The sequence below is a fragment of the Pseudomonas sp. TZ252 genome (genome assembly GCF_056110345.1).
Window position 1 is genome coordinate 1,014,192 of the sequence record NZ_CM148566.1, and the last position, 224,210, is coordinate 1,238,401.

Here is a 224,210-nt window from a genome sequence, read left to right on the forward strand (position 1 = left end):
TGAAGTTCGACGGTGCCGGCTACGCCTTCCTGGTCAGCGACGCCGGCAAGATCCTCCTCCACCCCGACTCCGGGCTGGTCCTGAAGACCCTCGCCGAAGCCTATCCCAAAGGCGCACCGAACATCGTCCCCGGGGTCCACGAGGTGGAACTCGACGGTCGCAGCCAGTTCGTTTCCTTCACCCCGGTGAAGGGACTGCCCGGCGTGACCTGGTACGTCGCCCTGGTCCTCGACCGCGACACCGCCTATTCGATGCTCAGCGAATTCCGCACTTCGGCGATCGTCGCCACGCTAATCGCGGTGGTCGGCATCATGCTTCTCCTCGGCATGCTGATCCGCGTACTGATGCAACCGCTCACCGACATGGGCCGCGCCATGCAGGACATCGCCCAGGGCGAAGGCGACCTGACCAAGCGCCTGAAGGTCACCAGCAACGATGAATTCGGTACGTTGGCCAATGCCTTCAACCGCTTCGTCGAGCGTATCCACGAATCGATCCGCGAGGTCGCCGGCACCGCTCGCCAACTGCACGATGTGGCGCAACTGGTGGTGAACGCCTCGAACTCCTCGATGGCCAACTCCGACGAGCAGTCCAACCGCACCAACAGCGTCGCAGCAGCGATCAACGAACTCGGCGCCGCCGCCCAGGAAATCGCCCGCAACGCCGCCGATGCCTCGCACCACGCCTCCGACGCCAACCACCAGGCCGAGGACGGCAAGCAGGTGGTCGAGCAGACCATCCGCGCGATGAACGAGCTTTCCGAGAAGATCAGCGCCTCCTGTGCCAACATCGAGGCCCTCAACAGCCGCACGGTGAACATCGGCCAGATCCTCGAAGTGATCAAGGGCATCTCCGAGCAGACCAACCTGCTCGCCCTCAACGCCGCCATCGAAGCCGCGCGCGCCGGCGAGGCCGGACGCGGCTTCGCGGTGGTCGCCGACGAGGTGCGCAACCTGGCCCACCGTGCCCAGGAGTCGGCCCAGCAGATCCAGAAGATGATCGAAGAGCTGCAAGTCGGCGCCCGCGAGGCGGTGGCCACCATGACCGAAAGCCAGCGTTACAGCCTGGAGAGCGTGGAGATCGCCAACCGTGCCGGCGAACGCCTGGGTAGCGTGACCAGCCGGATCGGCGAGATCGACAGCATGAACCAGTCGGTGGCCACTGCCACCGAGGAACAGACCGCGGTGGTCGACTCGCTGAACATGGACATCACCGAGATCAACACCCTCAACCAGGAAGGCGTGGAGAACCTCCAGGCCACCCTGCGCGCCTGCGGCGAGCTGGAAACCCAGGCCGGGCGCCTGCGGCACCTGGTGGACAGCTTCAAGATCTGAGCCCGTCCGTCCCACAGGCCGGCTAACCGCGAAGCGGTTAGCCGGCGATCATCCAGCCCCCATGAAAAAGGCGCCCGCGGGCGCCTTTTTCATGGCCTGGCGCTCAGCGCCGCTTCTTCCCGCCCATCAACGAGCCGAGCAGGCCACGCACCAGCTCCCGGCTCAACTGGTTGGCCGCCTGGCGCATGGCGCTCTTCACCGTCGAATTGGACAGCAGGCTGCCGAGAATCTGCCCGGCCATGCCGCCGACGCCGGACGAGCTTTCCTGCTGAGCAGTCGCCTGGCCCTGGACCTCGGGCTTGGCGCCCGCCTTGTTCGCCAGCACCTCGTAGGCCGACTCGCGATCGATCGGCTGGTCGTAGCGACCCTTCAACGGCGACCGCTGGACCAGTTCAGCGCGCTCGCTGTCGCTCAGCGGGCCGATCCGCGAATAGGGCGGCGCCACCGCGACGCGCTGGACCATGGCCGGCGTGCCCTTTTCCTCCAGGGTGCCGACCAACGCCTCGCCGATACCCAGTTCGGTCAGCACCCCCAGGGTGTCGAACGCCGGGTTCGGGCGGAAACCGTCGGCCACCGCGCGCAGCGATTTCTGCTCCTTGGCGGTGAAGGCGCGCAGGCCATGCTGGATACGCAGGCCGAGCTGGGCCAGGACATCGTCCGGCAGGTCGCCCGGCGACTGGGTGACGAAGTACACCCCGACGCCTTTCGAGCGGATCAGCCGGACCACCTGTTCCAGGCGGTCGCGCAAGGCTTTCGGCGTGCCGTTGAACAGCAGGTGGGCCTCGTCGAAGAACAGTGCCAGCACCGGCTTGTCGGCATCGCCGCGCTCCGGCAGTTGCTCGAACAGCTCGGCCAACAGCCAGAGCAGGAAAGTCGCGTAGACCTTCGGCGCCTCGTGCACCAGGCGGCTGGCGTCGAGCAGGTGGATGCGCCCGCGCCCGTCCGGCTCGGGGCGGAGGATGTCTTCCAGTTGCAGGGCAGGCTCGCCGAAGAAGGCCTCGGCGCCCTGCTGCTCCAGAGTGGCCAGGCGGCGCAGCAGCGCCTGCCCGGAAGCGCCAGTGAACAGCGCCCGGTCCTCGCCAAGGATTTCCGGATTGTCCTTCAGATGGTTGAGCAGCGCCTTCAGGTCCTTCAGGTCGAGCAGCAGCAGGCCTTCCCGGTCGGCCACCTGGAAGGCGGCGAACAGCGCGGCCTGCTGGCTATCGGTCAACTCCAGGAGGTTGGCCAGCAGCAGCGGGCCCATCTCGCTGATGGTGGTGCGCAACGGGTGGCCGGTCTTCCCGGCGATGTCCCAGAGCGTGGTCGGGTAGGCCTTCGGCTGGTAGTTCAGCCACGGCATGCTGGCGATACGTTCGGCGACCTTGCCCTGCGGGTTGCCCGGCGCGGCGATGCCGCACAGGTCGCCCTTGATGTCGGCGGCGAACACCGCGACACCGGCATCGCTGAAGGATTCGGCGAGGTGCTGCAAGGTCACCGTCTTGCCGGTACCGGTGGCGCCGGCGATCAATCCATGACGGTTGGCCAGGCGCCAGGCCTGTCCTACCGGCTGGCCATCGGGGCCAGCGCCGATCAACAACTCATTCGCTTGCGACATCCATTCATCCTCGGGACTAAAGCTCCGGCACGCTGTGCCGACAGTAAGGGAAAGCCCTTGTGCAACGGGGCTTCCAGCGGAACCCGCGTACCAATATGCGCGGGTTCCCGCGAAGGGCGTCGGGCCAGCGCATCGACCCGATCTGGCCGTCCAGCTTCAGCGAAGACCTTCGGGCCTTGCTGAGACAGGAAAAATCGCCATCGTATCCGTATCACGCATTCTTCGGAGCCACCCAGGGAACCGTGGCTTCGTGGCACAAGGCCGTGCCTGGGTCGACGGACTACCCACCCGCGCGACCCGCCCGACGCTGCAAGGCGTACGGAAAGCCCCTGCGCCCGCGGAACGGTCGCAGGGGTCTGGTCAAAGACTGGCGCTACATACTCCTGGACGCAATACAACATGATCAAAAGTCTGAAGTTCAGCCACAAGATCCTCCTCGCGGCCTCCCTCGTGGTGTTCGCCGCTTTCGCACTGTTCACCCTCTACAACGATTACCTGCAGCGCAACGCGATCCGCGAGGACCTCGAAAGCTACCTGCGGGAAATGGGTGACGTGACTTCCAGCAACATTCAGAACTGGCTCGGCGGCCGTCTGCTGCTGGTCGAGCAGACCGCCCAGACCCTGGCCCGCGACCACAGCCCGGAAACCGTCAGCGCCCTGCTCGAACAGCCGGCCCTGACCTCGACCTTCAGCTTCACCTACCTCGGCCAGCAGGACGGCGTCTTCACCATGCGTCCGGACAGCCCGATGCCGGCCGGCTACGATCCGCGCAGCCGGCCCTGGTACAAGGACGCCGTGGCGGCCGGCGGCCTGACCCTGACCGAACCCTACGTCGACGCCGCCACCCAGGAATTGATCATCACCGCGGCGACACCGGTGAAGGCCGCTGGCAACACCCTCGGCGTGGTAGGCGGCGACCTCAGCCTGAAGACCCTGGTGCAGATCATCAATTCGCTGGACTTCAGCGGCATGGGCTACGCCTTCCTGGTCAGCGGCGACGGCAAGATCCTGGTACACCCGGACAAAGAGCAGGTGATGAAGACCCTGAGCGAGGTCTACCCGCAGAACACGCCGAAGATCGCCACCGGTTTCAGCGAGGCCGAATTGCACGGGCATACCCGCATCCTCGCCTTTACCCCTATCAAGGGCCTGCCTTCGGTGACCTGGTACCTGGCGCTGTCCATCGACAAGGACAAGGCCTACGCCATGCTCAGCAAGTTCCGCGTCTCGGCCATCGCCGCCGCGCTGATCTCCATCGTCGCCATCCTGGTCCTGCTCGGCCTGCTGATCCGCCTGCTGATGCAGCCGCTGCACCTGATGGGCCGTGCCATGCAGGACATCGCCCAGGGCGAGGGCGACCTGACCAAGCGCCTCGCCGTGACCAGCCGCGATGAATTCGGCGTACTCGGCGATGCCTTCAACCAGTTCGTCGAGCGTATCCATCGCTCGATCCGGGAAGTCGCCGGGACCGCGCACAAACTGCACGACGTCTCGCAACTGGTGGTGAACGCCTCGAACTCTTCGATGGCCAACTCCGACGAGCAGTCCAACCGCACCAACAGCGTCGCCGCGGCGATCAACGAACTCGGCGCCGCCGCCCAGGAAATCGCCCGCAACGCCGCCGATGCCTCGCACCACGCCTCCGACGCCAACCACCAGGCCGAAGACGGCAAGCAGGTGGTCGAGCAGACCATCCGCGCGATGAACGAGCTTTCCGAGAAGATCAGCACCTCCTGCGCCAACATCGAGGCCCTCAACAGCCGTACGGTGAACATCGGCCAGATCCTCGAAGTGATCAAGGGCATCTCCGAGCAGACCAACCTGCTCGCCCTCAACGCCGCCATCGAAGCCGCGCGCGCCGGCGAGGCCGGACGCGGCTTCGCAGTGGTCGCCGACGAGGTGCGCAACCTGGCCCATCGCGCCCAGGAGTCGGCCCAGCAGATCCAGAAGATGATCGAAGAGCTGCAAGTCGGCGCCCGCGAGGCGGTGGCCACCATGACCGAGAGCCAGCGCTACAGCCTGGAGAGCGTGGAGATCGCCAACCGTGCCGGCGAAAGCCTGAGCAGCGTGACCCGGCGGATCGGCGAGATCGACGGGATGAACCAGTCGGTGGCCACCGCCACCGAGGAGCAGACCGCGGTGGTCGACTCGCTGAACATGGACATCACCGAGATCAACACCCTCAACCAGGAAGGCGTGGAGAACCTCCAGGCCACCCTGCGCGCCTGTGGCGAGCTGGAAACCCAGGCCGGGCGCCTGCGCCAACTGGTGGACAGCTTCAAGATCTGAGACCGGCCGGTCTCGTCGCCGAACCGGCGGACAACCGCGATGCGGTTATCCGCCCTGCCGACGAAAAGCGCCCACGGGCGCTTTTTTTCGTTCTCCAGGTCGCATTCGGTGAAACCATTCATCCGTTGCGCTAAAGCTTCCGGACTTGCCGCCGACAGACACGGCAAGCCTTGCAGTTGCGATCCAACTGGGGCTGTTCACGACAGCGCGCCCGCGCCTCCCGGATGCAAGAAACCATGATCAAAAGTCTCAAGTTCAGCCACAAGATCCTGCTCGCCGCCGCGCTGGTGGTGATCGCGACCTTCTCCCTGTTCACCCTCTACAACGACTCCCTGCAGCGTGCCTCGATCCGCGAGGACCTGGAGGACTACCTGCACGAAATGGGCGAGATCACCGCCAGCAACGTGCAGAACTGGCTGAGCGGGCGCATCCTGCTGATCGAGAACCTGGCCCAGACCCTGGCCCGCGACCACAGCCCGGAGACCACCCAGGCCCTGCTGGAACAGCCGCTGCTGGGCTCGACCTTCCTCTTCACCTACCTGGGGCAGACCGACGGCACCTACACCGCGCGCCCCACCAGCGACCTGCCGGCCGACTACGACCCGCGCCGCCGCCCCTGGTACAACGCCGCCACCAGCGCCGGCCAGACCACCCTCACCGAACCCTACATGGAGCCGGCCATCCACGAGCTGGTACTGACCATCGCCAGCCCGGCGCGCCAGGGCGGCCAGCCATTCGGCGTGGTCGGCGGCGACCTCAGCCTGCAGACGGTGGTGAAGATCATCAACTCGCTGGACTTCGGCGGCATGGGCTACGCCTTCCTGGTCAGCGGCGACGGCAAGATCCTCGTCCATCCGGACAAGGACCAGGTCATGAAGAGCCTCAGCGACGTCTACCCACGCAACACGCCGAAGATCGGCAGCGGCTTCAGCGAGGCCGAGCTGCACGGCAACACCCGGATCCTCAGTTTCTCTCCGGTCAAGGGCCTGTCCGGCCTGGACTGGTACATCGGCATCTCGGTGGACAAGGACAAGGCCTATGCCATGCTCACCAAGCTGCGTACCTCGGCGATCGTCGCCGCGCTGATCGCGGTGGTCGCCATCGTCCTCCTCCTCGGCATGCTGATCCGCGTACTGATGCAGCCGCTCACCGACATGGGCCGCGCCATGCAGGACATCGCCCAGGGCGAAGGCGACCTGACCAAGCGCCTGAAGGTCACCAGCAACGATGAGTTCGGGGCCCTGGCCATTTCCTTCAACCGCTTCGTCGAGCGTATCCACGAATCGATCCGCGAGGTCGCCGGCACCGCTCGCCAACTGCACGATGTGGCGCAACTGGTGGTGAACGCCTCGAACTCCTCGATGGCCAACTCCGACGAGCAGTCCAACCGCACCAACAGCGTCGCAGCAGCGATCAACGAACTCGGCGCCGCCGCCCAGGAAATCGCCCGCAACGCCGCCGATGCCTCGCACCATGCGTCCGACGCCAACCACCAGGCCGAAGACGGCAAGCAGGTGGTCGAGCAGACCATCCGCGCGATGAACGAGCTTTCCGAGAAGATCAGCGCCTCCTGCGCCAACATCGAGGCCCTCAACAGCCGCACGGTGAACATCGGCCAGATCCTCGAAGTGATCAAGGGCATCTCCGAGCAGACCAACCTGCTCGCCCTCAACGCCGCCATCGAAGCCGCCCGCGCCGGCGAGGCCGGACGCGGCTTCGCGGTGGTCGCCGACGAGGTGCGCAACCTGGCCCACCGCGCCCAGGAGTCGGCCCAGCAGATCCAGAAGATGATCGAGGAACTGCAGATCGGCGCCCAGGAAGCGGTCAGCACCATGACCGAGAGTCAGCGCTACAGCCTGGAGAGCGTGGAGATCGCCAACCGTGCCGGCGAACGCCTGAGCAGTGTCACCGGACGGATCGCCGAGATCGACGGGATGAACCAGTCGGTGGCCACCGCCACCGAGGAGCAGACCGCGGTGGTCGATTCGCTGAACATGGACATCACCGAGATCAACACCCTCAACCAGGAAGGCGTGGAGAACCTCCAGGCCACCCTGCGCGCCTGCGGCGAGCTGGAAACCCAGGCCGGGCGCCTGCGCCAGCTGGTGGACAGCTTCAAGATCTGAGCACTGCCCGAGCCGTAGCCGAACCGGCGGATAATCGCGCCGCGGCTATCCGCCCTACCCCCGGCCATTCGTAGGGTGAACAACGCCAACGGCGTTGTTCACCCTTATCCTGCCAGGATGCCTCCCGAGGCATGCCTTGCTCTCCGCCCGCTCCCTCTGCGACCTATTCCCGCGCTGGCTGCCCCGAACGCGCCGGCTCGCGCTTTCTTTCCTAGACTTGAAGCTACCCATGGCTCCCGCACACCGTTCGAACGACTGCCGGCGCCGGTGGTCCACTGAGTGGCAGAAGGAACAAGCTCAACGGAGGAAGGCCCATCGTGCACATCGCCGATATGACCATGTTCTACGCGCCTGCCAGCGGGGGGGTACGCACCTATCTCGAAGCCAAGCATCGCCATCTCTGGCACTATCCCGGCATTCGCCACAGCGTGCTGGTTCCTGGCGCCGGCTATCGCCAGGCGAACGGCATCCACGAGGTGCCGGCGCCGCCGCTGCCATTCGGCAATGGCTACCGCTTCCCTCTCCGTCGCGGCCCCTGGCGCAAGGTGCTGCGCAATCTGCAACCGGACCTGATCGAGGTCGGCGACCCCTACCTCACCGCCTGGGCGGCGCTCGACGCACGGCGTCGGCTGGACGTGCCGGTGATCGGTTTCTACCACTCCGACCTGCCGCTGCTGGTGAGCAATCGCATGGGCGCCTGGCTCGGCACCAACGCGGACAACTACGTCAGCAAGCTGTACGGCCACTTCGACCGGGTCCTGGCCCCCAGCCGGGTGATGGCGGAAAAGCTGATGCGCCTGGGCGTCGCCGACGTGCATGTACAACCGCTGGGCGTCGACCTCGTCACCTTCCATCCGAGCAACCGAGATCCGGGGCTGCGCCAGGAACTCGGCCTGGACGAGGAAACCCGCCTGCTGGTGTTCGCCGGGCGCGGTTCGCGGGAAAAGAACCTGCCGGTACTGCTCGACGCCATCCAGCGCCTCGGCGACGGCTATCACCTGTTGCTGGTGGGTTCCAACATGCCGACCCGGGTACCGCGCAACACCAGCGTGGTCGACCATTTCTGCGACAGCCGCGAAGTCGCCCGCCTGCTGGCGAGCAGCGACGCGCTGCTGCACGCCGGCGACCAGGAGACCTTCGGCCTGGTCGCACTCGAAGCGATGGCCAGCGGCATTCCGGTGGTGGCGGTGCGCGCCGGGGCACTGGCGGAAATAGTCCCGGAGCGTTGCGGCGTGCTCTGCGCGCCGAACAACGGCGACGCCATGGCCTGCGCGGTGCGCGAACTGTTCAGCCACGACGTCGAGCTGCGCGGCCAGCGCGCCCGCCGTCACGTCGAGCGCCAGCATGCCTGGGACGCGGTGGTCGCCGGCCTGCTCCTGCACTACCACGCGGTACTCGGCGACAGCGAGGCGAGGTTCCCGCGCTATGGCTGAACGCAGCCTGCTGCTGGTGTTGCACGACGTGGCCCCGGAAACCTGGCCGGACTACCGGCCCTTCGTCGAGGCCGTGGACGCGCTCGGCCAGGTCCCCATGACCTGGCTGGTAGTGCCCGATTTCCACCATCGCAACCCGTTGGAAGCCGACGAAAAGTTCTGCGAACTGCTCTCGCGGCGGGTGGCCCGGGGTGACGAACTGGCTCTCCACGGCTTCTATCACTACGATGACGCCCCACCACCGCGTACTCCAGGGCAATACTTCATGCGTCGCATCTACACCTGGGAGGGAGAGTTCTATGCCCTCGACCACGCCGAGGCCAAGGCCCGCCTGGCCGCCGGCATCGAACTGTTCCGCCGCCGCGGATGGCCGCTGCACGGTTTCGTCGCGCCGGCCTGGCTGATGAGCGCCGGCACCCGCCAGGCGCTCGGCGAGAGCGGACTGCGCTACACCAGCGACCCGTCCAACCTGTATCGGCTTCCCCACCTGCAACCGATCGAGGCCCCCGGTCTGGTCTGGAGCGCGCGCAGTGCCTGGCGTCGCGGCCTCTCCTGGGCGCTCAGCGAGCAGCGCCGGCGGGCCTGGCGCGCAGCGCCGGTGATCCGCCTCGGACTCCATCCGGTCGACATGCGCCATCGCTTTTCCCGCGAATACTGGCTGCGTACCCTGCGCACCCTGCTGTCCGAGGGGCGCCAGCCGCTGACCAAGATCGACTGGCTGGAGCGCCGCCTCGCCCTGGACCACGCGGCATGAGTCGAGGCTGGTTACTGCTGTTCGGTTTGATCGGTGCCTCGCTGATTCCGCTGGTGCTCGGCGGCAGCGACATGTTCTCGCGCTTGCGCGCCTTCCCGCTGGACAGCCTGCTGCTGATGTTCGGCATGATCGTGGTCTGCTGGTTCATCAACGGCCTGCGCCTGCGGCTGCTGCTCGCCGGGCGCGCCGGCAAGCTCGGGCAGTTGCAGAGCGTCGGCATCATCATGGCCAGCGAATTCGCTTTCTGCGCCACTCCGGGCGGCAGCGGCGGGCCGTTGACCCTGATGGCGCTGCTGGCCCGGCGCGGCCTGCGCCCGGCACAGACCAGCGCGGTGTTCGCGGTCGACCAGTTGGCCGACCTGACGTTCTTCCTCTGCGCCCTCGGCGCGATCCTGATCTATGCCCTCAGCCATTCGCTGAGCCCGAACATGGAATCGAGCCTGATCTTCAGCGCGGTATTCCTGGTCGGCCTGTTCGTCGGCGCGGTAATGCTGATCCGCTACCTGCACCAGGTGATCCGCTTCAACGGGCGGGTTCTGGCGCGGCTCGGCGTGTCATCGCGCAAGCGCCTGCACTGGGGCCGCAAGATCCTGCATTTCCGCATTGCCCTGCACGACAGCCTGCGCCTGCCGAAACGACGCCTGCTGGCGGTCTTCCTTCTCAGCAGTACGCACTGGCTACTGCGCTTCAGCGTGCTCGATCTGACCCTGCGCGGCCTGGGAGTGGATATCCAGTGGGCCTGGACCTTCCTGATCCAGATGGTCTCGCTCAGCGCCGGACAGCTCTCGCTGATCCCCGGCGGCGCCGGCGGCACCGAGCTGACCTCGGCGGCCCTGCTGGCCCCCATGATCGGCAAGTCGACGGCGGCGGCGGCCATCGTCATCTGGCGAGCGGTGACCTTCTATTTCTACCTCGTCGCCGGCGGCCCGGTGTTCGCAGTGCTCGCCGGACGCCCGCTGCTGAAGAAGCTGATCAGCAGTCGCGAGGCTTCTTCCTGAGCGCATCCTCGGCGTCAGCCTCGCCCGTCTCGCTGGCGCTCTCCTGGATACGCCGCCAGAGTTCGGCCGCGCCGGGAAACTCGGTTCCGTCCTCGTCGCCGAGGGCGTCGATGTCGTAACGGCTGGTGCAACCCTCGCCGAGGGTCGGTGGCGGGCTGGCGGTGCCCGCCGACCTGGGATCGCTCATGTTCGTTCCTCCGGGTGCCGGCCCCGGCCGGCATTCCAGGGGAGCCGGCTCAGTCGAACACCACCGTCTTGTTGCCGTGTACCAGTACGCGGTCTTCCAGGTGATAGCGCAGTCCGCGCGCGAGCACCAGTTTTTCCACATCCTTGCCCAGCCGCACCATGTCTTCGACGTTGTCGCGGTGAGTGACCCGCACCACATCCTGCTCGATGATCGGACCGGCATCCAGTTCCTCGGTCACGTAATGGCTGGTCGCGCCGATCAGCTTGACCCCGCGCTTCGACGCCTGGTGATACGGCTTGGCGCCGATGAAGGACGGCAGGAAGCTGTGGTGGATGTTGATCACCTGGTGGGCGTACTTGCGGCACAGGTCCGGCGGCAGGATCTGCATGTAGCGAGCCAGGACGATGCAGTCGGCGCCATGTTCGTCGATCAGCCGGGAAACTTCATCGAAAGCCGGCTGCTTGTCCTGCGGATCGACGGGAACGTGGAAATACGGGATACCGTGCCACTCGACCATGCTGCGCAGGTCGTCGTGGTTGGCGATCACGCAGGGAATCTCGCAGTCCAGTTCGCCGCTGTGCCAGCGGTGCAGCAGATCGGCCAGGCAATGGGACTCCTTGCTGGCCATCAGCACCACGCGCTTCTTCACCTCGGAATCGGTGATCCGCCATTCCATGGAGAATTCGCGGGCGATCGGGGCGAAAGCCTGGCGGAAGCCATCCAGGTCGAACGGCAGAGAGTCGGCACGGATCTCGTGGCGCATGAAGAACCAGCCGTTATCGTTGTCGGAATGATGGCTGGCTTCGGTGATCCAGCCATTGTAGGTGGCCAGGAAGTTACTCACCTTGGCAACGATCCCGACCCCGTCGGGACAGGCGATCACCAGCCGAAAAGTGCGCATGGGTATACTCCAGAAACATCGCGAAAGGCCGCCATTCTAGCGGCATGGCGGGAAAAGTTCAGCCTCGGCGAAGGCCTTTCGACAGGCTGTTGCGCGAGAGAATAAACCCGCACAACAGGGCAATCCCGATGCGGAATTAATTACTTTGAATTTCATCGAGAAAAGTTTTCATCCCGGTTTACTTACAGTTTCGCCCTGACTATTATTGAATCTACTTACATGCCCGCCACCGCCACTCAGCACAGACAAGGTACCTGACATGTCCCTGATCAACGAATATCGCGCCACGGAAGAAGCCATCAAGGAACTTCAGGAGCGCCTGAAGTCCCTGGAACAAGACGACAAACTGAAAAAAGAACTGGAATTCGAAGAGAAGCTGCGCACGCTGATGGGCACTTACCAGAAGTCCCTGCGTGACGTGATTTCCCTGCTCGATCCGGACGCCAAGATCGGCAAGAGCACCCGCACCGCCAAGGCGCCTGCCGGCAAGCGCGCGCGCAAGGTCAAGCAGTACAAGAACCCGCACACCGGCGAAGTCATCGAGACCAAGGGCGGCAACCACAAGACTTTGAAAGAGTGGAAAGCCAAGTGGGGCCCCGAGGCCGTCGAGAGCTGGGCCACCCTGCTCGGCTAAACCAGTCAGTTCCACGAAGAACGCCAGCCCAGTGCTGGCGTTTTTCATTTCCGCCGGATCGTACCGACTCCTCTGCCTGCGTCCTCAAGTCTCCAGCGAATAGCGTTGACGCAGTTCCGCGGCGTAATCGCGCCAGGCCGCAAGTACCGCCGGCAATGTGCCGCCCTGCTCTTGCCGACAAGCCTCCAGCGCCGCCTCGAAGGCCGGCAAAGTATTCGGTGCGCCGTATTCTTCATGGGACAAACGATTGCGGCAGAAGCTTTCCCATTGTTGGCGCTCGGCCACATTTAAAGTTTCCGGGAAATTTCGCGCACGATAGCGAAAGAACAACTCCTGCAAACGGGCATCGTCGAAGGGCCATTGTTCTTTGGCCAATTGCTCCGGTTCGGCAAGGCGCAGCTGTTCACAAAGGCGTCGATCCCGATCGCCAATAAATCCGTCATACAACTGTTGCTCGGGGTCGTCGCTGGCGGAGAAACTTTCTTCGCCATATAGCGCTGTCAGTTTGTCCGCCCAGACGGTTTGATGCTGGCGCAACAGCTCGGCTTTTCGCTGGCACTCCTCGAGTTCGATGCCGGTTCGCTGGCGATCCTCGGCGCGCAATACCGACAGCGGCGCCACCACCGGGCAACGGTTGACCTGGATCTGCTTCAACGGCACCGGCAACTCGCCCTCGGCCAGTTCGTCGCGACGGGTATACAGGCGCCTGCGCAAGTCTTCGGCCGACAACTCCAGCAGCGGCGCGGGATCGGCGCAGAGGTCGCAGACGATCAGAGCATTGCGGTTGCGCGGGTGCCAGGCCAGCGGCAGGACCACCGAGAGGAAATGGCGCTCCGCGGAAAAGCGTCCGGAGACATGCACCAGCGGCTGCAGCAGGCGCACCTGGTCGAGCACCTTGTGCTTGCTGCGCAACTGGTAGAGGTAATCGTACAGGCGCGGCTGGCGCTGACGGATCAGGCGGGCCAGGGCAATGGTGGCGCGGACATCGGAAAGCGCGTCGTGGGCCTGCCCATGCTCCAGGCCGTTCGCCGCGGTGAGCATTTCCAGCTTCAGCGACAGCCGGCCGTCCAGCTGCGGCCACTGGATGCCCTCCGGGCGCAGGGCATAGGCGGTACGGACCATGTCGATCAGGTCCCAGCGGCTATTGCCGCCTTGCCACTCGCGGGCGTAGGGATCGAAGAAGTTGCGGTACAGGCTGTAGCGCGTCACTTCGTCGTCGAAGCGCAGGGAGTTGTAGCCAGCCACGCAGGTCGCCGGCTGCGCCAGTTGGGCGTGTACCCGGGTCATGAAGTCGGCCTCGGACAGCCCCCGCTCGGCCAGCCGCTGGGGAGTGATGCCGGTGATCAGGCAAGCCATAGGGTGGGGCAGGATATCGTCGCTGGGACGGCAATACAGGTTCATCGGCTCGCCGATCTCGTTCAGCGCCTCGTCCGTGCGGATCCCGGCGATCTGCAACGGCCGGTCGCGGCGAGGGTCGATGCCGGTGGTTTCGTAGTCGTACCAAAAAATACTCGCGTTCACGGTCATTCCCTTTCTGGCGGCACCGGGCAGTCTACCAGTGACTGCCGCGAAGCTCGCGACCCACTTCGGGGATTTCCAGGTTTTCCAACGAACTCACGGAAAGCGCCGTAGGCACGGCCCGCCAGGGCGCGTCAGTGCGCATATCTGCCATCCGAACCTTGCGTTGTCCCCTCCGCCCTCGCTAGCATTCCGCTCGCACGGATGCCCGTTTCACTGACAAGGACAGCACCATGAACGACACCAGCAATCCCTACGCCACCCCCGCCAGCGCCCTGCAACCGACCCAGGCGGTGCCGCCGGTCATCGGCGACTACGACTTCCGCATCGGCGACGTGATCAGCGAAGCCTGGGCCAAGATCAAGGGCGTCAAAGGCATCCTGATCGGCGCCTTCGTGGTCTACAGCGTGGTGATCCAGACCATCACCTTCATCCTCACCCTGCTCTTCGGCGGTATCGGCCTGATGAGCGAGGCCGATCCCATCGCCTTCGCGGTCGGCCAGATGATCGCCAGCCTGGTCGCCACGGCGGTGGGCTACCCGTTCTTCACCGGCCTGACCATGATCGGCATCCGCCGCGCCGCCGACCAGCCGGCGACCTTCAACGAAATGTTCAACTACTTCGGCATGCTGGTGCCGCTGCTGCTCACCGGCCTGCTGATGATGCTGATGGTCTACGTCGGCTTCTTCCTGCTGATCATCCCCGGTCTCTACCTGAGCGTCGCCTACATGCTCGCCCTGCCGCTGGTGGCCGAGCGCGGCCTGACGCCCTGGCAGGCCCTGGAAACCTCGCGCAAGGCCATCAGCCGCCACTGGTTCAAGGTGTTCGGCCTGCTGCTGGTGCTGAGCCTGCTGATGCTGGTGAGCATGATCCCGCTGTTCATCGGCCTGATCTGGACCGGCCCGCTGTTCGTCGTCTCCATGGGTATTCTCTACCGCACCATCTTCGGCGTTCGCCCGCTGGGCAACTGAGGTGCAGACCGGGCCGTCGCGGCGGCCCGGTTGCCTGATGACGCCACGCTGGCTAGCATCTGACTTTCCCCGACACGGCCCCCCGATGCCACCGAACGCAGCCGCTCGCCTCGTCGCGCCCGCCTCCCGGCCAGGCGCCGAGGTCCTCGACACCCACTACCACGTGGAAACGCCGGAAGGCATCGACCTGCTCCTGCGTCCCGCCGGCGTCGTCCCCCGGGCCCTGGCCTATACCATCGACCTCTGCATCCGCGGCCTGATCATGCTGGTGCTGATGCTCGGCCTGGCGTTCCTCGGCAAGCTCGGCGCCGGCCTCGGCCTGCTGCTGACCTTCATCATGACCTGGTGGTACATGGTCCTCTTCGAGGTGCTCAACCAGGGCCGCTCGCCCGGCAAGCAGATGATGGGACTGCGCGTCGTCCACGACGACGGCACTCCGGTGGGCTGGGCCGCGTCGCTGCTGCGCAACCTGCTGCGCTTCGCCGACATCCTGCCCTTCGGCTACGCCCTCGGTCTGCTCTGTTGCCTGAACCATCCGGCCTTCAAGCGCCTGGGCGACATCGCCGCCGGCACCCTGGTGGTCTACCGCGAACCCGAACTGAGCCGGCCCAGCCTGCCTGACGTCGAGCCGCAACTGCCGCCCTTCCCCATGAGCCTGGAAGAACAGCGCGCCTTCCTCGGTTTCGCCGAACGCGGCGCGGCGCTTTCCTCGGCACGCCGCGAGGAACTGGCGGGCATTCTCGCCGAACCGCTGGGCGTCGAGCCGGTACGCGCCCAGGCCGAGATCAACGGCATCGCCCGCGGCTTTCTCGGCCTGCGTCAGGAGAGCGCATGAAACAGAGCCTCTTCGAACAGCGCCACCAGGCCGCCTGGCTACGCTTCGACAAACGCCTCGCCTTCCTCGAGAAAGGCAAGAAGCTGGAAGGCTCCAGCGACGACTTCGCCGCCGATTACCGGCGCCTCTGCCAGCAACTGGCGCTGGCCCAGGAGCGCGGCTACAGCAGTCACCTGATCGACCAGTTGCAGCAACTGGCGATGCGCGGCCACCAGCAGTTCTACCGGCATCGCAGCCACCTCGGCAGCCGCATCCTCGGCTTCCTGCTCGCCGGCCTGCCGCGCCTGGTCCGCGAGGAGTGGCGCAGCATCGCCGTGGCCAGCCTGCTGTTCTACGGCAGCGCCCTGCTCATGGGGCTGCTGGTCTATCACTTTCCCGACCTGATCTACAGCGTGGTCAGCCCGGACAAGGTCAGCGAGATGGAGTCTATGTACGCCCCGGAAACCACCCGCCTGGGTCCGTTGGGGGCACGCGACACCAGCGACGACTGGGAAATGTTCGGCTTCTACATCATGAACAACATCGGCATCGCCTTTCAGACCTTCGCCAGCGGCGTGCTGCTGGGACTCGGCAGCCTGTTCTTCCTGCTGTTCAATGGCCTGATGATCGGTTCGGTGGCCGGCCACCTGACGCAGATCGGCTACGTGCAGACCTTCTGGCCGTTCGTCATCGGCCACGGCGCGTTCGAACTGACCGCCATCACCTTCGCCGGCGCCGCCGGCCTCAAGCTCGGCTGGGCGCTGCTCGCGCCAGGTCGCCTGACCCGCGGCGAAGCCCTGCGGCTGGCCGCCCGGCGCAGCGTGCAACTGATCGCCGGGGTGATCGTGCTGTTGCTGCTGGCGGCCTTCACCGAGGCCTATTGGTCTTCCATCAGTCATTTCGAGCCGCGGGTGAAGTACGCGGTCGGCGCGGTCCTCTGGCTGCTGGTCGGCAGCTACTTCCTGTTCGCCGGACGGAGCCGCCATGCGCCTGACTGACGCCAGCGTGGCGATCCGCCCGCGCAGCGCCTGGGAAGCGCTCGACCTCGGCATCCTCCTGGCGCATCGCCATGCGCGCCTGCTGATGGGCAGCTGGGCGTTGCTGACCCTGCCGCTGTTCGCCGTGCTCAGCCTCCTGCTGTGGCAGCATCCGACCCTGGCGATCCTGATCTTCTGGTGGCTCAAGCCGGCCTTCGAACGGCTGCCGCTGTACATTCTCTCGCACGCCCTGTTCGGCGATACGCCAACCCTGAGGCAGGCCCTGCGCGCCTATCCCGCCCTGCTGAGGAAGCAGTTGCCGGCCAGCCTGCTGTGGCGCCGCTTCAGTCCGACGCGCAGCTTCGACCTGCCGGTCCTGCAACTGGAAGGACTCGCCGGGGAGCCCCGCAGCCAGCGCCTGATCGTATTGTCCCAGCGCAACGCCGGCGGCGCGACCTGGCTGACCGTGGTCGGCGTGCACCTGGAAATGGCGCTCTGGGCCGGCTTCGCCATGCTTCTCTACCTGCTGATCCCGGCGCAGAACGAGATCGACTGGAACTGGCAGAGCCTGCTCGACCCGGAAGCCGGCGAGTGGCTCTGGCTGGAGCACCTGTCGAACCTGCTCTACGTCCTGGTGCTGGTAGTCTGGGAGCCGATCTACGTGGCCTGCGGCTTCACCCTCTACCTGAACCGGCGCACCGAACTGGAGGCCTGGGACATCGAGCTGGTGTTCCGCCGCCTGCGCCAGCGTCTGGTCGGCAGCGCCTATGTCCTGCTGCTCGGCCTGACCGCTTCGCTGGCCTGGCTGCCCGCCCCTTCCGCCTACGCCGAGCCGGCGGCCGCCACCAGCGCCGGCGAAGCCGAGCTGCCGCCCGAGCAGGCCCGCCTGCTGCGGCAGAAACTCAACAGCGAACAGGCCGGCAAGCAGATCCGGGCGATCGTCGACGGCGCGCCGTTCAAGAACAGCGAGACCGTTACGGGCTGGCGCTTCGGCGACAAGACCGAGAAAAAGAACAGCCGCAAGGAGGACGAAGAGCGGCTCAAGGCATTCTTCGAGGCCCTGGCCAACTGGGTGCCGTTCCGTCACGCGGCGCAGGTCATCGAAGTGCTGCTCTGGGCGCTGCTGTTCAGCGCGGTGTTCCTGCTGGTCTGGCGCTACCGTGAATGGCTGCGCCTGTTCGTCGGCAACCTGGGCTTGCCGCAACGGGCCCGCCGCGAAGCGCCGACGGTGATGTTCGGCCTCGATCTCAGTCCGGAAAGCCTGCCCGACGACATCGCCGGCAACGCCGAACGGCTCTGGAACGAGAAACCACGGGAAGCCCTCGGCCTGCTCTACCGCGGGCTGCTCAGCCGACTGCTGCATGACTACCGCCTGCCGTTGAAGGGCTCCCATACCGAGGGCGAGGTCCTGCGCCTGGTCGAAGGACTGGAGCAACAACGGCCGCTGCTGCACTACAGCCAACTGCTGACCGCCCAATGGCAGGCGCTCGCCTACGGCCACCGGCTGCCGGCCGACGACGCTCGCCAGCGCCTCTGCGACGGCTGGCGCAGCCTTTTCACCGCGGGAGCCAAGCCATGATGAGCCGGCGCGCGCGCTTCCTGTTGCTTGCCGTGCTCCTGCTGCTGGCCGGGCTGCTGGCGATCTTCCTGGCCAGCCGCCTGCAACCCTATACGGAGACGATCGACCTCGGCCCATCGCCGGAGGCCCGGCGCAATCCCTACCTGGCCGCCGAACTGTTCCTGCGCAAGCAGGGGGTCACGGTGAGCCGCGCCGACGGCCTTGAGGTCCTCAAGGAACTGCCGCCCTCCGGGCATACCCTGCTCCTGCTCGGCAGCCGCTCCGGCATGACTCCCGGCCAGGCTCGCCGCCTGCTGCAATGGAGCGAGCAGGGCGGGCATCTGGTGCTGATCGCCGAACGCCTGTGGGACGAGGACGAGAAGAAGAGCGGCGACCTGCTGCTCGACAGCCTGGATATCCGCCAGTACCTGACCGAGGATTTCGACGACAGCCAGGACCGGGCCAGCGAGGAAACCGCCGACGCCGACGCCGACGCCGACGCCGACGAAGGTAGCGTCGACGACCATGCGACCGAAGCGCCGCCGGAGGAAGCCGCCGGCGAGGAAGAAGAGCCCGCCGACAGCGTGCCGGACTATTCCGCACTGACCCGCCTGTACCTGGAAAACGAGCGCTCGCCGGCCTACATCGGCTTCGATCCCGACTACCACCTCTACGATCCGCAGAACCACGCCTACGCCTGGGCCAACAGCGGCGACGCCACCCACCTGTTGCAGATGCAGCACGGCAAGGGCCTGGTCACGGTGCTCACCGACGCCTGGATCTGGCAGAACCGCAACATCGAGCAGTACGACAACGCCTGGCTGCTCTGGTACCTGACCCAGGACAACCAGGTGACCCTGCTCTACCGCGCCGAACGCGACAGCCTCGCCACCCTGCTCGCCCGCCACTTCCCCGAGGCCCTGGCGGCAGCGCTGCTGTTGTTGCTCGCCGGCCTGTGGCGCGCAGGGCTGCGCCAGGGTCCCTTGCAGCCGGTGGCCAGCCGTTCGCGCCGGCAACTGGAGGAACACCTGCGCGCCGGCGCCGACTTCCTCCTCCGCCAGCGCGGCCACGTCGCCTTGCTGCACGGTCTGCAACGCGACATCCTGCGCAGGGCGCGGCGTCGCCACCCCGGTTTCGAACAGCTCGGCGTCGCCGAGCAATGGCAGATCCTCGGGCGCATGACCCGCCTGCCACCCAGCGCCATCAGCCAGGCCATGCGCCCATATCCGGCGCAGCGCCTTTCCGCTGCCGACTTCACCCGCCAGGTCGCCCACCTGCAAAGCCTCAGGAATGCCCTATGAGCGAACAGACGCCCGAACAACCGAGCACCGCGCCCAACCCGGCGCTCCAGCGCCAGCGCGCCAGCCAGCTGGCCCAGGCCCTGCGCAGCGAACTGCAGAAAGCCCTGATCGGCCAGGGCGCGGTGATCGACGACGTGCTCACCGCGTTGCTCGCCGGCGGCCACGTGTTGGTGGAAGGCGTGCCGGGGCTCGGCAAGACCCTGCTGGTACGCGCCCTGGCGCGCTGCTTCGACGGCGGCTTCGCGCGCATCCAGTTCACCCCCGACCTGATGCCCAGCGACGTCACCGGCCACGCCGTATACGACCTCGCCAGCGAGCAGTTCAAGCTGCGCAAGGGGCCGGTGTTCACCCACCTGCTGCTGGCGGACGAGATCAACCGCGCGCCGGCCAAGACCCAGGCCGCCCTGCTGGAAGTGATGCAGGAGCGCCAGGTCACCCTGGAAGGACGCGCCCTGCCGGTGCCGCAGCCGTTCATGGTGCTGGCGACGCAGAACCCGATCGAGCAGGAAGGCACCTATCCGCTGCCGGAAGCCGAACTCGACCGCTTCATGCTCAAGCTGCGCATCGATTACCCGGCCGAAGCCGAGGAACAGACCCTGGTGCGCCAGGTGACCCGCTCCGCGCGCAGCGACATGCTCGACGTGGCCAACCTGCGGCCGCTGCTGAAGGACAAGGACGTTCTCGCCCTGCAGCGGATCGCCAGCGACCTGCCGATCGACGACCAGGTCCTCGACTATGCCGTGCGCCTGGCCCGCACCACCCGCAACTGGCCGGGCCTGGCCCTCGGCGCCGGACCTCGCGCGTCGATCGCCCTGGTCCGTTGCGGCCGGGCGCGGGCGCTGCTGCGCGGCGGCGAGTTCGTGGTGCCGGACGACATCAAGGGCTGTGCCCTGGCGGTCCTGCGCCATCGGGTCCGGCTGTCTCCGGAGCTGGACATCGAGGGGCTGTCGGTGGACCAGGTCCTGCAACAGTTGCTCGACCAGGTACCGGCCCCCCGCGTATGAAGCCATCGCGCGCCCTGCTGGCGCTGTTCGCCGCGCTCCTGCTGCTGGCCATCGGCCTGGGCAGCCTGTCGGCGCTCGGCCAGCGGTTGCCTGCGCAACTGCATACATTCTGGTGGGCGGCGCTCGCCGCGCTGCTCCTGCTCGGCCTGCTGGACGCCCTGTGGGCGCGCCGCCAGGCGGTGCCGAAGCTGAGCCGCCAGCTCAGCGGCAACCTGCCGCTGGGGCGCTGGAGCGAAGTGCGCCTGCATCTGCAGCACACCTATCGGCGTCCGGTTCGCCTGACCCTGTTCGATCACCTGCCGGCCGGCATGGATTTCGAGTACCTGCCGCAGGAGGTCGAACTGCGCCCGGGCGAAAGCACCGAGGTCGGCTACCGGGTGCGGCCGCTCAACCGCGGTCACTTCGTGTTTCCCCGCTGCGAGCTGGAACTGCCCAGCCCGCTGCGCCTGTGGCGGCAGCGCCGCTACCTGGAAGCACGCGGCGAGACCCGCGTCTACCCGGACTTCGCCCGCCTCTACGGCGCCGAACTGATGGCGGTCGACCACTGGCTCAACCAGATCGGCGTACGCGGCGGCCAGCGCCGCGGCCTCGGCCTGGAGTTCCACCAGTTGCGCGAATTCCGCGACGGCGACACCCTGCGCCAGATCGACTGGAAGGCCACCGCTCGCAAACGCACGCCGATCGCCCGCGAATACCAGGACGAACGCGACCAGCAGATCCTCTTCCTGCTCGACTGCGGCCGCCGCATGCGCAGCCAGGACGGCGACCTGTCGCACTTCGACCATGCCCTCAACGCCAGCCTGCTGCTGGCCTACGTGGCCCTGCGCCAGGGCGACGCGGTGGGCGCCATGACCTTCGCCGGCGACGACCGCCGGCATCTCCCGCCGGGCAAGGGCAGCGCCCAGCTCGGCGCGCTGCTCAACACCGTCTACGACCTGCAGACCAGCCAGCGTCCCGCCGATTTCCCGGAAGCCGTGCAGGCGGTGCTGTCCCGCCAGCGGCGGCGGGCCCTGGTGATCCTGGTAACCAACCTGCGCGACGAGGACGACGAAGAACTGCTCGGCGCGGTGAAACGCCTGGGCCGCCAGCACCGGGTGCTGGTCGCCAGCCTGCGCGAGGAAGTGCTCGACACCCTGCGCCAGGAGCCGGTCGCCCGCTATGAGCAGGCGCTCGCCTACACCGGCACCATCGACTACCTGAATGCGCGCAACGGCCTCCACGAGAAGCTCGCGGCCCACGGCGTGCCAGTGCTCGATGCGCGTCCCAGCGAACTCGGGCCGGAGCTGATCAGCCGCTACCTGGGCTGGAAGCGCGCCGGCGTGCTTTGACGGATCAGACCGACTGCGGCTGGCGGGGGAAGCTGAAGTAGCGGCGCAGCGCCTCCACCAGTTCGAGGAATTCGGCGGGCGGCGCCAGCAGGTGGAAGCCGGAATCGAAATGACCGGGCGTGACGTCCTCGCAGGTCCACCGGCAGTCGGCGGAAAAATCGATGCATTGCGGGCGACCGCCCAGTCCCGGAACCTTCAGGCGCAGTTCGAAACGCGCGCCGACCAGCATCGGCAGTTGGCTGATCAGCAGCAGGCCGTCCTCGGAGACGTTGCCGATGTAGCCCATCGGCTTATCGGTGATGCGATTGAACACCTTCAGGTAGCTGGGCAACTGATGGCGCTGGATATGTCGTTGAAGACCCATAATGGCATTTCGCTATGATTTGCAGTCCAGTATGACGATGCCGGCGCTCGGGGAACAAGCTCAGCGGCAGCGTTCGGACTCCCGCGAGGCCAGTTCGCGACGAATGGCGTCCAGCTCGGCATCGCTCAGGTAAACCGGCCCGCCGCCGGCGTCCTGCCGATAGAAGCGGCCGCCGCGTTCGAGCTGGGACAACTGTTGCCGCAAGCGCCCGCATTCCTCGGCCAGCGCAGCCTGGCGCTGGCCGGCACGTTCGGCGGCGGCGGTGCGTTCCTCGCGACGAGCATCGAAATACTCCTGGGTGCGCTGCTCGCGCTGGCGGGTCGCGGCGTCACGTTCCACCACCTGCGGCCTGACTTCGACGCGTTGCGCGCCGGCCGGTGGCGTGGCGGAGAAGTGTACCTTGCCCTGGGCATCGGTCCAGCGATAGATGTCCGCCTGCGCCAGCACGGGCATCAGGGCGACACAGAACCACAGGGCACGCATGCGAACCTCCTCCGTGAAATCCAGGGCGAAGCTTACCGGATAGACCGGTGTCCCATGCGACCGACGGTCAGCCTGAACGCCCGTCCAATCCCTCCCGGCCGCCTACAGGCGGGTCGGCACGGCGCTGGCCGAGGCCGGCGTCTCGCTCAGCCGGCCCAGCTGGCGCAACGTCTCCAGCCGCGCCTTGGCACGGTAGGCATATTCGCTGGTGGGGTAACGGGCGATGATGAAGTGGTAGGTCTGCGCCGCGTCGACGAACAGGCTCTGGCGTTCCAGGCACTGGCCGCGCAGCAGCGAGATTTCCGGCTGCAGGTAGGGCCGCGCGCGAATCCGCCGTTCGGCCCGCGACAGGTCGAGCATCACCTGTGCGCAATCGCCTTTGTCGTAGGCGCGGTAGGCCCCGTTCAGGTCGCTGTTCAGCGACCAGCTGTTACAACCGGTGGCACTCAGCGCCAGGCAGGCAACGATCAAGCTTCGCATAGGCATATCCTCCGTTGGGAACTGTATCGGCGCGTATTGGCGTGACTGAAGGGCCTGACTAGACTGGGGTGGCTCTCGCCCTGGCGCCAAGGAGATGCCATGCGCTTCGCCCGCCGTCTCGTCCTGCTCCCATTGTTGTCGCTGCTGGCCGCCTGTTCGCCGACCACGCCGCTGTTCGTCGCCCAGGTGACCACTGGCGAAGTCGCCGAATACAAGCAGATGAAGAGCAACCGCATGACCGCCGCCATCGAGGAGGAAGGCGACCTGCTGACCTACAGCGCCATGGCGATCCGCGACAACAGGAGCGCCGAGGCGGAGAAGCTCTACCTCACCGGCTACGACAATAGCCGCTACAGCGCCGAGGTGCGCGGTATCTCGCTGTACCAGATCGGCCTGATCTACATGAGCCGCTACAACGACCAGCGCGACGACGCCAAGGCCACCGACTACTTCCAGCGCGTGGTCCGCGAGTTCCCCGGCACCCACGCCGCCGAGCATGCCCAGGCGCGCCTGCTGGCGATGCGGCAGCGAGCCAGGGAGCCGGTGCAGAAGAGCGCCCGCGAATTGCTCGCCACCTGGAAGCCGCAGCAGAACCTCGACCTCTACAAGACCAGCCTCGACCCGGACATGACCCTGCTGTCGCGCCGCGCGGTGCTCAAGGATCGCGTCGACGAGGCCGCCGAGCTCTACCTGCTGGCGGTCAACGATCCGGCGATTCCTGCCGGTATAAAGGAAAAGGCCCTCTACCAGCTCGGCCTGATGTACCTGGCGCCGGACAACCCGCACCCGAACCGCGACAAGGCCATCGAATACCTGCGCCGCCAGTTGCTCGACTATCCTGAAGGCGAATTGTCGAACAAGGCCGGCCGGCACCTCGACCAGGCGCTCAACGTGCAACCGCGCTGATCCCCGCCGGACTGACCCAGATCAAGCGCCCGTCGCGGCGCCTGGTCTGCAATGGCATTCCCGCCCAGTGCCAGGAGCGTTGCCATGAACCTGCATAACCTGCTGGTGGTCGTCGACCCGAGCAGCGACGAACAGCCGGCCCTTACCCGTGCCCAGTGGATCGCCGAACGCAGCGGCGCCAGCGTCGAGTTGCTGCTGTGCGACTTCAACCCGGCGCTGGACGGCGGGCTGTTCTTCGACAGTCACTCGCTGCAGCGTGCCCGCGACCTTTACCTGGACGAACGGGTCACCTGGCTGGAGCAGCTTTCCATGCCGCTGCAGCAGGCCGGCATCCGCACTCAGGTCGAGGCCCAGTGGGGCAAGCCGCTGGACCGGATGGTCCTGCAACGGGTCGGCGAAACCCGGCCCGACCTGGTCCTCAAGAGCACCCGCAAGCACAACCTGCTGCGCCGCCTGCTACTGGGCAACAGCGACTGGCAATTGATCCGCCACTGCCCGCAGCCGCTCTGGCTGGTCCATCACGACGCCTGGCGCGGCCAGCGCCTGTGCGCGGCGCTCGACCCGCTGCATGCCAGCGACAAGCCGGCCGCCCTCGATCACCGGCTGATCGCCGCCGCCCGCCAGCTCGAAGCCAGCCTGGGGCTGCGCGCCGACTACCTGCATACCCACGCGGCGATGCCGCGCAGCCTGCTGTTCGACGCGGAAATGCTCGCCGGCTACGAGCGTTTCGTGCTGCAACATGAGGAACGTCACCGCCAGGCCTTCGACGACCTGCTGGCAGCCTACCCGGAGATCGCCGCGGAGCGCCGCCACCTGCTGGCCGGCTATGCCGAGCAGGCGATCCCCGACTTCGTCCGGGCCAACGACATCGACCTGCTGCTGATGGGCGCGGTCGCCCGGGGGCATCTGGACAACGCGCTGATCGGGCAGACCGCCGAACGCGTCCTGGAGGAGGTGGAATGCGACCTGCTGGTGCTCAAACCGACAAATGACATCTGATGCAGATAGTATGACTCCGCAGTCGCCGCCGAGCCTCGCCGGTGGTAGCCTGCACGCCAGCGTTATCCAAGGAGTCCTTTGCATGTCCGTTCGCCGCACCAAAATCGTCGCCACCCTCGGCCCAGCCAGCAATTCCCCGGAAGTGCTGGAGCAACTGATCCTGGCCGGGATCGACGTCGCCCGCCTCAACTTCTCCCACGGCACCCCCGATGAACACCGCGCCCGCGCCAGGCTGGTGCGCGAACTGGCGGCCAAGCACGGCCGCTTCGTCGCCCTGCTCGGCGACCTGCAAGGACCGAAGATCCGCATCGCCAAGTTCGCCAACAAGCGCATCGAATTGCAGGTCGGCGACAAGTTCCGCTTCTCCACCAGCCACGCCCGCGACGCCGGTACCCAGGAAGTGGTCGGCATCGACTACCCGGACCTGGTGAAGGACTGCGGGGTCGGCGATGAACTGCTGCTGGACGACGGCCGGGTGGTGATGGTGGTCGAGGAAGTCGCCGCCGACGAACTGCGCTGCCGGGTGCTGATCGGCGGCCCGCTGTCCGACCACAAGGGCATCAACCGCCGCGGCGGCGGTCTCACCGCGCCGGCGCTGACCGACAAGGACAAGGCCGACATCAAGCTGGCCGCGGACATGGACCTGGACTACGTGGCCGTTTCCTTCCCGCGCGACGCCAAGGACATGGAATACGCCCGCCGCCTGCTCACCGAGGCCGGAGGCAAGGCCTGGCTGGTAGCCAAGATCGAGCGCGCCGAGGCGGTCGCCGACGACGACGCACTCGACGGCCTGATTCGTGCCAGCGACGCGGTAATGGTGGCCCGTGGCGACCTCGGCGTGGAAATCGGCGATGCCGAGCTGGTCGGCATCCAGAAGAAGATCATCCTGCACGCCCGCCGCAACAATAAAGTGGTGATCACCGCGACCCAGATGATGGAGTCGATGATCCACAGCCCGATGCCGACCCGCGCGGAAGTCTCCGACGTGGCCAACGCCGTGCTCGACTACACCGACGCGGTGATGCTCTCGGCGGAAAGCGCCGCCGGCGAGTACCCGGTGGAAGCGGTGAAAGCCATGGCCCGCGTCTGCCAGGGCGCCGAGAAGCACCCGACCAGCCAGAAATCCAGCCACCGCCTCGGCCAGACCTTCGACCGCTGCGACGAGAGCATCGCCCTGGCGTCGATGTACACGGCCAACCACTTCCCGGGGATCAAGGCGATCATCTGCCTGACCGAAAGCGGCTTCACCCCGCTGATCATGTCGCGCATCCGCTCGTCGGTACCGATCTACGCCTACTCCCCGCACCGCGAGACCCAGGCTCGCGTGGCGATGTTCCGCGGCGTGGAAACCATCCCCTTCGACCCGGCGGCGCTGCCGGCGGAGAAGGTCAGCCAGGCCGCGGTCGACGAGTTGCTCAAGCGCGGCGTGGTGACCAAGGGCGACTGGGTGATCCTGACCAAGGGCGACAGCTACACCGCCCAGGGCGGCACCAACACCATGAAGGTGCTGCACGTCGGCGACCTGCTGGTATAAGCGCACGTCGCGGCGGATAACGCCTGGGGCGTTATCCGCCCTACGGACCGGCGCTCCGCTAGCCCAACGTGGTGTAGGGCGAATAACCGCTACGCGGTTATCCGCCATTTCAGACGCCTCACGGCGAATAACGCCTATGGCGTTATCCGCCCTACGGACCGGCGCCCCGCTGGCCCAACGTGGTGTAGGGCGAATAACCGCTACGCGGTTATCCGCCGTTTCAGCCGCATCGCGGCGAATAACGCCTAGGGCGTTATCCGCCCTACGGACCGGCGCTCCGCTGGCCCAACCTGGTGTAGGGCAATGAAATGGACTCCTCCCTCCTACGGCGTCAAGCGCCAGACTAATGGTGCAGCCACAAGTCCCGGAGGGGGAGTCAGCATGAACCTTAGTCGCATTGGTCTGGATCTGGCAAAACAAGTATTCCAGGTGCACGGCGTTGATCGTCACGAGCATGTGGTATGTCGTCGCCAACTCAAGCGGGCACAGGTGCGGGATTTCTTTCGCCAACTGCCGCCGTGCCTGGTGGCGATGGAGGCCTGCGGCAGTGCGCACTACTGGGCGCGCGAGTTGCGGGAGCTGGGCCACACGGTACGCCTGATCGCACCGCAGTTCGTCAAACCCTACGTCAAGGGTGACAAGCACGATGCACACGACGCCGAGGCGATCTGCGAAGCCGCCAGTCGTCCGAGCATGCGCTATGTCCCGGTGAAGAGCGCAGAGCAGCAGGCCGTGCAGTCGGTGCATCGGGTGCGCAGTCGTCTAGTGCGGGCCCGCACGGCGTTGTGCAATGAGGTGCGTGGCTTGCTGGGTGAGTTCGGGCTGATCGCGACGCGACGTGGGCGAGCGGCGACGATGGCCTTGCTCGAAACGGTCACGGCTACCGAACCGGCGCCCTTGCCGGCCCCGATGGGCGAGCTGTTGCGTGAATTGAAAGATGAATTGCAGACGCTGGAGGCGCGCATCGCTCGACTGGAGCGACAGATTCAGGCTCACGTACGTGGCGATGCCCGCATCCAGCGCCTGCTGGCGGTGGATGGCATCGGCCCGATCAGCGCCAGCGCCGTGGCGGCATCCGCCGGTGATGCACGGCAATTCCGCACGGGCCGCCAGTTTGCGGCCTGGCTGGGCCTGGTGCCACGGCAGCACTCCACGGGCGGGCAGCAGCGCTTGGGCAACATCAGCAAGCGCGGCGATACCTACTTGCGGACCTTGCTCATCCATGGCGCCCGTGCAGTCGTGCGCTGTTGCGCCAACAAGACCGATGCCCGCAGCCGCTGGCTGCAAGGTCTGCTGCAACGGCGTCCTGCCAATGTCGTCGCCGTTGCCCTGGCCAACAAGAATGCCCGGATCCTTTGGGCCTTACTCAGCCGGGAGACATGCTACCGGCCCGGTTGAGCGTTCCTGCCACACCGTAGTTGAAACATCCACCACGATTGCTCAGTGAATGACAATGATGACGAACCGGTCGAACCGGCCTGCATGAAACCTGGTTTATACGTGGGCTCCCTGCTGCAGTGAAGCAAAGCCGTTAGGGCGATCAGGTATGTAGGCGCGCATTTCATCAGGGCTCGGGAGTTGCAACACCACTCCATGAAGCCGGATATACGGATGCAGTCGTACACAGGTTTGAAATCAAGACAAACACTGGCAAACCGGGAGGAGTCCATATACGAATAACCGCTACGCGGTTATCCGCCGTTTCAGCCGCATCGCGGCGAATAACGCCTGGGGCGTTATCCGCCCTACGGACCGGCGCTCCGCTAACTCAACGTGGTGTAGGGCGAATAACCGCTACGCGGTTATCCGCCATTTCAGACGCCTCACGGCGAATAACGCCTGGGGCGTTATCCGCCCTACAGACCGGCGCTCCGCTGGCCCAACCTGGTGTAGGGCGAATAACCGCTACGCGGTTATCCGCCGTTTCAGCCGCATCGCGGCGAATAACGCCTGGGGCGTTATTCGCCCTACGGATCGTCGCTCCGCTGGCCCAACAGCGGTGTGCTCAGGCGAACCTGGAGAAATCCGGCTGGCGCCGGTGCATGAAGGCGCTGAGCGCCTCGATCGCCTCGGGCGAGCGCAGTCGGGTACTGAAGATATCGCCTTCCTCGGCGATCACCCGGCGAAGCTCCTCGATAAACGGCGCTTTCATCAGGCGCTTGCTCTCCACTACCGCCGAGGGCGCCAGGTGCAGGAAGCGCCGGGCCGCATCGCGGGCGTGCTCCAGCACCGTGGCGCCATCCTCCAGCGCCGCATTGGCCAGGCCCCAGGCCGCCGCCTGCTCGCCGCTGAAGTCCTGGCCGAGCATCAGCAATTCCGCAGCCCTGGCATGACCGAGCATGCGCGGCAGGATCAGGCTCGAGCCGAACTCCGGTGTCAGGCCGAGGTTGACGAACGGCATCTTCAATCGCGCGTTGCGACCGACGAAGACCAGGTCGCAATGCAGCAGCAGGGTGGTGCCGATACCCACCGCCGGTCCGTTCACCGCGGCGATCACCGGCTTGGGGAATTCCAGCAGGGCGCTCATGAAGCGGCCGACCGGGCTGTCGCGCAGGGATGGCGGTTGCTCGAGGAAGTCGAGGATGTCGTTGCCGCTGGTGAAGCAGGCATCGCCGCCAGTGATCAGCACTACCCGCACAGCCGTATCGGCCTGCGCCTCCAGCAGCGCCTCGGCCATCCGACTGTACATCGCGCGGGTCAGCGCGTTCTTCTTGTCCTGGCGGTCCAGGCGCAGGGTCAGCAGCCCCGCTTCGCGTTCGACCCGAATCAGCTCGCTCATCGTCACTCCAGGGATGCGGCGCAGGGCCGCGGCAATGGCTGCAAGGCACCGCCACCGCGCCGCGTCAGGCGTGGGGCAGGAACAGGTCCGCCAGGGTCTGGCTACGCGGTACGCCGGCCAGGTAGAGATGCCGGGCGAAGCGTTCGACACTGGCGGGTTGGCCGCAGAGTAAGGCCATGCTGCGCCGCGGAACAAGGCGGAGATCGGCCAAGGCAGAGGGCAACTGCGCCGCCGACACCAGGTTGACGCGCACTTGCGGATGACGCCCGGCCAACTCCGCCAACTCGCTCGCCAGGTAGTGGTCGCGCGCCAGGTGCAGCAACTGGATCGGCGCCTGGTGTTCCGCGCGCAAGGCCTCGCGAAGTATCCCCCAGAGCGGCGCCAGCCCGGTGCCGGCGGCCATCAGCAACAGCGGTCGCTCCTGCCAGTCCGGCTCGTAGCGCAACGCCCCGCCGCGCAACTCGCCCAGACGCAGGAGCGCGCCAGGCGCCAGGCGCCGGGCGCGGTCGCAGAACGCGCCGGGAGCGCTACAGTCGATGTGGAACTCCAGCCATGGGTCCTCGTGAGGCAGGCTGGCCAGCGAATAGGGACGCGCCACGCCATCGTCGCTCCACAGCAGCAGGTGCTGCCCGGCGCGATAGCGCAAGGGCCGCTCCGGCTCCAGGCGCAGGCGCAGCACATCGCCCAGCCAGTGGCAGGCGACGACCCTGGCCGGCAGCCCGTCGCGCTCAGGATCGAAAGGCTGCAACACGAGGTCGCCGAGCACCCGGCACTGACAGGCCAGCCGCCAGCCCGCTTCGCGCCGTGCCGGATCGAGCGCCTCCGGGAGGGTGTCGTCCACCTCGCCCTGCAGGCAATGCACCAGGCAGGCGTGGCAACTGCCGGCGCGGCAGCTATGGGGCACGGCGATGCCGCCGGCGAGCAGCGCATCCAGCAGGTTGCTGCCGGCGGCGACGGCAAGGCGTCGCTCGCCGACCCGTATGTCAGGCACTGGTGACCTCCCAGGTGGCGTCGCAGCGGTTTCGTCCGCCGCGCTTGGCACGGTAGAGCGCCTGGTCGGCCCGCTGCAAGGCCTCGTCGAGATCGTCGTCGGCATACAGCAGGGTCATGCCCACCGAAAGGCTCAGGGTATCCACCGTGACCCCGACCGGTTCCGCCTGTTGGAACGCCAGGCGCAGGCGCTCGCAACAGCTTTCCAGCTGTTCCGCGTCGGCGTGGGGCAGCAGCAGGACGAACTCCTCGCCGCCGTAACGGGCCAGGACGTCGCCATCGCGCAGACAGGAACGCGCCACCGCGGCGAAGGTCTGCAGGACCCGATCGCCGGCGGCGTGGCCGTGGCGGTCGTTGATCCGCTTGAAGTGATCGAGGTCGATCAGCGCCAGGCCGTGCTGCCGGTTCGGCAGCAGGTCTTCCAGCGCCCGGCTGGCCATGCGCATGAAATGCCGGCGGTTGAACAGACCGGTGAGTTCGTCGGTGGCCACCAGGTCTTCCAGTTGGCGCATCATGCCGCGCAGCGTGTCCTGGTGCGCCTGCAAGGCATAGCGGCGCTGGCGCATGCGTTGCCGCATCGCCTGTATGTAGCTGGCGAACAGGCTCAGCCAGACCATTACGATGAACATCACGAGCACCTGCAATGCAGCCCGGCCCGGTAGCTCGAGACGCTGCTGCAAGGCCTCTACCAGGTAGATGCCGGAAAAAGCGATGAACGCCAGCGCCGCACAGCGGGCGAAGACCCGCGGCGGCAGTTGGAACACGCCGAACAGCAGGGCCAGCACGTAGAACACCATGAAGGTGCCGCGCAGGCTGTCGACGTGGTAGAGGAAATAGGTCAGCCAGGCGATCGCCACCAGCACCTGCGGCTCGGTCAGGCTGGGATCGGCGTAACGCAGGTTGCGACCGCTGGCGAACAGCCAGAGGAAGGCCAGTTGGCAAGCCACCACCAGGGTGGTGCTGGCCGCCGCGGTGGTCGGCGCTGCGCGGTAGAAGCCGCTGAGTAGCGCCAGCCAGAGCAGGACCAGACCGAGCAGGTAGGTGCCTGCGGCCATGCCGAACCGGCGGAGCAAGAGCTTTTGCAGCGCACGCTGTTTCAGAGGAGGCTTGTCTGTGCGCATGGGCTCCGTCCCGTAATGGCACCTGGCCGCAATGTACCCTGCCCCCTGCGGGTTGCCTAGTCGAACGAACTGCCAGCTAGCGGACCGCGGATTTATCGGCCGACCAGCCGGCTGGCCGACCAAGGTCTGATCGTCGGCGCGTGCGCCCGTCTCGCCGGAACGGCTATACTGTCGCGCCTTTTTTGCGCCGGTGCCTGACCGGCGCGCTCCTCGGCTGCGGCCGGCTCCGTGACCCTGCCCCGCATCCGAATTACCCGCCTGAAGAGGACCGTGCTCCATGGCCGTGATCAAGCAAGACGACCTGATCCAGAGCGTCGCCGATGCCCTGCAGTTCATCTCCTACTACCACCCGGTCGATTTCATCCAGGCCATGCATGAGGCCTACCTGCGCGAAGAATCGCCGGCTGCCCGCGACTCCATGGCGCAGATCCTGATCAACTCGCGCATGTGCGCCACCGGCCACCGCCCGATCTGCCAGGACACCGGGATCGTCACCGTGTTCGTCCGGGTCGGCATGGACGTGCGCTGGGACGGCGCTACCATGAGCGTCGACGATATGATCAACGAAGGCGTGCGTCGCGCCTACAACCTGCCGGAGAACGTCCTGCGCGCCTCGATCCTGGCCGACCCGGCCGGCGCGCGGAAGAACACCAAGGACAACACGCCGGCGGTGATCCACTACTCCATCGTTCCCGGCGACAAGGTCGAGGTCGATGTCGCGGCCAAGGGCGGCGGCTCGGAGAACAAGTCGAAGATGGCCATGCTCAACCCGTCCGACTCGATCGTCGACTGGGTGCTGAAGACCGTACCGACCATGGGCGCCGGCTGGTGCCCGCCGGGCATGCTCGGCATCGGCATCGGCGGTACCGCGGAGAAAGCAGCGGTGATGGCGAAGGAGGTCCTCATGGACCCGATCGACATCCACGAACTGAAGGCCCGCGGCCCGCAGAACCGCATCGAGGAACTGCGCCTGGAGCTGTTCGAGAAGGTCAACCAGCTGGGCATCGGTGCCCAGGGCCTGGGCGGCCTGACCACCGTGCTCGACGTCAAGATCATGGACTACCCGACCCACGCCGCCTCGCTGCCGGTGTGCATGATCCCCAACTGCGCCGCGACCCGCCACGCCCACTTCGTGCTCGACGGCTCCGGCCCCGCCGAACTGGAAGCGCCGTCGCTCGACGCCTACCCGGAGATCGTCTGGGAAGCCGGCCCGTCCGCGCGCCGCGTCGACCTGGACAAGATCACCCCGGAAGAGGTGCAAAGCTGGAAACCGGGCGAGACCCTGCTGCTCAACGGCAAGATGCTCACCGGCCGCGACGCCGCGCACAAGCGCATGGTCGACATGCTGAACAAGGGCGAAACGCTGCCGGTGGACCTGAAAGGCCGCTTCATCTATTACGTCGGCCCGGTCGATCCGGTCGGCGACGAGGTGGTCGGCCCGGCCGGTCCCACCACCGCCACCCGGATGGACAAGTTCACCCGCCAGATCCTCGAACAGACCGGCCTGCTGGGCATGATCGGCAAGTCCGAGCGCGGTCCCATCGCCATCGAGGCGATCAAGGACAACAAGGCGGTATACCTGATGGCCGTCGGCGGCGCCGCCTATCTGGTCGCCCAGGCGATCAAGAAGTCCAAGGTGCTGGCCTTCGCCGAACTGGGCATGGAAGCGATCTACGAGTTCGAGGTAAAGGACATGCCGGTCACCGTCGCGGTTGACACCAACGGCGAGTCGGTGCACATCACCGGCCCAGCGGTCTGGCAGAAGAAGATCGCCGAAAGCCTGGCGGTCGAGGTCAAGTAAGCCTGCTCCGTCCCTGAAAAAGCCCGGCCCCGCGCCGGGCTTTTTCGTACGGCCACTGGCCGGAGCCTGGGCTGGCAGCGCCGCAGGCGCCTTGGTTCAGCCGAACCAGAAATACAGCAAGGTCAGGTTCGCCGCCGAGATCAGGCCGAACAACGACCAGGCCAGCGCGCTGACCCAGCGCGGGTTGACGAACTCCCCCATGAGGCCCCGGTCGCTGCTGAAGCGAATCAGCGGCCACAGGGCGAACGGCAATTGCAGGCTGAGCACCACCTGGCTGAGCACCAGCAGCTTGCCTACCGCGGCTTCGCCCAGCCAGAGCACGCCGATCAAGGCCGGCACCAGGGCCAGGCCGCGGGTGATCAGGCGCCGCTGCCAGCAGGGAATCTTCGCCCGGAGGAAACCCTCCATCACCACCTGCCCGGCAATGGTGCCGGTGAAGGTCGAGCTTTGCCCCGCCGCCAGCAGGGCGAAGCCGAACAGGAAGCTGGCCAGGGCGCCGCCCACCAGCGGGTCGAGCAGGTGGTAGGCGTCCTGGATCTCCACCACCTCGGTGTGGCCGCTGCCGTGGAAAGCCGCGGCGGCGAGGATCAGGATCGCCGCATTGACCAGCAGCGCCAGGGACAGCGAGCCGATGGTGTCGAGCCGGGAAAAGCGGATCGCCGAGCGTTTGCTCGCCGCGTCGTCGCCGCTGACCCGGGTCTGCACCACGGACGAATGCAGGTAGAGGTTGTGCGGCATCACCGTCGCGCCGAGGATGCCGATCGCCAGGTACAGCGGCTCCTGGCTGCTCAGGGTGTCCCAGGATGGCCGCAGGCCGGCGGCGACATCCGGCCAGTAGGGGCCAATCAGCACCAGTTCGACGAAGAAACACGCGCCGATGGTCGCGATCAGCCCCAGCACTATGGCCTCCAGGCGGCGGAAGTTGGCGCCCTGCAGGGCCAGCACGATCAGGGTATCGAAGGCGGTGAGGACCACCCCGGTGGTAATCGAGACTCCCAGCAGCAGGTGGAAGGCCAGCGCCGCGCCGAGCACCTCGGCAAGGTCGGTGGCGACGATCGACAGCTCCGCCAGCAGCCATTGGCCACGCGCTACGCCAGGGCGGTAGCGCTCCCGGGAGAGCTGCGCGAGGTCGCGGCCGGTGGCGATCCCCAGGCGCGAACAGAGGCTTTGCAGGAGCATCCCGGAAAAGCTCGCCAGCACCACCACGAACAGCAGCGCGTAGCCGAAGCGCGAGCCCGCCTCGATGGCGGTGGCCCAGTTGCCGGGGTCCATGTAGCCGACCGAGACCAGCAGGCCGGGGCCGACGAACAGCGCCAGCTTGCGCAGCGGCGAGGCGTCGGCCGGCACCGCCACGCTGTGGCTGACCGCCGAGGGACAGAACGGCGCGGTGGCCGTGGTGGGCAGGGAGTATTTCACGAGGCGACGCCGGATCGGGGAGGAAGTGCGACCAGCCTAAACGTTTCACCCCGGTCGCGTCTTCCCTCCCCTCAGGCCTGGGCGCGCTGGCCGACCAGGCTCAGCTCGGCGACCTTCTCGCGCCGCTGCGCCAGGTAGCGGGTGCAACTGACACGCAGGAAGGAGGCGAAGTTGAGCACCTCGCCGCGATAGTCCATCACTTCCTCGTAGAGCTTGGTGATCAACTGGTTGGTGCTCAGGCCCTCGCCTTCGGCGATTTCCCGGAGGATGTCCCAGAACTGGTTCTCCAGGCGCAGGGTGGTCACCACCCCGCGGATGCGCAAGGAACGCGAGCGCGATTCATAGAGGATCGGGTCGGCTTTCACATAGAGTTCGCACATGCGCGGGGGTCTCCTGGGCCTCAGTGGCTGATACGGGTGCCGAGCACCTCAAGGAAGCGCGCCAGCCACGCCGGATGCGCCGGCCAGGCCGGCGCAGTGACCAGGTGGCCGTCGACGTGGGCCTGGTCCGACGGAATGTCGACGTACTCGCCGCCGGCCAGCCGCACCTCCGGGGCGCAGGCCGGATAGGCGCTGCACGCCCGCCCTTGCAGGACGCCGGCGGCGGCCAGCAGCTGGGCGCCATGGCAGACCGCGGCGATCGGCTTGCGCGCGGCGTCGAAGGCACGCACCAGAGCCAGCACCTGCTCGTTCAGGCGCAGGTATTCGGGCGCGCGGCCGCCGGGGATCAGCAGGGCATCGTAATCCTCGGCGCGGGCCTGGGCAAAGTCGGCATTGAGGGTGAAGTTGTGGCCCGGCTTCTCACTGTAGGTCTGGTCGCCTTCGAAATCGTGGATGGCGGTGCGCACGCTTTGCCCGGCCCGCTTGTCCGGACACACCGCATGCACCTGGTGGCCCACCATCTGCAGGGCCTGGAACGGGACCATGGTTTCGTAGTCTTCGGCATAGTCGCCGACCAGCATCAGGATCTTCTTCGCAGCCATCACGCGCACTCCTTCGGGCAGGGCCCGGTCATACCGGGGATGCACCTAAGGTAGCCAATCCGCAGGGGGACGCGGGTAATAGACGGTTACTACACGCGTGCCGGGTTCAGATGCCGATCTTGTCCAGGGCCCGCCCGACGCCTTCCCAGAACGAGCGCTGCACGCGTTTCCGGTAGCCGCTGGCGGCGAACTGCATGGGTTCCTGGACCTGGTGGGTAGCGCCGATTTCCGCAGCGCCGAGATCGGCCGCCACCAATTGCAGCGGGCCATCGCCCTCACCCGCCGGGTGCTCGCTCTTCGGTGGCGGGTTGAGTTCGTCGTAGCGCAGGTAGTAGACCGAGCCGGCCCTGGCCTCGAGCATGAAGCTGGCGATGCGGGTGAAATCCATCGGACCGTCGGCGAACAGGGTCCAGAAGCTGCCCGCCAGCGGCCGGCGCATTTCCAGCTTGTAGCTGCCGGTCTCGAACTCGAACGCCAGGTAGCCGTTGCTCGGCAGGCTGCCGATCAGTTCGTTGTTGAGGAAGATCCCCGGCGCCTCGAGTTCCTCGTCCGCCCACTGGCTCCGCGGACGGTAGAGGTAGACGGTGGCGTGGCTGGCATCGGCGCTCGGATGGGCGACGAAGGCCGGTCCGTCCACCGCACCGAAGAACGCGCCGGGCGTGCTGCAGCCGACCAGGCTCGCGACGATCGACAGGGCCAGCGACAGGCTGCGCAGCATGCTCCATCCCTCTTCTTATGGTTATCCGCGCAGCATAACCAGCCGGGCCGGGCCTGCCACCCGTCGAAAGTCCGGTTCTCCGGGAGAACGGCCTCAGGCCGGGCGCGGCACCTTGGCCAGCGCCGGCGCCGGCATCAGCCGGCGCACCAGCCACTTGCGCACCGGCACCACGCCGCGCTCCTGGAACAGCACGCAGAACGCCACCAGCAGGACCAGGAACAGCGGGTAGTAGAGCAGCGACGATGGCAGCGCGGCCGCCGCCTCGGTGCAGGCGCGCCAGTCGTCGAGACAACGCCCCGGCACGGCGATAAGGCGCTCGCTACGGGAGAACAGGGTGAACATCGGCACATGCAGGGCGAACAGCGACAGCGAGGCGGCCCCCAGGCGCGGCGACCAGTGGCGGACGAAAGCGCTCTTCGGGTCGGCGGGCAGCGCGCAAAGGCACACCAGCAGCAACTGGGCCGGCAGCAGCAGGCCGTTGTGCAGCAGGAAGTACCAATGTTTGGCGCCCTGGGTGAACAGGTAGTCGGCCACCAGGAAGGCCGCCACCACCAGCGCGGCCAGCAGGCCGCGTCCCGGCACCATGCCACGGTCGCGGTAGCCGCGGAACAACCCGTAGGCCAGGATGCCGCCAAGGAATTCCGGCAGGCGCAGCAACGGATTGCGGTGCAGCAGGCCGGTCCAGGGGATCCCGTAGCTCTCGCTGGCCACTACCAGCGCCGGCGGGATCAGGTAGACCAGCCAGACCAGCGCCAGCACCTTCCACTTGTGCCGGCTGCGCATCAGCCGCGGGGCGACGAAGGGAAACGCCAGGTAGAAGAACATCAGCGTCGACAGCGACCACAACGGCGCGTTGAAGGTCAGGTAATAGGGATTCCAGGCCTGCAGCAGGAGGATCTGCAGGATGCTGTTGACGAACAGTTCGGTGTTGCTCATCCAGTGCAGGAAGAGTTCCGGGTGGGTGCGGCCGAGCACTTCGTTGGTGTCGTAGATGACGAAGCGCGGGGTGGCCTTGTCCAGCTCGGGACCGATTCCCAGGTGGCTGAGGGCCAGCAACACCAGGATCGACAGCAGCAGGGAGAACAGGTGCAGCGGATAGAGATTGGACAGTCGCTTGGTCCAGAAGCTGCGGGCGCTTTCGCGCAACCGGCCGCTGCGTGCGTAGACATGGGCCAGGAGGAAGCCGGAAAGCACGAAGAAGGTACTGGTGGCGAAGAACCCCAGGCTGGTCAGTTCGTCGAGACCAGGAAACTTCTGCTCTTTCGGATAGGTATGCAGGGTGTGGTACACCACCACGTACAGGCCGAGCAGGAAGCGCAACCATTCCAGTCCGATGAAACGTTCCTTGGAGTCGGGCGTTGCCACGCATCTCTCCTTTGTCATTGTAATGGGCGGTCCGGGGTAGACCCGCAAGCTCCCCGGCAAGTTTCACCGGGCCGGCCAGCGGCTACGAACGGCCGCTCCCTAGCGCCGGCGGTCGAGGAAATTCACCACTACCCGGTCCAGCCAACCCCACAGGCGCTGGTGCAGGCGCATCCACAGGGGACGCGCGCGCCACATCGCCAGGGTCACCTCGCGGCTGTCGGCGAAGTCCGCCAGCAGGCTCGCCGCCGCCTCATTGGTGAAGTCCGGGTCGAGGGCCTCGAGATTGGCGTCGAGGTTGAAGCGTAGATTCCAATGATCGAAGTTGCAGGAGCCGACGCTCACCCAATCGTCGACCATGACCATCTTCAGGTGCAGGAAGCGCGGCTGGTATTCGTGGATGCGCACGCCGGCGCGCAGCAGGCGCGGGTAGTAGCGCTGCCCGGCATAGCGCACCGGGGCGTGGTCGGTGAGCCGCCCGGCCAGCAGCAGGCGCACCTCCACGCCGCGCTGGGCGGCCTTGCGCAGGGCCCGGCGAACCTTCCAGGTCGGCAGGAAGTACGGCGTCGCCAGCCAGATCCGTCGGCGCGAGCCGTTCAGCGCGCGGACCAGCGATTGCAGGATGTCGCGGTGCTGGCGGGCGTCGGCGTAGGCCACCCGGCCCAACCCACGGGCCGCCCCCGGCTGCGGCGGAAGGCGGGTAAGGGTCATGCCCTCGCGGGGCTTCCAGGCTTTCTCTTCGAGACAGGCCAGCCATTGCCGCTCGAACAGCGCCGCCCAGTCCGCCACCACCGGGCCGTCCATCTCGACCATCACCTCGCGCCAGGCGCTGACGTCGCTGACCGGTTCCCAGAATTCGTCGGTGATCCCGGCGCCGCCGACATAACCGAGGCGCCCGTCCACCAGCAGCAGCTTGCGATGGTCGCGGTAGAGATTGCCGCCAGTCAGCTTCCAGCGCAGCGGGTTGTACAGCCGCAGTTCGCCGCCGGCCTCGCGCAGGCGCTGGATCCAGGCGCTGCCCAGGCCGAGGCAGCCGAAGCCGTCGAACAGGCAGCGCACGGCGACGCCCCGGCGGCGGGCATCCAGCAGGGCGACGAGAAACAGTTCGGCGCAATGCCCGTCTTCCACCAGGTACAGCTCCAGCTCGATGCTCCGCTGCGCCGCCTCGATGGCCAGCAGCATGCGCGGGAAGAACCGCACGCCGTCATTGAGCAGGGCGAAGCGGTTGTCGCTGCGCCAGGGAAAGACCGGGCCGCTCACCGCGAAGTGAAGATCAGCACGGCGCCGACCGGCACCGAGAGCCCGATGCTGCCGGCGCCGGCCAGCTTGCGCAGGGTTTCGATGCCGGGGGCGAGGTCGAAGTCGGCGGCGTCCAGCACCAGCGGCGACAGGGTCACCACCTGGAAGCGATGCTCGTCCAGGCGGGTCACCAACAGGTCGCTGGCGTAGCTCTTGCGCTTGCCGTGCAGGCTGACGGTCACCGGCTGGCGCATTTCCAGTTGCACGCCGTCGGCCAGCTCGACGATCGGCGCCAGGTCGAGCTGGGCGGTGATCTCCGCCTCGGCGAAGCGCTTGGTCTCGAACAGATGCTCGCGGATGCGTTCGTCGCGCAGCGGGATGTCGGTGCTCACCGAGTCCAGCTCGACGCGCAGGCGCGCCTGCCCCTTGTCGTCGACCTTGCCGTGCATGACCAGGAAGCGGCCGACTTCCGAAAGGGTAGCGTTCTTGGTGGAGATGAAACTGAGTCGCGACGACTCGTAGTCCAGGTACCAGGCGGCCTGGACCGGCAAGGCCAGGAGGGCCAGGCCGAGGCAGATCAACTTGTGCATGCGGGCTCCCTTTGCGTCCGGCGCCACCTTAAACCGGCCGCCTGGGAGCAGGCAAACTCCCGCGTCAGTCGAGCGCGTGCTGCAACTGACTGACGGTATCGGCCAGGGTTCCCAGGTGCCGGCGGCGCACCCGTTCGACGCAATCCTGGTCGCGCGGCCAGTGCAGCGCCACGCTGCCGAGCAGGCGACCCTGGGCGCGTACCGGCAAGGCCACCGCGCGGATCAGGAACGGCAGGCGCACCGGATACTCCCAGTGTCCCTCGGTACGCTCGCCGTAGCCCTGGCCGTGGGCCTGCTCGCGGGTGCGCAACCAGAGGTCCTCGTCTACCTGGTGCTGGCGCGCCAGGCGGCGCACCTCGCTGTCTGCCAGTTCGCCCAGGCAGGCCTTGCCCATGGCCGAATGGAACAGGCTGGCGTGCTGGCCGACCACCAGCCGGTTGGCCGGGTAGCGCTTGCGCAGGACGCCGGGCACCGAGCTTTCCGCCACCAGCAGGCGGTCGCCGTCGAGAATCGACAAATCGGCGACCAGCCCGGTTCGCTCGCTCAACTCCACCAGCAGCGGCGCGGAACGCTCCACCACCTGGCAACGGAAGCGCTCGGCGGCGTCACCGTAGAGGCGGGTGGAACGCAGCCGGTAGCGCCGGTCGGTCAAGCCGCGGTACAGCCAGCCCTGCTCCAGCAGGGTATGCAGCAGCCGCGACACCGTGGCCTTGGGCAGTTCGGTCAGGTAATGCAGTTCCTCGAGCCCCAGCGCCTGGTGCTGGCCCAGCAGATCGAGGATCGCCAGCGCCCGCTCCACCGAACGCACGGTTCCCGCCTCTTCTCTTTCCGGCATGACGACACCTCCACCGTCGACAGACCGTTATGGCAAAGCAAGATGCAGGCCCAGGTCATGTAGGAAGAATCTGCGAATACGCCAGCATTGCTCCGCGGCCTAGTCGATTCCCCCTGGAGCCTCGAGCATCGCCGGCGGACGGCGGCTGACCCAACGGGTCAGGCCCTCGTGGGCATGGGCCAGTTGCAGCACCGCCAGGTCGGCCTGCGCCGGGCCGATGATCTGCAATCCCATCGGCAGGCCCGCCGCGCCGAAGCCGATCGGTACGCTGATCGCCGGCAAACCGGCCAGGGTCGGGCCGATCACCACCTCCATCCAGCGGTGATAGGTGTCCATCGGCCGCCCGGCGACCTGCCGCGGCCACGCCGTTTCTGCATCGAAAGGAAACACCTGGGCGCTGGGCAGCAAGAGGAAATCGTAACGTTCGAACAGACGCGCCAGCGCCCGATACCAGTCGCTGCGATCCAGCGAGGCGCGATAGACCTCGGCGGCGCCGAGGCCGAGCCCGGACTCCACTTCCCACTGCGCCTCCGGCTTGAGCCGGAGGCGCCGTGCGGGATCGGCGTAAAGCTCGCCAAGCGAGCCCTGCACCAGCCACTGGCGATGGACCAGCCAGGTGCGCCACAGGCGCTCCAGGGGATAGTCCGGCAGGCACGCCTCGACGTCGCAGCCCAGCTCGGCGAAATCGCCCAGCGCGGCTTCGCAAAGCTCCAGCACGCCCTCCTCCATCGGCAGGTAGCCGGCGTAGTCGCCGAGCCAGCCGAGCCGGGCTCTGCGGAAATCGCGCCCGAGGTCGTCGGCGAACCTGCGCGGATCGTCGCGCAACGACAGCGGACAGCGCGGATCGTAGCCGGCCTGGGTGGCCAGCAGCCGGGCCAGGTCCGCCACGCTGCGCCCCATCGGGCCTTCGGTGGCCAGTTGCTGGACGAACAGTTCCGCTTGCGGGCCGTGCGGCACCCGTCCCTGGGACGGGCGGAAGCCGTAGACGTTGTTGTAGGCGGCGGGGTTGCGCAGCGAACCCATCATGTCGCTGCCGTCGGCCACCGGCAGCATGCGCAGCGCCAGCGCCACCGCCGCCCCACCGCTGCTGCCGCCGGCGATCCGCGCCGGATCGTAGGCATTGCGGGTGGTGCCGAACAGCGGGTTGTAGGTCTGCGAGCCGAGCCCGAACTCCGGTACGTTGGTCTTGCCGATGACGATCGCACCGCTGCTCTTCACCCGCTCGACGACGATGGCGTCGTGCTCCGGCACCTGCCCGGCGAACAGCGGCGAACCCAGGGTGGTAGGAATGCCGGAGGTGGCGGCGAGGTCCTTGATCGCCTGCGGCATGCCGTGCATCCAGCCCAGCCATTCGCCGCGCGCCAGTTGCCGGTCGCGCTCGTCGGCCTGGGCGAGCAGGCGGCTTTCCGCCTGCAGCGAGACGATGGCGTTGACCCGCGGGTTGAACCGTTCGATCTGCGCCAGGTAGGCCTGCATGACCTCGCGGCAGGACAGTTCGCGTCGGCGGATCGCCGCGGACAGCGGCAGCGCGTCAAGCGCGACGATTTCCTCGTGGCCGTCGCTTCGATGGCGGGTGGCGCTCATTCACAGACTCCTTGCCGGCTTGCCCAGGGCCGGTTCACGGGGGCGCGGGGCGGGCGTCGCGCCCTCCCGCAGATAGAGGGTGGCGAGCAGCCCGAGGAAGGCCGCGCCGAGCACGTAGAACGCCGGCGCCACTGGCGAGCCGCCGACCTCGGTGAGCCAGGTGACGATGAACGGAGCGAAACCGCCGAACAGCATCACCGCCAGGTTATACGCCACCGCCAGGCCGGTGGAACGCACCCGCACCGGAAACTGCTCGGCCACCGCGGTCGGCGCCGGGCCGAAGAAGCCGCCGATCGCCGTGCACAGCAACAGTTGCATCAGCAGCAGGCGCCCCAGGCTCGGCGCCGCGGCGACCCAGGCGAACAGCGGATAGACCATGAGCATGAAGGCCAGGGTCGCGACCAGCAGCACCGGGCGCCGCCCGACCCGGTCGGAGAGTCCCCCAGCCAACGGGATCACCAGGGTCATCAGCGCCACCGCAGCCATCTGCACCATGAACACCTCGTCCAGCGGCAGGCCCAACTGCTTGTGGGCGAAGGTCGGCATATTCACCAGCACCACGTAGAAGGACACCGTGCCGATCACCGTCAGGCCCATGCTCACCAGCACGCTGCGCCGGTATTCGCGCAGCACGCCGAGCAGCCCCTGGCGCTCGCCGGGCTCCCGGATGGCTTCGAGGAAGGCCTCGGTCTCGCCCATGTAGCGGCGGATCCACAATCCCACCGGACCGATCAGCAGACCGAACAGGAACGGCACCCGCCAGCCCCAGCTCTCCAGGGCCTCGGCGTCCAGGCAATGGGTGACCAGCGCGCCCATCCCCGCACCGGCGAACACCGCCAGGCACTGGCCGAACAATTGCCAGGAACCGTAGAGACCGCGCCGGTGCGGCGGCGCGCTTTCCACCAGGAAAGCCGTGGCGCTGGCGTACTCGCCGCCGGTGGCGAAACCCTGCAGCATTCGCGCGATCACGATCAGCAACGGTGCGCCGACGCCGATCGCCGCGTAGGTCGGGGCGAAGGCGATCATCGCGATGGACAGCGTCATCAGCAGGATGATCAGTTGCATCGCCGCCTTGCGTCCCCTGCGGTCGGCATACAGGCCGAGCAGGACCCCACCGACCGGACGCATGAAGAAACCGACACCGAAGGTGGCCAGGGCCATCAACAGCGAGGTGTACTCGTCGCCGGAAGGGAAGAACAGCCTGGCGATCAGGCTGGAAAGGAAGCCGTAGACGATGAAGTCGTACCACTCCAGGGCGTTGCCGATCACGGCAGCCGCCACCTGGCGGGTACGCGAGGTACCGCTCGGGCAAGCGTGCATGGGAATCTCCTGGTAACCGGGGGAATGCCGGCGCGGCTCAGGCCGCGCCGTTATTGGCGGCAGTCAGTCGAAGGCCGGACGCCGCGGGGGCGGCCAGCCAGGTCTCGGCGAGCGCGCCCCAATAGGCCGCGCCCCGGACCAGGATGTCGTCGTTGAAGTCATAGGCCGGGTTGTGCACCATCGGCCGTCCTCTGCCGTTGCCGATGAACAGGTAGCTGCCGGGGCAGCGCTGTAGCATCCAGGCGAAGTCCTCGCTGCCCATCAGCTTCGGCGTGTCGCCGTCGACCTGCTCCGCGCCGGCCAGCTCGACCCCGACCTGGCGGGCGAACTCGGTTTCCTCGACGCTGTTGACCAGCACTGGATAGGCCGGGTAGTGCTCGATGCTGGCCTGGCACCCATAGCTGGCGGCCTGCAACTCGATGATCTGGCGAACCCGCTGCAGCACCTGCTCGCGCACCTGGCCGTCGAGCGCCCGCAGGCTCAGGCGCAGCACGGCGCGCTGGGGTATGACGTTGGCCGCCTCGCCGGCCTGCAATGCGCCGACCGTGACCACCGCGGCCCTCTGCGGATCGACGTTGCGCGCCACCACGCTCTGCAGGGCCATCACCGCGCTCGACGCGGCGAGCAACGGATCGACGCTCAGGTGCGGCATCGAACCGTGTCCACCGACGCCCTCCAGGGTGACGCTCAGCAGGTCCTGGGAAGCCATCATCGGTCCCGCGCGGAAGCCCAGGTGCCCGGCCTCCAGTCCCGGCATGTTGTGCATGCCGAACAGCGCATCGCAGGGAAAGCGCTCCAGCAGCCCGTCGGCGAGCATCGCCTCGGCGCCGCCCTGGCCTTCCTCGGCGGGCTGGAAGATCAGTACCAGGGTGCCGTCGAAACGCCGCGTCGCCGCCAGGTAGCGTGCCGCGCCGAGCAGCATCGCGGTGTGTCCGTCGTGGCCGCAGGCGTGCATGCGCCCGCCGTGGCAGCTGCTGTAGCCGAGCCCCGTGGCCTCGACGATCGGCAGCGCATCCATGTCCGCCCGCAGGCCGAGCCGCCGCGTACCGTCGCCCTGGCGGAGGACGCCGACCACGCCGGTGCGGCCGATCCCTTCGTGCACTTCGTAGCCCCAGCCGCGCAGGCATTCGGCGACCAGCGCGGCGGTGCGTCGCTCCTCGAAGCCCAGTTCGGGATGGGCGTGGATGTCCTGGCGCAGGCTACGCAGGTCGTCGGCGACCTCCTCGAGCCAGGCCACGATGTGTCGATGTCGAGCCATGCCGTCTCTCCTCTGGCCGGATTGCGCTCCGGTCTTGTTGGCGGGAGGCCCGGACGCAAGGCCGGCCGGGCGTGGTCACAGCTAAGCGCGGCACGCGGCGAAGGACAACGGAAGGCGGTTCCACTGGGTGGAACCCAAGGCCCGCGCCGCCCTCCGCCGGTACGTCAGAACTGTTCCGGCGGCACTTCGCGGAAGTTCAGCACGGCGAACACCGGTACCTCGGGAGTGATCGAGGGAATATTGGCCATCTCCTTCAAGGGCTTGAGCTTCTCTTCCAGGTCGAAGTCGAGCAGCTTCAGCAGCACCGGCTCCAGGGTCGCCACCTGGACCAGCCCTTCGCCCTGGCGGGTGACCAGCACGTCGGCCTTCAGGCGGCGCTGCTGGCCGTGCAGGTCGAGGGTGAAGTCGAGCTTCTCGACCCGCGACTGGCCGACCCGCAGGTCGTCGAAGCCGGCCATGTCCAGGCGGCTCTCCACGGTGGCCTCGGGGAAGCGCGAGGTTTCGAAGAAGTTGTCCTTCATTCGCTCGTCGCGCAGGGCCAGGCCGCTGTCCAGGGTGCCCAGCGGCACCACGATGCGCGCGACGCCCTGCTTGTCGATCTGGCCGCTGAGACGGTCGAAGCGCTGCACCTCGGCCATCTTCGCGCGTTTCACGGAAACGAAGCTGATCCGCGAGTAATCCGGCTCCAGTTGCCATTCCGCCGCCGACAGCAGCGGGCTGAGGAGCAACAACAGGACACACAATACAACAGGCATTCCACCTCCGGCTTCGGGCCGGCGCCGTCCCTCGCCCCGCGCCCCGACATGCGCCACCGGTCAGTCCGGCAGCCTGTCCGCCTCGGGCATGAGCCGGCATCCCTCGCGCGGGCCCAGCCAGGCGGCCGTCTGCGTACTGCCGAGGCCGCGGGCGGTCACCCGGCGGCGGGCTTCGTCGTCGAAGAAGCCGCTGATCGGCACGTACTGTTGGGTATAGGCCCGGCAATAGTCCGCGGAGTTCCCCATCACGTAGCGGCAGGAGCAGTACTCCTTGGCCGTGTAGGCGCCGATGATGGCGGGAAAGGCCGCCAGGTGGATGCGGTTCTGCCAGGCCCACGCGAGGGCGGCGAGCAGCCCCAGGACGAACAGGAAGAGCAAGGGATGACGACGGATCATGGCCGCGCCTCCCCGGCGAACGCCGCCTGTGCCAGGCGCAGGAATTCGTTGTGGCGGAAACGCCCGTCGCGGTCGTCGGCGTAGCGCACGATCACCAGCTTCTCCTCGGGCAGCACGTAGAGCGCCTGGCCCCAGTGGCCGAGCGCGGCGAAGGCGGTCTCGGCGACGTCCGGCCAGGGCGCCGGCGCGCCTTTCACCGCACGGTTCAACCACCACTGGCCGCCCGGCACCGCCTCGCCCTCCTCTTCCGCGCTCGGCCGGTAGCGGGCGAAGGGTGTCAGGTTGAACTCGACCCATGCCAGCGGCAGCAGTTGCCGCTCGCGCCAGCGCCCGTGGCGCTGCATCAGCAGGCCGACGCGCGCCAGGTCGCGGGCGCTCATGTAGACGTACGACGAGCCGACGAACGTGCCGGCGGCGTCTCGCTCCCATACCGCCGAACGGATGCCCAGCGGCTCGAACAGCGCGCGCCAGGGGTACTCGGCATAGTCCGCGCCGAGCATGCCGTGGAGGGCCGCCGCCAGCACGTTGCTGTCGCCGCTGGAGTAGCGGAAACGCCGGCCCGGCGGCCGGGCCTGCGGGGTTTCGGCGACGAAGCCGGCCATGTCGTCACGCCCACGGGTGTAGAGCATCGCCACCACGGAGGACTTCAACGGCGCGAACTCGTAGTCCTCCTGCCAGTCCAGTCCGGAAGACCAGTTCAGCAGGTGGCGCAACGTCACCTCGGGATGACGGGCGAACGGCGGGTAGTAGCGCGCCACCGGGTCGTCGAGCTGGAAGCGCCCTTCGCCCTCGGCGACGCCAAGCAGCGTGGCGAGCAGGCTCTTGCTCACCGACCAGGTAAGGTGCGGGGTCTCTGCACGGCTCGGGCCGGCGTAGCGCTCATAGACCAGACGACCGTCGCGGATCACCACTACCGCGTCGGTGCGGATGCCTTTACGACGAACATCGTCGCGACGACCGAAGGCATAGCGCTCGAATGCCTCCAGCGCCGGCCCCGCGGGCTGTTGGGCACGGGGCCAGTCGGTGTCGGGCCAGTCTTCGGCCAGGGCAGGGAGGGCGAATACCAGGGCCAGCGCGGCGAGGGCGCGGCGGGACAACGGCAAAGCGGGCATCGGCGGGCCCTCTCGACGGTCGAGGGGCAACCCTAGCATGGCCTCGATGACGCCAGGAAGCGCGGACTCAGCCTGGCATGCGGTAGTCGTCCGGGCCGAGCAGGTCGATGCCGCACTCGAGGTTCTCGATCCAGTAGAGGAAGGCGCTGATCATTTCCTTGCCGACGAAGGGCCGCCCGTGTTGCGGCACGATCATCTCCACATCCATGTCCCGGACCATCCGCGCCCACAGGCGGCAGATCTTGTTCGCCGCCATGTAGCGGCGATGGAATCCGTCCATGTACTGGATATGCGCGGCGAAATCGCTGACCGGCGCCGCGTCGTCCACCAGCGAGGCGCCCATATCGCCCGAGAAAAGGATCTTGCTCACCGGGTCGTAGAGCTGGAAGTTGCCCACCGAATGCAGGAAATGCGCGGGGATCGCCTTCAACGAGCAGTCGCCGAGAGCGATCGCCTGGCCGCGGTCGGGCAACGGCATGACCCGGTCGTAGGTGTTGATGCCATGGCTGACCGCCAGGTAGTTGGCCGTCAGGTGCGGCAGGAAGCGCGCCCACAGCTTGGAGCAGATCACCCGGGCGCGGGTGTGCAGCAGCCACTTGTCGAGGGCGGCGATGATGTCCGGGTCCTGGTGCGAAGCGAAGATGTAGTCCAGCTCCTGCAGCGGAAAGCGTTTCGACAATTCCAGCGAGAGCGGCGTGTAGGTCAGGTCGCCGCCGGGATCGAGCAGCAGGTACTGGCCGTTGTCGACGATCAGGAACTGGTTGGACTGGACCCCTTCGCCGCTGACGAGGTCATCGAAACACAGGCACTGGTGGCTGCCGTTGTCGAACAGCACGATCGGTTCGCGTCGCATGGTCGGTGAAATCTACTCTGTGCAGGCGCCGAGGAGCATTCCTCGCCGGATGCTGCGCAGGGTAAGCGCCTGCGGCGCGGCGCCTCACTGACCTGGGTCAAGCCCGAGGCGGGTCAAGGCCTTCTCCAGGCGAACTTTGCGGGCCCCGTTGGCAATCGCCAGCAAGCCGCGATCGCGTTGCCACAATGCCTCCCAGGTCGAGGCGTTGGCGGCGAAGGCGGCATCCAGTTGCCCCTCCAGCGCCGAGAACTGTTCGAACAGCCCAGCCAGTACCGCCTGGGTGCCGACGCAGGCGACCGGATGCCGCGCGACCTCGGCGCAGCCGCCGAGGATGCCGGCCAGGCGCAGCAGCAGCGGCGAGGGCCAGCCGCATTCATGGCCGACCCCATAGAGCCAGCCGACCAGCGCCGCCAGCACATGGACATCCTCCAGCAGGCGGAACGGCCTGACGTAGTCGTCCCAACCATCGCCGGGCAGGCGCTCGCAATGGGCACCGTCGAGCAACAGGCGGGAATGCGGCACATCCGGCATCAGCGGCAGCGCCGGCAACGCCTCCAGGCGCGCCCCCGGGGCGCCGGCCAGGACCACCGTCATCGACAGTCGCGGCGGCTGCCCCGGCGCCTCGTCGCGGGCGGCCACCAGCCACCAGGAGGCGCTGTCGCCAGCGGTGACGAAATCCTTTTGTCCATGCAGGACCAGCCCCTCCAGGCGGGTCTGCAGGTCCGCCGGGCGCACGCTGCGCTTCTCGGTCACGCACAGCGCGCCGAGACCTTCCGGCGCCGCCGGCCAGAGCGCGCGCAGGGCCGCCTGGTAGCCGGCGAGGAAGGCCAGGCCCGGACTCGCGGCCAATCGTCCGCCGAGCACCGCCCGCTCCAGGGTGCCAAGACCGTCGGCGCGCGCCAGGGCGGCGGCGTGCCAGTCTTCCAGGGAGCCTTCGGTGGGCAGGCGGTCGAGCGGGCCGAGCAAGCGTTGCCAGGACATGGCGGACTCCAGTGTGGAATGTGTCGGAACCGGCATCCTGCCGAGGGTGCCAGCGTTGAACAACGGCGCGTTACATCCGGCGACAATGTCATACAAGCATCACGCCCCTGTCACAGGGGTGACACCGCGCCTTCCTAGCCTGAGCTTGCACAACAAAGCCGAGCGGCCGCAACCCGCGGCACCGGCCCAAGGAGGCCCAGGCATGACCCAGACCGCCATTACCCGCGAACCCGTCGCCGGACGCCGCCTGAAGGCCGAGCGCCTGAACGGCGCCCGCGCCCTGCGCGAGGCCCAGGCCCTGCGCTACCGCGTATTCAGCGCCGAGTTCGACGCCAAGCTCGAAGGCGCCGAAGACGGCCTCGACCGCGACGACTACGACCGTCACTGCGCGCACATCGGCGTCCGCGACCTCGACAGCGGCGCCCTGGTGGCCACCACCCGGCTGCTCGACCATCGCGCCGCCGAACGCCTCGGGCGCTTCTACAGCGAAGAGGAGTTCCACCTCTCCGGCCTCGACGCCCTGCACGGCCCGGTCCTGGAGATCGGCCGCACCTGCGTCGCTCCCGAATACCGCAACGGCGCCACCATCGCGGTACTCTGGGGCGAACTCGCCGAGGTCCTCAACGAGGGCGGCTACCGCTACCTGATGGGCTGCGCCAGCATTCCCATGCGCGACGGCGGTATGCAGGCCAAGGCGGTGATGCAGCGGCTGCGCGAACGCTACCTGTGCACCGACTACCTGCAGGCCGAGCCGAAGAACCCGCTGCCGCCGCTGGACGTCCCGGAAAACCTCACCGCCGAGCTGCCGCCGCTGCTCAAGGCCTACATGCGCCTGGGCGCCAAGATCTGCGGCGAGCCTTGCTGGGACCCGGATTTCCAGGTCGCCGACGTGTTCATCCTGCTCAAGCGCGACGAACTCTGCCCGCGCTACGCCCGCCACTTCAAGGCAGCGGTCTGATGGCGCGGCTGCGCCTGCTGCTGCGCAGCGCACGCCTGCTCGGGCTGGTCGCGCTCGGACTGGGCCTGGCCGCTTGGGTCAGCCTGCGCGAGCGGCTGCCCGGCGCCGACGTCACGCCGCTGCGCCAGCGCCTGACCCGCTGGTGGCTGGCGCGCCTCTGCGCGGCCCTGCCCTTCGAGGTCAGGGTCAGCGGCGAAGCGCCCCGGCAACCCATGCTGTGGGTAGCCAACCATGTGTCCTGGACCGATATCCCGCTGCTCGGCGCCCTGGCGCCGCTGACCTTCCTGTCCAAGGCCGAGGTGCGTGCCTGGCCGCTGGCCGGCTGGCTGGCGGAAAAGGCCGGCACCCTGTTCATCCGCCGCGGCTCGGGCGACAGCCGGCTGATCAACCAGCGCTTGGCCGAACAACTGCACCGTGGGCGCAACCTGCTGATCTTCCCGGAAGGCACCACCACCAACGGCGAAAGCCTGCGCACCTTCCACGGTCGCCTGATGGCCAGCGCCCTGGAAGCCGGCGTGGCGGTGCAGCCGGTGGCGATCAGCTACCGCCGCGACGGCGTGCCCGATGCGCAGGCGCCGTTCATCGGCGACGACGACTTGCTCAGCCACCTCGGCCGCCTGCTGCGCGGCGAGCGCGGCAGCGTGCATATCCAGCTGCTGGAACCGATCCCCAGCCAGGGCCTGGACCGCGCCGAACTGGCCCGCCAGGCCCAGCAGGCGGTGCGCCTGGCGCTGTTCGGCACTGCCGCCACTACGCAAACCCGGCGCGCCGCCTAGTCGCGCTTGGGCGGCACCGCCAGCACGTCGCACGGCAGGTCGCCGAGGGCCGCCTCGGCCACGCTGCCGATCAGCGCGCGGCGGAAGCCGGTCAGGCCCTGGGTGCCGAGCACCGTCAACTGCGGCGCCTGGCGGCGTACCTCGGTCATGATCACGTTGATCGGCAAGCCTTCGCCGACGCGCAACTGGATGTCCTCGCGGCCCAGCCCCAGGCCGGCGACGTAGTCGCGCAGCTCGACGTTGGCCTTGAGTTCCTCCTGGTCGACGTAATGCTCGACGCGGTCTTCCTTGATCCCCGAATAACGCATCATGCCTTTGGCGAACGGCTCGAAGGCATGCAGCGCGGTGAGGCTGGCGGCGTCGAGGAAGCCGAGCTGGCCGGCCATCTGCACCGCGCGCGTCGAGGTCGGCGAGAAGTCCAGCGCCAGCAGCACCCGGCGGTACTCCTCTTCCGGCGCACCGGCCGCGCGCAGCACCGGGATCTTCGCATTGCGTACCACCCGCTCCAGGGTGGTGCCGATGAACAGGTCGCGCAGCGGCGTGTGCCGGTGCGCGCCCATCACCAGCAGGTCGGCGCCGATCTCCTCGGCCACCGCGTTGATCACCACCACCGGATCGCCGACCCGCACGATCGCCTTGGACTCGACGCCGAGGCGCTCCTTCAGGGCCTGTCCGTTCACTTCCAGCAGGTTGGCGATGGCCAGCCGTTGCGGCGCGATCAGCACCGGCGGCTGGTCGTCGTCGAGCACGTTCAGCACGGTCAGTTCGGCATTCCTCGCCTTGGCCAGCGCCGCGGCGCGCATGACCGCCAGCTCAGAACGCGAGGACAGGTCGGTCGCCACCAGGATTCGTTTCATCTTCCACCTCCATTGGCAGAGCGTTGAACGTCGGCCCCATTGAACGATCGACGCGACCGCTGCCGGTTGATGTGCATCAAGCGGATGCTTCGGACTGAAACAATTGATAGGTGATTCCGCCGGCCGGGCCAATGGCCGCTGCGCCAGGCTCAGCGCTGGCTCAGGGCGAAAGCCTGGAGTTGCGGGTAGAAGGCGCGGAAATCCGCGCTCAGGTCATCGTAGCGCTGGGCCAGTTCTTCCCAGGAGCCGTCCAGCAGGTGCGGTCGCGACAGCCTCCGCGACATACCGCCCAGCACTTCGCGCAAGACCGCGAACTCGCGGTAGCTGCCCAACCAGTCCTGGGCCGCCATCCGCGGCGCGATGCGCGCCAGGCGCTCCGGCAGCGGCGAGGCGGTGCGCAGGGTGCCGTAGACCCGCTCGACGAACTGCGGCAGCGGTTCGTCGGCGTAGTCGTTCCAGTCGCGCGCCAGGCAGTGGTCGAAGAACACGTCCAGCAGGACGCCGGCGAAACGCCGGCGCTCCAGCGGGAAGCGCCGCTTGGCCGCATGCACCAGTGGGTGGCTGTCGGTGAAGGCGTCGATGCGCCGGTGCAACTGGATGGCCCGCTCGATCTCGTCCGGCCATTGTCCCTGCAGGCGGCCCTTGACGAAGTCGCCGTACAGGCTGCCGAGCAGTTGGGCCGGTTGCGGGCCGCCGAGGTGGAGATGCGCGAGGTAGTTCATGCGGGCTAGCTTACCCCAGGGACGGAACGGTCGTTTCGATCATCGTCATCAGCCCTGTCGATAGCGACTATCGTCGCAATCGATCCCCATATCGTCCCACACCGATATATAGTTCGTCCCAACCCGATATGGACGGCCAACGGACCACCGCCATGCCACTGGACATCGACGAAATCATCAAGGCTCTCTCCCACCCGGTGCGACGCGACATGCTGCGCTGGCTGAAGGAACCGGAGAAGTACTTCGTCGAGCAGGACCACCCGTTCGAGATCGGCGTCTGCGCCGGCAAGTTCGACCAGCGTACCGGTCTCTCCCAGTCCACCGTGTCGGTACACCTCGCCACCCTGCAACGCGCCGGTCTGGTGACCAGCCGCCGGGTCGGCCAGTGGAATTTCTTCAAGCGCAACGAGGAGACCATCCAGGCCTTCCTCGACCAACTCGGCGACGAGCTGTAAGCAGCACTCGCTTCCACCCCACCACCTCGCAGTCCAGGAGCTCGACCGATGCCGGCGTCTCTTCTCGTCCTCGCTTTATCCGCCTTTGCCATCGGTACCACCGAATTCGTCATCATGGGCCTGCTGCCGCAGGTCGCCGGCGACCTGCGGGTATCCATTCCCAGCGCCGGCTGGCTGATCAGCGGCTACGCCTTCGCCGTGGCCTTCGGCGCCCCGCTGATGGCCATGGCCACCGCCCGCCTGGAGCGCAAGAAAGCCCTGCTCGCGCTGATGGGCATCTTCATCGTCGGCAACCTGCTCTGCGCGGTGGCCGCCAACTACGGCCTGCTGATGCTGGCGCGGATCGTCACCGCGCTCTGCCATGGCGCCTTCTTCGGCATCGGCTCGGTGGTCGCCGCCAGCCTGGTGGCGCCGAACCGCCGCGCTTCCGCCGTGGCCCTGATGTTCACCGGCCTGACCCTGGCCAACGTGCTCGGCGTGCCGCTGGGTACCGCGCTCGGCCAGGAAGCCGGCTGGCGCGCGACCTTCTGGGTGGTGACCCTGATCGGCGTGGTCGCCTTCGTCGGCCTGGCCAGGGTGCTGCCAAACGACCGCGAGGAAGAGAAGGTCGACCTGCGCCAGGAAATGTCCGCGCTGAAGAACTCGTCGCTGTGGCTGGCCCTGGGCACCACCGTGCTGTTCGCCGCCTCGATGTTCGCCCTGTTCACCTACGTCGCGCCGCTGCTCGGCGAAGTCACCGGGGTCAGCCCGCGCGGCGTGACCTGGACCCTGCTGCTGATCGGCGTCGGCCTGACCGTCGGCAACGTGATCGGCGGCCGCCTCGCCGACTGGCGCCTGGGCACCACCATGGCCGCGGTGTTCGCCGCCATGGCGCTGGTCTCGGCGCTGTTCAGCTGGACCAGCCAGGCCCTGCTGCCGGCGGAGATCACCCTGTTCTTCTGGGCCGCCGCCGCCTTCGCCGCGGTGCCCGCGCTGCAGGTCAACGTGGTCCGCGTCGGGCATGCCGCGCCGAACCTGGTGGCGACCCTGAACATCGGCGCCTTCAACGTCGGCAACGCGCTCGGCGCCTGGGTCGGCGGCAGCGTCATCGACCACGGCCTGGGCCTGACCCGCGTGCCGCTGGCCGCCGCCGCGCTGGCCGCGCTGGCGCTGCTGGCCACCCTGATCGCCTTTTCCGGAAACGGCCGCGCCCAGGCGCAGCCGGTCCTCGATTGATCCCCTGTCCGTCTATTCCCTAGTGGAGGATGTTCCATGGCTACTCTGTTCGATCCCATCGTGCTCGGCGACCTCGAGCTGCCCAACCGTATCGTCATGGCGCCGCTGACCCGCTGCCGCGCCGATGAAGGCCGCGTGCCCAACGCCCTGATGGCCGAGTACTACGCCCAGCGCGCCGATGCCGGCCTGATCCTCAGCGAGGCCACCGCGGTCACGCCGATGGGCGTGGGCTACCCCGACACCCCCGGCATCTGGTCCGATGACCAGGTCCGTGGCTGGAGCAACGTGACCAAGGCGGTGCACGCCGCCGGCGGGCGCATCTTCCTGCAACTCTGGCACGTCGGGCGGATTTCCGATCCGCTCTACCTGAATGGCGAGCTGCCGGTGGCGCCGAGCGCCATCGCCGCCGAGGGGCACGTCAGCCTGGTGCGCCCGAAGCGTCCCTACGTCACCCCGCGCGCGCTGGACACCGAGGAGATCGCCGACATCGTCGAGGCCTACCGCCAGGGCGCCGAGCGGGCCAAGGCCGCCGGCTTCGACGGCGTGGAGATCCACGGCGCCAACGGCTACCTGCTCGACCAGTTCCTCCAGGACAGCACCAACAAGCGCACCGACCGCTACGGCGGCTCCATCGAGAACCGCGCGCGCCTGCTGCTGGAGGTCACCGACGCGGCGATCTCCGTATGGGGCGCCCAGCGCGTCGGCGTACACCTGGCGCCGCGTGCCGACTCCCACGACATGGGCGATTCCAACCGCCTGGAAACCTTCAGCCATGTCGCCCGTGAGCTGGGCAAGCGCGGCATCGCCTTCATCTGCGCCCGCGAAGCGCAGGCCGACGACAGCATCGGCGTAGCCCTGAAGAAAGCCTTCGGCGGACCCTACATCGCCAACGAGCAGTTCACCCTCGACAGCGCCAACGCCATCCTGGCCAAGGGCGACGCCGATGCGGTGGCCTTCGGCGTCCCCTTCATCGCCAACCCGGACCTGGTCGAACGCCTGCGCCAGGGCGCCGAACTGAACCCGCCGCGCCCGGAAACCTTCTATACCGGCGGTACCGAAGGCTACCTGGACTATCCGACCCTGGCCTGATCGCGCCAGCCAGGAAGAGCCCGCCACGCTTGTCGTGGCGGGCTCTGTGCTTTGCCCGTCTAGCGCAGGCGGAAATACGGCTCCGGCTCCGCGCACGGATCGCGCTGGGCGCAGCCCTTGCAACCGCCGCCGCAACCGCCCGAGCTTTGCGCAGCCACCCGCTCGACCTTGCCGAGCGCGATCAGCCGCTCCAGGATCGCCTCCACCAGCGCCGGCGGCGCGTCCACCTGGCGGCTGAGCTGTTTCAGCCCACGCGCCTGGCCGTCTTCCAGGGCGGCGCGGAGCTGCATGAGTGTCGCCATCAGTGACATCCTCCCTGCCCGCTCGGGGCATCGGCCATTCGGCCTGGCAGTTGCAGTACCTGCTCACGGCCGAACAGACGCAGGCAGGTCATCAGGATCAGGTTGAAGAGCAGCACCACGGCGATGGTCAGGACGCTACGCTCGGGGTGCGCGGCGAAGGTGGCGACCTGGTAGCAGAGGGTCGCCAGCGAGTAGGCGACGTTCAGCCCCCAGAGCACCGAGAAAGCCATCCAGCCCTTGCTGCTTTCCCGGGCGATCGCGCCCATGGCGGTCACGCAGGGCACGTAGAGCAGGACGAAGACCAGATAGCTGTAGGCCGCGATGGGGCTGCCGAACTTGCTCGCCATGGTGCCCATCGAGCCGGTCTCCATGTCGCCGTCGGCCATGCTCGCCTCCACCGGGTTGGCCAGCACGCTGAGGCTGAAGGTATCGACCAGGCCGTCCCAGGTCTCGACCAGGGCCTCGCGCAGTTGCCCGGGCAGGTCGTAGCCTTCGTAGTCGAAGGCCTCGCCCTGGATCTGCTCGGCGGTGTAGAGGGTGTTCAGGGTGCCGACCACCACTTCCTTGGCCATCGCCCCGGTGACCAGGCCGACGGTGGCCTGCCAGTTGTCCGGCTGCACCCCGAGCGGCGCCAGCAGCGGAGTGAGACGCTGGCTGACGCTGGCCAGCGCGGAATGGCCGATGTCGCCCTGCACCGGCTTGCCGTCGAGGGTGATGCTGTTCAGGCCGCCGATCACCAGGCTGACCAGGATGATCACCTTGCCGGCCCGCACCACGAAGCCGCGCAGGCGCGACCAGGTCTGCAGCAGCAGGCTCTTAAGGTGTGGCACATGGTACAGCGGCAGTTCCATGACGAACGGCGAGGCCTCGCCGCGCATCAAGGTGTGCTTGAGCAACAGCCCGGTGAGGATCGCCACGACGATGCCGAGCAGGTACAGGGAGAAGATCACCAGCGCGCCGCCCTGGCCGAAGAAGGCCCCGGCGAATACGGCGAAGATCGCCAGGCGCGCGCCGCAGGACATGAACGGCGCCATCATGATGGTAATCAGCCGCTCGCGCTGCGCGTCCAGGGTCCGCGCGCCCATGATCGACGGTACGTTGCAGCCGAAACCGACGATCAGCGGCACGAACGACTTGCCCGGCAGGCCCAGCGCCTGCATCAGGCGGTCCATGACGAAGGCCGCGCGTGCCATGTAGCCGGAATCCTCGAGCAGCGAGAGGAACAGGTACATCAAGCCGATCTGCGGCACCAGCGGCAACACCGTGTTGACCCCGCCACCGATGCCCTGGGCGAGGAACACCGTGAGCCAATCGGGCAGGCCGAAGCGGATACCCAGCCACTGGATGCCGTCGATGAAGATCGCCGACGAGCCCTTGTCGAAGATCGGCTGTAGCGCCCCGCCGATGTTGATGGCGAAGAAGAACATCAGGTACATCACCAGCAGGAAGATCGGCAGACCCAGCCAGCGATTCAGGACGACCCGGTCGAGCCATTGGGTCAGCCGGTGCGGCTGAGCCTGCTGGTGGTCGCAGACCGCCGCACAGATCTCGCCGATCAGTCGGTAGCGCGCATCGACGATCGCCAGCTCGGGCTCCTCGCCGCAGCCCTGGCGCGCCTGTTCCAGGGTGGCGGGCGGCAAGCCCAGCGCCGGGCCGTTGAAGATGTCGCCTTCCAGCGCCTGTAACGCCAGCCAGCGCGGCTCGATGGCCGAGGCCGCCGGAGCGCGCGTTTCCAGAAGGTAGCCGACCTGCGCCTGGATGGCCGGTGGGTAATCCACCGCCAGCGCCGCCTGCGGGAGCTGTAGGGAGTCGATGGCCGCCTTCAGTTCGTCGATGCCATCGGCGCGGGTGGATACCAGCGGCACCACCGGGCAGCCGAGACGCCGCGCCAGACCGTCGATATCGATGCGGATGCGCTGGCTACGGGCGATGTCGAGCATGTTCAGCGCGACGATGCAGGGGATGCCCATCTCCCGCAGTTGCACCGTGAGGTACAGGTTGCGCTCCAGGTTCGCCGCATCCACCACGTTGACCAGCACGTCCACTTCGCCGCTGGCGATGTAGCGGCAGGCGATCTGCTCGTCCAGCGAGGCCTGGGCGGAAACGCTGGTCAACGAATAGGTGCCGGGCAGGTCGACCAGGCGTACCGCGTGACGGACGGTATGGAACGCACCCTCCTTGCGCTCCACGGTGACGCCGGCCCAGTTGCCGACCCGCTGGCGCGAGCCGGTGAGCTGGTTGAACAGGGTGGTCTTGCCGGAGTTGGGATTGCCGATCAGGCCGAGGGTCAATGCGGTCATGGGGATTCCGGGCGGGGTCAGTCGAGCGGGACGAGGGTCAGCAGGGCGAGGTCCTTGCGCCGCAGCGCCAGGCTGGTCTGGCGGGTCTCGACCTGGATCGGGTCGCCCAGCGGGGCGATGCGCACCACGCGCAGCGCCGCGCCGGGCAGAAGCCCCATGGAGAACAGGCGTTGGCGATAGCCGTTGCTGATGGCGGGGGAATAACCGGTGATGCGGTAGGAACGGGACGGTTGCAGTGCGCTCATGGCGGATTCCAGGCAGAGGAAGGGACCAATGGCCTCCCTGGCCGGTGACCGAGAATCTAAACGACTCTCACTTAAGGCTCGCTTAAGGACGCAGTATCGGAGTGGAGGAGCAGCGGATTCGCTGATCCAGAGCAATGGAAGCGGGGATTTTCGCCGGGCGCGGCGAACTGTCGCCGCCAGCGCCCGGTGCGACGGGCGGCTGGCGGCGCAAGGGGTCAGCGGGTATTGAGCTGCTGCTGCAGGTTCTGCACCTGGGCCTGGAGGGTGTTGATGTTGCGCATCACCTGGGTGCGGAAGGCGTCGAACTCGGCGGTATTGCCGCCCTGGGCCGGGCGGTTGTCGAGCTGGCTGCGCAATACCAGCAGGTCATCCTGGATACCCTTGATCGTCTGGCTCGGGTTGCCCTGCTTCTTCAGCGCCGCGACATCGCCGCCGAGGACCTTGAGTTGCTCGTTGGTCTTGCCCAGTTCGACCTGCAGGGCTTTCAGCTTCTCCTGTTCGGCGGCCAGTGTCTGCAGCTTGCCGTCCAGTTGCGCGACCAGTTGCGCCGCGCTTTCCTGCTGGGCCTTGAGATCGCTGGCCAGTTGGTCGAGGCGTTTGCCCTGGCCGCCGAACTGGTTGCTCACATCGGCCTGCTGGCGTTCCTGGCTGCCGAGTTTCTCCTGCAGTTGCTTGACCTGCAGGCGCAGCGCCTCGCGTTCGCTGGTGACGCTGGACTCGCTGGCGACCACCTTGCCGCGAATGTCGTCGAGGCGCCCGGCGGCTTCCTCGCTGATCCTTACGAAGCTTTCCTGGGTCGCCACCAACTGCTGTTCCATCAGGCTGATTTGCTGGTGGCTCCACCAACCCACCCCGGCGAGGGCGATCAGCATCGCCCCGAGCAGGGCCCAGAGCGGGCCGGTAGAGGCCGGACGGCGCTCCTTGGTGTCGACGACCCGGCGCTGCTCCGGTTCGTAGACGTGCCGCGGGTGGTGGCCGAATTCATCACGGTCGGCAGCATCGGTGGTCAGGCTGGGCACATCGTCGAGTTCGTCGAAAGCATCGTTACGCATGGTGAAAACCTGTGAAGGGGAACGGCATCCTGCCGGAGGCCTGGAGAAAGGGCCGAATGGCGCATTATATCGGTTCGGCCCCGCCCCTTCAGCGTCTGCTCGAAGCAAATTGCCGGACCGGGGCGCTCCACCGCGAAGCCGTGCGCCCCAAGACGGAGCGAACGTTGTCCGGCACAGACCGCCGCAGGCCGCCAGCGGTTCCCCGCCCCGCACGCCGGCGCTGGTCCGCGGCCCGCATGGCACGTCGCTTGCCTGGGCATTGCCGGGCAGATTCGAGAGCCGGAGGATGCATGGAGTTGAACAAATCCTTGCTGGATTGCATGCGCGCCGTGCGCCGACGCCTACGCGAGGAACAGGCGCTGGATATCCACTTCCAGCAACGCGATGCGATCGCCGCGATGCAGGCGGCCTGCGCCCGCTCCGGCGATGCGACGACGCGGGAGCTGGGACAGCGCCTCGGCAGGCTCAGCGGGGTCGCGCTGCCGCCGGCGGAACCTTCCCTGTTGCCCGCGCAGGCGCCGAGCCGACAATACGCCGGCCCGTTGCGCGGCTAATCAGAGTCCCTGGGCGCGCCACCAGGCGCAGAACTCGTCAAGCGCGGTCCACAGGCTGACCCGCGGGTCGTAGTCGAGGTATTCGCGGGCGCGGTTGATGTCCAGGGTGAAGTTCTTCGCCATCACCGCCATGCCCAGGCGGAACAGCACCGGCTCCGGGCGCCCCGGCAGGATCCGGCAGACGCCTTCGTTGAGCGCCGCCAGGCCATAGCCGACGGCATACGGCAGGTGACCGCCGACCGGCGGCAGGTCGAGCTGGCGCATCACGTAGTTGACCGCATCCCAGAACGGTACCGGCTGCCCGTTGCTGATGTTGTAGACCTTGCCCAGCGCCGGCTCGCCGGCCAGCAGGCAACTGAACAGCGCGTCGTTGAGATTGTGCACGCTGGTGAAGTCGACCCGGTTCAGGCCGTTGCCGAGGATCCGCAGGCGTCCCTTGCGGTGGGCCTGGATCATTCGCGGGAAGATGCTGGTGTCGCCGGCGCCGACCACGAAGCGCGGACGCAGCGCCAACACTTCCAGGCCCAGGTCGCGAGCGCTGAGCACCAGTTGCTCGGCCTGGTACTTGGTCGCCCCGTAATGGTCGGAAAAACGCCGGGGTACGTACTCTTCGTTCAGGTCCAGGTGGTCGCGCCCGTCGAAATAGATCGACGGCGACGACAGATGCACCAGGCGCCGCACCTTTTGCCGCATGCAGGCCTCGACGACGCTCTCGGCAAGCCCGACGTTGGCCGCCAGGAAGCGTTCGCGCGGCCCCCAGACTCCGACCGCGCCGGCACAATGCACCACCGCCTCGACATCCTCGCAGAGGCGCAGGACCAGCGCCGGGTCGGCGAGGTCGCCGGGAACGAACTCGGCGCCCCGCGCCACCAGATGTTCCACCGCGTCCGCACGACGACCGCTGACCCGTACCGACAGGCCCTGCTCCAGGGCGAAGCGAGCGAAACGCCCGCCGATGAAGCCCGTCGCCCCCGTTACCAGAATCCGCATTGCGTTTCTCCCGTTGTTCTTCTTGTGCCGCGACTCTAGCAACCCGGAGCCGCGCCACCACTGGCACAGCATGCCAGAACAACGACCTTGCGGGCCGCCGGCACGACTTGCGTTGGGCGACAGAAGCGGCGCTGCGCGCTACAAGGTCTAACCTGAAAGCCACCTGCACGCTGGGAGACGCACCATGGCCAGTCACTGGATGATCTACGGCGCCAACGGCTACACCGGCCGGCTGGTCGCTGAACAGGCGCAGCGCGAGGGCCTGACGCCGCTCCTCGGCGGACGCAACCCGGCCGCCCTGCACGCGCTCGGCAGCCAGCTCGGGCTGGAGTGCCGGGTCTTCGACCTGGGGGATCCGCAGGCCTGCCGCGAAGCCCTGGACCAGGTGAAGGTGGTGGCCCATTGCGCCGGTCCGTTCTCTGCCACCAGCACGCCGATGATCGCCGCCTGCCGCGCCGCCGGCACCCACTACGTGGATATCACTGGAGAGATCGCGGTGTTCGAGCAGGCCCACGCCGGCGACGCCGAGGCCCGCGAGGCCGGCATCGTGGTCTGCCCGGGCGTCGGCTTCGATGTGATCCCCACCGATTGCCTGGCCGCCTGCCTGAAGGAGGCGCTGCCGGACGCGCAACGGCTGGCGCTGGGCTTCGACACCGGCAGCGGGCTTTCGACGGGAACCGCGAAGACCAGCGTCGAAGGCCTCAAGTTCGGCGGCAAGATCCGCGAGAATGGCCGCCTGCGCGACGTGCCGCTGGGCTACAAGCGCCGCGACATCGATTTCGGCCGCGGCCTGCGGCACGCCGTGACGATTCCCTGGGGCGACGTGGCCACCGCCTACTACAGCACCGGCATCCCGGACATCGAGGTCTACCTGCCGGCGCCGCCGCTGCTGGCCCTGGGCATGCGCCTGATCGACCCGCTGCGTCCGCTGCTCGGTCGGCAACGGGTCCAGGACTGGCTCAAGGGGCAGGTCGACAAACGCATCGCCGGCCCCGACCAGGCGGCCCGCGAGCGCCTGCGCACCTGGGTCTGGGGCGAGGCGCGCAACGCCCGCGGCGAACGCCGCACGGCGCGCCTGGAGACGGCCAACGTGTACGACCTGACCCTGCACGGCGTGCTCCTGGCAGTGCGCCACCTGCTGGACTACCAGGGTCCCGGCGGCTACTTCACGCCATCGCGGTTGCTCGGCGCGCGCTGCGTCGAATCGTTGCCCGGCTCCGGACGAATCACCGTCATCGGCTGATCAGCCTGACACCCGCACCAAGCCGTCGCCGGCGCGGGCGAGCAGGTGCTCGGTGAGCGACGCGAGCAGTTCGCCGCCGTTGCGCCAGTAGTGCCAGTACAACGGTACGTCGATGACCTGGCCGGGCAGCAGCTCGACCAGTTCGCCGCGCGCCAGCTCGCCTTGCACCTGGCGCTCCGGCACCAGGCCCCAGCCGAGACCGCCGGCGGTGAGGCGGACGAAACCTTCCGAGGACGGGCAGAGGTGGTGGATGAAACCGCCCTCGACGCCGAGGTCCTTGAGAAAGCGGTGTTGCAGCAGGTCGTCCGGGCCGAACACGATCGCCGGCACGCCGGCCAGGGCGGCCGCCTCGACCCCGCGGGGAAAGTGCCGGGCAATGAAATCCGGGCTGGCCAGGCCGCGATAACGCATGGCTCCGAGCAGCAGCGAACGCGCGCCGGCCACCGGCCGCGCGCTACCGCAGACGCAGCCCGCCACTTCGCCCGCGCGCATGCGCTTGAGCCCGACCTCCTGGTCCTCCACCACAAGGTCCAGCAGCACCCGCCGCTCGGCGCAGAAATCGCCCACCGCGGCGGCCCACCAGGTCGCCAGGCTATCGGCGTTGAGAGCGATGCGCAGGCGTTCCGGGGCACCGCCTTCATCCAGGTTCGGCACCCAGCGCTGCAGGTCGCCCTCCAGCAGCCGCACCTGCTGCACATGGTTGAGCAGGCGGCGCCCGAGATCGGTGGGATGCGGCGGCGTCTCGCGCACCAGGACCGGCTGGCCGACCCGCGCCTCGAGCAGCTTGATCCGCTGCGATACCGCCGACTGCGACAGCCCCAGCGCCTGTGCGGCGCGCTCGAAACCGCCCTGCTCCACCACTGCGGCCAGCGCGGCGAGCAACTTGTAGTCGAACAAAATCAGTTTTCCTAATGAGAGATCAGCAGGATTCGTTTTCCTTATAAACCGCCCGCGGCCACACTCGCCAGCACTTTTCCGATCCACCCGACGCGGACCGACCATGGCTGGCGAAACCTCGCTGCGCCCCCTGCTGCGCACGCTCACTCCCGAACTCAATCCCGGCGACTATGTGTTCTGTACCTGCGCCGCTGGCGCGCTGCCGAACGGCGCCGAGCCGCTCGCCAGCTTCCGCGAGCGCGAGGGCCTGACCCTGGTGCTCGAACGCCGGCAGGCCGAACGCCTGGGCCTGCCCTACGAATACGTGGCGGCCTGGATCACCCTGACGGTGCACTCCTCGTTGGCGGCGGTGGGCCTGACCGCCGCCTTCGCCACGGCGCTGGCCGAAGCCGGGATCAGTTGCAACGTGATGGCCGGCTATTTCCACGACCACCTGTTCGTCGCCCGCGACGAGGGCCGGCGCGCCCTCGCCGTGCTCCAGCGGCTGGCGGCGGAGGCACACTGACATGTGGCAGAGCTATCTCAACGGCATCCTGGTGGCTGCCGGCCTGATCATCGCCATCGGCGCGCAGAATGCCTTCGTCCTCGCGCAGAGCCTGCGCCGCGAGCATCACCTCTCGGTAGCCGCGCTCTGCGTGTTCTGCGACGCGGTGCTGGTCAGCCTCGGCGTGTTCGGCCTGGCCAAGCTGCTGCTGGAAAACCCGACGCTGCTGGCCATCACCCGCTGGGGCGGGATCGCCTTCCTGACCTGGTACGGGCTCAAGGCGCTGCTTCGCGCGTTGCGCCCGGACGCCCTCGGCAACGCCGCGGAAACCGGGCCACGCTCGCGCAAGGCGGTGCTTCTGGCGGCACTGGCGGTCACCCTGCTCAACCCCCACGTCTATCTCGATACCGTACTTCTTATCGGTTCGCTCGGCGCCCAGCAGGCCGCGCCGGGCGCCTATGCCCTCGGCGCGGCCAGCGCCTCGCTGATGTGGTTCTTCGCCCTCGCCCTCGGCGCGGCATGGCTGGCCCCCTGGCTGGCGCGCCCGGCCACCTGGCGCCTGCTCGACCTGATGGTGGCGGCCATGATGCTGGGCATGGCCGCGCAACTGCTGTTCCGGGGATAACGCGGTTTCTGTCTTCCCGAGCGAACCCTCGCGCCGCCAGGCAGTCCAGAGAGAATGTGGCGGTGTTCGCCGGCGAGCTTGCAGAAGCCCGTCGCAGCGCGCCGCCGCCGGCCTTTGCCCCTACAGTTGCTGCGTGGATATGCCCCGACACGGGTGCTATGATCCGGAGTTCGCGGCACTGGGAGCCTAGGCTCCGAGTCGCACCCGGCGCCCTTTCCGGAGCGCTCCGCCGAACGTCCCCCCGGGGATCCAGGACGGGCTCCCGGACAGGCATCGGACCGGCCCCGTGAACCGGTCGCGCGCTAGCCGCGCCAGTCCTGACCTGAGGAAGAATAGGAGAGACACCATGGCTTTCGAATTGCCGCCGCTGCCTTACGAAAAGAACGCCCTTGAGCCGCACATTTCCGCAGAAACCCTGGAATACCACCACGACAAGCACCACAACACCTACGTGGTGAACCTGAACAACCTGATCCCGGGTACCGAGTTCGAAGGCAAGAGCCTCGAAGAGATCGTCAAGAGCTCCTCCGGCGGCATCTTCAACAACGCCGCCCAGGTGTGGAACCACACCTTCTACTGGAACTGCCTGAGCCCGAACGGCGGTGGCCAGCCCACCGGCGCCCTGGCCGACGCCATCAACGCCGCCTTCGGCTCCTTCGACAAGTTCAAGGAAGAGTTCACCAAGACTTCCGTCGGCACCTTCGGTTCCGGCTGGGGCTGGCTGGTGAAGAAGGCCGACGGCTCCCTGGCCCTGGCCAGCACCATCGGTGCCGGCAACCCGCTGACCAGCGGCGACACCCCGCTGCTGACCTGCGACGTCTGGGAACACGCCTACTACATCGACTACCGCAACCTGCGTCCGAAGTACGTCGAGGCGTTCTGGAACCTGGTCAACTGGGACTTCGTAGCGAAGAATTTCGCTGCCTGAGTCTGATCAGAACCACGAAAAAGCCCGGCATTCGCCGGGCTTTTTCGTTTTAATCTGCGGTCCAGGAGCCATCGTCTACCCTCAGGAACTGGTAGACCTTCGCTCGTGATAGCCTCTTGAGGTAAACAAGCTCTTCCTACCGGCTTGTCTTTCGCCCTGGCGACGAACAAGGAAGGCCCCTTGAAACTGGACTCCCGACACAGCCTCTCGCTCAAGCTGCTGCGTGTCGTGCTACTGGCGGCGCTGGCCGTTGGCGTAGTGCTCAGTTGCGCGCAGATCGTCTTCGACGCCTACAAGGCCAAGCAGGCGGTGAGCAGCGACGCCCAACGCATCCTCGCGATGGTCCGCGACCCTTCCACCCAGGCGGTCTACAGCCTCGACCGGGAAATGGCGATGCAGGTCCTCGAAGGCCTGTTCCAGCACGAGGCGGTGCGCCAGGCGAGCATCGGCCATCCCGGCGAGCCGATGCTGGCGGAGAAATCCAGGCCGCTGCTGGACCTGCCGACGCGCTGGCTGACCGACCCGATCCTCGGCCAGGAACGCACCTTCAGCATTCGACTGATCGGCCGCCCGCCCTATAGCGAATACTACGGCGACCTGAAGATCACCCTGGACACCGCGCCCTACGGCGAGAACTTCGTCACCACTTCGGAAATCATCTTCATCTCCGGCATTCTCCGCGCCCTGGCCATGGGCCTGGTGCTGTTCCTGGTCTACCACTGGATGCTGACCAAGCCGCTGTCGAAGATCATCGAGCACCTGGTCAGCATCAATCCCGACCGCCCCAGCCAGCACCAGTTGCCGCTGCTCAAGGGGCACGAACGCAACGAGCTGGGGCTCTGGGTGACCACCGCCAACCAGTTGCTCGCCTCGATCGAAAGCAACAGCCACCTGCGCCGCGAGGCCGAAGACAACCTGCTGCGCATTTCCCAGTACGACTTCCTCACCGGCCTGCCGAACCGCCAGTTGCTGCAACAGCAACTCGACCAGATCCTCGACGGCGCCGGCCGCCAGCAGCGCCGGGTAGCAGTGCTGTGCCTGGGCCTCGACGATTTCAAGGGGATCAACGAGCAGTACACCTACCAGCTCGGCGACCAGTTGCTGATCGCCCTCGCCGACCGCCTGCGCGGGCACAGCGCGCGGCTCGGTTCGCTGGCGCGCCTGGGCGGCGACCAGTTCGCCCTGGTCCAGGCCGACATCGAGCAACCCTACGAGGCGGCCGAACTGGCGCAGAGCATCCTCGACGGCCTGGAAGCGCCGTTCGAGATCGACCAGCACGAGGTGCGCCTGCGCGCCACCATCGGTATCACCCTGTTCCCCGAGGACGGCGAGACCACGGAGAAACTGCTGCAGAAGGCCGAGCAGACCATGACCCTGGCCAAGACCCGCTCGCGCAACCGCTACCAGTTCTACATCGCCAGCGTGGACAGCGAGATGCGTCGCCGCCGGGAACTGGAAAAGGACCTGCGCGACGCCCTGCAGCGCCACGAGCTGCACCTCGTCTACCAGCCGCAGGTGGACTACCGCGACCACCGCGTGGTCGGCGTCGAGGCGCTGCTGCGCTGGCAACATCCGTTGCACGGCTTCGTCCCGCCGGACCTGTTCATCCCGCTGGCGGAACAGAACGGCAGCATCTTCAGCATCGGCGAGTGGGTGCTCGACCAGGCCTGCCGGCAGTTGCGCGAATGGCACGACCAGGGCTTCGACGACCTGCGCATGGCGGTCAATCTTTCCACCGTGCAGCTCCACCACAACGCCCTGCCACGGGTGGTCAGCAACCTGCTGCAGGTCTACCGCCTGCCGGCGCGCAGCCTGGAGCTGGAAGTCACCGAGACCGGCCTGATGGAGGACATCTCCACTGCCGCCCAGCACCTCCTCAGCCTGCGCCGCGCCGGCGCGCTGATCGCCATCGACGATTTCGGCACCGGCTATTCCTCGCTGAGCTACCTGAAGAGCCTGCCGCTGGACAAGATCAAGATCGACAAGAGTTTCGTCCAGGACCTGCTGCAGGACGAGGACGACGCGACCATCGTTCGCGCCATCATCCAGCTCGGCAAGAGCCTGGGCATGCAGGTGATCGCCGAGGGCGTGGAAACCGCCGAGCAGGAGGCGTACATCATCGCCGAAGGTTGCAACGAAGGTCAGGGCTACCTGTACAGCAAGCCGCTGCCGGCCAGGGAACTGACCCAGTACCTCAAGCAGGCGCGACGCCTGAGCCAGGCCACCAGCAGCGAACGGCCCTGATCAGAACAGGCGGCTGAACAGCCAGCCCGCCAATAGCGCGCTGCCCAGGCAGAGCAACGCGGCCCCCGCCGCCTGGCGGCGCAGTTGCACGGCGAGATCGTCCTCGCCCTGGCTGGAGAGAATGAAGGGATGCGCCTCCCCCGGCTTGCCGAGCCGGTGGCGGGTCGGCGCGGCGCTGCTTGCCCGATGCCGATCCTCGGCCTCCAGCCGTGCCGCCAGGCGCACCCGGTTCCATTCGCGCTCGTCCAGCTCGCCGTTGCCGTCGCTGTCGAAGCGCGCCAGCAGCCCGTGGAAATCGCCCTTCCATTCACGGATCACCGCACCCTGCGCCCGTTCGGCATCGAGTCCCTGGCGACCGCCACCGCTGCTGCGGAATTCGCCCAGCGCATAGAGCGGCTCGCCGGCATGCAGGCGCTCCTCGGTGTAGCGGTAGAGCCGCTCTCCGCCGACCAGGGTGCCGAAGCTCTCCAGCAGTCGCAGGGTATCGATCGGTGCTTCGCGAAAAGCCTCCCAGCGCTGCAGGGTCAAGGGTCGCACCTCGGCGCCGCGTGGGTCGACCAGGCAGGCATCGGTGGCATCGCGCAAGCCGAATGGCGACTCGCTGGCACCTTTGTCGACGGTGCGCCAGGCCTTCTCGCGGCCACTGCGCTTTTCCTCGACTTCGATGCGGTAGCGCCACCACAGGCACGGCTTGCCGGTCAAGGGAGCCTGCAGCGGGCCTTCCGGGCCCTCCTCGAGCACCCCGTAGAGTTCGACGAAACCCTGCGCCGCCGAACGGATCCGCGAGGTCGGTACGTCGCCGAGCAGGCGCGCCCGGGCAAGGCGGTGCACGAACTGCCAGCCGGCCCAGGCGCAGAGCCCCAGGCTGGCGGCGATGAACAGCCAGCGCAGGTCGAAGTCCATCTCAGCCGAACAGGGCCTTGAGATCGACGTCGGCCTTCTCCGCCTCGCTGAACTGCAACAGCTCGGCGGCCTTGAAGCCAGCGACACGAGCGATCAGCAGGTCGGGAAATTGCTCGATGCGCACGTTGTTCAGGTTCACCGCCTCGTTGTACAGCTCGCGGCGATCGGCGATCCCGTTCTCCAGGCCGCTGATGCGCTGGGAAAGGAACTGGAAACTTTCGTTGGCCTTGAGCTGCGGGTAGTTCTCGGCCAGCGCGAAGAGCTGCCCCAGGCCGGCGCGCAGGCCGCTCTCGGCCTTGCCCAGGGCATTCACGTCGGCGCGCTCGCGGGCGCTGGCGACGGCGTTGCGGGCGGCGATGACCCGCTCCAGGGTGGCGCGCTCGTGCTGCATGTATTGCTTGCAGGCCTCGACCAGCTTCGGCAACTCGTCATGGCGCTGCTTGAGGAGCACGTCGATGTTGGCCCAGGCCTTGCCCACGGCGTGCTTCAGCCGTACCAGGCCGTTGTAGAGCACCACCGCGTAGCCGGCGAGCAGCAGCAGGACAACCCAGAAAGCGATAGCGGTCAGACTCATGGACGGAGCTCCGGACGAAGATACTGGCATTCTAGCTGCGCCCGACATGTCCAGGCACGACGGCGATCACGCTGCGCCCTTTTCAAAAATGCAAATCTTTCGCATTATGTGGCGGTTTTTTAACGCCCTCGCGGGTGTTTCCGACAAGCGCACGCCGCTTCGGCACGCCACCAATAAAGCAAAGGAATCCGCCATGACTCGTATGCCCCTGGCCACCGCCAGTCTGCTGGCCCTCGCCATCTCCCTCGCCGGCTGCGGCGACGACAAGAAAGCCGAAGCGCCCGCAACACCGGCGGCCAGCACGCAGCCCGCCGCGCCCGCCGCCGCCCCGGCCGCCAAGGTCGACGAGGCCGCCGCCAAGGCGGTGATCAAGAACTACGCGGACCTCGCCGAAGCCACCTTCGCCGATGCCCTGAGCACCGCCAAGGACCTGCAGAAAGCCATCGACGCGTTCCTCGCCAAGCCTGACGCGGAGACCCTGAAAGCCGCCAAGGAAGCCTGGTTCGCCGCTCGTACCCCCTACTCCCAGAGCGAAGCCTTCCGCTTCGGCAACGCGATCATCGACGACTGGGAAGGACAGGTTAACGCCTGGCCGCTGGACGAAGGCCTGATCGACTATGTCGCCAAGGACTACCAGCACGCCCTGGGCAACCCTGGCGCCACCGCCAACATCGTCGCCAACACCGAGATCCAGGTCGGCGAAGACAAGATCGACGTCAAGGAAATCACCGGCGAGAAACTGGCCAGCCTGAACGAGCTGGGCGGTTCCGAAGCCAACGTCGCCACCGGCTACCACGCCATCGAGTTCCTCCTCTGGGGCCAGGACCTGAACGGCACCGGTCCGGGCGCCGGCAACCGTCCCGCCACCGACTATGCCCAGGGCAAGGACTGCACCGGCGGCCATTGCGACCGTCGCGCCGCCTACCTGAAGGCCGTCACCGACCTGCTGGTCAGCGACCTCGAATACATGGCCGGACAGTGGAAAGCCGGCGTCGCCGACAACTACCGCGCCAAGCTGGAAGCCGAACCGGTGGATACCGGCCTGCGCAAGATGTTCTTCGGCATGGGCAGCCTGTCCCTCGGCGAACTGGCCGGCGAGCGCATGAAGGTCGCGCTGGAGGCCAACTCCACCGAAGACGAGCACGACTGCTTCAGCGACGACACCCACCACACCCTGTTCTTCAACGGCAAGAGCATCCGCAACATCTACCTCGGCGAGTACAAGCGCATCGACGGCAGCGTGGTCAAGGGCCCGAGCCTGGCCGACCTGGTCGCCAAGGCCGACGCCGCCGCCAACGACACCCTGAAGGCCGACCTGGCCGACACCGAGGCCAAGCTGCAGGCCATCGTCGACAGCGCCGAGAAGGATGGCGTGCACTTCGACCAGATGATCGCTCCGGACAACAAGGACGGCCAGCAGAAGATCCGCGACGCCATCGCCGCCCTGGTCAAGCAGACCGGCGCCATCGAGCAGGCCGCTGGCAAGCTGGGTATCCAGGACCTGAAGCCGGACAACGCCGACCACGAGTTCTGATTCCTTCCTGCGCCAACAGCGTGCGGCCCATGGCCGCACGCTGCGTTTCAGGGCCTCGAAAGCGGACTTCGCGGGCCTTTACAAACGCAAATCCCTCTTATTTTGATTAGCCCCAACTGGTAAGCTTGCGGGCTGTTTCCACGCAGTCCCGGGATGTTCGCCGATGTCGTTGCCGTCACCTTCCATGCCGCTTGCCTGTCTCCTGACGGCGCTCCTTCTGGGCGGATGCGGCGCCGACGACGAACCGCTGCGCGCCGAGCCCGGCGAACACCTGTCCGGGGGCGCGACCACGGTGCTGCAAAGCGACCGCAACGCCTTCTCCCTGCCCTCCGCCAACCTCGCCCCGAGCCGGCGCCTGGACTTCAGCGTGGGCAACAGTTTCTTCCGCAACCCCTGGGTGATCGCCCCTTCCTCCACCACCGCGCGCGACGGTCTGGGACCGCTGTTCAATACCAACGCCTGCCAGAACTGCCATGTGAAGGACGGCCGCGGCCACCCGCCGGGAGCGGACGCGGTCAGCGCGGTGTCGATGCTGGTACGCCTGTCGATCCCGGCCGGCCCTGCGGACGGCAAGACCCTGTTGCACCAGGGGGTGATTCCCGAGCCGACCTACGGCGGCCAGTTGCAGGACGTCGGCATTCCCGGCGTCGCCCCGGAAGGCAAGGTGCGGGTGGACTACGAGCCGCTGAAGGTGAGGTTCGAGGACGGCACCGAGGTCGAACTGCGCAAGCCGATCCTGCGTATCAGCCAGCTCGGCTATGGGCCGATGCATCCGCAGACGATGTTTTCCGCCCGCGTCGCCCCGCCGATGATCGGGCTCGGCCTGCTCGAGGCGATTCCCGAAGAGGCGATCCTGGCCAATGCCGATCCGGACGACCGCAACGGCGACGGTATCCGCGGGCGCGCCAACCAGGTCTGGGATGCCGCGCGGCAGCGCACCGCGCTCGGCCGCTTCGGCTGGAAGGCCGGCCAGCCGGATATCCCGCAGCAGAACGCGCACGCCTTCGCCAACGACATGGGCCTGACCAGCAGCCTGCTGCCCCACGACGACTGCAGCGCCGCCCAGGTCGAGTGCCGCCGGGCGCCCGACGGCGGCGAGCCGGAAGTCAGCGACAACATCTTCGCCCAGGTGCTGTTCTACAGCCGCAACCTGGCGGTCCCGGCGCGGCGCAAGGTGGACGACCCGCAGGTGCTGGCCGGCAAGCGCCTGTTCGCCCAGGCCAACTGCGTGGCCTGCCACGTTCCCGCCTTCACTACCGGTTCCGACGCCAGCGAGCCGGAGCTGGCCAACCAGCGGATTCGTCCCTATTCCGACCTGTTGCTGCATGACATGGGCGACGGCTTGGCGGACAATCGCCCGGAATTTCTCGCCAGCGGGCGGGACTGGCGAACCCCGCCGCTATGGGGCATCGGCCTGACCGAAACGGTCAACGGCCACACCCAGTTCCTCCACGACGGGCGCGCCCGCAATCTGCTGGAGGCGATCCTCTGGCACGGCGGCGAAGCCGAAGCGGCCAAGCGGCACGTGCTCGGCTTCGACGCCGACCAGCGCAGCGCCCTGCTGGCCTTCCTGAATTCACTCTGAGGAGCCCACATGTTCCGCCCACGACTGCTCTTGACCAGCCTCGCCATCGCCCTCGGCGCCTGCTCGCCGCAAGACCCGCAGGCCGTCACCAGTGCCGCCCTGGCGCAACAGGTGATCCTGCCGACCTACAGCCGCTGGGTGGAGGCCGACCAGGCCCTGGCCAGCAGCGCCCTGGCCTACTGCCAGGGCAAGGAAGACCTGGCCAAGGCCCGCGACGCGTTCCACGCCGCGCAGAAGGCCTGGGCCGAGCTGCAACCGCTGCTGATCGGCCCGCTGGCCGAGGGCAACCGCGCCTGGCAGGTGCAGTTCTGGCCGGACAAGAAGGACCTGGTCGGGCGCCAGGTCGAACAGTTGCTGAAGAACAACCCGCAGGTCGACGCCGCGGCCCTGGCCAAGGCCAGCGTGGTGGTGCAGGGGCTCTCCGCCTACGAATACATCCTCTTCGACAGCAAGATCGACCTCGCCGACGCCGCCACCAAGGCCCGCTATTGCCCGTTGCTGGAAGCCATCGGCACCCACCAGCAGCAACTGGCCCAGGACATCCTGGCGCGCTGGAAGAACGACGGCGGCATGCTCACCCAGATGAGCAAGTTCCCCAACGACCGCTACGCCGACGCCCACGAGGCGATCGCCGAGCTGCTGCGGGTCCAGGTCACCGCCCTGGACATGCTGAAGAAGAAACTCGGTACTCCGCTGGGCCGGCAGAGCAAGGGCATTCCCCAGCCCTACCAGGCCGAGGCCTGGCGCAGCAACGCCTCGCTGGCCAGCCTGGACGCCAGCCTGAGCGGCGCCCAGGCGCTCTGGGAAGGTATCGATGGCAAGGGCCTGAAGACCCTGCTGCCGGCCGAACAGAAGGCCCTGGCCGACAAGATCGACGCCGCCTACGCCGAAAGCCACGCGAAGCTGGCGGCGCTGGAACAGAAACCGCTCTCCGAACTGCTCGCCAGCGAAGACGGGCGCAACCAGCTCAACGCCCTCTATGACAGCCTGAACGTGGTCCACCGCCTGCACGAAGGCGACCTGGCCCGCGCCCTCGGCGTGCAACTGGGCTTCAACGCCAACGATGGCGACTGAGGTCGGCACCATGCTGCGACGTCATGTGATCGGCCTGGGCAGCCTGCTGCTCGGCGCCTTGTCCTTCGGCGGCTGGAGCTTCAGCCGCCTGGGTAGCCAACCGCTGGTGCTATCGGCGCGCGACGACGCCGATGGCCAGCATTACGCGGTGGGCTACCGCCTGGACGGCAAGTGCCAGTTCGCCACCCGCGTGGCCCAGCGCTGCCACGACATCGTCCAGCACCCGAGCCTGCCGCTGGCGCTGTTCGTCGCCCGCCGGCCAGGCACCGAAAGCTACCTGATCGACCTGAACGACGGTTGCCTGCTGCAGACCCTGGTCTCGCAGAAAGACCGCCACTTCTACGGCCACGGCGTGTTCCACCAGAGCGGCGAGTGGCTCTACGCCACCGAGAACGACACTACCGATCCCGGTCGCGGCGTGCTCGGCGTCTACCGTTTCGACGGCGAGCGACTGCAGCACAGCGGCGAGATCTCCACCCACGGCCTCGGGCCGCACCAGGTTTCCTGGATGCCCGACGGCGAGACCCTGGTAGTGGCCAATGGCGGCATTCGCACCGAGGCGGAAAGCCGGGTCGAGATGAACCTCGACGCCATGGAGCCCAGCCTGGTGCTGATGCGCCGCGACGGCAACCTGCTGTCCAAGGAAACCCTGGCGCAGCAGATGAACAGCGTCCGCCACCTGGCGATCGGTCGCGACGGCACCATCGTCGCCGGCCAGCAGTTCATGGGCGATGCCCACGAACATGCCGACCTGCTGGCGATCAAGCGCCCCGGCCGTCCCTTCGAAGCCTTCCCGGTGGCCGAGGAGCAGCGCCTGGCGATGGCCCAGTACACCGCCAGCGTGGCGATCCACGACGACCTGCGCCTGGTGGCCCTGACCGCCCCGCGCGGCAACCGTTTCTTCATCTGGGACCTGGACAGCGGTGCCGTACGCCTCGACGCGCCGTTGCCGGACTGCGCCGGCGTGGGCGCGGTGAAGAACGGCTTCGTCGTCACGTCCGGACAGGGCCGTTGCCGCTTCTACGACTGCCAGGGCGAGCGCATCGCCGCGCAACCGCTGGAGCTGCCTTCCGGCCTCTGGGACAACCACCTGCACCTGGCCTGAGAGCGCGGCGTCAACCTCTCGCCATACCGGTCCGCGAAAGTCGGAAGCGACCTGCAACACGCTTGAAATCTTTCGCCAATCCTGTGCTTTGACAAGCCTTGAAAGCTGCACGTAATGTGTCGGATTCGCCCCGAAACGGGGCGCTCTCGGCATACCAGGGACCAGGATTATGTTGCTCCGCCGCATGTTGATCATGCTCGCCGCGGTGATCGCCGTGGTGGCGATTCTCGCCGGCTACAAGGTCTACTCCATCCGTCAGCAGATCGCCCTTTTCAGCGCACCGAAACCGCCGATCAGCGTGACCGCCAGCCTGGCCGAAAAGCGTCCCTGGCAGAGCCGCCTGCCAGCCATCGGCAGCCTCAAGGCATTCCAGGGCGTGACCCTCACCGCCGAAGTCTCCGGCACGGTACGCGACGTACTGTTCCTTTCCGGCGACCAGGTGAAGCTGGACCAACCGCTGATCCAGTTGGAAAGCGACGTCGAGGAAGCCACCCTGCGCACTGCCGAGGCCGATCTCGGCCTGGCCAGGGCCGAGTACCAGCGCGGCCGCGAACTGATCGGCAGCAAGGCCATCTCGAAAAGCGAATTCGATCGTCTCGCCGCGCAGTGGGCCAAGACCAGCGCCACCGTCGCCGAGCTGAAGGCGGCGCTGGCGAAGAAGCGCGTGCTCGCGCCCTTCGCCGGGACCATCGGCATCCGCCAGGTGGACGTCGGCGACTACGTCTCGCCCGGGACGCCGATCGCCACCTTGCAGGACCTTTCCACCCTGCTCCTGGATTTCCACCTGCCCGAGCAGGACTTCCCCCTGCTCAGCCGCGGCCAACTGGTGAAGGTCCGGGTCGCCGCCTACCCCGCCCAGGTGTTCGACGCCGAGATCGCCGCCATCAACCCCAAGGTCGACAACGAGACCCGCAACCTGCAGGTCCGCGCTGCCCTGGAGAACCCGGACGGCAAGCTGCTGCCGGGCATGTTCGCCAACCTCGAGGTGATGTTGCCTGGCGAGGAACAACGCGTCGTGGTCCCGGAGACGGCGATCACCTTCACCCTCTACGGCGACTCGATCTACGTCGTCGGGCAGAAGAAGGACGAGCAGGGCCAGGTGTCGAAGGATGACAAGGGCCAGCCGCAACGGGTCGTCGAGCGCCGCTTCGTCAGGATCGGCGAACGCCGCGAAGGCCTGGCGGTGGTGCTCGAAGGCCTGGAGGGCGGCGAGCAGGTAGTGACTTCCGGGCAACTGAAGCTCGACAACGGCGCCGCGGTGGCCATCGTCGCCGAGCGGGACCTCCAGCAAGAGCACTGAGTCGCGCGCCTTCCCACTCCGTGGCGGAAGGCTTGCCAAGGGACTGAAACATGGCTTTTACCGATCCGTTCATCCGTCGTCCGGTCCTGGCGAGCGTGGTCAGCCTGCTGATCGTCCTGCTCGGCATGCAGGCCTTCAGCAAGCTGGTGATCCGCGAGTATCCGCAAATGGAGAACGCGCTGATCACGGTGACCACGCTCTACGCCGGCGCCAACGCGGAAACCATCCAGGGCTACATCACCCAGCCGCTGCAGCAGAGCCTGGCCAGCGCCGAAGGCATCGACTACATGACCTCGGTGAGCCGGCAGAACTATTCGACCATCTCCATCTACGCGCGGATCGGCGCCAATACCGATCGCCTGGTCACCGAGCTGCTGGCCAAGTCCAACGAAGTGAAGAGCCAGCTGCCGCCGGACGCCGAGGACCCGGTGCTGCAGAAGGAGGCCGCGGACGCCTCGGCGCTGATGTACATCAGCTTCTACAGCGAGCAGATGAACAACCCGCAGATCACCGACTACCTGTCGCGGGTGATCCAGCCCAAGCTGGCGACCCTGCCCGGTATCGCCGAGGCGGAGATCCTCGGCAACCAGGTGTTCGCCATGCGCCTGTGGCTGGACCCGGTGAAGATGGCCGCGTTCGGCGTCACCGCCGGCGAGATCAACCAGGCGGTGCAGCAGTACAACTTCCTCGCCGCCGCCGGCGAGGTGAAGGGCCAGTTGGTGGTCACCAGCGTCAATGCTTCCACCGACCTCAAGTCGCCCCAGGCCTTCGCCGCCATCCCGGTGAAGACCGACGGCGACCGCCGGGTGCTGATGGGTGATGTCGCACGGGTCGAACTGGGCGCCGCCAGCTACGACGCGATCAGTTCGTTCAATGGGATTCCCTCGGTCTACATCGGCATCAAGGGCACGCCCAGCGCCAACCCGCTGGACGTGATCAAGGAAGTGCGGGCGAAGATGCCCGAACTGGAAGAGCAATTGCCGCCCAACCTCAAGGTGTCCATCGCCTACGACGCCACGCGCTTCATTCAGGCCTCCATCGATGAAGTGGTGAAGACCCTCGGCGAGGCGGTGCTGATCGTCATCGTGGTGGTGTTCCTGTTCCTCGGCGCGTTCCGTTCGGTACTGATCCCGGTGGTGACCATTCCGCTGTCGATGATCGGCGTATTGTTCTTCATGCAGGCCATGGGCTACTCGATCAACCTGCTGACCCTGCTGGCGATGGTCCTGGCCATCGGCCTGGTGGTGGACGACGCGATCGTGGTGGTGGAAAACATCCACCGCCACATCGAGGAGGGCAAGCCGCCCTTCGAGGCTGCCCTGGAGGGCGCGCGGGAGATCGCTGTACCGGTGGTCAGCATGACCATCACCCTCGCCGCGGTCTACGCGCCGATCGGCTTCCTCACCGGCCTCACCGGCGCCCTGTTCAAGGAGTTCGCCTTCACCCTGGCCGGCGCGGTGATCATTTCCGGGATCGTCGCCCTGACCCTGTCGCCGATGATGTGCTCGCGCCTGTTGCGCCACGAGGAGAATCCCTCGGGCCTGGCGCATCGCCTCGACCTGATCTTCGAGGGCCTGAAGCGACGCTACCAGCGCGCCCTCCACGGCACCCTGGACACCCGTCCGGTGGTCCTGGTGTTCGCCGTGCTGGTACTGGCGCTGATCCCGGTACTGCTGATGTTCACCAAGAAGGAGCTGGCGCCGGAAGAGGACCAGGGCATCGTGTTCCTCATGACCAACTCGCCGCAAACCGCCAACCTCGACTACCTGAATCGCTACACCGCCGAGTTCGAAGGCATCTTCCGCAGCTTCCCGGAGTATTACTCGGCGTTCCAGATCAACGGCTACAACGGCGTCCAGGCCGGCATCGGCGGCATGCTGCTCAAGCCCTGGGACGAACGCGAAAAGAGCCAGATGGAATTGCTCCATGCGGTGCAGGCGAAGCTCAACGAGATTCCCGGCGTGCAAATCTTCGCCTTCAACCTGCCGTCGCTACCGGGCACCGGCGAGGGCCTGCCATTCCAGTTCGTGCTCAACACCGCCAACGACTACGAGTCGCTGCTGCAAGTGGCGCAACGGGTGAAGCAGCGCGCCAGCGAGTCCGGCAAGTTCGCCTTCCTCGATCTCGACCTGGCGTTCGACAAACCCGAGCTGGTGGTCGACATCGACCGCGAGAAGGCCGCGCAGATGGGCGTCTCCATGCAGGACCTGGGGGTGGCGCTGGCCAGCCTGCTCGGCGAGGGCGAGATCAACCGCTTCACCATCGACGGGCGCAGCTACAAGGTCATCGCCCAGGTCGAACGCCCCTATCGCGACAATCCCGGCTGGCTCGGCAGCTACTACGTGAAGAGCCACAACGGCCAACTGGTCGCCCTCTCGACCCTGATCGAGACCCACGAACGGGCACGGCCACGGCAACTGAACCAGTTCCAGCAGCTCAACTCGGCGATCATCTCCGGCTTCCCCATCGTCAGCATGGGCGAGGCCATCGAGACGGTTCAGCAGATCGCCCGCGAGGAAGCCCCGCGTGGCTTCGCCGTCGACTACGCCGGCGCTTCCCGGCAATACGTGCAGGAAGGCAGCGCATTGCTGGTCACCTTCGGACTGGCCCTGGCGATCATCTTCCTGGTCCTCGCCGCACAGTTCGAAAGCTTCCGCGATCCGCTGGTGATCATGGTCACCGTGCCGCTGTCGATCTGCGGTGCGCTGATACCGCTGTTCCTCGGCGTGTCGAGCCTGAACATCTATACCCAGGTCGGCCTGGTGACACTGATCGGCCTGATCAGCAAACACGGCATCCTGATCGTCGAGTTCGCCAACCAGTTGCGCCACGAACAGGGGCTGGGGCGTCGCGAGGCCATCGAGCAGGCCGCCGCGATCCGCCTGCGGCCAGTACTGATGACCACCGCGGCTATGGTGCTCGGGGTGATCCCGCTGATCCTCGCCACCGGCGCCGGGGCGGTCAGTCGCTTCGACATCGGCATCGTGATCGCGACCGGCATGTCGGTGGGCACCCTCTTCACCCTGTTCGTCCTGCCGTGCATCTACACCCTGGTGGCCAGGCCGGATGCCCCGCCAGGCGTGACGCAAGCGGCAAACGCACACTGATCGGAAACGGCGGACAGCGACAACAGCGCTGTCCGCCGGCGCTGTCGCCCCATCCCACAGCCCTCCGGGCGCGATCCTATGTCCGCCGGCAGCCGCCTCCAGTAGACTGCCCGCTGAAACGCAGTGGTGAGACGAGCATGGCCGAGAGCGCTTTTTCCGAACGTATCGTGCAGAACCTGCTGGATACCGACTTCTACAAGCTGACCATGATGCAGGCGGTGCTGCACAACTATCCCAACGCCGAGGTGGAGTGGGAGTTCCGCTGCCGCAACCAGGAAGACCTGCGCCTGTACCTGCCGGCCATCCGCGAACAACTGGAATACCTGGCGGGCCTGGCGATCAGCGACGAGCAACTGGCCTTCCTCGAACGGATTCCCTTCCTCGCGCCGGACTTCATCCGCTTCCTCGGGTTGTTCCGCTTCAACCCGCGCTACGTGCAGACCGGCATCGAGAACGACGAATTCTTCCTGCGCCTGAAAGGTCCCTGGCTGCACGTGATCCTCTTCGAAGTGCCGCTGCTGGCGATGATCAGCGAGGTGCGCAACCGCGCCCGCTACCCGGCCGCCACCGTCGAGCAGGCGCGCGAACGCCTGCAGGAAAAGTTCGATTGGCTGCGCCGGGAGGCCAGCGCCGAGGAACTGGCCGGCTTCAAGATGGCCGACTTCGGTACCCGCCGCCGCTTCTCCTATCGGGTCCACGAGGCGGTGGTGAGCGGTCTGAAGGAGGACTTTCCGGGCTGCTTCGTCGGCACCAGCAACGTCCACCTGGCACGCAAGCTCGACCTCAAGCCCCTCGGCACCATGGCCCACGAATGGCTGATGGCCCACCAGCAGCTCGGTCCGCGCCTGATCGACAGCCAGAGTGCCGCGTTGGACTGCTGGGTCCGCGAATACCGTGGGCTGCTCGGCATCGCGCTGACCGACTGCATCACCACCGATGCCTTCCTGCGCGACTTCGACCTCTATTTCGCCAAGCTCTTCGACGGCCTCCGCCACGACTCGGGCGACCCATTGCTGTGGGCGGAAAAGACCATCGCCCACTACCTCAAGCTGGGCATCGACCCGCTGACCAAGACCCTGGTGTTCTCCGACGGCCTCGACCTGCCACGGGCCCTGAAGATCTATCGCGCGCTGCAGGGCCGGATCAACGTCAGCTTCGGCATAGGCACGCATTTCACCTGCGACCTGCCGGGCGTCGAGCCGATGAACATCGTGGTGAAGATGAGCGCCTGCAACGGCCATCCGGTGGCGAAGATCTCCGATACGCCCGGCAAGGCGCAATGCCGGGACCCTGACTTCATCCACTACCTCAAGCACGTGTTCCAGGTCGCCTAGGGCAAGCCTGGCGCGCCGCGGCAAGGTGGCGCATGAGGCCTGGTCCTTATTCGGCCCATGCCTCCGACGATCTCATCGCCCATGAAAAAGCCCCGCCAAGGCGGGGCTTTTTCGACAAGGAGACTCAGCGCGACAGGCTGGCTCCCCCCTGGGAAAGACCGAACATCAGCAGCAGGATGTCCTTGTTCGGCTGGACCTCCTGGCGCGTCGGCCGCTCGGCCTTGAGCGCCGAAGGCGTCGGGCAGTACTCATGACCGCCGCTCATCTGCACCACGTTCGGCGCGGGTTCGTGCCAGGCGGCAGCCGCGGCTGTAGCCACGGCGAGAGCGCCGACCAGCAACAAACCTCGAGTGATTTCTAATTTCATGTCTGCAACCCTTTGATGGCGCTGCCAAACGCCGTCTGGTAACCATAGATGAAGGCTTGCCACTGCGCGCCAGTCCACGACGAACGGCGCTTCAACTGCTTCAGGTCGTGCTGGGACGCCTTGTTCACCGTAAGGCGGCGGCGGCTCTTCTCCAGGTCGATCAGCGCTACTTCGATGGCCTCACCCTCGACGCGGACGAAGATGTGCTTCGGATAGAGACAACCGTGCTGCCAGTGGGCGAGATTCATCCGGGCAATGGTAGCGCCGATTTGTTGCAGAATTCTTTGGTGCTTCGCTTCGCCCCAGCGGTCCTGGTCACCGCGCGTATAGCACTCGTCGAGGCTGGAGAAACCCTCCAGGGCTTCGGTCACCAGCAGCGCCTGCCATTGCCCGTCGACCTTGCGGCAGCCGGAATAGATCAGGCGCGGCACGCGTATACCGAGCGACTCGAAGGCCCGTAGCGCATCGCGCTCGCGCATGGCGGTGGGATAGCCGAAAGGGCGCTGCCAGTCGCGGTAGACGTGGCCGGTCTGCTGCTTGCGATAGAGCAGCCGTCCATCGCCGGTGTACACCCGCTGCACGCCGCTCGCCCCGCCGCGGCGCTCGTTGGGCTCCTCGACCCAGCTGCCGGGTACCTGCAACCACTGGTCGATGGCGGAGTCGCCGGAGATACGTTGCAGGGATGCCAGATCGGGAGCCATCGTTATTCCTTTCGCAAGATATAGACCCGCCACATGTGATACAGCGGGATGAAGTCGAGATGCTTCTGGACGACGAAGCCGGCGTCGCGGAACTCGCGCTCGACCGTTTCGGCTGGTAACACGAAGCGGTTCTGGTAGCCGGTCTGTTCCCCGTTCGCTACCCGCCGTGCCTCCATGCGCCTACGCTTCCAGGCCTTGAAATTGCCATCGACCCAGAGGGAAAGAATCACGCTGTCCCGCGTGACCCGGTGAAACTCGCGGAGCAGGACGCGTCGATCATCCGCCTCGCCGATGTGGTGGAGCAGCCGCATGCAGAAGATATTGTCCACCGAGCTGTCCGGCAGGTCGATGGCGAAAGCGGAAGTCTGCAAGGGCCGTACCCGTTTCACTACACCGTCCGGCTGGCCGGCGCAGGCGACCGCCAGCATGTCCGCGGAATTGTCGGCGCCGATGATCACCCGGTTGTCCTTTTCCGCCAGCAGCGGCCAGAAGCGTCCGGCGCCGCAGGGCAGGTCGAGCACCAGGTTGGGCTGCCCCGCGAGCTTCAGCGCGTGCCGGGCGAGTTGGACGTCGCGCCGGTGGGAAAGTTTCCGGGCGAGGCCGTCCTGATGCTTCTTCAGGTAGGCCTCAGCATGCTCGCGATCATACTTGTGAGAAAAGTCGAGGTCGACAGGCGGATTGTTCATGACGGGAACTCCAGGATTCATGAGACGAACGGTATGAATCCAGCCGTCAAGCTCGGGTCAAGGGGTGGTGAATTTTTCGTCAAGCAACATCGAGTAAAACTTCGAACCGGCAGCCGTGCGGCTCCACCGCGCTGAGGGTTACGCTCCAGCCCTCGGCCGCGCAGATCCGCTTCACCAGCGAGAGCCCGAGGCCAAGGCCTTCGCCGCGCCCGGAGCTGGAACTGCCGCGAACGAAGGGCATGAAAATGCGTTCGCGTTGTTCTTCCGGGACGCCCGCCCCGGTGTCCTCGACGCTGAAACCATGCTCGTCGAGGGTCAGCGTGATGCTCCCGGCATCGGTGTAGTGGGTCGCGTTGCGCAACAGGTTGCCCATCACCGCGCGCAGCAGCGGCGCGTTGAACTGGCCGGCGCAGGCGCCTTCGTTGCGGTAGTGCAGGGTCAGTCCTCGCGCCTCGACCTGTTCGCGCCAGACCTGGACCAGGTCGTCGGCGATGCTCTCCAGGCTACCGTGGGGCGCCAGGCTTTCCTCGCCCTTCTGCGCACGCGCCAGCAACAGGAAGGTTTGCACCAGGTCGCGCATCTCCTCGGTGGCCTTGGTCATCCGCTCCAGTTGGCCACGGGCGCGCGGGCCGAGGCTGGGTTCTTCGGCCAGCAGTTCGCATGAGGTGGCGATGACCATCAACGGCGTACGCAACTCATGACTGACGTCGCTGGTGAACAATTGCTCGCGCTTGAGCGCGTCGCGCAGGCGGCCAAGGGTCTCGTCGAAGGAAGCGGCCAGCTCGCCGACCTCGTCGTTGGCGTAGTCCGGCGCCAACGGCGGCGCCAGACCGAGCAACTGTTCGCGATGCCGCACCTGGCGCGCCAGGCGCACCACCGGCTCCATCACCTTGCGCGCGAGCATCCAGCCAAGCAGGCCGGCCAGGGCGATGCTCAGCACGTAGCCGGTCAGCACCGAGGCGTAGAGCACCTGCTCGCGCGCTTCGAAATCGCTCTGGTCCTGCAGCAGGACGAAGCGGCGACCATCGATGTCGCGCACCAGCGCATGGAACGACAAGTCGCCCTCGAACACTTCGTGGAAACCGACATCCAGTTGGTCCAGCGCCGGCGGCATGGCGTAGGAGCCCTGGCCGTCGCTGATGAAGAAGCGCATGCCGGGATCGAGCACCGGGTTGCGTCCCTGGGCCAGGTCGTCGCGCAGGATGCGCTCCAGCTCGCCGCCCAGGTCGCGGGAAATCAGGCGCTCCTCGATGATGTGGACCACGCCGACGATGCCGGCGGAGAACAGTCCCCCCACGGCGACCGTCATCAGCATGAAGGCGATGACGATCCGGCGGGCGAGGCTCTGCTTATACTCCATTCGGCTCCTCCGCCAGGCGGTAGCCGACGCCATGCACCGTATGCAGCAAGGCCACGGAGAATGGCTTGTCGATCACCTGACGGAGTTGATGGACGTGGCTGCGCAGGCTGTCACTGTCCGGGCAGTCGTCGCCCCAGACCGCTTCTTCCAGGGCATCCCGGCGCACCACATGGGGGCTCTTCTGCATCAGCACTGCGAGCAGCTTTAGGCCGATCGGATTGAGCTTGAGCGACTTGCCCGCGCGCTTGACCTCCAGGGTGTCCAGGTCATAGCTGAGATCGGCCACGCTCAGCTCGCGGCGGCCGCCACCCTGGGCGCGACGCAGCACCGCCTCGATGCGTGCGGAAAGTTCGGAAAGGGCGAAGGGCTTGACCAGGTAATCGTCGGCTCCGGAACGAAACCCCTGCAGGCGATCGTCCAACTGGTCGCGGGCGGTGAGCATGATCACCGGGGTGTCGCGCCGTGCGTCTTCGCGCAGGCGCCGGCACAGGGCATAGCCGTCGATTCCCGGCAGCATCACGTCGAGCACGATCAGGTCGTAGTGCTCGGTGGCCGCCAGGTGCAGGCCGGACAGCCCGTCCTGCGCGCAATCCACGGTATAGCCCTTGAGCGACAGGTAATCGGCCAGGTTGGCCAGGATGTCGCGGTTGTCTTCGACCACCAGTATTCGCATGTCCCACTCCTTCGCAGGAAGACCGATTGAGCGCCTCTCGCGCATTTACGGATTCTTCACCGGCGATTCACACCGGCTCTACGCTCGCCACCAGAGACTGCATGGCGTCTTCCATGGCCGCCGATCATAGCGGCTTTGCGGATGCGCACGAACCCCGGCGGTGGATTTAACCAGCGTCGAAGTCAAGAGAACGTCAACGCCAGCGTTGGAGATCGCATGACCCAGGCCGCCGTCCATTCCCCTTCCCGTCCATTCAACCCCTGGCTGTTCCTCGCCCTGCCGCTGGGCCTGGCGGCACTGCTGCTGGCCTTCGAGCCGGTGACCCTCGACCTCGCCCTGGCCAACCTGATGTACGACCCGGGCGCCGGCTTCATCGGCCGGCACAGTTGGTTCCTGGAGAACATCCTGCACGACCGGGTCAAGCAACTGGTGATCGCCATCAGCGTCCTCGGCCTGCTGGTCTCCATCGCCGGACTGTTCCACCGGCCATGGCGCGCACTGAGCAGGCCGCTGGCCTATGTGTTCCTCGCCATGAGCCTTGCAGCCAGCATAGTCACTCCGCTCAAGGCGCTCACCGCCGTGCAGTGCCCCTGGAGCCTGGCGCAGTTCGGCGGCGAGGAAACCTATAGTTCGCTGCTCAGCCCACGGCCGCCGACCGAGCACCCCGGACGCTGCTGGCCGGGCGGGCACGCATCGTCCGGATTCGTCCTGTTCGCGCTGTTCTTCGCCCTGCGCGACCGCAAGCCCAGGCTGGCGCGCTACGCCCTGGCCTTCGCCTTCGCCATGGGCTGTCTGCTATCGCTGTCGCGCATGCTGCAAGGTGCGCACTTCCTCTCGCACAACCTGTGGACGATGCTGTTCGACTGGCTGATCTGCCTCGGCCTGTACCGCCTGATGCTCTACCGACCGGAGACGCGGGGACAGCGCAACGGCGGCGCCGACGAAAACCGCGTTCAGGAAGTCGATTCGTCCGCTCCCAGCACGCCGAACTCGATGGGCACCTTCATGTAGAACAGCCGCACGCCGGCCTGGCGGATCGACTCGAACAGCCGTTCTGACTGCTCGGGATCGACCGCCATGAGGATTTCCTGCGGCTGGTCGGCCAGCTCGAAGAAGTGCATCGAATGCAGCCGGCCGCTCTGGCCGAAGCCTTCGCTGGCAGCCAGCGCGGTGGCACCGCGCACGCCCAGGCGGCGCGCCTCTTCCAGCAGCCAGTCGCAGATCGGCTGGCCCTGGTGGCGGCGCCCCTGCTGGGTGATGAAGGTCAGTTGATAGCCTTGCATGGTCGGTCCTCCCGCTGCGCTATTTGCCCAGCATCCAGTTCATCGAGAACAACCCCAGCAGGGTCATCAGCAACGAGCCGCTGACGTGCGTCGCGATGGCCCCGGCGGCCCAGCCCAGGCGGCCCTCCTGAAGCAGGCTGACGACCTCGGCGGAAAAGGTGGAGAAAGTGGTCAGGCCGCCGCAGAACCCGGTGATGATCAGTAGCCGCCATTCCGGAGCGATGCCCGGCGCCTGGGCGAAATAGGCAATCGCCGCGCCGATGACATAGCCGCCGACCAGGTTGGCCAGCAGCGTGCCGGGGGGAATGCTGGGCAGCAGGCTGTTCAGCTTGAGCCCGAGGAACCAGCGCAGCAACGCCCCCAGGGCGGCGCCGAGGGCGATGGCGAGAATGGATTTCCACATAGTCCTGTCCTTGTAGGAGCGATTCGGACAGGCGGCAGGCGAGCACCTACGCGCCTTTCCAGGTTCATGCGTAGGCATCATCAGCCCCAGGGGCGGTTGAAGGAGGAATGCCATCTCCTGTCGGCAAGATTGGCACAAAGCGAGGCACCTATCAAAGGCCGGAGTACGCCGGATCGCCCGAAGCGTGCCAGTCTAGGGAACCTTTCCCCTTCCTTCGCCGGAGCCCCCATGCGCCCAGTCCTGCTGCTTTGTTGCCTGTTCCTGTCCGCCACCGCCCAGGCCGAGGATTGCTCGCCGCAAACCTCCGTCGGTAGCTGGTGCGAGCTGCCGCTCGCGGCTCTCCACCCGACCCAGCAGAATGTCGGCCTGCTGCAGGTCGAGGATGACCAGGCCAAGCTCGCCGGGAAGAAGCCCAAGGCTCTCGAGCGCTACTTGCGCAAGAAGGAGATTCCGGTGGTGATCGGCCCCGGCGGCCGCTTCTACCTCACCGATCGCCATCACCTGAGTAGCGCGCTCTGGCGCCTGGACCCGAAACAGGGCGTGCCGGTGAAGGTGATCGGCCGGCTACCCCAGGCCAGCGACTTCTGGGAGAAGATGCAGGAAAACCACTGGGTCTGGCTGCACGATGCGCGTGGCGCGGAGATCCCGCCCGAGGCCCTGCCGAACGCTCTCGCCGGGCTTGGCGACGATCCCTACCGCGCCCTGGCCGGCTACGCCGAGGACGAGAACGCCTTCGACAAGGATCGGCAGAGCTATTTCATCGAATTCCACTGGGCGCGCTATTTCGGCGAACGCATGCACTGGCGGCCGATCAGCCGCGCCACTCTGCCCGACGACCTGAAGCAGGCACTGCGCCTGGCCTGCGAACCGGCGGCAAGGGAGCTGCCGGGCTACCGCCAGGACTGCCCGCACTGAGGAATAAAAAAGCCCCGCCGAAGCGGGGCTTTTCCAACCACAGGGGCCGGTCGGCTTACATCATGCCGCCCATGCCGCCCATGCCGCCCATGTCAGGCATGCCGCCCATGGCCGGCTTGTCTTCCACGATCTCGGCAACCATGGCTTCGGTGGTGATCATCAGACCGCCGATGGAGGCCGCAGCCTGCAGAGCGGAACGAGTGACCTTGGCCGGGTCCAGGATGCCCATCTCGATCATGTCGCCGTACACGCCGGTAGCAGCGTTGAAGCCGTAGTTGCCGGAACCCTGCTTGACCTTGTCGACCACTACGCTCGGCTCGTCGCCGGCGTTGGCCACGATCTGGCGCAGCGGCGATTCGACGGCGCGACGCAGCAGGGCGATACCGACGTTCTGCTCCTCGTTGTCACCCTTCAGGCCTTCGATGGCTTGCAGGGCACGAACCAGGGCTACGCCGCCGCCGGGAACCACGCCCTCTTCCACCGCTGCACGGGTAGCGTGCAGGGCGTCTTCGACGCGGGCTTTCTTCTCTTTCATCTCGACTTCGGTGGCAGCGCCTACCTTGATCACGGCAACACCGCCGGCCAGCTTGGCCAGGCGCTCTTGCAGCTTCTCGCGGTCGTAGTCGGAAGTGGTTTCCTCGATCTGCTTGCGGATCTGCAGGACGCGGGCTTCGATATCAGCCTGCACACCGGCGCCATCGATGATGGTGGTGTTTTCCTTGTTGATCACGACGCGCTTGGCGTTGCCCAGGTGCTCCAGGGTAGCGCCTTCCAGGCTCAGGCCGACTTCTTCGCTGATCACGGTACCGCCGGTGAGGATGGCGATGTCCTGCAGCATGGCCTTGCGGCGATCGCCGAAGCCCGGAGCCTTGACAGCCGCGACCTTGACGATGCCACGCATGTTGTTCACCACCAGGGTGGCCAGGGCTTCGCCCTCGACGTCCTCGGCGACGATCAGCAGCGGACGGCCGGCCTTGGCGACGGCTTCCAGCACCGGCAGCATTTCGCGGATGTTGGAGATCTTCTTGTCGACCAGCAGCAGCAGCGGGCTATCCAGCTCGGCAGCCATGGTGTCCGGCTTGTTCACGAAGTAGGGGGACAGGTAGCCGCGATCGAACTGCATGCCTTCGACGACGGACAGTTCGTTTTCCAGGCCCGAGCCTTCCTCGACGGTGATCACGCCTTCTTTACCGACTTTTTCCATGGCTTCGGCAATGATCTGGCCGATGGACTCGTCGGAGTTGGCGGAGATGGTGCCTACCTGGGCGATGGCCTTGGTGTCGGCGCAGGGCTTGGCCAGCTCTTTCAGCTGGGCGACGATGGCCACGGTGGCCTTGTCGATGCCACGCTTCAGGTCCATCGGGTTCATGCCGGCGGCAACGGCCTTCAGGCCTTCGTTGACGATGGCCTGGGCCAGGACGGTCGCGGTGGTGGTGCCGTCACCGGCAGCGTCGTTGGCCTTGGAGGCAACGTCTTTCACCAGTTGCGCGCCCATGTTCTCGAACTTGTCTTTCAGCTCGATTTCCTTGGCGACGGAAACGCCGTCCTTGGTGATGGTCGGAGCGCCGAAGGACTTGTCCAGAACCACGTTGCGGCCTTTCGGGCCGAGGGTGGCCTTGACGGCATCGGCCAGCACGTTCACGCCGACCAGCATTTTCTTGCGAGCGGAATCGCCGAACTTAACTTCTTTGGCAGCCATGTTCTCTTTCCTCTAAATCGAATTCGGTGAAAACGGAGTGGTGAGACCGATCAGTCTTCCAGGACGGCGAGGATTTCGGACTCGCCCATCACCAGCAGTTCCTCGCCATCGACCTTGATGGCGTTGCTGCCGGAGTAAGGCCCGAAGACCACCTTGTCGCCCACCTTCACTGCCAGAGCGCGCACTTCGCCGTTGTCCAGTACACGACCGGTACCTACGGCTACCACTTCACCGCGGTTCGGCTTCTCGGCGGCGGAACCCGGCAGCACGATGCCGCCTGCGGTCTTGGTCTCTTCCTCGCTGCGACGGATAACGACGCGATCATGCAGAGGACGAAGCTTCATAGTCGTAACTCTCCCAAACAGTGGTTTCCAACGGCCGGATCGAAGTCCGGCGGGTTTTGTTGAAGCCGGCGTTGCCGGGTTGCGACTCGACGCGCGAGCCGCGTAAGACAGCCTGCCCTTGTGGCAGGGACCTTGCGGTGACCGTTACATAAGGTCGCCACAAGCCATTTCAAGGGCATGCAGTGAAATTTTTTTTCAGTTGCGCGAATCGTCGCGGCGCTCGTACTCGCCCTCGATGACGTTCGGCCGCGACGGACCCTGTCCGTAGCGGGCGTTCAGGTCGTCGGCGAAGGCGCGCCGGCGCAGCGCCTGCTGTTCGACGCGGCGGCGCAGGCCGCCGAGCATCAGGCGACGGGTGAAAGGAATCAGGCAGAGGATGCCGAAGATGTCGCTGATGAAACCCGGCAGCATCAGCAGGCCGCCGCCGACGGCGATCAACAGGCCTTCGAGCATTTCCTGCTCCGGCAGTTCGCCACGGGCCAGTCGTTCGCGGGCGCGCCAGGCGGTGGCCACGCCGGCCACGCGCAACAATGCAGCACCGATGAAGGCGCTGGCGACGATCAGGAACAGGGTCCAGCCGACCCCGATGACACTGCCGACCTTGATCAGGACGGCCAGCTCGACCAGCGGGAAGAGCAACAGCAGAAAGAGGAAAGCGCGCATTTCAGAGTCCTTGGCGGGGCCCGTTTGCCCCCGGTACCACCAGTAGTTGGCGCCAGCCGGGGAAGAATTCAACCCTGCTCCGGCTCGACGGTAGGCCAGCGCTCGGCCCTGGCCAATTGCACCAGCGCCTGGCGCACGGCCCCGGGGTTGCCGCAGGCGGCGGGGAACGGCAGCCAGTGCAGGCCCTGGCCGATGCGCAGGTGGAAACCTTCTGTATCAATTCCCGCCAGCTGCGCCGCGGCATGCGCCGGCAGTCCGGCCAGTTCCACATAGTGGGCGATGGCGGCGGCGTGGTCGCTGTTCATGTGCTCGACCATGCCGCGCTCGGCTTCTCCGGCGAACGGATTGGCCAGCGGCACGCGCTCGGCGGCCAGCCAGTGGATCGCGCCGAAACCGCCGATGAAACGCCACTGGACCGGCTGCAGCACCCAGAAGTCGAAATCGTGGACCCGATGGTAGTCGGCGGACTCGGGGAAATAGCGGTAGTAACGCTCGGCCGCCGCGGCGACCTCCTCCTCCGCCAATTGCCGCGCCTCGGCCAGCAGGGTGAGGCGGCCGACAGCCTGGATATCCTCGGCGCCGCGCTCGCCTACCAGCATCGAGCAGCGCGGGTCCGCCTGCAGGTTGTGGGTGTGCTGGGCGATCCGGCTGATCAGGATCAGCGGCCGGCCTTCGGCATCCAGGCAATAGGGAACCACCGAGCCGAAAGGAAAGCCCGGCCATTTCTTCGAGTGGGTGGAAAGGACCGCACGGTATTCCTTGAGCAGCAATTCTCGGGCATTCTTTGCAGCTTCAACGCTCAATTTATGACTCCTTGCATAGAATCCGTCGTAAACGGACGGGCATATCAAAGTACGTTCGCAGGTGCCGGCAAGGTCCGCTTCCAGAAACTGCTCGTGGGGTTCCAAGCAATGCAATTGAAAGACAAGGTCATCATCATCACCGGCGGCTGCCAGGGGCTCGGCCGGGCAATGGGCGAATATCTCGCCGGCAAGGGCGCCAGGCTGGCCCTGGTCGATCTCAACCGCGAACGTCTCGACGAAGCCGTCGCTGCCTGCAAGGCCGCCGGCGGCGACGCTCGCGCCTACGTGTGCAACGTGGCGGACGAGGAACAGGTTACCCACATGGTGGCCCAGGTCGCCAGCGACTTCGGCGCGATCAACGGCCTGGTCAACAACGCCGGCATCCTCCGCGACGGCCTGACCATCAAGGTCAAGGACGGCCAGTTGAGCAAGATGAGCCTGGCCCAATGGCAATCGGTGATCGACGTCAACCTCACCGGTGTGTTCCTCTGCACCCGCGAAGTGGCGGCGAAGATGATCGAGCTGAAGAACGAAGGCGCGATCGTCAACATTTCCTCGATCTCCCGCGCCGGCAACATGGGCCAGGCCAACTACTCGGCAGCCAAGGCCGGGGTGGCCGCGGATACCGTGGTCTGGGCGAAGGAACTGGCGCGCTACGGCATCCGCGTGGCCGGCGTGGCGCCGGGCTTCATCGAGACCGAGATGACCGCCGGGATGAAACCCGAGGCGCTGGAGAAGATGACCGCCGGCATCCCCCTCAAGCGTATGGGCAAGCCGGTGGAGATCGCCCACTCGGTGGCCTACATCTTCGAGAACGACTACTACACCGGCCGCGTTCTCGAACTGGACGGCGGCCTGCGCCTGTAGGCCCCGGCCCCGCAAGGAAAAAGCCCCGCTATCGCGGGGCTTTTTCGTGCAGGCCGGCTTACCAGCCGACCCCGAGGCCGAAGGTATAGCGGCGCTGGTTGACGTTGCCGTCGTTGCCGCTGAACTTGTCCCATTCCGCCTTCATGCTCAGCGAAGCCCAGCTGGTCAGCTTGTAGCGGATCCCCGCCTCGGTCTGCAGCTCGTAGTCCAGGCCGGATTGCAGCGGCTTGCTGACCTCGCCGTTGGTGAACAGCTCGAACTGCTTGGCCAGCAGGTAGCGGTTGTAGTCCCACTTGAAGCTCGACGAATAGAAGTGCTCCTTCTCGCCATCGGCGAACTCGTAGTCGTTGCGGTTGACCAGGGTGGCGATGGAGAACGCGCCCAGCTCGTTGTCCCAGAACTGGTAGCCGGGGCCGGTACCGACGGTACGCTTCTTCGCCAGGTCCTCGATCATGTCGCGCTTGTAGGCGACCTGGCCCTGCCAGAACCAGTGGTCGTCGATGAAGCGGTCCAGCGCGTACTGGCCGGAATAATTGTCGGTGCTGACCTGGCCGTTCTTCTTCTCGCGGTTGTACTCGCCCTGCACGTTGTGGCGCCAGAGTCCGTGGCGGGCGTTGGTCTTGAAATCGATGTCGTAGTCGGACACATCGTTCTCGGCCTGCTTGCGGTCCAGCGAGAAATCGACGTTGCCGTTCCATACCCAGTCCTGGAGGATCGGCTTGGGCGGCATCATCTGCTGGATGCTGGCCAGCTCCACGGTCTTCGGCTCGCCGTTGACCAGGGTCACCTGGCCCGGCCCGGCGGCCTTGATGCCCTTGGAGTGCTCGCCAGTCTCGGCATCCTGCTTGACCAGCAGGTTCTGCTCGCTCTCGAAGGTGGAGATCTTGTCCCACTTGAGCGTGATGTCGCCGCCATAGTCGGTCTTCAGCAGCAGCTTGCCGCCGTCGAACAGGGTGATCTTGCCGGTAAGGCGGTCACCGTTCTTCATCCAGACCGTATCGGCAAGGGCAGAGGTGGAACTTGCAAGGGCAGCGAGGCACAGCAGGATTCTCGACAACATGAGCACAAATCAACTGAGTTGGGTTCGAAGAGGCCGGCATTATCCAAATGCCGGGCGGCAGAGCAAGGACCGGGGCACGGGCGGTAAAGTTCAGCCGGATCGACCGAAAGGTGAGCCGCGTCACCAGCCGACGCCGACCCCGATCAGGTAATGCCGGTCGGACTGGGTGCCCCCCTCGGTGCGCAACTGGTCCAGTTCATAGAGGAACGAAAGACGCGCCCAACTGTTCAGGCGATAGCGCAGGCCGTATTCGCTGTCGAGCAGGTAGTCGATCCGCTCGATGCCGGGAACCAGCACGGTTCCCTTGCTGTACAGCTCCAGCCGGGTGCCGGCGAGCAGCCGCTTGTAGTCCCACTCCAGCGAATAGGAGGTGAAATCCTCGCGCGGCTGATCGCGCCACTCCAGTTGCCAGCGACTGATCTCGGTGACCAGGTCGAAACGCCCGAGTTCGTCGTCCCAGAACTGGTAGCCGGGGCCGGTTCCCAGCGCGCTCTGGCGCTCCAGGTTGTCGATCGCATCGTGCTTCTGCGAATAGCTGCCGCGCCAGAACCAGTGTTCGTCGAAGAAGCGATCGAGGTCGTAGTCCAGCTCCCAGTTGTCCTCGACCTTGCGCCCGTCCTTCTTTTCCCGCTCCACTTCCCCCGCCAGCACGTGGCGCCAGGCACCGTGGCGAAGCCGGGTATCGCCCTTGAGCTTCCATTCGTCCTTGTCGCTGTCGTTGCGCTTGCTATCCAGCTTGACGTCGAGATTGCCCTCCCAGACCAGGTCCTCCACCAGCGGTCGCGGCGGCACCATCTGGCGAATACTGGCCAGCGGGACGGTATGGCTGCCGCCATCGACGATCCGCACCATGCCCTTGCCCGCCGCCTCCAGGGTTCGGCTACGCTGCCCGGATACGCCCTGCTGCTTGATCAGCAGGGGTTTGTCGGAACTGATGGTGTCGATATCCTTCCAATCGATCAGCACCTGGCCGGCATAACGGGTCTTCAGCGCCAGCTTGCCGCCGTCCATCAGCACGATCTCGCCGGACAGGCGGTCGCCGTTGTCCAGCCATACGGTGTCGGCCAGCGCGGGGCCGGCCAGGAGCATCACGACGATTGAACAGAGGGCTCTGAGCGACATGGGCGTTCACAAGGCGGACAGGAAAGGGAAAACCGATGAGCATGCATGGGCCGGCAGCGACCCGGCAAGTGCCCAGGCGCGCCGCGAGGCCCTGTACCTGGTGCTGGCGCAGGTGCCGCCGGGGCAGGTGGTCAGCTACGGGCAACTGGCCGAACTGGCCGGCCTAGGCCGCGCCGCCCGCTGGGTCGGCAGGACGCTCAGCCAGTTGCCGGTGGATACCCGCCTGCCCTGGCATCGGGTTCTCGGCGCCGGCGGTCGCATCAGCCTGCCGGCGGACAGTCCCGGCGGTCGCGAACAACGCGCACGCTTGCGCGAGGAAGGCGTTCTCCTGCACAACGACAGGGTGGACATACGTCGGCATGGCTGGCTTACAGCGAAGTAGAGCGGTTAGAGTGCGCGTTATTTTTTGCGGAACGGTTACCCCATGACTCAGCAATCCTGGCGAGAGGCCCTGGTCGCCTACAAGTCTCCCGCCAGCCTGGCCCTCCTGCTGCTCGGCTTCGCCGCCGGCCTGCCGACCATGCTGGTGTTCAACACCCTGTCGGTGTGGCTGCGCGAAGCCGGCGTGGCGCGGGATACCATCGGTTTCGCCAGTTGGCTGGGGCTGGTGTACGCCTTCAAGTGGGTCTGGTCGCCGATGCTCGACCAGTGGCGCCTGCCCTTCGTCGGCCGTCTCGGCCGGCGCCGTTCCTGGCTGGTGTTCTCGCAGGTGCTGATCGCCCTGGGACTGCTCGGCATGGCCCTGTGCAATCCGCAGAGCCACCTGCCCTGGCTGATCGGCCTGGCCCTGCTGGTGGCGTTCGCCTCCGCCACCCAGGACATCGCGATCGACGCCTACCGCCTGGAAATCGCCGAGGATAGCCGCCAGGCCGCCCTCGCTGCCTGCTACATGACCGGCTACCGCGCGGCGATCCTGCTGGCCAGCGCCGGCGCGCTGATTCTCGCCGAATGGTTCGGCTCCACCAGCCTCAACTACAGCCAGTCGGCCTGGGGCCTGACCTATGCGTTGTTCGCCCTGCTGATCCTGCCTGGGCTGGTCACCAGCCTGCTGATCCGCGAGCCGGCGGTGGACGTGCCGATCCACGTCAACCCGTCGCGTTTCGACTTCAACCACCAACTGCTCTCGGTGCTCCTGCTGCTGATCCTGCTGATCTCGCTGCCGGCGATGATCACCGCCCTCCTCGACCGCGCCTGGCCGCGCGCCGGCCTCTACGCGCTGCTCATGGGGATCTGCCTGTCGCCGTGGGGACGCCAGCAGATCCGCCCGGTCCGCGAACTGCTCGCCACCGTGCGCAGGCCGCTGCTGGTGGCGGCGCGCGGCAAGGAAGTGCCGCTGTTCGATTTCGTCCACCAGGCGGTCTCGGTGATGGTGCTGATCATCCTCCTCGTCACCGTCACCGCCATGTGCCGCGCCTACTACTCCGGCGCCTGGCCGCGCGGCACGCTGTTCCTGCTGATCGCCGCGTCCTGCCTGTCGGCACCCGGACGCCTGCTGATGGCCCCGGTGCTGACGCCGATCACCGAGTTCGTCCAGCGCTATCGCTGGCAGGCCCTGCTGCTGCTCGGCCTGATCTCCACCTATCGCCTGTCGGACACGGTGATGGGGGTGATGGCCGGGGTCTTCTACATCGACATGGGCTTCTCCAAGGAAGTCATCGCCAGTGTCAGCAAGGTCTTCGGCGTACTCATGACCCTGATCGGCGCCGCCGCCGGCGGGGTGCTGATCGCCCGCTTCAGCATCCTCTCCATCCTGTTCATCGGCGGTGCCGCTTCGGCTGCCACCAACCTGCTGTTCGCCATGCTCGCCCAGCTCGGCCCGCTGCACGCCGAGGCCCTGCCCAGCCATGACGTGATCAGCCTGGTGATGGCGCTCGAGCCGCACGTGCTGATGCTGGTGATGACCATCACCCTCGACAACTTCAGCGGCGGCCTCGCCGCCTCGGCCTTCGTCGCCTACCTGTCGAGCCTGACCAACCTGAAGTTCTCCGCCACCCAGTACGCCATGCTCAGCTCGACCATGCTCCTGCTGCCGCGCTTCATCGGCGGCTACTCCGGAACCATGGTCGAGAGCCTCGGCTACGAGCACTTCTTCTACGTCACCGCGGTGATGGGCATTCCCACCCTGCTGCTGATCGGCTGGTTGTGGCTGCGCCGCGCGCCGTCCAGCGAGACGCCGGCGCCGGGACACCAGAACGCCGAGCAGCACTGAGGCGAGAATGAAAAAGGCCGGCATTCGCCGGCCTTTTTCGTGGATCGCACGGACCTCAGTCGGCCATCGCGCCCTGCACAACCTTGACCACCCGCTGCGGGAAGGGAATGCCGATACCTTCCTTGCCCAGCGCGTCGCGGGCCTTTTCGTTGAACATGAACATCACGTCCCAGTAGTCGGCGTTCTTCACCCAGACCCGCAGGGACAGGGTAATCGCGCTTTCGCCGAGATTGGAAACCACCGCCACCGGTGCCGGGTCCTTCAGAACCCGCGGATCGTCGGCCATGGCCAGGAGAATGTTCTGCGCATTCTTCAGGTCGGCGTCGTAGTCGATGCCGACGTCGAAGATCACCTTGCGCAGCGGCTCGGCGGAGTAGTTGGTCACCGTTCCGTTGGACAGCGCCCCGTTGGGCACGATGATCCGCTTGTTGTCGCCGCTACGCAGCACGGTGTGGAAGATCAGGATCGAATCCACGGTGCCGGCCACGCCCTGTGCCTCGATCCAGTCGCCGACCTTGAACGGGCGGAACAGCAGGATCAGCACGCCGCCGGCGAAGTTAGCCAGGCTGCCCTGCAGGGCCAGGCCGATGGCCAGGCCGGCGGCGCCGATGGCGGCGACGAAGCTGGTGGTCTGGATGCCGATCATGGAAGCCACGCTGACCACCAGCAGGATCTTCAGGACGATGCTCACCAGGCTGCCGACGAAGCCTTGCAGGGTGCGGTCGACGCTGCGCCTGGCGAGCAGGCCGCCGACCCGGCCGGTCAGGGTGTTGATCAGCCACCAGCCGATCGCCAGGGTCAGCAGCGCCAGGGCGACCTTGCCGCTGTACTCCAGCACGATCGGCAGCCAGGACTCGGTCTGCTGCACCAGTCGGTCGTAGTTCAATTCCATGCATTACCTCCATTTCTCGAAAAAACACCCCTCCCTTCCGCAACGGAAACGGGACGGGCTTGCAGATTCCTGCCCGGACGCCGTGGGGCGACGTTTCCGGGCCTGGATACGAATCGGCGCAGCGCGGACGAACCGACGCTGCGCCGACAGGGGCGGACAACGCGGGAGAGGTCGCGGCGGCGCTACTCCCTATTGCGATGCCCGGGATGGCGAGAGGTTCCGAAAAACCTCGTCAATCGCGGAAGTTGGTGAACTGCAACGGCATGCCGAGGGATTCGCCGCGCAGCAGGGCGATGGCCTCCTGCAGATCGTCACGCTTCTTGCCGGTGACGCGCACCTGCTCGCCCTGGATGGCGGCCTGGACCTTGAGCTTGCGCTCCTTGATCAGACCAACGATCTTCTTCGCCAGGTCCTTGTCGATGCCCTCGCGGAAGTTGACGTCCTGCTTGACCACCTTGCCCGACGGGTAGGCATCCTTGATCTCCATGCACTGGCTGTCGACCTTGCGCTTGACCAGGTTGGAACGCAGGATGTCGAGCATCTGCTCGAGCATGAAATCGGCTTCGGCGGTGAGGGTCACCGACTTGTCCTTGGCTTCGAAACTGCATTTGCCTTTCAGGTCGAAACGGCGATCCAGTTCCTTGATGGCGTTGTCCACGGCGTTGGTCAACTCGTGTTTGTCCAGTTCGGACACCACGTCGAACGAAGGCATGTCATCTCTCCAGATGGACGGCGCGACAGGGTTCACAGACGGAACCGCGCCTGGCTTGACGGTAAAAAATGCCCGCCCATTATAACCGAGCCCTCGCGAGCGAATGCCCGCCGGTGTGGCGGAGACCGACGATTTCTTCCCGATGGCGCGCGCGACCGCGGCCGGGACCCGGCCTCCCGCGACGAACCGGGCCCTTGCCGGCAGCGTACCGGCGCCCATCCTCTTCTCGAGTCCGTTCATGCCCAACCCCGATCTCAGCATCCTGGTCGTCGACGACGCCAAGTTTTCCAGCGCCATGATCGGCCGCGCCCTCAGCCAGGCCGGCTACCAGGACATCCGCTTCGCCAGCAGCGCCAGCGAGGCCCTGCAGCAGCTCGAACAACGCCCGGTCAGCGTGCTCCTGGCCGACTGGCTGATGCCGGAGATGGACGGCCTGGAACTGACCGCCCGGGTCCGCCAACTGGACGAAAGCATCAACCACTACACCTACATCGTCCTGCTCACCGGCAAGGAAGGCGAGAACGTCCTCGGCGAGGCCTTCGACCGCGGCGTCGACGACTTCGTCAGCAAGGCCGCGATGAACGAGCAACTGGTGCCGCGCATCTACGCAGCCGACCGCCTGTGCAACACCCTGCAACGGTTGCTGGTGGAAAACCGCCTGCTCACCGAAAACATCGCGCGGATGGAAGAACGCAACCTGGTGGATACCCTCACCGGCCTCGGCAATCCCCGCTACCTGCGACAGAAGCTGGCCGACAGCCTGCGCCAGGTGGAAACCCGCGGTGGAGCGTTGTGCTACCTGCTGGTCGGCATGCCCGAGGCACCGGTCCTGCGCCAGCGGCACGGCGAGGCCTTCCATCGCGAGCTGCTGCTCGGCGTGGCCAGGCGCCTGCAACAGCTGGTCCGGCCGCTGGATGTGCTGGTGCGCCTGGACGAGCAGCATTTCGCCCTGATCACCCTGGTGGAGGACCTGCACGAATGCTCGTCGAGCAGCTTCAAGCGGCTGCACGACGGGCTCAACCTGAAGGCCTTCAAGACCAGCGAAGGCTTCATCAGCCTGAAAGCCGGCATCGCCATGCTCGGCCTCGACAGCGGGGCATTGCCGCTGGGCATCGACGAACTGCTGCAGCGCACCGAGGCCCTGTTGCCCGATGCCTATGCCAGCGGCAGGATCGCAACCTGCCGGCTACCGGCACTGCGCTAGACTTCGCCCTATCGTCAGCCATTCGCAGTAGCCACCATGACCTGGCATATCCTCGGCGCCGGTAGCCTCGGCAGCCTCTGGGCCGCGCGCCTCGGGCGCGCCGGCCTGCCCGTCCGCCTGATCCTGCGCGACCGCCAGCGCCTGCGCCGCTACCAACAGGCCGGCGGACTGAGCCTGGTGGAAGACGGCCAGGCCAGCCTCTACCCGATCGCCGCGGAAACCCCGGACGGCGGGCAACCCATCCAGCGCCTGCTGCTGGCCTGCAAGGCCTACGACGCGGAGGAAGCCGCCTCCAGCGTGGCCCATCGCCTGGCCGGCAACGCCGAACTGCTGTTGCTGCAGAACGGCCTGGGCAGCCAGCAGGCGGTCGCCGCCCGCCTGCCGCGCAGCCGCTGCCTGTTCGCCTCCAGCACCGAAGGCGCGTTCCGCGATGGCGATTTCCGCGTGGTCTTCGCCGGCCGGGGGCACACCTGGCTCGGCGATCCGCGCGACACAAGCGCCCCCGCCTGGCTGGCGCAGCTGTCCCAGGCCGGGATCCCGCACAGCTGGAGCGACGACATCCTCGAACGGCTGTGGCGCAAGCTGGCCCTGAACTGCGCGATCAACCCGCTGACCGTCCTCCACGATTGCCGCAACGGCGGCCTGCGGCAGCACCCGGAAGAGATCGCCGCGCTTTGCGACGAACTCGGCCAGTTGCTCCACGCCAGCGGCTACGACGCCGCCGCCAGGAGCCTGCTGGAGGATGTCCGGGCGGTGATCGACGCCACCGCGGCCAACTATTCCTCGATGCATCAGGACGTCACCCGCGGCCGGCGCACGGAAATCGGCTACCTGCTCGGCTACGCCTGCCAGCACGGGCAGCGCCTGGGACTACCGCTGCCGCGCCTGGGAACCTTGCTCGCCCGCCTCCAGGCCCATCTGCGCCAGCGCGGTTTGCCCGACCGCTAAAGCGCGTTACCCTGCCCGCCATTCCTTTTCGCCGCGGACCGCCAGAGCCCATGAACCTGCGCCAGCGCCTCGACAACCTGCCCGTAGGGCAGAAACTGCTCGCCGCCCTGCTGATCCTGCTGGCTACCGTGCTGCTGGTGGCCAACCTGGCGTTCATCAGCGCCGCCTACTGGATTTCCCAGGAGAGCGTCGCCCCCCAGGCGATGCAGACCATCGGCCGGCTGATCGCCAACCCGGCGCTCAGCCAGCCGGCACTCAGTTCGCCGCAGACCGCCGAGGTCCTGCTGCGCCAGCTCAACGATTACCAGCCGTTGCGCGCCGCGGCCCTGTACGACAGCAATGGGCTGATGCTGGCCGACCTGCAACGCGGCGACACCCTCAAGCTGCCGGCCCGCCTGGACCGCCTGGAGCACTGGAGGCGCGGCGAGTACCGCCTCAACGCGCTGATCGAACTGCCCCAGGAAAACGCCCGCCCCGGCTACCTGCTGCTGGTGGCCAGCGGTGAACTGCCGAGCGCGTTCTACACCGGAACCCTCACCGCCAGCCTGGCGATCCTCGGCGTCAGCGTGCTGCTCTGGCTGCTGGTGGCGCAGCAGATACGCCGCCTGATCACCCGGCCGATCCGCGATCTCGAGGAACTGTCGCGGCAGGTCACCCGCGAGGAGAACTACGCCCTCCGCGCCCAGCGCGGCAACGGCGACGAGATCGGCCGCCTGGCCGACGCGTTCAACACCATGCTGACCCGCATCGAGGCCCGCGAGCAGCAGCTCAAGCGCGCCCGCGACGATGCCCAGGAAGCGGTCGAGCAGGCCCAGAGCCTGGCCGAGGAAACCCGCCGCTCGAACCGCAAGCTGGAACTGGAAGTGCAGGTGCGCAGCAAGATCGAGAAGAAGCTCACCGGTTTCCAGCACTACCTCAACAGCATCATCGACTCCATGCCTTCGGCGCTGATCGCGGTGGACGAGCAACTCTACGTCACGCAGTGGAACCAGGAGGCCAGCCAGCTTTCCGGCACCAGCCTGGACGATGCGGTCAACCAGCCGGTGTTCCTCGCCTTTCCCTCGCTCAAGCCGTTCCTTCCGCAGCTCACCCGGGCTGCCGAGAAGCACAGCGTGGAGCGTGTCGAACGGGTCACCTGGGCGCTGATCGACACGCCACGCCACTACGCCCTGACCTTCTACCCGCTGATGGGCGGCACCGGCCGCGGCGCGGTGATCCGCATCGACGACATCACCCAGCGGCTGAGCCTGGAAGAAGTGATGGTGCAATCGGAGAAGATGCTCTCGGTCGGCAGCCTCGCCGCCGGCATGGCCCACGAGATCAACAACCCGCTCGGCGCGATCCTGCACAACGTGCAGAACATCAAGCGGCGCCTGTCCCCGGAGCTGGCGAAGAACGTCGAGCTGGCGGCCGAGGTCGGAGTGCCGCTGGAAGACATCAATCACTACCTCGACGGCCGCGACATCCCGCGCCTGCTGGAAGGCATCCAGCACGCCGGCTCGCGGGCAGCGAAGATCGTCACCCACATGCTCGCCTTCAGCCGCCGCAGCCACCGGCAGATGACCGCTTGCGAACTGCCCGCACTGCTCGAACAGGCGGTGGAAATCGCCGGTAACGACTTCGACCTGGCCGAAGGCTTCGACTTCAAGTCGTTGCAGATCGTCCACGAGTTCGACCCCAACCTCGGCCCGGTGCCGGTGATCGCCAACGAGGTCGAGCAGGTCCTGCTCAACCTGCTGAAGAACGCCGCCCAGGCCATCCACCAGCGCGACGACGAAGAGGAAGGCGAACAGGGCCGGATCGTCCTGCGCACGCGCCTGACGCCGCCCTGGGCGGAAGTCCAGGTGGAAGACAACGGCAGCGGCATGCCCGAACTGGTGCGCAAGCGTATCTTCGAGCCGTTCTTCACCACCAAGGAAGTCGGCCAGGGCACCGGTCTCGGCCTGTCCGTCTCGTATTTCATCATCACCAACAATCACAAGGGCCAGATGGAAGTACGCTCGGAACTGGGCCGCGGCACCTGCTTCAGCATCCGCCTGCCGCTGGAAAGCTCCGAAGCGGTCGCCCCGGCACAAGCCAAGGCCCTGCCGCCCGCTCTGCCGCAACCCGGTAGCAGCCTGCGGCGGGGCGACGAAGAGGAAGGTTGAATCCATGGGCAATCGATTGTCGAAGATCTACACCCGTACCGGCGACCGCGGCGAGACCGGCCTGGCCGGCGGACGCCGGGTGCCCAAGAGCCATCCACGCATCAAGGCGATCGGCGCGGTGGACGAATTGAACAGCCAGTTGGGCCTGCTCCTTGCCGAGTTGCTGGAAGCGCGTGGCGCACATCCCGGCCTGGAGGAGATCGTCCAGGCGCTGGCGCCGGTGCAACACCGCCTGTTCGACCTCGGCGGGGAGCTGGCGATGCCGGAGTATCGGGCCCTGGACGAGACGGAAGTGGCACGCCTGGAAAGCTGCATCGACCGCTGGAACGACGAGTTGGGCCCGCTGAAGAATTTCATCCTCCCCGGCGGTTCCCGCCTGGTCGCCCAGGCCCATGTCTGCCGCAGCCTGGCGCGCAGTGCCGAACGGCGCTGCCAGGCGCTGGACCAGGAGGAAACGCTGGAGGGCGTCGGCCTGTGCTACCTGAACCGGCTCTCCGACCTGCTGTTCGTCGCCGCCCGCGCCATCGCCCGGCGCCAGGGCGTGGCGGAGATTCTCTGGGAGGCGGCGGCAAAACCGGACTGACGGCGAGCGAGGGCTCGGCATCGAGACGAAAAAAAGGAGGCCGAAGCCTCCTTTTTTCTTCATTCCACCGTCAAAGGCCGCCCGGCCAGAACGCACGGATACCCGCCACGCCCTGGGCTCCATGCTCCCAAGCCTGCTCGGCTTGCTGCGGACCGAGGCCACCCAGCAGGTAGACCGGCTGGTTGAAGCCGGCGATCAGTTCGGCGGCCTTGTCCCAACCCAGCGCCGGCTCGCCGGGATGGCTCTCGGTCGGCTGTACCGGCGAAAGGGTGACGAACTCCACTCCCATCGAGGCAGCCAGGGCCAGTTCCTCCGCGTCGTGGCAGGAGGCGGCCAGCAGGCGCCCTTCGGGGAACGGCCGACCGGCGCTGGCGTATTTGCGCAGTTGAGCGGAGGTCAGGTGCCAACCGGCAGCCGGGAAGTCGCCCAGCCACTCCAGCGGGCCTTTCAGCATCAGTTGCGCCTTGCCGGCGCAGAGTCCCTGGATATCGATGGCGAGATCGCGGTATTCGGGACTGAACATGTTCGGCGCGCGCAACTGGATCAGGCGGATGCCCGCCTCCACCGCCTTGCGTACGCCGCTGATCAGCTCGCCCGGCTCCAATCCGTCCGGGGTGATCAGGTAGTGCGCCGGCAGGCGCGCGGCCTGGACGATCGGCGCGTTGGCGGCGGGGAACTCGTAGTCGGCCAGCTCGCGCGGCTCCACCCAGGCCAGCGGTTGGCCCTCGGCGCCGTGGGCTTCGCCGGAAAACCCGTCGACCTCCCAGACATCGAGCAAGACGTGCTTGTCGGCATAGTCGTGCCGGACCTGGATCAGCGGCCGGGCCCGCTCGACACGGATGCCCAGTTCCTCTTCCAGCTCACGGGCCAACGCCGCGCGCACCGGCTCGCCGTCCTCCACCTTGCCCCCGGGAAACTCCCACAGGCCGCCCTGGTGCTTGTCTTCCGGCCGCCGGGCGATCAGCACCCGGCCATCGGAGCCACGAATCACGGCCGCGGCGACATGTACTCGTTTCACGGATCATCTCCTCGCTACTGCCGTCACGCACCGCAAGCGGCGGACGGCCATCAACTACCGGCCTGCTCGCGCAATGCCGCGTCGTACCAGGCGCGGAACGCAGGCCACTGATAAATCGTCTCGACATAGGTCCGGGCGATATCCGGCAACTCCACCGCATAACTGCGGAAACGCGCCGCCACCGGTGCGTAGAACGCATCCGCCAGGCTGGCGTGGCCGAACAGGAACGGACCGTCCTGGCCGAAGCGCCGCCGGCAATCCGCCCAGGCTTCGCAGATACGTTGAATATCCTGTCGTGTCGCCTCGGACAATTCCACCAATGGCTGCTGGCGCCGCAGGTCCATCGGCAGCTCGCCGCGCAACGCGGCGAAACCGCTGTGCATTTCCGCGCAAACCGAACGGGCCAGCGCCCGCGCCGCCTCGCCGCGCGGCCACAGGTGGGCCTCGGGGAAGCGCTCGGCGAGGTACTCGGCGATGGCCAGGGAATCCCAGATGTCGCCATCCTCGCTTTTCAGCAAGGGCACCTTGCCGGTCGGCGAATATTGCAGGATCCGCTCCCGGGTATCGGGCCGCCCCAGCGGGACGAGGATCTCGTCGAACGCCGCCCCGCTCATGCGCAGGGCCAGCCAGCCCCGCAGCGACCAGGACGAGTCATTGCGATTGCCAATCACGATGGTCAGGGCCATGCGCCTCTCCTCTTCGGCCGCCCGACGCGGACGGCCATGCACCAGAGAACTTAAGAGGCGCACGGACCGATGGCAAATTCCCGATTTTCATCCATCGATGAAGGATCGGAATGCCTGGCTTCAGGTGCGGTACTCTGCGTTGATCTTCACGTATTCGTGGGACAGGTCGGTGGTCCAGATGGTCTCGCTGTAGGTGCCGCGTCCCAGTTCGATGCGGATGCCGATCTCGGCCTGGGCCATCACCGCCGCGCCCTGTTCCTCGGTGTAACTGGCCGCCCGGCCGCCACGGCTGGCGATACAGACGTCGCCAAGGAACACGTCGATCTTGCTCACGTCCAGATTGGCCACGCCGGCACGTCCGACCGCGGCGAGAATGCGTCCCCAGTTCGGGTCGGAGGCGAACAGCGCGGTCTTGATCAGCGGCGAGTGGGCCACGGCATAGCCGACATCCAGGCACTCCTGGTGGGTGGCGCCGCCGTTGACCTGAACAGTGACGAACTTGGTCGCGCCCTCGCCGTCGCGAACGATGGCCTGGGCCAGCTCCATGGAAACCTCCAGTACCGCTTGCTTCAACGCGGCGAACAGCGCGCCGCTGGCCTGGGTGACTTCCGGCAGCGCCGCGCGACCGGTGGCGATCAGCATGCAGCAGTCGTTGGTGGAGGTATCGCCGTCGATGGTGATGCGGTTGAAGGACTTGTTGGCGGCGTCGCGCAACAGATCCTGCAGCACGCCCTGGGCGACCTTGGCGTCGGTGGCGATATAACCGAGCATGGTCGCCATGTTCGGCTTGATCATCCCGGCGCCCTTGCTGATCCCGGTGACGGTCACGGTCACGCCATCGTGCACGAACTGGCGGCTGGCGCCCTTGGGCAGGGTATCGGTGGTCATGATCCCCGCGGCAGCTTCGGCCCAGTGGTCCTCGGCCAGGTCGGCCAGGGCCGCAGGCAACGCCGCCTCGATCTTGGCCACCGGCAGGGGCTCGCCGATCACCCCGGTGGAATATGGCAGCACCGAAGTCTCGGCGACCCCGGCCAGTTCGGCGAGCTTGGCGCAGGTTTGCGCAGCGGCGGGGAGGCCGGCCTCGCCGGTACCGGCGTTGGCGTTGCCGGTATTGGTCAGCAGGTAGCGCACCTCACCGAGGAAACGCTGTTTGGCCAGGGTCACCGGCGCGGCACAGAACGCGTTCAGGGTGAACACCCCGGCCACGCTGGAGCCTTCGGCGCAGCGCATGACCACCACGTCTTTGCGCCCCGGTCGCTTGATGCCGGCGGAAGCGATGCCGAGTTCGAAACCGGGGACCGGGTGCAGGGTGGACAGGGGGCCAAGACCGACAGCCATGGGAACGCGCTCCTTTACCAAACAGTGGACTCGATGCCGTCTGCGACGGCGTGACGGAAAACGCATCGGCGCCGGGCTGGCGCCAATTCGAACAAACGCCGCGAGCGGCAGGACCGGTCGCGGCGTTGGTGAACCAGGCGGGAAGCTTAGTCCAGCTGCCCGTGGCAGTGCTTGTATTTCTTGCCGGAACCGCACGGGCAAGGCTCGTTGCGGCCGATCTTCTGCTCGTTGCGCACAGGCTCGAGCGGCACGACCGGAGCCGGGCCCTCGGGAAGCTCTTCTTCCTCGCCGGCCACGGCCTGCTCCATCGAGGGAGCCTCGGCGTGCTGGAACTGCATGCGCTTGGCCAGTTCCTCCGCCTCGCGACGCAGGCGGGCCTCCTCTTCGGCCGGGTCTTCGCGACGGACCTGGACGTGGGACAGCACGCGGATGGTGTCGCGCTTGATCGAGTCCAGCAGCTCCTGGAACAGGGTGAAGGACTCGCGCTTGTATTCCTGCTTCGGATTCTTCTGCGCGTAGCCACGCAGGTGGATGCCGTGCCGCAGGTGGTCCATGGTCGACAGGTGGTCCTTCCACAGGTCGTCCAGTACCCGCAGCAGCATCTGCTTCTCGAAGGCGCGCAGGGCTTCGGCGCCGGCCAGCTCTTCCTTCTCGTAGTAGGCGGCGACGATCTGCTCGAGGATCTTGCTACGCAGGGTTTCCTCGTACAGCTTGTCGTCTTCGTCCAGCCACTGCTGGATCGGCAGGCGCACGGCGAAGTCGCTGTACAGCGCAGCCTCCAGGCCTTCGATGTCCCACTGCTCGGGCAGCGACTGCGGCGGAATGTGCTGGTTGATGGTGGCGCTGAGGGTTTCCTCGCGGAATTCCTTGATGGTCTCGCCCACGTCCTCTGCCGACAGCAGGGTATTGCGCATGTGGTAGATCACCTTGCGCTGCTCGTTGGCTACGTCATCGAATTCCAGCAGTTGCTTGCGGATGTCGAAGTTGCGCCCTTCGACCTTGCGCTGGGCCTTCTCGATGGCGTTGGTCACCATGCGGTGCTCGATCGCCTCGCCGGACTGCATGCCCAGCGCCTTCATGAAGTTCTTCACCCGGTCGGAGGCGAAGATCCGCATCAGGTTGTCTTCCAGCGACAGGTAGAAGCGGCTGGAACCCGGGTCGCCCTGACGACCGGCACGGCCGCGCAACTGGTTGTCGATCCGGCGGGATTCGTGGCGCTCGGAGGCGATCACGTGCAGGCCGCCCGCCTCGATCACCTGCTGGTGGCGCTTCTGCCATTCGGCCTTGATCTGGGCGATCTGCTCCTCGGTGGGGTTCTCCAGGGCCGCGACTTCGACTTCCCAGTTGCCGCCGAGGAGGATGTCGGTACCGCGGCCGGCCATGTTGGTGGCGATGGTCACCGAACCGGGCGCGCCAGCCTGGGCGATGATCTCGGCTTCCTTCTCGTGGTACTTGGCGTTGAGCACCTTGTGCTCGATGCCTGCCTCTTGCAACAGCTTGGAAACGTACTCGGAACTCTCGATCGACGCGGTGCCGACCAGGATCGGCCGGCCGAGGGCCTGGCACTGCTTGATGTCGGTGATGATCGCCGCGTACTTCTCTTCCTGGGTCAGGTAGACCAGGTCGTTGAAGTCCTTGCGCGCGATCGGCCGGTGGGTCGGGATCACCACCACGTCGAGACCGTAGATCTGGCGGAACTCGAAGGCCTCGGTATCGGCGGTGCCGGTCATGCCGGCCAGCTTGTTGTACAGGCGGAAGTAGTTCTGGAAGGTGGTGGAGGCCAGGGTCTGGCTCTCGGCCTGGATCGGCAGGCCTTCCTTCGCCTCGATGGCCTGGTGCAAGCCCTCGGACAGGCGACGGCCAGGCATGGTGCGGCCGGTGTGCTCGTCGATCAGGAGGATCTGGTCGCCCTGGACGATGTACTCGACGTTGCGGTGGAACAGGGTGTGCGCGCGCAGCGCTGCGTAAACGTGGGTCAGCAGGCTCAGGTTGTGCGCCGAGTAGAGGCTCTCGCCTTCGCCGAGCAGGCCGTTCTGGCTCAGCAGGTCCTCGATGAACTGGTGGCCCTGCTCGTTGAGTTCGACCTGGCGGGTCTTCTCGTCGATGCTGTAGTGGCCTTCCTCGGTCGGCTTGCCCTCGACCTCTTCGACCTGGCGCTTGAGACGCGGGATCAGCTTGTTGATCTTGATGTACAGCTCGGAGCTGTCTTCGGCCTGGCCGGAGATGATCAGCGGGGTACGCGCCTCGTCGATGAGGATCGAGTCCACTTCGTCGACCACGGCGAAGTTCAGCTCGCGCTGGAACTTGTCGTCCAGGCTGAAGGCCATGTTGTCGCGCAGGTAATCGAAGCCGAATTCGTTGTTGGTGCCGTAGGTGATGTCGGCGGCGTAGGCGGCGCGCTTGTCTTCCGGCGGCTGGAAGGGAGTGACCACGCCGACGCTGAGGCCGAGGAACTCGTACAGCGGGCGCATCCAGTTGGCGTCGCGGCGCGCCAGGTAGTCGTTCACCGTGACCACGTGCACGCCCTTGCCGGACAGCGCGTTGAGGTAGACCGGCAGGGTGCCCACCAGGGTCTTGCCCTCGCCGGTACGCATTTCGGCGATCTTGCCGTCGTGCAGGGTCATGCCACCGATCAGCTGGACGTCGAAGTGGCGCATGCCCATCACCCGCTTGCCAGCCTCGCGAACCACGGCGAAGGCTTCGGGCAGCAATTGGTCGAGCGTTTCGCCCTTGGCGTAGCGCTGCTGGAATTCAGCCGTTTTCGCCTTCAACTGCTCGTCGGAGAGCGCCACCATCTGGGGCTCGAGCGCATTGATGGCCTGTACAGCCTTGGCCATGCGCTTTACATCACGCTCGTTCTTGCTTCCAAAGAGTTTCTTCAACAAAGGCGCAAACATATCGACTTGGTCATCCACACGTGGGGAATGGAAGGCTCACCCATCCGGCGGCCCGTGCCGATCAACGGCATGAAAGGGAACATTCTACCCGGAAACGGGTATGAGAAAAGTACAGCAGATCAATGCGCGTCGCTCACTCGGAAACAGACGCGCGTGCGATGAAGCTTTGCGGATTCATTACCCGGCCATCCTTCATCACTTCGAAATGTACGTGGTAGCCGGTGGAGCGTCCGGTGCTGCCGACCTTGGCCAGCACCTGGCCGCGCTTGACCAGGTCACCGACCTCGACCAGGTTCTTCTGGTTATGGGCATACAACGTGGTGTAGCCATCGGCGTGCCCGACCTCGACCACGTTGCCATAGCCGTTCTTGCGCCCGGACCAGGTCACCACCCCCGCCGCCACGGCCACCACGTCGCTGCCGGCCGGCGCGGCGAAGTCGATGCCCTTGTGCATGCTCAGGCGGCCGCTCACCGGATTGACCCGGCGCCCGAACGGCGAGGAGATGTAGCCCTGGCGCACCGGCTGGCCGGCCAGGTAGGTCGACTGGCTGATGTGCTTGTCGGAGAGCAGTTGCTCCAGCACCTCGAGCTGCTGCTCGCGGGTATCCAGGCGTGCCGCCAGTTCGTCCAGCGTCGCCATGAACGACGGCGGGGCATAGGCGCTGCCCTCCAGCGGTTCGTCGACGCCACCCTGGCCGACGCTCAGGGAGAAGTCGAACTCGTCGGGGTCGACGTCGGCCAGCTCGGTGAGACGTTCGCCGAGGGCATCCAGCCGAACCAGGCGCGCCTGCAGTTCGCCGAGATGCACGCTCAGTGCGTCCATCTGCCGCTGCGCGTCCTCGCGGGCGCTGCTGATCTCGGCGCTCTGCGCCTGCAGCGCGGCATCGACTTCGATGCCGGCCACCGGAGCCGGCGCGCGGAACAGCCAGGCGCCCATGAAGCCCCCGGCCAACAGGCTGGCACCGACCACGCAGGCCCCGGCCAGCATCAGCAACCGCGGCTGCAGATGGACGGAGCGAGCGGCCCCATGGTGCCGGCTCAGAAAAATGATGTGCATGACTTATCCTTCATACGGGCCGGCAGTAGCGAAACGCTTTCTGCTACCATTCCGACTCAGTAACCCCCAGGCTTCCCGCCATGTCTTTTCGTCCCTTGCCCGCCCAGGCATCGACCCAGTTGCTGCGCCAGGCCAGGCCGCTGCAGATGCTGTTCGCCGAAGCCCAGCGCATCTGCCGCCTGCAGCAACTGCTGGAAAGCCAGTTGCAACCGGCGGCGCGCCCGTACTGCCATGTGGCTTCGTGGCGCGGCGGTTGCCTGCTGCTGATCGTCACCGATGGCCACTGGGCCACACGCCTGCGCTATCAGCAGCGGCGCCTGCAGCGGCAGCTGCAGGCTTTCGAAGAATTCGCGAACTTAGCGAAAATCCTTTTCAAGGTGCAACCCACCACGTCCACACAACGTGCGGCACGTCGCAGCTTGACCCTGTCTGCCGTCGCGGCGGAAAACCTTCGCGAATCCGCCGAGATCGTCGGCAATCCACGCCTGCGGGAAGCGCTCGAGCGGTTGGCAAGCCGCGCCGAGAAAAGCCGGCAAGAATAAATCCCGAAATAAAAAGAGGCCACCCTGAGGTGGCCTCCAAATATGGAAAGGAGAGTTTTCCTACACTGCCGCCGCCGGGCGCATATAGGAAATAGGCGCGGTACGCGCGTCTTCGAAGGTCACCACTTCCCAAGCATCCTTGTCTGCGATCAACGTACGCAGCAGTTGGTTGTTCAGGGCATGGCCGGACTTGAAGCCACGGAACTCGCCGATAAGACTGTTGCCGAGCAGATACAGGTCGCCGATGGCATCCAGGATCTTGTGCTTGACGAACTCGTCCTCGTAACGCAGGCCGTCTTCGTTGAGCACGCGGTTCTCGTCGACCACGATCGCGTTCTCCACGCTACCGCCGAGTGCCAGGTTCTGCGAACGCAGGTACTCGATGTCGCGCATGAACCCGAAGGTACGGGCGCGGCTGACCTCCTTGACGAAGGAAGTACTGGAGAAATCGACCGAGGCCTGCTGGGTGCGACCACGGAAGACCGGATGATCGAAATCGATCTCGAAGCTGACCTTGAAGCCGTCGAACGGAACGAAGACGGCGCGCTTGTCGCCCTCTTCCACGCTGACTTCGCGCTTGATGCGGATGAACTTCTTGGCAGCTTCCTGCTCTTGCAATCCGGCGGACTGGATCAGGAATACGAACGGACCAGCGCTGCCATCCATGATCGGCACTTCCGAAGCGGACAGCTCGACGTAGGCGTTGTCGATACCCAGGCCGGCCATGGCCGAGAGCAGGTGCTCCACCGTATCCACTTTGACGTCACCCTTGACCAGGGTGGTCGACATGGTGGTTTCGCCGACGTTCTCGGCCCGGGCCGGGATTTCCACGACCGGATCCAGGTCGGTGCGGCAGAACACGATACCGGTGTCCACCGGCGCCGGTTTCAGGGTCAGGTAAACCTTTTCCCCCGAGTGCAGACCGACGCCAGTAGCCCGGATGATGTTCTTCAAGGTGCGTTGTTTGATCATGGCTTTGGCCGCTTAAGCGCTGACTGCGAACTGTTTTCAACAATGGCCGGCGATGATAGCAGAACCGGCCTTTGCTGAACACCAATCACATCTCTACTCCTGATTAATTACTTCAATCGGCCTGACGACGCAGGAACGCCGGGATATCCAGGTAATCCAGGTCATCCTGCGGGTTCAGCTTGGCCGCGGTCGCCGCGCTGCCGTGAGACTGGTTGCGCATCACGGTAGGACGGTCGAGGTCGCGGTAGTTCACCGACTGCTGCTCGCGCTGGGCCGGAGCGGCTGCCTGGGTTGCACTGCCCTGCACGGTGTTGTCGACGACCTTCACCGGCTTCTCCAGGCGCGCGCCCAGGCCGGTGGCGACTACGGTGACGTGCAGTTCATCGCGCATGTCCGCGTCGATCACGGTGCCCACCTTCACAGTGGCGTGCTCGGAAGCGAACTGTTCGATGATGTTGCCGACATCGGAGTACTCGCCCAGGGACAGGTCCGGACCCGCGGTGATGTTCACCAGGATGCCGCGCGCGCCCTGCAGGTTGACGTCTTCCAGCAGCGGGTTGCGGATTGCCGCCTCGGTGGCCTCGCGGGCACGGTTCGGACCGCTGGCGCAGCCGGTACCCATCATCGCCATGCCCATTTCGCTCATGACGGTCTTCACGTCGGCGAAGTCGACGTTGATCATGCCCGGACGCTTGATGATGTCGGAGATACCGCGCACGGCACCGGCCAGCACGTCATCGGCCTTGGCGAAGGCGGCCAGCAGGCTGGCGTCCTTGCCGAGGATGGTCAGCAGCTTCTCGTTCGGGATGGTGATCAGCGAATCGACGCTCTCGGCCAGCGCGCGGATGCCCTCGTCGGCGATCTGCATGCGCTTGCGACCTTCGAACGGGAACGGGCGGGTCACCACCGCGACGGTGAGGATGCCCATTTCCTTCGCCACTTCGGCGATAATCGGCGCGGCGCCGGTACCGGTGCCGCCACCCATGCCGGTGGTGATGAAGACCATGTCGGCGCCTTCCAGCACTTCGGAAATGCGCTCGCGATCTTCCAGAGCCGCCTGACGACCGACTTCCGGATTGGCGCCGGCACCCAGCCCCTTGGTGACGCCCGGGCCGAGTTGCAGAACGGTGCGCGCCGCGATGTTCTTCAGCGCTTGTGCGTCGGTGTTGGCGCAGATGAACTCGACGCCCTCGACGTTGTTCTTGGCCATGTGATTGACGGCGTTGCCGCCACCACCACCTACACCGATCACTTTTATGACGGCGGTTTGTGCGATGTTATCGACCAGTTCAAACATTTCCCCTCTCCTTCCTTTCTAGTTTTGTCGCCTACTGTTACCGCGTTGAATCAGAAATTGCCCTGGACCCAGCGTTTGAGCCGCTCCAGGACAGGTGCCTTGGGTTCGTCGCTGCTGTAGCTGCTGCCTGACACAGACATCGACATGCCATCGGACTGCTTCTGCAGTCCGTACATCAGCAGGCCGACGCCCGTCGAATAGATCGGGTTGCGCACCACGTCGGTGAGGCCCTTCACGCTATACGGCACGCCGAGGCGTACCGGCATGTGGAAGATTTCCTCGGCCAGCTCGACCGCGCCCTCCATCTTCGAGGTGCCGCCGGTGAGGACGATCCCTGCCGGGATCAGGTCCTCGTAGCCGCTGCGGCGCAGCTCGGCCTGGACCAGGGTGAACAGCTCGTCGTAACGAGGCTCGACCACTTCGGCCAGGGCCTGGCGCGACAGTTCGCGCGGCGGCCGGTCGCCGACGCTGGGCACCTTGATGGTCTCGCCGGCACCGGCCAGCTTGGCCAGGGCGCAGGCGTAGCGGATCTTGATCTCTTCCGCGTACTGGGTCGGCGTACGCAGGGCCATGGCGATGTCATTGGTGACCTGGTCGCCGGCGATCGGGATCACCGCGGTATGGCGGATCGCGCCTTCGGTGAAGATCGCGATATCGGTGGTGCCGCCGCCGATATCCACCAGGCACACGCCCAGTTCCTTCTCGTCCTCGGTCAGCACCGAATAGGCCGAGGCCAACTGCTCGAGGATGATGTCGTCGACCTCGAGGCCGCAGCGGCGCACGCACTTCTCGATGTTCTGCGAAGCATTCACCGCGCAGGTCACCACGTGCACCTTGGCTTCCAGGCGCACCCCGGACATGCCCAGCGGCTCGCGCACGCCTTCCTGATTATCGATCACGTAATCCTGGGCCAGGGTATGCAGCACCCGCTGGTCCGCCGGGATCGCCACCGCCTGGGCGGCATCCAGTACCCGTTCGATATCCGCCGGGTTCACCTCGCGATCGCGGATCGCCACGATGCCGTGGGAATTGAGGCTGCGGATGTGGTTGCCGGCGATGCCGACGAACGCCGAGTGGATACGGCAACCGGCCATCTGCTGGGCCTCATCGATGGCGCGCTGGATCGACTGCACGGTGGACTCGATGTTCACCACCACGCCCTTCTTCAGGCCGCGGGACGGATGAGTACCGATGCCAACGACCTCCAGCTGGCCATCGGCCGTCACCTCGCCCACCAGCGCCACCACCTTGGAGGTACCGATGTCGAGGCCGACGATCATCTTGCCGCTCTGCACGCTTGCCATGGTTATTACTGTCTCCTCAACTCACTGCACGGCGCTGGCCGTGGCCACCGTCGCGGGCGTGACCGGCTCGCGCCACGCAACGGCGAGGCCGTTGGGGTAACGCAGGTCGATCCGCGCAATGTTCGAAATCTGATCTTTGAGTGCCTTGTCGTAGATGCTTACGAAGCGGCGAATCTTGTCTACCACGTGGTCGCGCCCGATCTGGATCTCGACGCCCTGGGCCGTGGTCAGCGCCCAACCGCCGCGATCGCTCATTTCCAGGCGGGCGATGGAGAACCCGAGGGGACGCAGCAACTGGCTGAGTAACTGGTATTGCTGCATCACCTGCTGTTGCGCCCGCTGTGGACCATGCAAGCGGGGCAGATGTTCATAATTCGCCAGTTCCTTTGGCGTAAAAGCCTGTCCCTGGTTGTTCAGCAGCGCTTCGTCGCCCCACCGGGCGATCGGCAGTTGCTCGTCCAGGCGGATCACCACCTGGTCCGGCCACACCCGGCGCACCTCTGCGTGGGCGATCCAGGGCATCTGTTCCAGTTGCCCGCGCATGCCCGCCAGGTCGATGGTGAAGAAGCTCGCCGCCAGGTACGGGGAGATCCGCTGCTGCACCGCGCGCTGGCTGATGTAGCTGAGGTCGCCCTCGACACTGACCTTGGCGATCGGCCGGTCGGCGTACGGCAGGATGTACTCGGCGCCGCGATAGGCGCCATAGCCGAGAACGGCCAGCAACAGCGGCCAAGCCAGGTACTTGAGGAAACTGAAGTCGGCTTTCGGCAGGCGCACGCTCAGCGGTTCCTTGGCCACCAGACGGCTGGCGCCGCGCGGCATCGGCTTGCGCGGAGCGCGGCCGAGTCCACCGGGTTGCTGATGACGGAGCAGTACGCCGTTCATGGCTTATCCCCTCGCCTCGCGGCTATCGGCCAGGATCGCCAGCACCAGTTGCTGGAAATCCAGGCCGGCGGCCCGCGCGGCCATAGGCACCAGGCTGTGGTCGGTCATGCCTGGTGCGGTGTTGACTTCAAGCAGCCAGAAACGCCCTTCGGCGTCCTGCATCACGTCCGCCCGCCCCCAGCCCTGGATGCCCAGGGCGTCGCAGGCGCGCGCGGTGAGTTCCTTCAGCTCGCTTTCCTTGGCCTCGTCGAGACCGCAGGGCACCTGGTAGCGGGTATCGCTGGCCAGGTACTTGGCGTCGTAGTCGTAGAAGGTGTGCGGCGTGCCCAGGCGGATCGCCGGCAGCACCTGCCCGCGCAAGGTCGCCACGGTGAATTCCGGGCCGCTGATCCACTGCTCGACCAGCACCTGCGAGTCGTAGCGGGCCGCTTCGCGCCACGCCGCGATCAATTCGTCGAGCCCGCCGACCTTGGCCATGCCGATGCTCGAGCCTTCGTGAGCCGGCTTGACGATCAGCGGGAAACCCAGTCGCTGCGCCGCTTCGCGGCAGTCATCCTCGCTGGCCAGCACCGCATAGTCCGGGGTCGGCAGGCCGAGGCTGAGCCAGACCCGCTTGGTCCGCAGCTTGTCCATCGCCAGCGCCGAGGCCAGCACGCCGCTGCCGGTGTAGGGAATGCCCGCGCACTCGAGCAGGCCCTGCATGCTGCCATCCTCGCCGCCACGACCGTGGAGAATGATGAAGGCACGGTCGATCTTCTCCTCGACCAGGCGTTGCAGCAGGTCTTCGCCGACATCGATGCCGAAGGCATCGACCCCGGCGGCCAGCAGGGATTGCAGGACCATCGCGCCGGACTTCAGCGACACCTCGCGCTCGGCGCTCTTGCCGCCGAACAGCACGGCGACGCGGCCGAACGCCTTGGGATCCTGGGTGCCGTTCAGCAGGCTATCGAGGCAAAGGTTCATGCGCCCTTCCCTCCCTTGCCGGCGAACAGCGGGTTCTTGATCAGTTGCGGGGCCAGGCCGCCGACATCGCCAGCACCCTGGCAAAGCAGGATGTCGCCAGCGCGCAGCAGCGGCTTGACCAGCGGCGCCAGGTCGGCGTCGCGCTCGAAGTAGATCGGGTCGAGCTGACCGCGCTGGCGGATGCTGTGGCACAGCTGGCGGCTGTCGGCTCCCGGGATCGGCTCTTCGCCGGCCGGATAGACCTCCATCAACAGCAGCACGTTGGCTTCGCCCAGCACCTGCACGAAGTCTTCGTACAGGTCGCGGGTACGGGTATAGCGATGCGGCTGGTAGACCATCACCAGGCGACGCTCCGGCCAACCGCCACGGATCGCCTTGATCACCGCGGCGACTTCGCGCGGATGGTGGCCGTAGTCGTCCACCAGCATCACGCTGCCACCCTCGACCTGCAGCTCGCCGTAGACCTGGAAGCGCCGGCCTACGCCCTGGAAGCCGGACAGCCCCTGGACGATGGCTTCGTCGGAGATGCCCTCGTCGGTAGCGATGACGATGGTCGCCAGGGAATTCAGCACGTTGTGCAGTCCGGGCATGTTCACCGAGACGTCCAGCGGCTCGCGCTCCGGGCGCAACACGGTGAACCAGGTGCGCATGCCTTCCTGGCGGATGTTGATCGCGCGCACGTCGGCGTCTTCGCTGAGGCCGTAGGTCACGGTCGGGCGGGCGATCTGCGGGAGGATCTCGCGCACCACCGGGTCATCCACGCACATCACTGCCAGTCCGTAGAACGGCAGGTTGTGGAGGAACTCGACGAAGGTCTTCTTCAGCTTGTTGAAGTCGCCGCCGTAGGTCGCCATGTGGTCGGCGTCGATATTGGTGACCACCGCGACCATCGGTTGCAGGTGCAGGAAGCTGGCGTCGCTCTCGTCGGCCTCGGCCACCAGGTAGCGGCTGGCGCCAAGCTGGGCGTTGGTCCCGGCGGCGTTCAGTCGGCCGCCGATGACGAAGGTCGGGTCCAGGCCGCCGGCGGCGAACACCGAGGCGATCAGGCTGGTAGTGGTGGTCTTGCCGTGGGTGCCGGCTACCGCGATGCCGTGCCGGTAGCGCATCAGTTCGGCGAGCATCTCCGCACGCGGCACCACCGGAATCCGCCGTTCCAGGGCCGAGGCCACTTCCGGGTTGGCCCGGTTGATGGCACTCGACACCACCAGCACGTCGGCACCGTCGGCGTTTTCCGCCTGGTGGCCGATGAAGATCTGCGCGCCGAACTTCTCCAGGCGCTCGGTCACCGCCGAGGCCTTGAGGTCCGAGCCGGATACCTCGTAGCCGAGGTTCAGCAGCACTTCGGCGATCCCGCACATGCCGGCGCCGCCGATGCCGACGAAATGGATGCGGCGGATACGGCGCATGGTCCGGGTGACGCCATTCGGTTCTTTAACCACGGGCCACCTCCAGGCAGGCATCGACCACCGTCCGGGTAGCCTCGGGTTTCGCCAGGCTGCGTGCCTGGTCTGCCATGGAGCGCAGGGTTTCGGGATGCATCAGGACCTCGGACAGCTGCGCGGCCAGTTCGGCCGCGCCGGTAGACTTTTGCGGCAGCAGGCGGCCGGCGCCGCTGCGTACCAGGAATTCGGCATTGCGGGTCTGGTGATCGTCGATCGCGTGAGGCAACGGCACCAGGAAGGCGGGCAAACCCGCCGCCGTCAGCTCGCTGACGGTCAGCGCGCCGGCGCGACAGATCACCAGGTCGGCCCAGGCATAGGCCGCGGCCATGTCGCTGATGAAGGGCGCGACGTCCGCTTCGACCGCCACTGTGCGATAACGCTCGGCGGTAATCTCGGCATGCTGACGACCGGCCTGATGGCGGATTGCCGGACGGATTTCCAGCGGCACCTGCGCCAGGGCCTCTGGCAACAGCTTGTTCAGCGGTTCCGCGCCAAGGCTGCCGCCGAGCACCAGCAGATTGACCCGACGGCCGGTCAGCGGCGCGCGGGCGTGCGCGTCGAGGAACAGCTCGCCGCGCACCGGATTGCCGGTGGTCAGACGCTTGTCGCTGGCCGGGAAGGTATCCGGGAATGCCTCGCAGACGCGCCTGGCGATCGGCGCCAGGCTGCGGTTGGCGGTGCCGGCCACGGCGTTCTGCTCGTGGATCACCAGCGGCACGCCGTTGAGGCGCGCGGCCAGGCCGCCCGGGCCGGTGACATAGCCGCCCAGGCCGAGCACGCAGACCGGCCTCAGCTGGCGGATCACCCGCAGCGCCTGGAACAGCGACTTGAGCAGCTCCAGCGGCGCCTTGACCAGCGACTTCAGGCCCTTGCCGCGCAGCCCGCTGACCTGGATCAGGTGCAACGGCAGGCCGGCCTTGGGTACCAGGTCATTCTCGATGCCGCGCGGCGTCCCCAGCCAGTGCACGGCATAGCCGCGCGCCTGGAACTCCCGCGCACAGGCGAGCGCCGGGAACACGTGTCCGCCGGTGCCACCCGCCATGATCAGGACATTACCTTTCATCGGCAAAGTCCTCTTCGTTGAACTCATATTCCTCGCTACCCAGGTGGGTTCGCCGTTCCCATTCGATGCGCAGCAACATCCCCAGACAGGCACAGCAGATCACCAGCGAACTGCCGCCGTAGCTGAGGAACGGCAGGGTCAGGCCCTTGGTCGGCAGCAGGCCGACGTTCACCCCGATGTTGATCAGGAACTGGCCGATCCAGAGGAAGGCCAGGCCGTAGGCCACGTAGGCGGAGAAGAACTGCTTGGCCTGCTCGGCCCAGATGCCGATGTACAGCGCGCGCAGGCTGACGAACACGAACAGGGCGACGGTCGCCAGGGCGCCGACGATGCCCAGCTCCTCTGCAAGCACGGCGAAGACGAAATCGGTGTGCGCCTCCGGCAGGTAGAACTGCTTCTGGATGCTGTTGCCCAGTCCCATGCCCAACCAGCCGCCGCGGCCGAAGGCGATCAGCGCCTGGCTCAACTGATAGCCGGCGCCGAACTGGTCGGCCCAGGGGTCGGTGAAGTTGGTCAGGCGTGCCATCCGGTAGGGCTGGGTCTGGATCAGCAGGACCACCGCGCCGACCGCCAGCAGCACCATCAGGCCGAAGCGGAACAGCCCCACCCCGCCGAGGAACAGCATGGCCGCGGCAGCGCCCATCATTACCACGGTGGCGCCGAAGTCCGGCTCGCGCAGCAGCAGGCCGGCCATCGGCAGCAACACCACGAAGGGCTTGAAGAAGCCCATCCAGCTTTCCCGGACCTCCTGCTGGCGGCGGATCAGGTAGCCGGCCATGAAGATCACCACGCAGACCTTGGCGATCTCCGAAGGCTGGATGTTGAACAGGCCGAAGCCGATCCAGCGCATCGAGCCGTTCACCTCGCGGCCGATACCGGGGGTGATCACCAGCACCAGCAGGCCGAAGGCGACCAGCAACAGCTTCCAGCCCCAACGCTGCCAGGTGGCCATCGGGACCATCATGGTCAGGCCGCAGGAAATCAGGCCGATCACCAGGTAGATCAGGTGACGGACGGAGAAGTACAGCGGGTTGCCCGACTGCGCCGCCGCCACCTCGGAAGAGGCGGAAGTCACCATCACCAGGCCGAGGCCGAGCAGCGCCAGGCAACCCGCCAGCAGCGGGAAGTCCAGGTCGATGCCGTGCCGGCTCAACAGCGGCGACGGGAAGGGGCGCAACACCGACAGCATCACGCTAGCTCCTCTACGGCTTTGGCGAACAGGCGTCCGCGTTCTTCGAAGTTCTTGAACATGTCCAGGCTCGCGCAGGCCGGCGACAACAGCACCGCATCGCCTTCGCGGGCCAGCTCGGCGGCCTGCCGGACTGCTTCGTCCAGCGTTGCGACGCGCACCAGCGGTACCGCGTTGCCCAGTGCCTGGGCAATCAGCTCGGCGTCACGGCCAAGCAGTACCACCGCCCGGCAGAAGCGCGCGACCGGCTCGCGCAGGTCATGGAAATCGGCGCCCTTGCCGTCTCCGCCGGCGAGCAGCACCAGCTTGCCGTCGATGTCGGCACCCAGCCCCTCGATCGCCGCCAGGGCGGCGCCGACGTTGGTGGCCTTGGAATCGTCGTAGTAGCTCACGCCCTGCCGCTCGCGTACCCACTGGCAGCGATGAGCCAGGCCGGAAAACGCCTTCAGCGCGCCGAGCATGGCGTCGAACGGCAGGCCGACCGCATGGCCCAGCGCCAGCGCGGCGAGCGCGTTGGAATAGTTGTGGGCGCCACGGATCTTCAGTTCGCCAACCGGCAGCAGCTTGTCGAACTGGAACGCCAGCCACTTCTGGCCGTCTTCCTCGATCAGGCCGAAAGCCTTGAAGTCCGGCTTGTTCAGGCCGAACGACCAGCACGGCACGGTATCGGCGATCAGCGGTCGGGTCAGGGCATCGGCGCGATTCACCACGACCTGGCGGGCACCGCGGAAGATCCGGTGCTTGGCCAGGTGGTAGTCAGCCATGCCGTCGTAGCGATCCATATGGTCTTCGCTGACGTTCAGCACGGTCGCCACCTCGGCGTTGAGGCGATCGCAGGTTTCCAGCTGGAAGCTCGACAGCTCCAACACGTACAGCTCGATGTCGTCGGCCAGCAGGTCGAGCGCCGGGGTGCCGAGGTTGCCGCCGACGGCGACACGCTTGTCCGCGGCCACCGCCATTTCGCCCACCAGGGTGGTCACGGTGCTCTTCGCGTTGGAACCGGTGATGGCGACGATCGGGGCCTTCGCCTCGCGGGCGAAGAGATCGATGTCACCGGAGATGCGCACGCCTTTCGCGGCGGCCTGTACCAGCGCGGGGGTGCGCAGCGACAAGCCGGGGCTGACGTAGAGTTCGCGGGCGGAGCAGAGGAACTCGGCGTCGAGTTCGCCGCAACGCACTTCCACCTGCGGATACTGGGCACGCAGGGTGGCCAGCTCCGGCGGGTTCTCTCGGGTATCGACCACGGCGAAAGGCAAGCCGCGGCGCGCCAGGTAGCGCACCAGGGACATGCCGCTCTTGCCGAGGCCGACAACGATGCGGAAGTGGTCGGAGGCGATCAGGCTCATGCTCTCTTCGTCCTCAACGCAGCTTCAAGGTGGCGAGGCCGATCAGCACCAGGATCACGGTGATGATCCAGAAGCGCACGATCACGCGCGGCTCCGGCCAGCCTTTCAGTTCGAAATGGTGATGGATCGGCGCCATGCGGAAGACGCGGCGTCCGGTCAGCTTGAAGGAAGCGACCTGGATCATCACCGAGAGGGTTTCCATGACGAACACCCCACCCATGATGAACAGCACGATTTCCTGGCGCACGATCACCGCGATGGTGCCCAGCGCGGCGCCCAGCGCCAACGCGCCGACGTCGCCCATGAAGACCTGCGCCGGATAGGTGTTGAACCAGAGGAAGCCGAGGCCGGCGCCGACCAGCGCGGCGCAGAACACGATCAGCTCGCCGGCGCCCGGTACGTTGGGAATCAACAGGTACTCGGCGAACTTCACGTTGCCCGACAGGTAGCAGAAGATGCCCAGCGCGCCGGCAACCATTACCGTCGGCATGATCGCCAGGCCGTCGAGACCGTCGGTGAGGTTCACTGCATTGCTCGAACCGACGATGACGAAGTAGGTCAGGACCACGAAGAAGATGCCCAACTGGATCTCGACGCTCTTCAGCATCGGCACGATCAGGGTGGTCTCGATCGGGGTTTCGGCAGTCATGTAGAGGAACACGGCGGCGCCGATGCCGAACACCGACTGCCAGAAGTACTTCCAGCGGCTCGGCAGGCCACGGGAGTTCTTCTCGATCACCTTGCGGTAGTCGTCCACCCAGCCGATGGCACCGAACAGCAGGGTAACGACCAGCACTACCCACACGTAGCGGTTGGAAAGATCCGCCCACAGCAGCGTGCTGATGGCTATGGCGGTAAGGATCAGGGCGCCGCCCATGGTCGGGGTGCCCTTCTTCGACAGGTGCGACTGCGGACCGTCGTTGCGCACGGCCTGGCCGATCTGGCGGATCTGCAAGGTACGGATCATCCAGGGCCCCAGCCACAGCGACAGCGACAGCGCGGTGAGCACGCTGAGAATGCCGCGCAGGGTCAGGTACTGGAAGACGCCGAAGCCCTTGTAGAACTGTTGCAGGTATTCGGCCAGCAGCAGGAGCATTAGTGACTCTCCTCGGAGGAACCGCACAGCGCCGCGACGACTTTGTCCATCGCCGCACTGCGGGAACCCTTGATCAAAATGGTGGTTGTCGGTTGTTCGGTGGCCAGCGCCCCGATCAGGCTGGCCTGGTCGGCGAAGTGCCGGCCCGTGGCGCCGAACGCCTGTACGGCGTGGGCCATCAGCGGTCCGACCGCATAGAGCGCGGACACCTTGCCAGCGGCGTAGGCGCCCACCTCGCGGTGGGCCTGCTCGGCCCAGGAACCGAGTTCGCCCATGTCTCCGAGGACCAGGACGGTGCGCCCGGAAAAGCCGCTCAGTATATCAATCGCCGCCAGCATTGACGCGGGGTTGGCGTTGTAGCTGTCGTCTATCACACGCAGCCCGCTGGCGGTCAGTTGCGCTACCGCGCGGCCCTTGACCGGCTGCAGCGCCTGCAGCCCGGCGACGATCCCATCCAGCGGCACGCCCAGTGCATGGGCGGCAGCGGCGGCAGCCAGGGCATTGGCGACATTGTGCCGCCCCAGCAGGTTGAGCTGGACCTGCGCTTCACCCGCTACGCCCTGCAGCCTGAAGCCCATGCAGCCGCGCGCATCGCGCTGCAGATCGGCGGCGCGGAAATCGGCCTGGGGCCGGTCGAGGGAGAAAGTCAGCAACGGACGGCCGCTGGCACGGGCCTTCCAGGTGTCGAAGGCCTTGTCGTCCAGGTTCAGCACGGCGGTGCCGTCGGCGGCCAGCCCTTCGAGTATCTCGCCCTTCGCCTCGACGATCTTCTCCGGTCCGCCGAACTCGCCGACATGGGCGGTTCCGGCATTGGTGATGATCGCCACGTGCGGGCGGGTCAGCTCGACCGTGTAGGCGATCTCGCCGATGCGCGAGGCGCCCAGTTCGATCACTGCGCTACGGTGCTGCGGCGCCAGTTGCAGCAGGGTCAGCGGTACGCCGAGGTCGTTGTTCAGATTGCCACGGGTAGCCAGCACCGACTCGGCATCGCCGGCCTGGGTACGCAGGATGCTGGCGAGCATCTCCTTGACCGTGGTCTTGCCGCTGGAGCCCGTCATGGCCGCCAGCGGGCCGGTGAACTTGCGCCGGTTCAGCGCGCCCAGTCGCCCCAGGGCCGCACGGGTATCGCGCACCAGCAATTGCGGCAGGGGCGCGTCGGCGACTTCGCGCTCCACCAGCGCAGCCACCGCGCCCTTGGCGGCAACCTCGGCGAGATAGTCGTGGCCGTCGAAACGCGGCCCACTCAGGGCAATGAACAGTTGGCCGGGCCCGATGGCGCGACTGTCGGTGGAAACCGCCGAAAAGACGGCGTCCTCGCCGATCAGGCGGGCGTCCAGCGCGACCGTCAACTGGCTGAGGCGAAGAGGCTCAAGCATGCGGCACCTCCCAGGCGGCCAGGGCGCGCTCGGCCTGCTCGATGTCGGAGAACGGATGGCGTACGCCGTCGATCTCCTGATAATCCTCGTGACCCTTGCCGGCCAGGAGCACCACGTCATCCACCGCAGCGGAAGCGATCAGATGGGCGATCGCCTCACCGCGCGACGGCAGGAAGGTAACCTTGTCAGCGGCAGCGAAGCCTTTGCGGATATCGGCGATGATCGCCGCACTGGCCTCGGTGCGCGGGTTGTCGTCGGTGACCAGCACCCCATCCGCCAGGCGTTCGGCAATCGCAGCCATCAGCGGACGCTTGCCGGCATCGCGATCGCCACCGCAGCCGAACAGGCACAGCAGGCGCGCGGCCGCGTGCGGACGCAGGGCCTCCAGGACTTTTTCCAGGGCGTCGGGAGTATGCGCGTAGTCCACCACCACCAGCGGCTTGTCGCCGCCTCCCAGGCGCTGCATGCGGCCGACCGGCCCCTGCAGTTGCGGCAAGGTGCGGAGGATATCGCCCAGGGGATAACCCAGGCCAAGCAACGCACCGACCGCCGCCAGCAGGTTGCTCAGGTTGAAGCGGCCGAGCAACGGGCTGCGCAGCAGGCCCTCGCCGTGCGGAGTAACCAGCGCCGCCTCGATGCCGGCGTCGCCGAAGCGCGCTTCGCGGCAATAGAGGAACGCCGAGCTGTCGGTGAGGCTGTAGGTGATCAGCTCCGAGTCCTGCTCCTCGCCGGCCAGTCGACGGCCGAAATCGTCGTCCAGGTTGATCACCCGGCAGCACAGGCCCGGCCAGGCGAACAGCTTGGCCTTGGCGGCGGCATAGGCTTCCATCGAACCGTGATAGTCGAGGTGGTCGCGGGACAGATTGGTGAACACCGCGATATCGAAACCGAGCGCCGCCACGCGGCCCTGGTCGAGGCCGTGGGAAGACACTTCCATCGCTACCGCGCGGGCGCCGGCCTGCTTCAGCGTGGCCAGCGTGGCCTGCACCGCGAGCGGGTCCGGCGTGGTGTGCCGGCCGCTCTCCAGGGCGCCGTAGAAACCGGTGCCGAGGGTGCCGACGATGCCGCAGCGCTCGCCGAGCAGATCCAGGGCCTGGGCCACCAGTTGGCTGACGCTGGTCTTGCCGTTGGTGCCGGTGACGCCGATCAGGTCCAGCCCGCGGCTCGGCTCGCCGTAGAAACGCCCGGCGACCGCCGACAGTTGCGCGACCAGCCCCTTCACCGCGATCAGCGGCGCATCGCTGGGCGGCAGCTCTCCGGCGCCTTCCGCCTCGTAAGCCACGGCAGCCGCGCCCTTGGCCAGGGCATCGACGATGTGCGCACGACCATCCTGGCGCCCGCCCGGCACCGCCAGGAACAGGTCGCCCGGACGAACGCCGCGGCTATCCAGGGTCAGCTCGCGGATCAGCAGATCGCGCTCGGCCTGGGGAAACAGTTGGTTCAGGCTCATAGGCATCAGCCACGCCCTCCTTTTGCGGGCGCAGCATTGACCTGCTGCTGTTCGGTGGCCGTCGGCAGGTTATCCGGCGGCACGTTCATCAGGCGCAGCGCGCCAGCCATGACCTTGCTGAACACCGGCGCCGACACCAGGCCGCCGAAGTAGCCCGCCTTGCTCGGCTCGTCGATCACCACGACCATCGCGATGCGCGGATCGGTGGCCGGGGCGAAACCGGCGAACAGCGAGCGATAGGCGTTTTCCCGGTAGCCCTTGGTGCCGACCGAGACCTTGCGCGCGGTCCCGCTCTTGCCGGCGGCGTGGTAACCCGGCACCTGGGCGCGGAACACCCCGCCCTGGGCCTCGACCACTTGTTGCAGCATGCCCTGCACGGTGGAAGCCACTTCAGGCGAGATCACCTGCACGCCATCCGGCACGCGGTCGACTCGGGTCATGCTCAGCGGCACGCTCTTGCCGTCGTTGGCCAGGGCCGCATAGGCATGCGCCAACTGGATCGCGGTTACCGAGAGACCGTAGCCGTAGGCTAGGGTCGCGGTTTCCGCCTTCGGCCACTTGCGGTGGTTGGGCAGGTTGCCGACGCGCTCGCCGGGGAAGCCCAACCCCGTGTCCTGCCCGAGGCCGACCTGTTGCATGACCGAGTAGATGGATTCGGCGCCGATGTCGAAGGCGATCTTGCTGATGCCGACGTTGCTCGACTTGATCAGGATGCCGGTGAGATCGAGTTGCCGCGAATTGCGCGATACGTCGCGAATGGTGTAGCGGCCGATCTGCAGGGTGCCCGGGTAGACGTCGACGATATCGCTGGGTTTCCAGCGCCCGCTGGCCAGCGCCGCGCTCATCGAGAACGGCTTGACCGTCGAGCCCGGCTCGAACACGTCGATCATCGCCCGGTTGCGCATGGCCGCCGGCTGCAGGTTACGACGATTGTTCGGGTTGTAGGTGGGCTGGTTGGTCATGGCCAGGATCTCCCCGGTCTTCACGTCCATGATCACCAGGCTGCCGGCCTTGGCGCCGTTCTCCAGCAGAGCGTTGCGCAGTTCGCGATGAGCCAGGTACTGCAGGCGCAGGTCGATGGACAGCGCAAGGGTCTTGCCCGGTTTGGCATTCTTGGTGACCTGCACATCCTTGATCACGCGGCCACGGCGATCCTTGAGCACCTGGCGCTTGCCCGGCACGCCGGCCAGCCATTCGTCGAAAGCCAGCTCGATACCTTCGCGACCGCGGTCGTCGACATCGGTGAAGCCGACCGCATGAGCTACCACTTCGCCAGCCGGGTAGAAACGCCGAAACTCCTCGATGGAGTACACGCCCGGCACCTTCAGGGCGATCACGCCTTCGCCCTGTTCCGGGGTCAGCCCACGGACCAGGTAGATGAACTCGCGCTCGGCGTTCTGCTCGATGCGGTCGGCGAACAGCTTGGTATCCTGCCCGAGCGCCGCCGCCAGTTGCGGCCAGCGTTCCTTGGCGGTCATCAGCTCCTTGGGGTTAGCCCACAGGGTGGTGACCGGGGTGCTCACCGCCAGCGGTTCGCCGTTGCGGTCAGTGATCAGGCCCCGGTGCGCAGGGATGGCGATATGCCGCACGCTACGCGCGTCGCCCTGGCCCTTGAGGAAGTCATGGTCGATCACGTGCAGGTCGACGATTCGCCAGACGATGGCGCCGACCATCGCCAGCAGCAGGCCGACGATCACGCAGAACCGCCATGGATAGAGGGCGCCCTGGAAATAATTCAGTTTCATGGCGCCACCATCCTGACCTCGGCCGGGTCGGGAACGCGCATGCGCAACTGTTCCACCGCCAGGCTTTCGATGCGGCTATGGGCGGTCCAGGTGCTCTGCTCGAGAATCAACCGGCCCCACTCGGCCTGCGCCTTGTCGCGCACGCTCAGCTCGGAATACAGCGAGTTGAGCAGTTGCCGGTTCCAGTAGGTGCTGTAGGCCACGGCAATCGCCGAGAGCAGCAGACCTATATAAAGCAGCAACATGAGAAAGCTGCCGGTAGGCAGGCGCTTGACGAAGAGACGGCTCATCTCAGCTTCTCCGCCACGCGCATGACCGCGCTGCGCGAGCGCGGGTTGGCCTTGAGTTCTTCTTCCGAAGCGTACTGCGGCTTGCCCAGCAGCTTCAGGCGCGGCTCGAAGACCTTGGAACGGATCGGCAGGTCGCGCGGCAAGTTGTCCGCCTCGCCCTTGGCGTGCTTGCGCATGAACAGCTTGACGATGCGGTCTTCCAGGGAATGGAAACTGATCACCACCAGCCGGCCGCCGACGGCCAGCGATTCGAGCGCGGCGTCAAGGCCACGCTCGAGATCGCCCAGCTCATTGTTCACATGGATGCGCAGGCCCTGGAATGCGCGGGTCGCCGGATTCTTGCCCTTCTCCCAGGCGGGGTTGGCAACCGTGATCACTTCGGCGAGATCGGCAGTTCGTTCGAACGGCCGCTCCTGGCGGCGCTGCACGATGGCGCGAGCCATCCGCTTGGCGAAGCGCTCTTCGCCATATTCCTTGAAAACCCGGGCGATTTCCTCTTCGGCGGCATTGGCGATGAACTCCGCTGCGCTGATGCCCTGGCCGGGATTCATGCGCATGTCCAGCGGACCATCGTTGAGGAAGCTGAAGCCGCGCTCGGGATCGTCGAGTTGCGGCGACGACACGCCAAGGTCGAGCAGGACGCCATCGACCCGCCCTTCGAGACCGCGTGCGCGCACCTCATCGCCCAGTTCGGCGAACGAGCGCTGCACAATGACGAAGCGGCCGTCTTCGGCCGCCAATGCTTTTCCTGTCTGGATGGCCTGGGGATCTTTGTCGAATCCGAGCAGGCGTCCCCCGGCGCCCAGTTTCTCGAGCAAGGCTCGACTATGGCCCCCTCTTCCGAAGGTACCGTCCAGATAGCAGCCGTCCTCCCGCGGGGCCAGTGCGGAAACGGCCTCCTCGAGCAGAACGGTGATATGGCGGTAGGTGGCATTCATAGTCAAAGGATCAGGTCGCGTAGTTCGTCCGGCAGCCCACCGGGTTGTTTGATTGCCGCCAGGTCGGCTTCAGCCATGGCGTTCCAGGCATCCTCATCCCACAACTGAAACTTGTTCAGTTGCCCCACCAGCATCGCCCGCTTGTCCAGCTTGGCGTACTCGCGCAGGCGCGGCGGAATCAGGAAACGCCCGTTTCCGTCCAGTTCCAGATCGACGGCATTACCGATCAGCAGCCGCTGCAGGCGCCGCGTTTCTTCTCGCAAAGAAGGCAGCTCGCGCAGCTTGGCTTCGATCAGTTCCCATTCGGGCAAGGGGTAAACGGTGAGGCAGGGGTCGACTGCGTCGATAGTGACGATGAGCTGGCCGGCACAACGCGAAACGAGCTCGTCACGATACCGACTCGGCATCGCGAGGCGCCCTTTGGCGTCGAGACTTATGGCATTAGCTCCGCGAAACACGTCAGCGCTTCCCCTGTGGTTGGCTTTCCATGCCAATTGATCCCACTTTTACCCACTTCATACCACTTCTGCACACTATAGAAATCCACACTCCCCACCGTCAAGGCGCGTCAGAAGTGAAAAATCCTTACAGGACGGAGATTTAGCGTGCTTTTGGAAGGTTGCGGAGCGCTTTTAGAAGTAAAAGAGATGACAAAACACAATAAGTCCAAAGTCTTAGCCTTCGAACTTAAAGTGATTTATCAAGAGTTGCGGCTTTTCGCTTTTGCGACGGACGGATAAAACCGGGAAAAAGCGAAGAGAGTGGGAAGAAGTGGGAGAGTCGATCTATAAGCCGGGTTCTGTCGAGGACAGCCATTCCTCTGGGACGCACATCACTGTACGCCTCAAGCGACCTACCCGAATCCAACGCGGGCCGCGCCAATGGATTCCTATTTGGTCTTGCTCCGAGTGGGGTTTACCTAGCCACGCACTGTTGCCAGCCGTGCGGTGCGCTCTTACCGCACCTTTTCACCCTTACCGGCGCTGTTGCGCTTAGGCGGTTATTTTCTGTGGCACTTTCCGTAGGCTCGCGCCTCCCAGGCGTTACCTGGCACTCTGCCCTATGGAGCCCGGACTTTCCTCCACCGCGCTATTGCGCGACAGCGACTGTCCAATCGACTCTCCGCCGACAAGGTTAGCGGGAGCAGGCGCGAAGAACAAGCTCAACTCTTCCCTTGGCGTTGCAAAGCCTGTTGATACAAAAGGTTTTTTCGCACCCCGGTAATTTCCGCCGCCAGCGCCGCGGCTTTCTTCAACGGCAGCTCGGCAAGCAGCAGGTCGAGCACCCTGAGCGCCTCCGCACCGATCGACTCCTCGCCTTCCGGCGCCTGCCACCCCGCCACCAGCACAACGCACTCGCCGCGCTGCTGGTTGCTGTCCGACGCGACCCAATCGTGCAGTTCGGCCAACGGCAGGCTGCGAATGGTCTCGAAGGTCTTGCTCAGCTCCCGCGCCAGCACCGCACGGCGCTCCCCGCCGAACACGTCGCGCATGTCCGCCAGGCTTTCCAGCAGACGATGGGGCGCCTCGTAGAAAATCAGCGTGCGCGGCTCTTCCTGTACCGCCTGGAGGCGGCTGCGTCGTCCCGCAGCCTTGGCGGGCAGGAAACCTTCGAAGATGAACCGGTCCGACGGCAATCCCGCCGCCGACAGCGCCGCGATCAGCGCGCAGGAGCCCGGCACCGGGACCACCCGGATACCCAGCGCCTGTGCCTGGCGCACCAGGTGGAAGCCGGGATCGGAAATCAGCGGGGTACCGGCGTCCGAGATCAGCGCGACGTCCTCCCCACCCTGCAGCCGGGAGATGAAGCGCCCGCCCTCCTCGCGCTCGTTGTGCTCGTGACAGGCCGCCAATGGCGTCTCGATGCCGAAGTGCTGGAACAGCCGGATCGAATGGCGGGTATCCTCCGCAGCCACCAGGGCCACCTCCCGCAGCACCCGCAGGGCGCGCGGGCTGATGTCGTCGAGATTGCCGATCGGGGTCGCCACTACGAACAGAGTGCCTGCTGACACGAAAATACCTCGGGAGCTATCTGAAAAGGCGGCATTGTATCGCGATTCAGGGTGCCGCCATCGCACCCGAGGCGGGCCTCCGGTACAATCGGCGACTCTTCGTGAATGCGCCATGAGAAGCCCTATATGATCGCTTGCCTGCGTCCGCTTTCTGCTCTGATCCTGGCCGGTCTGCTGACCGCCTGCGCGACCTCGTCCAATTCCGGACTGGGCGAACTTCCCCGTACGCCGAATGCCAGCATCGAGCAGTTGTTGCAACAGGCCAGCCAGAGCAAGCCCGAGGACGCGGCGCTGCTGCGCCTCTCGGCAGCGGACCTTGCCTACCAGCAGAGGGACCTCGCCAGGTCCACCGCCATCCTGGGACAGATTCCGCTGGAAAGCCTGAAGCCGGCCCAGCAGGTCTTCGCCAGCACCCTGAACGCCGAACTGGCCCTCGCCCGCAGCAAGCCCAAGGCCGCCCTGCAGGCATTGCAGCATCCGAGCATGCAGCATCTCAGCGAACTGCCGGTGACCCAGCAGGTTCGTACCCAGCGCGCCAAGGCCCAGGCCCTCGCCGCCGACGGCCAGGTCCTTGCCGCAGCCAAGGAGCGCATCTACTTCGCACCGCTGCTCGAGGGCCCGGCGGTGATCGAGAACCAGGAAAAGATCTGGACCCTGGTCAGCAGCCTGCCGGTCGACCAGTTGCAACCGAGCGCCAACGAAGGCGACCTCAGCGGCTGGCTGACCCTGGCACGCATCACCAAGACCTCGCCGACCCTGCAGCAACAGCAGGCCAGCATCGAGAGCTGGCAACAGCAGAACCCCGAGCACCCGGCGGCCAAGCACTTGCCGGCGGCGCTGGAGAAACTCAAGACGCTGTCCCAGCAGCCGCTGACCCGCATCGCCCTCCTGCTACCCCAGCAGGGGCAGTTGGCCAACGTCGCCCGGGCCCTGCAGGACGGCTTCCTCGCCGCCCACTTCCAGGCCCAGCAGGCCGGCCAGAATCCTCCTTCGATCAAGCTCTACGACAGTACCCAGGTGCGCTCGCTAGATGACTTCTACCGCCAGGCCCAGGCCGATGGCGTCGAACTGGTCGTCGGTCCACTGGAGAAGCCGCTGGTCAAGCAACTCGCTAGCCGCGAGCAACTGCCGATCACCACCCTCGCACTCAACTACAGCGACAACAGCCAGGAAGGCCCGGCGCAGCTGTTCCAGTTCGGCCTCGCCGCCGAGGACGAAGCGCGCGCGGTGGCCAGCCGGGCCTGGGGCGACGGCATGCGCCGGGCCGTGGCGCTGGTGCCGCGCGGCGAATGGGGCGACCGCGTGTTGGCCGCCTTCAGCCAGAGCTGGCAGTCCGCGGGCGGCAGCCTGATCGCCGCCGAGCATGTCGACCAGCCGGTACAACTGGCGCAACAGATCGCCGACCTGCTGCAACTGCGCCAGAGCGAAGGCCGCGCCCAGCGCCTGCAGGGCGCCCTCGGCAGCCAGATCGCCACCCAGCCGTCGCGCCGCCAGGACATCGACTTCGTGTTCCTCGCCGCCACCCCGCAGCAGGCCCGCCAGATCAAGCCGACCCTGGCCTTCCAGTACGCCGGCGACCTTCCGGTCTACGCCACTTCGCACCTCTACACCGGGACCAACAACCCGACCCAGGACCAGGATCTCAACGGCATCCGCTTCTGCGAGACCCCGTGGCTGCTCAACCCCAGCGACCCGACCCGCCAGCAGGTCGCCGCCCAATGGCCCCAGGCCAACGGCAGCATGGGCCGCCTCTACGCCATGGGCGTCGACGCCTACCGCCTCGCTCCGCGTCTGCCTGAACTGAAGGCCGTGCCGAGCCTGCAGATCGACGGCCTGACCGGTACCCTGAGCCTGAATCCGACCCAACGTATCGAACGCCAGTTGCAATGGGCCGAGTTCCGCAATGGCCAGGTCCAGCCGCTGGGGACCAGCAGCTTTTGACCGATAGGGAAAGCTCCCGGGACAAGGGGCGCCAGGCCGAGGAACTGGCCTGCGCCCATCTACGGCGACAGGGCCTTGCCACACTTGGCAAGAATTGGACCTGTCGCCGCGGAGAGCTCGATCTGGTCATGCTCGACGGCGATACAGTAGTATTCGTCGAAGTCCGCTCCCGCCGGCATCGCGCCTGGGGCGGAGCCCTGGAGAGCATCGACGCGCGCAAGCGGCAGCGCCTGATTCTCTCCGCCGAACTTTTTCTGCAACAGGAGGCGCGCTGGGCCAAACGCCCCTGTCGCTTCGATGTGGTCACCGTCGATACCAGCGACGGACAATCACCACCGCGACTGGACTGGATTCAGAACGCATTCGACGCCTGATCAGCCGCCCCACCGAAGGTCATTACCGATGGACATGCAACACCGTATCCGCCAGCTCTTCCAGGCCAGCATCGAGACCAAGCAGCAGGCGCTGGAAGTACTGCCTCCCTATATCGAGCAAGCCAGCCTGGTGATGGTCAATGCGCTGCTCAACGAGGGCAAGATCCTCTCCTGCGGCAATGGCGGCTCGGCCGGCGATGCCCAGCACTTCTCCTCCGAACTGCTCAACCGCTTCGAGCGCGAACGTCCGAGCCTGCCGGCCGTGGCCCTGACCACCGACAGCTCGACCATCACCTCGATCGCCAACGACTACAGCTACAACGAAGTCTTCTCCAAGCAGATCCGCGCCCTGGGCCAGCCGGGCGACGTCCTGCTGGCGATTTCCACCAGCGGCAATTCGGCCAACGTGATCCAGGCCATCCAGGCGGCCCACGACCGCGAGATGCTGGTGGTCGCCCTGACCGGCCGCGACGGTGGCGGCATGGCTTCGCTGCTGCTGCCGGAAGACGTGGAGATCCGCGTTCCTTCCAAGATCACCGCACGCATCCAGGAAGTCCACCTGCTGGCCATCCACTGCCTCTGCGACCTGATCGACCGCCAACTGTTCGGGAGTGAAGAATGAGCCGTACCGCCTTCGTCGCCGCCACCCTGGCCCTGAGCCTGGCCCTGGGAGGCTGCAGCAGTTTCCTCAGCGCCACCCGGGACAAACCGATCGACGACGATCGCGGGACCCGAACCATCGGCAGCAAGATCGACGACTCGCTGATCGAGACCAAGGCCGCGGTGAACATCGCCAAGGCCGATCCGGCCCTGGACAAGGACTCTCACATCGTCGTGGTCAGCTACAACGGCATCGTTCTGATCGCCGGCCAGACCCCGCGCGCCGACCTCAAGAGCAAGGCCGAACAGGCCGCGCGCACGGTGCAGAAGGTCAAGAACGTGCATAACGAACTGCAGGTGACCTCGCCCTCCTCCCTGCTCGCCCGCAACAACGACGCCTGGATCACCACCAAGCTGAAGACCCAGATGCTCAGCGATCCCAACGTGCCCTCGTCGCGGATCAAGGTGGTCACCGAGAACGGCATCGTCTACATGATGGGCCTGGTCAACCAGCAGGAAGCCGCCCAGGCTGTCCGCGTCGCCCAGGGCGTCGACGGGGTGCAGAAGATCGTCAAGCTGTTCGAATACATAAACTGAAGAACAGCGAACGAAAAAAAGGCGATCCTTCGATCGCCTTTTTCATTGCTCGCCGTTTACTTGACCACCTTCAGGGATGGCCTGCCACTGGGACGCGGCGGCTCATCGGACGGTCCGCCATCGTCATCGCCCGGCTCGTCGTCCACCGGACCCGGCTGCTCCAGATCGAAGACCATGCCCTGTCCGTTTTCCCGGGCGTAGATGGCCATTACCGCCAGCGCTGGAATGTACAGGCTCTGCGCCACGCCGCCGAAACGCCCCTCGAAGCTGACCGCCTCGTTGTCCATGTGCAGATGCCGCACGGCAGAGGGCGAGACATTGAGCACGATCTGCCCATCGCTGGCATAACCCGGAGGCACCTTTACCCCGGCGAACTCTGCGTTCACCAGGATATGTGGCGTGCAATCGTTGTCGACGATCCATTCATAGAGCGCGCGGACCAGATAGGGACGGCTGGAATTCATCTTCATGTTCCTTAACGCATATCTCGTTCAACGGAAGACAGGCTGGCCCGGAAGCTTTCCCGGGCGAATCCGCGCTCCATGTAGTCGAGCAACGGCTTGGCCTGCCGCGGCAACTCGATGCCCAGCAACGGCAGACGCCAGAGGATCGGCAACAGGCAGCAATCCACCAGGCTGAAATCCTCGCTGAGGAAATATGCCTTGTCGGCGAACAGCGGGGAAACCCCGGTCAGGCTCTCGCGCAACTCCTTGCGCGCCTGGACCCGCTCGGCCTCCTTGCTGCGCGCATCCAGGATCCGGTCCACCAGGGAACACCAGTCCCGCTGGATACGATGGATCAACAGGCGGCTGTTGGCACGCTTCACCGGATAATCGGGCAGCAGCGGCGGATGCGGATAGCGTTCGTCGAGGTATTCCATGACCACCGTCGGCTCGTACAGCGCCAGGTCGCGATCGACCAGGGTCGGTACGCTGCCGTAGGGGTTGACCTCCGCCAGCATCGGCGGACAGCGGCCCGCCTCGATATCGATCACCTCTACCGCCACGTTCTTCTCGGCCAGGACCAGGCGGATGCGATGGCAGTAATGATCGGCAGGGTCGGAATAGCAGGTCAGCTTGTTGATTGAAGCCATGGAGCCCTCCTCGCAGGTCGACTTGTGGGAGGTGAAAAGACGCGCGCGCCCCGTAGGGCGCGCGCTTCGAAGACCAACGTGCGGGTTAGTGCACGTCCTTCCAGTACTCGCGCTTGAGGAGATAGGCGAATACGAAGAAGAAGGCCAGGTAGAGCAGGACGTAGGTACCGATACGCTCGGAGGCCAGCTTGTTCGGGTTGGCCGAATAGGCCAGGAAGGTCACCAGGTTCTTGACCTTCTCGTCGAACTGGGCTTCGTTCAGCTCGCCGGTCTTCGGCACCACGGTCAACTGGTCACAAGCTTCGTGAGTCAGCGGGGTACCGGTCAACGGATCGAACTGCTTCTTGCCATCCTCGACCACCTGTACCTGCTTGCAGCCGATCACCTGGCGTCCCTGCAGGGGCGCCAGGACGTTCGGCATGCCGACGTTGGGGAAGATCACGTTGTTCACGCCCCACGGACGCTTGGGATCCTCGTAGAACGAGCGCAGGTAGCTGTACAGCCAGTCGGTGCCGCGTACGCGGGCAACCAGGGTCAGATCCGGCGGAGCGGCGCCGAACCAGGTCTTGGCGTCGGCCGGCTTCATGCCGATGTCCATGTGGTCGCCGATCTTGGCGCCGGTGAACACCAGCTTCTCCATCATCAGATCGGCAGGAATGCCCAGGTCGGTGGCGACACGCTCGTAACGCTGGAACTTGGCGCTATGGCAGCCCATGCAGTAGTTGGCGAAGGTACGCGCGCCATCCTGCATGGCCGCCTTGTCGGTCAGGTCGATATCGACATGATCCAGTTGCGGCCCATGGCCGCCAGCGGCGAAACCCAGGACTGGCAGTACCGCCAGAATCAGTGCAGCGAATTGCTTTTTCATCAGCCAGTCACCCTTTCCGGAACCGGTTTGGTCTTCTCCATCCGGGTGTAGAACGGCATCAGGATGAAGAAGGCGAAATACAGGACGGTGCAAACGCGCGACAGGGTAGTACCCAGCGGGCTCGGAGCCTGGGCGCCGTAGTAGCCGAGGATCACGAAGGACACCGCGAAGATCACCAGCCACAGCTTGCTCAGCCAGCCCTTGTAGCGGATCGAGCGAACCGGGCTGCGATCCAGCCACGGCAGGACGAACAGCACAGCGATCGCCGCACCCATCGCCACCACGCCCATCAGCTTGTCCGGAACCGCGCGGAGGATCGCGTAGAACGGGGTGAAGTACCAGACCGGAGCGATGTGCTCGGGGGTCTTGAACTGGTTGGCCATCTCGAAGTTGGGCTTCTCGAGGAAGTAGCCGCCCATTTCCGGGAAGAAGAAGATCACGGTGCAGAAGATGAACAGGAACACCACCACGCCGACGATGTCCTTCACGGTGTAGTACGGATGGAACGCGATGCCGTCCAGCGGTACGCCGTTCTCGTCCTTCTTCTTCTTGATGTCAACGCCGTCCGGGTTGTTCGAACCGACTTCGTGCAGCGCCAGGATGTGCAGCACGACCAGGCCGAGCAGGACGATCGGCAGGGCGATCACATGCAAGGCGAAGAAGCGGTTCAGGGTGATGCCGGAGATCAGGAAGTCACCGCGGATCCACTGGGCCAGGTCTTCGCCGACCACCGGAATCGCGCCGAACAGGGAAATGATCACCTGGGCGCCCCAGTAGGACATCTGACCCCAAGGCAGCAGGTAGCCCATGAAGGCCTCGGCCATCAGCGCCAGGTAGATCAGCATGCCGAAGATCCACACCAGCTCGCGCGGCTTCTGATAGGAGCCGTAGAGCAGGCCGCGGAACATGTGCAGGTAGACCACGATGAAGAACGCCGATGCACCGGTGGAGTGCATGTAGCGAATGATCCAGCCGTAGTCGACATCGCGCATGATGTATTCGACGGAAGCGAACGCCTCTTCGGCCGACGGCGTGAAGCTCATGGTCAGCCAGATGCCGGTGAGGATCTGGTTGACCAGCACCAGCAGCGCCAGGGAGCCGAAGAAATACCAGAAGTTGAAGTTCTTCGGTGCGTAGTACTTGCTCAGATGGTCTTCCCACATCTTGGTCGCGGGAAAACGCGCATCGACCCAAGCCATGAACTTGTTCATCAGGCTTTCTCCTGGTCCACGCCGATGGTGATGACGTCGTCAGCATCGAACGTATAAGGCGGAATCGGCAGGTTCAGCGGCGCTGGCTGGCCTTTGTAGACACGACCGGCGAGGTCGTAGTGGGAACCGTGGCAAGGGCAGAAGTAGCCGCCCTTCCAGTCCGGACCGAGGTCGGCGGGGGCGACTTCGGGACGGAAGGTCGGCGAGCAGCCCAAGTGGGTGCAGATGCCGACGATCACCGCCAGTTCCGGCTTGATCGAGCGAAGCTTGGGATCGACGTACTCCGGCTGCTCCGAGGCCTTGGAGTCCGGGTCGGCCAGTTGTCCTTCGAGGCTCGGCAGGGCGTCCAGCATCTCCTTCGTGCGGTGCACGATGAATACAGGCTTGCCGCGCCATTCAGCGATGATCTGCTGACCTGGATCGATCTTGCCCACGTTCACCTGCACCGGCGCGCCAGCAGCCTTGGCTTTGGCACTGGGGAACCATGACCCTACGAACGGGACCGCAGCACCCACCGCTCCCGCCGCGCCAACCACAGAGGTGGCCGCGACGAGGAAGCGACGCCGGCCTGCATTCACGCCGTCATTACTCATTCAGTCGTCTCCCATCAGCTTCAGACCTGTTCTAATCAGGCCTTTAAGTAAAAATTCGAGCCGCGCAAAAAATTCGCCAAATGGTAAAGAAAACCCCCTTTGATGACAAGGTAATAGCCTGACACAAAACGCCCGAAACCCTTGTAGGGCGCGCCCTTCGGCCATGCGACACCTTGCCGCAGAGTTAAAGCGTAGACATAAAAAAACGCCCAGCTCCGAAGAGGTGGGCGTTTTTCAGCAAGCGTCGAATTAACGCTTGGAGTACTGCGGACGCTTACGCGCTTTACGCAGACCGACTTTCTTACGCTCGACTTCACGGGCATCGCGAGTCACGTAGCCGGCCTTGCGCAGCGAGCTACGCAGGGTTTCGTCGTACTCGATCAGGGCACGGGTGATGCCGTGACGGATCGCACCGGCCTGACCGCTTACGCCACCGCCAACGACGGTAACGAAGATGTCGAACTTCTCGACGGTCTCGGTCAGCTCGAGCGGCTGACGCACGACCATGCGAGCGGTTTCACGACCGAAGAACTGATCGAGACCACGGTTGTTGATGGAAATCTTGCCAGTACCCGGACGCAGGAAGACGCGAGCGGTAGCGGTCTTACGACGGCCAGTGCCGTAATTTTGAGTCGCCGACATAATGAGCTATCCCGTTAAATCTTCAGTTCTTGGGGCTGCTGAGCGGTGTGCGGGTGGCTGGCACCCTTGTACACCTTCAGCTTGCGATACATATCGCGACCCAGAGGGTTCTTCGGCAGCATGCCTTTTACAGCGGTCTCGATGACGCGCTCAGGGGCCTTGGCGATCAGCTTCTCGAAGTTGATCGACTTGATGCCGCCCGGGAAGCCGGAGTGGTGGTAGTACATCTTGTCGGTGGTCTTGGCACCGGTCACACGCACCTGCTCGGCGTTGATGACGACGATGTAGTCGCCGGTGTCAACGTGCGGAGTGTACTCAGGCTTGTGCTTGCCACGCAGGCGGCGGGCAATTTCGGTCGCCAGACGACCCAGGGTCTGGCCGGCAGCGTCGACGACGAACCAGTCGCGCTGTACAGTTTCCGGTTTCGCGGTATAGGTTTTCATTCGTTATAGCCTCAGGGGCCGCCTGAAAATAAGACGGCGAATCTTACTGGACAGTGGTTGCCTTGACAAGTCAAGGACAGCCGAAAACAGACACGAATTGGGGCTCGGGTCGGTGTGCGTCCGTAACGACTAGATACATCGATCGGCAGGCTTGGCATCCCCCACCGATGAAAGGCTGCGGAATTATGCAGATTTCGCCAGAATTTACAACCGCATTAACCACTTAATTTCACGAGGACACCCGCATGGAGTATCGCCCGCTCGGCCGCACCGATCTGAAAGTCAGCGCCCTCTGCCTCGGCACCATGACCTGGGGCGAGCAGAACAGCGAGCAGGACGCCTTCGCCCAGATCGCCAGGGCCAAGGCCGCCGGGATCAATTTCATGGATACCGCCGAAATGTATCCGGTGCCGCCCCGCGCCGAGACCTACGCCAGCACCGAGCGCATCATCGGCAACTGGTTCCGCCGCAGCAGCGACCGCGCCGACTGGATCCTCGCCAGCAAGATCGCCGGCCCCGGCAACGGCATCAGCCATGTGCGCGACGGCAACCTCAAGTTCAACCGCCAGCACATCGTCGCCGCCCTCGATGCCAGCCTGGAGCGCCTGCAGACAGACTGGCTGGACCTCTACCAGTTGCACTGGCCGGAGCGGCGGACCAACTTCTTCGGCCAGCTCGGCTACCAGCACCAGGAAGAGAGCTTCACACCGCTGGAGGAAACCCTGGAAGTGCTCGACGAGCAGGTGCGCGCCGGCAAGATCCGCCACATCGGCCTGTCCAACGAGACACCCTGGGGCACCATGACCTTCCTCAGGCTCGCCGAGGAGCGCGGCTGGCCGCGCGCGGTATCGATCCAGAACCCCTACAACCTGCTCAACCGCAGCTTCGAGGTGGGCCTGGCGGAAATCGCCATCCGCGAGCAGTGCGGCCTGCTGGCCTACTCGCCGATGGCCTTCGGCATGCTTTCCGGCAAGTACGCGGACGGCGCCCGCCCGGCCAACGCGCGCATCAGTCTCTACAGCCGCTTCACCCGCTACACCAACCCGCAGGCGGAAGCGGCCTGCGCGCGCTACGTGGCGCTGGCCCGCGAACATGGACTGGAACCGGCGCAGATGGCACTGGCCTACGTCACTTCGCGGCCGTTCGTGACCAGCAACATCATCGGCGCGACCTCGCTGGAACAGCTGGAAGCCAATCTCAGTAGCGTCGACCTCAGGCTGGACGAGGAGGTGCTCGCCGGTATCGATGCGATCCACCGGGAGCAACCGAACCCGGCTCCCTGAGGCTCCAGGGGCCTGGCGGTGCCGGCGGGTTCGGCGGACAACCGCGCGATGCGGTCGTTCGCCCCTCCCGGTGGCCAGGAGCGCCTCACAGGGCCCGCGCGATGATCTCCTTCATGATCTCGTTGGTACCGGCGTAGATCCGCTGTACCCGGGCATCGGCCCAGGCCCGCGCCACCGGATATTCCCACATGAAGCCGTAGCCGCCGTGCAACTGCACGCATTCGTCGAGCACCTTGCATTGCAGGTCCGTCGTCCAGTACTTGCACATGGCGGCGGTGGGTACGTCCAGCTTGCCCTGGAGATGCAGCTCCATGCAGCGATCGACGAAGACCCGGCCGACCTGGATCTCGGTAGCCATCTCGGCAAGCTTGAAGCGGGTATTCTGGAAGTCCGCCACCGACTTGCCGAACGCCTTGCGCTCGCGAGTGTAGTCGAGCGTCCATTGCAGGGCCGCCTCGGCCGACGCCAGCGCGCCGATACCGACGGTCAGGCGCTCCTGCGGCAGCTCCTGCATCAGGTAGATGAATCCCTGGCCGTCCTTGCCGAGCAGGTTCTCTCGGGGAATCCGCACATCCTGGAAGAACAGCTCGGAGGTGTCCTGGGCCTTCATCCCGACCTTCTCCAGGCGCTTGCCCTTGCTGAAGCCCGGCGTACCCGCCTCGACCACGAACAGGCTTATGCCCTTGGCGCCAGCCTTCGGATCGGTCTTCGCCACCACGATCACCAGGTCGGCGAGGAAGCCGTTGGTGATGAAGGTCTTCGAGCCATTGATGACGTACTCGTCGCCATCCAGTACCGCAGTGGTCTTCACCCCTTGCAGGTCGGAACCGGCCCCCGGCTCGGTCATGGCGATGGCCGCGACCATCTCGCCGGATACCAGCTTCGGCAGGTACTTGCGCTTCAGCGCCTCGCTGCCGTAGTGGAGGATGTAGGGCGCAGCGATGTCCGAATGCAGGGAGAAACCGATCCCGGTCAGGCCGGCCCGACCGATCTCTTCGATGACCACGGCGCTGTAGAGGAAGTCCGCGCCCATCCCGCCATACTCTTCCGGCAGGTGCGAACAGAGCATTCCGGCCTCGCCGGCCTTGTTCCAGAGCGCGCGGTCGACATGCCCATCCTTTTCCCATTGGTGATGGAAAGGCACGGCTTCCTGTTCGAGGAACTTGCGCACGCTGTCGCGAAACAGTTCGTGGTCGGAGCTGAACAGGGTTCTCGGTATCATCGTGGTCACCTGGAAACGGTCTGGGATCGGGTTGGCTGCACGCGGCAGGTCTTCGACTGTAGGGAAATGCCCTGACCGACGCACTGGACAGTTGCGCCAAAAAATAAGACGATCCAGCCGCCTTTTGACCGCTTTCCCTTACTCACAACAACGATAAAAATCCATGCGCGCTCAATCCGCTCCGGTGCTGAAACATGTCGGCATCGTCGCCATCGACGGCGTCTTCGCCTCGACCCTGATGCAGGCCAAGGACTTCTTCCACATGGCCAGCCTGCGCCACGGCAAGCAGCAGGGCCTCGGTCTCCAGCCGGCCTTCCGCACCCGCATCCTCAGCCCCGACGGCCAGCCGGTACGCAGCTTCAGCGGCGACAGCATCGCCGTCGACGGTCCCCTCGCCGCCTGCGATATCGTGGTCCTGCCCGCCTTCTGGGGCGATTTCGACGCGCTCGAACGGCGCTATCCGCAAATCGTTCCCTGGTTGCGCCGCAGCCATGCCGAGGGAACCGCCCTCTGCGGTGAGGCGACCGGGGTCTTCTGGCTGGCCCAGGCAGGTCTGCTGGATGGCAAGGAAGCGACCACCTACTGGCGCTTCTATCGAGAATTCGCCGAACGCTTCCCGAACGTGCTGCTCAATCAGGAGAAGCACCTGACCGATGCCGACGACCTGTTCTGCGCCAGCGGCGTCACCTCCGCCTGCGACCTCTACATCTATCTGATCGAGCGTTTCTGCGGCGGATCGGTGGCCCAGGCGGTGGCCCGGGATACCCTCTACGAAGTACAGCGCAGCTACACCCCAGGGCGCATCGGCTTCGGCGGACAGAAGCTGCACCATGACCCGACGATCCTGCAGATCCAGCAATGGCTGGAAGACCACTTCGCCGACAAGTTCCGTTTCGAGGACGTCGCCCGCGACCACGGCATGAGCATCCGCAACTTCATGCGGCGCTTCCAGGCCGCTACCGGCGACAAGCCGCTGCACTATCTGCAGCGACTGCGGATCGAGACCGCCAAGGGCATGCTCTCGAGCACGCGCAAGAGCATCAAGACGATCAGCTACGAGGTCGGCTACGACGACGCCAGCTTCTTCGCCCGCCTGTTCCGCCAGCACACCGAACTCTCTCCCCACCATTACCGTCGCCAGTTCATGCAGAAGGAAAGCTGAGCCGGACATCGCCGGGCCTGCCCGAACGGCATCGGCGCCGGCGCTTTCCCTACAGAACCTAGGATAGGTAGCCAGGTCGGCCTTCGCGGGTTCTCATGAATCCGCAGGCCCGCCGCAGACGCGGGCGTTCCGAACAACGACAAGAACGGACCTTTGCCATGCGCCTTTATCTGCTCGCCTTCCTGGCCCTCTTCGGTATGAATGCTATGGCCGCCGACAACTGGAAAGCCTTCCCCTACGACCAGAGCGCCTATGACTATCCAGGCGACAAGTTGAAGGAAGCCTGGCCGCGCCTGACCCGCGGCTTCGGCGACTATCCCTATCCGGACGCCGACTGGGTGGTGAACATGGCGACCGCCCATCCGGATGCCCTGGAAAAGACCGTGAAGGCCGGCACCGGCTTCACCGGCAAGCCGGAAGAGGCCGCGCAATATGCGGCACGACTGCAGGATGTCTGGCGCCTGCTGTTCCGCGGCGACTACGCCAAGGCCAAGGAGCAGGGACTGGCCCTGGGAGTCGGCGGCCAGGTACCGGCGATGTTCGCCCAGGTGCTCTACGCCATGTTCCTGGCTCCCGACCAGGCGGAGAAACAGCGCCTGCTCGAAGAAGTCATCGACTACACCGAACAGGCCGGCCCGCTGGTCAAGGCCGATATCGTCGCCCAGTTCGGCAGCGTCTACGCCAAGGCGCGCCTGGCCGAGGAGCTATCGGTACCGGTAGTGCTCAAGCGCGGCTATACCAGCGAAATACCCAAGGAACTGGACGCTCTCCTGGCCAGGCAACCCAACCAGCCGTTCGCCCTGGCGCTCTACGGCGGCTACGAGGCGGGAGTGATCCGCAAGGTCGGCAAGCTGGTCGGCAAGATGACCTACGGGGTCAGCGCCGACAAGATGGAGCAGTACTTCGCCCGCTCCTTCCGCCAGGCCAACGACCTGCCGATCGGCCACTACGAGTACGCCAACGCGCTGACCTACGTATACGGCGACAACGAGCGGGAGAAGGCCATCGCCCAACTGAAGCAGGCCGTGGCGATCAAGCCGATCAACGCCATGGAAGCCCTCGAAGTGGCCCATGCGAAGAAGCTCCTCGCCGGCTTCGAGCAGAACACCGCGCAGCGCTGAAACGCCGCGCGCCCATGAAAAAAGGGGTGGCCATCGGCAACCCCTTTCTCGTTTCCGCCCCGGATCAGGGCCGGTGCGGACGCGTCAGGTATTCGTGGGACTGCATTTCCAGCAGACGACTGAGGGTGCGCTGGAATTCGAACTCCAGCCGGCCGCCGCTGTAGAGATCCTTTAGCTCGACCTCGGCGGAGATGATCAGCTTGACGCTGCGGTCGTAGAACTCATCCACCAGGTTGATGAAACGCCGCGCCATGTCGTCCTTGGTGACGCCCATCTGCTCGACGTTGGAGATCAGCACGGCGTGGAAAATCTTCGCCAGTTCGATGTAGTCGTTCTGGCTGCGCGGGCCGTCGCACAGCTCACGGAATTCGAACCAGGCCACGTCGTCGCAGGTCAGGCGCGCGCGGATCTCGCGGTTCTCGATCATCAGCGCCTCGTCGCGCTGGGCCTTGGCACAGTCCGGGGTCAGGGCCTTGAAGCTGCGCGCCATCTCCTCCTCGACCTGTTCGCTGAGCGGCCAGTGGAACAGCTCGGCCTGCTCCAGCGCGCGCAGGCGATAGTCGACGCCGCTATCGACGTTGACGATCTCGGTATGCTCCTTGAGCAGGGCGATCGCCGGCAGGAAACGGGCGCGTTGCAGGCCGTCCTTGTACAGGCCGTCCGGCACGATGTTGGAGGTCGCCACCAGGCTCACGCCGTTCTTGAACAGCTCTTCCAGCAGGGTGGCGAGGATCATCGCGTCGGTGATGTCGGAGACGAAGAACTCGTCGAAACAGATCACCCGCGCCTCGTCGGCGAAGCGCTTGCCGATGATGGTCAACGGGTTCTTCTCGCCCTTGAGGGTCTTCAGTTCTTCGTGCACCCGCTTCATGAAGCGGTGGAAGTGCGTGCGCACCTTCTGCTCGAACGGCAGCGACTCGAAGAAAGTGTCCACCAGGTAGGTCTTGCCACGGCCGACGCCGCCCCAGAAATACAGGCCCTTCACCGGCCCGCCGGACTTCCTGCCGAGCAGCTTGCCGAACAGGCCGGGCTTGGCGTGGTCGGCGGCGACCAGGTCATCGTAGAGGCGTTGCAGATGCTTCACGGCATTCGCCTGTGCGGCATCGTGGAAGAAATCGGGGCGTTGGAGATCGGCCTGGTAGCGCTCGAGGGGCGTCATGATCGGTAGCAATGCAACGAAAACGGGGCCGTCACTTTAGCGACGACCCCGTCTCTTGGCAATCGGCCATCCGTCGAGGATGTACCGGGGCTGCCTACTCCTGCGGTGCCAGCGCTTCGCGGGTGCGCTCGATGGCGGCGTCACGGGCGGCGGCGTCGGCGAAGGCCGGGCTCTGCGCCACCGCCTCGCCATCCAGCCACAGGCCAAAGGCATTGCCCTCGGCCCGCAGGTCGGCAGTCTCGCCAGCCAGCAGGCGCTTGCTCACCGCACCGGCGGCCTTGCCATCGGCGAAGGCGCGGGACAGCAGTAGCTGTTCGCCGGCGGCGTCCAGCAGGCGGAAGCGGAAGCTGCCGTCGTCGTCGCGGAAGCTGACCAGGCGCGCAGCCTTGGCGGCCTTCTTCTTGCCGCTCTCGGCACTTTTCAGCGGCTCGCGCAGGGAGCGCAGGCCGACTGCCTCGCGCAACTCGGCGATGAATGGGGTGGCGATGCGGCGCGCCTTGGCGGCGCCGGCGAGGAGAATGTCCTCGATATCGTCGGGCTTGGCGATCAGCGCCTGGTAACGCTCGCGAGCCTCGCCCAGTTCGTTGTCGAGCAACTGGAACAGGCGCTGCTTGGCTTCGCCCCAGGCCAGGCCGTCGAGCAGTTCCTGGCGGAACGCGGCGACCTGTTCGGCGCTGGCGAAGGCCGAGTAAAGAAGGAACAGGTGCGAACTGTCCGGGTCTTTCGGCTCGCCCGGCGCGCGCGAGTCGGTGACGATGCGTGCGATGGCGTCCTTGAGCTGCCTGGACGGGCTGAACAGCGGGATGGTGTTGTCGTAGCTCTTGGACATCTTGCGCCCGTCCAGGCCCGGCAGGGTGGCGACGTTTTCCTCGATCACCGCTTCGGGCAGGACGAAGAACTCGCGGCCGTTGCCGAACAGGTGGTTGAAACGCTGGCCGATGTCGCGGGCCATCTCCACGTGCTGCACCTGGTCGCGGCCGACCGGGATCTTGTGCGCGTTGAACATCAGGATGTCCGCGGCCATCAGCACCGGATAGCTGTAGAGGCCCATGGTCACGCCGGCGTCCGGGTCTTCGCCGGCCTCGACATTGCGGTCCACCGCGGCCTTGTAGGCATGCGCGCGGTTGAGCAGGCCCTTGGCACTGACGCAGGTGAGCAACCAGGTCAGCTCGGGAATCTCGGGGATGTCCGACTGCCGGTAGAAGGTCGCACGCTCGACGTCCAGGCCGCCGGCCAGCCAGGTCGCGGCGATTTCCAGGCGCGAGCGCTGGATACGAGCGGGATCGTCGCACTTGATCAAGGCGTGGTAGTCCGCCAGGAAGTAGAACGAATCCACGTCGCTCCGACGGCTGGCGAGGATCGCCGGGCGGATGGCGCCGGCGTAGTTGCCCAGGTGCGGAGTGCCGGTAGGAGTGATGCCGGTCAGGATACGAGTAGTCATGCGATACCAGATGTCAGGCAAAGAAAAGAATGGCGCGCCGGATGGTAGCAGGGCCGGCGCGACGACGTCAGTCCTGCAGGCGTGGCAGCAACAGGTCCTTCAGATCGATCAGCTTGCCATGGAAGAAATGTCCGCTTTCTGCCACCCGCAACAGCTCGTGCGGTCGTGCCAGGGACTCGCTCCAGGCATATACCGCGGCCGGCGTGACCACGTCGTCGTCCTCCGGCTGCACCACGGTCAGCGGGCAGCGCGCAGGCAGGCTGACCGCGAAGCGCTCCACCGGCGGCGCGATCATGAACAGCCGCGCCAGCCCGACGCCCTCCGCCTCCAGGCGACCCGCCAGATTGCCGGCAACGCAGGAGCCGAAGGAAAAGCCCATCAGTGTCAGCGGCAGCCCCGGATGGCGTGCCAGCAACCAGCGCGCGGCGGCCTCGGCGTCGTCGATTTCGCCGATCCCCTCGCCATAGCTGCCGGCGCTCTGGCCAACGCCACGGAAGTTGAAACGCAGGGTCGCCAGGCCGGCATCGCGGGCGCTGCGTTGCAGAGTGGCGACCACCTTGTTCTGCATGGTGCCGGCGAACAGCGGGTGCGGATGGCAGACCAGGGCGATGCCGCGGGCATCGGGCAGATCGAGGTGCAGGGCTTCCAGCGGCCCGCAGGGGCCATCGATGGATACAGGGATTTCGCGGGTAGACAAACAGGAACTCCGTGACCCCGGCTCGGGTCGACTCGTCTAGCAGATTACTCCAAGCGACACAGGCACTTACTCGCGTGCCGTGGTATACAGCTCGGACTCAAGCCGTTAACGTAAAGCAAAGCCGTCTATAGAGGAAGGATTCGCGTGGAACAGTCGCTCACCGCCTGGCTGCTGCCGGCCCTCGCCCTGGTCGCCGGGGTCGCCATCGGTTTTCTGATCGCCCGCCTGCTGCCCAACGCCGCGCCGAACAAGGTGCAACGCCAGATGGACGACCTGCAGGACCGCTTCGACAGCTATCAGCGCGAAGTCGTGACCCATTTCAACACCACCGCCAGCCTCGTGAAGAAGCTGACCCAGAGCTACCAGGACGTGCAGGAGCACCTCTCCGACGGCGCCCAGCGCCTGGCCCTGGACGAACAGACCCGCCAGCGCCTGCTGGCTGCGCTGCATGCCGACGAGGCCTATCCGGCCGAGCGCCGCGAGCGCCTGACTCCGCCGGCCTCCGGCGAAGTGCCGAAGGACTATGCGCCGAAAAGCCCGGACAGCCCCGGCACCCTCGACGCCACCTACGGCCTGAAAGGCAAGTACTGACGCGCTGCGCGAACCTGCCGACGCCCATGAAAAAGCCCCGCATCCGCGGGGCTTTTTCATGGCTGCGAGACGATCAGATCGCCTGGCGCTCGCGCAACAGGTCGAGCACCTGCTTCACGCCGTCCTCGACGCTCAGCGCCTGGGTATCGATCACCAGGTCGGCATCCAGCGGCACGTCGTAGGGGAAGGACTCGCCGGGGATATTGTCCTCGCCCGCCGCATACAGCCCCTGTGGATCGCGTTCGCGGCAAACCTGCGGCGACGCCTGCACATAGACGGTGATCAGGCGCTCGGCGCCGATCAGCGCCCTGGCCTGCTCGCGCCCTTCCGCGCTCGGCGCGACGAAGGCGCAGAGGCTGATCAACCCGGCCTCGTTGAACTGCTTGGCGACATGGGCGGTGCGCAGCCAGTTCTCGGTGCGTCCGGCGCGGTCCTGCGGCAACCCCTTGTTCAGGTCGTGGCGCAGGTTCTGCCCGTCCAGCACGTAGACCGCGCGGCCCATATCGAACAGCTTGCGCTCCACGGCGTAGGCCAGGGTGCTCTTGCCGGCGCCGGAGAGGCCGCTGAACAGTATGGTCGCCGGCTGCTGGCCGAAGCGGCCGGCACGCTCCTCGCGCGTCACATGGGCATTCGAACTGTGATGAGCGCTGCTGCCATGGGCCGCCGACGGAGCGGAGATGATCATGCCGGCGCCAACGGTGCCGTTGGTCAGGCGATCGATGACGATGAAGGCGCCGGTGGTGCGGTTCTGCTCATAGCCATCGAGCGCGATGGGCGCGTCCAGGCTGACCTTGACCCTGGCGATCTCGTTCAGCTTCAGCTCGCTGCCCGGGGTCCGCTCCAGAGTATTCACGTCCACCTTGTGGACGATGCTCGGAATCGAACCCGGCACATAGCTGGTAGCGCGCTTGATATCGTACTTCTTGCCCGGAAGCATCGGCTCCTCGGCCATCCACACCAGCATGGCATCGAAGCCGTCGGTGACCAGCGGGCGATTGTCGGCATGCACCAGCATGTCGCCGCGGGAAACGTCGATCTCGTCTTCCAGGGTCAGGGTGACGGCCTGGCCGGGACCGGCCTGCTCCAGTTCGCCCTCGAAGGTGACGATGGATTTCACCTTGCTGCCCTTGCCCGACGGCAAGGCCACCACCTCGTCGCCCTTGCGCACCACGCCGCTGGCCAGGGTGCCGGCGAAACCGCGGAAGTTCAGGTTCGGCCGGTTCACGTACTGCACCGGGAAGCGCATGTCATCAAGGTTGCGGTCGGCGGCGATCTCGACGGTTTCGAGGATTTCCATCAGCGACTGGCCGGCGTACCAGGGCGAACGCTCGGACTTGTTGACCACGTTGTCGCCCTTGAGCGCCGACATCGGCACGAAGTGCAGCGAACTGGTCTTCAGACCGATCTTCTCGGCAAAGGCCAGGTAGTCGGCCTTGATCTGTTCGAAGACACCCTGGTCGAAGCCCTTCAGGTCCATCTTGTTGATGGCGACCACGATATGCCGGATACCCAGCAGGGACGCGATGAAACTGTGCCGGCGGGTCTGGGTCTGCACACCGTAGCGGGCATCGATCAGGATGATCGCCAGGTCGCAGGTCGAGGCACCGGTAGCCATGTTGCGGGTGTACTGCTCATGGCCGGGCGTGTCGGCGATGATGAACTTGCGCTTGGCGGTGCTGAAGTAGCGGTACGCCACATCGATAGTGATGCCCTGCTCGCGCTCGGCCTGCAGGCCATCGACCAGCAGCGCCAGGTCGACGTCGTCGCCCGTGGTGCCGACTTTCTTCGAGTCGCGGGTGATGGCCTCCAGGTGATCCTCGTAGATCATCTTGGAGTCGTGCAGCAGGCGCCCGATCAGGGTGCTCTTGCCGTCATCGACGTTGCCGCAGGTAAGGAAGCGCAGCAGTTCCTTGCGTTCGTGCTGCCCCAGGTAGGCGAGGATGTCCTCGCTGATCAGATCGGATTGATGAGACATGCTGCGTATCCTCAGAAATAGCCCTGACGTTTCTTTTCTTCCATCGAACCGGCCTGGTCATGGTCGATGACCCGACCCTGGCGTTCGGAAGTACGCGTCAGGAGCATTTCCTGGATGATTTCCGGCAGCGTGGTGGCGCTGGACTCGACCGCGCCGGTGAGCGGGTAGCAGCCGAGGGTACGGAAGCGCACCATGCGCTTCTCGATGCGGGCTTTCTCTTCGTCAGAGAGATGCTCGAGGATGCGCTCGTCGTCGATCATGATCAGCGTGCCGTTCTTCTCGATAACCTCGCGCTCGGCGGCGAAGTACAGCGGGACGATCGGGATGCCTTCCAGGTAGATGTATTGCCAGATGTCCAGCTCGGTCCAGTTGGACAGCGGGAAGACGCGGATCGACTCGCCCTTCTTCACCTTGCCGTTGTAGATGTTCCACAACTCGGGACGCTGGTTCTTCGGGTCCCAGCGGTGCTTGCTGTCGCGGAACGAATAGACCCGTTCCTTGGCCCGCGACTTCTCCTCGTCGCGGCGCGCGCCGCCGAAGGCAGCGTCGAAACCGTACTTGTCCAGGGCCTGCTTGAGTCCCTCGGTCTTCATCACGTCGGTGTGCTTGGCGCTGCCGTGGGTGAACGGGTTGATGCCCTGGGCGACGCCGTCCGGGTTGACGTGGGTGATCAGGTCCAGGCCCATTTCCTCGACCATCCGATCGCGGAACCTGTACATCTCCTGGAATTTCCAGCGGGTGTCCACGTGCATCACCGGGAAGGGCAGCTTGCCGGGGAAGAAGGCCTTGCGGGCCAGGTGCAGCATGACCGCGGAATCCTTGCCGATCGAGTACAGCATCACCGGGTTATCGAACTCGGCGGCCACCTCGCGGATGATGTGGATGCTTTCCGCCTCCAGCTGTTTCAGGTGCGTCAGTTTGTCGACCATGGCTACTCACGGAATTGCTTATGGACGGCCGTCGGGCCGTAGACGAACGCGCACTCTATCACAGCGCAAGGCTCTAAAAGATTCGCCATTTATACCGAAAAAATATACCCATATAGCCATCAGCGCTCAGCCTCGCAGCCGGCGAAAACACTGGCGTCGAGAGGTTTTCCAGGGGCGTTTCGCAGACCGGGCGGACAAAGCTGAGACGGCATCGTCCCGGACCGGACAAAGCCGTCGCCGCGACAGCGAGCAGACGGTCCGCCCCCTTTCGGCGGCTCGACTTGTACGCCGGCGGCACTGCGCTAGCATAGCGGGCATCGTCATTCCGCCAAGAAGCCCCCAGATGCGCCGTACCGCCCTCGCCCTGCCCCTGTTCCTTCTGGTCTCAGCATGCAGCAGCGAACCGACGCCACCACCGAAACCCGCCGCCAAACCCCAGGCTCGCACCGTCATTTCACCCCGCCCCGTACGCCAGTCGGTGCAACCGATACTGCCGCTGCGCGGCGATTACGCGAACAATCCGGCGGCACAGCGCTTCATCGACAGGATGGTCAGCCAGCACGGCTTCAACCGCCAGCAACTGCACGATCTGTTCGCCCAGACCCAGCGCCTGGACTGGGTGATCCGCCTGATGGACCGGCAAGCCCCGACCTATACCCCACCCAGCGGACCGAACGGCGCCTGGCTGCGCTACCGGAAGAAGTTCGTCACGCCAGGCAACGTACAGAACGGCGTGCTGTTCTGGGACCAATACGAAACCGACCTGCAACGGGCATCGCGCGTCTACGGCGTGCCGCCGGAGATCATCGTCGGCATCATCGGCGTGGAAACCCGCTGGGGGCGTGTGATGGGCAAGACGCGGATCATCGATGCGCTGTCCACCCTGTCCTTCTCCTACCCTCGCCGCGCGGAATTCTTCAGCGGCGAACTGGAGCAATTCCTCCTCCAGGCGCGCAAGGAAGGCACCGACCCGCTGGCCCTGCGCGGTTCCTATGCCGGCGCCATGGGCTACGGCCAGTTCATGCCGTCTTCATTCACCAAGTACGCGGTGGACTTCGATGGCGATGGGCATATCGACCTGTGGAATCCGCGTGACGCCATCGGCAGCGTCGCCAACTATTTCAAGCAGCACGGCTGGGTCAGCGGCGATCGCGTGGCGGTTCCCGCCAGTGGCCGGGCTCCCTCGCTGGAAGATGGCTTCAAGACGCTGTACCCGCTGGACGTGCTCGCTTCCGCCGGATTACGCCCGCAGGGTCCGCTCGGCGGCCACCGGCAAGCCAGCCTGCTGCGCCTGGACATGGGCAGGAACTACCAGTACTGGTACGGCCTGCCGAACTTCTACGTGATCACCCGCTACAACCACAGCACCCACTACGCGATGGCCGTCTGGGAACTGGGCAAGGAAGTCGACCGGGTGCGTCACCGCTCCGTCGTCAGGCAGGATTAGGACAGTCGATGAACAAGTGCTCAATGGCGAAGCGCTTGCCCAGGTAGTCGCCCAGCGCCTGTACCCCGTAGCGCTCGGTGGCATGGTGTCCGGCGGCGATGAAGCTGATGCCGTTCTCCCGCGCGCTGTGCACGGTCTGCTCGGAAACCTCGCCGGTCAGGTAGGCATCGACGCCAGCGGCGATCGCCTGGTCGATATAGCCCTGGGCGCCGCCGGTGCACCAGGCGATGCGCCGGATCGGCTGACCGGCATCGACCAGCAGCGGCTCACGCCCCAGCGCATCGCGCACATGCCGAGCGAAATCGGCAGGCTGCATCGGCTCGGCAAGCGAACCGAGGAGGACGATGGAACGCGGGTTGCCCGGCTCCAACGGCCCTTCCACTTCGAAGCCGAGCTGCCGGGCGAGCTGCACGTTGTTGCCCACCTCCGGATGCAGATCCAGCGGCAGGTGGTAAGCGAGCAGACTGATATCGTTGTTCAGCAGGGTCTTCAGGCGCCGTTGCTTCATGCCAACCACGCAGGGGTTCTCACCCTTCCAGAAGTAACCGTGATGCACCAGCACCACGTCGGCGTCGGCCTCCACGGCGGCATCCAGCAGCGCCTGGCTGGCAGTGACCCCGCTGACGATCCGCCGCACCTGCGGCCGGCCTTCGACCTGCAGGCCGTTCGGGCAGTAGTCCTGGATGCGCGCGGCATCCAGATAACGGTCGGCCTCTTCGACCAGGGTGCTCAGGGCGATAGCCATGCAAATTCCTCTTCATTCAGGCAGGGCGCGCCGCTCCTCTAATGGACGGCTTCCCCCTATAATGGGCGCCACCTTATCGGCCGCTTTTCGGCCTCGCAACCCCAAGGATTTTCCCGATGCCCAAGGCCCTGCGTTTCCTCGGCTGGCCCGTGCTGGTCGGCGTGCTGCTGGCCCTGCTGATCATCCAGCACAACCCCGAGCTGGTCGGCCTGCCACGCCAGGAGGTGCACGTCGAGCAGGCGCCTCTGCTCAGCCGCCTGCAGGAAGGCCCGGTGTCCTATGCCAACGCGGTGAGTCGAGCGGCTCCGGCAGTGGCCAACCTGTACACCACCAAGATGGTCAGCAAGCCCTCCCACCCCCTGTTCGACGACCCGATGTTCCGCCGCTTCTTCGGCGACAACCTGCCGCAACAGAAGCGCATGGAGTCGAGCCTCGGCTCGGCGGTGATCATGAGCGCGGAAGGCTACCTGCTGACCAACAACCACGTGACCGCTGGCGCCGACCAGATCATCGTGGCCTTGCGCGACGGCCGCGAAACCATCGCCCAGTTGGTCGGCAGCGACCCGGAAACCGACCTGGCCGTGCTGAAGATCGACCTTAAGAACCTGCCGGCGATGACCCTCGGCCGCTCCGACGGCATTCGCACCGGCGACGTCTGCCTCGCCATCGGCAACCCGTTCGGCGTCGGCCAGACCGTGACCATGGGCATCATCAGCGCCACCGGACGCAACCAGCTCGGCCTGAACACCTACGAAGACTTCATCCAGACCGACGCGGCGATCAACCCCGGCAACTCCGGCGGCGCGCTGGTGGACGCTGCCGGCAACCTGATCGGCATCAACACGGCGATCTTCTCCAAGTCCGGCGGCTCCCAGGGTATCGGCTTCGCCATCCCGACCAAGCTGGCCCTGGAGGTCATGCAGTCGATCATCGAGCACGGCCAGGTGATCCGCGGCTGGCTCGGCGTCGAGGTCAAGGCGCTGACCCCGGAACTGGCGGAGTCGCTGGGCCTCGGCGAAACCGCCGGGATCGTCGTCGCCGGCGTCTATCGCGACGGCCCGGCGGCGCGCGGCGGCCTGCTGCCGGGCGACGTGATCCTGACCATCGACAAGCAGGAAGCCAGCGACGGCCGCCGCTCGATGAACCAGGTGGCGCGCACCCGTCCGGGACAGAAGATCAGCATCGTGGTGCTGCGCAACGGACAGAAGGTCAACCTGACCGCCGAGGTCGGCCTGCGTCCGCCGCCGGCACCGGCTCCACAGCAGAAACAGGACGGCGGCGAGTGATCCCCGCCATTGAAAACGGCGCCCTCGGGCGCCGTTTTCGTATCACTTGAGGAAGTGCAGGGCGTCCAGTAGCGCCTGGTTCTGCTCCGGACTGCCGATGGTGATACGCAGGAACTGGTCGATCCGCGCCTGCTTGAAATGGCGGACGATCACTCCCTGCTCGCGCAGGGTCGAGGCAATCTGCCCGGCATCGTGCCGCGGATGACGGGCGAAGACGAAGTTGGCGGCCGACGGTAGTACCTCGAAGCCCAGCGCCTGCAAAGAGGCGCTCAACGCCTCGCGGCTATCGATCACTGCCTGGCAGGTCCGACGGAAATAAGCGTCGTCCTCGAAAGCCGCCGCCGCGCCGGCGATCGCCAGGCGATCCAGCGGGTAGGAATTGAAGCTGTTCTTGATCCGCTCCAGGGCCTCGACCAGATCGGCATGGCCGACCGCCAGGCCGACCCGCAGGCCGGCCAGGGAGCGCGACTTGGACAGCGTCTGGGTGACCAGCAGGTTCGGGTAGCGATCGACCAGGGCGGTGGCGCTCTCGCCGCCGAAGTCGACATAGGCCTCGTCGACTACCACCACCGAATCCGGCGACGCCTTCAGCATCGCTTCGATGGCGTCCAGCGGCAGCAGGCAGCCGGTCGGCGCGTTCGGATTGGGGAAGATGATTCCGCCGTTGGGCCGCGCGTAGTCTTCGACGCGGATGCGGAACCTTTCATCCAGCGCGATCTTCTCGTGCGCGATCCCGTACAGGCCGCAATAGACCGGGTAGAAGCTGTAGGTCACGTCCGGAAACAGCAGCGGCAGGTCGTGTTGGAAGAGGCCATGGAAAATGTGCGCGAGCACCTCGTCGGAGCCGTTGCCGACGAACACCTGGTTGGCCTGTACGCCGTAGTGCGCGGCGACCGCCTGCTTCAACCGCTCGCCGTTGGGATCGGGATACAGGCGCAGGTCGTCGTTGAGTTCCGCCTGCATCGCGGCGAGCGCCTGTGGCGACGGACCGTAGGGATTCTCGTTGGTGTTCAGCTTGACCAGCCGCGACAGCTTCGGCTGCTCGCCCGGCACATAAGGCACCAGGTCCTTGACGAAGGGACTCCAGAATTTGCTCATGCTCAGGCCTCCTTCTCGTCGAGGATGCGGTATTCGGCGCTGCGCGCGTGGGCGGTCAACGACTCGCCGCGAGCCAGCACCGAAGCGGTGCGACCGAGGACCGAAGCGCCCTCGGCCGAGCAGTTGATGATCGACGAACGCTTCTGGAAGTCATATACCCCCAGCGGCGAAGAGAAACGCGCGGTACCGGAGGTCGGCAGCACGTGGTTCGGGCCGGCGCAGTAGTCGCCCAGGGCCTCGGCAGTGTAGCGGCCCATGAAGATCGCGCCGGCATGGCGGATCTCCGGCAGCCAGCTTTCCGGATCGGCCACCGACAGCTCCAGGTGTTCCGGGGCGATGCGGTTGGCGACCGCACAGGCCTGGGCCTGGTCGGCGACCTGGATCAGCGCGCCGCGCCCCTCCAGGGAGGTGCGGATGATCTCGGCGCGCTCCATGGTCGGCAGCAGGCGAGCAATGCTGTCCGCGACGCGGTCCAGGAACGCCGCGTCCGGACTGACCAGGATCGACTGGGCGTCTTCGTCGTGTTCGGCCTGGGAGAACAGGTCCATGGCGATCCAGTCGGGATCGGTCTGGCCATCGCAGACCACGAGGATTTCCGAGGGACCGGCGATCATGTCGATGCCGACCTGGCCGAACACGTGACGCTTGGCGGTGGCCACGTAGATGTTGCCGGGGCCGACGATCTTGTCCACCCGCGGCACGCTTTCGGTGCCGTAGGCCAACGCGGCCACGGCCTGTGCCCCGCCGATGGTGAAGACACGGTCGACGCCGGCGATGCAGGCGGCGGCGAGGACGATCTCGTTGATCTCGCCGCGCGGGGTCGGTACAACCATGACCACTTCGGACACCCCGGCGACCTTGGCCGGGATCGCATTCATCAGCACCGAGGACGGGTAGGACGCCTTGCCGCCCGGCACATAGAGCCCGGCGCGGTCCAGCGGGATGACCTGCTGGCCGAGCACCGTGCCGTCGGCCTCGGTGTAGCGCCAGGAACCCTGCTTCTGCTTCTCGTGGTAGCTGCGCACGCGCTCGGCGGCGACTTCCAGGGCTTCGCGCTGGGCTACGGTGATACGGGTGAGAGCCAGCTCCAGGCGCTCGCGCGGCAGGATCAGGTCGGCCATCGAGGCGGCCTGGAGACCGTCGAAGCGCTGGGTGAACTCGACCACGGCGGCGTCGCCACGGCTGCGTACGGCGGCGATGATGTCGAGGACGCGCTGGTTGACCGAATCGTCGGAGACACTTTCCCAGCTCAGCAGATGATCCAGATGACGCCCGAAGTCCGGATCAGCGGCATTGAGTCGACGGATAGCGAAGGGAGCGGTCATAGCGAGCCTCTTTTATGGATGGCGTTGTCTCGGGCGCCGCTAGACTACCAAGCCCACCGTGCGGGCACCCGAGAAAATTTGGCTATGACACGGATAGGCAGGTGCGGCGCGGAGCCGCACGGGTATCAGTGACGGTGTCGCGCCTCGACGGCGTCGCGCAGGGTATCGATCAGCGACTGGATGCGACCGTGCTGCATCTTCATCGAGGCCTTGTTGACCACCAGGCGCGAGCTGATCGTGGCGATCAGTTCCTGGGGCTCCAGGCCGTTGGCGCGCAGGGTATTGCCGGTATCCACGACGTCGATGATCTTGTCGGCGAGACCGACCAGCGGCGCCAGCTCCATCGAGCCGTACAGCTTGATCACGTCGACCTGGCGACCCTGCTCGGCGTAGTAGCGCTTGGCGACATTGACGAACTTGGTGGCCACCCGCAGGCGTCCCTTGGGTTCAGGCGCGCCAATGGCGCCGGCGGTCATCAGCTTGCAGTTGGCGATACGCAGGTCCAGCGGTTCGTAGAGTCCCTGGCCGCCGTACTCCATCAGCACGTCCTTGCCGGCCACGCCGAGATCGGCGGCGCCATGCTCGACATAGGTCGGCACGTCGGTGGCGCGCACGATGAGCAGGCGCACATCGGACAGGGACGTCGGGATGATCAGCTTGCGGCTCTTGTCCGGGTTCTCCGACGGCACGATGCCCGCCGCTGCGAGCAGCGGCAGGGTATCGTCGAGAATCCGGCCCTTGGACAAGGCGATGGTCAGCATTTGCGCGACAGCCTCCGCTAGCCCGGTACGCGGCGGATCTTGGCGCCGAGCAGCTGGAGTTTCTCTTCGATGCACTCGTAGCCACGGTCGATGTGGTAGATGCGATCGATCAGGGTGTCGCCCTCGGCCACCAGGCCGGCGATCACCAGGCTCGCGGATGCGCGCAGGTCGGTCGCCATGACCGGAGCGCCCTTGAGCTTGGGTACGCCGGTGACGATGGCGGTGTTGCCTTCGACGAGGATCTGCGCACCCATGCGGTTCATTTCGTAAACATGCATGAAGCGGTTCTCGAAGACCGTCTCGATGACCGCGCCGGTGCCTTCGGCAACCGCGTTCATGGAGATGAACTGGGCCTGCATGTCGGTGGGGAACGCCGGGTACGGCGCGGTACGCACGTTGACCGCCTTCGGCCGGTTGCCCTTCATGTCCAGCTCGATCCAGTTGCTGCCGGTGCTGATGTGAGCACCGGCCTCTTCCAGCTTCTGCAGGACCGCCTCGAGGATGGTCGGATCGGTATCCTTCAACTTCACCCGGCCGCCGGTCGCGGCCGCGGCCACCAGGTAGGTGCCGGTCTCGATACGGTCGGGCAGTACGTCGTAGCGAGCGCCGCCGAGGCGCTTCACGCCTTCGATGACGATGGTATCGGAGCCAGCGCCCTGGACGTTGGCGCCCATGGCGTTCAGGCAGTTGGCCAGGTCGACCACCTCCGGCTCGCGAGCGGCGTTCTGCAGCACGGTACGGCCGTTGGCCAGCGCGGCAGCCATCATCAGGTTCTCGGTGCCGGTCACGCTGACGGTATCGAAGAAGAAGTGACCGCCACGCAGGCCGCCGGCCGGCGCCTTGGCCTTGATGTAGCCGCCTTCGACCTCGATCTGCGCGCCCATGGCCTCGAGACCGCGGATATGCAGGTCGACCGGACGCGAACCGATCGCGCAACCGCCCGGCAGGGCCACTTCGGCCTCGCCGAAGCGCGCCAGCATCGGGCCCAGCACCAGGATCGAGGCACGCATGGTCTTCACCAGTTCGTACGGCGCGACCAGGGTTTTGATGCTGCTGGCATCGACTTCGACGTTGAGCTTCTCGTCGATGATCGGCTGCACGCCCATGCGGCCGAACAGTTCGATCATGGTGGTAATGTCGTGCAGGTGCGGCAGGTTGCAGACGGTGACCGGAGTATCGGCCAGCAGGGTCGCGGCCAGGATCGGCAGCGCCGAGTTCTTCGCGCCGGAAATGCGGATTTCGCCATCGAGGCGGTTACCGCCGGTAATAATCAGTTTATCCATTGCAATGATCCCCCGTGGGCTCAGGAACGCTCGGCCCAGGCGGCGCGGCTGAAGAATTTCATGGTGACGGCATGGATGCTGCCATCGGCGATCCAGGCGTTCAAATGGGCGTAGACCTGCTGCTGACGCTTGACCGGGCTCTGGCCGGCCAGTTCGTCGCTGATCAGATTCAGTTGGAAATTGCACCCTTCGCCCTCGACTTCCACCTGGGTGCCGGGGAGTTTTTCCTGGAGAAGGCTCTTAACGTCTTCGGCCTGCATGCTCAACCTCAATCGGGCGCCCTACGCGCACGGTCGGCCATCATACAAAAAAGCCCTCCGCCTGCGAACCCCAGGAAGGGACGCGCAGACGGAGGGCCGCTCGTTCCGCCGGCCGGTCATTCCTGCAAAGGCAGGATCTCCAGAAGGCTGCTGACCTTGGCAATCTCCCGCATGTCGTCCGGCAACGCCCTGACGCTCAGGACCTTGCCGGCCTTGCGTGCGTCGCGCATGAAGGCCAGCAACAGGGAAATGCCCACGCTGCTGGAGCGCTCCACCGCCGAGCAGTCGACGACCAGTTCCGCCGCCTGGCTGGCGCGGATCAGCCGACCGCCCTGCTCGCGCAACGCCGGCCCGCTGCTGTAGTCGAGCACGCCGGCGAGCTGCAGTTCGCCGGCCGCGCCTTCGCGCAGGCTGGCCTGGCTCATTTCGCCCCGGCCTCTTCCGCTTTCGCGGTTTCCTTGGCCTTGGCGACCACCTCGCCCCAGCCGGCGATGGTCTTCTCGAGGTCGTTGCGGTTCTTCTGCATGGTGTCGGCGAACTGGTCGCGGAACAGCTTGCCGATGTTGATGCCGTTGATGATCACGTTGCGGACCTTCCAGCCACCGGCCAGGTTGGTCATGGTGTAGGAGACCGGATAGACCGTGCCCTTGCTGTCACGGATCTCCATGTTGACGCTGGCGCGATCGTCGCTCGGCTTGGCCGAACTAGGCAGCACGCGGATGTCCTGGTTGTCGTATTCGAGCAGCGCGTTGCCGTAGAACTGCATCAGGCTGTTCTTGAACACTTCCTCGAAGCGCTTGATCTGCTCGGGTGAGGCCTGGCGCGAGTACTTGACGGTCATCACACTCTTGGCGATGCCTTCGGCATCGACCACCGGCCCAAGGATACGGTCGAGAGTGGCGTAGAGCTTTTGCGGATCGGCCTTGTAGGCGGCCTTGTTGGCCTTGATGTCGGAAAGCAGTTCGTCGACCGTGCCCTGCACCACCTGTTGCGGGGTCGGCGCCGCCATGGAAAGCAGCGGGAAAGCCGCCAGGAACACCAGCAGGCCGCGACGCAGAAGAGTCAGCATGGAAGAAAACCTCACTTTTTGGCTTCGTCTTTGTTAACCGAGTTCAGCAGGAACTTGCCGATCAGGTCTTCCAGCACCAGCGCCGACTGGGTGTCGTGGATGGTGCTGCCGTCCTTCAGAACGTCCTCGTCGCCGCCGACGCTGATGCCGATGTATTTCTCGCCCAGCAGGCCGGCGGTCAGGATCGACGCCGTGGAATCGACCGGCAGGTTGTTCACGTTCTGGTTGATCTCCATGGTCACGCGACCAGTGTAGCTGTCGCGATCCAGGTCGACCGCCGTCACCTTGCCGATCGTCACGCCGGCCAGGGTGACCTTGCCGCGCACGGTAACACCGGCGATGTTGTCGAAGTAGGCGTAGACCTTGTAGGTATCGCCGGCGTTGCCCACGCTCAGGCCGCTGACCCGCAGGGCCAGCAGCAACAGGGCCAGCAGGCCGGCCAGGAGGAACAGGCCGACACCGATTTCCAGGGTGCGGGTTTGCATTCAGAAATCTCCAAACATCAAAGCAGTCAGAATGAAGTCGAGCCCCAGCACCGCCAGGGAGGCATAGACCACGGTCCGGGTCGTCGCCCGGCTGATTCCTTCCGAGGTCGGCTCGCAGTCGTAGCCTTGGTAGACCGCGATCCAGGTCACCACGAAGGCGAATACGATACTTTTGATCACGCCGTTGAGCACATCCTCGGTGAACTGCACGCTGTTCTGCATGTTCGCCCAGAACGACCCCTCGTATACGCCCAGCCAGTCGACCGCGACCATCGCCCCACCCCAGATGCCGACCACGCTGAAGATCGCGGCGAGCAGCGGCATGGAGATGAAACCGGCCCACAGGCGCGGCGCGACGATGTACTTGAGCGGGTCGACACCGATCATTTCCAGGCTGGAAAGCTGTTCGGTGGCCTTCATGTTGCCGATTTCCGCGGTAAGCGCAGAGCCGGCACGGCCGGCGAACAGCAGGCCGGTCACCACCGGCCCCAGTTCGCGCAGCAGGGTCAGGGCCACCATCTGCCCGACCGCCTGCTCGGAACCATAGGAAATCAGGATGTTGTAGCCCTGCAGGGCCAGCACCATGCCAATGAACAGGCCCGAGACGACGATGATCGCCAGCGACAGCACGCCTACCGAGTAGAGTTGCTTCACCAGCAGGTGCAAACCGGTGCCTGGCGTGCGCCGGCCGAGCAGGGCGTGGCCGAGGAACAGGGTCGAGCGGCCGAGCGCGGCGACCACGTCCAGGCCGGCGCGGCCGAACAGGCGGATACGTTCGAGGGGAGAGACTCTACGCATCAGCGCTCTCCCAGCAGGTCGGCCCGGTAGTCGCGGGCCGGATAATGGAACGGAACGGGACCATCCGGGATTCCCTTGACGAACTGGCGGATACGAGGATCGTCGGTTTCCTTGAGGACGTCCGGCGTCCCGTGGCCAAGTACCCGGCCGTCGCCGACGATATAGATGTAGTCGGCGATGCTGGCGGTCTCGGCCAGGTCATGGGAAACCACGATGCTGGTGATGCCGAGGGCATCGTTGAGCAGGCGGATCAGGCGCACCAAGACGCCCATGGCGATCGGATCCTGCCCCACGAACGGCTCGTCGTAGAGCAGGATCTGCGGGTCCAGGGCGATCGCCCGGGCCAGGGCGACGCGGCGCTTCATGCCGCCGGAAAGCTCGTCCGGCATCAGTTCCACGGCGCCGCGCAGGCCGACGGCCTGAAGCTTCATCAGGACGATGTCGCGGATCATCTCTTCCGGCAGCTGGGTATGCACGCGCAGCGGAAACGCGACGTTCTCGAAGACGTCGAGATCGGTGAACAGCGCCCCGCTCTGGAACAGCACACCGAACTGCTTGCGCATGTCGAACAGGTCGCCGCGCGAAAGCTGCGGCAGGTTCTGCCCGTTGACCCAGACCTCCCCCTTCGAAGGACGCAACTGGGAGGCGATCAGCCGCAGCAACGTGGTCTTGCCGCAACCGGACGGGCCCATGATGCCGGTCACCTTTCCGCGCGGGATACGCACATCGATGTTGTCGAAAATCGCCCGCGATCCGCGCTTGAAGGTCAGGCCCTTCAACTCGACCGCGTAGGCACTATCGGTGCTCATCAGGACTCCTTGCGATGCGACCCGTCCATGCTGGACGCCTTGCCCCGTTGCAAAGGCACGCATCCCGGAGGGGTCGAATGGGCGCGGACTATAGCACTGCGGCGGGTTCTGGCCCAAGGCCTGGCACCGTGCCGTTCAGCTTGGATTCAGCTTGTTCGGAGCGTTCTCTCAGCCCTTTAGGACATATCGCACACTTCAGGTTCACTACGGACAGAAAAAAATCGCGTCGACGTCGAATATATCGACATTTATGCAGTCATAGCGCGGAGTGCAGATAACGGCGGCGTAACAGAGCATTGCAGTCCATACAACATTGCGCCGCGGGGGATGCGGACCGACTTCACAGCATGGCTGGTGTAAGCGGGGCACGCTTTCCCGTTATAATCCCGCCTTTAATCCAGGCGCCACATTCGTTGAACATGAGCCAGAACCTCGATTTCATCCATTCCGCCCAGCGCACCATCGGCCTCGAGCGCGACGCGGTAGACAGCCTGCTGGCGCGGATTGGCGACGATTTCGTCAAGGCCTGCGAACTGCTGCTGGCCGGCAAGGGCCGGGTCGTCGTCGTCGGCATGGGCAAGTCCGGTCACATCGGCAAGAAGATCGCCGCTACCCTGGCCAGCACCGGCACCCCCTCCTTCTTCGTGCATCCGGCCGAGGCCAGCCATGGCGACATGGGCATGATCACCAAGGACGACGTGGTCCTCGCCCTGTCCAACTCCGGCTCGACTGCCGAAATCGTCACCCTGTTGCCTCTGATCAAGCGCCTGGGCATCACCCTGATCAGCATGACCGGTAACCCCGAGTCGCCCCTGGCCAAGGCTGCGGAAGTGAACCTGGACGCCAGTGTCGGCCAGGAAGCCTGCCCACTGAACCTGGCCCCGACCTCCTCCACCACCGTAACCCTGGTCCTCGGCGACGCCCTGGCGATCGCCCTGCTCGAAGCCCGCGGCTTTACCGCGGAAGACTTCGCCTTCTCGCACCCGGGCGGTGCGCTGGGCCGCCGACTGCTGCTGAAGGTGGAAGACGTCATGCACGTTGGCGAAGGGCTGCCGCAGGTGCTGCTCGGCACCTCGCTGACCGGCGCGCTGATGGAAATGACCCGCAAGGGCCTGGGCATGACCGTAGTGCTCGACGAACATGGCAAGCTTGCCGGCATTTTCACCGATGGCGACCTGCGTCGCGCCCTGGATCGGGGCATCGACGTCCGCCAGGTCACCATCGACCAGGTGATGACCGTCCACGGCAAGACCGTCCGCGCCGAGATCCTCGCCGCGGAAGCCCTGAAGATCATGGAAGACAACAAGATCGGCGCACTGGTGGTGGTCGACGCGGACGACCGTCCGGTCGGCGCCCTGAACATGCACGACCTGTTGCGCGCAGGAGTGATGTAATGAGCGATACCCATTCGGCCGCGGAACTCCCGGTCCGGGCCAGCCGGATACGCCTGGCGATTTTCGACGTCGACGGCGTGCTGACCGACGGCAAGCTGTATTTCCTCGTCGACGGCAGCGAGTTCAAGACCTTCAACACCCTGGACGGACATGGCATCAAGATGCTCATCGCCTCCGGCGTGCGCACCGCCATCATCACCGGCCGCGACACTCCGGTGGTCGAACGGCGCGCGCGCAACCTGGGCATCCAGCATCTCTATCAGGGCCGGGAAGACAAGCTCGCCGTCCTCGACGAACTTCTCGGCGAACTCGGACTAGGCTATGAGCAAGTCGCCTACCTTGGCGACGACCTGCCCGATCTGCCGGTGATCCGCCGCGTCGGCCTGGGCATGGCGGTAGCCAGTGCCGACCCGTTCGTGCGCCAGCATGCCCATGGCGTCACCGCGGCCCGCGGCGGCGAAGGCGCCGCCCGCGAGTTCTGCGAACTGATCATGCGCGCCCAGGGTACGCTCGAAGCCGCCCAGAGCGCCTATCTGTAGAGCCGACCATGCCGAAGACACTACGCCAGAAACTGCTGCTCGCCCTGATCGCCCTGTTGCTGATCGTCGCGGGCTACTACTGGAACGTCGGGCTCGAGCTGTTCAACGAACAGCCGACCCGTCCCGGCCAGGACAATACCATCGACTACTATGCCGAGAATGCCCATAGCCTCCAGTACCAGGAGGACGGCAGCCTCGACTACGAGATGACCGCGGTGAAGCTGGAGCACCAGAAAGCCACGGACATCACTTTCGTCACCACCCCCGACCTGCTGCTCTTCCGTGGCAACGTGCAACCCTGGCACATCCAGAGCGCCCGCGCCGAAGTCGGACCGAAAGGCAAGGAGGTCGAACTCATCGACGACGTGCGCGTCGCACGTACCGATGCCAAGGGCCAACCAAGCATCCTGACCACCACTCGGCTGACCGTATTCCCCGACAAGAATTATGCACAGACCGAGCAAGCCGTTAAAATCGACGCGGCCAATGGAGTGACGACGGCTGTTGGAATGAAAGCGTATCTGAAAGACAGCCGGATGCACCTGCTGTCCAACGTAAGAGGTCAGCATGAGGTTCGTTAATACCCTCCCCCTTATTTTCGGTCTGACTGCCGCCCTCGGCAGCTCCATGGCCTTGGCCCTGCCTTCGGACCGCGAACAACCGATCCGCGTCCAGGCCGACAGCGCCGAACTGGACGACAAGCAGGGCGTCGCGGTCTACCGCGGCGACGTCGTGGTGACCCAGGGCAGCACCAAGCTGACCGGCAACACCGTGACCCTGAAGCAGGACAAGAACGGCGACATCGAGGTCGTGACCTCAGTCGGCAAGCCTGCCTACTACGAGCAGAAACCCGCTCCGGACAAGGACGTGACCAAGGCCTATGGCCTGACCATCCAGTACTTCGTCACGCAGAACCGGGTCGTGCTGATCGACCAGGCCAAGGTGATCCAGGAAGGCAACACCTTCGAAGGCGAGAAGATCGTCTACGACACCCAGCGCCAGATCGTCAACGCGGGTCGTGCCACCGGCTCCCAGGTGACCAGCCCGCGCCCGCGCATCGACATGGTCATCCAGCCGAAGAAAAAGGCCCAGTAATGGCAACGCTCAAAGCCCAGCACCTGGCCAAAAGCTATAAAGGCCGGCAAGTCGTCCGCGACGTCAGCATGTCCATCGATAGCGGGCAGATCGTCGGCCTGCTCGGTCCGAACGGTGCCGGCAAGACCACCTGCTTCTACATGATCGTCGGCCTGGTCCAGGCCGACCAGGGCGTGGTCCGCATCGACGAGCAGAACGTCACCCACCTGCCGATGCACGGGCGCGCCCGGGCCGGCATCGGCTACCTGCCGCAGGAAGCCTCGATCTTCCGCAAGCTGTCGGTATCCGACAACATCATGGCGATCCTCGAGACCCGCAGCGACCTCGATCGCAACGGTCGCAAGGAAGCCCTGGAAGGCCTGCTGCAGGAATTCCACATCCACCACATCCGCGACAACCTCGGCATGAGCCTGTCCGGCGGCGAACGACGCCGGGTGGAAATCGCCCGCGCCCTGGCCAGCGCGCCGAAATTCATCCTCCTCGACGAGCCCTTCGCCGGCGTGGACCCGATCTCGGTCGGCGACATCAAGCAGATCATCCATCACCTCAAGGCGAAGGGTATCGGCATCCTCATCACCGACCACAACGTCCGCGAGACCCTGGACATCTGTGAAACGGCGTATATCGTCAATGATGGGCAGTTGATCGCGGAAGGGGATGCCGAGAGCATCCTCGCCAACGACCTGGTCAAGGAAGTCTACCTGGGGCACGAGTTCCGCCTCTGAAGAAATCTCCTAGCGCGCCCTCCGGCCTCGCCGGAGCGGTTCCGCTCGCCCGCGGTTTCGCAACCACGAGTGCCGCCTGGAGCGGATGATTTATTCAGAGCAACCCTAGGCAAAGTACGAAAATTCAGGCATATAATTTGCTTCCTGGCGGTGCCGCCACCTCGGCACCCGTAGTAGTGGATGGTGCCATCCGGTACCAGCGAATAAGGTACTAAGCCCTCAGCCATGAAACCATCGCTAGTCCTCAAGATGGGCCAGCAGCTGACGATGACGCCGCAGCTGCAACAGGCCATACGCCTCCTCCAGCTATCCACCCTGGACCTCCAGCAGGAAATCCAGGAAGCGCTGGAATCCAATCCCATGCTCGAACGCCAGGAAGACGGCGACGATTTCGACAACAGCGACCCTCTCGCCGATGGCGCCGAACAGGCGGCCAGCGCGCCCCAGGAGAGCCCTCTCCAGGAAAGCGCCACGCCCAGCGTCGAAAGCCTCGACGACGACCAGTGGAGCGAACGCATACCCAGCGAGTTGCCGGTGGATACCGCCTGGGAAGACATCTACCAGACCAGCGCCAGCAGCCTGCCCAGCAACGACGATGACGAGTGGGACTTCACCGCGCGCACCAGCAGCGGCGAGAGCCTGCACAGCCACCTGCTCTGGCAGGTCAACCTGGCACCGATGTCGGACACCGATCGGATGATCGCGGTGACCATCATCGATAGCATCAACAACGATGGCTACCTCGAAGAGTCCCTCGAAGAAATCCTCGCCGCCATCGATCCGGAACTGGACGTCGAGCTCGACGAAGTGGAAGTCGTGCTGCGCCGCATCCAGCAACTGGAACCCGCCGGCATCGGCGCCCGCAACCTGCGCGAGTGCCTGCTGCTGCAACTGCGCCAGTTGCCGTCCACCACGCCCTGGCTGAACGAAGCGCTGCGCCTGGTATCCGACTACCTCGACCTGCTCGGCGGCCGCGACTACAGCCAATTGATGCGGCGCATGAAGCTCAAGGAAGACGAACTGCGCCAGGTCATCGAGCTGATCCAGTGCCTGCATCCCCGGCCCGGTTCGCAGATCGAATCGAGCGAAGCCGAATACATCGTCCCCGACGTCATCGTGCGCAAGGACAACGAGCGCTGGCTGGTCGAGCTGAACCAGGAGGCGATGCCACGCCTGCGCGTCAACGCCACCTACGCCGGCATGGTCCGCCGCGCCGACAGCAGCGCCGACAATACCTTCATGCGCAACCAGTTGCAGGAAGCCCGCTGGTTCATCAAGAGCCTGCAGAGCCGCAACGAAACGCTGATGAAGGTCGCCACCCAGATCGTCGAGCACCAGCGCGGTTTCCTCGACTACGGCGAAGAAGCCATGAAGCCGCTGGTCCTGCACGACATCGCCGAAGCGGTGGGCATGCACGAATCGACCATTTCGCGGGTCACCACGCAGAAATACATGCATACGCCGCGCGGCATTTTCGAGCTGAAATATTTCTTTTCAAGTCACGTCAGTACCGCCGAAGGCGGGGAATGCTCGTCCACCGCGATCCGCGCGATCATCAAGAAACTGGTGGCCGCGGAAAATGCGAAAAAGCCATTGAGCGACAGCAAGATCGCTGGTTTACTGGAGGCACAGGGCATTCAAGTGGCTCGCCGCACCGTCGCCAAATACCGCGAATCCCTGGGCATAGCCCCTTCGAGCGAGCGCAAGCGACTGGTGTGACGTTGATCCACGCCAAGGTGTTCCGGAGGCAGGTTGCTAACCTGCCACTTACACACGGGCAACAAGGAGAACGCGGTATGCAAGTCAACATCAGTGGCCATCAACTGGATGTGACCGACGCCCTGCGCGACTATGTCGGCGAGAAACTGAGCCGTCTGGAGCGCCATTTCGACAAGATCACCAATGTTCAGGTGATCATGGAGGTCGAGAAACTGAAGCAGAAGATCGAAGCCACCCTGCGCATCGCCGGTGGCGAGATCGTAGCCAATGCGGAACATGAGGACATGTACGCGGCCATCGACCTGCTGATCGACAAACTCGACCGTCAACTGATCAAACACAAAGAGAAGTATCTCGAACGGCAGCAAGGCGTAGGCGCCCGCTGATCTCCCCTCCCCTATGATCCGACTTGAGCAAATCCTGACCCCCGGCCGTTCCCTCGTGAACGTGCCGGGCGGCAGCAAGAAACGCGTACTCGAACAAATCGCCAACCTGGTAGCCAGGGAGCTGCCGGAGTTCGACGCCCAGACCATCTTCGAAAACCTGGTGGCCCGGGAAAAACTCGGTTCCACCGGCTTCGGCAATGGCATCGCCATTCCGCACTGCCGCCTGTCTGGCTGCCAGAGCCCCATCAGCGCCGTGCTGCACCTGGATGCTCCCGTGGACTTCGACGCGCTGGACGGCGCGCCGGTCGACCTGCTCTTCGTCCTGCTGGTACCGGAGGCCGCGACCGAAGAACATCTCGAACTGCTCCGGCAGATCGCCGCCATGCTCGACCGTGCCGACGTACGCGACCGCCTGCGCAGCGCTCCCACCGCCGAAGCGCTTTATCAGATCGTGGTAGACGTACAGAACGGGCAATGACATGCGCCTGATCATCGTCAGTGGCCGCTCGGGCTCGGGCAAGAGCACCGCCCTGAACGTCCTCGAAGACAACGGCTTCTATTGCATCGACAACCTTCCCGCCAGCCTGCTTCCCGACCTGGCGCAGCGCGCCCTGTTGCACACGGAGCTACTGCAGCCACAGGTGGCGGTGTCGATCGACGCCCGCAACCTGCCCAGCCAGTTGCAGCGCTTCCCCGAACTGTTGCAGGAAGTGCGGGACAACCACATCAACTGCGATGTGCTGTATCTCGACGCCGACGACGAGACGCTGCTCAAACGATTCTCGGAAACCCGCCGGCGCCACCCGCTGACCACCGACACCCGTTCGCTGGCGGAGGCGATTGGCGACGAGAGCCAATTGCTCGGACCGATCGCCGACCTCGCCGACCTGAAGCTGGACACCACCAGCCTCAACCTCTATCAGCTGCGCGACACCATCAAACTGCGCCTGTTGAACAAGCCGGAGCCCGGCACCGCGTTCCTCGTCGAATCCTTTGGCTTCAAGCGCGGCATGCCAGTCGACGCCGACCTGGTGTTCGATGTGCGCTGCCTGCCGAACCCCTACTGGAAGCCCGAGTTGCGCGATCATTCGGGGCTGGAGCCGGAAGTCCGCGAGTATCTGGCCGCCCAGCCGGACGTCGAGGAAATGTACCAGGACATCGTCGGCTACCTGAACAAATGGCTGCCGCGCTTCGCCGCCAGTAACCGCTCATATGTAACAGTTGCGATAGGCTGTACCGGCGGGCACCATCGTTCGGTCTACCTCGCCGAGCGGATTGGCGCTGCACTCAGGGATTCCCTGAAGAACGTGCAGATTCGCCACCGCGATCTCAGCAGCTAGCCCATAACAAGAAGGACAGACTCCCCAAGATGCCCGCCCTCGAGATCACCATCATCAACAAGCTCGGTCTGCACGCCCGCGCGGCCGCCAAGTTCGTCGGCGTCGCGGGGCGCTACCCTTGCCAGGTCCGGGTCGGCCGCAATCCTGAAAGCTGCGTCGACGGCAAGAGCATCATGGCCGTGATGATGCTGGCTGCCGGCAAGGGCACCAACCTGCACCTGCATACCGAAGGCGAACAGGAAGACGAGGCGTTGAACGCGCTGGTCGAACTGATCAACAACAGGTTCGACGAGGGCGAGTAGGCTCTTCCCAGCGACAGCGAAAAAGCCGCCAACTGGCGGCTTTTCCTTTCCGGCGATTGCGGCCGGCGTCAATTCAGCGCGCGTCGGATGAATCCCCTAGCCCAGCGCGGTATCCAGCACCATCATCAGGCAGAAACCGAACACCAGGCCCAGCGTAGCCTCGGCGGCATGTCCCTGGCGGTGGGACTCGGGAATGATCTCGTGGGTGACCACGAAGAGCATCGCTCCCGCCGCGGCGGCCAGCCCCCAGGGCAGGAGCAGCGCGGAGAGGCCGACCAGCCAGGCGCAGAGCACCGCGAACAGCGGCTCGACCAGGCCCGACGCGGCACCGACCAGCATCGCCTTGAAACGCGACATACCGACTCCGGCCAGCACCAGCGCCACCACCAGACCTTCCGGCACATCCTGCAGAGCGATGCCCAGGGCGAGGCCGTTGGCCTCGTCCAGGCCGGCACCGGCCGACACGCCAACCGCCATGCCTTCGGGGATGTTGTGCAGGACGATGGCCGTGACGAACAGCAGGATGCGCGGGGGAATGCCACCGGACAGTGGCGCGCCCTCGCAACCGGGATGGACGTCCGGCATCAGCCGGCCGAGGATGAACAGCCCCATCACGCCGACCGCCAGGCCGAAGCTGACCAGGAACCCCGCGCCGAACTTCGAGTAGCCGAGGTCGCCGGCCGCGGATAGCGCCGGCATGATCAGCGAGAAGGCCGTCGCCGAGAGCATCACGCCGGCACCGAAGCCCAGCAGCGCATCCGACAGGCGCGCCGGCATGGTCTTCACCACCAGCACCGGCATCGCCCCGAGAGCGGTACCGAAGGCACAGAGCAGGCCGCCTTTCAATGCCAGCACGATGGGCGCCGGCAGGTTGAGTTCGGCCAGCAACAGCGCGTGGCGGCCGAGCAGGTAGCCGCCGCCGATGAAGATCAGCAGGCCCAGTAGGTTGCGCAGCGTCCGCCCGTTACCTTCGGCGATGCCATGGAGCAACGCCTTCATCGCCGCACCGCCAGGCTGCCGGCCAGCCATCTCGCATCACGGGTAACACTAGGCCAGGGCTTGCGCATAGCGACGCGCGACCTCCCGCCAGTCGATCACGTTGTAGAAAGCGCCGATGTATTCCGGGCGGCGGTTCTGGTACTTCAGGTAATAGGCATGCTCCCATACGTCCAGGCCGAGGATCGGCGTATTGCCGTTCATCAGCGGGCTGTCCTGGTTGCCGCTGCTCTCCACCAGCAAGCTGCCCTGGGGAGTCACGCTGAGCCAGGCCCAGCCGCTGCCGAAGCGGGTCAGCGCAGCCTTGGTGAACGCATCCTTGAACGCCTCGAAGCCCCCGAGCTGCTCATCGATGGCCCGCCCCAGGTCGCCATCGGGACGGCCACCGCCCTGGGGCGACATCACGGTCCAGAACAGCGAGTGGTTGGCATGCCCACCGCCATTGTTGACAACCGGGGTGCGCAGCTTCTCCGGCAGACCAGCCAGTTGCCGCAGCAGACTTTCCACCGGCTGCTCGGCATAGGGCGTGCCTTCCAGCGCGGCGTTCAGGTTGTTCACATAGGTCTGGTGGTGCTTGCTGTGGTGGATCTCCATGGTCAGCGCATCGATGTGCGGTTCCAGGGCATCGTAGGCGTAAGGCAAGGGCGGCAAGGCGTGGGGCATGGAAACTCTCCGTCAGTGATAGCGAAGTGAGGGGGGCGGAGCGAGGAACTCGGGTCGGACCTCCGCGTTCGGCGGTCCCTTGAGCAGGCGCTCGGTGCGCGGATAGGCACCGTGTTCGCCGATGAACGACAGCAGTTCGACATAGGTGCGCCGGCTGTGATGCTGGGCCGCCTGGCGCAGGGCCAGCGGCAGCTTCTGGTCGGCGCTGACCCGCAACAGGCGCTCGTGGCAGGCGCACAGGTATTCTGCGGTCTCCTCCGGTTGCTCCAGTTGCAGGTGCAAGTCGGCCAGGTTGTGATGGGAAATGACGAACGCCATCACCGCCTCGTCGGCGTCGCCCCAGCGTTCCAGCAGCACCTGGGCCAGGGCCAGGGCATGGAGGTAGTGCTCACGCGCATCGATCAATGCGCCGGTGACGAAACAGCGGTTGCCCTGTTCGATCGTTCGTTGCCAATGACGCATGGCGGTACCTCCAGTGGTGGGGCGGCCTCAGAGGCCGCCAGCCGTGAGTTTTTCCGGATCCAGCAACACCTCCAGGCGCGCACGGTCCAGATCGGTGTTTTCCAGCGCCACATCGATGATCGGCCGTCCCTCGCGATAGGCCTGCTTGGCGATTTCCGCAGCCTTCTGGTAGCCGATGATCGGGTTCAGCGCAGTGACCAGGATCGGGTTGCGCGCCAACGCCTCGCTGAGCTTGCCCTGGTTGACCTTGAAGCTGGCGATGGCCTTGTCCGCCAGCAGCCGGCTGACGTTGGCCAGCAACTGGATGCTGTGCAACAGGTTGTCGGCCACCAGCGGCAGCATCACGTTCAGTTCGAAGTTGCCCGATTGGCCGGCGACGGCAATGGCGGCGTCATTGCCGATCACCTGGGCGGCGACCATCGCGGTGGCCTCCGGGATCACCGGGTTGACCTTGCCGGGCATGATCGAGGAGCCTGGTTGCAGCGCTTCCAGCTCGATCTCGCCGAGCCCGGCAAGCGGCCCGGAGTTCATCCAGCGCAGGTCGTTGGCCAGCTTCATCAGGGTCACGGCCAGGGTCTTCAACTGGCCGGACGCAGCGACCGCCGTGTCCTGCGAACCGATCAGGGCGAAGAAGTCGTCGCCGGGGCGGAACGCCAGCCCGGTCAGGTCGTTCAGCTCCTGGCTGAAACGTTCGGCGAACCGCGGATGGGCGTTGATCCCGGTGCCCACCGCGGTGCCGCCCTGTGCCAACTGCTGCAAGGCAGGAAGTACGCTCTCGATGTGCACGCCGGCCTGTCGCACCTGCTGCGCCCAGCCACCGAGCACCTGGCTCATGCGTACCGGCATCGCATCCATCAGGTGGGTGCGGCCGGTCTTCACATAGGCATGCACTTCGCCGGCCTTGCTCTGGATAGTCTGCTCCAGGTGGCGCAGCGCCGGCAGCAGGCGTTCGCTGATCTCGAGGGCGGCACTGATGTGGATGGTCGAGGGAATGATGTCGTTGCTGCTCTGCCCGCAGTTCACATGGTCGTTCGGATTGACCTTGCCGCCCAGGCGACGACTGGCCAGGGTCGCCACCACTTCGTTGGCGTTCATGTTGGAACTGGTGCCGGAGCCGGTCTGGAACACATCCACCGGGAAATGCTGCATGAAGTCCTCCTGCAGCAGTTGCAGGCAGGTGTCGGCGATCGCCTCGCCCATCGGTGCATCCAATTGCTGCAGGGAGACGTTCGCCCGCGCCGCCGCGGCCTTGGCCAGCAGCAGGGCGCGGACGAAGGCCTGGGGCATGCGCTGGCCGCTGACCGGGAAGTTGTTCACCGCGCGCTGGGTCTGGGCGCCATAGAGGGCGGTCGCCGGGACCGCCAGTTCGCCCATGCTGTCGCGTTCGATGCGGGTGTCAGTCATCTTGGTTTCCTTGTTGCGGGTGATCGAAGCTCATCGACGGCGCCAGGTCCTGCCTGGCCATTCGTACGGAGAGCTGGCGCAGCCGGCGTCGCTGGCTGCCGTTGGTGGTCAGTCGCTGAAGTTCGCAGAGGGGCCGGTAGGCGTAGTCGAGGCAGAGGCTGCGCCAGTGCCAGGGCAATATCGGATCGCGACCGGTATCGAGCAGGAGGTTGTAGGCTTTCTCGAACAGCGGCCAGGCGGCCACACCTTCCCAACCGGCGAGATAGCGCGCCTCGCCGAGGTACTGGTCGAGCAGGCGCGGTTCGTCGGGATCGAGCGCGCAGCGGATCTGCGTGCCCAGCCAGTACCAGTGATCCAATGCTTGCGGGTCGTGCGCCTCGAAGGACATGGCAACCTCACCAGACGATAATGAGATTGATTATTGTTTTCTTCTTGGTAAAAGACAAGCATGGTCCCCATAGAGGCGGACAATCGAACAGGCGGAAACGAAAACGCCAGCGACGAGCGCTGGCGTTCTACAGAGGGAAACCCGGCCTCAGCGCCCGGCTACCATCATCGACTCGACCAGTACAGAACCGGTATGCAGGTTGCCGCGCCGTTCGATGTCCTTGCCGACCGCGACGATACGGCGGAACAGGTCGCGCAGGTTGGCGGCGATGGTGACTTCCTGGACCGGGAACTGGATCTCGCCGTTCTCGACCCAGTAGCCGGCGGCGCCGCGGGAATAATCGCCGGTCACCAGGTTGACGCCCTGCCCCATCAACTCGGTGACCAGCAGGCCACGCCCCATCCGGCGTATGAGAGCGGCCTGGTCCTCGTCGCCATGGCTGACGAACAGGTTATGCACGCCGCCGGCGTTGGCCGTGCTCGGCAGGCCGAGCTTGCGCCCGGAATAGGTGCCCAGGACATAGGACACCAGCTCGCCGTTCTCGACGAATGGCTTGGCGTAGGTGGCCAGGCCGTCGCTATCGAAGCTGGCGCTGCCGAGCGCGCCGACCAGGTGCGGCCGCTCGTCGATGCTCAGCCACTCGGGAAACAGGCGCTGGCCCAGCGCGCCTTCGAGGAAGGATGACTTGCGATACAGGCTGCCGCCTGAGATCGCCCCGAGGAAATGGCCGAACAGGCCAACAGCGATTTCCGGAGCGAACAGCACCGGCACTTCGGCGGTCTGCACCGGCCGCGCGCCCAGTCGGCTGGCGGCGCGCTCGGCGGCGCGCCGGCCGATCGACTCGGCGCTGGCCAAGGCCTCGCCACGGCGGTTGACGTCATACCAATAGTCACGCTGCATCTGTCCTTCGCCCTCGGCGATCATCACGCAGCTGAGGCTGTGCCGGGTGCTGGCGTAACCACCGATGAAACCGTGGCTGTTACCGTATACCCGGCAGCCCTGGTGGGTATTCAGGGTGGTGCCGTCGGCCTTGGTCACCCGCTTGTCGGCGGCGAACGCCGCTGCCTCGCAAGCCAGGGCACGTTCCACGGCCTGCTCGGGACTCAGGCTCCATGGATGATAGAGGTCCAGCTCGGGCAACTCGCGGGCCATCAACGCGGCATCGGCGAGACCGGCGCATTCGTCCTCGGAGGTATGGCGGGCGATCGCCAGCGCCGCCGCCACCGTCTCGCGGATGGCCGCCTCGCCGGTCGCCGAGGTGCTCGCCGAACCCTTGCGCTGGCCTGCGTAGAGGGTGATGCCGAAACCTTGGTCACGGTTGAACTCGACGGTTTCCACCTCGCCCTGGCGCACGCTGGTGGACAGGCCCTGCTCCAGCGACACCGCCACTTCGCAGGCACTGGCGCCCTGGCGGCGGGCCTCGGCGATGATCTGCTCGACCTGCTCGCGAAGGTCCGGAAGCACGGAGGGACCGACTGCCGCGGCATGTAGACTCATCTGTTGACTCTCCTGTTGACGTGGCCGCCCACGCGGCCGGGCCGGACAAGCGGCCCCTGACTCGTTATCATGGCGGCGTTTTCCACTGGACCACCACCATGGCTGAATTTCACGACGACGACTCGCAATTCGAAGAGAAGAGCAAGTCGCAGATCAAACGCGAGCTGCATGCCCTGCAGGACCTCGGCGAGCGCCTGACCACCCTGCAACCGCAGTTGCTGGAGCGCCTGCCGCTCACCGACCCGCTACGCAAGGCGCTGCTCGAGGCGCCGAAGCACAAGGCGCACATCGCCCGCAAACGGCATATCCAGTACATCGGCAAACTGATGCGCGACCAGGACGTGGACGCCATCGTCGCCCTCATCGACCAGGTGGACTCCTCCACCCGCCAGTACAACGAACGTTTCCATGCCCTCGAACGTTGGCGCGACCAGTTGATCGCCGGCGGCGACGCAGCGCTGGACGCCTTCGTCGGGGAGTTCCCCGAGTGCGATCGCCAGCACCTGCGCGGCCTGGTCCGCCACGCCCAGCACGAGGCCGCGCACAACAAACCGCCGGCCGCCGCACGCAAAGTGTTCAAGTACATCCGCGAACTGGACGAAACCAAGCGCGGCCTGCGCTAGGTTTCGCCGCGCCGGCGCCCGGGCCATGCCTCAGGCGCCGGTGCCGCCGACGGTGATCGCATCGATCTTCAGGGTCGGCTGGCCGACGCCGACCGGCACCGACTGACCGTCCTTCCCGCAGGTTCCCACGCCACTGTCCAGGGCCAGGTCGTTGCCGACCATGGACACCCGGCTCATCGCTTCCGGACCGTTGCCGATCAGGGTGGCGCCTTTCACCGGGGTGGTGATCCTGCCGTTCTCGATCAGGTAGGCCTCGCTGGTGGAGAACACGAACTTGCCGCTGGTGATATCGACCTGGCCACCGCCGAGGTTGGCGCAGTAGATACCCTTCTCCACCGAGGCGATGATTTCCTGCGGATCGCTCTCGCCGGCCAGCATGTAGGTGTTGGTCATGCGTGGCATCGGCAGGTGCGCGTAGGACTCGCGGCGGCCGTTACCGGTGCGCGCCACGCCCATCAGTCGGGCGTTGAGCTTGTCCTGCATGTAGCCCTTGAGCACGCCGTTCTCGATCAGCACGTTGCAGTTGCTCGGCGTGCCTTCGTCATCCACGCTCAGCGAGCCGCGACGCCCGGCCAGGGTGCCGTCGTCGACGATGGTGCACAGGCTCGAGGCGACCTTTTCGCCGACCCGGCCGCTGTAGGCGGAGCTGCCCTTGCGGTTGAAGTCGCCCTCCAGGCCGTGGCCGACCGCTTCGTGGAGCAGGACCCCGGACCAACCCGCGCCCATCACCACCGGCAGGGTGCCGGCCGGCGCGGGAATCGCCTCGAGGTTGACCAGCGCCTGGCGCAGGGCCTCGCGGGCGTAGCCCATGGCACGATCCTCCTGGAGGAAATAGCGATAGTCGGTGCGACCGCCGCCGCCGTGGCCGCCGCGTTCGCGTCGGCCGTTCTGTTCGACGATCACGCTGACGTTGAAACGCACCAGCGGACGAATGTCGGCGGCCAGAGAACCGTCGCTGGCCGCTACCAGGATCTGCTCCCAGACGCCGGCCATGCTCACCGTGACCTGCTGGATGCGGGGATCGAGCGCACGGGTAGCGGCGTCGATCTGCTTCAGCAACTCGACCTTCTCGGCACGGCTGAGCACGTCCAGCGGGTTCTCGCCGGCGTACAGGCGAGCCGGCACCACGGCCTTGAACGCCTGCACGCTGCCGTTCTGTCCCGCACGGGAAATCGAACGGGCCGCCACCGCGGCCTGTTTCAACGCCTCGGCGGTGATCGCATTGCTATAGGCGAAGCCGGTCTTCTCGCCCGACTGCGCGCGTACCCCGACACCCTGGTCGAGATTGAAGCTGCCTTCCTTGACGATGCCGTCCTCGAGCATCCACGACTCGGAGACCTGACTCTGGAAATACAGGTCGGCGGCATCGATGCCCGGGCCGTTCAGTTCATGAAGAATGCCGGGCAGGCTGTCCAGTTCCAGACCACCGGGGGCCAGCAATTGCTGGCTGACGGATGACAACAACTCGCTCATATTCACTCCGTACGCGCCGGCCGCGGTTCGGCCGGCGGGAAAAATCGTCTGTGCGCCACCACCGGCATGCGCCGGCGGATATCCGCCTGTTCTGCGGCGTCGCGCACCGCCAGCAGCACCGCTTCGCCCTGCGGCCGCTCGGCCAGGACCCGGCCCCAGGGATCGACGATGGCCGAATGGCCGAACGTCTCCCGGCCCCGTGGGTGAACGCCACCCTGTCCGGCCGCCAGCAGGTAGCACTGGGTCTCGATGGCACGGGCGCGGACCAGTACCTGCCAGTGCGCCGCGCCGGTCACCGCGGTGAACGCCGACGGCGCCGTGATCAGTTCCGCGCCGGCCTCGCGCAGGGCGGTATAGAGCTCCGGAAAACGCAGGTCGTAGCAGACCGTCAGGCCGAGGCGGCCGACCGGCGTATCCGCCACCACGATCTTCTGACCGAAAGCATAGTCGTCGGATTCACGATAGCGGCCCCGCGCATCGGCTACATCCACATCGAACAGGTGCAGCTTGTCGTAGCGGGCGACCCGCTCTCCGTGCTCGTCGATCAGCAGCGAACAGGCATTCGCCTTCGCCTCGGGTTGCCCATCCGGCGGCAGCGGCAACGTTCCGGCGACTATCCACAACCTGAGGTCGCGAGCGGCGGAATTCAACCACGGCAGGATAGGCCCGTTCCCCCGCGCCTCGGCGCGCCCCAGTTCGGCCAGGTCGCGCCGGCCCATGGCGGCGAAGTTTTCCGGTAGCACGGCGAGCCGCGCCCCGCCCTCGGCGGCCTGTTCCAGCAGGCGACGGGCGGCAGCCAGGTTGGCCGTCACGTCGTCCTGGCTGACCATCTGGATCACGGCAATGGACATGGTTTCCTCCTTGCGGACGAAAGCGCCGCGTCGCGGCACCGGGCGCCGCTCAGCGGGGCTTCTCGAATGGCTTGTCGAAGCTGATCTTCGGATCCTGCCAGGGGCCCTTGACGCTGTATTGCACGCTGGCGAAGCGCGAGACCCGGTCGCCGAGCAGCTTGTCGACGACGAAGACCGCGCCGCCGACCGCCGGACCGCCAACTATCAGTGCCGCCAGGGTCAGGTTGTTGGTCAATGGCAAGGTCACCAGCAGCTTGGCGTCGATCCGATCGTGAGCCAGGTCCAGGGTACCGTTCAACTCCAGGTTGCTCGACGGTCCTTCCAGCTTCAGCGGCTCGCGGGTGACGTAGACGCCGTCGGTGGCGGAGAGAACCCCCTTCACCCGGTCATAGCTCAGTCCCTTGCCGAGGATGTCCGAGAAATCCAGGCGCAGCCGGCGGTTGATCGCGTTGAAATTGAGCAGGCCAAACACTCGCAGCGCCTGGGCGCTGCCTTCGACCTCGACGAACTGCCCCTTGCGCAGCGATGCATCCATGCTGCCGCTGAAGCGCTTCAGGGCCATGTAGGCCGGCGATCCCGGCCACTGGCCGTTGATATCCATGCGGAAACGTTCGCTGGTGGCACTCGGCGCGAAATTCCAGGCCTTGAGCACATCCGCCAGGTTCTTGCCCTCGATCCGGCCCTGATAGGTGCTGCGGGTATTGCCCGGACTGCCGTCCCAACGCAGGCTGCCGTTGACGTGCAGGCCACGCAGGTCGAGGTCCAGGTCGTTGAACGCCACGCCGTTGCTGCCCGGCCGTACCTTCAGGCTCCAGGCGCCCAGCGGCTGGCCGCCGAGGGCGACCTGGCCGATCTTCACGTCTACCGCCGGCAGGCTGCGCGGATCGACGGCGGCCAGCGGGTCCGAGTCCTCCACCTTGTTCTCGTCGGGAAGGGTCGACTTCGGCAGGTTCAGGCGGTCCAGATCGACCACGATCGGCGCGCCCCTGGCATCCGGCAGGACCAGGCGCCCCGATGCGAGGTCGCTGACCAGCACCAGTTGCCAGGCCCGCTCCTGGCGGGCCAGGTCGACGGTCAGGTTCTTCAGCTCCTGGCCGAAGCCCTTGAAGCTGTCGATGCGCAGGTCGGCGCCGCGCAGCAGGCCCGCAGCGCTACTGGCGGCCTGGTCGCCGTTGCCGTAGCGCTTCAGGGTGGCCTGCCAGGCGTCCCAGTCCAGTTCCGCCAGACGCCCGCGCACCCGCAGCCCCTGTGCCGAGGGCAGCAACGCCGGGTCACCGCCCAGGCGCAGGGCGCCGCGTCCGTTCAGCGGCTTGTCCGCCGGGGCCGCATAGGCCAGGCTGGCGAGGCCGTCGTAACGCGCCCAGTAACGTCGTTCGGCGCCATCCAGGGTCATCCGCCATTGGGTCGGCCGCGCCTGGGCGGCCGTCTTGCCGAACGGCGCCGGCAGGTCGACGACGGCGCCCTTGAGATCCGAATCGATCTGCAATTGGCTGTCCTTGCCATCCAGCAGCAGGTTGAGCTGGAACGGCAGGCGTCCCGAGACCGGCAACGGACGCTGGCCAGCGCCGAGCCAGTCGCTCAGCGACTTGACCGCCACCTGGCCGTTGAGCAGCAAGCGCGTGCGCGCATCGCCGCGCCCCTCGGCGACGATCCGCCCGCGTACCTCGCTGCCCAGCACCCGGGCCTGCACCGCCGGGGCGCTCAGGCCCTTGGCCAGGTCGAAACGGAAGTCGCCCTTCACTTCGCTCATATCCAGCTTCGGACTGGGCATCTTCAGGGTCGCGCCCACGGTGGAGAAATCCACGACCACCCCGGTCTTGCCGGCCTCGTCGTGGTCCAGCGGAATATCCAGCGTCAGGTGGCCCTGCAAGGGCCCATCGCCCTCCCAGCCGGCGAAGATCTTGCGGGTCGGGATCGGCGCTTCCTGGAGCAGCTTGATGCCGTCCTTCAGGTTACTGTCGACGGCCCCATCCACATACAGGTGCGGCGTCTGTCCCGGACGGCCGAGGGGAATGTCGACCTTGACGTCGCTGACCCGGGAATTCAGCAGATTCCCGCTGGAGGCCAGCACGCGGACTCCGGAATCCTCGACGAACACCTCGCCGACCGTTTTGCTCAGGGCGGGCCAGCCGGGCTGGTAGGCCAGCTCGCCGTCGCGAACCTTGAAGTACAGGTTCATGACGTGGGCTTCGGCCGCCGCGCCGCGGTTCAGCGAGCCCTGCCACTGGAAGTAGCCCTGCTCGACATGGCCACTGCGGATCGCCGTCTTCAACCAGTTCGCCAGGCTTTTGTTCATTCCTGGCAACTGGGTCGGCAGGTACTTGGCGGTGAAGCGCGCGTCGCCGTCGCTGAGGCCGACCTGCAGGTCCATGTAGTCTTCAGCGCCGGGATCGCGCATCAGGCGGATCAGCATGTCGCCGGCCAGGCTGCCCTCCTCGCCCTCGACCCGCATCAGGTGGCTGCCGAGGGTGAAGGCGCGGTCGTCCAGGCTCCAGAACATCCGCGTGCGAGCCTCGCGGTAGCGCCACGGCTCGGGAAACACCTTGGCCAGGTGCAGCATGAAATCCTGCGCCGATGCGTCGAGCTGGCCTCCGGCCAGGGTGCCGGTCAAGGTGCCGCTGACATTTTCCACTGCCGGAACCTCATGGAACGCCGAGATACCGACCTTTTCCAGGTTGGTCGCGTAGCTGACCCGCTCGGGCACCTCTCGCTGCGGCCAGAAATCGGCGTTCAGGTTGTGCAGGATGCCCTTCGGCTTCAGGCCCGCCACCCACTCCGCCGCCGCGTCCGGCAGCGGCGCCAGCGCTTCTATCGCCGGCACCAGGGGCGTCAGGTCGACGCGGTCGGCCTGCAGCTTCCAGTGTGGCTCGTTGTTCTGCTGGTCGCGACGCAACAGCAACTCCACCTCGCCCCAGCGCTGCTCGCCGAAATTCGCCGCCAGGTCGCCGACCCGAACCTTCCAGCCCTGCGCTTCGCGATCGAAGAACAGGTTCATGCCCAGGTCGTTGATTTCCACCGGCTTGCGCGCGGCATACGAGGCCTTCAACTGCGGCGCCAGCAGCCGTGCCACCAGCCGTTGCGCCTTGCCGTCGCGCCAGTCGAACCAGAAGTCGCCGCCGGCCTTGGCCCGGACGATCGTCCATTCCTGGGTCAGACCGGCCGGCAACCATTGCGCCCAGTCGCTCTGCGGCAGGCTGAGATAGAACCTGGCGCTGCTGCGCGGCCAGTCCTCGCTGTCGATCCGCCCTTCGGCGTGCAGCGCCAGGGGTTGGCCATCCGGCAGTTGCAGGCGGGCATCGAGACTCTGCCCACCGACCGATGAACTGCGCAGGGTCGCGCCGACCGCGCTGAGCGACAGCGCTGCGCTTCCCCGCGGCGCCACCTCCAGTTGACTGTCCAGCAGCGAGATGCGTTGGGTCTGCAGCAGGAATTGCAGGAGTTTCCGGGGATCGCTGGGCTTGTCGCTGTGCGGCAGGCCATCCAGGCTCCACTGGCCATCCTCACCTTCGCGCAGGGTCAGCTTGAGTCCCTCCAGCTCCAGGCTGCCGATCCGCACCTGGCGCGCCAGCAGGCTGCCGAGCAGGTCCGGCGCCAGCCGCACCCGCGCCAGGCGCAGACTCTGTTCGCCGTCGCCGACCTGAATGTCGCGCGCTACCACCAGAGGCTCGAAGCCGCGCCAGGAGCCCGTCAGCTCGGCAATCCGCACCGGTATGCCGAGTTGCTTGCCAGCTTCGTCCTCCAGCTGCTGGCGGTATTCGGCCACCAGCGGCACCAGTTGCCGGCCAAGGCTGACGTACAGCGCCAGCAGCACCAGTACCAGGGCGCACAGACCCAGGACGATCCGTAGCAGTCGCGTTCCGAGGCTTCCCACATCCGCCATTTCAGCCATACGCCTCAGAGCAGGACCACGTCATATTGCTCCTGCGAGTACATCGCCTCGACCTGGAACTTGATGGTGCGGCCGATGAACGCCTCGAGATCGGCGACGTTGCCCGACTCCTCGTCGAGCAGCCGGTCCACCACCTTCTGGTTGGCCAGCACCAGGTAGGAGTCGGCCTGGTAGGCACGCGCCTCGCGGAGAATCTCGCGGAAAATCTCGTAGCAGGTGGTTTCCGCAGTCTTCAGCATGCCGCGTCCCTGGCAGCAGGGGCACGGCTCGCAGAGGATCTGCACCAGGCTTTCGCGGGTGCGTTTGCGGGTCATCTGCACCAGGCCCAACTCGGTGATGCCGATGATGTTGGTCTTCGCGTGGTCGCGCTCCAGTTGCTTCTCCAGGGTGCGCAGGACCTGCCGGCGATGCTCCTCGTCCTCCATGTCGATGAAGTCGATGATGATGATCCCGCCCAGGTTGCGCAGGCGCAGTTGGCGGGCGATCGCGGTGGCCGCCTCGAGGTTGGTCTTGAAGATGGTTTCCTCGAGGTTGCGATGGCCGACGAAGGCGCCGGTGTTCACGTCGATGGTGGTCATCGCCTCGGTCGGATCGACGATCAGGTAGCCGCCGGACTTCAGCAGTACCTTGCGCTCCAGGGCTTTCTGGATTTCGTCCTCGACGCCGTAGAGATCGAAGATCGGTCGCTCGCCCGGGTAGTGTTCGAGGCGATCGGAAATCTCCGGCATCAATTCTTCGACGAAGGAAGTGATCTTCTGGAAGTTCTCTCGCGAGTCGATGCGGATCTTCTCGATCCGCGGGTTCACCAGGTCGCGCAGGGTACGGATCGCCAGGGACAGGTCTTCGTAGATCACCGAAGGCGCACCGACGGTCTGGATCTGCGCGGCGATCTGGTCCCATAGCCGGCGAAGGTAGCGGATGTCGGCGAGAATCTCGTCCTCGCCCGCACCTTCCGCGGCGGTGCGCAGGATGAAGCCGCCCTGTCCCTCGATGCCTTCCGCCGCCACGCAGTCGGCCACCACCTTCTTCAGGCGCTCGCGCTCGACTTCGTCCTCGATCCGCAGGGATATCCCGACATGACTGGTGCGCGGCATGTACACCAGATAGCGCGAAGGAATCGACAGGTGGGTGGTCAGCCGTGCGCCCTTGGTGCCGATCGGATCCTTGGTCACCTGCACCACCAGCGCCTGCCCCTCATGGACCAGGGCACTGATGCTTTCCACGGCACTGCCTTCGCGATTGGATATCTCGGCGGCATGGATGAACGCCGCACGTTCCAGGCCGATGTCGACGAACGCCGCCTGCATCCCCGGCAGTACCCGTACCACCCGCCCCTTGTAGATATTGCCGACGATGCCGCGCCGCTGGGTGCGTTCGACATGCACTTCCTGCAGGACGCCGTTTTCCACCACCGCCACGCGCGACTCCATCGGCGTGATATTGATCAGGATCTCTTCGCTCATGCGTCCACTGTCCTTATTTCGGCGCGTTAGGCGTTACGGCGGGTTGCCACCCACGGGCTGCCAGCAAGGGATGCCGAATTCCCTCAACAGTTCCGCAGTTTCACACAAAGGCAGCCCGACCACCGCACTGTAACTGCCTTCGATGCGGCTGACGAATATCGCTCCGAGGCCCTGGATCGCATATCCGCCCGCCTTGTCCGCCGGCTCGCCGCTCTGCCAGTAGCGCAGCGCTTCTTCCGGGGCGACCTGGCGGAAGCGCACCCGGCACTCCACTACCCGCGCCTCGACGCCGCCAGCGGCGGCCAGGGCCACGGCGGTGAGAACCTGGTGTTCGCGCCCGGACAGCGCAGCCAGCATGGCCAGCCCCTCGGCCTGGTCCACGGGCTTGCCGAGAATTCGCCCGTCGATCACCACCGAGGTATCCGCGCCCAGGACATAACCGTCCTCGCCGCGCCCTTCCAGCATAGCCAGCCCGGCGGCCGCCTTGCCGCGCGCCAGGCGCTCGACGTAGGCGGCGGGCGCTTCGTTCGGCAAGGGGGACTCGTCGATAGCGGTGGCGAGCACGGACAGCGGAACGCCGATCTGGGTCAGCAGTTCACGGCGACGGGGCGAGGCGGAGGCGAGATACAGCGACGGCATGGAGGCTCCCGGGAAACGCGTCGGGCGATGCGCCGATCACCCGTTTCGAAGAATGACGTATCCGCCGCAGCATAGCTGCGAAGCGGACCTACCTCACGTTGAGACGCAGGCGGACGAACTGCAGCAGGGCGTACACCCAGGGCCAGAGCAGCGCGCTGACCAGGGCCGGAAGCAGGAAGGTCAGGGTCGGCGGGCGATTGCCGGTCAGGGCGTTGAGCCAGAGCTGGAGCAGTTGCGCCAGGCCGTAGACCACCACCAGCACCAGGCACTGCTGCCAGGCCGGGAACATGCGCAGGCGCTGGTGCAGGGACAGCACGAGGAAGGTGATCAGGCCGAGGATCAGCGCGTTCTGCCCGAGCAGGTTGCCGTAGAGCACGTCCTGGGCCAGGCCGAGCAGCCAGGCGGTGACCATCCCGACGCGCTCGGGCAGCAGCAACACCCAGTAGGTCAGCAGCATCGCCAGCCACAGCGGGCGGCCGATCTCGGTGAAGGTAGGCATCGGCGCTACGGCCAGCACCAGCCCGACCAGCAGGCTCAGCCAGATCACCCAGACATTGTTCGAACCCTGGGTCGCGCGAGCCATCAGCGGCGCCCCCCGTTGGCCGCCGGAGCGGCAGGCTGCGTGGGAGCTGGCGCGGGCGCGGCGGCGGGCTGCTGCGCAGCGCCCTGGGCTGCCGGGGTGGCCGGCGACGGCGCGGCGGCCGGTTGCGCGGCAGGCTGGGGCGCCTGGGCGCCGGCGGCGGCTTTCTTGTCCGCCTCTTCCTGGGCCTCGGCGGCGTCGTTGGCGCGCTGTTCCGGGGTGCGACTGTCGCTGAACACCAGCAGCACGTAGCGGCTACGGTTCATCTTCGCGGTCGGCACCGCGCGCACCACGGCGAACGGCTGGCCGGAATCGTGGATCACTTCCTTGACCGTGGCCACCGGATAGCCGGCGGGGAAGCGTTGCCCCAGGCCGGAGCTGACCAGTAGGTCGCCTTCCTTGATGTCGGCGGTGTCGGCGACGTAGCGCAATTCCAGACGCTCGGGATTGCCGGTACCGACGGCGATGGCGCGCAGGCCGTTGCGATTGACCTGCACCGGGATACTGTGGGTGGTGTCGGTGAGCAGCAGGACCCGCGCGGTATAGGGCATCACCTCGACCACCTGGCCCATCAGGCCGCTGGCATCGAGCACCGGCTGGCCGACGAAGACGCCGTCGTTCTCGCCCTTGTCGATCATGATGCGTTGGGTGAAGGGGTTCGGATCGACGCCGATCAGCTCGCTGACCAGTACCTTGTCGTCGACCAGCGCGGCGGAATTGAGCAGCTCGCGCAGGCGCACGTTCTGCTCGGTGAGCGCGGCGAGTTTCTGCACCCGGCGCTGCATCAGCAGGGACTCGGCCTTGAGGCGTTCGTTCTCGGCGATCAGCTCGCTACGGCTGCTGAACTGGTCGCGCACGCCTTCCCAGGCGCGCACCGGCATTTCCGCCAGGCCGTAGAAAGGCGTGAGCACCATCCCCAGCTTGCTACGGACGGGCTCCAGATAGTCGAACCGGGCGTCCACCACCATCAGGCTGACCGACAGCACGGCCAGCACCAACAGGCGAACGCCCAGCGACGGGCCTTTGGAGAATAGCGGTTTGATGATCCGCTCCTAGGCGACGATGCTCGCCACCTTACTCGGTGGAGAGCAGGTCCATGGAGTGGCGGTCCATCATCTCCAGCGCACGGCCACCGCCGCGAGCCACGCAGGTCAGCGGCTCCTCGGCGACGATCACCGGCAGGCCGGTTTCCTGTGCCAGCAGCTTGTCCAGGTCGCGCAGCAGCGCGCCACCGCCGGTCAACACCAGGCCGCGCTCGGCGATATCCGAGGCCAGCTCCGGCGGCGATTGCTCGAGGGCGCTCTTGACCGCCTGGACGATGGTCGCCAGGGACTCCTGCAGGGCCTCGAGGACCTCGTTGGAGTTCAGGGTGAAGCTGCGCGGTACGCCTTCGGCCAGGTTGCGGCCGCGGACGTCGACTTCGCGAACGTCGCCGCCCGGGAAGGCGGTGCCGATCTCCTGCTTGATGCGCTCGGCGGTGGATTCGCCGATCAGGCTGCCGTAGTTGCGGCGCACGTAGGTGACGATGGCTTCGTCGAAGCGGTCGCCGCCGACGCGGACGGATTCGGCGTAGACAACACCGTTGAGGGAAATCAGGGCGATCTCGGTAGTGCCGCCGCCGATGTCTACGACCATCGAGCCGCGGGCCTCCTCGACCGGCAGGCCGGCGCCGATGGCGGCAGCCATCGGCTCTTCGATCAGGAACACCTCGCGGGCGCCGGCGCCCAGGGCGGATTCGCGGATGGCCCGGCGCTCAACCTGGGTGGACTTGCACGGCACGCAGATCAGCACGCGTGGGCTGGGCTGCAGGAAGCTGTTCTCGTGGACCTTGTTGATGAAGTACTGCAGCATCTTCTCGCAGACGCTGAAATCCGCGATCACGCCGTCTTTCATCGGACGGATGGCGGCGATGTTGCCCGGGGTACGGCCGAGCATGCGCTTGGCCTCGGTGCCCACGGCGACGACGCTCTTCTGGCTGCCATGGCTGCGAATGGCGACCACGGACGGTTCGTTCAGGACGATGCCGCGCTCGCGCACATAAATAAGGGTATTGGCAGTACCCAGGTCGATCGACAGATCGCTGGAAAACATGCCACGCAATTTTTTGAACATGGGAAAGAAACCCTAGGCGAAGCGTGGGTGAAAAATACGCGGGTAAAAAAGTGCGGCAAACTCTAACAACGACGGGGATTTTGGGCAAGGCGGGCAATATGCTAAATTGCAGGCTTTTCCCGGCCCCACAAGGCCCGTCCAGGCGGAATTAGACCGCCGACCGCGGCATCCGTTCCCTGCCTTATATAACGCATGGCGCCCCGCCGCCCTTCCAAGGCCGCTTTTGCTGGAGACTCCCGATGGCGCTTGAACGCTCCGACGTGGAAAAAATCGCCCATCTCGCCCGCCTGGGCCTGAGCGAGGCCGATCTTCCGCGCACCACCGAGACCCTGAACAACATCCTCGGCCTGATCGACCAGATGCAGGCGGTCGACACCAGCGGCGTCGAACCGCTCGCCCATCCGCTGGAAGCCACCCAGCGCCTGCGCCCGGACGCGGTCACCGAGACCGATCACCGCGACGCCTACCAGACCATCGCCCCCGCCGTGGAAGAAGGTCTGTACCTGGTTCCGAAAGTCATCGAGTCATAAGGACGCGGACACATGCTGCATCAATTGACCCTCGCCGAGATCGCCCGCGCCCTCGCCGACAAGCAATTTTCCGCCGAAGAGCTGACCCGCACCCTGCTCGGTCGCATCCGGCAGCTGGATCCCCAGCTCAACAGTTTCATCAGCATCACCGACGACCTGGCCATCGCCCAGGCCAAGGCAGCCGACGAACGGCGCGCCAACGGCGAGAACGGCGCCCTGCTCGGCGCGCCGATCGCCCACAAGGACCTGTTCTGCACCCAGGGCGTACGCACCAGCTGCGGTTCGAAGATGCTCGACAACTTCGTCTCGCCCTACGACGCCACCGTGGTCGAGAAGCTCACCGCCGCCGGCGCCGTTACCCTCGGCAAGCTGAACATGGATGAATTCGCCATGGGCTCGTCGAACCAGTCCAGCCACTACGGCGCGGTGAACAACCCCTGGAGCCTCGACCGCGTGCCGGGCGGCTCCTCCGGCGGTTCCGCCGCGGCAGTCGCCGCGCGCCTGCTGCCGGCCGCCACCGGCACCGATACCGGCGGCTCGATCCGCCAACCGGCGGCGCTGACCAACCTCACCGGGATCAAGCCAACCTACGGCCGGGTTTCCCGCTGGGGCATGATCGCCTACGCCTCCAGCCTCGACCAGGGCGGCCCGCTGGCGCGCACCGCCGAGGACTGCGCGCTGATGCTGGGGGTGATGGCCGGATTCGATCCGAAGGACTCGACCAGCGTCGAACAGCCGGTGGACGACTACCTGGCCGCCCTGCAGAAGCCGCTGAGCGGCCTGCGCATCGGCCTGCCGCGGGAATACTTCGGCGCCGGCCTCGACAGCCGCATCGCCGACGCGGTGCTGGCCGTGGTCGAGGAGCTGAAGACGCTCGGCGCCACGGTGAAGGACATTTCCCTGCCGAACATGCAGCACGCCATCCCGGCCTACTACGTAATCGCGCCGGCCGAGGCGTCCTCCAACCTGTCGCGCTTCGACGGCGTGCGCTATGGCTATCGTTGCGACGCCCCGCAGAACCTGGAAGACCTGTACAAGCGCTCGCGCGCGGAAGGCTTCGGCAGCGAAGTGAAGAACCGCATCATGGTCGGCACCTACGCACTCTCGGCCGGCTACTACGATGCCTATTACCTGCAGGCTCAGAAGATTCGCCGGCTGATCAAGAACGACTTCGTCAGCGCCTTTGCCGAAGTGGACGTGATCCTCGGCCCGACCACGCCGAACCCGGCCTGGAAGATCGGCGAGAAAAACGACGACCCGGTTTCCCAGTACCTGGAAGACATCTACACCATCACCGCCAACCTCGCCGGCCTGCCGGGGCTGTCCATGCCCGCCGGCTTCGTCGACGGCCTGCCGGTGGGTGTCCAGTTGCTCGCGCCCTACTTCCAGGAAGGCCGCCTGCTCAACGTCGCGCACCAGTACCAGCAGGTCAGCGACTGGCACACCCGCACCCCGGCCGGCTTCTAAGCCATGGCAACGCCACGCAGTCCCCTCCCCTCTCCCGGCGCGGAGAGGGCGACCCGCAGGGTCGGCAGCGGGACTGCGCAGGCACAGAAGGATTGAGGAACACCACATGCAATGGGAAACCGTGATCGGGCTGGAAATCCACGCACAGCTCGCCACCCAATCGAAGATCTTCTCCGGCAGCTCGACCGCCTTCGGCGCCGCGCCGAATACCCAAGCCAGCCTGGTCGACCTGGCCATGCCGGGCACCCTGCCGGTGCTCAACGAGGAGGCCGTACGCATGGCCTGCCTGTTCGGCCTGGCGATCGACGCACGGATCGACCGGCAGAACGTGTTCGCCCGCAAGAACTACTTCTACCCCGACCTGCCGAAGGGCTACCAGACCAGCCAGATGGACCATCCCATCGTCGGCAAGGGCCATCTCGACATCACCCTGGAAGACGGCACCAGCAAGCGCATCGGCATCACCCGCGCGCACCTGGAGGAGGACGCCGGCAAGAGCCTGCACGAAGACTTCCAGGGCATGAGCGGCATCGACCTGAACCGCGCCGGCACGCCGTTGCTGGAGATCGTTTCCGAGCCGGACATCCGCAGCGCCAAGGAAGCCGTGGCCTACGTCAAGGCGATCCACGCCCTGGTGCGCTACCTGGGCATCTGCGACGGCAACATGGCCGAGGGCTCGCTGCGCTGCGACTGCAACGTCTCGGTACGACCGAAGGGCCAGGCCGAATTCGGCACCCGCGCCGAGATCAAGAACGTCAACTCCTTCCGCTTCATCGAGAAGGCGATCAACCATGAGATCCAGCGCCAGATCGAGCTGATCGAGGACGGCGGCAAGGTAGTCCAGGAAACCCGCCTGTACGACCCGAACAAGGACGAGACCCGCTCCATGCGCGGCAAGGAAGAAGCCAACGACTACCGTTACTTCCCCTGTCCCGACCTGCTGCCGGTGGTCATCGAGCCCGAGTACCTGGCGAAGCTGCGCGAGCAACTGCCGGAACTGCCGGTGCAGAAGCGCGAACGCTTCGAGAGCCAGTACGGCCTGTCCGCCTACGATGCCAGCGTGCTGTCCGCCAGCCGCGAGATGGCCGACTACTTCGAGAAGGTCCAGGGCATCTGCGGCGACGCCAAGCTGGCGGCCAACTGGGTGATGGTCGAGCTGGGCAGCCTGCTCAACAAGGACGGCCTGGAGATCGAGCAGTCTCCGGTGTCCGCCGAGCAACTGGGCGGCATGATCCTGCGCATCAAGGACAACACCATCTCCGGCAAGATCGCCAAGATGGTCTTCGAAGCCATGGCCAACGGCGAGGGTTCCGCCGACCAGATCATCGAGGCCAAGGGCCTGAAGCAGGTCACCGACAGTGGCGCCATCGAGAAGATGCTCGACGAGGTGCTGGCGGCCAACGCCGAGCAGGTCGAGCAGTACCGCGCTGCCGACGAGGCCAAGCGCGGCAAGATGTTCGGCTTCTTCGTCGGCCAGGCGATGAAGGCCTCGAAAGGCAAGGCCAACCCGCAGCAGGTGAACGAGTTGCTGAAGAAAAAGCTCGAAGCGTGAGTCAAAGCCAGACGCCGGGTTCGCCCGGCGTCTTCTTGTCCGCCAGGAGCCTGTTGTCCATGCCCACCCCATCCGCCGCCGCGCGCCTCGCCCTCGCCGTCCTGCCCCTGTTCCTCGCCGGCTGCTCCAGCCTCGCCGGCAGCGGTTCCGCGGATACCGGCGAAGCCTCCTACTATGGCAGCCGCCACGCAGGCCTGCGTACCGCCAGCGGCGAGCGCTACAACCCCAACGCAATGACCGCTGCCCACCGCACGTTGCCGTTCGGTACCCGCGTGCGGGTAACCAACCTCGACAACCGCCGCAGCGTGGTGGTGCGGATCAACGATCGCGGGCCGTTCCGCCGCGGACGGATCATCGATGTATCGCGCAAGGCCGCCGAAGGCCTGGGTATGATCCGCAGCGGCGTGGCGCCGGTTCGGATAGAGTCGCTGGATTGAGCCACCTTCTACCCACGACAGGAACCTTCCGATGAGCGAACAAGGCAAGACCGGCCTGGAGATCCGACGTGAAGTCATGGGCGACGCCTTCGTCGAGCGCGCCATGGGCAACGCCACCGCCTTCACCCAGCCATTGCAGGACTTCGTCAACGAGCATGCCTGGGGCTCGGTCTGGGCCCGCGAGGCGCTGCCGCGCAAGACCCGCAGCCTGATCACCCTGGCCGCCCTGACCGCCCTGAAGTGCCCGCAGGAACTCAAGGGGCACGTGCGCGGTGCGCTGAACAACGGCTGCACGGTGGAGGAAATCCGCGAGGCACTGCTGCACTGCGCGGTCTATGCCGGGGTGCCGGCGGCGATCGATGCGTTCCGTGCGGCGCAGGAAGCGATCGATACCTGGCAGGGCGAACAGCCCGCCTGAGCCCAGGAGCCATTCGCAGCGGCATGAGCGCCGCCGTCAGGCCACGGGTTGATAACACCGATGCCTGAGCGACGGCGAATAACGCCAGGGGCGTTATTCGCCCTATGGGACCGAGCGCAGGCGCCTACGGATAACTGAAGCGCTTCACCAGCGTCAGCTCGCCAGGCTTGCGCATCGGCACCAGGAAGGTTTCCTGTTTCTCGTTCGGCGTGCCCTCTTCGGTGACCAGGGTGATGCGCGCCGTGGTCAGGTCCTGGGCGGCCTGTTCGGCGCCATCCTCGCTGCTGCCGTAGCCACCGCCGAAGTAGTTGACGTAGACCAGGTAGGGCCCCTTCTGCGGCGTCGGCGTGGCGATGATTTCCGGGCCGTAGCCGGTGGTGACGTCGACATCCAGGGTCGCGCCGTTGGCCAGCGAACGATTGCCATACCAGACATGGTCGCCGTCCGGGGTCACCAGGTGCAGGTCGAGGTCGGTGTTGTCGCTGTCCCAGGACAGCAGCACGCGCAGCTTGGCCGGCACTTCCCCGCCGCCGCCACCGTGATAGAACTGGACCCGTCGCGACTGCCCGGCGGCGTTGCGCACCTCGACGCTGTTGCTGCCGGACGGGAAGGCGAACGGGCGGTCGAAGCTGCCATCGGCGTCCACCTTCAGTGGCATGCTCACACCGTTCACCACCAGCGTCGCCGGGCGGTCCTTGGGCTGGCTCTCGATCGCGCCGCGAATGCGCGCGGTGGTCGCCTGGTCGGCGGCGACGTTGACCGAGGACGCCGGGTAGTTCACCACCTGCCGGTAATTGGCGGCGGAACCGTCGCCGGCACGCCAGCCGGAGACCGGCGTATCCAGTTTCACGGGGTTGTCCGCCCAGGCGACGAGGGGAAGGCAACTGAGCAGGGCGGCAAGGGACATTCGGTTCATGGAGTCATTCCAGTAGCAGGCGCCGGGCCAGGCTTTCGACATAGTTTTCGTCCTGGCCGCTGGGATGGGCGCGGAAGGCCAGGTGCAGGTATTCGTGGGTGAGGTCCAAGCGTTCCTGTAGGGAATACAGGCCGCGGACGAAGATGCGTTCGCGCTCGCGATCGACATAGGGCCGCCCGGAAGCCAGGCGGCACACGGAAAAACTCGGAATCTCCTCGTAGCCGGGCTCTCGGTCGAGGCGCTCGCGCCACTGCCGGCGCTGCTTGCGCAGCCAGTCTTCGGCAGCCGGCAACGGCTGGCAGGCGGCCACCGGGTTGTCCCAGCGGCTCAGGCTGCTGCGCGGGAAAGCCTGGGCGAGGATGCTGTCGTAGCCCAGTCCCTGCCCGGCTTGCTCCACCGCGTGCTTCCAGGACAGGCGCGCCGGACCAGGCTGGTCGGAGTGATAGTTGACGGTCGCCCCGGCCAGCACCAGGTCGGCGCTCCAGGCAGCGATCCGCCGCGTCGGCGCGCTGGCCGGGCGCGGCGCTACGCGCTGGCGCTGGCTGCTGTCATCGATGGCCAGGCATTCGCCGCGCGGCGCGGCGTTTTGCAATAGATAGGTGCGAATGGTCACCGCCAGCGCGCGAGCGGCTTCCTTCGGCTGCGCCGAGGCTTCGCGCTCCAGCACCCGCGCCACGTACTCTTCGCGCGAAACCCGCGCGACCAGGCGCGGCACGCCATCCACCCGTTGCAGGAAGAGGTCGCCGGCGCTGGCGATGTCCAGTCGATTGCCGTTGGCGAAGAGCACTTGCTGCGGACCATGCAGCAGGCCTTCGGCGGCCGGGTGGCCGGAGGGATCGCTGACCGAGCGCAGCGGATAGCGGCTGAACAGGTTCACTTCCACGCAACGGCCCGGATCGGCCGGCCACGGACTCGGCAGGAAGCGCCCGAGCACCTCGGCGTAGCGGTCCAGGATCATCTTGCTGGTTCCCGGGCCGCCGAGCCAGAGCGGCGTTCCATCGACCAGCCAGCCAGCGAAACCGCCCTGGCGCGCCTGCGGGTCATGGTCGTCGAGCCAGCTCCAGGTCTTCACCCGCAGGCGGCCGCCAAGGCTGGCCACGGCATGGCCGTCGCCGGCCTGCAACGCCACATCGAGCAGTACCCGCCGCGCCTCGCCCTGGGCCGGCAGTTGCTGCAACTGCTCCAGAAGCTCCTTAACCGGCACCCGCGTCTGCGGTTGCAGCCGTTCCAGATCGAGCAACCAGGCCGGTGCCTGGCGCGCCTGCCAGTAGCCGCGCCAGGCCTCCGGCCGCAAGGCGAGGCGCTGCGGCTCGAAATACAGCCCGCAGGAGCGCACCAGGGCGCGGTCACGACCGATCGTCTGGCCATTCTCGCAGCAGTAGACCTCCTCGCGGCTGCGCCCCTGGCAGGTATAGGGCGGCTCGGCCTGGCCGGTGTCGCTCAGCCAGGCGAAGACGAACAGTTTCCACAGGCTGCCCAGCGGAGCCTGCAAATCGGCCGGCAACGGCCGGCGCTCGAGTACCCGCTGGCGATCCAGGCTCACCAGTTCGTAGCCCTGGGTCGTGCGCCAGGCCAGCTGGACCGGCGCCTCCGCTGCGCGAAGCAGCAACGGCACGGCGCACAGCAGGACCAGCCAGGCGCGCAACGCAATCACTCGACCTTGACCTTGGCCAGCGCCGGCTTGGCTTCCAGGGCCTGCTGTTCCGGCGCGTAGAGACGCAGGTAGCGGGCCGGTGGCAGGTTGAAGCTGCCTTTCTGGGAGAAACGCACCAGGTGACGGAAACGCTGCTCGCCACTCAGGCTGTCCACCGGCACCCCGTAGAACAACTCGCCCGGTTCGTTGCGCGCGCGCTCCAGGGTGGTCGCTTCGTCGCCGGCCAGGCCGCTGATCTTGATGCCCCAGGTGGTGCGCTCGACATCCGCGCCGGGCGGCAGCGGCAGTTCCAGCATGCCGTAGCGTAGAGCGGTGTCTTCCGGAACGTTCAGGGTCACTTCGTCGAGATACAGTTCGTCGCTGGAAAGCGGCTTGTCGCCAACCTCCTCGACCTTGAACTCGAACGCCCCCTCACCGGGCACCAGGCGCAGCAGACGACGGCTGATCTGCACCGGCAGTTGCCCGCTCGGCGCCTGGGCGCTGCGGTAGCTGAGCGCAACCGGCAACGGCCGGGCCGGCGCCTCGTCCAGGTCGACCCAGCTCGGAATGCCGCGGCCGCGCCATTGCCAGTAGGTTTCGCCGCTGGCGCCGCGCTGCGCCTGCCAGTCCTTCGGCGGCTGCGGCAGCTTGCCCTGCGGCGCCTGGGCCAGGGCGCCCTGCAGCCAGGTCAGGGCCAGGGCGCGTTCCAGGGTCGATTGCGCCGGCGCCAGGCGTTGCAGCAGAGCGCTGGCCTGCTGGCCATCCACGGCCGAGCGAGAGGCCAGCAAGGCATCGGTGAACGGCAAGCCGGCCTCACGCAGGCGCTGCGTCGCCGTCTCGGCCTGGGCGGCCAGCGGCGCGGGCACCGCGACCCGCAGTTGCCGTGCAAGGTCCACCGCCAGCACTCGCGCCGCGGCCAGGCCGACGGCCGAGTCCGGGTCGCCCAGCACCAGGCCGTCGTCGGCCTCCAGCGGCTCCGCGCGCGCCTGCCCTTCGCCGGCGTTGGCCAGATCGTTGAGCAGGCCGCCGAGCAGGGTGTTCACCGGCAACTGCATGTCGCGGGCGAAAGCCAGGATCAGCGCACGCTGCAGCAGCGGGGTCTGCGTCGCCTGCTTGGCGTAGGGCTCGAGGATGCGCTGCCAGTGTTCGGCCGGCAGTTGGATCTCCAGTGCGCGGCTGGCGTACCAGTCGGCGTAGTAGGCGTAGGCGGTGAGGAAAGCGTCGCCATCGACGTCGCCACCCCACCAGGCGAACCAGGCGTCCGGGCCGGCCATCTGCACCAGGCGCAGGCGACTGTTCTGCATGATCAGGCGCAGGCGGTCGCGAATCCGCGGCTCGCCGCCGGCCAGCGCCGGATAGGCGATGCTCAGCGGCAGCAGTTGGCTGGCGGTCTGCTCGACGCCGCCGTAGGGATACTCCAGCAGATCATCGAGATTGCCCAGGTAGGCAGCGGCCGGGCCATCGGCCAGGCGCAGGCGTACGTCGCGCGCGTCCGCCGGCAGTTGCAGCGGGTTGCTCGCCGCCGCCAGGCTGAGGTTCTGCATCTGCTCCACCTGCCAGCCGTCGGCCAGCAGGTTGAAGCGCACCGCCAGGCGGTCGCGGACCTGCCCGTCCTGGCGCAACTCGGCGCTCCAGTCGCCATCGCTGAGCGGCTGTTGCGCCAGCGGAATGTAGTTGACTCCCTTGGCCAGCTCCAGGGTCTGGCTGCGCTGGCTGCCAGGCGGCCCGCTGAGCAGCTCGGCCTTGACCGGCTGTTCGCCCTGGTTGAAGACGAACAGGCCGAGGTCGGGCTGGTCACCCTGGCGGAAGCGAGTCGGCCCGCTCCACTTCAGGTACAGCGGCTTCTCCGAGCGAAGGAACTGCTTCTTCTGGCCGACCTGGCCGTTGTCGTCGATGGCCCGCGCGGTGATCCGCCAGCGGGTCAGCGAGTCGGGCATGCGGAAGCTGAAGCTGGCCTTGCCCTGGGCGTCGGTGACCAGCTCCGGCTGCCAGGCGGCGGTGTCGACGTCCTCGCGGCGCGGCCGCTCCAGTACCTTGACGCCGCGCTCGCTGCGGTTCGCCCGTCCGGGTGCGCTGGTGCTGCCGGGCAACGCCACGTCGTAGCTGATGAAGGCCAGGCTGGCGCTGGTGCGCACGTTGTTGCGCCGCGGATGGTAGAAGAACTGGTCGATGCCGGGGGCGATCTCCGCCTGCAGGGCATAGACCATCTCATCCACCACGCTGACGGTCAGGTGGCTGGAAACCGGTTTGCCGGCGAAGCGCGTGGCCAGGGTCACGGTCACCGTCTCGCCCGGTTCGTAGCGCTCCTTGTCGGTGGCGATGTCGATCTCTACCTGGGGCATGCCGACCTTGATCCCGGCGTTCTGGAAGCTGTAGTCGCCGCCCTTGGTGTAGAGCACCGAGAAGGTCAGGTTCGGCGAGAACTCCTCGCGCACCGGGATCCACACGCGGTACTGGGTCGGATTGAGCTTTTCCAGGCGCAGCCAGTCGGCGCCCTTGGACAGCAGGGCGGTGGCCTCGACCTTGTCGCGCTCCAGGGACAACAGCGCATCCTCCACCGGCTCGGGGAAGGTGATCAGTGCGGAGGCTTCCTCGCCGGTGCGGTACTCGGGCTTGTCGAACACCACCTCGACGGTGCCCGGCACCGACTTCACGCCCTCGCCGCTCACCGAGTGGCCGGTGGCGCCAAGGAGCTGGCCCTTGTCGTCGCGCAGCTCCACGGAATAGGTACCGGGGCGCTCGAAGGTCAGCGCGAAGCGGCCGTCGGCGACCGGACCGCTATCGGTGGCGCGGTCCTCCAGGCGGATCCACTGGTAGCTGCTCGGCTTGAGCGGGGTCGGCTGTTCGCTGGCATAGCTGAACTCGACCTTCTCGCCGGCGGCGCTGAAGCGCTGCGGCGCGCTCAGGCGGTAGCGCGCGGCGCCGCGCTCGATGAGGATCTCCTTGCTGGTCTTGACCCGGTAGGCGGCGCCGTCGCTGGCGAAGATGGTCAGCATGTAGCGACTGGGTTTCTCGGCCGGCGGCAATTCGATGGCGGCGCGGCCCTTGCCGTCGGTGGTCAGTTCGGTGCTGCTCAGTTCCACCGGGAACTGGCCGAGATACTGCAGTTCGTTGTCCACCATCGACAACTGCTGGGCGCGCAGGCTCAGTTGCAGGCGCGCGTTGGCCACCGGCTTGCCGTCCGGATAGAGCAGGACGATCTCGCCCTTCACCGGCTCGGCGGTCTTGAAGTCCGGCTTGGCCAGGTCGAGGGCGACTTCGAAGTGCGGCTTGATGTATTCGGCGACGCGGAAGGCGCTGCTGTAGGTCTGCCCGCGGTAGTCGAAGCGCAACTCGTAGCCGCCGGCGACGGCGTTCTCCGGCAGTTGGAAGCGGCCATTGGCGCCGCTCTTCGCGTCGAAGCGGAGGTCCAGGCTTTGCAATACCGTGCCGCTGGCGTCGATCACGCTCAGGCGCACCGGCGCGCTGGCGGCGGCCTGGGATTGCCGGGCGTCCTTGAACTCGCGGCCGACCATCTTCAACGAGACCCAGTCGCCTGGCCGGTACAGCGGGCGGTCGGTGAAGGCGTAGATCTTGGTGTCGTAGATCTCGCTGTCGTAATAGAAGTTCTCGGAGACGAAGACCCCGCCCTCGCGGTCCTCGCCGATCACGTAGGAGCGCTCCGGACTGGCGTGCTTGAGCCGCAGCAGGCCGTCGGCGTCGGTATTGCCGCTGCTCATCACGCCCAGGCCGTCGGTCCACAGCACCTTGGTGTCGGGCACCGGGGTGCCTTCGTGCTTGCGTGCGGTCCAGACCAGCAGCTCGTCGCCGGCGACCTTGCTCACCGCCACGCTGTTGGAGACGAACACCACGGTGGTGGCGCGGTACTTGCCGACCAGCGCCTCGACCAGGTACAGGCCCGGCTTCAGCTTGCCCAGCGGGATGTAGACATTGCCCGGCACGACGTTGATGAACTCGCTGGAGGAACCGGCCAGCTTGACGTCCTGCGGCGGCTCGATGGGCTTGGCGTCCCACAGCGGATAGCGGAACTGGCTGACCAGCGGCAGGCCGGGAATCGGCGCGTATTGCGGCTGCGCGTCGTAGGGCGTCGGCGCGGTCATGGCGTTGCCCATCTTCAGCTCGGGCACCGCCTCGGTGACCTGTTGCCGCGACTCGTAGGAGAAGGCGCGCTGCATCACCCGGCGCGACTTGCGATACCAGTTGTCCCAGAGATAGGCCAGGGTGTTCGACAGGCCTTCGCCCTTGAACTGTCCCTCGGCCAGGACCCGGTGCAGGTTCTTCTGCCGCTTGAGGAACTCCAGCGGCTGTTCGATCCGGTACAGGCGCACGTCGACCCCGCCATAGGGCTCCATGCGGTAGCGCCGGTAGTCGCGGCCGGGCGCTTCGAGACGGACCCGCGCTTCCTCGTCGGTGGCGAAGCTGCTGTCGGCGAGCAGGAAGAAGGATTCGCCGGCCATCGGCGTGTAGCCGCTCGGCTCCACCGTGTCTTCCGCCTGGACGGCGGCGAACGGCAGCAGGACCAGGGCGGCGACCGCCAGGCTACGGCTGAAACGGCGCAGGTTGCTCATTGCGGTGGTCTTCACTGGGACGCGATTCATTGAGAGAGGAAAGCCAGCCGATAGATGCCGATAAAGTTGGGATTGGATTCGTCGGGGATCCATCGGGTGTCCTTCCATGTCATGAGTTGTTGCAGGCTGACCGAGCGCATGCCGTTATCGGTCGGGGTGCTGCTGCCGGTGTGATAGGCGATGGAGCGGCCCATCCAGATCATCAGGTGCTGGTCGTCGCCCTGGTCGTAGAACATCAGGTCGCCGGGGCGCGCCTGGTTGAGGTCGCGGCCGACCAGCCGACTGTTGAACTGCACCAGCTTGATCGCATTCACGTAGGGCCCGACCTGGCCGCCACCCTGCTGCCAGTTCTGCGCCAGGCGCCGTTGCTCGGGACTGAGCGCCAGCTCCGGGGGCAGGTAGCGGTTGGACAGGCCGTTGGCGCGCAGCCACTTGCCATCGTGGACTTTCAGCGCCTCGTTGGCGGCGAAGCGCACCAGGCCGGCGCAGTCCTGCTGGTGCCAGCGCGGACTCGGCCCTTGGCGCAACTGTTCCTGGGCGATGCGCACGAACCAGGCGCGGAATACCTGCGATTGCTGCGGGTCGAGCGTTACCGCGGGCTCGCCGCGGGCAACGCCGCTGGCCAGCAGGAGCAGCGCCAGGCCGAAGGCAGTCAGGCGTCTCACAGCGACCGCCATTCCAGCGGCAGCCATTGCCACGGTGCGTTGGCCTGGCTTCCGGCAGGCAGCCCGAGGGCGTAGCTGCCCTTGCCGGCGAGGGTTTTCAGGCGCGGCATCAGGTAGGTGTCGGCGGCATTGCGGAATACCGGCTCCATGTCCTGCGGCAGGCTGTCGAGGGTTTCCCGTTGCAGCAGTTCGGAGAGCGGCTGCGGCGCCAGGTAGGCCGGTACCAGCGCATCCTTCGGCAACACCTCGGCGAGCGGCGGATAGCGTTTGTCGAGGGTGTCCAGGGCCTTGCCGAGCAACTGGTCGTCGAGGGAGAACAGCAGGGTCTGGCCATGGCGCGCCATGCCGATGCGGAAGAACGCGCGGCCGCTGATGCTGTCCGGGTTGTCCGCCTGGCTGGCCGGATAGGCGCCGAAGTTCGAGCTGACCTGGCGGGTCCAGCGGCGGGTCTGGCCATCCACCCGGTCTTCCACCGGGAAGCTGCCACCCTCGACCTTGGCTTCCTTCGCGCCGATCACGCGACCGAACAGCTTGCCCAGCTCGTCGTCGAGTTCGGCACTGGCCGGCGCGCTCAACTGGCCCACCAGCAGCGGCGAATGCAGCCGCGAACTGGCGTACCAGCAGAGACCGGCAGCGCCGCTGAGATGCTCGGAGAAGGCCTGGGCCATCTTCTGCTCGGCCCCCAGGCGCTCCAGCATCACCCCGTACAGGCCAGGGGTGACCGGCAGCGCCACGCAGGCGCTGGCGCCCATCGGCATGGCCTGCCAGACCGGGGCGAAGTCCAGCGGCGGCTGGCGTTCCACCTCGTTCAGCGCCAGGTAGCTGCTCCAGCCCTGCTCGCCCTTCTCGAAGCGCACCCCGGCGAAGCTCGGGATGAAGCGCTGGTAGCCCATGGCCAGGACGCTGGCATTGAGGGTGATGCGCTGGCGCAGCTCGCCGCGGCCCGGCAGGCCGAAGCGCTCGGGGAACAGTTCGTCGCCGTCGAGCAGTGCCTCCAGGTCTTCGCTGGCCGGAGCGTTCAGCGGGCTGTCGTCGCTTTCGCCACCATCGTCGAAGAGCATCCGTGGGTTCGACAGCAACAACAGCCGGTCGCCCTTGGACAGGAACAGCATCGCCTTGTCGTTGCCGTAGCGCAGGCGATAGACCGAGGTTCCCGCCAGCTCGCCGACCTTGCGCAACTGCTGGTCGTCGGCGGCGATATGGGCCAGCGGCTCGAGCACCCGCGCCAGGCCGCCGCGCTTGAGCACCACCACGAAGTCGCGCAGGCGGCCGTCGGCGCCGCGCCAGAGGGCGACCTGGGCCGGTTGGTCGAGCAGTTCCTCGACCAGGCTGTCCTTCAGGGTCAGGTCGTGCTCGTAGATGATCCGCCGCAACGTACCGGTCAGGCCGAGGCGGTCGCCATTGTTCTCGTAATAGAAGACGAAGTCCTCGGTCAGGGTATCGCGCAGCAACGGCACCCCGAGGATTTCCTTCGGCAGGCGGCTCAGCGACACGCTCTCGATCAGCGCGTCGGGCTTGCGCAGGTCACGGTAGGCACGTGGCGCGTCGGCGTCCGCGGGTGCCTGGGCGCCGATCGGCTGGCCGAGGTCCTCTTCGGCCGGGCGCCCTCCGCCGAGCCGCTCCAGCCAGCCCATCTGCCAGGCCAGCACACCGCCGGCGGCCAGCGCGGCGACGATCCCCAGCACCGGCCACAGGGCGCTTCGGGTGCGCGCAGCGGCGGGCGCAGGGGTTCCGTTGGCAGGGCTGGGGGTGTTGTTCTCGCTCATGGTTCGCTAATCCCGTGTCATCCGTACGAGGGGATGCTTCAGTAGGTAAAGGTCTTGACCAGCACCAGGTCACCGATGGTGCGCAGGGGCACGACGAAGGTCTCGTGCTTCTCGTCGACGCTGTTTTCGTTGAACACCAGGTTGACCTGCGCGGTGATCACGTCCTGTACGTTGCTGCCGGCCTGGAAGTTGTAGCCCTGGTTGTTGAGGTTGCCCCAGTAGTTCACGTAGATCAGGTAGGTGCCGTGCAGCGGCGCGCCCATGGTGAACATCTCCGGGCCGGGCCCGTCGACGCCGTCCGGATCGAGGCCGCCGCTGTTGCTCAGGCGCGGATGCGCCCAGTAGGCGTGCTGGCCATCGGGGGTGACGATATGCAGGTCGAGCTCGGCCTTCGGATCGTCCCAACCCAGCACCACGCGCACGCGCGGCGGCAGTTGGGAGCGATTGGCCTCGTAGAACTGTACGCGCTTGAGGATCTTGCCGTCGGCGCTGCCGACCTGGACGCCGTTGGAGCCGTGGCCGAACGCATAGGGGCGGACGAAGCGCCCGGCGCCGTCGGTATAGAGAGGGAGAGGATTGCCGTTGACCACCAGGCGCTGGGCGCGCTCGGTGCCGACCAGTTCGCGCAGGTGTCCTTCGATCAGGCTGCGGCCGCGCTGGCCGCCGCGATCGATGGGCGGAGTCGGATAGGCAACACGCGGGGCATCGGGCTGCTCGAGCAGGCCGGAATAGCGCCAGCCTGCCGTCGGACCATCCAGGTCCACCGAAGGCTCGGCTAGTGCAGGCAGCCCGAAGGCCAGTCCGAACAGCACCGACAGGCAGCCGGCACTCGAACCGAAGATACGCATGATCAATCCCTGGTCGTGCGATTCATGAAAGTTGCATCTTAACGATTGCGCTGTCCGCTGGATATCCCCGGCGACCGGCGGAATGTGCGAAATCCACCGCGATTCGACGGAAAGCGGAAAGTATAGGGGGCGCCATGCGGCGCCCCCGTTGTCATTTACGCTTCAGCGCCGTACCGGCCGCTTCTGCAGCTTGCGCTGCAAGGTCCGTCGATGCATGCCCAGGGCGCGGGCGGTGGCGGAGATGTTGCCCTCGTGCTCGGCGAGCACGCGCTGGATGTGCTCCCATTGCAGGCGATCCACCGACATCGGGTTTTCCGGCACCAGGGTGTCCAGGTCGGCGTGCTCGGAGAGCAGCGCGGCCAACACGTCATCGGCATCCGCCGGCTTGCACAGGTAGTTGCAGGCGCCGCGCTTGATCGCCTCCACCGCGGTGGCGATGCTGGAATAGCCGGTGAGGATCACCACCCGCATGTCCGCGTGCAGCTCCAGCAGCTTCGGCAGCAGCACCAGGCCGGAGTCGCCTTCCATCTTCAGGTCGAGCACGGCATAGTCCGGCGTGTCCTGCTGGGCCAGCGCCAGGCCTTCCTCGGCGGAGCCGGCGGTGCTGACCCGCAGGCCGCGACGGCTCATGGCCCGCGCCAGGACCCGGGTAAAGGTGGGATCGTCGTCCACCAGCAGGAGATGGGGTTGTTCTTCCCCTTCGAAGAGCAGCTCTTCAGACATAGGCAGGGCCTCTCAGACGGATCACTCAAGCCATTCCGTAGCTGCGCGGCAAGCGCAGTTCGGTCAGAGTGCCGCCATCTTCGTGGTTATACAACTTCACCGTTCCACCAGCGCGGGTCACGCTGGCCTGACTGAGAAACAGGCCGAGGCCGAAGCCCTTGCCCTTGGTGGTGAAGAACGGTTTGCCGATCTGTTCGGCGATCGCCAGGGGCACCCCGACGCCGTGGTCGCGGATACTCAGGCAGATACTGCTGCTGTCCCAGTCCAGGCGGATGTCGAGGTCGTCGGGACAGGCGTCCGCCGCATTGTTCAGCAGGTTCAGCAGAGCCTGGCTGAGGTCGGTCGGCGGGGTCAGGCGCGGCGCGGAGCCGAGGCCCAGGCACTGGTAGCGGTAGGAAGCCTCCGGACGCATCAGGTGCCAGCGGCGCAGCACCGATTCCAGCCATTCCGCGGCGCTTTGCTCCTCGATCGCCTGACGACGGTCGGCCTCGGCCGCCCGTACCAGTTGCTGGAGGGTGTGCTTGCACTGCTTGACCTGTTCCTGGAGCAATGCCAGGTCTTCCTGCAGGGTCGGGTCCTGCGGGCGCTCCTGGCGCAGCTCGTTGAGCAGCACGCTCATGGTCGCCAGCGGCGTACCCAGTTCGTGCGCGGCACCGGCCGCCTGGGTGGCCACCGCGAGCAACTGCTGGTCGCGCATGCTTTCCTCGCGCCGCTCGGCCTGCATGTGCGCCTGCCAGCGCAGCGCCTCGGACATCTTCACCACGAAGAAGGTGATGAAGGCCGCCGACAGGGCGAAGTTCAGCCACATGCCGAACAGGTGCAGGTTGATCAGCATCGCCTCGTGCTGAACCGCCTGCAGGTGCAGCGGGTGGTACCAGATCAGCAGCAGGGTGTAGCCGGTCAGGGCCAGGCCGGAGAGCACCATGGAGTAGATCCAGGGCAGGGTCGCAGCGGCGATGGTCAGCGGTACCAGGTAATAGGAGACGAAGGGGTTGGTCGAGCCGCCCGAGTAATACAGCAAGGTGCTGTGGATGATCAGGTCGCAGGCCAGTTGTACCGCGTACTCCTGGTCGGTCACCGGCCACGGCGCGCGCAGGCGCAGCGCGGTGAACAGAATCAGGCAGGCGGACAGGCCAAGGGTCAGGCCGAGCGCCAGCCACGGCAGCGGCAACAGGTCGGAGAGCCAGGCGAAACCCACCGAGCCGGCCTGCGCGGCCAGCACGAGAATACGGATGAGGAGCAGACGGCCAAGGTTCTGGCGACTGGCGGAGAGCAGGAAAACCGGTGCGCGCATGTTTTCTTCCGGAATAAGCGCGAGTATAGCCAAGACGCTGTCGGCAACTCTGCGGCAAAGTGACTCAGAAACCTCGCAGGTCGCCATCCTGCCCTGTTTCGCCGAGCGCTGTCAGGGCTCAGATCAGTAAATTTCACGTTTTTTCCGAAATCGCCTAACCCGTTCCGGGAAAAGCCTTCGTCTCATGGTCCAAGACTGGCGTATAGGCGTGTTTGCCACGCCTGCCGGAACGATGCTCTACAGTGTGAATTCAGCCTTAGTACAAGGAGTTGCCCAATGTCTGCGATTTCCCGCCTGGCCGCCGCCGTCACCCTCTGCGCCGCCAGCCTCTCGGCCGTCGCCGAGGAAGCGCCGCGCTACAACCAGGTCTCGCTGCACGCCGAAGTCAGCCAGCAGGTGGCCCACGACCTGATGCAGGTCACCCTCTACAGCGAAAACCAGGGCAGCGATCCGGCCAAGCTCGCCGCCGAGACCACCAGCGTCCTCAACGCCGCCGTCGCCGACGCGCGCAAGGTCAAGGGCGTGACCATCAGCCTGGGCAGTCGCAACAGCTATCCGGTCTACGACGACAAGGGCCAGAAGATCACCGGCTGGCGCGAGCGCGCCGAGCTGCGCCTGGAAAGCTCCGACTTCGCCGCCCTCGGCCAGCTTTCCGCCGACCTGCTGGGCAAGCTGAAGATGGGCGGCATGGACTTCAGCATCGCCGATGCGACCCGCAAGAAGAACGAGGACCAATTGATGAAAGGCGCCGTGGACGCGTTCAAGGAGCGCGCCCAGTTGCTCACCGAGGCGCTCGGCGGCAAGGGCTACAAGCTGGTCAGCCTGAGCGTGAACAGCGCCGGCGCACCGCGCCCGTACCCGGTGATGCGGATGGCGGCGATGAAGGCCGACGCCAGCTTCGGTGGCGCCCAGGCACCGGAGATCGAGGCCGGGACCAGCCAGGTCACGGTCAACGCCGACGGTGTGATCGAGGTGCAGATGCCCTGATCCGGTCGGCGCGCACCACAAGAGGCAGCCTCCGGGCTGCCTCTTGCGTTTCCACTGTCTCTCGCGCAGCAAACGCGGCCTGCGTCGCGTTTGCGCAAATTCGAAAATGCGACATTCCCTTTCAAACGGATAACAACATCTACACTGAACCGACCTCGACGCTTGCGGCCGGCACATGCCCTGCATAGCTTCGCGCAAGACAGCTCACGAGGCTGTCCCTCGCAGACAATCAAAATAACCAGAGGTCACTCCATGCGTAGAAACGCCGTCATCCGCTCCGCGATCATTCCCTCGCTGCTCGGCGCAGCGCTGGTCGCCGCCGTTCCCCAGGCCTTCGCCAGCAACCTGATCTTCTGCTCGGAAGGCAGCCCGGCCGGCTTCGATCCCGCCCAGTACACCACCGGTACCGATTTCGACGCCGCGGCGGAAACCGTCTTCAACCGCCTGACCCAGTTCGAGCGCGGCGGCACCAAGGTCCTTCCCGGCCTCGCGGAAAGCTGGGACGTCAGCGACGACGGCAAGACCTATACCTTCCACCTGCGCAAGGGCGTGAAGTTCCACAGTACCGACTACTTCAAGCCGACCCGCGAATTCAATGCCGACGACGTGCTGTTCACCTTCGAACGCATGCTCGACAAGGATCATCCGTTCCGCAAGGCCTACCCCACCGAGTTTCCCTACTTCACCGACATGGGCCTGGACAAGAACATCGCCAGGGTCGAGAAGCTCGACGAGCATACGGTGAAGTTCACCCTCAACGAGGTCGACGCGGCCTTCATCCAGAACCTGGCGATGCCCTTCCCATCGATCCAGTCCGCCGAATACGCCGCGCAACTGCTCAAGCAGGGCAAGGCCAGCGACATCAACCAGAAGCCGATCGGCACCGGCCCGTTCGTGTTCAGCCGCTACCAGAAGGATGCGCAGATCCGCTTCAAGGGCAACAAGGACTACTGGAAGCCGGACGAGGTGAAGGTCGACAACCTGATCTTCGCCATCAACACCGACGCCTCGGTGCGCGCGCAGAAGCTCAAGGCCGGCGAGTGCCAGATCACCCTCAACCCGCGCCCCGCCGACCTCGACGCGCTGAAGAAGGACCCGAACCTGAACCTGCCGTCGCAGGCCGGCTTCAACCTCGGCTACATCGCCTACAACGTCACCCACAAGCCGTTCGACAAGCTGGAAGTACGCCAGGCGCTGGACATGGCGGTGAACAAGAAGGCCATCATCGACGCCGTCTACCAGGGCGCCGGCCAGTTGGCGAGCAACGGCATGCCACCGACCCAGTGGTCCTACGACGAGACCATCAAGGACGCGCCCTACGATCCGGCCAAGGCCAGGGAGCTGCTGAAGAAGGCCGGCGTCGCCGAAGGCACCGAGATCACCCTGTGGGCCATGCCGGTACAACGCCCCTACAACCCCAACGCCAAGCTGATGGCGGAAATGCTGCAGAACGATTGGGCGAAGATCGGTATCAAGGCGAAGATCGTCACCTACGAATGGGGCGAATACATCAAGCGCGCCAAGGGCGGCGAGCATGACGCCATGCTGATCGGCTGGAGCGGCGACAACGGCGACCCGGACAACTGGCTCGGCACCCTCTACGGCTGCGACGCGGTGGACGGCAACAACTTCTCCAAATGGTGCGACGCCGGCTACGACAAGCTGGTCAAGGATGCCAAGCGCACCACCGACCAGGGCAAGCGCACCGAGCTGTACAAGCAGGCCCAGCACATCCTCAAGGAACAGGTGCCGATCACCCCGATCGCCCACTCCACCGTGTACCAGCCGATGCGCAAGACGGTACACGACTTCAGGATCAGCCCCTTCGGCCTGAACTCGTTCTACGAGGTCAGCGTCGGCAAGTAGCTTCGCCTGCCAGCCGCGCCGCCCCGCCACGAGCGAGGCGGCGCCTCTCCCCGGGGCGGCCGACCCGGCCGTCCCGCTCCAGAGGAGTCATCCATGCGACCACGCTCTGCCCTGCGCTACAGCCTGCTGCTGCTCGCCTTCGCCGCCAGCGCCGCCATCCAGGCCCAGCCGAAGACCCTGGCGGTGTGCACCGAAGCGGCGCCGGAAGGGTTCGATCCGGCCCGCTATACCTCCGGCTACACCTTCGACGCCTCAGCCCATCCGCTGTACAACGCGCTGGCCGCGTTCGCTCCGGGCAGCGCCACGGTGATCCCGGCCCTGGCGGAAAGCTGGGACGTCTCCGCTGACGGCCTCGTCTACACCTTCCGCCTGCGCCAGGGCGTGAAATTCCACAGCACCGACTACTTCAAGCCAACCCGCGAATTCGACGCCGACGACGTGCTGTTCAGCTTCCAGCGCATGCTCGATCCGCAGCACCCCGCCCACGACCTTTCGCCCAGCGGCTACCCCTACGCCGACGCCATGCAACTGCGCGACATCATCGAGCGCATCGAGAAGATCGACGAACATCAGGTGCGCTTCGTCCTCAAGCACCCGGAGGCGCCGTTCCTCGCCGACCTGGCCATGCCGTTCGGCTCGATCCTCTCCGCCGAATATGCCGGCCAGTTGATCGCCAGGGGCAAGGGCGACGAACTCAACAGCAAGCCGATCGGCACCGGCCCGTTCGTCTTCACCCGCTACCGCAAGGATGCCCAGGTGCGCTACGCAGCCAACCCCGACTACTGGAAGGGCAAGCCGGCCATCGACCACCTGGTGCTGGCGATCACCCTCGACCCCAACGTGCGCGTGCAGCGCCTGCGCCGCAACGAATGCCAGATCGCCCTGACGCCCAAGCCCGAAGACGTCGCCGCGTTACGCCAGGACCCGCAACTGACGGTGCTGGAAGAAGCGGCGATGATCACCTCCCACGCCGCGATCAACACCCGGCACGAACCGTTCGACGACCCGCGCGTGCGCCGGGCGATCGCCATGGGCTTCAATAAGCCGTCCTACCTGAAGATCGTCTTCGGCGATCAGGCCCGTCCGGCCATCGGCCCCTACCCGCCGATGCTGCTCGGCTACGACGACAGCATCCGCGACTGGCCCTACGACCCCGAACGGGCCAAGGCCCTGCTGAAGGAAGCCGGCGTCACCCCGGACACACCCCTGAACCTCTACATCAGCACCGGCAGCGGCCCCGGCGGCAACCCGGCGCGAGTGGCGCAACTGATCCAGTCCGACCTGGCCGCCATCGGCATCCGGGTGAACATCCGCCAGTTCGAGTGGGGCGAGATGGTCAAGCGCACCAAGGCCGGCGAACACGACATGATGCTCTACAGCTGGATCGGCGATAACGGCGACCCGGACAACTTCCTCACCCACAACCTCGGCTGCGCCTCGGTGGAGTCCGGGGAAAATCGCGCGCGCTGGTGCGACAAGGGCTTCGACGAAGCCATCCGCAAGGCGCGCATGAGCAACGACGAGAGCCAACGGGTAGCGCTGTACAAGGAAGCGCAGCGGATCTTCCACGAGCAGATGCCCTGGTTGCCGCTGGCGCATCCTTTGATGTTCGACGCGCAACGCAAGAACGTCAGCGGCTACCGCATGAGCCCGATGTCGGCGCGGGACTTTTCGCGGGTGAAGCTGGACTGATCGCTGCGCCGCACGCGGGAAGCCCTGGTCCTTGCCTTCCCGCGTGCGGCGTTATCGTTCGGCCGGATCAGCCGCCGAGGCCGAAGGGATCGTCGATGGACGGGCTCGGTTGGGTGAACCAGCGCGGTCCTTCCTTCGTCATGTAGAAGTGATCCTCCAGGCGAATGCCGAACTCGCCGGGCACGCAGATCATCGGTTCGTTGCTGAAGCACATGCCGACATCCAGCGGCGTGCGATCGCCACGCACCAGGTATGGGCCTTCGTGGACGTCCATGCCGATGCCATGCCCGGTGCGGTGCGGCAGGCCAGGCAGGCGGTAGTCCGGCCCCAGGCCGTTGGCCTCCAGCGAACGCCGCGCGGCGGCGTCCACCGCCTCGCAGGGCTGGCCCAGACGCGCGGCCTCGAAGGCCGCCAGTTGGGCGTCGCGCTCCATCCCCCAGAATTCGCGCTGGCGTGCGCTAGGCGTGCCGAACACATAGCTGCGGGTGATATCCGACTGGTAGCCGTGCACCTGGCAGCCGGTATCGATCAGCACCATGTCGCCATCCTTCAGCACCTGCGCATGCTTCACCCCATGCGGGAAGGCACTGGCGGCACCGAACAGGACGATGCAGAAGGTCGAACCGGGCGCGCCCACCTTGCGGTGCGCCTGGTGGATGAACTCGGCGACTTCGGTGGTGCTGATGCCTTCGCGGAGAATGCTCGCCGCGGCCTTCTGCACTTCCAGGGTCATGTCCTTGGCCCGCTGCATCAGCGCCAGCTCCTCGGCCGACTTGCGCATCCGTCCCTGGTCGATCAGCGGCGCGGCGCTGACGAAGTTCCTGCCCGGCGCCTGTTGGCGCAAGCGCTCGAACATGCCGAACGGCAGGCTCGGACACAGTGCGACCGTGCTGCGCTCGCCCACGCCGAGCGCCTCCAGGCGATCGAGCAGCAGGCGATAGGGATCCTGGTGTTCCTCCCAGGTGTGGATGGCGCCATCGACCACCTGGAAGTCGCGCACCGTACCTTCCTCGAAGGCCGGCGCAAGGTATTCGAGGGCGCCCTCGGCGGGCAGTAGAGCACCCACCAGGCGTTCACTGGGGTGCCATTGCACGCCGCTGAAGTAACGCAGGTTGCTGCCTGCATGCAGGTACGCCGCGGCGATGCCATGCTCGCCCATCCACGCCTGGGCCGCGGCGATTCGCGCACGGTAAGACGCCAGGCCGATCGGCTGCGCGCCGTCCATCATGTTCCGCAGACGCTCCAGCGCCTGCGCAGGGGTACTCCCGCCAACACCCACGGTCATTTGTTGTTCTCCTCGTCTGGACCGGGCTGAAATTTAAGTCGAGCTTAAATTCAGGTCAAAACAAATTTTCAGTCACACTTAAAAATAGGGGTTCGGGTAGTTCATCTGTCAGACTTTATTGACGCCCCGCGCTGGGTATACTGCGCCTTTCAACAAGAGTCTCCCCAATGACCGTAGACCGCATCGGCGAACGCCTTCGTCGCTATCGCCGCGCCGCCAAGAAGACCCTGCACCAAGTCGCCAGCGAATCCGGTCTCACCGCGAGCTTCCTCTCCCAGGCGGAGCGCAACCTCACCGGTGTATCGATCTCTTCCCTGGCCAACATCGCCAAGTCGCTGAATATCCCGCTCAATGCCCTGTTCGACCAACCGGCACAACCCCAGCCCGACTCCCACGAAGGCGAGCGGGTACGCTACACCATCGAGGGCCAGCCGCTGGCCTACGAACGCCTGTCCAGCTCCTTCCCCGGCAACCTGATCAATGCGGTCAAGATGAACATGCCGGTGGGCTACCAGTCGGAGCTGATCTCCCATGAGGGCGCCGAGTTCTCCTACGTCCTGTCCGGGCAGATCGTCTACACCATCGAGGGGCGCCAGTACCCCCTCGGCGCCGGCGACTCGGTGCACTTCGACGCGACCAAGACCCATTGCCTGGCCAACGTCGGCAGCGATGTGGCGGAAGTCCTGACCATCACCACCATGGGCCTGTTCGACGACCATCCGACGCCCTGAGCCAGTCCGTAGCGCACCTTCCCATCCTGTCAGGCAAACGTTTTCGCAAGAGAAATGTTAGTCGTGCTTAATTTTCGTTGACCACAATTTCAGCATGACTTAATTTCGGCATCAGCGAATCGTCGACCAACAACAAACGGACGATCGCTGTCGCCGCACAGGGTCCATGGCTGTCACCCGCCATCCATGGAAAGGCGAGAGTTGCCATGGCCCATAAGGCCGATCCTCAGACGATGCCCTTAGAAAAAGAAAAAATGAGGTTTGCATGCGTAAGATCCTTCCCCTTCGGGCCTGGCTGGCAGCCGGTCTGATCCTCGGCTCCCCGTTCTCCCACGCCGCCAGCAACCTGGTGTTCTGCTCGGAGGGCAGCCCGGCCGGCTTCGATCCCGCCCAGTACACCACCGGCACCGACTACGACGCGACCTCGGTCACCCTGTTCAACCGCCTCGTCCAGTTCGAGCGCGGCGGCACCCGGGCGATCCCGGCCCTGGCGGAAAGCTGGGACATCGGCGACGACGGCAAGACCTACACCTTCCACCTGCGCAAGGGTGTGAAGTTCCACAGCACCGACTACTTCAAGCCGACCCGCGAATTCAACGCCGACGATGTGCTGTTCACCTTCCAGCGCATGCTCGACAAGAATCATCCGTTCCGCAAGGCCTACCCCACCGAGTTTCCCTACTTCACCGACATGGGCCTGGACAAGAACATCGCCAGGGTCGAGAAGCTCGACGAGCACAGGGTGAAGTTCACCCTCAACGAGGTCGACGCCGCCTTCATCCAGAACCTGGCGATGGACGTCGCCTCGATCCAGTCCGCCGAGTACGCCGGGCAGTTGCTCGAGGCCGGCAAGCCACAGCAGATCAACCAGAAGCCGATCGGCACCGGGCCTTTCATCCTGAGCCGCTACCAGAAGGATGCGCAGATCCGCTTCAAGGGCAACAAGGACTACTGGAAACCCGAAGACGTGAAGATCGACAACCTGATCTTCTCGATCAACACCGACGCCGCGGTGCGCGCGCAGAAGCTCAAGGCCGGCGAGTGCCAGATCACCCTCAACCCACGCCCCGCCGATCTCAAGGCCCTGCAGGAAGCGGCGAACCTGAAGGTGCCCTCGCAGCCAGGCTTCAACCTCGGCTACATCGCCTACAACGTCACCCACAAGCCGTTCGACCAGCTCGAAGTACGCCAGGCGCTGGACATGGCGGTGAACAAGCAGGCCATCATCGACGCCGTCTACCAGGGTGCCGGGCAACTGGCGGTGAACGGCATGCCGCCGACCCAGTGGTCCTATGATGAAACCATCAAGGACGCCCCGTTCGATCCGGCCAAGGCCCGGGAACTGCTGAAGAAGGCCGGCGTCACCGAGGGCACCGAGATCACCCTGTGGGCGATGCCGGTGCAGCGTCCCTACAACCCCAACGCCAAGCTGATGGCGGAGATGATCCAGGCCGACTGGGCGAAGATCGGCATCAAGGCCAGGATCGTCAGCTACGAATGGGGCGAGTACATCAAGCGCGCCCATGCCGGCGAGCATGACGCCATGCTGTTCGGCTGGACCGGCGACAACGGCGATCCGGACAACTGGCTGGCGACCCTCTACGGCTGCGACTCGATCAACGGCAACAACGTATCGAAATGGTGCGACGCGGCCTACGACAAGCTGGTCAAGGCTGCCAAGCGGGTCTCCGACCAGGACAAGCGCAGCGAGCTGTACAAGCAGGCCCAGCACATCCTCAAGGAGCAGGTGCCGATCACCCCGATCGCCCACTCCACCGTGTACCAGCCGATGAACAAGTCGGTGCATGACTTCAAGATCAGCCCCTTCTCGCGGAACGCCTTCTATGGCGTAGCCAACCAGCCCTGATGCCGACGCCACCCCGGTCGTGAAACGACCGGGGTGCAGAAGAACGGCACGACCCGTACTTCATTTCTTTGCTTTTCCTGCCCGTGTTCCAGAACGGCGCTGCGCGCGTTCCGCCAGGAGCGCTCGCCTCGCCGTATTCGACCGCCGCGCCCAGGCGCGGGCGAAACCGGCGCAAACCTGGTGGGTAAAACAGGTGCCATGACAACAATAAAGGGAGCAATCAGGTGATGAGATACCAACGAGTGACCGGCGCGACGCTGGGATTGGCCTTGATGGCATCGGCCGCGCCAGGCTGGGCAGCGGACGAGCAGGCAACCCCGCCGACCCCGGACAATCCCAGCTACGCCGCCCAGGTGCAGAGCATCCCCAGCGTGGAGAAACCGATCAAGGGCCAGGCCGGCGCCAGCGGGCTGTTCGAGGGGCAGAGCCTGACCCTGACCACCCGCAACTTCTACTCGCGGGAAAACATGAAGGACAGCTTCACCTTCCGCATTCCCAAGGCCGGCGGCGGCTCCCAGCGCATCCACCAGCGCAACGCCTGGGTCCAGGGCACGGTGCTCAAGTACAGCTCGGGCTACACCCAGGGCAGCATCGGCTTCGGCTTCGACGTCGCAGCCTTCAACGAGATCGCCCTGGAGCGCGGCAAGGGCCGCATCGGCGGCGGCGGCAACCGGACCCTGGCGAACAGCGATGGCGAGGCGATCGGCGAGTGGTCCAAGCTGGGCGTCGCCAACATCCGCCTGCGCGCCTCGAATACCGAATTCAAGGCCGGTCGCTTCCTGGTCAACACTCCAGTGTTCAGCTATATCGACAACCGTGCCCTGCCCTCCAGCTTCACCGGCTTCGCCGTGACCAGCGAGGAGCTGGACAACCTCAGCCTGCAGGCCGGCAGCTTCCGCAAGGTCAGCCCGCGGACCGGTTCCGGCGACGAGGACATGACCACCGAGTACGGCACCCGCCAGGTCAAGGGCGACCGCCTGAACTACCTGGGCGGCAACTACAAGCCGCTCGACGGGCTGGAAATCTCCCTCTATGGCTCGCATTTCCAGGACGTCTGGAACCAGTACTACCTGGGCGTGACCCACGACATCGGCGACCTCGAGAACGGCATCGCCCTGCGCACCGCCTTCAACGGCTACCACACCGGCGACACCGGCGCGCGCGAGGCCGGCTACATCGACAACGACACCTGGAGCCTGGCCTTCACCCTCGGCCATCGCGCCCACGCCCTGACCCTGGCCTACCAGCAGGTCGACGGCAACGAATACTTCGACTACGTGCACGAGACCTCGGCGATCTTCCTGGCCAACTCGATGCTGGCCGACTACAACAGCCCCAACGAGAAGTCCGCGCAGATCCGCTACGAGACCGACTGGAGCTACTACGGGGTCCCCGGCCTGAGCACCGGCGTGTGGTACGTGAAGGGCTGGGACATCGACGGCACCCACTACGACGGCGATCGCAACGGTGCCTACGGCAACTACGCCGAGGTGCGCGCCCAGGACGGCGAGAAGCACCACGAGCTGGGCCTGATGGCGGCCTACAAGGTGCAGAACGGGCCGATCAAGGACAGCACCTTCAAGCTCACCTACATGATGCACAAGGCCAGCCAGAACCAGGTCGACGGCAGCGTCAACGAACTGCGCCTGGTCAGCACCTTCCCCTTCAACCTGCTGTAAACCTGCGACAACCGGCGGCCCCGGCGACGGGGCCCACGAGGAGGACCCCATGCTCCATCCGTTGCTCCGACACCTGCCCCTGGCCCTGGCGCTATGCGCCGCCGGCGCGGCCCAGGCGAAGAACCTGGTGGTCTGCACCGAGGCCAGCCCGGAAGGCTTCGACATCGTCCAGTACACCGGCGCGGTGACCGCCGACGCCTCCGCGGAAACCGTGTTCAACCGCCTGCTCGCCTTCCGCCCCGGCACCACCGAGGTGATCCCGGGGCTGGCCGAGCGCTGGGACGTCAGCGCCGACGGACTGAGCTATACCTTCCACCTGCGCCCCGGCGTGAAATTCCATACCACCGACTACTTCAAGCCGACCCGGAGCCTGAATGCCGATGATGTGCTGTGGACCTTCCAGCGCGCCCTCGATCCGAAGCATCCCTGGCATGCCTCGGCGCTGCGCGGCTACGCCTACTTCGACGCGATGGGCATGGGCGAGCTGATCAAGTCGGTGGAAAAGGTCGACGAGCTCACCGTGCGCTTCGTCCTCAACCGTCCCGAAGCGCCGTTCCTGCGCGATATGGCGATGCCCTTCGCGTCCATCTATTCCGCCGAGTACGGCGACCAGTTGCTCGCCGCCGGCAAGCAGGGCCAGCTGAACAACCAGCCGATCGGCACCGGGCCGTTCGTCTTCAAGCGCTACGCCAAGGACGCCCAGGTCCGCTATACGGCGAACCCGGACTACTACGCCGGCAAGCCGCCGATCGACAACCTGGTGTTCGCCATTACCCTCGATCCCAACGTGCGCATGCAGAAGGTCCGTGCCGGCGAGTGCCAGGTCTCGCTGTACCCGAAACCGGAGGACGTGCCGCGCCTGAAGCAGGACCCGAACCTGGCGGTGGACGAGATCGATGCCCTGCTGACCACCTACATTGCCATCAACACCCAGCACAAGCCGCTCGACGACCCGCGCGTGCGCCAGGCGATCAACCTCGCGGTGGACAAGAAGGCCATGCTCGACGCGGTGTTCGGCCCCGGCGCGGCCACCCCTGCGGTCGGTCCCTACCCGCCGACCCTGCTCGGCTACAACCACTCGATCCAGGACTGGCCGCACGACCCCGAACGTGCAAAGGCGCTGCTCAAGGAGGCCGGCGCGGAAAACCTGAAGATCACCCTGTTCATTCGCAACGGCACCTCGCCTACCATCCCCAATCCGGCTCTGGCGGCACAGATGCTGCAAGCGGACCTGGCCAAGGCCGGCATCCAGATGACCATCCGTTCGCTGGAGTGGGGCGAGCTGCTCAAGCGTTCGAAGGCTGGCGAGCACGACCTGTCGCTGCTCGGCTGGGCCGGCGACAACGGCGACCCGGACAATTTCCTCAGCCCGAACCTGAGCTGCGCCGCCGCCGAGTCGGGGGAAAACCAGGCGCGCTGGTGCGACAAGGACTTCGAGGCGCTGATGCGCAAGGCCCGCGAGCTGAGCGATCCGGCCGAGCGGGCGAAACTGTACGAGCAGGCCCAGGTGGTATTCCACGAACAGGCACCGTGGATTCCGCTGGCCTACCCGAAACTGTTCAACGTCCGGCGGAACACCGTCCAGGGCTATGTGATCAATCCGCTGAGCAACAACAACTTCGCCACCACCTCGGTGAAGCCGTAGAAGAACAAGGGCCACAGCCCCGTCGATGGCGGGGCGCATGGCTCGCGATGAGGAGTTACCCGCCACCATGCTTAGTTTCATTGCTCGACGACTGGGGCTGCTGATCCCCACCTTCTTCGGCGTGACCCTGCTCACCTTCGCGCTGATCCGCCTGATTCCCGGCGACCCGGTGGAAGTGATGATGGGCGAGCGCCGCGTCGACCCGCAGATGCACGCCGAGGCCCTGCACCGCCTGGGCCTGGACAAGCCGCTGTACCAGCAGTACCTGGACTATGTCGGCAACCTCGCCCAGGGCAACCTTGGAAAATCCATACGCACACATGAGCCTGTCTGGAATGAGTTTCTCACGCTATTTTCAGCCACCCTGGAACTTTCATTCGCAGCAATGCTTTTTGCCGGCACACTCGGCCTCCTAGCAGGAGTGGTAGCCGCACTCAAGCGAGGTTCGATTTTTGACCACGGAGTAATGACAATATCTCTAGCGGGCTACTCAATGCCGATTTTTTGGTGGGGCCTGCTCTTGATCATGCTCTTTTCCGTTTCATTAGGCTGGACTCCTGTTTCTGACCGTATCGGCGTGCTGTATGAGGTGGAGCCGAAGACCGGCTTCATGCTCATCGACACCCTGCTCTCCGACGAGGAAGGCGCGTTCCTCGACGCCGTGCGCCACCTGATCCTGCCGGCCATCGTGCTGGGCACCATCCCGCTGGCGGTGATCGCCCGCATGACACGCTCGGCGATGCTCGAGGTCCTGCGCGAGGACTACGTGCGCACCGCCCGCGCCAAGGGCTTGTCGCCGGCCCGGGTGGTCTTCGTGCACGCCCTGCGCAACGCGCTGATCCCGGTGCTGACGGTGTTAGGCCTGCAGGTCGGCACCCTGCTCGCCGGCGCGGTGCTGACCGAGACCATCTTCTCCTGGCCGGGCATCGGCAAGTGGCTGATCGACGCCATCAGCGCTCGCGACTACCCGGTGGTGCAGAACGGCATCCTGCTGGTCGCCACCCTGGTCATCCTGGTCAATTTCGTCGTGGACATCCTCTACGGCCTGGCCAACCCACGCATTCGCCACCAACGCTGAGGAGCGAGCCGATGAACGCCATGCACAACGCTCCCGCCAGCGACCCGAGCCTGGTCTACCCGTCCCCGCTGAAGGAATTCTGGCAAGCCTTTACCCGGAACAAAGGTGCCGTCGGCGGCCTGCTGTTCATGCTGCTGATCGTGTTCTGCGCGCTGTTCGCCCCCTGGGTCGCGCCCTACGATCCGAGCGAACAATTCCGCGACTTCCTGCTGACCCCGCCGTCCTGGCTGGAGGGCGGCCAGGCGCGTTTCCTGCTCGGCACCGACGAACTGGGCCGCGACCTGCTCTCGCGGCTGATCCACGGCGCCCGCCTGTCGCTGCTGATCGGCCTGTCCTCGGTGGTGATCTCGCTGGTCCCCGGCATCCTCCTCGGCCTGCTCGCCGGCTTCTCGCCGAACCGTGCCGGGCCGCTGATCATGCGCCTGATGGACATCATGCTGGCGCTGCCGTCGCTGCTGCTGGCGGTGGCCATCGTGGCGATCCTCGGCCCGGGCCTGATCAACACCGTGATCGCCATCGCCATCGTCTCGCTGCCGGCCTACGTACGCCTGACCCGCGCCGCGGTGATGACCGAGCTAAACCGCGACTACGTCACCGCCTCGCGCCTGGCCGGCGCCGGCACCCTGCGACTGATGTTCGTCTGCGTGCTGCCGAACTGCATGGCGCCGCTGATCGTCCAGGCCACCCTGAGCTTCTCTTCGGCGATCCTCGACGCCGCCGCCCTCGGCTTCCTCGGCCTCGGCGTGCAACCGCCGACCCCCGAGTGGGGCACCATGCTCGCCTCCGCCCGCGACTACATCGAGCGCGCCTGGTGGGTGGTCAGCCTGCCCGGCCTGACCATCCTGCTCAGCGTACTGGCGATCAACCTGATGGGCGACGGCCTGCGCGACGCCCTCGATCCGAAACTGAAGAACGCGGCATGAGGAGCACAACCATGAACAGCGCATCCGTATCCGTGCCACAGGAGACCGCCGCATGAGCCTCCTCGATATCAAGAACCTCAGCGTACGCTTCGGCGACACCACCGCCGTGCCCGTGGTCGACGGCCTCGACCTGAGCGTCGACAAGGGCGAGGTGCTGGCCATCGTCGGCGAGTCCGGCTCCGGCAAGTCGGTGACCATGATGGCCCTGATGGGCCTGATCGACGCCCCCGGCTGGGTATCCGCCGATCACCTGCGCTTCGACGGCCACGACATGCTCACCCTCAAGGGCCGCCAGCGCCGGCGCATCGTCGGCAAGGACATGGCGATGGTCTTCCAGGACCCGATGACCGCCCTCAACCCCAGCTACACCGTCGGCTACCAGATCGAGGAAGTCCTCCGCCTGCATCTCGGCCTGCGCGGCAAGGCCCTGCGCCAGCGCGCCCTGGAACTGCTCGAACGGGTCGAGATCCCGGCCGCCGCCAGCCGTCTCGACGCCTACCCGCACCAGCTCTCCGGCGGCATGAGCCAGCGCGTGGCGATCGCCATGGCTATCGCCGCCGAGCCCAAGCTGCTGATCGCCGACGAGCCGACCACCGCCCTCGACGTGACCATCCAGGCGCAGATCATGGAGCTGCTGCTGAACCTGCAGCGCGACCAGGACATGGCGCTGATCCTGATCACCCACGATCTCGCCGTGGTCGCCGAGACCGCCCAGCGCGTCTGCGTGATGTACGCCGGCGAAGCGGTGGAGATCGGCGGCGTGCCGGCGCTGTTCGACCGCCCGACCCATCCCTACACCGAGGCGCTGATCAAGGCGATCCCCGAGCACTGTGCCGGCGAAGCCCGCCTGGCCACCCTACCCGGCATCGTTCCGGGGCGCTACGACCGCCCGCGCGGTTGCCTGCTGTCGCCACGCTGCCCCTATGCCCAGGAGCATTGCCGCCAGGAGCGGCCGGCCCTGGAGGCGCACGAGCGCGGCGCGGTGCGCTGCTTCTATCCGTTGAACCTGCTGAACGAGGTGGCCTGATGGAAACCGTTCTGACCGCCCGTGATCTGACCCGTCACTACGAAGTCTCCCGCGGCCTGTTCAAGGGCCACGCCCAGGTGCGCGCGCTGAACGGCGTATCGTTCGAACTGGAAGCCGGCAAGACCCTCGCCGTGGTCGGCGAGTCCGGCTGCGGCAAGTCGACCCTGGCGCGCGCCCTGACCCTGATTGAGGAACCCACCTCCGGCTCGCTGAAAATCGCCGGGCAGGAGGTCAAGGGCGCCAGCAAGGACCAGCGCCGGCAGTTGCGCCGCGACGTGCAGATGGTCTTCCAGAACCCCTACGCCTCGCTCAATCCGCGACAGAAGATCGGCGACCAGTTGGCCGAGCCGCTGCTGATCAACACCGCGCTGTCGCGCGAGGAACGCCGCGAAAAGGTCCAGCAGATGATTCGCCAGGTCGGCCTGCGGCCGGAGCACTACCAGCGCTACCCGCACATGTTCTCCGGCGGCCAGCGCCAGCGCATCGCCCTGGCCCGGGCGATGATGCTGCAACCCAAGGTGCTGGTGGCGGACGAGCCGACCTCGGCCCTCGACGTGTCGATCCAGGCCCAGGTACTGAACCTGTTCATGGACCTGCAGCAGCAGTTCCGCACCGCCTACGTGTTCATCTCGCACAACCTGGCGGTGGTCCGCCACGTCGCCGACGACGTCCTGGTGATGTACCTCGGCCGACCGGCGGAGATGGGGCCGGCGGACAAGCTCTACGAGAACCCGCTGCATCCCTATACCCGCGCGCTGCTCTCGGCGACCCCGGCGATCCACCCGGACCCGACGAAGCCGAAGATCCGCATCCAGGGCGAACTGCCGAACCCGCTGAACCCGCCGGAGGGTTGCGCCTTCCATAAGCGCTGCCCCTACGCCACCGAGCGCTGCCGCAGCGAGGTGCCTGAGCTGCGCCTGCTCGACCAGCGCCAGGTGGCCTGCCACCACGCCGAGCAATTCCTCGGCTGAGCGCCACGGGGCGCTCGCCGCCCCGCAGCCCTTCAGAGCTGGCGCAGCAGCGCCAGCCTTACCCCGAACCCTATCAACAACCCACCGAAGCCCCACTGCTGCAGGCGCTGTGCCCGCGGCCGGGACGCCAGCCAGCGGCCCAGGCGGCCACCGGCCAGCGCATAGGCGCAGTCGAAGGCCAGGCCAACCAGAACCAGGACCGTACCGAGCGCGGCGAACTGGACGGCCAGCGAACCGGCTTCGGGGCTGACGAACTGCGGCAGCAGCACCGAACAGAACAGCAGGGCCTTGGGGTTCAGCAGGTTGGTCAGGAGTCCGCGCAGCAAGGCCCGGCGGTCGGCGTGAGGGACCACCGGCGCGGAACCCGCGTCGCTGGTCGGCAAGGCCAGTCCGCCACCGCGCAGCATCTGCAGGCCAAGCCAGGCGAGGTAGGCGGCGCCAAGCAAGCGCACCAGGTCGAAGGTCCAGGGAGCGGTACGGAACAGCAGCGCCAGTCCAGTCGCGGCCATCAGCACATGGCAGGCCCGAGCCAGCGCCAGGCCGAGGGCGGTGACCAGCGCCGCGCGACGGCCCTGGCGGGCGCCGGTCTGGAACAGCAGGAGCATGTCTGGTCCGGGCACCAGGTAAACCACCGCCAGGGCAATCAGGAAAGCGCTCGTGTCCATCGTATCGGCTCCAGGAAGGTGACCCGGATAACGATTCTATGCCCGCAAGGCAGGGCAGGTGCTTGCGTTTTCCACCAGCCTATCCATTCTATTTGGCAGTAAATTCCACTCTCTGGAGACTATCCATCCGGATATGCCAAGATGAAACTCGACGCCTATGACCACCGCATCCTCGCCGCCCTCCAGCGCGACGGCCGCCTGAGCAACGTCCAGTTGGCCGAGGAGATCGGCCTCTCCCCGTCCCCCTGCCTGCGCCGCGTGCGCCTGCTGGAAGAGGCCGGGGTGATTCGCGGCTACCAGGCCAGCATCGACCGCGACGAGGTCGGCCTCGGCCTCACGGTGTTCGTCGGGATCAAGGTGGAACGCCACCGCCAGGAGCAGGCCGAGGCCTTCCACCGTGCGGTGGTCGACCTGCCGGAGGTGATCTCGGTGCACCTCGTCTCCGGCGAGTCGGACTTCCTCCTGCAAGTGGTGGTCCCCGACCTGCGCGCCTACGAACGCCTGCTCAGCGAGACTCTGCTGCGCCTGCCCGGGGTCAGCGACATTCGCAGCAACTTCGCGATCAAGACGGTCAAGGCGCCCTCGCCGCTGCCGCTCGGCCACCTGGCCGGCTGAGCGCTCAGCCGCGGAAGAAGCGGTAGAAGCGCAGCAGATCGGCCTGCTGCGTCGCCAGGTCGCTCTCGACGAAGGTTACCTCGCTATGCGCGGGGCTTTGCGCCAGGCGCGAGAGGTCCAGTGGATGGACGAAGCCCAGCAGCGGATAGCCGCCCATGCTCTGGCGGTCGGCCATCAGCACGATGGGTTGGCCATCGGGCGGAACCTGGATAGCGCCCTCCACCACGCCCTGCGACCAGGCGCGCGGCGCCCCGCGCAGTGGCTCGCCGGCCAGGCGGACACCCATGCGATCGGACCGCGGGCTGATTCGCCAGGCGCTGGCGAAGAAGGCTTGCCGGCTGGCTGCGTCGAAGGCCGCCGCATCGCCGCCGAGCAGCACGCGCAAGGGCCGCTGCTGCCGGTAGTCCGGCTGGAAACGCCAGGGCACGCTGGCATCCCACGGACACGCCGCTCCCGCTTCGGCACACGGCAGGCAATCGCCCTCCGCCAGGATCCGGCCATCGCCCTGTAAACCGCCGAGCCCGTCGCGAACCTGGCAGGCGACGCTGCCCAGTACCGGCCTCGCCCGGAAACCGCCGGCGCAGGCCAGGTAGGCACGCTGCCCGGCCTCGGCGAAGTCCAGTTCGATGCGTTGCCCGCGGCGGACCCGGAAGCGACTCCAGGGCAGGCATTCGCGACCGTCCACCGTCAGCGCCAGGCGCGCTCCGGTCAACGCCAGCCAGGTCGCCTCCACCCTGCACTCCAGCACCAAGCCGCCGAAAGCGATTTCCAGCAATGGCGTCCCCCAGGGATTACCGAGCAGACGATTGGCCCAGGCTGCCGCCTGGCGGTCCAGAGGGCCGCCCGGGGATACGCCGAGGTGCTGCCAGCCGCGCCGGCCGTCGTCCTGCAGCAGGCTCTGCGGACCCGCCTTGACGACCCGCAAACCATTCATTCGCGCCCGCCCAGGTCGAGGAAAGCCTCGCGCCCGATGGCGACGAAGCGCACCCGGTCGCCCAGCGCCAGTGGGCACGGAGGAGTGGCGGCCGGATCGAAGGGACGCCACGGACTGCGTCCCAGCAGGTGCCAGCCGCCGGGCGAGGCCTGCGGATAGATCGCCGTCTGCGCCTCGGCAATGGCCAGGCTGCCGGCCGGTACGCGCGCCCGCGGGGTGGCCCGCCGCGGCAGGACCAGGCGCGGATCGAGGCCGCCGAGGTAGGCGAATCCCGGAGCGAAACCGATCGCGCCGACCCGGTATTCGGCCGCGCTGTGCAGTTCGATCACCCCTTCGCCAGTCAATCCGCAGGCAACCGCTACCGTCGCGAGGTCCTCGCCGGCGTACCAGACGGGAATCTCGTGCAGGCGCCCGGCATCCTCGGCGGGGCGCCAGGCATGCCACTCCGCCAGCAGCGGACCCAGGCGTTCTTCCAGTACCTGCGGAGCGATGCGGTAGGGGTCGTAATGCAGCATCAGGGTGGTCCAGCCCGGCACCAGATCCCTGACGCCTTCGCCGAGCCCCTCGCGCAGACGTCTGGCCAGCTCGGCCAGGCGCACAGACAGGTCCACTTCGGGCTCTTCGGCGAGCGTCAGCAGCAGGGCTTCGGCACCAGCGGGTTCGATGCGGATCACAGGCTGTCCAGGGCCGCGCGCAGGCGCCGGAGGACCGCCAGCGACTGCGGGTTGTCGCCATGCACGCAAAGACTGTCGGCGGTCAGGCGCAGCGGGTTGCCGTCGTAGTCGGGGAAGGCTTCGCCGCGGGCGATGGCCAGGGCCTGTTCGATGATCCGCTGCGGATCGTGATGCACCGCGCCGCCAAGCCGCCGCGGCGCCAGCCGACCGTCCGGCAGGTAGGCGCGATCGGCGAAGGCCTCGAACAGCAGCGGCACGTCGGCCTCGTCGGCCAGTTCCAGCTCGCGGCCGTTGTCGGCCAGGGCCAGCACCATCAGCGGCAGGCCCTTGCGATAGGCGGCGCAGGCGTCGAGCACGGCGCGCAGCAGCTCATCGTCGCCGACCAGGTCGTTGTACAGCGCGCCATGCGGCTTGACGTAGGCCACCTGGGTACCGAGGGAACGGCAGAAAGCGTCCAGCGCGCCGATCTGGTACAGCACCATGGCATGCACCTCTTCGGCAGAGCAGGCCAGCGAGCGCCGGCCGAAGCCGCTCAGGTCGGGATAGGCAGGGTGCGCGCCGATGCTCACGCCATGGCGTACCGCCAGCTCCACCGCGCGCCGCATGGTGAGCGGGTCGCCAGCGTGGAAGCCGCAAGCCAGGTTGGCCTGGTCAACCAGCGGCATGCTGTGGACATCGTCGCCCATGCGCCAGGCGCCAAAGCTTTCGCCCATGTCGCAGTTGAGCAGGATACGCCGGCCGGTGTCGTTCATTGTGCGCTCCTTTCGAGGCCAGGATTACGGAAAAATGAGCGCAGTGCTGGCGAATTAGCGTCAGGTAGCATACTCAGGCACTGAGAACAGGAGTAAATTCTCCTCTTTTGCACCGACGACCTTGCATTCATGAAAGTTCTCATCCTGGCGGCCTATGCGCTGAGCATCCTCTATGTCCATTTCCGCGGCCGGGTACGCCACAAGCTGTCGCGCCAATTGAGCGACCACTCCAGCTTCCTCGCTCCGATCAACTGCCTGATGTACCTGTTCTCGAAGGTACCGAACCGCCCTTACCTGGCACCGCAGACCTTCCCCGAACTGCAGGTTCTGGTCGACAACTGGCAAGCCATCCGCAGCGAGGCGCTGCACCTGCACGACGCCGGCAACATCAAGCGTTCCGAACAGTACGACGATATCGGTTTCAACTCGTTCTTCAAGAGCGGCTGGAAGCGCTTCTACCTGAAATGGTACGACGAGGCCCATCCCTCCGCCGGACAACTCTGCCCGCAGACCACCGCCCTGTTGCGGCAGATTCCCTCGGTCAAGGCGGCGATGTTCGCCGAACTGCCGCCGGGCTCGAAGCTGGTGCGACACCGCGATCCCTACGCCGGCTCGCTGCGCTTCCACCTGGGACTGTTCACCCCCAACGATCCGGCCTGCTTCATCGAGGTGGACGGCGAGCGCTACCACTGGCGCGACGGCGAGGCGGTGGTGTTCGATGAAACCTTCATCCACTACGCGGAAAACGCCACCGAACACAACCGCATCATTCTCTTCTGCGACATCGAGCGGCCGCTGACCCAGGGCTGGGCCACCGCCTTCAACCGCTGGTTCAGCCGCAACGTGATGGCTGCCGCGGCCGCCCCGAACAACGCAGGCGACCGGACCGGCGGACTCAATCGGATCTTCGACAGCCTCTACAAGATCCGCCTGCAGGGCAAACGTTTGAAGAAGCGCAACCGCAAGCTCTACTACCTGCAGAAATGGAGCTTCTTCGCCCTGGTACTGGCTTTCATCCTGTGGATCTGAGGCCCGGCGACGCAAGGCCCCGATAGCTCCGTGGGGCGCATGACGGCGTCATCCGCCGACACCCAGCCGAAATGGCGGATAACCGCTCTGCGGTTATTCGCCCTACGCCACGGACAACGCGAAGTCCCGATAGCTCCGTAGGGCGCATGACGCCAACGGCGTCATCCGCCGATACCCCGCCGAAATGGCGGATAACCGCTCTGCGGTTATTCGCCCTACGCCACGGACAGCGCGAAGTCCCGATAGCTCCGTAGGGCGCATGACGCCAACGGCGTCATCCGCCGACACCCCGCCGAAATGGCGGATAACCGCTCTGCGGTTATTCGCCCTACGCCACGGGCGGCGCGACGTCCCGATAGCCCGTAGGGCGCATGACGCCAACGGCGTCATCCGCCGATATCTCGCCGAAATGGCGGATAACCGCTCTGCGGTTATTCGCCCTACACCCCGCAAAGCCCGGCAGTCCCAGTAGCTGGCAACGAAAAGGCTCCCTTGGGAGCCTTTTTCATTCATCCGTTCAGTACACGTCGCGTCGGTAACGTCCTTCGTCGGCCAGGCGTTGCAAGGCCTCCTCACCGAGCACTTCGCGCAGTACCCGGTCGACACCGCCGGCCATGCCCTGCAGGCTGCCGCAGACGTACAAGGCCGCGCCCTCGTCGATCCAGCGCCGCAGTTCATCCGCCGCTTCATGCAGGCGGTCCTGGACATAGATCTTCCCCGCCTGGTCGCGGGAGAAGGCCAGGTCCAGGCGTTGCAGCTCGCCCCTGGCCAGGGCCTGCTCCAGCTCCGCACGACAGTAGTAGTCGTGGGCGAAATTGCGTTCGCCGAACAGCAGCCAGTTGCGCTTGCGCCCGGCGGCAATGCTGGCGCGCAACAGGCTGCGCAGGCCGGCGAGCCCGGTACCGTTGCCGATGAGGATCAGCGGCACGTCATCCTCCGGCAGGTGGAAGCCCGCGTTGCGGCGCAGGCGCAGGGTCAGCGCGGCGCCGAGCGGCAGGTACTCGGTGAGCCAGCCGGAGCAGATGCCCAGGCTGCCGTCGGCATGCTGCTCCTGGCGTACGATCAGTTGCAGGTCGCCATCGCTCTGCAGCGACGCGATGGAGTACTGGCGCACGGAAAGCGGAATCAGCGCATCCAGCAGCGCCTGCGGGTGCAAGCCGACCAGGTGTTCGAAAGAGTCCGGCAGCAAGCGCCCAGCCAGGGCCTGCTCCAGGCTCTGCTCGATGCCCTCGACCGCCACCCGCGCCTGGCCGTCCAGGTTATGCCGCTGCAGCCATTCGCGGATGCGCGCGGGCGCCTGGTGCGGGACGATCTCCAGCAGATCGCCGGCGCGCCATTGGATGGCGCTGTCGGTCGGCGCACGCAGGTCCAGCAGCCAGGTCGACTCGCCCTGGCTGCCAGGATTCAGGCACTCCCGCCGCGCCAGCGACCAGACCTCGAAGGCCGGCGCTTCCCAGGCCGCCGGGGCGGCACCGCCGGTCACCTCGGCCAGGCTTTCCTGCCATTGGCGCAGGGCCGCGGCGTCGCCATCATCGACCTCCACCGGGGCGAACAGGCTCCGCGCGCCCTGCCCCTGCAACCAGCCCTGCATGCGCCGGGCGAAGCCGCAGAACTGCTCGTACTGGCGATCTCCCAAGGCCAGCAGGGCGTAGCTCAGGCCATCGAGGCTGGCGGCCTGGCCAAGCACCTTGCGTTCGAAGCCGCGGGCGCTGTCCGGCGCCTCACCGTCGCCGAAGGTGCTGACCACGAACAGCGCCTTGCGCGCCTCGGCGAGTTGCCCGGCATCCAGGCGCGCCAGCGATTCGACCCGCACCGGCAACCCGGCCGCCTGCAACTGGCCGGCGCTCTGCCAGGCCAGTTGCTCGGCAAAACCGCTCTGGCTGGCGTAGCCGATCAACCAGGGCTTGCCGCTGGCGCCGGCGCTGCCGCCCAGGTCGGCGCGGCTCGCCCGTACCGCGCGTTTCTTGCGCCGGCGGTCGAGGTAGAGCAGCCAGCCGGTGATGAAGAACAGCGGCATCGCCAGGCTGGCGAGCATCATCAGGATGCGTCCGGCCATGCCGAAATAGCTGCCTACGTGCAATGCATAGACGCTGGCCAGCAACTGGCTGCCGAAAGAACGGTCGCTATAGCGCTGGTCGCTTTTCACCTGGCCGTTGGCCGGGTCCAGGATCAAGGTGTTGAAGGCACGCTCGTGCGGCGCGTCGGTCAGGCGATAGAACACTGTCGCCGGCTGGCCGCCCGCCGGCGGCAGGCGCAGGTTGTAGGCCTGCAAGCGGTCGCCGCCGGCCTGGCGGATGCTGTTCCATACCGCCGCGTAGTCGACCACCAGCGGAGCCGCATCGGCCGGGCGCTCGCCACGTCCGCCCGGCTTGCCGCGCTGCGCCTGCTGGCCGGCGGGCGCGTCGTCGAGCAGTTTGAACAGGCCGTTGCGGTACCACTCGTAGGACCAGTACAGGCCGGTCAGCGCAGCCAGCAGGTAGAGCGCCAGGCACCAGGTGCCGGCCACGGCATGCAGGTCCCAGTTGAAACTGCGCCCCTTGCGCGACCAGTCGAGGGTCAGCCAGGCGCGCCAGTCGAAAACCTTGCGCGGCCAGCGCAGGTAGAGACCGGACAGGCAGAAGAAGATCAGGATCAGGGTGCAGGCGGCGGTGACCTGCTTGCCGTACTCGCCCATGGCGAGGAACCGGTGCAGTTGCATCATCAGGTTGAAGAAACCCTCGCCGCGTGGCTCGCCGACGAAAGCCCCGGTGTAGGGATCGATCCAGCGCGACTCGCCGCGGCGCTGTCCCGGCGGCGGGGTATAGAAGATCCGCCCGGCCTTGTCGCTGTCCATCTCGACCCAGACGAAGGCCACTTTCCGCCCCGGCTCGGCACCTTCGATACGGCGCACCAGTTCGTCCAGCGGCAGCACACCCTCGGGGCGCTTCTGCACCACCAGCACGTCAGGGTTGAGCGCGCGCATCAGCTCGTCCTGGAACGACAGGGTCGCTCCGGTGACGCCCATCAGCGCCAGCACCAGGCCGGCGCTGATACCGAAGAACCAATGCAACTGGAACCAGACTTTCTTCACAGGATCACCTTCACGGCCGCCGCGCGGCAACAACGGGACTACGCCGACGCCAAGCGCCGGCCAGACGACACGAGGACGTCGGCGGGCAATTCTATTTGATAATCAGTTGCGATAAAGCCGAATTAACGTTCTTTACGCTCTATTTACCCACCTGGATGCGGGAAAGCCCCATCCCGCAGGGGGAATGGGGCTTTCGTGGGGAGCGAGAGCGGCTGTCAGAAGTGGAAGTTGGTGCTGAACAGTATCGTCCTTCCAGCGGCCTGGGACGCATAGTGCGCCGCATAGGCTTTGTCGAAGTACTTCTTGTCGAACACATTCTGCACGTTCAACTGGAAATCGACGTTCTTGCTCAGTTTGTAGCTGGCCATTGCGTCATAGCGCCAGTAATCGGGGACATAGACGGTATTGCCAACGTCGCCATAGACCTTGTCGACATAGAAAGCCCCGCCGCCGATGGTGGTCTTCGGGAAGATGTCAT

At 66.1% G+C, this 224,210-nt stretch carries 212 protein-coding genes, 1 other RNA gene and 1 riboswitch (2 of these 214 cut by a window edge); of the genes, 86 read left to right on the top strand and 127 right to left on the bottom strand.

Annotation, left to right across the window (positions count from 1 at the left end):
* Positions 1-1,334: the 3' portion of a methyl-accepting chemotaxis protein PctC gene (gene pctC, locus ACYAF3_RS04680; protein WP_003163018.1), read on the top strand. 565 nt of this gene lie to the left of the window's left edge; the window shows 1,334 of its 1,899 coding nt (coding positions 566-1,899); its start codon lies beyond the left edge, outside the window; its stop codon occupies positions 1,332-1,334.
* Positions 1,335-1,437: 103 nt separating this feature from the next.
* Here pctC and ACYAF3_RS04685 read toward each other — a convergent pair whose 3' ends face one another.
* The gene (locus tag ACYAF3_RS04685; protein ID WP_003114975.1) at positions 1,438-2,928 is read right to left on the bottom strand and encodes a helicase HerA-like C-terminal domain-containing protein; all 1,491 of its coding nucleotides are present in this window, start codon (positions 2,926-2,928) and stop codon (positions 1,438-1,440) included.
* 399 nt (positions 2,929-3,327) lie between these two features.
* On the opposite strand from ACYAF3_RS04685, the gene pctA reads away from it, so the two are divergent.
* The 5 genes from pctA to ACYAF3_RS04710 all read left to right on the top strand — a co-directional run bounded on the left by pctA (position 3,328) and on the right by ACYAF3_RS04710 (position 10,528).
* The gene (gene pctA / locus ACYAF3_RS04690) at positions 3,328-5,217 is read left to right on the top strand and encodes a methyl-accepting chemotaxis protein PctA (RefSeq protein ID WP_094009773.1); all 1,890 of its coding nucleotides are present in this window, start codon (positions 3,328-3,330) and stop codon (positions 5,215-5,217) included.
* Between the two features lie 236 nt (positions 5,218-5,453).
* The gene (gene pctB / locus ACYAF3_RS04695; protein WP_003148126.1) at positions 5,454-7,343 is read left to right on the top strand and encodes a methyl-accepting chemotaxis protein PctB; all 1,890 of its coding nucleotides are present in this window, start codon (positions 5,454-5,456) and stop codon (positions 7,341-7,343) included.
* A 317-nt stretch (positions 7,344-7,660) separates the two neighbouring features.
* Complete coding sequence (locus ACYAF3_RS04700) at positions 7,661-8,776, top strand: glycosyltransferase family 4 protein (RefSeq protein ID WP_003110035.1); 1,116 nt, start codon at positions 7,661-7,663, stop codon at positions 8,774-8,776.
* A complete protein-coding gene (locus tag ACYAF3_RS04705) occupies positions 8,769-9,530 on the top strand; it encodes a DUF2334 domain-containing protein (RefSeq protein ID WP_003093883.1) in 762 nt (253 codons plus the stop codon). The genes ACYAF3_RS04700 and ACYAF3_RS04705 overlap by 8 nt, the downstream gene beginning before the upstream one ends.
* Positions 9,527-10,528: a lysylphosphatidylglycerol synthase transmembrane domain-containing protein gene (locus ACYAF3_RS04710; RefSeq protein ID WP_003093885.1), complete on the top strand. Its 1,002-nt coding sequence runs from the start codon at positions 9,527-9,529 to the stop codon at positions 10,526-10,528. The genes ACYAF3_RS04705 and ACYAF3_RS04710 overlap by 4 nt, the downstream gene beginning before the upstream one ends.
* Here the strand turns inward: ACYAF3_RS04710 and ACYAF3_RS04715 are convergent.
* Together ACYAF3_RS04715 and purU are read right to left on the bottom strand one after the other, a co-directional pair.
* Positions 10,503-10,715 (bottom strand): hypothetical protein, encoded by a 213-nt coding sequence (locus ACYAF3_RS04715; RefSeq protein ID WP_023436359.1) that lies wholly within the window; start codon positions 10,713-10,715, stop codon positions 10,503-10,505. The two genes, ACYAF3_RS04710 and ACYAF3_RS04715, sit on opposite strands and share 26 nt — an antisense overlap.
* A 49-nt stretch (positions 10,716-10,764) precedes the next feature.
* A complete protein-coding gene (purU, locus tag ACYAF3_RS04720) occupies positions 10,765-11,616 on the bottom strand; it encodes a formyltetrahydrofolate deformylase (protein WP_003101174.1) in 852 nt (283 codons plus the stop codon).
* Positions 11,617-11,875: 259 nt separating this feature from the next.
* Here purU and mvaT point away from each other — a divergent pair, with 259 nt between their 5' ends.
* Positions 11,876-12,250 (top strand): histone-like nucleoid-structuring protein MvaT, encoded by a 375-nt coding sequence (mvaT, locus tag ACYAF3_RS04725; protein WP_003093888.1) that lies wholly within the window; start codon positions 11,876-11,878, stop codon positions 12,248-12,250.
* Between the two features lie 84 nt (positions 12,251-12,334).
* On the opposite strand, the gene sbcB is transcribed toward mvaT, so the two are convergent.
* Entirely contained in the window at positions 12,335-13,777 is a 1,443-nt protein-coding gene (gene sbcB / locus ACYAF3_RS04730; RefSeq protein WP_003120852.1) for an exodeoxyribonuclease I, read from the bottom strand.
* A gap of 224 nt (positions 13,778-14,001) precedes the next feature.
* Here sbcB and ACYAF3_RS04735 point away from each other — a divergent pair, with 224 nt between their 5' ends.
* Genes ACYAF3_RS04735 through ACYAF3_RS04765 form a run of 7 tightly spaced genes read left to right on the top strand, consistent with a single transcriptional unit; the run spans position 14,002 to position 21,721 of the window.
* The gene (locus tag ACYAF3_RS04735) at positions 14,002-14,739 is read left to right on the top strand and encodes a hypothetical protein (protein ID WP_003101171.1); all 738 of its coding nucleotides are present in this window, start codon (positions 14,002-14,004) and stop codon (positions 14,737-14,739) included.
* Between the two features lie 37 nt (positions 14,740-14,776).
* Positions 14,777-15,574 carry an RDD family protein gene (locus ACYAF3_RS04740; RefSeq protein WP_003123273.1) on the top strand — a complete coding sequence of 266 codons (798 nt, stop codon included), beginning with the start codon at positions 14,777-14,779 and terminating at the stop codon, positions 15,572-15,574.
* Positions 15,571-16,551, top strand: coding sequence for a stage II sporulation protein M (locus tag ACYAF3_RS04745; RefSeq protein WP_003112783.1), 981 nt, complete (start codon positions 15,571-15,573; stop codon positions 16,549-16,551). Before ACYAF3_RS04740 ends, ACYAF3_RS04745 begins: the two co-directional genes overlap by 4 nt.
* On the top strand, positions 16,538-18,109 hold the full coding sequence (locus ACYAF3_RS04750) for a DUF4129 domain-containing protein (protein WP_073658801.1): 1,572 nt from the start codon (positions 16,538-16,540) through the stop codon (positions 18,107-18,109). The genes ACYAF3_RS04745 and ACYAF3_RS04750 overlap by 14 nt, the downstream gene beginning before the upstream one ends.
* Positions 18,106-19,389, top strand: coding sequence for a DUF4350 domain-containing protein (locus ACYAF3_RS04755; RefSeq protein ID WP_014603273.1), 1,284 nt, complete (start codon positions 18,106-18,108; stop codon positions 19,387-19,389). Before ACYAF3_RS04750 ends, ACYAF3_RS04755 begins: the two co-directional genes overlap by 4 nt.
* Positions 19,386-20,393 carry an AAA family ATPase gene (locus tag ACYAF3_RS04760; RefSeq protein ID WP_003093896.1) on the top strand — a complete coding sequence of 336 codons (1,008 nt, stop codon included), beginning with the start codon at positions 19,386-19,388 and terminating at the stop codon, positions 20,391-20,393. The genes ACYAF3_RS04755 and ACYAF3_RS04760 overlap by 4 nt, the downstream gene beginning before the upstream one ends.
* Entirely contained in the window at positions 20,390-21,721 is a 1,332-nt protein-coding gene (locus ACYAF3_RS04765) for a DUF58 domain-containing protein (protein WP_003110040.1), read from the top strand. Before ACYAF3_RS04760 ends, ACYAF3_RS04765 begins: the two co-directional genes overlap by 4 nt.
* A gap of 4 nt (positions 21,722-21,725) precedes the next feature.
* On the opposite strand, the gene ACYAF3_RS04770 is transcribed toward ACYAF3_RS04765, so the two are convergent.
* The 3 genes from ACYAF3_RS04770 to ACYAF3_RS04780 all read right to left on the bottom strand — a co-directional run bounded on the left by ACYAF3_RS04770 (position 21,726) and on the right by ACYAF3_RS04780 (position 23,054).
* On the bottom strand, positions 21,726-22,085 hold the full coding sequence (locus ACYAF3_RS04770) for a PilZ domain-containing protein (protein ID WP_003093898.1): 360 nt from the start codon (positions 22,083-22,085) through the stop codon (positions 21,726-21,728).
* Positions 22,086-22,145: 60 nt separating this feature from the next.
* A complete protein-coding gene (locus ACYAF3_RS04775; protein ID WP_003093901.1) occupies positions 22,146-22,568 on the bottom strand; it encodes a DUF4124 domain-containing protein in 423 nt (140 codons plus the stop codon).
* Between the two features lie 102 nt (positions 22,569-22,670).
* On the bottom strand, positions 22,671-23,054 hold the full coding sequence (locus ACYAF3_RS04780; protein ID WP_003120855.1) for a tetratricopeptide repeat protein: 384 nt from the start codon (positions 23,052-23,054) through the stop codon (positions 22,671-22,673).
* A gap of 93 nt (positions 23,055-23,147) precedes the next feature.
* Here ACYAF3_RS04780 and ACYAF3_RS04785 point away from each other — a divergent pair, with 93 nt between their 5' ends.
* The 4 genes from ACYAF3_RS04785 to ACYAF3_RS04800 all read left to right on the top strand — a co-directional run bounded on the left by ACYAF3_RS04785 (position 23,148) and on the right by ACYAF3_RS04800 (position 27,885).
* The gene (locus tag ACYAF3_RS04785) at positions 23,148-23,954 is read left to right on the top strand and encodes a tol-pal system YbgF family protein (protein ID WP_003455444.1); all 807 of its coding nucleotides are present in this window, start codon (positions 23,148-23,150) and stop codon (positions 23,952-23,954) included.
* Positions 23,955-24,038: 84 nt separating this feature from the next.
* Positions 24,039-24,953 carry a universal stress protein gene (locus tag ACYAF3_RS04790; RefSeq protein ID WP_003093926.1) on the top strand — a complete coding sequence of 305 codons (915 nt, stop codon included), beginning with the start codon at positions 24,039-24,041 and terminating at the stop codon, positions 24,951-24,953.
* A gap of 82 nt (positions 24,954-25,035) precedes the next feature.
* Positions 25,036-26,487: a pyruvate kinase gene (gene pyk, locus ACYAF3_RS04795; protein WP_003093930.1), complete on the top strand. Its 1,452-nt coding sequence runs from the start codon at positions 25,036-25,038 to the stop codon at positions 26,485-26,487.
* A 381-nt stretch (positions 26,488-26,868) separates the two neighbouring features.
* Positions 26,869-27,885 carry an IS110-like element ISPa11 family transposase gene (locus tag ACYAF3_RS04800; RefSeq protein ID WP_128570011.1) on the top strand — a complete coding sequence of 339 codons (1,017 nt, stop codon included), beginning with the start codon at positions 26,869-26,871 and terminating at the stop codon, positions 27,883-27,885.
* A gap of 607 nt (positions 27,886-28,492) precedes the next feature.
* On the opposite strand, the gene ACYAF3_RS04805 is transcribed toward ACYAF3_RS04800, so the two are convergent.
* The 3 genes from ACYAF3_RS04805 to ACYAF3_RS04815 all read right to left on the bottom strand — a co-directional run bounded on the left by ACYAF3_RS04805 (position 28,493) and on the right by ACYAF3_RS04815 (position 31,377).
* Positions 28,493-29,266 (bottom strand): enoyl-CoA hydratase, encoded by a 774-nt coding sequence (locus tag ACYAF3_RS04805; protein ID WP_003101155.1) that lies wholly within the window; start codon positions 29,264-29,266, stop codon positions 28,493-28,495.
* Positions 29,267-29,330: 64 nt separating this feature from the next.
* On the bottom strand, positions 29,331-30,257 hold the full coding sequence (locus ACYAF3_RS04810; protein ID WP_003101153.1) for an iron-sulfur-binding ferredoxin reductase: 927 nt from the start codon (positions 30,255-30,257) through the stop codon (positions 29,331-29,333).
* On the bottom strand, positions 30,250-31,377 hold the full coding sequence (locus tag ACYAF3_RS04815) for a GGDEF domain-containing protein (protein ID WP_003101151.1): 1,128 nt from the start codon (positions 31,375-31,377) through the stop codon (positions 30,250-30,252). Before ACYAF3_RS04815 ends, ACYAF3_RS04810 begins: the two co-directional genes overlap by 8 nt.
* Before the next feature lie 277 nt (positions 31,378-31,654).
* On the opposite strand from ACYAF3_RS04815, the gene ACYAF3_RS04820 reads away from it, so the two are divergent.
* Positions 31,655-33,178: a fumarate hydratase gene (locus ACYAF3_RS04820; RefSeq protein ID WP_003093938.1), complete on the top strand. Its 1,524-nt coding sequence runs from the start codon at positions 31,655-31,657 to the stop codon at positions 33,176-33,178.
* A gap of 96 nt (positions 33,179-33,274) precedes the next feature.
* Here ACYAF3_RS04820 and ACYAF3_RS04825 read toward each other — a convergent pair whose 3' ends face one another.
* The 16 genes from ACYAF3_RS04825 to ACYAF3_RS04900 form a co-directional block, all read right to left on the bottom strand.
* Complete coding sequence (locus ACYAF3_RS04825) at positions 33,275-34,531, bottom strand: Nramp family divalent metal transporter (RefSeq protein WP_004348078.1); 1,257 nt, start codon at positions 34,529-34,531, stop codon at positions 33,275-33,277.
* Between the two features lie 134 nt (positions 34,532-34,665).
* Positions 34,666-34,974, bottom strand: coding sequence for a ribbon-helix-helix domain-containing protein (locus ACYAF3_RS04830; RefSeq protein ID WP_003093942.1), 309 nt, complete (start codon positions 34,972-34,974; stop codon positions 34,666-34,668).
* A gap of 20 nt (positions 34,975-34,994) precedes the next feature.
* Positions 34,995-35,579 carry a DJ-1/PfpI family protein gene (locus ACYAF3_RS04835; RefSeq protein WP_019485779.1) on the bottom strand — a complete coding sequence of 195 codons (585 nt, stop codon included), beginning with the start codon at positions 35,577-35,579 and terminating at the stop codon, positions 34,995-34,997.
* Between the two features lie 103 nt (positions 35,580-35,682).
* Complete coding sequence (locus tag ACYAF3_RS04840; RefSeq protein ID WP_003101143.1) at positions 35,683-36,294, bottom strand: DUF2846 domain-containing protein; 612 nt, start codon at positions 36,292-36,294, stop codon at positions 35,683-35,685.
* A 93-nt stretch (positions 36,295-36,387) separates the two neighbouring features.
* Positions 36,388-37,659 carry an acyltransferase family protein gene (locus ACYAF3_RS04845; protein ID WP_034004040.1) on the bottom strand — a complete coding sequence of 424 codons (1,272 nt, stop codon included), beginning with the start codon at positions 37,657-37,659 and terminating at the stop codon, positions 36,388-36,390.
* Between the two features lie 99 nt (positions 37,660-37,758).
* The gene (locus ACYAF3_RS04850; protein WP_003120863.1) at positions 37,759-38,838 is read right to left on the bottom strand and encodes a phospholipase D-like domain-containing protein; all 1,080 of its coding nucleotides are present in this window, start codon (positions 38,836-38,838) and stop codon (positions 37,759-37,761) included.
* A gap of 74 nt (positions 38,839-38,912) precedes the next feature.
* Positions 38,913-39,485 carry a YceI family protein gene (locus ACYAF3_RS04855; RefSeq protein ID WP_003093949.1) on the bottom strand — a complete coding sequence of 191 codons (573 nt, stop codon included), beginning with the start codon at positions 39,483-39,485 and terminating at the stop codon, positions 38,913-38,915.
* 64 nt (positions 39,486-39,549) lie between these two features.
* Complete coding sequence (locus tag ACYAF3_RS04860) at positions 39,550-40,320, bottom strand: IclR family transcriptional regulator (RefSeq protein WP_003093951.1); 771 nt, start codon at positions 40,318-40,320, stop codon at positions 39,550-39,552.
* A 99-nt stretch (positions 40,321-40,419) separates the two neighbouring features.
* Entirely contained in the window at positions 40,420-41,904 is a 1,485-nt protein-coding gene (locus ACYAF3_RS04865) for an amidase (RefSeq protein WP_031755903.1), read from the bottom strand.
* Complete coding sequence (locus ACYAF3_RS04870) at positions 41,905-43,224, bottom strand: citrate-proton symporter (RefSeq protein WP_003110047.1); 1,320 nt, start codon at positions 43,222-43,224, stop codon at positions 41,905-41,907.
* Between the two features lie 37 nt (positions 43,225-43,261).
* Complete coding sequence (locus ACYAF3_RS04875; RefSeq protein WP_023084721.1) at positions 43,262-44,482, bottom strand: M20 aminoacylase family protein; 1,221 nt, start codon at positions 44,480-44,482, stop codon at positions 43,262-43,264.
* Between the two features lie 164 nt (positions 44,483-44,646).
* A complete protein-coding gene (locus ACYAF3_RS04880; protein ID WP_003120867.1) occupies positions 44,647-45,237 on the bottom strand; it encodes a YceI family protein in 591 nt (196 codons plus the stop codon).
* A gap of 60 nt (positions 45,238-45,297) precedes the next feature.
* Positions 45,298-45,633, bottom strand: coding sequence for a hypothetical protein (locus tag ACYAF3_RS04885; protein ID WP_003093963.1), 336 nt, complete (start codon positions 45,631-45,633; stop codon positions 45,298-45,300).
* Positions 45,630-46,745, bottom strand: a complete 1,116-nt coding sequence (locus tag ACYAF3_RS04890) for a serine hydrolase domain-containing protein (RefSeq protein WP_003101127.1) — start codon at positions 46,743-46,745, stop codon at positions 45,630-45,632. The genes ACYAF3_RS04885 and ACYAF3_RS04890 overlap by 4 nt, the downstream gene beginning before the upstream one ends.
* A gap of 67 nt (positions 46,746-46,812) precedes the next feature.
* On the bottom strand, positions 46,813-47,598 hold the full coding sequence (locus ACYAF3_RS04895) for an oxygen-binding di-iron domain-containing protein (protein ID WP_003093967.1): 786 nt from the start codon (positions 47,596-47,598) through the stop codon (positions 46,813-46,815).
* 84 nt (positions 47,599-47,682) lie between these two features.
* Positions 47,683-48,579 carry an acyl-CoA dehydrogenase middle domain-containing protein gene (locus tag ACYAF3_RS04900; RefSeq protein WP_003093969.1) on the bottom strand — a complete coding sequence of 299 codons (897 nt, stop codon included), beginning with the start codon at positions 48,577-48,579 and terminating at the stop codon, positions 47,683-47,685.
* 202 nt (positions 48,580-48,781) lie between these two features.
* Between ACYAF3_RS04900 and olsB the strand changes: the two genes are divergently transcribed.
* Both olsB and olsA read left to right on the top strand, forming a co-directional pair.
* Positions 48,782-49,537, top strand: a complete 756-nt coding sequence (gene olsB, locus ACYAF3_RS04905) for an L-ornithine N(alpha)-acyltransferase (protein ID WP_003093970.1) — start codon at positions 48,782-48,784, stop codon at positions 49,535-49,537.
* Complete coding sequence (olsA, locus tag ACYAF3_RS04910) at positions 49,537-50,313, top strand: lyso-ornithine lipid O-acyltransferase (RefSeq protein ID WP_003103796.1); 777 nt, start codon at positions 49,537-49,539, stop codon at positions 50,311-50,313. Before olsB ends, olsA begins: the two co-directional genes overlap by 1 nt.
* Here the strand turns inward: olsA and ACYAF3_RS04915 are convergent.
* Both ACYAF3_RS04915 and ACYAF3_RS04920 read right to left on the bottom strand, forming a co-directional pair.
* Positions 50,310-51,170: a universal stress protein gene (locus ACYAF3_RS04915; RefSeq protein WP_003093974.1), complete on the bottom strand. Its 861-nt coding sequence runs from the start codon at positions 51,168-51,170 to the stop codon at positions 50,310-50,312. The two genes, olsA and ACYAF3_RS04915, sit on opposite strands and share 4 nt — an antisense overlap.
* Positions 51,171-51,319: 149 nt before the next feature.
* Entirely contained in the window at positions 51,320-51,892 is a 573-nt protein-coding gene (locus ACYAF3_RS04920) for an acyl carrier protein phosphodiesterase (protein WP_003093976.1), read from the bottom strand.
* Positions 51,893-52,044: 152 nt separating this feature from the next.
* Here ACYAF3_RS04920 and pyeR point away from each other — a divergent pair, with 152 nt between their 5' ends.
* From pyeR to ACYAF3_RS04935, 3 genes are read left to right on the top strand one after another with little or no spacing between them, the layout of a single operon-like run.
* Positions 52,045-52,347, top strand: a complete 303-nt coding sequence (pyeR, locus tag ACYAF3_RS04925) for an ArsR family transcriptional repressor PyeR (RefSeq protein ID WP_003093978.1) — start codon at positions 52,045-52,047, stop codon at positions 52,345-52,347.
* A 48-nt stretch (positions 52,348-52,395) separates the two neighbouring features.
* Positions 52,396-53,562 carry an MFS transporter gene (locus ACYAF3_RS04930; RefSeq protein WP_105579154.1) on the top strand — a complete coding sequence of 389 codons (1,167 nt, stop codon included), beginning with the start codon at positions 52,396-52,398 and terminating at the stop codon, positions 53,560-53,562.
* A gap of 36 nt (positions 53,563-53,598) precedes the next feature.
* Positions 53,599-54,651, top strand: coding sequence for an alkene reductase (locus ACYAF3_RS04935; RefSeq protein ID WP_003103810.1), 1,053 nt, complete (start codon positions 53,599-53,601; stop codon positions 54,649-54,651).
* Between the two features lie 59 nt (positions 54,652-54,710).
* Here the strand turns inward: ACYAF3_RS04935 and ACYAF3_RS04940 are convergent, their stop codons facing one another.
* The 4 genes from ACYAF3_RS04940 to ACYAF3_RS04955 form a co-directional block, all read right to left on the bottom strand.
* Positions 54,711-54,953, bottom strand: coding sequence for a FeoC-like transcriptional regulator (locus ACYAF3_RS04940; RefSeq protein ID WP_003103812.1), 243 nt, complete (start codon positions 54,951-54,953; stop codon positions 54,711-54,713).
* Complete coding sequence (gene feoB / locus ACYAF3_RS04945; protein ID WP_003103814.1) at positions 54,953-57,253, bottom strand: Fe(2+) transporter permease subunit FeoB; 2,301 nt, start codon at positions 57,251-57,253, stop codon at positions 54,953-54,955. The genes ACYAF3_RS04940 and feoB overlap by 1 nt, the downstream gene beginning before the upstream one ends.
* A gap of 17 nt (positions 57,254-57,270) precedes the next feature.
* Positions 57,271-57,498, bottom strand: coding sequence for a ferrous iron transporter A (gene feoA, locus ACYAF3_RS04950; protein ID WP_003103819.1), 228 nt, complete (start codon positions 57,496-57,498; stop codon positions 57,271-57,273).
* A gap of 215 nt (positions 57,499-57,713) precedes the next feature.
* The gene (locus ACYAF3_RS04955) at positions 57,714-58,550 is read right to left on the bottom strand and encodes an ATPase (protein ID WP_023465232.1); all 837 of its coding nucleotides are present in this window, start codon (positions 58,548-58,550) and stop codon (positions 57,714-57,716) included.
* 290 nt (positions 58,551-58,840) lie between these two features.
* Here ACYAF3_RS04955 and ACYAF3_RS04960 point away from each other — a divergent pair, with 290 nt between their 5' ends.
* Positions 58,841-59,104, top strand: a complete 264-nt coding sequence (locus tag ACYAF3_RS04960) for a hypothetical protein (protein ID WP_003103821.1) — start codon at positions 58,841-58,843, stop codon at positions 59,102-59,104.
* On the opposite strand, the gene ACYAF3_RS04965 is transcribed toward ACYAF3_RS04960, so the two are convergent.
* A complete protein-coding gene (locus ACYAF3_RS04965; protein ID WP_003103823.1) occupies positions 59,105-60,094 on the bottom strand; it encodes an NAD-dependent epimerase/dehydratase family protein in 990 nt (329 codons plus the stop codon).
* 184 nt (positions 60,095-60,278) lie between these two features.
* Between ACYAF3_RS04965 and ACYAF3_RS04970 the strand changes: the two genes are divergently transcribed.
* Positions 60,279-61,337, top strand: coding sequence for a saccharopine dehydrogenase family protein (locus tag ACYAF3_RS04970; RefSeq protein ID WP_003093996.1), 1,059 nt, complete (start codon positions 60,279-60,281; stop codon positions 61,335-61,337).
* Here the strand turns inward: ACYAF3_RS04970 and ACYAF3_RS04975 are convergent, their stop codons facing one another.
* The gene (locus ACYAF3_RS04975; protein ID WP_003120877.1) at positions 61,338-62,240 is read right to left on the bottom strand and encodes a LysR family transcriptional regulator ArgP; all 903 of its coding nucleotides are present in this window, start codon (positions 62,238-62,240) and stop codon (positions 61,338-61,340) included.
* Positions 62,241-62,337: 97 nt separating this feature from the next.
* Here ACYAF3_RS04975 and ACYAF3_RS04980 point away from each other — a divergent pair, with 97 nt between their 5' ends.
* From ACYAF3_RS04980 to bifA, 4 genes are all read left to right on the top strand, one after another.
* Positions 62,338-62,739 (top strand): ACT domain-containing protein, encoded by a 402-nt coding sequence (locus tag ACYAF3_RS04980; RefSeq protein ID WP_023087796.1) that lies wholly within the window; start codon positions 62,338-62,340, stop codon positions 62,737-62,739.
* Position 62,740: 1 nt separating this feature from the next.
* A complete protein-coding gene (locus tag ACYAF3_RS04985; RefSeq protein ID WP_128669487.1) occupies positions 62,741-63,343 on the top strand; it encodes a LysE/ArgO family amino acid transporter in 603 nt (200 codons plus the stop codon).
* 346 nt (positions 63,344-63,689) lie between these two features.
* Positions 63,690-64,271, top strand: coding sequence for a superoxide dismutase [Fe] (gene sodB, locus ACYAF3_RS04990; RefSeq protein ID WP_003094005.1), 582 nt, complete (start codon positions 63,690-63,692; stop codon positions 64,269-64,271).
* A 180-nt stretch (positions 64,272-64,451) separates the two neighbouring features.
* Positions 64,452-66,515, top strand: a complete 2,064-nt coding sequence (gene bifA / locus ACYAF3_RS04995) for a cyclic-di-GMP phosphodiesterase BifA (protein ID WP_003094007.1) — start codon at positions 64,452-64,454, stop codon at positions 66,513-66,515.
* On the opposite strand, the gene ACYAF3_RS05000 is transcribed toward bifA, so the two are convergent.
* On the bottom strand, positions 66,516-67,418 hold the full coding sequence (locus ACYAF3_RS05000; protein ID WP_003116195.1) for a GIDE domain-containing protein: 903 nt from the start codon (positions 67,416-67,418) through the stop codon (positions 66,516-66,518). It abuts the gene before it with no gap.
* Between the two features lies 1 nt (position 67,419).
* Positions 67,420-67,992 (bottom strand): LemA family protein, encoded by a 573-nt coding sequence (locus ACYAF3_RS05005; protein WP_003094011.1) that lies wholly within the window; start codon positions 67,990-67,992, stop codon positions 67,420-67,422.
* A gap of 193 nt (positions 67,993-68,185) precedes the next feature.
* Between ACYAF3_RS05005 and ACYAF3_RS05010 the strand changes: the two genes are divergently transcribed.
* From ACYAF3_RS05010 to pncB, 7 genes are all read left to right on the top strand, one after another.
* Positions 68,186-69,526: an imelysin family protein gene (locus ACYAF3_RS05010; protein WP_003112765.1), complete on the top strand. Its 1,341-nt coding sequence runs from the start codon at positions 68,186-68,188 to the stop codon at positions 69,524-69,526.
* A gap of 163 nt (positions 69,527-69,689) precedes the next feature.
* Entirely contained in the window at positions 69,690-71,111 is a 1,422-nt protein-coding gene (locus ACYAF3_RS05015; RefSeq protein WP_003102642.1) for a di-heme oxidoreductase family protein, read from the top strand.
* A 9-nt stretch (positions 71,112-71,120) separates the two neighbouring features.
* The gene (locus tag ACYAF3_RS05020; protein ID WP_042913166.1) at positions 71,121-72,185 is read left to right on the top strand and encodes an imelysin family protein; all 1,065 of its coding nucleotides are present in this window, start codon (positions 71,121-71,123) and stop codon (positions 72,183-72,185) included.
* 10 nt (positions 72,186-72,195) lie between these two features.
* Positions 72,196-73,290 (top strand): DUF1513 domain-containing protein, encoded by a 1,095-nt coding sequence (locus tag ACYAF3_RS05025; protein WP_003120887.1) that lies wholly within the window; start codon positions 72,196-72,198, stop codon positions 73,288-73,290.
* A 169-nt stretch (positions 73,291-73,459) separates the two neighbouring features.
* Positions 73,460-74,590, top strand: a complete 1,131-nt coding sequence (gene mexV, locus ACYAF3_RS05030) for a multidrug efflux RND transporter periplasmic adaptor subunit MexV (protein ID WP_003123284.1) — start codon at positions 73,460-73,462, stop codon at positions 74,588-74,590.
* A gap of 50 nt (positions 74,591-74,640) precedes the next feature.
* Positions 74,641-77,697 carry a multidrug efflux RND transporter permease subunit MexW gene (gene mexW, locus ACYAF3_RS05035; RefSeq protein WP_004348039.1) on the top strand — a complete coding sequence of 1,019 codons (3,057 nt, stop codon included), beginning with the start codon at positions 74,641-74,643 and terminating at the stop codon, positions 77,695-77,697.
* Positions 77,698-77,834: 137 nt separating this feature from the next.
* Positions 77,835-79,031, top strand: coding sequence for a nicotinate phosphoribosyltransferase (gene pncB, locus ACYAF3_RS05040; protein WP_003102657.1), 1,197 nt, complete (start codon positions 77,835-77,837; stop codon positions 79,029-79,031).
* Between the two features lie 124 nt (positions 79,032-79,155).
* On the opposite strand, the gene ACYAF3_RS05045 is transcribed toward pncB, so the two are convergent.
* The 5 genes from ACYAF3_RS05045 to ACYAF3_RS05065 all read right to left on the bottom strand — a co-directional run bounded on the left by ACYAF3_RS05045 (position 79,156) and on the right by ACYAF3_RS05065 (position 82,818).
* Positions 79,156-79,398 (bottom strand): hypothetical protein, encoded by a 243-nt coding sequence (locus tag ACYAF3_RS05045; RefSeq protein ID WP_003102660.1) that lies wholly within the window; start codon positions 79,396-79,398, stop codon positions 79,156-79,158.
* Positions 79,395-80,099, bottom strand: a complete 705-nt coding sequence (locus ACYAF3_RS05050) for a lipopolysaccharide kinase InaA family protein (protein ID WP_128669489.1) — start codon at positions 80,097-80,099, stop codon at positions 79,395-79,397. The genes ACYAF3_RS05045 and ACYAF3_RS05050 overlap by 4 nt, the downstream gene beginning before the upstream one ends.
* A 2-nt stretch (positions 80,100-80,101) precedes the next feature.
* Positions 80,102-80,785 (bottom strand): class I SAM-dependent methyltransferase, encoded by a 684-nt coding sequence (locus ACYAF3_RS05055; RefSeq protein ID WP_003094031.1) that lies wholly within the window; start codon positions 80,783-80,785, stop codon positions 80,102-80,104.
* A 79-nt stretch (positions 80,786-80,864) separates the two neighbouring features.
* Entirely contained in the window at positions 80,865-82,145 is a 1,281-nt protein-coding gene (locus tag ACYAF3_RS05060) for a sensor histidine kinase (protein WP_003094037.1), read from the bottom strand.
* The gene (locus ACYAF3_RS05065; protein WP_003094039.1) at positions 82,135-82,818 is read right to left on the bottom strand and encodes a response regulator transcription factor; all 684 of its coding nucleotides are present in this window, start codon (positions 82,816-82,818) and stop codon (positions 82,135-82,137) included. The genes ACYAF3_RS05060 and ACYAF3_RS05065 overlap by 11 nt, the downstream gene beginning before the upstream one ends.
* 216 nt (positions 82,819-83,034) lie before the next feature.
* Between ACYAF3_RS05065 and ACYAF3_RS05070 the strand changes: the two genes are divergently transcribed.
* On the top strand, positions 83,035-83,829 hold the full coding sequence (locus ACYAF3_RS05070) for a phosphatase PAP2 family protein (RefSeq protein ID WP_003102666.1): 795 nt from the start codon (positions 83,035-83,037) through the stop codon (positions 83,827-83,829).
* On the opposite strand, the gene ACYAF3_RS05075 is transcribed toward ACYAF3_RS05070, so the two are convergent.
* Together ACYAF3_RS05075 and crcB are read right to left on the bottom strand one after the other, a co-directional pair.
* Complete coding sequence (locus ACYAF3_RS05075; protein ID WP_003102669.1) at positions 83,772-84,101, bottom strand: DUF190 domain-containing protein; 330 nt, start codon at positions 84,099-84,101, stop codon at positions 83,772-83,774. The two genes, ACYAF3_RS05070 and ACYAF3_RS05075, sit on opposite strands and share 58 nt — an antisense overlap.
* Positions 84,102-84,120: 19 nt before the next feature.
* Positions 84,121-84,504 (bottom strand): fluoride efflux transporter CrcB, encoded by a 384-nt coding sequence (crcB, locus tag ACYAF3_RS05080; RefSeq protein ID WP_003094051.1) that lies wholly within the window; start codon positions 84,502-84,504, stop codon positions 84,121-84,123.
* 64 nt (positions 84,505-84,568) lie between these two features.
* A riboswitch (Fluoride riboswitch) is annotated at positions 84,569-84,631 on the bottom strand.
* 101 nt (positions 84,632-84,732) lie between these two features.
* Here crcB and ACYAF3_RS05085 point away from each other — a divergent pair.
* The gene (locus ACYAF3_RS05085) at positions 84,733-85,419 is read left to right on the top strand and encodes a ParB-like protein (protein ID WP_003455476.1); all 687 of its coding nucleotides are present in this window, start codon (positions 84,733-84,735) and stop codon (positions 85,417-85,419) included.
* 55 nt (positions 85,420-85,474) lie between these two features.
* Here ACYAF3_RS05085 and groL read toward each other — a convergent pair whose 3' ends face one another.
* The 4 genes from groL to ACYAF3_RS05105 form a co-directional block, all read right to left on the bottom strand.
* Positions 85,475-87,118: a chaperonin GroEL gene (gene groL / locus ACYAF3_RS05090; RefSeq protein WP_003094059.1), complete on the bottom strand. Its 1,644-nt coding sequence runs from the start codon at positions 87,116-87,118 to the stop codon at positions 85,475-85,477.
* A 50-nt stretch (positions 87,119-87,168) separates the two neighbouring features.
* On the bottom strand, positions 87,169-87,462 hold the full coding sequence (locus ACYAF3_RS05095; protein ID WP_003094064.1) for a co-chaperone GroES: 294 nt from the start codon (positions 87,460-87,462) through the stop codon (positions 87,169-87,171).
* 195 nt (positions 87,463-87,657) lie between these two features.
* The gene (locus ACYAF3_RS05100) at positions 87,658-88,125 is read right to left on the bottom strand and encodes an FxsA family protein (RefSeq protein WP_003094066.1); all 468 of its coding nucleotides are present in this window, start codon (positions 88,123-88,125) and stop codon (positions 87,658-87,660) included.
* Between the two features lie 68 nt (positions 88,126-88,193).
* Entirely contained in the window at positions 88,194-88,928 is a 735-nt protein-coding gene (locus tag ACYAF3_RS05105) for a HugZ family pyridoxamine 5'-phosphate oxidase (RefSeq protein ID WP_003112758.1), read from the bottom strand.
* A gap of 108 nt (positions 88,929-89,036) precedes the next feature.
* Here ACYAF3_RS05105 and ACYAF3_RS05110 point away from each other — a divergent pair, with 108 nt between their 5' ends.
* Positions 89,037-89,795 carry an SDR family oxidoreductase gene (locus ACYAF3_RS05110; RefSeq protein WP_003094072.1) on the top strand — a complete coding sequence of 253 codons (759 nt, stop codon included), beginning with the start codon at positions 89,037-89,039 and terminating at the stop codon, positions 89,793-89,795.
* A 58-nt stretch (positions 89,796-89,853) separates the two neighbouring features.
* On the opposite strand, the gene ACYAF3_RS05115 is transcribed toward ACYAF3_RS05110, so the two are convergent.
* Together ACYAF3_RS05115 and ACYAF3_RS05120 are read right to left on the bottom strand one after the other, a co-directional pair.
* Positions 89,854-90,861 carry a DUF481 domain-containing protein gene (locus ACYAF3_RS05115; RefSeq protein ID WP_003120892.1) on the bottom strand — a complete coding sequence of 336 codons (1,008 nt, stop codon included), beginning with the start codon at positions 90,859-90,861 and terminating at the stop codon, positions 89,854-89,856.
* A gap of 114 nt (positions 90,862-90,975) precedes the next feature.
* The gene (locus tag ACYAF3_RS05120; protein ID WP_031672801.1) at positions 90,976-91,977 is read right to left on the bottom strand and encodes a DUF481 domain-containing protein; all 1,002 of its coding nucleotides are present in this window, start codon (positions 91,975-91,977) and stop codon (positions 90,976-90,978) included.
* On the opposite strand from ACYAF3_RS05120, the gene ACYAF3_RS05125 reads away from it, so the two are divergent.
* Both ACYAF3_RS05125 and ampG read left to right on the top strand, forming a co-directional pair.
* On the top strand, positions 91,976-92,359 hold the full coding sequence (locus ACYAF3_RS05125; protein ID WP_003112757.1) for an MGMT family protein: 384 nt from the start codon (positions 91,976-91,978) through the stop codon (positions 92,357-92,359). The genes ACYAF3_RS05120 and ACYAF3_RS05125 overlap by 2 nt on opposite strands.
* Positions 92,360-92,401: 42 nt before the next feature.
* Positions 92,402-94,186: an MFS transporter AmpG gene (gene ampG / locus ACYAF3_RS05130; protein WP_003094076.1), complete on the top strand. Its 1,785-nt coding sequence runs from the start codon at positions 92,402-92,404 to the stop codon at positions 94,184-94,186.
* A gap of 55 nt (positions 94,187-94,241) precedes the next feature.
* Here ampG and ACYAF3_RS05135 read toward each other — a convergent pair whose 3' ends face one another.
* Positions 94,242-95,078 (bottom strand): mechanosensitive ion channel family protein, encoded by an 837-nt coding sequence (locus tag ACYAF3_RS05135; protein WP_003094078.1) that lies wholly within the window; start codon positions 95,076-95,078, stop codon positions 94,242-94,244.
* A gap of 232 nt (positions 95,079-95,310) precedes the next feature.
* Positions 95,311-95,790 carry a YajQ family cyclic di-GMP-binding protein gene (locus ACYAF3_RS05140; RefSeq protein WP_003106526.1) on the bottom strand — a complete coding sequence of 160 codons (480 nt, stop codon included), beginning with the start codon at positions 95,788-95,790 and terminating at the stop codon, positions 95,311-95,313.
* Between the two features lie 103 nt (positions 95,791-95,893).
* Here ACYAF3_RS05140 and ACYAF3_RS05145 point away from each other — a divergent pair, with 103 nt between their 5' ends.
* The 4 genes from ACYAF3_RS05145 to ACYAF3_RS05160 are packed head-to-tail and all read left to right on the top strand — an operon-like array spanning position 95,894 to position 100,672.
* A complete protein-coding gene (locus ACYAF3_RS05145; protein ID WP_003106524.1) occupies positions 95,894-96,994 on the top strand; it encodes a GGDEF domain-containing response regulator in 1,101 nt (366 codons plus the stop codon).
* A gap of 36 nt (positions 96,995-97,030) precedes the next feature.
* A complete protein-coding gene (locus ACYAF3_RS05150; RefSeq protein WP_003110160.1) occupies positions 97,031-97,942 on the top strand; it encodes a putative 2-dehydropantoate 2-reductase in 912 nt (303 codons plus the stop codon).
* Positions 97,943-97,992: 50 nt separating this feature from the next.
* The gene (locus tag ACYAF3_RS05155; protein ID WP_003106517.1) at positions 97,993-100,089 is read left to right on the top strand and encodes a sensor histidine kinase; all 2,097 of its coding nucleotides are present in this window, start codon (positions 97,993-97,995) and stop codon (positions 100,087-100,089) included.
* A 4-nt stretch (positions 100,090-100,093) separates the two neighbouring features.
* On the top strand, positions 100,094-100,672 hold the full coding sequence (locus tag ACYAF3_RS05160; RefSeq protein WP_015648092.1) for a cob(I)yrinic acid a,c-diamide adenosyltransferase: 579 nt from the start codon (positions 100,094-100,096) through the stop codon (positions 100,670-100,672).
* A gap of 70 nt (positions 100,673-100,742) precedes the next feature.
* On the opposite strand, the gene ACYAF3_RS05165 is transcribed toward ACYAF3_RS05160, so the two are convergent.
* From ACYAF3_RS05165 to ACYAF3_RS05185, 5 genes are all read right to left on the bottom strand, one after another.
* A complete protein-coding gene (locus tag ACYAF3_RS05165; protein ID WP_003112754.1) occupies positions 100,743-101,690 on the bottom strand; it encodes a Nudix family hydrolase in 948 nt (315 codons plus the stop codon).
* A 50-nt stretch (positions 101,691-101,740) separates the two neighbouring features.
* Positions 101,741-102,376 (bottom strand): glutathione S-transferase family protein, encoded by a 636-nt coding sequence (locus ACYAF3_RS05170; RefSeq protein WP_003116203.1) that lies wholly within the window; start codon positions 102,374-102,376, stop codon positions 101,741-101,743.
* Positions 102,377-102,496: 120 nt separating this feature from the next.
* A complete protein-coding gene (argJ, locus tag ACYAF3_RS05175; protein ID WP_474727632.1) occupies positions 102,497-103,714 on the bottom strand; it encodes a bifunctional glutamate N-acetyltransferase/amino-acid acetyltransferase ArgJ in 1,218 nt (405 codons plus the stop codon).
* 146 nt (positions 103,715-103,860) lie between these two features.
* Complete coding sequence (gene secA, locus ACYAF3_RS05180; protein ID WP_003112752.1) at positions 103,861-106,611, bottom strand: preprotein translocase subunit SecA; 2,751 nt, start codon at positions 106,609-106,611, stop codon at positions 103,861-103,863.
* A 133-nt stretch (positions 106,612-106,744) separates the two neighbouring features.
* The gene (locus ACYAF3_RS05185) at positions 106,745-107,668 is read right to left on the bottom strand and encodes a M23 family metallopeptidase (RefSeq protein WP_003161471.1); all 924 of its coding nucleotides are present in this window, start codon (positions 107,666-107,668) and stop codon (positions 106,745-106,747) included.
* Positions 107,669-107,814: 146 nt separating this feature from the next.
* Here ACYAF3_RS05185 and ACYAF3_RS05190 point away from each other — a divergent pair, with 146 nt between their 5' ends.
* Complete coding sequence (locus tag ACYAF3_RS05190; protein ID WP_003120896.1) at positions 107,815-108,210, top strand: DciA family protein; 396 nt, start codon at positions 107,815-107,817, stop codon at positions 108,208-108,210.
* 60 nt (positions 108,211-108,270) lie between these two features.
* Here ACYAF3_RS05190 and lpxC read toward each other — a convergent pair whose 3' ends face one another.
* From lpxC to rsmI, 18 genes are all read right to left on the bottom strand, one after another.
* Positions 108,271-109,182: a UDP-3-O-acyl-N-acetylglucosamine deacetylase gene (gene lpxC, locus ACYAF3_RS05195; RefSeq protein ID WP_003094111.1), complete on the bottom strand. Its 912-nt coding sequence runs from the start codon at positions 109,180-109,182 to the stop codon at positions 108,271-108,273.
* A gap of 112 nt (positions 109,183-109,294) precedes the next feature.
* Positions 109,295-110,479 (bottom strand): cell division protein FtsZ, encoded by a 1,185-nt coding sequence (gene ftsZ / locus ACYAF3_RS05200; RefSeq protein WP_003103118.1) that lies wholly within the window; start codon positions 110,477-110,479, stop codon positions 109,295-109,297.
* 50 nt (positions 110,480-110,529) lie between these two features.
* Positions 110,530-111,783, bottom strand: a complete 1,254-nt coding sequence (gene ftsA, locus ACYAF3_RS05205; protein ID WP_003094115.1) for a cell division protein FtsA — start codon at positions 111,781-111,783, stop codon at positions 110,530-110,532.
* 21 nt (positions 111,784-111,804) lie between these two features.
* On the bottom strand, positions 111,805-112,668 hold the full coding sequence (locus ACYAF3_RS05210; RefSeq protein ID WP_003094118.1) for a cell division protein FtsQ/DivIB: 864 nt from the start codon (positions 112,666-112,668) through the stop codon (positions 111,805-111,807).
* Positions 112,669-112,671: 3 nt separating this feature from the next.
* A complete protein-coding gene (locus ACYAF3_RS05215) occupies positions 112,672-113,631 on the bottom strand; it encodes a D-alanine--D-alanine ligase (RefSeq protein ID WP_023435760.1) in 960 nt (319 codons plus the stop codon).
* The gene (gene murC, locus ACYAF3_RS05220) at positions 113,628-115,070 is read right to left on the bottom strand and encodes a UDP-N-acetylmuramate--L-alanine ligase (protein WP_003094121.1); all 1,443 of its coding nucleotides are present in this window, start codon (positions 115,068-115,070) and stop codon (positions 113,628-113,630) included. Before murC ends, ACYAF3_RS05215 begins: the two co-directional genes overlap by 4 nt.
* Positions 115,063-116,136, bottom strand: coding sequence for an undecaprenyldiphospho-muramoylpentapeptide beta-N-acetylglucosaminyltransferase (murG, locus tag ACYAF3_RS05225; protein ID WP_003103107.1), 1,074 nt, complete (start codon positions 116,134-116,136; stop codon positions 115,063-115,065). The genes murC and murG overlap by 8 nt, the downstream gene beginning before the upstream one ends.
* Positions 116,126-117,325 carry a putative lipid II flippase FtsW gene (ftsW, locus tag ACYAF3_RS05230; protein WP_003094125.1) on the bottom strand — a complete coding sequence of 400 codons (1,200 nt, stop codon included), beginning with the start codon at positions 117,323-117,325 and terminating at the stop codon, positions 116,126-116,128. The genes murG and ftsW overlap by 11 nt, the downstream gene beginning before the upstream one ends.
* A complete protein-coding gene (gene murD, locus ACYAF3_RS05235; protein ID WP_003161468.1) occupies positions 117,325-118,671 on the bottom strand; it encodes a UDP-N-acetylmuramoyl-L-alanine--D-glutamate ligase in 1,347 nt (448 codons plus the stop codon). The genes ftsW and murD overlap by 1 nt, the downstream gene beginning before the upstream one ends.
* Before the next feature lie 13 nt (positions 118,672-118,684).
* A complete protein-coding gene (gene mraY / locus ACYAF3_RS05240; protein WP_003094129.1) occupies positions 118,685-119,767 on the bottom strand; it encodes a phospho-N-acetylmuramoyl-pentapeptide-transferase in 1,083 nt (360 codons plus the stop codon).
* Positions 119,767-121,143, bottom strand: a complete 1,377-nt coding sequence (locus tag ACYAF3_RS05245; RefSeq protein WP_003103103.1) for a UDP-N-acetylmuramoyl-tripeptide--D-alanyl-D-alanine ligase — start codon at positions 121,141-121,143, stop codon at positions 119,767-119,769. Before ACYAF3_RS05245 ends, mraY begins: the two co-directional genes overlap by 1 nt.
* A complete protein-coding gene (locus tag ACYAF3_RS05250; RefSeq protein ID WP_031755917.1) occupies positions 121,136-122,599 on the bottom strand; it encodes a UDP-N-acetylmuramoyl-L-alanyl-D-glutamate--2,6-diaminopimelate ligase in 1,464 nt (487 codons plus the stop codon). Before ACYAF3_RS05250 ends, ACYAF3_RS05245 begins: the two co-directional genes overlap by 8 nt.
* The gene (ftsI, locus tag ACYAF3_RS05255) at positions 122,599-124,338 is read right to left on the bottom strand and encodes a peptidoglycan D,D-transpeptidase FtsI (RefSeq protein WP_003094139.1); all 1,740 of its coding nucleotides are present in this window, start codon (positions 124,336-124,338) and stop codon (positions 122,599-122,601) included. Before ftsI ends, ACYAF3_RS05250 begins: the two co-directional genes overlap by 1 nt.
* Positions 124,335-124,628: a cell division protein FtsL gene (gene ftsL, locus ACYAF3_RS05260; protein WP_003094142.1), complete on the bottom strand. Its 294-nt coding sequence runs from the start codon at positions 124,626-124,628 to the stop codon at positions 124,335-124,337. Before ftsL ends, ftsI begins: the two co-directional genes overlap by 4 nt.
* On the bottom strand, positions 124,625-125,566 hold the full coding sequence (gene rsmH / locus ACYAF3_RS05265; RefSeq protein ID WP_004348010.1) for a 16S rRNA (cytosine(1402)-N(4))-methyltransferase RsmH: 942 nt from the start codon (positions 125,564-125,566) through the stop codon (positions 124,625-124,627). Before rsmH ends, ftsL begins: the two co-directional genes overlap by 4 nt.
* A gap of 2 nt (positions 125,567-125,568) precedes the next feature.
* Positions 125,569-126,024: a division/cell wall cluster transcriptional repressor MraZ gene (gene mraZ, locus ACYAF3_RS05270; protein WP_003103101.1), complete on the bottom strand. Its 456-nt coding sequence runs from the start codon at positions 126,022-126,024 to the stop codon at positions 125,569-125,571.
* Positions 126,025-126,338: 314 nt separating this feature from the next.
* An RNA gene (rnpB, locus tag ACYAF3_RS05275) (RNase P RNA component class A) lies at positions 126,339-126,688 on the bottom strand.
* A gap of 40 nt (positions 126,689-126,728) precedes the next feature.
* The gene (rsmI, locus tag ACYAF3_RS05280) at positions 126,729-127,577 is read right to left on the bottom strand and encodes a 16S rRNA (cytidine(1402)-2'-O)-methyltransferase (protein ID WP_003120901.1); all 849 of its coding nucleotides are present in this window, start codon (positions 127,575-127,577) and stop codon (positions 126,729-126,731) included.
* Between the two features lie 126 nt (positions 127,578-127,703).
* Between rsmI and ACYAF3_RS05285 the strand changes: the two genes are divergently transcribed.
* Genes ACYAF3_RS05285 through ACYAF3_RS05300 form a run of 4 tightly spaced genes read left to right on the top strand, consistent with a single transcriptional unit; the run spans position 127,704 to position 131,089 of the window.
* Positions 127,704-129,518, top strand: a complete 1,815-nt coding sequence (locus ACYAF3_RS05285; protein WP_004348009.1) for a penicillin-binding protein activator — start codon at positions 127,704-127,706, stop codon at positions 129,516-129,518.
* On the top strand, positions 129,515-129,892 hold the full coding sequence (locus ACYAF3_RS05290) for a YraN family protein (protein ID WP_003110149.1): 378 nt from the start codon (positions 129,515-129,517) through the stop codon (positions 129,890-129,892). Before ACYAF3_RS05285 ends, ACYAF3_RS05290 begins: the two co-directional genes overlap by 4 nt.
* Positions 129,893-129,920: 28 nt before the next feature.
* The gene (locus ACYAF3_RS05295) at positions 129,921-130,514 is read left to right on the top strand and encodes a phosphoheptose isomerase (RefSeq protein WP_003094149.1); all 594 of its coding nucleotides are present in this window, start codon (positions 129,921-129,923) and stop codon (positions 130,512-130,514) included.
* Positions 130,511-131,089, top strand: coding sequence for a BON domain-containing protein (locus ACYAF3_RS05300; RefSeq protein WP_003094151.1), 579 nt, complete (start codon positions 130,511-130,513; stop codon positions 131,087-131,089). The genes ACYAF3_RS05295 and ACYAF3_RS05300 overlap by 4 nt, the downstream gene beginning before the upstream one ends.
* A gap of 56 nt (positions 131,090-131,145) precedes the next feature.
* On the opposite strand, the gene ACYAF3_RS05305 is transcribed toward ACYAF3_RS05300, so the two are convergent.
* From ACYAF3_RS05305 to rplM, 7 genes are all read right to left on the bottom strand, one after another.
* A complete protein-coding gene (locus tag ACYAF3_RS05305; RefSeq protein ID WP_003094153.1) occupies positions 131,146-131,553 on the bottom strand; it encodes a ClpXP protease specificity-enhancing factor in 408 nt (135 codons plus the stop codon).
* Positions 131,554-131,564: 11 nt separating this feature from the next.
* A complete protein-coding gene (locus tag ACYAF3_RS05310; RefSeq protein WP_003094155.1) occupies positions 131,565-132,182 on the bottom strand; it encodes a glutathione S-transferase N-terminal domain-containing protein in 618 nt (205 codons plus the stop codon).
* An 85-nt stretch (positions 132,183-132,267) separates the two neighbouring features.
* A complete protein-coding gene (locus ACYAF3_RS05315; RefSeq protein ID WP_003094157.1) occupies positions 132,268-133,050 on the bottom strand; it encodes a cytochrome c1 in 783 nt (260 codons plus the stop codon).
* Complete coding sequence (locus tag ACYAF3_RS05320) at positions 133,050-134,261, bottom strand: cytochrome b (RefSeq protein ID WP_003094159.1); 1,212 nt, start codon at positions 134,259-134,261, stop codon at positions 133,050-133,052. The genes ACYAF3_RS05315 and ACYAF3_RS05320 overlap by 1 nt, the downstream gene beginning before the upstream one ends.
* Complete coding sequence (petA, locus tag ACYAF3_RS05325; protein ID WP_003100631.1) at positions 134,261-134,854, bottom strand: ubiquinol-cytochrome c reductase iron-sulfur subunit; 594 nt, start codon at positions 134,852-134,854, stop codon at positions 134,261-134,263. Before petA ends, ACYAF3_RS05320 begins: the two co-directional genes overlap by 1 nt.
* Before the next feature lie 249 nt (positions 134,855-135,103).
* Positions 135,104-135,496: a 30S ribosomal protein S9 gene (rpsI, locus tag ACYAF3_RS05330; RefSeq protein ID WP_003098810.1), complete on the bottom strand. Its 393-nt coding sequence runs from the start codon at positions 135,494-135,496 to the stop codon at positions 135,104-135,106.
* A 14-nt stretch (positions 135,497-135,510) separates the two neighbouring features.
* Complete coding sequence (gene rplM / locus ACYAF3_RS05335; RefSeq protein ID WP_003094164.1) at positions 135,511-135,939, bottom strand: 50S ribosomal protein L13; 429 nt, start codon at positions 135,937-135,939, stop codon at positions 135,511-135,513.
* A 245-nt stretch (positions 135,940-136,184) separates the two neighbouring features.
* Here rplM and ACYAF3_RS05340 point away from each other — a divergent pair, with 245 nt between their 5' ends.
* Positions 136,185-137,222, top strand: coding sequence for an NADP(H)-dependent aldo-keto reductase (locus ACYAF3_RS05340; protein WP_128669491.1), 1,038 nt, complete (start codon positions 136,185-136,187; stop codon positions 137,220-137,222).
* Between the two features lie 85 nt (positions 137,223-137,307).
* Here the strand turns inward: ACYAF3_RS05340 and ACYAF3_RS05345 are convergent, their stop codons facing one another.
* Complete coding sequence (locus tag ACYAF3_RS05345; protein ID WP_003134747.1) at positions 137,308-138,453, bottom strand: acyl-CoA dehydrogenase family protein; 1,146 nt, start codon at positions 138,451-138,453, stop codon at positions 137,308-137,310.
* Positions 138,454-138,706: 253 nt separating this feature from the next.
* On the opposite strand from ACYAF3_RS05345, the gene ACYAF3_RS05350 reads away from it, so the two are divergent.
* Positions 138,707-139,606, top strand: a complete 900-nt coding sequence (locus ACYAF3_RS05350; protein ID WP_003120906.1) for a GlxA family transcriptional regulator — start codon at positions 138,707-138,709, stop codon at positions 139,604-139,606.
* A 158-nt stretch (positions 139,607-139,764) separates the two neighbouring features.
* The gene (locus ACYAF3_RS05355) at positions 139,765-140,727 is read left to right on the top strand and encodes a hypothetical protein (protein WP_003116213.1); all 963 of its coding nucleotides are present in this window, start codon (positions 139,765-139,767) and stop codon (positions 140,725-140,727) included.
* Between the two features lie 64 nt (positions 140,728-140,791).
* On the opposite strand, the gene zapE is transcribed toward ACYAF3_RS05355, so the two are convergent.
* From zapE to ACYAF3_RS05370, 3 genes are all read right to left on the bottom strand, one after another.
* Complete coding sequence (zapE, locus tag ACYAF3_RS05360; protein ID WP_003094297.1) at positions 140,792-141,886, bottom strand: cell division protein ZapE; 1,095 nt, start codon at positions 141,884-141,886, stop codon at positions 140,792-140,794.
* Positions 141,887-141,980: 94 nt separating this feature from the next.
* On the bottom strand, positions 141,981-143,327 hold the full coding sequence (locus ACYAF3_RS05365) for a tryptophan--tRNA ligase (RefSeq protein WP_003098821.1): 1,347 nt from the start codon (positions 143,325-143,327) through the stop codon (positions 141,981-141,983).
* Between the two features lie 67 nt (positions 143,328-143,394).
* Positions 143,395-144,024, bottom strand: a complete 630-nt coding sequence (locus tag ACYAF3_RS05370) for an alpha/beta hydrolase (RefSeq protein WP_003094302.1) — start codon at positions 144,022-144,024, stop codon at positions 143,395-143,397.
* A 144-nt stretch (positions 144,025-144,168) separates the two neighbouring features.
* On the opposite strand from ACYAF3_RS05370, the gene ACYAF3_RS05375 reads away from it, so the two are divergent.
* Positions 144,169-144,615: a Z-ring associated ZapG family protein gene (locus tag ACYAF3_RS05375; protein WP_003094304.1), complete on the top strand. Its 447-nt coding sequence runs from the start codon at positions 144,169-144,171 to the stop codon at positions 144,613-144,615.
* A gap of 73 nt (positions 144,616-144,688) precedes the next feature.
* Here the strand turns inward: ACYAF3_RS05375 and cysN are convergent, their stop codons facing one another.
* A complete protein-coding gene (cysN, locus tag ACYAF3_RS05380) occupies positions 144,689-146,590 on the bottom strand; it encodes a sulfate adenylyltransferase subunit CysN (protein WP_023088558.1) in 1,902 nt (633 codons plus the stop codon).
* An 11-nt stretch (positions 146,591-146,601) separates the two neighbouring features.
* Entirely contained in the window at positions 146,602-147,519 is a 918-nt protein-coding gene (cysD, locus tag ACYAF3_RS05385; protein ID WP_003094311.1) for a sulfate adenylyltransferase subunit CysD, read from the bottom strand.
* Between the two features lie 343 nt (positions 147,520-147,862).
* On the opposite strand from cysD, the gene mltB reads away from it, so the two are divergent.
* Positions 147,863-148,966, top strand: a complete 1,104-nt coding sequence (mltB, locus tag ACYAF3_RS05390) for a lytic murein transglycosylase B (RefSeq protein WP_003116214.1) — start codon at positions 147,863-147,865, stop codon at positions 148,964-148,966.
* On the opposite strand, the gene ACYAF3_RS05395 is transcribed toward mltB, so the two are convergent.
* Positions 148,953-149,711 carry a Nif3-like dinuclear metal center hexameric protein gene (locus ACYAF3_RS05395; protein WP_003094318.1) on the bottom strand — a complete coding sequence of 253 codons (759 nt, stop codon included), beginning with the start codon at positions 149,709-149,711 and terminating at the stop codon, positions 148,953-148,955. The genes mltB and ACYAF3_RS05395 overlap by 14 nt on opposite strands.
* 116 nt (positions 149,712-149,827) lie before the next feature.
* On the opposite strand from ACYAF3_RS05395, the gene algW reads away from it, so the two are divergent.
* The gene (gene algW, locus ACYAF3_RS05400; RefSeq protein ID WP_003098831.1) at positions 149,828-150,997 is read left to right on the top strand and encodes a Do family serine endopeptidase AlgW; all 1,170 of its coding nucleotides are present in this window, start codon (positions 149,828-149,830) and stop codon (positions 150,995-150,997) included.
* A gap of 42 nt (positions 150,998-151,039) precedes the next feature.
* Here the strand turns inward: algW and hisC are convergent, their stop codons facing one another.
* From hisC to ACYAF3_RS05450, 10 genes are all read right to left on the bottom strand, one after another.
* Positions 151,040-152,095, bottom strand: coding sequence for a histidinol-phosphate transaminase (hisC, locus tag ACYAF3_RS05405; protein WP_034075903.1), 1,056 nt, complete (start codon positions 152,093-152,095; stop codon positions 151,040-151,042).
* Positions 152,096-152,097: 2 nt separating this feature from the next.
* On the bottom strand, positions 152,098-153,420 hold the full coding sequence (gene hisD, locus ACYAF3_RS05410; protein ID WP_121377772.1) for a histidinol dehydrogenase: 1,323 nt from the start codon (positions 153,418-153,420) through the stop codon (positions 152,098-152,100).
* A gap of 125 nt (positions 153,421-153,545) precedes the next feature.
* Entirely contained in the window at positions 153,546-154,181 is a 636-nt protein-coding gene (hisG, locus tag ACYAF3_RS05415; RefSeq protein ID WP_003098837.1) for an ATP phosphoribosyltransferase, read from the bottom strand.
* A gap of 17 nt (positions 154,182-154,198) precedes the next feature.
* The gene (gene murA / locus ACYAF3_RS05420) at positions 154,199-155,464 is read right to left on the bottom strand and encodes a UDP-N-acetylglucosamine 1-carboxyvinyltransferase (protein WP_003094332.1); all 1,266 of its coding nucleotides are present in this window, start codon (positions 155,462-155,464) and stop codon (positions 154,199-154,201) included.
* Positions 155,465-155,484: 20 nt separating this feature from the next.
* Positions 155,485-155,724, bottom strand: coding sequence for a BolA family protein (locus tag ACYAF3_RS05425; protein WP_003094334.1), 240 nt, complete (start codon positions 155,722-155,724; stop codon positions 155,485-155,487).
* Positions 155,725-155,840: 116 nt separating this feature from the next.
* Positions 155,841-156,149 (bottom strand): STAS domain-containing protein, encoded by a 309-nt coding sequence (locus ACYAF3_RS05430; protein ID WP_003094335.1) that lies wholly within the window; start codon positions 156,147-156,149, stop codon positions 155,841-155,843.
* The gene (locus ACYAF3_RS05435) at positions 156,146-156,793 is read right to left on the bottom strand and encodes an MlaC/ttg2D family ABC transporter substrate-binding protein (protein ID WP_003094337.1); all 648 of its coding nucleotides are present in this window, start codon (positions 156,791-156,793) and stop codon (positions 156,146-156,148) included. The genes ACYAF3_RS05430 and ACYAF3_RS05435 overlap by 4 nt, the downstream gene beginning before the upstream one ends.
* Before the next feature lie 11 nt (positions 156,794-156,804).
* The gene (gene mlaD / locus ACYAF3_RS05440) at positions 156,805-157,278 is read right to left on the bottom strand and encodes an outer membrane lipid asymmetry maintenance protein MlaD (protein WP_003094339.1); all 474 of its coding nucleotides are present in this window, start codon (positions 157,276-157,278) and stop codon (positions 156,805-156,807) included.
* A complete protein-coding gene (mlaE, locus tag ACYAF3_RS05445; RefSeq protein WP_003094341.1) occupies positions 157,279-158,076 on the bottom strand; it encodes a lipid asymmetry maintenance ABC transporter permease subunit MlaE in 798 nt (265 codons plus the stop codon).
* On the bottom strand, positions 158,076-158,885 hold the full coding sequence (locus tag ACYAF3_RS05450; protein WP_003094343.1) for an ATP-binding cassette domain-containing protein: 810 nt from the start codon (positions 158,883-158,885) through the stop codon (positions 158,076-158,078). The genes mlaE and ACYAF3_RS05450 overlap by 1 nt, the downstream gene beginning before the upstream one ends.
* Positions 158,886-159,298: 413 nt before the next feature.
* Between ACYAF3_RS05450 and kdsD the strand changes: the two genes are divergently transcribed.
* The 10 genes from kdsD to ACYAF3_RS05500 all read left to right on the top strand — a co-directional run bounded on the left by kdsD (position 159,299) and on the right by ACYAF3_RS05500 (position 166,385).
* Positions 159,299-160,279 (top strand): arabinose-5-phosphate isomerase KdsD, encoded by a 981-nt coding sequence (kdsD, locus tag ACYAF3_RS05455; RefSeq protein WP_003094347.1) that lies wholly within the window; start codon positions 159,299-159,301, stop codon positions 160,277-160,279.
* Positions 160,279-160,818, top strand: a complete 540-nt coding sequence (locus ACYAF3_RS05460; protein WP_003112742.1) for a KdsC family phosphatase — start codon at positions 160,279-160,281, stop codon at positions 160,816-160,818. Before kdsD ends, ACYAF3_RS05460 begins: the two co-directional genes overlap by 1 nt.
* Before the next feature lie 8 nt (positions 160,819-160,826).
* Positions 160,827-161,399: an LPS export ABC transporter periplasmic protein LptC gene (lptC, locus tag ACYAF3_RS05465; protein ID WP_003094353.1), complete on the top strand. Its 573-nt coding sequence runs from the start codon at positions 160,827-160,829 to the stop codon at positions 161,397-161,399.
* Entirely contained in the window at positions 161,386-161,913 is a 528-nt protein-coding gene (gene lptA, locus ACYAF3_RS05470; RefSeq protein WP_003120916.1) for a lipopolysaccharide transport periplasmic protein LptA, read from the top strand. Before lptC ends, lptA begins: the two co-directional genes overlap by 14 nt.
* Positions 161,913-162,638, top strand: a complete 726-nt coding sequence (gene lptB / locus ACYAF3_RS05475; RefSeq protein ID WP_003094355.1) for an LPS export ABC transporter ATP-binding protein — start codon at positions 161,913-161,915, stop codon at positions 162,636-162,638. The genes lptA and lptB overlap by 1 nt, the downstream gene beginning before the upstream one ends.
* A 225-nt stretch (positions 162,639-162,863) precedes the next feature.
* Entirely contained in the window at positions 162,864-164,357 is a 1,494-nt protein-coding gene (locus ACYAF3_RS05480; protein ID WP_003094357.1) for an RNA polymerase factor sigma-54, read from the top strand.
* A 77-nt stretch (positions 164,358-164,434) separates the two neighbouring features.
* Positions 164,435-164,743: a ribosome hibernation-promoting factor, HPF/YfiA family gene (gene hpf / locus ACYAF3_RS05485; RefSeq protein WP_003094359.1), complete on the top strand. Its 309-nt coding sequence runs from the start codon at positions 164,435-164,437 to the stop codon at positions 164,741-164,743.
* A 13-nt stretch (positions 164,744-164,756) separates the two neighbouring features.
* Positions 164,757-165,221, top strand: coding sequence for a PTS IIA-like nitrogen regulatory protein PtsN (gene ptsN / locus ACYAF3_RS05490; protein WP_003098853.1), 465 nt, complete (start codon positions 164,757-164,759; stop codon positions 165,219-165,221).
* 1 nt (position 165,222) lies between these two features.
* Positions 165,223-166,083 carry an RNase adapter RapZ gene (gene rapZ / locus ACYAF3_RS05495; protein ID WP_003094361.1) on the top strand — a complete coding sequence of 287 codons (861 nt, stop codon included), beginning with the start codon at positions 165,223-165,225 and terminating at the stop codon, positions 166,081-166,083.
* A 29-nt stretch (positions 166,084-166,112) separates the two neighbouring features.
* The gene (locus ACYAF3_RS05500) at positions 166,113-166,385 is read left to right on the top strand and encodes an HPr family phosphocarrier protein (protein ID WP_003094362.1); all 273 of its coding nucleotides are present in this window, start codon (positions 166,113-166,115) and stop codon (positions 166,383-166,385) included.
* Between the two features lie 96 nt (positions 166,386-166,481).
* Here the strand turns inward: ACYAF3_RS05500 and ACYAF3_RS05505 are convergent, their stop codons facing one another.
* The 6 genes from ACYAF3_RS05505 to pmbA form a co-directional block, all read right to left on the bottom strand.
* Positions 166,482-167,414, bottom strand: a complete 933-nt coding sequence (locus ACYAF3_RS05505; protein ID WP_003120918.1) for a ZIP family metal transporter — start codon at positions 167,412-167,414, stop codon at positions 166,482-166,484.
* An 18-nt stretch (positions 167,415-167,432) separates the two neighbouring features.
* Entirely contained in the window at positions 167,433-168,044 is a 612-nt protein-coding gene (locus tag ACYAF3_RS05510) for a superoxide dismutase (protein ID WP_003098862.1), read from the bottom strand.
* A 12-nt stretch (positions 168,045-168,056) separates the two neighbouring features.
* Entirely contained in the window at positions 168,057-168,506 is a 450-nt protein-coding gene (locus ACYAF3_RS05515; RefSeq protein ID WP_003094369.1) for a hypothetical protein, read from the bottom strand.
* A gap of 27 nt (positions 168,507-168,533) precedes the next feature.
* Positions 168,534-169,910, bottom strand: a complete 1,377-nt coding sequence (gene fumC / locus ACYAF3_RS05520; RefSeq protein WP_003112741.1) for a class II fumarate hydratase FumC — start codon at positions 169,908-169,910, stop codon at positions 168,534-168,536.
* The gene (locus ACYAF3_RS05525) at positions 169,903-170,298 is read right to left on the bottom strand and encodes a hypothetical protein (protein WP_003094374.1); all 396 of its coding nucleotides are present in this window, start codon (positions 170,296-170,298) and stop codon (positions 169,903-169,905) included. Before ACYAF3_RS05525 ends, fumC begins: the two co-directional genes overlap by 8 nt.
* Before the next feature lie 147 nt (positions 170,299-170,445).
* A complete protein-coding gene (gene pmbA / locus ACYAF3_RS05530; protein ID WP_003110024.1) occupies positions 170,446-171,795 on the bottom strand; it encodes a metalloprotease PmbA in 1,350 nt (449 codons plus the stop codon).
* Positions 171,796-171,893: 98 nt separating this feature from the next.
* On the opposite strand from pmbA, the gene yjgA reads away from it, so the two are divergent.
* Positions 171,894-172,418 carry a ribosome biogenesis factor YjgA gene (gene yjgA, locus ACYAF3_RS05535; protein ID WP_003094378.1) on the top strand — a complete coding sequence of 175 codons (525 nt, stop codon included), beginning with the start codon at positions 171,894-171,896 and terminating at the stop codon, positions 172,416-172,418.
* A gap of 30 nt (positions 172,419-172,448) precedes the next feature.
* On the opposite strand, the gene tldD is transcribed toward yjgA, so the two are convergent.
* From tldD to mreB, 8 genes are all read right to left on the bottom strand, one after another.
* Positions 172,449-173,891, bottom strand: coding sequence for a metalloprotease TldD (tldD, locus tag ACYAF3_RS05540; RefSeq protein ID WP_003098866.1), 1,443 nt, complete (start codon positions 173,889-173,891; stop codon positions 172,449-172,451).
* Between the two features lie 2 nt (positions 173,892-173,893).
* On the bottom strand, positions 173,894-174,742 hold the full coding sequence (locus ACYAF3_RS05545) for a carbon-nitrogen hydrolase family protein (RefSeq protein ID WP_003112739.1): 849 nt from the start codon (positions 174,740-174,742) through the stop codon (positions 173,894-173,896).
* Between the two features lie 49 nt (positions 174,743-174,791).
* On the bottom strand, positions 174,792-178,622 hold the full coding sequence (locus tag ACYAF3_RS05550; RefSeq protein WP_003112738.1) for a YhdP family protein: 3,831 nt from the start codon (positions 178,620-178,622) through the stop codon (positions 174,792-174,794).
* Between the two features lie 14 nt (positions 178,623-178,636).
* On the bottom strand, positions 178,637-180,094 hold the full coding sequence (rng, locus tag ACYAF3_RS05555) for a ribonuclease G (RefSeq protein WP_003094386.1): 1,458 nt from the start codon (positions 180,092-180,094) through the stop codon (positions 178,637-178,639).
* Between the two features lie 33 nt (positions 180,095-180,127).
* Positions 180,128-180,733: a Maf family protein gene (locus tag ACYAF3_RS05560; protein ID WP_003116221.1), complete on the bottom strand. Its 606-nt coding sequence runs from the start codon at positions 180,731-180,733 to the stop codon at positions 180,128-180,130.
* A gap of 88 nt (positions 180,734-180,821) precedes the next feature.
* Complete coding sequence (gene mreD, locus ACYAF3_RS05565; RefSeq protein ID WP_003094389.1) at positions 180,822-181,316, bottom strand: rod shape-determining protein MreD; 495 nt, start codon at positions 181,314-181,316, stop codon at positions 180,822-180,824.
* The gene (mreC, locus tag ACYAF3_RS05570; RefSeq protein ID WP_003123307.1) at positions 181,316-182,308 is read right to left on the bottom strand and encodes a rod shape-determining protein MreC; all 993 of its coding nucleotides are present in this window, start codon (positions 182,306-182,308) and stop codon (positions 181,316-181,318) included. The genes mreD and mreC overlap by 1 nt, the downstream gene beginning before the upstream one ends.
* A 79-nt stretch (positions 182,309-182,387) precedes the next feature.
* Complete coding sequence (gene mreB / locus ACYAF3_RS05575) at positions 182,388-183,425, bottom strand: rod shape-determining protein MreB (protein ID WP_003094393.1); 1,038 nt, start codon at positions 183,423-183,425, stop codon at positions 182,388-182,390.
* Positions 183,426-183,664: 239 nt separating this feature from the next.
* Between mreB and gatC the strand changes: the two genes are divergently transcribed.
* The 5 genes from gatC (at position 183,665) to ACYAF3_RS05600 (ending at position 187,829) form a co-directional block, all read left to right on the top strand.
* Complete coding sequence (gene gatC / locus ACYAF3_RS05580; RefSeq protein WP_003106543.1) at positions 183,665-183,955, top strand: Asp-tRNA(Asn)/Glu-tRNA(Gln) amidotransferase subunit GatC; 291 nt, start codon at positions 183,665-183,667, stop codon at positions 183,953-183,955.
* 12 nt (positions 183,956-183,967) lie between these two features.
* Entirely contained in the window at positions 183,968-185,422 is a 1,455-nt protein-coding gene (gene gatA / locus ACYAF3_RS05585; RefSeq protein WP_009315920.1) for an Asp-tRNA(Asn)/Glu-tRNA(Gln) amidotransferase subunit GatA, read from the top strand.
* Positions 185,423-185,528: 106 nt separating this feature from the next.
* A complete protein-coding gene (gene gatB / locus ACYAF3_RS05590) occupies positions 185,529-186,974 on the top strand; it encodes an Asp-tRNA(Asn)/Glu-tRNA(Gln) amidotransferase subunit GatB (RefSeq protein WP_004347998.1) in 1,446 nt (481 codons plus the stop codon).
* 59 nt (positions 186,975-187,033) lie between these two features.
* On the top strand, positions 187,034-187,411 hold the full coding sequence (locus ACYAF3_RS05595) for a septal ring lytic transglycosylase RlpA family protein (protein WP_003116225.1): 378 nt from the start codon (positions 187,034-187,036) through the stop codon (positions 187,409-187,411).
* Positions 187,412-187,442: 31 nt separating this feature from the next.
* Positions 187,443-187,829, top strand: coding sequence for a carboxymuconolactone decarboxylase family protein (locus ACYAF3_RS05600; protein ID WP_003094405.1), 387 nt, complete (start codon positions 187,443-187,445; stop codon positions 187,827-187,829).
* A gap of 124 nt (positions 187,830-187,953) precedes the next feature.
* On the opposite strand, the gene ACYAF3_RS05605 is transcribed toward ACYAF3_RS05600, so the two are convergent.
* The 8 genes from ACYAF3_RS05605 to ACYAF3_RS05640 all read right to left on the bottom strand — a co-directional run bounded on the left by ACYAF3_RS05605 (position 187,954) and on the right by ACYAF3_RS05640 (position 200,242).
* Positions 187,954-188,745: a YfaP family protein gene (locus ACYAF3_RS05605; RefSeq protein WP_003112868.1), complete on the bottom strand. Its 792-nt coding sequence runs from the start codon at positions 188,743-188,745 to the stop codon at positions 187,954-187,956.
* Between the two features lie 4 nt (positions 188,746-188,749).
* On the bottom strand, positions 188,750-190,399 hold the full coding sequence (locus ACYAF3_RS05610; protein ID WP_003106536.1) for a YfaQ family protein: 1,650 nt from the start codon (positions 190,397-190,399) through the stop codon (positions 188,750-188,752).
* Entirely contained in the window at positions 190,396-194,946 is a 4,551-nt protein-coding gene (magD, locus tag ACYAF3_RS05615; RefSeq protein ID WP_003112866.1) for an alpha-2-macroglobulin MagD, read from the bottom strand. Before magD ends, ACYAF3_RS05610 begins: the two co-directional genes overlap by 4 nt.
* A gap of 26 nt (positions 194,947-194,972) precedes the next feature.
* Complete coding sequence (locus ACYAF3_RS05620) at positions 194,973-195,611, bottom strand: DUF1175 domain-containing protein (protein ID WP_003112865.1); 639 nt, start codon at positions 195,609-195,611, stop codon at positions 194,973-194,975.
* Positions 195,608-197,377 (bottom strand): DUF2138 domain-containing protein, encoded by a 1,770-nt coding sequence (locus tag ACYAF3_RS05625; RefSeq protein ID WP_031756502.1) that lies wholly within the window; start codon positions 197,375-197,377, stop codon positions 195,608-195,610. The genes ACYAF3_RS05620 and ACYAF3_RS05625 overlap by 4 nt, the downstream gene beginning before the upstream one ends.
* 38 nt (positions 197,378-197,415) lie before the next feature.
* On the bottom strand, positions 197,416-198,225 hold the full coding sequence (locus tag ACYAF3_RS05630; RefSeq protein WP_003094417.1) for a YfaP family protein: 810 nt from the start codon (positions 198,223-198,225) through the stop codon (positions 197,416-197,418).
* 162 nt (positions 198,226-198,387) lie between these two features.
* Positions 198,388-198,948, bottom strand: coding sequence for a response regulator transcription factor (locus ACYAF3_RS05635; protein WP_003106283.1), 561 nt, complete (start codon positions 198,946-198,948; stop codon positions 198,388-198,390).
* 25 nt (positions 198,949-198,973) lie between these two features.
* Entirely contained in the window at positions 198,974-200,242 is a 1,269-nt protein-coding gene (locus tag ACYAF3_RS05640) for an ATP-binding protein (protein WP_003094421.1), read from the bottom strand.
* A 276-nt stretch (positions 200,243-200,518) separates the two neighbouring features.
* Here ACYAF3_RS05640 and ACYAF3_RS05645 point away from each other — a divergent pair, with 276 nt between their 5' ends.
* The 3 genes from ACYAF3_RS05645 (at position 200,519) to ACYAF3_RS05655 (ending at position 204,787) form a co-directional block, all read left to right on the top strand.
* Entirely contained in the window at positions 200,519-201,229 is a 711-nt protein-coding gene (locus ACYAF3_RS05645) for an SIMPL domain-containing protein (protein WP_003094423.1), read from the top strand.
* Between the two features lie 252 nt (positions 201,230-201,481).
* On the top strand, positions 201,482-203,095 hold the full coding sequence (locus ACYAF3_RS05650; protein ID WP_003112863.1) for an ABC transporter substrate-binding protein: 1,614 nt from the start codon (positions 201,482-201,484) through the stop codon (positions 203,093-203,095).
* A 93-nt stretch (positions 203,096-203,188) separates the two neighbouring features.
* On the top strand, positions 203,189-204,787 hold the full coding sequence (locus ACYAF3_RS05655; protein WP_003123313.1) for an ABC transporter substrate-binding protein: 1,599 nt from the start codon (positions 203,189-203,191) through the stop codon (positions 204,785-204,787).
* A gap of 67 nt (positions 204,788-204,854) precedes the next feature.
* Here the strand turns inward: ACYAF3_RS05655 and mdpA are convergent, their stop codons facing one another.
* Positions 204,855-206,072, bottom strand: a complete 1,218-nt coding sequence (gene mdpA / locus ACYAF3_RS05660) for a metallopeptidase MdpA (protein WP_003107426.1) — start codon at positions 206,070-206,072, stop codon at positions 204,855-204,857.
* A gap of 167 nt (positions 206,073-206,239) precedes the next feature.
* On the opposite strand from mdpA, the gene psdR reads away from it, so the two are divergent.
* From psdR to ACYAF3_RS05700, 8 genes are all read left to right on the top strand, one after another.
* Positions 206,240-206,803, top strand: a complete 564-nt coding sequence (psdR, locus tag ACYAF3_RS05665) for a transcriptional regulator PsdR (RefSeq protein WP_003094433.1) — start codon at positions 206,240-206,242, stop codon at positions 206,801-206,803.
* Between the two features lie 265 nt (positions 206,804-207,068).
* Positions 207,069-208,670, top strand: a complete 1,602-nt coding sequence (locus ACYAF3_RS05670; RefSeq protein ID WP_003158413.1) for an ABC transporter substrate-binding protein — start codon at positions 207,069-207,071, stop codon at positions 208,668-208,670.
* 224 nt (positions 208,671-208,894) lie between these two features.
* The gene (locus ACYAF3_RS05675; RefSeq protein WP_003120938.1) at positions 208,895-210,349 is read left to right on the top strand and encodes an OprD family outer membrane porin; all 1,455 of its coding nucleotides are present in this window, start codon (positions 208,895-208,897) and stop codon (positions 210,347-210,349) included.
* Between the two features lie 49 nt (positions 210,350-210,398).
* Positions 210,399-211,994: an ABC transporter substrate-binding protein gene (locus ACYAF3_RS05680; protein WP_031756832.1), complete on the top strand. Its 1,596-nt coding sequence runs from the start codon at positions 210,399-210,401 to the stop codon at positions 211,992-211,994.
* 67 nt (positions 211,995-212,061) lie between these two features.
* Positions 212,062-213,072, top strand: a complete 1,011-nt coding sequence (locus tag ACYAF3_RS05685; protein ID WP_003110329.1) for an ABC transporter permease subunit — start codon at positions 212,062-212,064, stop codon at positions 213,070-213,072.
* Positions 213,073-213,083: 11 nt separating this feature from the next.
* Positions 213,084-213,995 carry an ABC transporter permease subunit gene (locus ACYAF3_RS05690; RefSeq protein WP_003112858.1) on the top strand — a complete coding sequence of 304 codons (912 nt, stop codon included), beginning with the start codon at positions 213,084-213,086 and terminating at the stop codon, positions 213,993-213,995.
* 52 nt (positions 213,996-214,047) lie between these two features.
* Positions 214,048-215,022: an ABC transporter ATP-binding protein gene (locus ACYAF3_RS05695; RefSeq protein WP_003094451.1), complete on the top strand. Its 975-nt coding sequence runs from the start codon at positions 214,048-214,050 to the stop codon at positions 215,020-215,022.
* Positions 215,022-215,993 (top strand): peptide ABC transporter ATP-binding protein, encoded by a 972-nt coding sequence (locus ACYAF3_RS05700; RefSeq protein WP_031756837.1) that lies wholly within the window; start codon positions 215,022-215,024, stop codon positions 215,991-215,993. Before ACYAF3_RS05695 ends, ACYAF3_RS05700 begins: the two co-directional genes overlap by 1 nt.
* Before the next feature lie 32 nt (positions 215,994-216,025).
* Here the strand turns inward: ACYAF3_RS05700 and ACYAF3_RS05705 are convergent, their stop codons facing one another.
* Entirely contained in the window at positions 216,026-216,658 is a 633-nt protein-coding gene (locus ACYAF3_RS05705) for a LysE family translocator (RefSeq protein ID WP_003105452.1), read from the bottom strand.
* Between the two features lie 141 nt (positions 216,659-216,799).
* Between ACYAF3_RS05705 and ACYAF3_RS05710 the strand changes: the two genes are divergently transcribed.
* Entirely contained in the window at positions 216,800-217,273 is a 474-nt protein-coding gene (locus ACYAF3_RS05710; RefSeq protein WP_003094456.1) for an Lrp/AsnC family transcriptional regulator, read from the top strand.
* Between the two features lie 4 nt (positions 217,274-217,277).
* Here ACYAF3_RS05710 and ACYAF3_RS05715 read toward each other — a convergent pair whose 3' ends face one another.
* Genes ACYAF3_RS05715 through ACYAF3_RS05725 form a run of 3 tightly spaced genes read right to left on the bottom strand, consistent with a single transcriptional unit; the run spans position 217,278 to position 219,633 of the window.
* Positions 217,278-218,207 (bottom strand): 5-oxoprolinase subunit C family protein, encoded by a 930-nt coding sequence (locus ACYAF3_RS05715; RefSeq protein WP_031756839.1) that lies wholly within the window; start codon positions 218,205-218,207, stop codon positions 217,278-217,280.
* Positions 218,204-218,881, bottom strand: coding sequence for a 5-oxoprolinase subunit PxpB (pxpB, locus tag ACYAF3_RS05720; protein WP_003116237.1), 678 nt, complete (start codon positions 218,879-218,881; stop codon positions 218,204-218,206). Before pxpB ends, ACYAF3_RS05715 begins: the two co-directional genes overlap by 4 nt.
* The gene (locus tag ACYAF3_RS05725) at positions 218,878-219,633 is read right to left on the bottom strand and encodes a 5-oxoprolinase subunit PxpA (protein WP_003112852.1); all 756 of its coding nucleotides are present in this window, start codon (positions 219,631-219,633) and stop codon (positions 218,878-218,880) included. Before ACYAF3_RS05725 ends, pxpB begins: the two co-directional genes overlap by 4 nt.
* Before the next feature lie 129 nt (positions 219,634-219,762).
* On the opposite strand from ACYAF3_RS05725, the gene lpxO reads away from it, so the two are divergent.
* Positions 219,763-220,662 carry a lipid A hydroxylase LpxO gene (gene lpxO / locus ACYAF3_RS05730; protein WP_031756841.1) on the top strand — a complete coding sequence of 300 codons (900 nt, stop codon included), beginning with the start codon at positions 219,763-219,765 and terminating at the stop codon, positions 220,660-220,662.
* Positions 220,663-221,179: 517 nt separating this feature from the next.
* On the opposite strand, the gene ACYAF3_RS05735 is transcribed toward lpxO, so the two are convergent.
* Together ACYAF3_RS05735 and piuD are read right to left on the bottom strand one after the other, a co-directional pair.
* Entirely contained in the window at positions 221,180-223,732 is a 2,553-nt protein-coding gene (locus ACYAF3_RS05735; protein WP_116349855.1) for a PepSY domain-containing protein, read from the bottom strand.
* Between the two features lie 215 nt (positions 223,733-223,947).
* Positions 223,948-224,210, bottom strand: partial view of a TonB-dependent siderophore receptor PiuD gene (gene piuD, locus ACYAF3_RS05740; protein ID WP_003104896.1) — the final stretch only. The gene runs 2,038 nt beyond the window's last position; 263 of the gene's 2,301 nt are visible here — the last part of the coding sequence; the start codon falls outside the window, past its right edge — the gene reads right to left on this strand; the stop codon is at positions 223,948-223,950.

Coding starts and splice junctions, on each gene's coding strand:
- ACYAF3_RS04685 (WP_003114975.1), bottom strand. CDS start 2,928: ATGTCGCAAGCGAATGAGTTGTTGATCGGCGCTGGCCCCGATGGCCAG.
- pctA (WP_094009773.1), top strand. CDS start 3,328: ATGATCAAAAGTCTGAAGTTCAGCCACAAGATCCTCCTCGCGGCCTCC.
- pctB (WP_003148126.1), top strand. CDS start 5,454: ATGATCAAAAGTCTCAAGTTCAGCCACAAGATCCTGCTCGCCGCCGCG.
- ACYAF3_RS04705 (WP_003093883.1), top strand. CDS start 8,769: ATGGCTGAACGCAGCCTGCTGCTGGTGTTGCACGACGTGGCCCCGGAA.
- ACYAF3_RS04710 (WP_003093885.1), top strand. CDS start 9,527: ATGAGTCGAGGCTGGTTACTGCTGTTCGGTTTGATCGGTGCCTCGCTG.
- ACYAF3_RS04715 (WP_023436359.1), bottom strand. CDS start 10,715: ATGAGCGATCCCAGGTCGGCGGGCACCGCCAGCCCGCCACCGACCCTC.
- purU (WP_003101174.1), bottom strand. CDS start 11,616: ATGCGCACTTTTCGGCTGGTGATCGCCTGTCCCGACGGGGTCGGGATC.
- mvaT (WP_003093888.1), top strand. CDS start 11,876: ATGTCCCTGATCAACGAATATCGCGCCACGGAAGAAGCCATCAAGGAA.
- sbcB (WP_003120852.1), bottom strand. CDS start 13,777: ATGACCGTGAACGCGAGTATTTTTTGGTACGACTACGAAACCACCGGC.
- ACYAF3_RS04735 (WP_003101171.1), top strand. CDS start 14,002: ATGAACGACACCAGCAATCCCTACGCCACCCCCGCCAGCGCCCTGCAA.
- ACYAF3_RS04740 (WP_003123273.1), top strand. CDS start 14,777: ATGACGCCACGCTGGCTAGCATCTGACTTTCCCCGACACGGCCCCCCG.
- ACYAF3_RS04745 (WP_003112783.1), top strand. CDS start 15,571: ATGAAACAGAGCCTCTTCGAACAGCGCCACCAGGCCGCCTGGCTACGC.
- ACYAF3_RS04750 (WP_073658801.1), top strand. CDS start 16,538: ATGCGCCTGACTGACGCCAGCGTGGCGATCCGCCCGCGCAGCGCCTGG.
- ACYAF3_RS04755 (WP_014603273.1), top strand. CDS start 18,106: ATGATGAGCCGGCGCGCGCGCTTCCTGTTGCTTGCCGTGCTCCTGCTG.
- ACYAF3_RS04760 (WP_003093896.1), top strand. CDS start 19,386: ATGAGCGAACAGACGCCCGAACAACCGAGCACCGCGCCCAACCCGGCG.
- ACYAF3_RS04765 (WP_003110040.1), top strand. CDS start 20,390: ATGAAGCCATCGCGCGCCCTGCTGGCGCTGTTCGCCGCGCTCCTGCTG.
- ACYAF3_RS04770 (WP_003093898.1), bottom strand. CDS start 22,085: ATGGGTCTTCAACGACATATCCAGCGCCATCAGTTGCCCAGCTACCTG.
- ACYAF3_RS04775 (WP_003093901.1), bottom strand. CDS start 22,568: ATGCGTGCCCTGTGGTTCTGTGTCGCCCTGATGCCCGTGCTGGCGCAG.
- ACYAF3_RS04780 (WP_003120855.1), bottom strand. CDS start 23,054: ATGCCTATGCGAAGCTTGATCGTTGCCTGCCTGGCGCTGAGTGCCACC.
- ACYAF3_RS04785 (WP_003455444.1), top strand. CDS start 23,148: ATGCGCTTCGCCCGCCGTCTCGTCCTGCTCCCATTGTTGTCGCTGCTG.
- ACYAF3_RS04790 (WP_003093926.1), top strand. CDS start 24,039: ATGAACCTGCATAACCTGCTGGTGGTCGTCGACCCGAGCAGCGACGAA.
- pyk (WP_003093930.1), top strand. CDS start 25,036: ATGTCCGTTCGCCGCACCAAAATCGTCGCCACCCTCGGCCCAGCCAGC.
- ACYAF3_RS04800 (WP_128570011.1), top strand. CDS start 26,869: ATGAACCTTAGTCGCATTGGTCTGGATCTGGCAAAACAAGTATTCCAG.
- ACYAF3_RS04805 (WP_003101155.1), bottom strand. CDS start 29,266: ATGAGCGAGCTGATTCGGGTCGAACGCGAAGCGGGGCTGCTGACCCTG.
- ACYAF3_RS04815 (WP_003101151.1), bottom strand. CDS start 31,377: ATGCGCACAGACAAGCCTCCTCTGAAACAGCGTGCGCTGCAAAAGCTC.
- ACYAF3_RS04820 (WP_003093938.1), top strand. CDS start 31,655: ATGGCCGTGATCAAGCAAGACGACCTGATCCAGAGCGTCGCCGATGCC.
- ACYAF3_RS04830 (WP_003093942.1), bottom strand. CDS start 34,974: ATGTGCGAACTCTATGTGAAAGCCGACCCGATCCTCTATGAATCGCGC.
- ACYAF3_RS04840 (WP_003101143.1), bottom strand. CDS start 36,294: ATGCTGCGCAGCCTGTCGCTGGCCCTGTCGATCGTCGCGAGCCTGGTC.
- ACYAF3_RS04850 (WP_003120863.1), bottom strand. CDS start 38,838: ATGCTGCTGGCCATCGAGGCGGCGCAGCGGAGCATCGAGCTGGAGCTG.
- ACYAF3_RS04855 (WP_003093949.1), bottom strand. CDS start 39,485: ATGCACAAGTTGATCTGCCTCGGCCTGGCCCTCCTGGCCTTGCCGGTC.
- ACYAF3_RS04860 (WP_003093951.1), bottom strand. CDS start 40,320: ATGCCGGAAAGAGAAGAGGCGGGAACCGTGCGTTCGGTGGAGCGGGCG.
- ACYAF3_RS04865 (WP_031755903.1), bottom strand. CDS start 41,904: ATGAGCGCCACCCGCCATCGAAGCGACGGCCACGAGGAAATCGTCGCG.
- ACYAF3_RS04870 (WP_003110047.1), bottom strand. CDS start 43,224: ATGCACGCTTGCCCGAGCGGTACCTCGCGTACCCGCCAGGTGGCGGCT.
- ACYAF3_RS04875 (WP_023084721.1), bottom strand. CDS start 44,482: ATGGCTCGACATCGACACATCGTGGCCTGGCTCGAGGAGGTCGCCGAC.
- ACYAF3_RS04880 (WP_003120867.1), bottom strand. CDS start 45,237: ATGCCTGTTGTATTGTGTGTCCTGTTGTTGCTCCTCAGCCCGCTGCTG.
- ACYAF3_RS04885 (WP_003093963.1), bottom strand. CDS start 45,633: ATGATCCGTCGTCATCCCTTGCTCTTCCTGTTCGTCCTGGGGCTGCTC.
- ACYAF3_RS04890 (WP_003101127.1), bottom strand. CDS start 46,745: ATGCCCGCTTTGCCGTTGTCCCGCCGCGCCCTCGCCGCGCTGGCCCTG.
- ACYAF3_RS04895 (WP_003093967.1), bottom strand. CDS start 47,598: ATGCGACGCGAACCGATCGTGCTGTTCGACAACGGCAGCCACCAGTGC.
- ACYAF3_RS04900 (WP_003093969.1), bottom strand. CDS start 48,579: ATGTCCTGGCAACGCTTGCTCGGCCCGCTCGACCGCCTGCCCACCGAA.
- olsB (WP_003093970.1), top strand. CDS start 48,782: ATGACCCAGACCGCCATTACCCGCGAACCCGTCGCCGGACGCCGCCTG.
- olsA (WP_003103796.1), top strand. CDS start 49,537: ATGGCGCGGCTGCGCCTGCTGCTGCGCAGCGCACGCCTGCTCGGGCTG.
- ACYAF3_RS04915 (WP_003093974.1), bottom strand. CDS start 51,170: ATGAAACGAATCCTGGTGGCGACCGACCTGTCCTCGCGTTCTGAGCTG.
- ACYAF3_RS04920 (WP_003093976.1), bottom strand. CDS start 51,892: ATGAACTACCTCGCGCATCTCCACCTCGGCGGCCCGCAACCGGCCCAA.
- pyeR (WP_003093978.1), top strand. CDS start 52,045: ATGCCACTGGACATCGACGAAATCATCAAGGCTCTCTCCCACCCGGTG.
- ACYAF3_RS04930 (WP_105579154.1), top strand. CDS start 52,396: ATGCCGGCGTCTCTTCTCGTCCTCGCTTTATCCGCCTTTGCCATCGGT.
- ACYAF3_RS04935 (WP_003103810.1), top strand. CDS start 53,599: ATGGCTACTCTGTTCGATCCCATCGTGCTCGGCGACCTCGAGCTGCCC.
- ACYAF3_RS04940 (WP_003103812.1), bottom strand. CDS start 54,953: ATGGCGACACTCATGCAGCTCCGCGCCGCCCTGGAAGACGGCCAGGCG.
- feoB (WP_003103814.1), bottom strand. CDS start 57,253: ATGACCGCATTGACCCTCGGCCTGATCGGCAATCCCAACTCCGGCAAG.
- feoA (WP_003103819.1), bottom strand. CDS start 57,498: ATGAGCGCACTGCAACCGTCCCGTTCCTACCGCATCACCGGTTATTCC.
- ACYAF3_RS04955 (WP_023465232.1), bottom strand. CDS start 58,550: ATGCGTAACGATGCTTTCGACGAACTCGACGATGTGCCCAGCCTGACC.
- ACYAF3_RS04960 (WP_003103821.1), top strand. CDS start 58,841: ATGGAGTTGAACAAATCCTTGCTGGATTGCATGCGCGCCGTGCGCCGA.
- ACYAF3_RS04965 (WP_003103823.1), bottom strand. CDS start 60,094: ATGCGGATTCTGGTAACGGGGGCGACGGGCTTCATCGGCGGGCGTTTC.
- ACYAF3_RS04970 (WP_003093996.1), top strand. CDS start 60,279: ATGGCCAGTCACTGGATGATCTACGGCGCCAACGGCTACACCGGCCGG.
- ACYAF3_RS04980 (WP_023087796.1), top strand. CDS start 62,338: ATGGCTGGCGAAACCTCGCTGCGCCCCCTGCTGCGCACGCTCACTCCC.
- ACYAF3_RS04985 (WP_128669487.1), top strand. CDS start 62,741: ATGTGGCAGAGCTATCTCAACGGCATCCTGGTGGCTGCCGGCCTGATC.
- sodB (WP_003094005.1), top strand. CDS start 63,690: ATGGCTTTCGAATTGCCGCCGCTGCCTTACGAAAAGAACGCCCTTGAG.
- ACYAF3_RS05000 (WP_003116195.1), bottom strand. CDS start 67,418: ATGGACTTCGACCTGCGCTGGCTGTTCATCGCCGCCAGCCTGGGGCTC.
- ACYAF3_RS05005 (WP_003094011.1), bottom strand. CDS start 67,992: ATGAGTCTGACCGCTATCGCTTTCTGGGTTGTCCTGCTGCTGCTCGCC.
- ACYAF3_RS05010 (WP_003112765.1), top strand. CDS start 68,186: ATGACTCGTATGCCCCTGGCCACCGCCAGTCTGCTGGCCCTCGCCATC.
- ACYAF3_RS05015 (WP_003102642.1), top strand. CDS start 69,690: ATGTCGTTGCCGTCACCTTCCATGCCGCTTGCCTGTCTCCTGACGGCG.
- ACYAF3_RS05020 (WP_042913166.1), top strand. CDS start 71,121: ATGTTCCGCCCACGACTGCTCTTGACCAGCCTCGCCATCGCCCTCGGC.
- ACYAF3_RS05025 (WP_003120887.1), top strand. CDS start 72,196: ATGCTGCGACGTCATGTGATCGGCCTGGGCAGCCTGCTGCTCGGCGCC.
- mexV (WP_003123284.1), top strand. CDS start 73,460: ATGTTGCTCCGCCGCATGTTGATCATGCTCGCCGCGGTGATCGCCGTG.
- mexW (WP_004348039.1), top strand. CDS start 74,641: ATGGCTTTTACCGATCCGTTCATCCGTCGTCCGGTCCTGGCGAGCGTG.
- pncB (WP_003102657.1), top strand. CDS start 77,835: ATGGCCGAGAGCGCTTTTTCCGAACGTATCGTGCAGAACCTGCTGGAT.
- ACYAF3_RS05045 (WP_003102660.1), bottom strand. CDS start 79,398: ATGAAATTAGAAATCACTCGAGGTTTGTTGCTGGTCGGCGCTCTCGCC.
- ACYAF3_RS05050 (WP_128669489.1), bottom strand. CDS start 80,099: ATGGCTCCCGATCTGGCATCCCTGCAACGTATCTCCGGCGACTCCGCC.
- ACYAF3_RS05055 (WP_003094031.1), bottom strand. CDS start 80,785: ATGAACAATCCGCCTGTCGACCTCGACTTTTCTCACAAGTATGATCGC.
- ACYAF3_RS05060 (WP_003094037.1), bottom strand. CDS start 82,145: ATGGAGTATAAGCAGAGCCTCGCCCGCCGGATCGTCATCGCCTTCATG.
- ACYAF3_RS05065 (WP_003094039.1), bottom strand. CDS start 82,818: ATGCGAATACTGGTGGTCGAAGACAACCGCGACATCCTGGCCAACCTG.
- ACYAF3_RS05070 (WP_003102666.1), top strand. CDS start 83,035: ATGACCCAGGCCGCCGTCCATTCCCCTTCCCGTCCATTCAACCCCTGG.
- ACYAF3_RS05075 (WP_003102669.1), bottom strand. CDS start 84,101: ATGCAAGGCTATCAACTGACCTTCATCACCCAGCAGGGGCGCCGCCAC.
- crcB (WP_003094051.1), bottom strand. CDS start 84,504: ATGTGGAAATCCATTCTCGCCATCGCCCTCGGCGCCGCCCTGGGGGCG.
- ACYAF3_RS05085 (WP_003455476.1), top strand. CDS start 84,733: ATGCGCCCAGTCCTGCTGCTTTGTTGCCTGTTCCTGTCCGCCACCGCC.
- groL (WP_003094059.1), bottom strand. CDS start 87,118: ATGGCTGCCAAAGAAGTTAAGTTCGGCGATTCCGCTCGCAAGAAAATG.
- ACYAF3_RS05095 (WP_003094064.1), bottom strand. CDS start 87,462: ATGAAGCTTCGTCCTCTGCATGATCGCGTCGTTATCCGTCGCAGCGAG.
- ACYAF3_RS05100 (WP_003094066.1), bottom strand. CDS start 88,125: ATGCGCGCTTTCCTCTTTCTGCTGTTGCTCTTCCCGCTGGTCGAGCTG.
- ACYAF3_RS05110 (WP_003094072.1), top strand. CDS start 89,037: ATGCAATTGAAAGACAAGGTCATCATCATCACCGGCGGCTGCCAGGGG.
- ACYAF3_RS05125 (WP_003112757.1), top strand. CDS start 91,976: ATGGGCGTTCACAAGGCGGACAGGAAAGGGAAAACCGATGAGCATGCA.
- ACYAF3_RS05120 (WP_031672801.1), bottom strand. CDS start 91,977: ATGTCGCTCAGAGCCCTCTGTTCAATCGTCGTGATGCTCCTGGCCGGC.
- ampG (WP_003094076.1), top strand. CDS start 92,402: ATGACTCAGCAATCCTGGCGAGAGGCCCTGGTCGCCTACAAGTCTCCC.
- ACYAF3_RS05135 (WP_003094078.1), bottom strand. CDS start 95,078: ATGGAATTGAACTACGACCGACTGGTGCAGCAGACCGAGTCCTGGCTG.
- ACYAF3_RS05140 (WP_003106526.1), bottom strand. CDS start 95,790: ATGCCTTCGTTCGACGTGGTGTCCGAACTGGACAAACACGAGTTGACC.
- ACYAF3_RS05145 (WP_003106524.1), top strand. CDS start 95,894: ATGCCCGCCGGTGTGGCGGAGACCGACGATTTCTTCCCGATGGCGCGC.
- ACYAF3_RS05150 (WP_003110160.1), top strand. CDS start 97,031: ATGACCTGGCATATCCTCGGCGCCGGTAGCCTCGGCAGCCTCTGGGCC.
- ACYAF3_RS05155 (WP_003106517.1), top strand. CDS start 97,993: ATGAACCTGCGCCAGCGCCTCGACAACCTGCCCGTAGGGCAGAAACTG.
- ACYAF3_RS05160 (WP_015648092.1), top strand. CDS start 100,094: ATGGGCAATCGATTGTCGAAGATCTACACCCGTACCGGCGACCGCGGC.
- ACYAF3_RS05170 (WP_003116203.1), bottom strand. CDS start 102,376: ATGGCCCTGACCATCGTGATTGGCAATCGCAATGACTCGTCCTGGTCG.
- argJ (WP_474727632.1), bottom strand. CDS start 103,714: ATGGCTGTCGGTCTTGGCCCCCTGTCCACCCTGCACCCGGTCCCCGGT.
- secA (WP_003112752.1), bottom strand. CDS start 106,611: ATGTTTGCGCCTTTGTTGAAGAAACTCTTTGGAAGCAAGAACGAGCGT.
- ACYAF3_RS05185 (WP_003161471.1), bottom strand. CDS start 107,668: ATGCACATCATTTTTCTGAGCCGGCACCATGGGGCCGCTCGCTCCGTC.
- ACYAF3_RS05190 (WP_003120896.1), top strand. CDS start 107,815: ATGCTGTTCGCCGAAGCCCAGCGCATCTGCCGCCTGCAGCAACTGCTG.
- lpxC (WP_003094111.1), bottom strand. CDS start 109,182: ATGATCAAACAACGCACCTTGAAGAACATCATCCGGGCTACTGGCGTC.
- ftsZ (WP_003103118.1), bottom strand. CDS start 110,479: ATGTTTGAACTGGTCGATAACATCGCACAAACCGCCGTCATAAAAGTG.
- ftsA (WP_003094115.1), bottom strand. CDS start 111,783: ATGGCAAGCGTGCAGAGCGGCAAGATGATCGTCGGCCTCGACATCGGT.
- ACYAF3_RS05210 (WP_003094118.1), bottom strand. CDS start 112,668: ATGAACGGCGTACTGCTCCGTCATCAGCAACCCGGTGGACTCGGCCGC.
- ACYAF3_RS05215 (WP_023435760.1), bottom strand. CDS start 113,631: ATGAACCTTTGCCTCGATAGCCTGCTGAACGGCACCCAGGATCCCAAG.
- murG (WP_003103107.1), bottom strand. CDS start 116,136: ATGAAAGGTAATGTCCTGATCATGGCGGGTGGCACCGGCGGACACGTG.
- ftsW (WP_003094125.1), bottom strand. CDS start 117,325: ATGCTGTCGGTGTTGCGCCCCTTCCCGTCGCCGCTGTTGAGCCGGCAC.
- murD (WP_003161468.1), bottom strand. CDS start 118,671: ATGAGCCTGATCGCCTCCGACCACTTCCGCATCGTTGTCGGCCTCGGC.
- mraY (WP_003094129.1), bottom strand. CDS start 119,767: ATGCTCCTGCTGCTGGCCGAATACCTGCAACAGTTCTACAAGGGCTTC.
- ACYAF3_RS05245 (WP_003103103.1), bottom strand. CDS start 121,143: ATGCTTGAGCCTCTTCGCCTCAGCCAGTTGACGGTCGCGCTGGACGCC.
- ACYAF3_RS05250 (WP_031755917.1), bottom strand. CDS start 122,599: ATGCCTATGAGCCTGAACCAACTGTTTCCCCAGGCCGAGCGCGATCTG.
- ftsI (WP_003094139.1), bottom strand. CDS start 124,338: ATGAAACTGAATTATTTCCAGGGCGCCCTCTATCCATGGCGGTTCTGC.
- ftsL (WP_003094142.1), bottom strand. CDS start 124,628: ATGAGCCGTCTCTTCGTCAAGCGCCTGCCTACCGGCAGCTTTCTCATG.
- rsmH (WP_004348010.1), bottom strand. CDS start 125,566: ATGAATGCCACCTACCGCCATATCACCGTTCTGCTCGAGGAGGCCGTT.
- ACYAF3_RS05285 (WP_004348009.1), top strand. CDS start 127,704: ATGATCGCTTGCCTGCGTCCGCTTTCTGCTCTGATCCTGGCCGGTCTG.
- ACYAF3_RS05295 (WP_003094149.1), top strand. CDS start 129,921: ATGGACATGCAACACCGTATCCGCCAGCTCTTCCAGGCCAGCATCGAG.
- ACYAF3_RS05300 (WP_003094151.1), top strand. CDS start 130,511: ATGAGCCGTACCGCCTTCGTCGCCGCCACCCTGGCCCTGAGCCTGGCC.
- ACYAF3_RS05305 (WP_003094153.1), bottom strand. CDS start 131,553: ATGAATTCCAGCCGTCCCTATCTGGTCCGCGCGCTCTATGAATGGATC.
- ACYAF3_RS05310 (WP_003094155.1), bottom strand. CDS start 132,182: ATGGCTTCAATCAACAAGCTGACCTGCTATTCCGACCCTGCCGATCAT.
- ACYAF3_RS05315 (WP_003094157.1), bottom strand. CDS start 133,050: ATGAAAAAGCAATTCGCTGCACTGATTCTGGCGGTACTGCCAGTCCTG.
- ACYAF3_RS05320 (WP_003094159.1), bottom strand. CDS start 134,261: ATGAACAAGTTCATGGCTTGGGTCGATGCGCGTTTTCCCGCGACCAAG.
- petA (WP_003100631.1), bottom strand. CDS start 134,854: ATGAGTAATGACGGCGTGAATGCAGGCCGGCGTCGCTTCCTCGTCGCG.
- rpsI (WP_003098810.1), bottom strand. CDS start 135,496: ATGTCGGCGACTCAAAATTACGGCACTGGCCGTCGTAAGACCGCTACC.
- rplM (WP_003094164.1), bottom strand. CDS start 135,939: ATGAAAACCTATACCGCGAAACCGGAAACTGTACAGCGCGACTGGTTC.
- ACYAF3_RS05340 (WP_128669491.1), top strand. CDS start 136,185: ATGGAGTATCGCCCGCTCGGCCGCACCGATCTGAAAGTCAGCGCCCTC.
- ACYAF3_RS05350 (WP_003120906.1), top strand. CDS start 138,707: ATGGCCAGCCTGCGCCACGGCAAGCAGCAGGGCCTCGGTCTCCAGCCG.
- ACYAF3_RS05355 (WP_003116213.1), top strand. CDS start 139,765: ATGCGCCTTTATCTGCTCGCCTTCCTGGCCCTCTTCGGTATGAATGCT.
- zapE (WP_003094297.1), bottom strand. CDS start 141,886: ATGACGCCCCTCGAGCGCTACCAGGCCGATCTCCAACGCCCCGATTTC.
- ACYAF3_RS05365 (WP_003098821.1), bottom strand. CDS start 143,327: ATGACTACTCGTATCCTGACCGGCATCACTCCTACCGGCACTCCGCAC.
- cysN (WP_023088558.1), bottom strand. CDS start 146,590: ATGTCTCATCAATCCGATCTGATCAGCGAGGACATCCTCGCCTACCTG.
- cysD (WP_003094311.1), bottom strand. CDS start 147,519: ATGGTCGACAAACTGACGCACCTGAAACAGCTGGAGGCGGAAAGCATC.
- mltB (WP_003116214.1), top strand. CDS start 147,863: ATGCGCCGTACCGCCCTCGCCCTGCCCCTGTTCCTTCTGGTCTCAGCA.
- ACYAF3_RS05395 (WP_003094318.1), bottom strand. CDS start 149,711: ATGGCTATCGCCCTGAGCACCCTGGTCGAAGAGGCCGACCGTTATCTG.
- algW (WP_003098831.1), top strand. CDS start 149,828: ATGCCCAAGGCCCTGCGTTTCCTCGGCTGGCCCGTGCTGGTCGGCGTG.
- hisC (WP_034075903.1), bottom strand. CDS start 152,095: ATGAGCAAATTCTGGAGTCCCTTCGTCAAGGACCTGGTGCCTTATGTG.
- hisD (WP_121377772.1), bottom strand. CDS start 153,420: ATGACCGCTCCCTTCGCTATCCGTCGACTCAATGCCGCTGATCCGGAC.
- hisG (WP_003098837.1), bottom strand. CDS start 154,181: ATGCTGACCATCGCCTTGTCCAAGGGCCGGATTCTCGACGATACCCTG.
- murA (WP_003094332.1), bottom strand. CDS start 155,464: ATGGATAAACTGATTATTACCGGCGGTAACCGCCTCGATGGCGAAATC.
- ACYAF3_RS05425 (WP_003094334.1), bottom strand. CDS start 155,724: ATGCAGGCCGAAGACGTTAAGAGCCTTCTCCAGGAAAAACTCCCCGGC.
- ACYAF3_RS05430 (WP_003094335.1), bottom strand. CDS start 156,149: ATGAGCCAGGCCAGCCTGCGCGAAGGCGCGGCCGGCGAACTGCAGCTC.
- ACYAF3_RS05435 (WP_003094337.1), bottom strand. CDS start 156,793: ATGCTGACTCTTCTGCGTCGCGGCCTGCTGGTGTTCCTGGCGGCTTTC.
- mlaD (WP_003094339.1), bottom strand. CDS start 157,278: ATGCAAACCCGCACCCTGGAAATCGGTGTCGGCCTGTTCCTCCTGGCC.
- mlaE (WP_003094341.1), bottom strand. CDS start 158,076: ATGCGTAGAGTCTCTCCCCTCGAACGTATCCGCCTGTTCGGCCGCGCC.
- ACYAF3_RS05450 (WP_003094343.1), bottom strand. CDS start 158,885: ATGAGCACCGATAGTGCCTACGCGGTCGAGTTGAAGGGCCTGACCTTC.
- ACYAF3_RS05460 (WP_003112742.1), top strand. CDS start 160,279: ATGAGCGATACCCATTCGGCCGCGGAACTCCCGGTCCGGGCCAGCCGG.
- lptC (WP_003094353.1), top strand. CDS start 160,827: ATGCCGAAGACACTACGCCAGAAACTGCTGCTCGCCCTGATCGCCCTG.
- lptA (WP_003120916.1), top strand. CDS start 161,386: ATGAGGTTCGTTAATACCCTCCCCCTTATTTTCGGTCTGACTGCCGCC.
- lptB (WP_003094355.1), top strand. CDS start 161,913: ATGGCAACGCTCAAAGCCCAGCACCTGGCCAAAAGCTATAAAGGCCGG.
- ACYAF3_RS05480 (WP_003094357.1), top strand. CDS start 162,864: ATGAAACCATCGCTAGTCCTCAAGATGGGCCAGCAGCTGACGATGACG.
- hpf (WP_003094359.1), top strand. CDS start 164,435: ATGCAAGTCAACATCAGTGGCCATCAACTGGATGTGACCGACGCCCTG.
- ptsN (WP_003098853.1), top strand. CDS start 164,757: ATGATCCGACTTGAGCAAATCCTGACCCCCGGCCGTTCCCTCGTGAAC.
- rapZ (WP_003094361.1), top strand. CDS start 165,223: ATGCGCCTGATCATCGTCAGTGGCCGCTCGGGCTCGGGCAAGAGCACC.
- ACYAF3_RS05500 (WP_003094362.1), top strand. CDS start 166,113: ATGCCCGCCCTCGAGATCACCATCATCAACAAGCTCGGTCTGCACGCC.
- ACYAF3_RS05505 (WP_003120918.1), bottom strand. CDS start 167,414: ATGGCTGGCCGGCAGCCTGGCGGTGCGGCGATGAAGGCGTTGCTCCAT.
- ACYAF3_RS05510 (WP_003098862.1), bottom strand. CDS start 168,044: ATGCCCCACGCCTTGCCGCCCTTGCCTTACGCCTACGATGCCCTGGAA.
- ACYAF3_RS05515 (WP_003094369.1), bottom strand. CDS start 168,506: ATGCGTCATTGGCAACGAACGATCGAACAGGGCAACCGCTGTTTCGTC.
- fumC (WP_003112741.1), bottom strand. CDS start 169,910: ATGACTGACACCCGCATCGAACGCGACAGCATGGGCGAACTGGCGGTC.
- ACYAF3_RS05525 (WP_003094374.1), bottom strand. CDS start 170,298: ATGTCCTTCGAGGCGCACGACCCGCAAGCATTGGATCACTGGTACTGG.
- pmbA (WP_003110024.1), bottom strand. CDS start 171,795: ATGAGTCTACATGCCGCGGCAGTCGGTCCCTCCGTGCTTCCGGACCTT.
- yjgA (WP_003094378.1), top strand. CDS start 171,894: ATGGCTGAATTTCACGACGACGACTCGCAATTCGAAGAGAAGAGCAAG.
- tldD (WP_003098866.1), bottom strand. CDS start 173,891: ATGAGCGAGTTGTTGTCATCCGTCAGCCAGCAATTGCTGGCCCCCGGT.
- ACYAF3_RS05545 (WP_003112739.1), bottom strand. CDS start 174,742: ATGTCCATTGCCGTGATCCAGATGGTCAGCCAGGACGACGTGACGGCC.
- ACYAF3_RS05550 (WP_003112738.1), bottom strand. CDS start 178,622: ATGGCGGATGTGGGAAGCCTCGGAACGCGACTGCTACGGATCGTCCTG.
- rng (WP_003094386.1), bottom strand. CDS start 180,094: ATGAGCGAAGAGATCCTGATCAATATCACGCCGATGGAGTCGCGCGTG.
- ACYAF3_RS05560 (WP_003116221.1), bottom strand. CDS start 180,733: ATGCCGTCGCTGTATCTCGCCTCCGCCTCGCCCCGTCGCCGTGAACTG.
- mreD (WP_003094389.1), bottom strand. CDS start 181,316: ATGGCTCGCGCGACCCAGGGTTCGAACAATGTCTGGGTGATCTGGCTG.
- mreB (WP_003094393.1), bottom strand. CDS start 183,425: ATGTTCAAAAAATTGCGTGGCATGTTTTCCAGCGATCTGTCGATCGAC.
- gatC (WP_003106543.1), top strand. CDS start 183,665: ATGGCGCTTGAACGCTCCGACGTGGAAAAAATCGCCCATCTCGCCCGC.
- gatA (WP_009315920.1), top strand. CDS start 183,968: ATGCTGCATCAATTGACCCTCGCCGAGATCGCCCGCGCCCTCGCCGAC.
- gatB (WP_004347998.1), top strand. CDS start 185,529: ATGCAATGGGAAACCGTGATCGGGCTGGAAATCCACGCACAGCTCGCC.
- ACYAF3_RS05595 (WP_003116225.1), top strand. CDS start 187,034: ATGCCCACCCCATCCGCCGCCGCGCGCCTCGCCCTCGCCGTCCTGCCC.
- ACYAF3_RS05600 (WP_003094405.1), top strand. CDS start 187,443: ATGAGCGAACAAGGCAAGACCGGCCTGGAGATCCGACGTGAAGTCATG.
- ACYAF3_RS05605 (WP_003112868.1), bottom strand. CDS start 188,745: ATGAACCGAATGTCCCTTGCCGCCCTGCTCAGTTGCCTTCCCCTCGTC.
- magD (WP_003112866.1), bottom strand. CDS start 194,946: ATGAGCAACCTGCGCCGTTTCAGCCGTAGCCTGGCGGTCGCCGCCCTG.
- ACYAF3_RS05625 (WP_031756502.1), bottom strand. CDS start 197,377: ATGAGCGAGAACAACACCCCCAGCCCTGCCAACGGAACCCCTGCGCCC.
- ACYAF3_RS05630 (WP_003094417.1), bottom strand. CDS start 198,225: ATGCGTATCTTCGGTTCGAGTGCCGGCTGCCTGTCGGTGCTGTTCGGA.
- ACYAF3_RS05635 (WP_003106283.1), bottom strand. CDS start 198,948: ATGTCTGAAGAGCTGCTCTTCGAAGGGGAAGAACAACCCCATCTCCTG.
- ACYAF3_RS05640 (WP_003094421.1), bottom strand. CDS start 200,242: ATGCGCGCACCGGTTTTCCTGCTCTCCGCCAGTCGCCAGAACCTTGGC.
- ACYAF3_RS05645 (WP_003094423.1), top strand. CDS start 200,519: ATGTCTGCGATTTCCCGCCTGGCCGCCGCCGTCACCCTCTGCGCCGCC.
- ACYAF3_RS05650 (WP_003112863.1), top strand. CDS start 201,482: ATGCGTAGAAACGCCGTCATCCGCTCCGCGATCATTCCCTCGCTGCTC.
- ACYAF3_RS05655 (WP_003123313.1), top strand. CDS start 203,189: ATGCGACCACGCTCTGCCCTGCGCTACAGCCTGCTGCTGCTCGCCTTC.
- mdpA (WP_003107426.1), bottom strand. CDS start 206,072: ATGACCGTGGGTGTTGGCGGGAGTACCCCTGCGCAGGCGCTGGAGCGT.
- psdR (WP_003094433.1), top strand. CDS start 206,240: ATGACCGTAGACCGCATCGGCGAACGCCTTCGTCGCTATCGCCGCGCC.
- ACYAF3_RS05670 (WP_003158413.1), top strand. CDS start 207,069: ATGCGTAAGATCCTTCCCCTTCGGGCCTGGCTGGCAGCCGGTCTGATC.
- ACYAF3_RS05680 (WP_031756832.1), top strand. CDS start 210,399: ATGCTCCATCCGTTGCTCCGACACCTGCCCCTGGCCCTGGCGCTATGC.
- ACYAF3_RS05685 (WP_003110329.1), top strand. CDS start 212,062: ATGCTTAGTTTCATTGCTCGACGACTGGGGCTGCTGATCCCCACCTTC.
- ACYAF3_RS05690 (WP_003112858.1), top strand. CDS start 213,084: ATGAACGCCATGCACAACGCTCCCGCCAGCGACCCGAGCCTGGTCTAC.
- ACYAF3_RS05695 (WP_003094451.1), top strand. CDS start 214,048: ATGAGCCTCCTCGATATCAAGAACCTCAGCGTACGCTTCGGCGACACC.
- ACYAF3_RS05700 (WP_031756837.1), top strand. CDS start 215,022: ATGGAAACCGTTCTGACCGCCCGTGATCTGACCCGTCACTACGAAGTC.
- ACYAF3_RS05705 (WP_003105452.1), bottom strand. CDS start 216,658: ATGGACACGAGCGCTTTCCTGATTGCCCTGGCGGTGGTTTACCTGGTG.
- ACYAF3_RS05710 (WP_003094456.1), top strand. CDS start 216,800: ATGAAACTCGACGCCTATGACCACCGCATCCTCGCCGCCCTCCAGCGC.
- ACYAF3_RS05715 (WP_031756839.1), bottom strand. CDS start 218,207: ATGAATGGTTTGCGGGTCGTCAAGGCGGGTCCGCAGAGCCTGCTGCAG.
- ACYAF3_RS05725 (WP_003112852.1), bottom strand. CDS start 219,633: ATGAACGACACCGGCCGGCGTATCCTGCTCAACTGCGACATGGGCGAA.
- lpxO (WP_031756841.1), top strand. CDS start 219,763: ATGAAAGTTCTCATCCTGGCGGCCTATGCGCTGAGCATCCTCTATGTC.